Below are 211298 nucleotides of genomic sequence, written 5' to 3'. Positions count from 1 at the left end.
CGAGTAGTACTAATAACCCATAGGCTTATTGTACGCCTGTTTTTTTAAAGTTCAAAATTTATTACTATTATTATGTATAGCGACTTATAGAGTCCTTTTTTCAATATGTTACAATATTAGTTCTTGATTAGTCAAGACGACGATTTAAGGTGGTTATAGCAACGGGGCTCACCTCTTACCATTCCGAACAGAGAAGTTAAGCCCGTTAGCGCCGATGGTACTACGATTGTGGGAGAGTAGGTCATCGCCTTGTTTTAGAATCCTCATCATTTATTTGATGAGGATTTTTTTTTGCCCTAAACTGAAAACCCGAACAGGCAGACATTAGAATTTAAATTGCTTACAGAATTAAGAAATAAATGTCTTGATATAGTAAATAGTTTAAAAAAGGTTTACTATTTTAGAAGTGTAAGCTATTTAAATTAAGACCATTATAGTACCGATTAATTATAATATATATGGAATTCTTAATTATTGCAATTTATTTAATACTCTTATTGTATACGGTATTCAGAATTATTTTGGATACTCATTCTACATCTAAAACTTTAGCTTATTTATTATTAGTGTTATTATTTCCTTTATTAGGTGTTTTAATTTATTATGCTTTCGGAATTAATTACAGGCATGTAAAGCATAATAAGAAAACGGCCAATTTCCAACAGGACTTTGATGTGCTATACAAAAAAGAAGAATATGATGAAACTGATAAACTTATTGAGAAACACAAAGGAGAATTAAAACAATTCGATAGTCTTATTAAATTTCAGCATAATATTTTAGGAGAAATTTTACATAAGGCATCCTTTAAACTTTTAATAAATGGGGAAGAAAAATTTCCTGAATTATTAAGTACACTCGAAAAGGCTCATTCTTTTATTCATATGGAATATTATGCTTGGGAAAATGATATTCGCGGCAATCAAATAAAAGATGTACTAATAAGAAAGGTTAAAGAAGGGGTAACTGTTCGAGTTCTTTATGACGATTACGCAAGTCGCAAAATAAAACATACTATTGTGAAGGAATTAAAGGCGGCTGGAGTAGAGATATATCCTAAGATAAAAATAAAGTTTATTTTTTTTGCAAACCGAATTAATCATCGAGACCATAGAAAGATTGTTGTAGTGGATGGTGTTTTTGGTTTTCTTGGAGGGATTAATATCTCGGATAGGTATGATAATACTATAGATACGGGATTATACTGGCGCGATACTCATGTTAAATTCTCAGGGCCATTGGTTGCTAATTTGCAACGTCACTTTATTGTAAGTTGGAATGCAGCACAAAGTAATTCACTTAAGTATAATAAAGAACTCTTTCCTTCAATCCAAATTCCAAAAAGTAATATTTTAAGTATTGGCCAAGTAATGGCGGGTGGGCCTGTTTATTCAATGTCAACAATCATGTTGTCCTATTTTAAAGCGTTTTCATTAGCTAGAAAAAAACTTTACATTACAAATCCATACTTTATACCTAATAACAGTATTCTTAATGTGTTAAAACAGGCTGCAATTACAGGCGTAGACGTTAGATTATTAATGCCTGACAAATCAGATTCAGCTGTCGTTGGGGCAGCATCTAGATTTTATTTCGAGGAGTTATTAAGATCTGGTGTTAAAATATATTTATACGAAAAGGGATTTATTCATGCAAAAACAGCGGTTATTGACAGTTTTGTAAGCATTGTGGGTACAGCCAATATGGATATTAGAAGCTTTGATTTAAATTTTGAAATTATGCCGATTATTTATGATAGTGAATTTTCCGTACAATTAGAAAAAGTCTTCTATAATGACTTAGAACAAAGTAGACAAATTACAATAGAAGCATGGAATAAAAATGGATTGTATAATAGGTTAAAGTTTGCCTTGGCAAGATTGATTTCATATTTGTTATAGTTAAAATGCTCTAGTTTATTTTATCCTGTAATAAGATCGAACGTGAAATTATTTATGGTGTGTTTTTAGTAGCCTGTTTCCTAAAGTAAGCGATTAAGATAATGCTTAATACAATAATTATTAATACATATATAAAGGAAGGTATTGGTAAGGGGTCGCCAGCCGCATAACTATGTAAACCGGATAAATAATAGTTAACTCCAAAAGAGGTCATTATAATAGAACTAAATGCGATGACACTCGCTGAATTAAAAATAAACTTGCTATTTAAACCAGGAATAAGTCTTAAATGTAAAACAATAGCGTATACGATAATACTTATTAGTGCCCAAGTTTCCTTGGGGTCCCAAGCCCAATAACGTCCCCAGGATTCATTGGCCCAAATACCGCCCAAAAATGTGCCAACACTTAATACAAATACGCCAATAGTCATGGAAATTTCATTGATATAAGTGAGTTCTTTAATGCGAATATCGATTGCAATTTTAGACTTTTCAGTTTTAAAAATACTGAGTATTAGTGCCATGAGACCGAGAACTGCAGATAAAGCCAAAGGGGCATAACTACTAACTATAGTAGCGACATGAATTTTTAACCAGTAAGATTTTAGGACAGGCATTAGATTGGTTATTTCTGGACTTAGCCAATCTAAATAACTTACAAATAATAGGGCGCCAGAGAATAGTGTAGCCAAGGGTAATGCAAAATCCGATTTTCGGAATGTGAGTAATCCGCAGAGTAAAAGTACCCAAGAAACAAATATAAGCATTTCATACCCATTACTCCAAGGCGCGTGTTGCGCTACGTACCAACGTAATAAAATATTTCCAGTAAATATTAAAAAGGTTATTAGAGTTATTATGATTACAAAATTCCAAGTGATTTGTATAAATCTTTTATTGTAAAATATTCTTGTAATGGCAAGAACTAGTAATATAAAGCCTAACGTGAAGTATACCTGAAACAACCAAAAGTTAAGATTCAATTCATTATACCATAGCTCGGCTTCAATTCGCTTCTTGTTTGGAATTATGTTTTTCCCAAGTACTGATTGATACGTTTTTATATATTCAAGATTTTCACTAGCAGCAATCCAATTTTTATCCTGAACATTTTTAAAATATATTGGGAGAATATGTTTAGCAAAGGCACCGTCTTCTTTTGGAAAATCATTAAAATGATGGGAGCTACTATGCCATTTGTTATTTGCATCGTTTGCATTCGGAAAAATTTTAAGGTAATTACCAGCGAATACATTATATAGAATATTAAAACGCTCATCCACCTTTATAATTTCTTTGTCAAATTCGTTACGTTCGGCAGGCTTTTTTAAGTTTGATGCTTCAACCTGTTCACCTAATAGGTATTTGCCGTTATCATCCAATAAATCGTTAAACGAAACTAAACCATCTTCATTAAGTTGAATATTTTCATATAAAACACCTCCCTTTTCTTTATCTATTTTTATTAGCGGAATGTATTGCCAGATGTTAGACGACGCCTGCATGGCTAAAAAAGTTTGGTTAGCATTAAAGCTAATTTTATGCCCATTCTCGGTATATGTAAAATAAGGTTTACGCGATATTTTTCTTAGGAATTCCGACGCGAGCGTATTAATAGGTTTAATGCGGCCATCTAGATCCTGAACCATGATACGTCCAAACATGTCTGCGTGCTGCTCGTCGATATGTTGAGATTCAATGACGGTTGAGTTAACTTCTGGAAGATTTGCTTGAGCTTGGATGAAATTACTTCCTAAGCATAGCAGACCAACAGTAAGTACTTGTTTTAATTTTAATTTTTTCAATTTCTTATTGACGATTGAAAAACGTGATGATTTTCCGAAGAGTGTAAAAAACATGCCAAGCATCATTAAAAAATAGCCCAAATATGTTATGTTCGTTCCCCAGGCATCATGATTTACAGCAAGCACGGTGCCTAATTCATCGGTATCGTAGCTAGCCTGAAAAAATCTATATCCTTTATAGTCTAATACATTATTCATGAAAATACGATGTGGTATATGAGTGTTGTTATCAATCACTTCAATTTCACTTGCATAGGCAGACGGACTTGTAGAACCAGGATAGCGTTCTAACTGAAAATCGTTTAATTTAATGGAAAAGGGAGTTGTAATAATTTCCGATCCATATGAAAGAGTAAATATTAGGTCCTTAAATTCTAAATCGTGCAATATCGGTTGAAAACCTTTTCGATAGATTAATGAGGCTTCTTTGGTGTCGTTATCAACTTTAATATTTAAAATAAGGGCATCATCCTTTTGCTCGTCATTATCCTTTGGTTTTTCCGAGTCGCTAACAAGAGATATTTTAGCATTTGGGTGATAGGATAACAGAACGAAAGAAGCATCTCCATCTCGATAGAGTGTTTTGAGATTAATATTATATAAGCTGTCTTTTTTTATGGTTGAAGCCTTTTGACTCGCCATAACAAAGGAGCTTAAATCTCTTGGTGATTTTAGTTGAAACTGCCCATTTTTTTCAGTTATGTTAATAACGTCATCCTGATTAACATCAAAGCCAATTTTATGCTTATGAGCACCAATCGATTCAATTTCACCTTTTTCTAATAATAAAGCTTCTCTGCCATTACCAGCAGAAACTACTACTTCTAGCAAGGCTTTGCCATTCGGGATGTCATCTTGTATTTCGGGTCGCGCATCGGCAATAAAATCGTTGAATGCTATTTTAATTGGCCGCTCATTAAAATCAGTATTAATGGAAAATTGATTATCGCTTAAAGGAGAAAAATCAATTTTTTTCTTAATTACCTTGGTGTTACGTCCGTCGGTAATATGAATGTGTAAAAAGTTGTTGTCTGAAATAATGATGTTTGAAGTATCACCTTCTCGAATTCGCATAATACCACTGTAAGATGTATAGCGGGTAATACCGGCACCTATTAAAATAACTATAAAAGCCAAATGAAACATGAGCAAGGCCCATTTGGTCTTATTCCATAGGTTGTATTTGAAAATGTTAAGAATAAAAGAAATAACCAGTCCCAGCATAACCAGTTCAAACCACCAGGCATTATAAATTAGTTTCCATGCTGTGGCTGTCCCGAAGTCGTTTTCTACAAAGGTGGCTATAGCCATAGAAAGGGCAAAGACGAATAATAGAATAACAGCTAGTTTTGGTGATGAAAATAATTTATAGATACGATTCATAGAATTCTTAGTTGTATAAATGAAAAAGACACCTTAAAAGTTAAGGTATCTTTTGAAATCAGTGTTAGGTGATTATTTTAATCTTGTACGGATGAAACCGTATTAATAGGCATTTTATCTTCACGTGCCTTAGCTTCTTCTAGCCACTTAGGTAGCAGGTTTTGTTTGAACGCTTCTTTAGCAGCTTCTTCCTTTTCAATATCAAGACCTATAAATTTTTGAGCTTTTTCTTTAGTTGTAATATCCGGCATTTCGATAGGTTTGTTGTGGCCAAGATCGGCTAACAATCGCGCGAGTTTTACACGTGCCTCTTGAGCAATAACAAGACCGCTTCCAATAATTCTACCAATTTCAACGGGTGAATGAAAAGAAGCACCATGAGCGGCTGCCGCAAAATCCCAACGCCATTGGCCGTGACGAATATCGGTAAGTATAGGTTCCATTTGAGCTTCCGTTGCACCTAAATCCCAACATTTTTTAGCTTCCAAATGTGCTTTTACTAATAAGTCTTCCAACTTCACTCTGTTTTCGGTGGCTTTACGCTGTCTTTCGTAAACGTTTGCAATTAATTTTTCTGAATCTTCTCTGTGACAAACTTGACAAGCATTTGATACATTATTTAGAGGAGACTGAATATGGTGGTCTGTGAATTTTTGTCCGCCTTCACTTTTGTAGGGCATATGGCAATCTGCACAAGATACACCACGATCGGCGTGAACGCCTGTAAGAAAGGTTTCATACCCTGGGTGCTGGGCTTTTATCATCGGAGTTTTACTAAGTTTATGAGTCCAGTCTGAAAAATTAATGTTGTCGTAATAAGCTTCCATGTCTTCAACGGTTGTTCCATCTTTCCATGGAAAAACAAGGTAAGGAGTCCCCTCTTTACCAGGCAAATTGGAATTAAAATAGTATTCAACATGACATTGAGCACAGACCAGTGTTCTCATTTCATTATGGGTAGCCTGATTAATGTCTTTGCCCATAGAATCGAATGCTTCAACTAATGCTGGTCTTGAAATTTGTAATTTCATGGTCTCCGGATTATGGCAATCGGCACAACCTATTGGGTTTACAATTTCAGCACCTTTATCAGCCCATTTTCCACTATAAAATTCAGCTATACCAATTTCATTCATTAATCGAGGAACGTCTGGACTTTTACATGTCCAGCAGGTAGCGGGCATAGGACCATCTCCTTTACCTGTTGGACCTCCGGTTCTTAGGGTATTATGAATATCTTCTACGGCATAGGCATGGCCACGACCTTGATTGTAATCTTTTGAAAAACCATATCCTGCAAATAAAATAACTAGTCTAGGGTCTTCTTCAAGAACATCCCTCATACGTGAACCACCTTGATACGAAGAAAAAGAAGTGTCTAATGTTTGCATGTACGATTGATATTCTTGCGGGAAGTTATCTCCCCAAACCTCATTTCGTGGTTCAAATTCTGCAATATTTACTTTTGGCGTGTACCTATATTTGGCTTCAGATTTCCTGTTAATAATGCTTGAAGCTAACAATCCAAGTAGAAATACTACAATAATAGTAACAATGAATAGTATTTTATTTTTCATCTGGTATAGTTTTTAGTCTTTTATCTGTTTCTCCATCCATGTTGGAATTACCAATGTTTCTTTATCTGTAGGTTTAGGAGCTAAATTATATTTTATTGATGTGATACCATGAACTTTTCCATGAGGAACTTGCTTGTGGCAACTCCAACATTGACGTCCGGTTCTATTCTCTTTATGGTCATCAATCCAACCATTGTATTTTGTTTGGGTTACCTGTTGTACGTGACAGCGAATACAGTTGTTTTGAACAACTTCTTGAGAGGGTTCATGCATTTTAATAACATCAGGTTCTGCTCTGGCTGTGAAAACAGAGGCGTGGTAGAGCCCATCTTTAGCTTTAAAATAGTATTTGTTAAAAATATTATTGTGAGGGACATGACAGTCGTTACAATTTGCCCATTCTCGATGCGAACTATGCATCCAGCTATTGTATACAGGTGTCATAACATGACAATTAACACAGGCTTGTGGGCTATCAGACATATAAGAAACAATTTCAGATTCTTTTGCCATAAATAAGCCTAGACCAATTAACACCGCTATTAGAAATACAGAAGTTGTTCGCCATCCGGTATTCTTTTCTGGAAGTATTTTTTTTCTTAAACTCAATAGCCGATTTTTTTTAATTGGACATTAAAAGTTAGCAGAGTAAATTTAGAAAAAAAAAAGATAAAATCGAAGATTTTATAATAATTATTAAAGGTGCTTTTTTTCTTAATAATTTTAAATAAAAGTTGTTGATTAATAGTGTTAAAAGTTATGAGGTATAGGGAGTTATGAATAAAAAGGAAGAAATCAGATTTTAACTAAAAGAAACTAGAGTATGAGATAAAAAAAATCCCGTAAACATTAAAGTTTCGGGATTTTTTTGTGGTACCTCCAGTACTAACATTGCAATATGTCTATTTCCGTGATTTTCCGTTCTATTCCTTGTTAAGTGTTAAATATACTGTATTTGGCGTTGTTTTAGTAGTTTTTAAGCGGAAATATAAAGAATGTTTGGGAAATATATTTGGCACTTTATTTGGCACTTATGTTTTAAAGGCATAATTTTGATTAAACTTTTTATTATGGCTAAAAGCAATCATAGAACTAAAGGAACACTTCGATTTGCATTAAAGGAACCAAATTCAAATACTCAATCACCTATACAGCTTATTTTTAGTCTAGGAGATGTTAGAATACGAAAAAGTATAGGTTATAAAATTGAACCAAAGTATTGGGATATTGGCAAACAAAGAGTAAAGAATGTAAATCTAGCTAGCAATAAAGATGAAATAAACAGAGAGATTAATGACCTTGAAAATTATATTAATGCGCAGATATCTGAATTAAGGAAAACAAAGGCCATAATTCATAAAAAGGATGTAGGCAATATTATAGATGCTTTTAAAAAGAACGAGGAGGAGGAAGTCTTTGTATCGAATGATTTTTTTGATGTGTTCAATTCATTTATAGAAATTAAAACTAAAATGCTTCCTGTGAATAGAGGTGGAAGGAATCAAACGGTAGAGGCTTATAAACAAGCTTTAAAGTTCCTTGTCAAGTTTCAAAAAGACACAAAGTATAAAGTGACATTTGAGAGTGTTGATTTAGATTTTTATTTTGAGTTTATAGATTATATGCAATCACTTGAAAAACCTGATGGAAAATATTATTCATTAAATACTATTGGAAAGCATATTAAAACACTTAAAACTTTTTTGAATTACGCCACTAATGTTGGAGTCAATACTAATTTTAAGTATAAGCTCTCTGAATTTAAAATTCCAAAGGAGCAAACAACAGCTGTTTATTTAACCAAAGAAGAAAAAACAAAGCTTTTTGAGTTTGATTTTTCAGAATACCGTGAATTAGAGCAAGCAAGAGATATATTCATTATTGGTTGTGAAATCGGTCAAAGGATTTCAGATTTTAATAACTTAAATAATGCTGAAATAATAGAAATGCAAGGGAAGAAATATTTTAAACTAAAGCAGAAAAAAACAGGTGAAACAGTTTACTGCCTAATAACTCCCGCAATAAGCAGTATTATGAAATTAAGATATGATAATAATCCACCGCCAACAATACATGAACAATATCTAAACGACAGAATTAAAGAAGCTGCTCAAATGGTAGGTATTAATGAAATGGTTAAATACGAAAGAACAGAAGGAGGAAAGAAAGTTATTAAGAATATTCCAAAATATAGTCTTATCTCGTCCCACTCCGCAAGAAGAACCTTTTGCAGTTTACACTTTAACGAAGGTGTGCCAATACAGGAAATTATGACGCAGAGTGGACATAAAACAGAAAAGGAATTTAAGAACTACATTAGAATTTCAAAAGAGGAAACGGTCAGAAACATAACTAATTCAGAAAGGTTTAATAAGTCATTTATTGCTGTTGGCTAATAGTTTCTTGTATTAGCATATTTCTCAATATCAGAACGTAAATATCTAGGGCTATTCCCAATATGATTATTTCTTTTGAAGTGTTTCATGTTTTCTAAATTGGTAACCTGTCTCACGGATATTTTCAAATATTCGGCCACTTCTGTTTTTGTCATTAATGGAGTTTTAGTTGGATTTGACGAATAGGTGTCTTCGTTGTGTTTAATATTAACAAAATATTTCTGATGACTAAAATCAAAGTCTTTAAAATGTCGTTTTAGAAATTGTAAAAATTCGTTGTGGAAATGCTTTAGCTTATTGCAATATTCAAAAAACAACTCATAGCATGATAATTTAAGGCTTTTAGGTTTATGCTTTTTTAAATCATGATTTTCTCCTTTAATTTTCTCAAGCCAAGTATCAATCTGTTTTTTTAAACCATCCAAAGCGTTAGATAGTCTATCGGGGGAAATGTTTTTATCTGAAAAAACATAATCTTTACTTTCCGATAGTAAATCTTCAATTTTTGATTGTTGTCTTAATAAAAAATAAGTCTTGAAATGCCCAATAGCTTCCTTATTTGAAGCTTCTAAATTGTCGGTATCTAAATCAATGTTCTTATGTCCTCTCTCTGTTTTAAATAGCTCAAACTCTTTTAAAATAAGTTTTTTAAAGCTTTTGTCGTATTGGGGGAGGTGCTTTATTTGGTTTAACGTCAATTTATGGCGGGTTTAGATGAAAAGAAAATAAATTTACATAAATTATACCAATATATTAATAGTTTAAGAGATGGAAGAGCTAGGAGGATTTAATTTATTTACTTCTCATTTTGTTATTGGGTGCTTAACTAATGCAAATAATGATTTAGAGAGCAAGAAGGAACTGAACAACTGGCTCAAATTCAAAGATTCTGATTCTGAAATGGATAAATACAGAGTTAATCAAACTCAATATGTAGATTTTCTTCATGAAATTGATTTAAGTATTTTTAAAGATTACTTATTGGATCTGGTTAAAAATTATAAAAAAGCTTTTCCTTATGCTGACAGGGAGGATTTTATAAATCATGTTTTTGGATATTCTCTTTTTCACTTGGGAAACTTTATTGAAAGAGAATATCGTTTTTTAGGCTCGTATTCTACAAGTAGTAATTATAACTTCTATTGTTACTTTGAAGTTTCAAGTAGTCAGTATTTAGATTTCACAATACCTTCTGATAAAACAATTGAATATTTTAAGCAATATTATAGTAAAGTAATACAACTTATTGATGACGTTTAGTTTGAAGATAATGATATCTCAAAATTAATATCACAAACTGAATTTGCTGAAATAGAAACTGCCGAAACCCTTAGTTTGTCAATTAATCAAATAGCCTTAAAATTTGTTTATGAGGGCAAATTAATTAATAGGGAAAACAGTGAGGAAATAGTAAAACAGTTTGGTCATAATTCCGGAGATGCTCTTTATAATAAATACATACGTTACTCAAGTGATGCTAATAGAAAGGGCGCGCCTCATCCGCTAACTCCAAGAAAGCTACAAAACAAAATAGATCTTTTAGAAAGTGTTATTAAATTAGTTTCGACAGATTCACAAACAAAAATAAAAGAAGAAGTGTTAGGTTTAAAGCGTATTCAGGAGAACGAATTTAACTAAAATTTGTAACTAGTAATAACCGGTTACCTACTTGGCTTTTTTCTAATATTTACTGCAATTAATAATTGAAATTGTAGTACTTATGAATGATTCGACACTTAAAATTCAAAATGATTTTACCAAAAAAAGAAGTAAACAAGTCATTATCCAAAAAAAACTATTAAAGGATTTAGAAGTAGCCATTCTTGAATACAATAAAGTAAACAAGCCTAAACTTAAACTAGACATATCTGTTTTTATTTTGAGCTTATTAAACAGTATTCCCAGCTTTTACAGAGAGGAAGAGCGATCTGATGAAGTTGCATTGAATTCACAAATATTAAAGAAGTATCATGATAAATATTATCTCTACTTAGGCTTCTTTATAAAGCATGGATTCATTGTAAAAACTAGAAATTATAGCACTGATAACCATAAATGCAATACATTCTGTTTTAGTGAAATGTATTTGAATAATGAATTAATGTCTTATCCAATAACTGATAAAACTTTCTTGAAAAAATTTGATAATAAAGGAAGGGGTGGTTCTCAAAGAAACAAGAACCAGTATTGTCAAAATGAAAGACCTCATTTAGTTAAGTTTTTTAATGATAATCTTACAATTAATTCATTTGACGCACTTTTAGAAATTGAAAGTCTAAAAAATGATGAAAAGACAAAAAGCAGTTATAAATCTAATTTTCAATTAATAAATGAATTCCGTAATCAATATTGGAAATATTCTATAAAACCAGCTACAGATAATAGATTGCACAGTAACTTAACTAGGTCTTCTAGGGTACTGCGAAAGCATATTCTATACAATAGCGAACACCTTGTAGGAGTTGATTTAAAGACCTCTCAGCCATTTATGTTAAGTGTCGTTATAAAAGCTATTTTAAAGCAAGACAAGGGCTTGTTAAAACAAACAAAAGCAACAGATTTACTAACGGACGAAATGGTAGATGCTCTTTTTAACTTAGAGTTAGACAAGCAAGAATTAGTGAGTTTCGTTCTATCGGTATTAAACAGAGATTTTTATTCTGAATTTGAGAAATTGCTGTCTATTGACTTTGATGAAAATGGTTTACCATATAGAATGGTTTCAAATTTTGGCAAGAAGAAAAAATGGAAATTAAAGGAAGTAAATGAGCCTAGAAGTAAAGTAATTTATGATACAACAAGAGAGTTAGTCAAAAAGGTTGTAATGGAGATATTTTATAGTAAACCTAAAACCACGATTAAAGAGGCTAAGGTTTTTAGAAAAGAATACCCTAGTCTATTCAGAATTTTCATTTGTCTTCAAGAATTTGGGGTAGGCTTATCTAAGTTGCTTCAAAATATGGAAGCTTATGTGTTGTTAGACTACACGGCATGGAAAATTCACCACAAATACCCAGGTATGCCAATTTCCAGTATTCATGATGCTTTAGTTACAACAGAATCATGGAAGGATGTTTTGAAAGATGAAATGCAACAACATATTAAGGAACTAACGACTTTATCGCCAAAATTAGAAATAGAAGATTGGAATGACTATTCAATAATAAAAGAAGTTATATAAGTATATATATTTAATACTCTAGCTATATAATTTATTAGTTAAACCCTAATGTAGCGTCTTTTTATGAAGCATAAATAAATATGCTATATACTAACAAACAAATGCTTAAAATTGAAAAAGAGGAAAATCAGTTGTTATTCAAGCAGTAAGTTTAATGAATGATAAAGATTAGTTTTCTTTAATTACAAAATATCAATAATAGGTATGTGTGTCATGCACTCACGTTTTTAAAGTAAAATTATATTTAAATATATAGATAAAAAGAGTATCTAAAAGAATACGAAAGTATCTTATCTTTATCTTACAGAACACAAATAAGTCATGATAGGCGCAATAATCGGAGACATAGTAGGCTCAATATATGAGTTCGATAATCATAAGAGTAAAGAATTTGATTTATTCAGTAAAGAAAGCACGTTTACAGATGACACTGTAATGACGGTAGCAATTACCGAATTCTTATTACTGGATAGGCAAATATCACAATCAAGACTTTGTTCGCATTTATATGATTGGTACAAAAAGTACCCACAACTCCATTTGACGTATGGAAGAAACTTTGTCAAGTGGCTGAATCAATTTGAGACCACTAATTATGTTCTGTTCAAGAAAGGGAACAGTTATGGTAATGGTGCAGCCATGCGTGTATCGTCAGTACCCTCACTTACGTTTGGAGACATAAGAGAATCAGCAAAATTTGTAACGGAAGTTTCACATAGTCACCCCGAAGGAATCAAAGGTGCCCAGGCAGTAGTAGTAGCCTGTAAAATGGCTATTACACATAAATCCAAGGAACAGATCAAAAAAGCCATTGAAGAAGAATTCGGCTATGACCTCAACCGTACAGTAGAACAGTTAAGAGAAACTTACGAATACAATGAAACTTGCCAAAGGACAGTTCCCGAGGCTATAGTCTGTTTCCTTGAAAGTACAGACTTCGAGGATGCTATTAGAAATGCTATATCCATAGGTGGAGATAGCGATACCTTGGCTTGTATCACAGGTAGTATTGCTGAAAAATTCTATAAGGATATACCGGAAAAGATAATTGTAAAAACCTTGTCCTATCTACCTAAAGAAATGCTTGATGTGGTCTATAATTTCTATTCTGAGGCGTATTATGACCATAAAAATTTAAGTGAAATAATTATGGAACAGTTGGCTGAACATTCAAAATAAATTGCTATAGTTATAGATACTAAAGTTGTAAGAGATATTAGTTTTATTGGATTAGATTAATAATGAAAGAAAGGGTTGGCAGAAATGTTGGCCTTCTTTTATATTATTCTTTCAAATAGAAAATGAACAGATTGTTTGGGGTAAATGCATATTCTTAAATAGCTACAGAACTAAAGATGTTAACATTAAATGTTTTGCTAAAGAAAAGTTAGTTTTGAGGTTGTATCTAATTCAAAAAATAACACCACAACAGAAGTCAGAGGTTATAGAAGGTCAGATAATTTAATTTATTTAATAAACATTAATGTAGCGTCTATTTTTAAAGGAAGTAAAAAAGAGATTAAATTAAAATTTGATCTAGAAATAAGAGTTTCATAAAATGCATATATTAATATATTCTTAACTAGTAAGAAAACAATAATATCTGACTTATTAATCAAAGACACCTTTTTAATTTTACTTTTTTGTGAGTTAATCATTAATAAGAGAATAAAAAAAAATTGTAGATTTATTTAAATTAGGATTAGATGCTTGAAAAGTTTAAATATTGGGTTGAGAAAAATGAAGATAAAGCACCTGGGACAATCTATAGCTATAGTAAAGCTCTAGAAAAGATTTCAGAACATTATTCTAAGTATAAAGAAATTAGAATGAATATTTTGAATATTACTGACCCAGATGAACTAGAAGAAATAATTTCTATTTATGATTTTGATGGAAAATATAGTGATTATGGAAACAAGGGAAATAGGACCTATATAAATGGGTTAAAAACCTATAAACGGTTTTTGTTAAATAAACCTAAGCGACGAGGAGATAGGTCGAATAAGGTGTCTGACAGACAAAAAACTGTTAAACAAATTAATAATAACTTAGGTAATTATTTTGACGAAAGTTTGAAATTAGAAGCATCCAGTATGCGATATAGTTATGAGTTATTTTATTGTTTGGAGCGCTCAATTCGTCAGCTAGTTAAAACTACTTTGGAGGAAGAATATGGTGAAAACTGGTGGCGTAAAATTGATTTACGGGTTAAAGAAAATGTAAAAAACAACATAGAATATGAACTAGACACTTCCCATACTAAAAGATCTGACCAGAAGATTGACTATACAACATTTGGAGATTTAAGAAAAATTATAAATACTCATTGGAATGTCTTCGGAAATAAATTTAATAGAAATTTAAATTCCGTAAATGAAGTAATGATTGACCTTAATCGCTTAAGAGTTTCTATTGCTCATTGTACACCTCTAGCTGAAAAAGAGATTACTAGATTAGAGATCCGGGTAGATGATTGGTTTAATTTGTTAAAAAGCATCTAAAAAATCAATATCTCCATACCAGTCGCAGTGATAAATATCCGTTATTTTTTCATCAGTCATTTCAAAAAATAAGGCAAAGTGCATTCCAGAGTGGTTTCCAACAAATTTACAGATAGGCTTATTGCAATTACAGCCCTTGCAGCAGTCTAAATCCAATAACAATTCAGAATCTCCATGAGTTTTATGGTTATTGAATCGGTCGTTCAATTTTTCTATAAATTTAAGTTTCCCAATATCTTCATAGTCGATATCATCAGCAAGTATAAGTTTTAATAGTCCCACCTCCATTTTCATGATAGCATACCAAATGGAGTTGATATAATCCAACTCATCCAATGATGTCAAATCTTCAAGTTTTAAAACAGAATTTCGCTTCATTGTAATAATTTTAAGCAAAATTGAACTCATAATGCGCAGTATATTTGCATATTAATAAAAGTAGAAAATTACTGACTAATGTTAGGTCCGTTTATACGTAATTTTGCTACTTTTAAGTCTCCTTATAGCTAATAGCGAAAATCAAATAATTAAATTACATGGCAACCAATAGGCATGCTCAAATACGATACACGATACTAGACCGTTGCTTTAGCAACTTTAATAGACTATATAATTATGATGACCTTTTAGAAGAGATTAACAATGTGCTTTATGAGTTAGGAACTGAAGGGGTTAAACTTCGACAACTTCAGTATGATATTGAACATATGAAATCTGATGCAGGTTGGGCTATTGAACTCATTGAGGGCTTAAAAAAAGAACGTAAAAAAGCCTTTCGCTACAAGGATAAAAACTTCTCTATTGCAAATCACCCTTTAAATGTTAATGATTCAGAACAACTTGAAACGACTTTAGCTATTTTATCTAGATATAAACATCGAGAAGAATTTAACTGGTTAGAAGAATTAATTCCTCGAATGGAACAGGCGTTTGATCTAGTGGCCATTGGAGATAATGGAGCCATTGGTTATCAAGAAAATATAGACCTTAAAGGGAGAGGACATGTTGGTACGCTTTTTAATCTTATTCTAAAAAGGAAAAAAGTCAAGTTAATTTATGAACCTTACGGAAAACCTCAACAACAAGTGATTATTTGTCCGTATTATTTGAAGCAATATAATAACCGCTGGTTTTTGTTTTGTTTTAATGAGGTTTATCAATCTATTTCAAATTATCCTTTGGATAGAATAGTTTCTATAATTGAATTAGCAGATGACTTTGATCCTTTAGATATTAACTGGATGGATTATTTTGAAGATGTTATAGGCGTAACTAAACCAGAAGAATCTAAAGTAGAACTCATCAAATTGAAATTTTCAGAGAATCGTATAAATTATGTAGTAACAAAGCCGATACATGGAACTCAGAAAATAGATAACTCTGACGAAACAGGAAATACCATAACAATCGAAGTTATACCTAATCCAGAATTATATCAGCTATTATTATCCTTTGGTGCAGACATAGAAGTTATTTCACCTTCAATTGTAAGGGATGAATTAATAGAAAAAATAAGAAAAATGAACAAAATTTATTAATATGCACATATATTGCATGTTTGAATTTCATATTTGTATCGAACCTTAAAAATAAACTATGAGTGCGAATAGCGAAGTAAAATGTCCAAATTGTAAAGAAGTCTTTAAAGTTGATGACGCCGTTTATACTAACATTATAAAGCAAGTTAGAGATCAACAGTTTGATGAGGAACTTCAGAGTCGATTAGATGCTGCAAATAGGGAAAAAGAAGCGGCCCTAAAATTAGTCGAGGCAAATATTACAAGTTTGTTTAAGGAGCAATTGGCTCAAAAAGATATAGAAATCAATAATTTAAAACTTAAAAGCAAAGACGAATTAGTAGATGAGGTGTCCAAAAAACAAGAAGAAATTAGACAATTACAGTCTAAATTGGATCAAACCGAAATACAGAAAAAATTGGAGCTTTCGAATGCGGTAAGAGCTCTTGAAAAAGAAAAAGACCAATTAGAGAATGATGTCAAATTGAAAGAAGCTGAAAAAGAGAACCTTGAAAAGTCTTTAAAAGAGGATTTTAGGCGAGAATTGGATCATATAGCAAAAGATTTGCAGTTAAAGGATGATGAAATAGAGCGTTTAAAAAACTACAAACAAAAGCTTTCTACCAAAATGATTGGTGAAACCTTGGAGCAGCATTGTGAAACGGAGTTTAACAAACTAAGAGCAACTGCCTTTCAAAATGCTTATTTTGAGAAAGATAACGATGCTTCAGGAGGAACAAAAGGTGACTACATATTTAAAGAAACAGACCATGCTGATAATGAGGTGGTTTCTATAATGTTTGAAATGAAGAATGAAAATGATACGACTTCCACAAAAAAGAAAAATGAAGATTTCTTTGCCAAATTAGATAAAGACCGTAGAGATAAAGGTTGTGAGTATGCCGTATTGGTTTCTTTATTAGAGTCAGATAATGAACTCTACAATACCGGTATTGTTGATGTGTCATATAAGTACGAAAAAATGTATGTGATTCGTCCCCAGTTTTTTATACCAATGATTACTCTTCTCCGTAATGCAGGTATGAAGTCTTTAGAGTACAAGGCTGAGTTAAGTGTCATGAGAAATCAGAATATTGACATTACTAATTTTGAGGATAAGATTAACGATTTTAAAACCGGTTTTGCGCGTAATTATGAGTTAGCAAGTCGTAAATTTATGACTGCTATTAGTGAAATAGATAAAACCATCTCTCATTTAGAAAAGACTAAGGCGGCTTTATTATCTTCAGAAAATAATTTACGTTTGGCGAATAATAAGGCAGATGATTTAACCATTAAAAAATTAACCCATGGCAACCCAACCATGAAACAAAAATTTGACAATTTGTAGAAATCATATTTAAATGACTAAAGAAAATATAAATAATCTTTTATTAACTAGAGTTGCAGTAGCAGTTCTAGGTGAAAAAAACGGATGGTGGAAGACTAAATTTTTTAACGAAAGCTCTAAAATATTTTTAAATTTCACTTTTCCAAGATCAAAAAACGTCCAATACGCTGCTGCTTTTGATGCTATAAAAAGTATTATAGATAAAAAGGTTGGACCAAATCACTTTCATCTTTTTAGGTTGAGCATTAATTATGAAGAACAAATCCATAATCAATTACTTAAAGGTGATTTCGATGAGTATTTATCTTTCGATAAAGCAAGAGAATTATTGAATGAATTTGCGAAAAGTTTACCAGTAGACATTGCACAAGGACCTAAGAATATTGGAAGTATCAATGAAATTGATGATAATTTAATTCAGGCATTTGCAGCAGAGTATTTGAAAGCATTTGAATCAAATGTTACTGTTTATCCTTATTTGAACTAAAATTGAGAAGTAAATATTTATATAATACAAATTTAGCAAAGGGAACTGGCTTCGTAAATGAAACGCTAGAACTGCTCTCTTTTGTAGAAGAGGAAGATGATAAAAAATCATTTTTGGATAGGTGTGTGACTTTAAATCTATTAGGAAAGTCAACCGAAAAAAGAACTAAGGATATAATATCACTTGTTTTTTTTAATCGATATTGGAAAGAAGGACTACCTCAGCAGTTACAAGCCATAAGAGAAAGTGGGTTAGGACTTGAAGGTATGAAACAACTATTTTTAGTTTACACAGCAAGGGCTAATCCCATATTTAAAGATTTTATTATTCAGCAAGTGGCAAATAAAAGAAACTATAAGATCTCAAATCAAGATAGTTTAACTTTTATAAACGATGCCATTTCTATTGGCAATGCACCCTCTTGGTCAGATTCGATGAAGAAAAGAGTCTCTTCATATTTGGTCTCTTCGTGTAGAGATTTTAGTTTGATTGATAGTAAAGGAAAGATTTCTCTTTTTTATCCAGAGGGTTTTGTGGTCAATTATTTTTTGCATGAACTACATTTCTCTGAAATAGATGATAATCAAATTTTAAATGATGATACATGGTCAATTTTACAGCTAAGTAAAAATGAAACTCTCAGGGAAATTGAAAAAATATCTTTTACCGGCTCATTTATTTACCAATATTCGGGTGAATTATTAAGGATTTCATGGAAATATAAAAATATGAACGAATTTATAAAAAATGAATGTAGATAATAATTATAGAACACTCTTGGACTCCTTGTTAGAACCTAAGACGTACGATCATGGTGGAGATAAAACCATCTGTTATCTAACTTTCGACACAGAAGATATAATCAATGTCAAAAGAAAGTTGAATCAAGTTTGGGTTGAGCTAGCAAAAAATAAAGGGTTGGAAGTAATAATACTGTCACTACATGAAGTACTAAAAAACTTTTTCAAAGAAGATGAATACCGAATCGAAGCTGGTGTGGATGCTGTCGAATATGAAGACGAAACTATTGAAGTATATCATAGTTTGGGTGAAAATTTAAAAAACCAAGAAGTCATAGAGAACGCTATTTTGGATGCTCAAAAAAAAGTAGATCCGAAAAACGGTGTTTTGTTTATAACTGATTTGGAGGCCATTCATCCCTTTACCCGATTCGGTCCAATTGAACAAAAAATATATAATAAAATTAATGTACCTATAGTGGTATTTTATCCAGGTGAAATTACTGGTACAGCTTTAAAGTTTTTAGGATTTTACCCTGAAGATGGAAATTATAGGTCAAAACATTTTTAAATAGGATTAAATGAGTAAGATAAAATCATTATTTGGTAAGGATAAAGATATCTATAGAGGTATTGAAAAGGTAGTAACCTTTGGAAATGCTTCAAATGAAAATTTAAAGCATGAGGTCTCCGAGTATGTCGTAACCGAAAGAATTAGAGATAATTTCGAAAAGATACTCGATGCGCTCTATAGCGGTATGACCGATAGCTCTAATGAAATAGGTATTTGGGTTTCTGGGTTTTATGGTTCAGGTAAAAGTTCTTTTGCTAAGTACTTGGGGTTTGCATTGAAAAAGGATTTAGTGATTGATGGGCAAACATTTCATGAAAGACTTTCTAATCGTATAAATTCTGCACCAATAGCACAAACATTTAAATCTATCATTGCAAAACATGATCCCACAATTATTTTATTGGATTGTGCAACAGAGCAAATTAAAGGAGGCACATTACCCCCTATTTTGGAGCTCTTAATTGCCAAGGTGCATCAATTGGCTGGCTATTCAACGGATAGTCAATTAGCGAATTTTGAGAGAATGCTCGAAAACGACGGTAATCTAGAGAAGTTTAAGACACGTATTTCTGCCGATTTTGAGAAAGATTGGGATGATATTAAGGTAAACGATCAACTTCGGGCAAAAGGTATTGCGAGCAATTTAGCCGCAGAAATGTATCCTGAGATATGGCCAGATGCCAGATCATTTAAGACCACCAAGGTGGATGATATGAGCTCAGACAAGCAGAAAGTGGAAGAATTATTGGCAACGATTAGAAAAATTACAGGAAAAGAAAACATCATTTTTATTATTGATGAGGTCGGTCAGTATATCGCTGCAAAAAACAGTTTGATTCTATCATTGCAAGGGACATTGGAGAATTTAAAAGACATAGGGCAAGGAAAAGCCTGGTTACTAGCCACTGCGCAACAAACATTAACAGAGGATAATCCAAGTGCTCGATTAAATTCAGACAAACTTTATAAGTTGAATGCAAGATTCCCTGTGAAAGCAGAAATTGAAGCATCCGATATTAAAGAAATTTGTACACAAAGACTTTTAGGGAAGTCGAATGACGCCAACACTGAACTTAAAAAATTATATAAAAAGCACGGTGAGAAATTACGTCACTATACAAAACTAGAAAATTGTGATCGAACCATGTATGTGAAGGCGGTTTTAGATGAAAAACATTTCGTAGATCTCTATCCGTTTTTGCCACAACATTTTGAAGTAATTATTGCTCTATTGGGAAGGCTTGCTAAAATAACTGGAGGAGTTGGTTTACGTTCCGCAATTAAAGTCATTCAAGACATACTTACAGATAATTTAAATTCAGAAAACCAAGCATTTGCCGAGATGGAAATTGGTAAGTTGGCAAGTATGTATCACATCTATGATGTGTTAAAATCGGATATCAGAAAGGCTTACAGCCATGTGGTTTCTGCAGTAGACAAAGTAGTTGACTTTTATGGTGAAACCAGTGAACATTCTAAAGTAGCGAAGTCTATCGGTCTACTTCAACTATTGGAGGATTTGTACCTCTCACCAAAAAATGTGGCAGCACTCATATTGCCATCTGTAGATTCAGATTCAAACGAGAAAGAAGTTTCAAAAATAATAGAGGACATTAAATCGATGAAAAATAATACTCTTCAAGAAATTGATGGAGAATTACGATTTATGACTGATGCTATTATTAACATTGAAAATGAAAAAAGCAAGTATAATCCAGGGCCAACAGATAAAAGAAAGATCTACGAGGATATCATTAAGGATATATTTTCACCAGTTCCTTCGGCAAGATTACATAATACCAAGACCGTAAAAAGTGGTATTAATCTTAATTTGGATATGAGAGTTTACAAACTTTTAGAAACTAATGAAGAGATACAATTAGAAACTACGTTTGTAGTAGAAAATGACTATCCTTCAACTTTAAATGAATTAACAAGAATTAGCACAGAATCTAATAATCAATCTAGATATTATCTACTAGGCAAGCTGTCTAAAGATTTGGAAGATGATGTTATAGAAATTGCAAAGTGTGAAGAAATTTCGAACAGAAGAATCACGGATGATAAAGAGATTAATGATTATTTAAACGGACAAAAACAGTTAGCCCAAAATTTAAGAAATGGTATAAGAAGATCTACTGTTCAAGCATTTGAAAAAGGAGAGATTATTTTTAGAGGTGCTTCTACAACTGTAAAATCTCAAGGGAGTAAATTAAGAGATGCTGTTAATTCTAAATTAAAGAATATTGCAGAAAAGGTATTTGACAAGTATGCTCAAGCACCACTAACGATTCCTTCTTCCGATGCTGAAAAGTTATTAAAATTTCAGGACCTAAGGTTGCTACCAAATGCTTTGAACCATTTCGATATTGTAAAAAGTGACGGTAGTATCAATCTTAAATACGATGCTATTGTTTCTATCCAAGAATATATAGACAAAGAAGAACATGTGGAAGGACGTAAGCTTTTAGAAGTCTTTGATGCTGCAAGATATGGCTGGAGCAAAGACACGACTCGTTTTTTAATAGCCTTAATGTTTATAGCTTCCGATATCAAGTTAAGAATAGCCGGTGAAGACATTAAAGTAAAAGGGCCTAAAGCCATAGAAGCCTTGAGGAATGCGAATGGTTTCAATAAAATCGGAATATCTAGATATGATAAGCAAGATAGACCTTCCATGGAAATGCTTTCGCTTTCGGTTAAACGATTGGCAGAATTAACAGGCGAAAGCATAGCACCACTGCAAGATAAAATTGCTGAAGTAGTAAGACGTCATTTCCCTGCATTCCAAACAAAATATTCTGCAGTTAAAACCGAGTTAGAGAATCTAAATTTACCAGGAGTACAAAAAGCCATTGACGTTCAAGATGGTATTGAAGAAGTATTAAAAGGCGAAGGCTCTGATGCTGCATTTAGATTGGGTAAACCGGATTCTGATTTGTATGATAATTTGGTATGGATAAAAAGTGTGCAGCAAGCCTTTGAGAAAGGGGTTAAAAAGGTTTTTAAGAAGGCTATCGACCTAAAAGTATCAGTTGATAATCTCCCAGATTCTGGTATTCCTAAAGAACTGAAAGACGCTACACAAAGTCATTTTGAAAGTGTTAATGAAGTGATGGAAAGTGATGATTTTGTGAATAAGATTCCAGATTTAAAAGATGCTATTTCGAGCATCGAAAATTTAATATCCGATTACTGTGATAAATTGCTTAATTCAGAAAATAAAAATATTACATCTGAGATAAATTCGGTAAAAGCCAACTCAAAATGGAATGCCTTAAATGCTGAGCAGCAACAAGAATTGAACAATAGGTTGGGTAATCTCATTATTAAAGATAAGCAAGGTATCGATGGTATAAAAGATATTTTAAATGCTGCATATACGGTAAGCACCACTATGCGAGCTGTTAATGAGCAGATTGAAGATTATGCAAAAACTACCCCTAAACCAAATCCGGGTACAAAAACAAGAAAAGTAAATCTTTCTGCACTTCCAAAGCAAATTAAAAGTCAAGAAGATATAGATACAATCATCGATAAGTTAACCGATTTAAAAGGCGAATTAAAAGATGACGAAACAATAGAATTAAACTGGTAATATGGCATTAACACAAGGCGCTAGGAATAAAATAAAATCATTTGTTCAATCGGCAAAACGCTTGTTGATGAATGAATTCGCGGCACAAGTACAACAACATTATGGCATTCGTCCAGATGGTAGTTGTTTGATGGTTGAAGAATTAACAACAAACGATGGTTCTATCATTCAAACCGCTAGATTACTTAGAGAGCGCTTGGATTATCTTGAAGATACCATTGCCGGTTCCAACAAAAAGGAAGAAGCTGTAAAACAGTTGTTAAGAGAACAAGCATTCACCATCTTAAATCGTTTTGCTGCTATCAGAATGGCAGAAGAACGCAATATCATTCCTGAGACCATTAAAAAAGGGTATAATTCTGAAGGTTTTCAGGTCTTTGACCAGTTAAGTGGAGGTGCCCAAACCGCAGAACAATTTGAGCGTTACAACTGGTTTTTAAAAGCCATGTTCGATGAATTGGCTATTGACTTACCAGCAGTGTTTGACAGATTTTCACCTTATTCCTTATTATTTCCTTCTGAAAAAGTGATGTTGGAGTTATTAGATATTATCGATGATGAGGACTTGAGTATTTATCGAGAAGAAGGCCAACAACCCATAAACCTATGGGAAGAAGATGAAACCATTGGTTGGGTATACCAATACTATAATAGCCGTGAAGAAATTAGTGTCATGCGTGAAGCGTCTGGTGCACCAAGAAACAGCAGAGAGCTCGCTGTAAGAAACCAGTTCTTTACACCACGTTATGTGGTTCAGTTTTTAGTAGATAATAGTCTGGGCAGACAATGGTTTGAAATGACCAAAGGAGAAACTACTTTAGTTGACGATTGCCAGTACATGGTAAAACGAGAACAAGAAATTTTCTTAAACAAAGGCGAAGCAATCCCAGAAACCAAAATTGAAGGTGCTAATTATATAGAACACAGAACATTAAAAGACCCAAGAGAGATTTTAATGCTAGATCCTGCATGTGGTTCTATGCACTTTGGCTTGTATTGTTTCGATTTGTTTGAACAGATTTATCTAGAAGCCTGGGATAACCATTCAGAGCTCATGCCAGACTTGCGTGATAAATACTTACGTGAAGACTATATTAAACGCATCCCTGGCTATATTTTACAGTACAATATACATGGAGTAGATATTGACCCAAGAGCCATACAGATTGCAGGTTTAAGTTTATGGTTGCGAGCACAGAGGAGTTATAAAAAACTAGGCTTACAACCTGCGGATAGACCCATGATTAAAAAGAGTAATCTGGTGGTGGCGGAACCTATGCCTGGAGATGCCGAGTTACTCAGTGAATTTACACGAAGCTTACCAGGGCCTATTGGTAAATTGGTTAGAGTGATTTGGGATAAAATGCAATTGGCTGGTGAAACTGGATTATTGCTTAAAATTGAAGAAGAGCTTAAGAAGGAAATTGAAATAGCCAAGCAAGAATATAAACAATATAAAGGAGGTGCGACCCAAACCTCAATATTTGGTGGTGTAGAAGATGCAAAAGCAGCAGAGATGGCTGCCATCTATGGAAAGGACCAAAAGATAACGCAAGACTTTTTTGATACGGCTGAAGATGAGGTTTTAAAAGCACTTCAATCATTCTCTGAAAATGCAGAAGGTGAACATGCCTTTCAAAAACTACTCTTTGCTGAAGATACCGCTAGAGGTTTTGCCTTTATTGAGTTATGCAGAAAGCGGTATGATGTGATTGTGATGAATCCGCCTTTTGGGGATTCATCGATAGGATCAAAAATATATATAGATGATGAATATAAAAGATCGTATAAAGATTTGGCTGCAGTGTTCATTGAAAGAACTATTCAATTACTAAAAAGGAATGGACAAATAGGTTGTATATCAACACGAAGTATTTTTTATTTAGGATCATATAGTAAATGGAGAGAAGAATTGGTAATTCAAGGGCGGAAGTTAGAGACATTTTTAGATTTGGGAATGGGAGTATTGGATGCCATGGTTGAAACTGCAGCATATATTTTATCAAATAAAGGGACTCATAATGAATCAACATTCTTAAGACTAACCAACAGTAATTATAAAAACGAAGATTTAACTAAAACTTTAAGCGGCTCCACAAACAATATTTATAATGTCAATATATTGTTGTTCTTGGCATTTAATAATTCACCATTTTGCTATTGGGTAGATTCTTCTACTACTAAATTGTTTGCAAATGAGGAAAAGTTTGATAATGGAAAAAGAGGAGCAAGGCAGGGAATGAAAACAGGTGACAATGATAGATACGTAAGAAATCATTGGGAACTAAGATATCCTGTTAAAGATATTTTATCAGGCAGATGGAATCTTTACCTTCTTTCAGACTATAGTTTGAGATTTTGTCTATCCCAGGAAACAGTTGTGTATTATGCCAACGACGGATATGAGCTTAAGCATCATTTCAACGAGAAAGGTCAATTAAGATCAAGACCTATGGATACTTATGATATATTTAATAAATCAGGATTAAGTTGGAGTTTTAGAACAAATAAATTCAAGCCACATTTAGTTCGTGAAGGTCATATTGCTCAACCAGGAAGATGCATTGCAGTTTTTGAAGACCAACGTGAAATTTTAACTTATTTGGCCTTTTGGAATTCTGATTATGTTGATTATTGGATGAAACTTGGTGTTGAAAGAGCTGGTCATCCAAAATTCATTAATGGTCTTGTAAATAACCTGCCCCATCCTTCGTTTGATAATGACTTAAGTAATCAACTAGTAGAGTTATCTAAGCTGCAATTTATAAGGACTTTAGAATTGTTCAAGCTTGATGATAGAAGCGTAGACTTACAGGATAATAAATTTACAAGCTTTAAAACAATAAATAATTTCATAAAATTTAAAAAATCATATTTTGAATCTATTGCGGAATTATACGTAAATGATCTAGACAAATTAAACAAATTGGTTTATAACTATTATTTAGTAGAAAACATTGATGATATTGAATCTATAATTAATCAATCTGGTGGTAAAAAAGAGAATAGTCAATTTGAAATTTCAAGTTTAGAAATAACGTTTAGAATTTTCTCAATAATTGTTGGGGGTATATTTGGTCGAATAGACTTGAGATTTCTAAAATGTTGGAAGCAAGAATGGAGTGATGAAGATATGTTTAAAGAAAGAAAACACAGTCCATTTTTATATGGCCCTAGAGCATCTACTTTAGATTTAGTATTACCAGAATATCATGATAAGATCAAAGAAATCTGGGAGATGCCGTATCCAATTAAAACACTAGAAGAATGTGCTACGGTTTCAGAAATCAATTCAATAACAGATAAATTAAAAGAGGTTATTAAATACTTCTGGCCAGATTCTAATGATACAATCGTAGAAGAATTACTAGAACATTTTAAGGTGAATGACCTCGATGAAATATTTGATAAACATTCCAAATTCTTTGATGCACATTTAAAAGACTATTCCCGTAACAAGCGCATTTCTCCAATTTATTGGCATTTGGGAGTGCCTTCAGGTAAATTTAATATTTGGGTCTACTATCCAAAACTAAATGAAAACAGTTTGTTCAAAATTGTAAATGAATTAGTAGAACCAAAACTAGAAGATGTTAAAAAGCAGGTAGCTGCTTTAGAAATGTCTAGTGCCTCTAAAGAGTTGCATGAGCAAATGGCTCTGCGAGATGAGCTCATAGATTTTAAAGAAGAATTATTAAGAGTAGCACAATTACCATACAAACCCAACCAGGATGACGGCGTTCTCATTACAGCAGCTCCATTACATAATTTATTCCGCCATACCAAATGGCGTAAAAGCACTGAGGATTGCTGGAAAAAACTAAAAAAAGGAGACTATGATTGGGCACATTTGGCCTATAGCATTTGGCCAGATAGAGTCACTAAAAAATGCAAAAAAGATTTAAGTATGGCCATAGCCCATGGTTTGGAAAGCATCTGTGAAATAAAGCCAAAGGAGACAAAAGAAAGAACAAAACCTGAAATTAAGGTAGAAATACAAAATAAGCTATTATGAAAATAACACCAACAACGTTGACCATTAATCAGCTGTTCACTACAATGAATGAGCAGTTTTTTATACCCGCGTATCAAAGACGATATGCTTGGAAATGGAAACAGGCAAAAGAGTTATATGATGATATCAATAACCTTAAAAATGGTGATTCTCATTTATTAGGAAATATTGTGTGTTTAACCTCTGATCATACAGCAGGTATTAATCAATTAGAAGTTGTTGACGGACAGCAGCGAATTACTACCTTATCATTACTACTTCATACATTTCATAATATATTCAAGAAGAATGGCAATGGAGGGGAATGTAACAGGATTATGGGAATGTTGAAATCGAAAGGTCCTGATCAAATTCCTGAAAATAAAGTGCTCCTTGGAGAGTTAGATAACGATGATTATCAAAGAGTATTATTACAGCGTGATTTGGAAAATATAAATAACGAAAACTTAGTTAATTGTTATGAAAATTTCAAAAATTGGTTAAGTGAACTGGAGGAGAGTGAGTTTAACAGTTTATATTATAAATTGCTTCAAAGTGTATCCGTTATTCGCTTGGATGTGTACCAAGCCAAGGATGCATACAAACTTTTTGAGACTATAAATAATAGGGGATTAAGTTTGAATCACACCGATATTATTAAAAACTTTCTTCTCGGTCATGCTTCTAGTTTTGATAAAGATACACTTGATCAAGTAAAAGAGAATTGGAAAGGTTTAATTATTGCTTTAGATAAGCTTTCCATTGATGATTTTTTTAGACAATATATATGTTCCGTCCTACGAAGAAAAGTGACTTTCACTTTTTTAATTGATGAGTTTAAAAAACTATACATTAATTCTGTAATTAATGTTGAGGATTTAGCAGAATATAAAATCTACAAAAAAATAAAACTTAAAAAAGAGGAAGATGTTGAGGAGGAATTAGAAGATGAAGAATATGAAGAAGAAGAAAACGAGGTAAGTAAAGATGATAACGATCAAAACGAGAATGAGGCTTTATTATCGGTAATTGAGTTTTCTAAAATGCTTAAGGATCAAGCGTTAACATATAGTAGAATTAGAAATAGAAGCACTCATAACACAAAGTTGAATGATGCTATATTTGATTTGCAACGGATAAAAACATTCCCTGGATATATATTTCTTCTTCCATTATTTCATGATGACAACATTTCGGATGCGCAACGATTAAAAATATTAAAAATGGTTTCCGTATTCATGCTGCGTAGGCATATATGTGAATATAGAACTGGAGAATTAGATGAGATATTCTCTAAGTTGATAAATAAATTAGAAGGTGATAATATTATAGAACAGGTAAGATTAGCGCTTATAGATGATACGCCTTTGGACAATGAGTTTAAGCTGAAATTTGAAAAAGCAACTTATAAGGGCAATGTTAATAGAGCTAAATATGTACTTGAGCAATTTGAATATGATAAAATGGGAAGCACAGGAGAATTAAAGATTAATTCCGGTAGCGATGTTCATTTAGAACATATCATACCCCAAACAATAACAACAAAAAAATCTAAAAGAGAATTTGGTGATTGGGAAGAATATCTAGGTTCAGAGGCTAAGTTATTACATAAAGAATATGTCGATACTATTGGAAATTATACGCTTCTTGGACAAAAATTAAATATTGTGGCATCAAATAATCCGTTTTCTGATAAGTTAAAAGAGTATGCTAAATCTTCAATAAAAATTACACAAGAAATTGTAGAAAATTATAATGATTTTAAGTTTAATGATTTAAAACAGCGATCAAAAGAACTAGCTGACTATGCGCCTAAAATTTGGAAGTTATAATGATTAAAGAACATATTAAAACATATCTACTAGAAAAATTAGAACGAAAGCATAGCTTATTGATTTACGATGCTAACATGTTTTATCATAATCTGGTTTTAGAATTAGAATCTGATAATATTAAGGTATTTGATGCTTCTAAAAATGTAGTTACAGAGCGTGAAGCGGCATTAGACTATTGGGTGAACGAAATGCCAAAGGGTTTAGATAATAAGTTAGTTTTCTATGTGCCATTTGACAAGAAAATTGATGATGACCAAAAAGCAACAGATCCTTTTGTGATTTTTGCTGGTGGAGGGGCTATATTTCCGGATGAAGCATCAGATGGTTATAAACAATTATGCTTAGCGGCGCTACCAGATAAGGCGATTAAAATAGAAGAAATATTTTCACACGAAGATTACCCATCATTTAATAAAATTGATGCACTAGATGGTGGTAATGCATATCCTGCATTAAAAAGCGGTTTAGGAGCACAATCTGAAGTAGAAATAGTATTGGCGTTTTTAAATCCTAATGATAAACAGAAAGATTTCTTAAAAACAGATAAATCTTGGCCTTCAGAATTCAAACAATTTACCAATGAGAGTTTAGGTTTTAAACTAACCTCTAAAAAGTTTGAAACCCTTCAAAAAGATATTTGGCGTATTGTACTGTTTAGTGAGTTTATTTTTGATTTACCAGTAGCACTCCCTAAGTCTTTAAAAGAAGTCGTTTCTGCTAAGCCTGAATCTCAAGAAATCATTTTTAAAGTATGTAATCAGCTAAGAAGTCTCAAAGACACTGAAGAGATCTATATAAATAATGCCAACGCTGTTAGCAGTGAATTGGGATTGTCTAAACTTTTTAAGAATGAAATTAATCTGGGTGAGATAAACACCTTTGCATTTGAAGATTCTACATTTTTTAACCAATTTAAAAATGAACTTTTAGTAGGCGAATTAGAAAATGCCAAAACACTTGCCGAAGTTTCTTCAAAATCTATTTGGAGCTTGTACGATGACGAAAGAAGAGCTGCTTGGCAGATTGGTAATAAAGTATGTGATTTGTTTATTAAAATACAATCTGAATCCCTTAAATTGAAGAAGGATAAAGGTCTTAATAGCATAATTCAATGGTATGCTTCTACAGGTTATGAAATTGATGTATTACAAAGAGAAATAGAGAAAGGCGTACAAAGTCTAATTGTGTTATCTAAAACATTGAATGAAGTTGTGGATTTTGGCAGAAAGGAATACCACAATTTCACGGACAAAGTGCAATTGCATTTCCAAACAGGCATTGAAAAAGATGGAATGTCTAGTATTGGTATTCAAAGAAATTTAAGTCTATTTAGTGATAAGGTAAGTCCATTGATCGCTGCTGGTAAAAAAACTGTTTATATTTTAGCAGATGCATTGCGTTATGAGTTGGCTGTATTTTTAAAACAAGGCTTAGAACGTTCAGATTTTAATTGTCATTTAGAACCATCTCTTGCTTTCGTTCCTACAGTAACCAAATTTGGTATGGCTTCATTAATGCCTGAAGCAGAAAAGAATTTAGAATTAAAAGTCGTAAATAAAAAACTAGAACCTTTTCTTAAAAGCACAAAGTCCAGTAATCGAAAAGATCGTATTACTTATACCGATTCTTATTTTGGGGATAAGCACGCTTGGTATTGGGAGAAAGATATTCTAAATAAGCAATTCGAAAAGAAAGATATTCTTTTTGTAACCACCACAGAAATTGATAAAGCAGGCGAGAATTCCCCTGAAAATGCTCAAATGGTTATAGAAAATGCCATTCACAAAATCCTAAAGCTTTCTAATATTTTAAAAGGAGAAGGCTATGAAGAGTTTGTTTTAGTTGCCGATCATGGGTTTGTGTTGATCGATAGTTTTAAGGCGGGCAATAGTAGCACCAAACCAACAGGAGAGTGGTCGCTAGAGAAATCTCGCTGTTTAGCTGGATTGGGTGATTCTAATTCCGAACATATAAAACTTTCAAATGAAGACTTGGCAATCACAAGTGAAACGAAACAGTTTTTATTTTTGAAAAATTATGCGACATATGAAAGAGGAAAAAAGTTTTTCCATGAAGGGCTGTCGTTACAAGAATGCATTACACCTTTTTTAAGTTTTAAACCCAAAAGAGCTGAATCTAAACAGGAATACCAAATAAATTTAACATACAAAGGTAAAACTTTTGGCTATGTAACCACAAGGAGACCGTCTATTGAAATATCGTGCTTTGGAGATTCATTCTTCGATGAGCCAATAGATGTTATGATTGAAGCAGTTAATGAAGATGTTCAAATTGGAACACCTGCATCATCCGAATATGTTGATACCACATCTGGATTTATTGGTATTAAACCAGGTGAATCCATTAAAATTACACTAGCATTAAAAGACGAATTTGAAGGAAAGTTTACTGTTTATGCGAAATCACCTTCGTCAGGTGTTATACTATCAGAGATTAATCTTGAAACCGATTACTTATAGGCTATGGATGTATTAGATAAAAAATTAAATGAGATTTTTTCTGGGAAAGTAGTCAGAAAAGATCTTGTGCATCAAATAAAAAAAGCAGCGAATGTCCCCTCATTTGTTCTTGAGTTTTTGTTATCAAAATATTGTGCAACAGATGATCCAGATGAAATTAAAGCAGGTTCTAAAGCTGTTTTAGAAGTTGTTGAAAAAAACTATGTTAGAGCTGATGAGGCAAATAAAGCACAATCTATGGTGCAGCAGAAGGGAAGGCATAAGTTTATAGATAAAATTCATGTAAAATATGTGGAAAAAGAACGTAGACATTGGGCAGCCATGGAGAATTTCAATTCCAGTCGTATTGCCATAAACGAGAAATTTTACAAAGAAAACGACAAACTGCTCGAAGGTGGTATTTGGGCAGAAATAACAATTGGTCATAATGACGTAGAAGATGATGATTACGCATTCTATATAGAGGATTTAAAACCCATTCAGTTATCTCGTTTTAATCAAAATCAATATTTTGAGGGTAGGGACCAATTCACCAGAGACGAATGGATTGATGTAGTGTTAAGAAGTGTAGGATTGAATCCTGAAATTTTGGATAATCCACCAAAGGAGATAGCTGATAAATTTCCTTCAGGATTAAGATTGAAATTACATTTTCTGGCGCGTTTAGTTCCTTTAGTTCAAAATAATTTTAACTATATAGAATTAGGACCAAGAGGTACGGGTAAATCTTATTTCTATTCAGAGTTTTCACCATATTCAACATTACTTTCAGGAGGTCAAGCCAGTACAGCCACACTGCTCTACAACAACGCACGTAAAAAAGTGGGAGCTGTTGGATTTTGGGATAATATCGCATTTGATGAGGTTGGTAATATGAAAATCAGGGATACTGATACTATTCAAATCATGAAAGATTATATGGCCAATGGACGATTTTCTCGTGGTCAAGAAGTTACAGCTAATGCCAGTTTTTCATTCGTTGGAAACATAGATCACTCGATAGACCAATTGGTTAATTCTTATGATCATGATCTATTTATTACGTTGCCAAAGGCCTTTGATTTAGCCATTCAAGACCGGTTTTTCTTATTCTTGCCAGGTTGGGAGATTCCTAAAATGGATAATAAATTTTTTGCCTCCAATTATGGTTTAATTACAGATTATATGGCTGAAGCATTTCATTACATGTTCAAACATAATAAGGATTATTTTGATATTGTGAACAGGCGATTGAAATTAGGATCTTCAGTTCAGGGAAGAGATGAAATAGCGATTAAAAAAACAGTAACAGGTTTACTAAAAATTATTCACCCTTCTGGTGAGCCAACAGAAGAAGAGTTTAATGATATTGTTTCTTATGCAATTGAAGGTAGAAGAAGAGTTAAAGAACAAATGAATAAGCGTAAGCCAGACGACGAGTTTGCAGCCATTAATTTATCTTTTTTTAAGGAAAATGGAACGGAACAAATTGTTTATTGCCCTGAGAGTAAATCATCAAATGCCTCTCAAAACCCTAGAAAGGAAGATTTAACAGAAACTCCTATAATAGAATCTAGATCAGTGATTGAAGAAGTTTCAGACGATCATACGAATGTTGAGGTAGAGCTAAAGGAAAAGCATGTAAAAATTCATTATGGCGATGTTGGCTATAGTTATGAAACCGTGTTTGGGCCATATTTAAAAGGTGTGGATAAGATAATTATTGAAGACCCTTATATCAGGCAAAATCATCAAATATCGAACTTTGTTAAGTTTTGTGAATTGGCTGTAAAAATTGGAGATGTCCAATATATTAAATTAATAACATCATCAGATGATGCTTATCAAGAGGATCAAAATCAACATTCTTTCAGGCAGTTAGCAAATAGTCTTTATGAAAATGGTGTAGAATTAGAAGTTGAGTTTTCCAATACAATGCATGACAGACAAATTCTTTTGTCTACAGGATGGAGAATTATATTAGGTAGAGGGATTGATTATTTTCAGTCGTTGGCTGGTAATTATTTCCAGATTGGCACTAATGACCAAGATTTAAGACCATGTTTAGAAACGAGTATTGATTTTATAAAAGTGAATTAAAATGGACAATCGCCCTTTAAAATAATTTCTCAAAAGGTATATTTTCAAAACCGATTACATTTTTAAGTTTACTTATGGATAACATCTCCGGATTTTGTTGAAATAAAGCTTTAATTGCTCCAAGTAAATAACTGACATTTACACCCATTTTTATTCCTTCGAATTGCTTATGCCCCCCACTCATAGGATCACCCCATCCCTCAAAAACACAATATGTTATTCCATTAATGTTTTGTCTATTAATAAGCTCCCATGTAACTAAAAATTTATTAATATCATTTTCACTTATACCAACTTGATATTCCGTAATTTGAACTTTCAATAACAAATGAAATCGTCCAGTTTTTTTAGTTATGCTCCATGCTGGTGAAAAAGGAAGAGCGTCACCATGGTCTTCCTCTTCAGTAATTGAAATACCGCCAGATCTAAATAATCGCTCAAATTGTTCGTCAGGAATTAATACAACACTCATAATTTTTTAATTATACAGGTTAAATAAAATGTTCTTTATACTAAATATAAAAGTAAATCTAAGAACTATTAAAAATCAACATCTCCATTTACCATTACTTTATTTTCAAGATACGTCAGTAAGCTTTGATGATTGAAAAGACCTGTGGCCAACACATTTTCTTTTGTTCGATCTGGTAAGAAAAATTCATCTTTTATCATTTCTTCAAGTTCGTTTTTTCGTTTTTGAAAAAAATCTACTTCGGCGCAAAGCATTGGGTTGCTTTCCAAGTCGAACATTTCCATTTTGTAAATGGCATCTCTTGCCTTTAGTTCGGCAAATCTGTTTGACATAGAAAGGAGGTTACCGGAAATTAAATTTAGAGCATCCATTACTGTATAGATAATTGGTTTATGTCCAAAATTTAAAAGAAGAAGTCTGTCTTTGTAATTATTAATATTCTCTTTGTTATCCTCAATAGCCAGTGAAGTACACAAATAACCAATACTCACAATAAACTGAAGCGAATCAATATCTTTAGTTAGTTCTGAGTCAAGCATCAACAAGAAGGATCTTCCTAAATTTTCATAATTATTAATGGACCTAAGTTGTTGAGGGTTGTTTTTGACCGAATGATAAATTTTCAACAGAACTGGTTTTGATTCTTCTACATTTCCTTTTCCATATAAACTGTTGGCCTTTCTGGCATTTAAGCATAATTCTGATAAAGGTTTTAATAGTCCTTTATGTTTATTTGAAAAAAAATTGATTTGCATTCTGGTTTTATGAGTAACAAATGAAATTTTTGTGAGTACTTCATTTACATAAAACAGCGCCATATAATCAGGATTATCAATAACTGATTTAATTTGTTGAATAGAGGTTTTTAATCTCCATCTTATATTATCAATATCTGATGATATTGTATCGAAATACAAAGACTGATTTAGATATTCATTAGCTTCATTTCCTATTATTTTTACGTTTAGATTTTCATTTTCAAGAACTCCTCTTATTCTAGATGGAATAGTAACTTTCAAAACCAAAGTATCATCCTCATATACTTCAAATTCATCATATTTAAAAGTAAATGGTTTTCTGGTGATTTTTCCGTTTAGCTCGTCTATGTTAATCTCGAATCTATCATACTCTACACTCATTCCAAACCTATTTTAAGTTTATTACTTTTTATTTTTAAAACTTATGTAAAAATCAAGTAATCTGTTTAGTGCGTATGTAAAAACAATGACATCTGTTTTTTCCATCTGAGAAGGAATATCTGACGATTCACCTTCGTGCGCCATAAAATTTCCAAAAACTCTCAGGGTATGCAAATAAGTAATCATCCAGTCAGCCACATTTTTTGATTTTAAATCATTAATGTATTCAAAAAGTGATATATAACTATCACTTTTTAAATCTGAAATATCAGACAGCAAGAGCTCTTCAAGTTTTCTGCACAAAATCCCCAGTTCAAAAAATCGTAAATTTCTATTACTGATTTTACCAATTAAATTTTTTATTGTCTTATTATGGTAAAAAGAATTATTTTTTATTTGTACCAGTTTTGCAAGAATCAATTCAAGACTGCTTACTAGTAAAGGATCATCAAAAACCAATTCCAGTTTGTCGTTTCCACGATTTAGATAACTATTTATTGTTGAATCAATCAGTTGTGCTTTTTCTTTACTTACTTCCACAAAGTAAATTGTATTAAGGGACGTAATTGTATTTAAAGAATCTATTGCCTTCTCAATAAGTTTAGGAAGTATGGCATCGATTGAATTTTTCTGAAAACCAGCACCTAAAACAGGAAGTGCAATGCTACCCGCCTTCAAATTTTTATATTGGAGAAGAGCAATTGTTCCGAATAAATCCGACAAGGCATTTTCTCCTGAACCACTTTTTTCTATACTTGTTTTAATGCTTTCTATACATACGATGTGTTTAAAAGGATGGCCCTCAATTTTATTGCTTACCCAGCAGTGTAATGAAGATCTTAAATCGATTTGTGGTTTCTGGGAAAGTTCTAGTAATGATATCCCTGTATTCTTATAAAGAGCTTCTATTACTGTTCCTGGGGCTGGAATATATTTGTTATGATAGGCTGAAAGTACCAACACATCAAAATCAAATGTCATTTTTGTTATGTCAGCATTGTGTACTTCTATTGTTTTGGTACCACTTAAAGTTGGAACGGAAATTAGATTTATAAGGCTCATATTTTTTAATTCTGATGATATGTTTTAAAATAGTCTGCATTTATTTCGATTGGGATTCCCTTGTGATTAGGGAATAATGGAAAAATATTTTTTAATGCAGATTCCGATTTAATAATAATTTTCTGTATGTAAAAAACTTCAATCTTTTCTGGTACTAGCACTTCAGAACACATGATTCGCTGGCTTTCAGTCCCATCAATCCATTTACCTTCTTGCAATAGCTTCCAATCTATACTCTCCAGTTTATCTTGATCATTATAAAAATTTGTTTCCTCAATCGCGGCATTTCCATCAGAAAATAATGTCGCCTTTTTCTGCACTAGTACATGAGGAATTATTTCCAACAATACTACCTGACTTAAAACTTCTATTACTTTTGTAGAACCCATCATAGGATTGGATGGATTGATATAAAGAGGAACGTAATCCTGAATGTTGCGACCGTATACTTTTTCCGTCCGATTTCTGCGCTTCTGAATTTCAATATTTGATATATCATGTTTGATCATTTTAATTCTATGAACTGTTTTATGAGAGAGTAAGCCGGCGTTTAGAATGTTTTCTAGATTTTCAACATGAGTCATATGATAGAAGCCACTATGTGGTAAATTCCTGATTACAGATGATTTTAGTTTCTCTCTTTTATCTATTAACTGCTTGTTCTCAGTCGAAAAAAGGAATTCCTCCATTTTTAAATTCACCCCTTGTATCAGGTCTTCATATTTTTTTAATGTCTCCTCTTTTATGGCATTATCGGGACTGTTTAAAACTGCGAACACCTTTTTGAAAATACGTAATAATCCAGATAGTTGTTTGCCATATAGTTCATTTAATTTTTTTAAACTTTTCTTCTGAATATTTAAACTGATAAACCATGATGAATTCCCATGATCAAGTTCTCCTGGAGAAAGCAAATAATGTGGGTTTAGAACTCTTTCAATTTTTAAACTAAGTTGTCCTCTTGTATTGACATAGCTAAAAGTTTCCTTAAAAATTTCTTCTATCTCATTAATACGCGGATAATCTTTTGATTTTCGTATAGATTCAATGAACAGTTGGACCTCCTTTAAACGATTTGTCAAATAGCTGCAAAGGAGTAAATAAGAATTATCGTTGTAGGTTTTTAATAACACCATCATTCGAAATATTCAATTCTAACATTTCTATGAGTAAGGATTAAAGTAACATGCTCAACATTGTCTAAAAAATCGAATGTTATCACAAATTTATAATCAGGATCAGAACCAATATATGTATAGCGATTATTTTCAGTGGTTTTTAAATAAGCCTTCTTTTCAGATAAAGTAGGAGATATGCTTAATAAACACTCCTTTTTATCTTCAGAAAATATTATTTTTATTATCCGCTCAACAGCACTTTCAGATGTGAAAGCATTGTTTTCATATCTTTTATGAAATGAAGAGTTGTATGTTTCAGATATTACGTCAACGTTATCAATCGATTGTCCTAGTTTATTCTGAAAATACTCTCTTAAAAAATCCCATAAACCATCCCAGGCAAGTGTTGCCTGAAATCCAGGCCAAGTTGCAGTTAAATTACTCATATCAGGAAATATTTCTTCTGCCGCATCTGCATACTCTTTTAAGATATTAAAATCGTTAACTAAAATTCCTTTTTTTCGCTGATTCAGGACTTCTAGATAGGCTAAGTTTAGAACTAAAGGAGCAATTTCTTCCTCAGTCATACCATTTTTACCTGACCTTGAAATGTATGTCTGATAATTTTCAATTATTTCATTTTCTCTACTCATTTTGTTTAAATTTTCTTATAGATTGAAAAAATAAAGATAAAATTTAAAATATTCATTACCTGAGCTTTTTTATTTATAGTGCACATCTACTGCATGGTTTGGTTTTAATCTTGTACAAGAAATATAAATAACTCATAAAGTTTAATTCACTATGTCTAATAACCTTGCTCACAACAAAAAAGAAAATGAAATCGGATTAACCTTAATAGGAGATGTTTTTAAGGCCGAAAATGGTTTTAATTATGCTTCTGGTTTTAGAAATTTTGGGAATCTAAAAATAGTAGAAGATATAGCTGCCGGAACCGCCGTTGCATATTTAAGTGGAATTAAAGTTTTTGATGAAAAAGGAACATTAATTATTGATTGTAAAATGGCAAAGGGATTTCATTTTGAAAGAGAAGCCGTTAGGAAGGTTGTATTGAATGAGCTACTGAAAATGCTTTTAGAAGTTCACAGAGATGATAAAAATTTCAATAAAGAAGCAGCTAGGGTAAAAATTGATCATCATTTAAAACAGGCCTATTACGAATCCTCCTATATGGCTATTTCTAGTTGGGCAAAAGACTTAGGAATTTTTAATAACTAATTATGGATAAAACAATTATTGCACTAACACCCAGAGTTTATTCGGGTATTGATATCCAATTAACCATCATTCAGCGAGGTGAAAAAAGCTATATCAACTCCGTAAATATCATTTATAAAGAAAAGATTATCAATAAAATTAAACTGAATGGTGTTCTAAAAGAAAACACTCCTGAAAACGTTGATTCAATTACTTCTTCATATTTCAACAAAGTATTAGAGATCTCGAGAGTATCTATAAAGGAAGTTAATAAAGAAGCAAAGAAAAGAGTAGCATCAGATCTTATGAATAAATTTAAATTATAAAACTAATAATTATGAACAAACCAAAGGTGATTTTTGAAAATTCTGAGCTTATAAATGCAAATGTTTCTTATTCAGAAGTGGCGAATGCATTTTTAACAAGTGGCTATACTTCAGCAGCAGGTAATACTTATTTCAACTCCTTTCGTATGGCAGCAGGGATTCTTATTAAAGAAGATATTGGAGAGGGTTATGCACGTACTTTTTTAAACGGAATAAAAATATATTCTATAAAGGATAAAACCTTAATTGCTGATATAACTTTTCATTCCGTTTTTTATAGTAAATTTAAAGTGAAGAGCGAGGCTAAAAAAATGCTGATGAAGTTTCTTGAAGACGCTGCAATTCACGAAAATACTTTTTTTGACCGGTTCTCTGCAGATAGAATAATTGAAAAAGTTATCAATGAGGCAATGAATAATAATCAGCAGTCTATGGTTGTCGAACAGATGGGGAAATATTTGTCCCCATGATATTAGTCATGCTATACATAAGGGTTATAACATAAATTTGTGTCTTAATTAGTTACTTATGAAAACAAAGAGGAATAGAACATTTCATTAATCTCAAAAAGCATTTTATGGATTTTAATTTTTACACACAACAGGGGCATAAACTACTCGAAAAAAAAGATGCTTCGTCTATTAAAAAAGCACTTGAATATTTTAAAAAGGCCAATCAAATTACTGAAAGTAAAGATTTGTATAAACCAAGAGCACTTTACAATTTAGCACTTGGAAATTATCTTGCAGGAAACACAGTAATGGCATATAAATTGGCAAGCAGAGCAAGTCGAAGTCTAGAGCCTGCTATTAGAAATTCTACCATTCGAATGGATAATATGAGCAAAATGCTTGGTGAGGATGATATAAACTATCTTATAAATTATATTGAAACTAATTTTTCGGAACTCATATTATTCACCGATGCAAACGATGATAATTTTGATGAAAATGAACTTGATTTATCAAATGTGAATTCCATTTATCCAACTTCTGTCAAAAGTAATGATTACTCACCAAAATTTACTCTTGAAAAAATAACAGATGAAATGCTATATGCAACATTCGCAGGTTTATCTAGAAATTCCGATGAAATGGTCTATTTTGACAGAGTAAAAGGAGATGTAGTAACATATGTTCAAGGCTATTTTTCCTCTTTGCTTGGAGATCAGACAATCTCAAATAAAAAACTTGCTTCAAGAATATCAAACAGCGATCCAACTGATTTTGTTGACGAGGATCGTTATTTGCTTATTGATCAACTTTTTTTGAAAGATTTCTTGGTTGAATATAAAGAACAGACTGAAGACGAAGAACCGTTTTTGTCATTCCCAGTTCTATACAGTGAAGAGATTTTGAAAGAGTTCAGTTACAACGAGGATATTACTATTCATGACCTCTATTTTAATAATCATATGCAGCAGAAATTTCACGAAATATTTAGTAAACATTACGCTTCAAGAGCAAATGAATTAAAGGAAACCTATTCGATACTGTTTGAAAATACCTGTAATGAGATTGCTCTGCAATGGATACAGAAAAATGTGTTTTGATATTTATTAAACTCAATATCGCAAAAATTCATGTCCTTAAAAAGGAAATATATCATTACGAAAACACTAATTAAAACTTATAAAATTAAAACCGATAACTATGAATAATTTCGAGAATAATTATTTGTTAGGAGTGAAATCGTATCGAGAAGGCAATTATGAAAATGCCATTTATTATTTTGAAAAAGCGATGTCCGTTTTAAAATCTGCAGGTCTGCCTAAAGAGTTTGAAAGAGACTCAATGGAAACGGGTTATTGTAATCTTGGAAATGCTAAAAAAGAAGTTTCTGATTTTGGTGGAGCAATAGAGTGTTATAAAATAGTTTTAAACAGTAATCCCGGAAGAGCTGAATATGAAAGATTATATTTAAATCTAGCAGAATGTTGTTTTGAGATTGATAGTCCGGCATCTATGGAAACAGCAATAAAATATTTAAATATTTGTACAAGTTATTATCCAAATAATGTAGCTGCTTTTATGAATAAAGGGATAGCATATATCAAATTAAATGATCTTTATAATGGGAGAAAAGCACTCGAATCTGCAAAGGCACTTGGAAATAAAGATGCTGAACGTTTTATTAATGATTTCTGTTAAAAAACTACTTTAGCAATAGTAATTTATTCAATTACGCATATACACTGCATAGCTAGTACCAATCTTTGTCTAAAGACTAATATTGATGAGCATATTTGATTACTTTAATAATCTAGAACTCACCAACGATCAACATAAAGCGTTGGAAAAGCTGTATGCTTTCATACAGAGCGATGAACGGGTATTTATACTTCAAGGCTATGCAGGGAGTGGTAAAACCACTCTATTGAAAGGTGTAGTTAACTATCTCGAGAATATTGAAAAGAAATATCAGCTTATGGCTCCTACAGGAAGAGCAGCTAAAGTCATTAATCAAAAAACAGGATTTGAATCAACAACCATTCATAAGGGAATATATAGTTTTGATGAGTTACAAGAAATAGAACGAGGAAATGAAGAAAACGATGTTTCATTTTTATATCAGTATAAGTTAAGAAATAATACTGACATCTATGACTCTGTGTTAATTGTTGATGAAGCATCTATGGTCTCAGATACATTGAGTCAGGGAGAATTTTTTCGTTTTGGAAGTGGTTATCTTTTAAGTGATTTGATTGCTTTTTCTCGAGTTCAGGATTCAAGTACAAAAAGTAAAATAATCTTCATTGGTGATCCAGCACAGCTACCACCTATCGGCATGAACTTTTCACCAGCACTTGACTCACAATATCTTCAGGAAACATTTCAATTAATGACTTCAACGGCAGAAATGAAAGAAGTAAAGCGTCAAGATGAAAATAATGGCATTTTATTATCTGCAACCAAATTGAGACAATGCCTTACCTCTGGATACTTCAATGATTTTAATTTAAGTGAAAATCAAAAGGATATATTTAATCCACTTTATGAAAATTATCTAGAAATATACAAGGGACAATTCAAGAGTAAAATTATTATTTGTTATAAAAATAAAACCGCACTTGATTTAAACAGAGCGATTCGACAAGATAAATTTGGAGATGATTTACCAATTCAACAATCAGATACCATAATTATTGGTGTTAATAATTATAGATTAGGAATTATGAACGGCGAGTTTGCTGTGGTCTCTGAAGCAAGCTCTTCAGTTGAGAGTCGAGAAATTAGATTTAAAGTAAAAGATGGTGAAACAGAAACCGTTAGATTAACCTGGAGAAAAGTAGTTCTAGTATTACCAGATGAAAATAGTAAGCCTAAAAATGTTTCCGGTTTTATTTTAGAGAATTACTTGTATGGTGATAACTATTTAAAACCTGAAGAGCAAAGAGCATTATATGTTGATTTCAAAACCAGATATCCTAAACTTAAAAAGGGAACCGAAGAGTTTAAGGAGGCCATTTCTAATGACCCATATTTCAATTGTATTCAATTAAAATATGGTTATGCTGTTACATGTCATAAAGCTCAGGGAGGCGAATGGGATAATGCTTTTGTGTTTTGGGATAGGGGAGTTAGTTCTAACTTTAATTTTTTTGAATCAGAACATGATAGATCTGGTAAGACAAATTCAGATTTTTATCGCTGGGCATATACGGCGATAACTAGAGCGTCAAAAAAGTTATTTTGTATCAATCCTCCTTATTTCTCATCCTTTACAAATATGTCCTTTATTGATATAAATGTCCAAGCAGCATTTAACAAATTATTAGGTCAAGATTTTGAAACCGTGGAGGTTGACTTAAATGAAGAAGTGTTAAAAAAAATTGAAAACTTTGGTTTGTTGGAAGCGCCATTACAAATCCAAGACCATTTTATTGCTCGTTGGTATTTACTGAAAAAGAAAAACATCAAAATTGTTGAATGGGAAAAAGTTGGATATGAAATCCGGTATGTTTTCAAGAAAGAAAGCGAGATGGCCGCTTTTAAATATTGGGTTAACGGAAAAAATGTGTTTAATTCAAATTTTCAAAAATTACCCGCTAAGACAAATTCAGATGAGCTTTTTGATTCTATTTCTAACATCTTAGAGGACTCGGAAAGTATTACAATAAACAGAAATACTGCCGAAGGAATTTTAACTAAAGTTGCATTTGATGTTGAATTAGAGGAAAGCAAGCCGTTTTTGAAAAAAATATTTGATAGCGTTGAAAGTGAACTTCAAGCAAACGAAGTTATTTCTGGAATTTCACATTTACCATATAGAGAACGATATGCATTTGAAAGTGGTAGTGATAAATGTGTGATTGATTTTGAATACAATAAAGAAGGTTTTTTCGGTAGAGTACTTCCTATTGAAAGTAAATGCAACAGTAAGCCGCTATTAGAAAGAATTAAAGAAATCATTGGCAAACTAAAAGAAGCTAATTATGCCAGCTAAAGAAATTAAAGAACTAAGACAGTCTGGACGATTAGAAGAAGCTCTAGAGATGGCTCAAAATGAGTTGAATAAACATCCAGATAATATTTGGGGAAAGCGAAATATTAGTTGGGTCTACTATGAGTATATAAAAAAGTATGCCCATGAATTTGACTATGACGGTTTCTTAGAAAATCTAACAAAGTTAAAAGAACTTGATCTTCCTGAAAATGAGGTGATGGTTTTTGATACTGCAGCGTGGCAAATAGCGAGTGTAGTTTTTACATTACAAAAATCAGAGCCAATTGATTATTCTAAAATTAATCAAGTATTCGATTTAATTAAAGAGTTTCATTATACAAAACCATCAGAAAGCTATAGTTTATTATACAAAGCATTTCACAAAGGCTATCAAAATTGGTCCCGTTACCTAGAATTCGCCGATTGGTGGAATTTTGAAAACTTTAGACCTGAAGATTACCAGAAAGAAGAATATAATGGTAGGCTGATAATGGCCTTAGTAGAACAAGCCTATATCGCATATTCTAAAATATTAATGGAGGGAGAGGCTTTAGATGCCTTTGGTTCACAAAGAAGAATCAATAGGTTTAAAATCGAAGAGTTTTTGCCCAAATTAGATGTTATTATAGAAGCTCATCCAGATTACCAATACCCACCTTACTTTAAAGCGAAACTTTTGCTTACTAAAGGAGACGACAGTGATGTGCTTCAAGCCTTTTTACCATTTGCCATAAAGAAAAGAAATGATTTCTGGGTATGGGAATTAATGTCAGATGTCTTTCCAGTTGATGATGAGAGAAAAATAGCCTGTTTATGTAAAGCACTTTCATTAAATTCTCAGGAAGATTTTTTGATCAATACACGACAGAAATTAGCAGAAATATTAATAACAAAGGGGCTTTTTGATGAAGCAAAAACGGAGATTAATAAAATTATAAATACAAGAGAAGGTAATAGCTGGAGAGTTCCTTCAAACATTATACAATGGACAGATCAACCTTGGTATGATACTGCAAATATTAAATCAACGAACTTTGAATATTATAATCGTTTTATCTCAAAAGCTGAAGAACTATTGTATCAAGATGTTGATGAAGATGAAGTCGTTGTTGAGTTTGTTAATAAAGATAAAAAGATTTTAAATTTTATTCAGGATAAAAACTTTTATGGTTTTTTTGGTTATAAAACATTAAAGATAAAACCAAAGATTGGAGATGTATTAAAAATAAGATTTCAAAATAAAGTGAATAGGGGAATGTGTAAGGTGTATTCAGCGAAAGAATTGAATATAGGTGATCAAAGTGAAAGTCTAGTATTAAAAACAGTTTCTGGCAAAATTAATATACCAGAGGGAAAAACTTTCGGCTTTTTGGAAAATGTATTTATAGCTCCAGATTTTATTAAAAACCAAAACATTTCCGATGGAGAAGATATTACTTGTAAAGCTATTTTGTCATTTAACAAAAGGAAAAATGAGTGGGGTTGGAGAGGTTATGAAATTATATAATAAATATTAGAATAACTTTTAAACACAATAAGTGCTAATTATAGCTATCTAGGTTTCTGTAAATTTCCTGTCCAAAAGCTCTTGATTTTTAGGGTAATAAAGCAAGACTAAGATATTCTAATTTATAGCTAAGCCTAACCATTTCTTTTTCACATATGGTTATCCGTAAAGCTTTCTATTTATAGTTTTGTATATTAATAACTTTAATATAACAGGACATTTGTCTTAAATCACTTTCAATAATTAATAATATGAAAAAATTATCAATAATACTTTTAACGTTTTTGATCGTCGCTTGTTCATCTGATAATAATGAAACAGTGTCTATTGTGGGTATTTGGAAACCAATTGCAGAAGTTCAGGTATGTTCAACTGGAAGCAGAGAAACATATCCATATGATGCTTGTGAACAAAAGTCTCGAGTTACATTCGCTTCAAACGGGATGTTAAATATTACAGATTTTGACGACTATACCGGAGATTGTTTAGAGGATTATAATGAAAATGGAACTTGGACTTTAAATGGAGGTGATTTATCTGTAAATATAGATGGGGAAACACTTAACCCTACCTTTTTTGAATTATCAGATAATACTTTACGAATTGGATATTATGATAACGATGAAAACGACCCTTGCGACGGAGGAAAATTACCCTCACATTGTTATACGGAATATACAAGAGTAGATTAATTAATTGGCTAAAATTGTAAAGAACCTGTCATCAAAAATAATGCATAAAACTTTCTATTTTACAAAAAAATAAAAGCGGAAATTAATTTTTTTATTGAAGACCTACTCAAATAATAGGGCTTATACGATAAAAGAAAAACAATATTATTTTCCCCCACGCCCTCTGAAAATTCAAAATTCCAAAAATATATTTTGACTTTTTGTGTTTAAATACTGGGTGTTTAAAGGCTTTTTGAGATGTCTTCATAGATTTGCTTAGTGGAATCCAGAACTAAGGATTTAAAAAACAATTATAATTTATTCAGCACCCGAATAAGTTAATTACTTATATGAAACTGATTAGTCTATTTATTTTGGTCTCTTTTAAGTTTTAATTAAAGACCTAATTCTGGGTGTATTTAATGTATTTATTTGATATGCTAAAGAGGGAATTAATCTTAAACCACTTACAACTGGAATAGGTTGAACGGTTAGTTCTAGTATAATTAATAATAAATTAGCCACCAAATCTGGCACTTATATAAAACAAAAAACCCGTAAAACCTTTGTTGTTAGGAATTTACGGGATTTTTTTGTGGTACCTCCAGGAATCGAACCAGGGACACAAGGATTTTCAGTCCTTTGCTCTACCAACTGAGCTAAGGTACCTCGCTAAAGCGGTTGCAAATATATGTCCCTTTTTGTTATTCACCAAAAGAAATTCAAAAAAAATGACTCAAATTTTATCTTTTTTATCCTAGAAAAACATATCTCTTTTTAAATCAATATAATAAGTTAAAAGTAAAAATTAATAAAATGACATTTTGTAATTTTATCTCTTTTTAGGCCCATGAATTTAATAATCGATGTTGGTAATTCTTTAGTTAAGTTAGCTGTTTTTAATGGTAACTTGCTTGTTGAAACCCAAACTACAGACATAAATAGCATTTTAGATAAGATAAGTAATCTTAAACTTAAATACGACCGGTTAAAGGACGGTATTATTTCCTCAGTCGCTAATATTTCAAAATCAGACTTAAAAGCTATCCATGAAATTATTCATGTATTGGTTTTAAATAATACGCTGCGTTTACCGTTTAATAATTTATATGCGACCCCACAAACCTTAGGTGTTGATCGCTTGGCTTTAGTAGGTGCTGCTGTTAATAGATTCCCGAATACTAACTGTTTAGTAATTGATGCAGGAACTTGTATTACCTACGATTTTATAACTTCGAAAGCCAATTATCTGGGCGGAGCTATTTCTCCAGGAATACGTATGCGTTATAAGGCTTTGAATACTTTTACAGCTAAATTACCGTTGTTAACAACAGAAAGTCCTAATAATATTATTGGAGATTCTACAAATCAATCCATACATTCCGGAGTCGTATTTGGTGTTATAAAAGAAATAGAAGGGGTTATTGGTGAATATCAAAAAAAATATCCCGATTTAACAGTTATTTTAACAGGTGGTGATGGTAATTTCTTGTCTAAACAATTAAAAAGTAGCATATTTGCGAACTCCAATTTCCTTTTAGAGGGGTTGAACTTAATTTTACAACTTAATTCGAACGAATGATTAAAAAACTTGTATTAGTTTTTATTGCAGTATTTGCAATTAGTGTATATGGACAAGAAGGAACAGCATCTCCTTATTCTTTTTACGGTATTGGAAGCCTAAAGTTTAAAGGAACTGTTGAAAACCGAAGCATGGGAGGATTAAGTATTTATATGGATAGTGTGCATGTAAACTTAAGAAATCCTGCGTCTTATGCAGGGAAGAACCTTGAACTTTTAAATGGAGAAAGCAGACCTGTTAAATTTACAGTAGGTGGAGGACATTCCAATATAGGCTTGAAAAGTGAAACTAGTAAGGACCGCGCGTCTTCAACTACTTTCGATTATTTGGCAATGTCGGTACCTATGGGGAAATTTGGATTAGGTTTTGGATTGTTACCATTTACCTCAGTAGGGTATAAATTAGAATCTTTAGACTCTGAAGGCGATTTATCTAACCGTTTTCGAGGTGAGGGAGGTTTAAATAAAGCTTTTTTAGGATTGGGTTACCAAATTGTTGAAGGCTTAACCATTGGTGTTGATGCTCATTATAATTTTGGAAATATTAAAAACAGCACCGTTGCATTTGTTTACGATAATGATGGTAATTTGGCTCAGTACCAATCCAGAGAAAATAACCGTTCAGATTTAAGCGGTTTAAACTTTAACTTAGGACTGTCTTATAAAACCATGATAAGTAAATCTTTAGAATTGGTTGCTAGTGGAACCTATACACCTGAAAGTAAGCTCGCATCTCAAAATGTGCGCTCGTATTCAACCATTACATTTAATAGTAGTACAGGTCAAGAGTTTGTGGTCGATACGATTGATGAAGATTTAGATGTTATAGGTTTAAGAGAGACAGATTTAACATTACCTTCAAAATATACAGCAGGATTAGGATTTGGTAAGCCTAGAAGCTGGTTTGTTGGCGCTGAATATGAAGCACAGCAAACAAGTCAGTTTTCAAATGATTTGTATTCTAGTGTTTCTACCCAATACGAAGATTCTGAAACCTATCGCTTAGGAGGATTTTATATTCCTGATTACAATGCGTTTAGAGGGTATTACAAACGTGTGGTATACCGAGCAGGTATGCATTACGAAAAAACAGGTTTAGTTTTAAATAATGAGTCTATAAATGAGTTTGGCATGTCTTTTGGTGTAGGATTACCAGTGGGTTCCTTTTTCTCTAATGCCAATATAGGTTTAGAATTTGGAAAACGTGGAACGACCAACAGCAATTTAGTAGAAGAGAATTTTATTAATTTTCAATTAAGTTTATCTTTGAACGATAGATGGTTCCAAAAAAGAAAATACGATTAAAGCTATAAATTAAAAAACAGAAAATGAAGACGAAGATTACTTTATTATTAGCAGTACTATTTGTAGGGCTTAATGTTAGTTTTGCACAGCAAGATCAAGAGTGCTTAACAAAACTCTCAATATTTCACGAATATGTGAAATCTAAAAATTTTGAAGCAGCCTACGAACCATGGATGCTTGTAAGAAATAAATGTCCTAAATTCCATAGTGCCATATATGTAGATGGAGAAAAGATTTTAGAATCTAAAATCGATAAAGTTTCTGGTGAGGAGCAGGTTGCTGTAATTAACGACTTATTGTTGTTATGGGAGCAAAGAGCAGAGAATTTTCCTAATAAAACAGCAAAAGGAGAATTTTTAGCAAAGGCTTGTCAGTTAAAGTACGATTTTAGAGATGCTTTAAATTTGTCTAAGGAAGAATTGTATGCTTGTTTCGATGAGGCTTATAATACAGATAAGAAAACGTTCTCAAACCCAAAAAGTTTATATACATATTTTTCGTTAATGGTAGATCTTTATGATGCGGGTAAAAAACCAGCAGAAGATTTGTTTAATAAATATGACGATGTTGTTGAAAAAGTTGAAAGTGAGATTGAGAACTATTCTTTGGAATTAAATGATCTTGTAGTTAAGGAAGATGCTGGAGGTACTTTAACTAAGAAAGAAGCGTCATACAAACGTTCTTACGAGAGTTATTTAAGAGCTTACGATCAAATTGCGAGCAGTATCGATTCTAAATTAGGTGATCGTGCTAATTGCGAGAATTTAGTCCCTTTATACAAAAGAGGATTTGAAGAGAATAAAACCAATGCGGTTTGGTTAAAACGAGCGGCAGCTAAAATGGCACAAAAGGAATGTACAGACGATCCTATGTTCTTCGATTTAGTAAATGCATTTCATGAGTTAGATCCATCGGCTGATTCGGCATATTACTTAGGTATCTTAAAAGATAAAGAAGGGAAATCTAATGATGCTATTTCTTTTTACGAGCAGGCCCTTAGTTTAGAGTCTGATGGGTTTAAAAAAGCAAAACTTTACAAGAAAATCGGATTAAAACTGAAGTCTAAAGGAAGCTATGTAAAAGCTAGAAATTATTTCAGACAAGCTTTAAGCTTAAATCCTTCAGATGGAAGTCCTCACTTATACATTGCAGCCATGTATGCGGCAAGTGCTAACGATTGTGGAGATACAGCCTTTAATAAAAGAGCAGTATACTGGTTGGCAGCTGATGAAGCTGCTAAGGCAGGCCGTGTAGATCCAACACAAAAGAAACATGCTGCGCAATCTATAGCTAGTTATAAAGCTAAAGCGCCTTCGAAGTCAGATGTATTTAGTTCAGGTACTTCTGGACAACAAATTAAAATTGGATGTTGGATTAATGCTGTGATTACTGTTCCAAGTATCTAAATGAAAGTAAAATTTAATAATCATATTTTTAACATAGTCATCGTAATTACGATGACTATGTTTTTTTCATGTAACGACAGTTATAATGAAGTTCAGAAAATTGGTGTTTCAGAAAATGAACCAGTAGGAGAAGCTTACGATATTAATTTAAAATACACCGTAGAAGGACGGGTAACCGCCAATCTATTAAGTCCGAAAATGATAGACTATACGAATCGAGATTTTCCATATAACGAATTTCCGGAGGGTATTACCCTTTATCTTTACGACGATAAAGATGAAAAAAGTACGGTGGTTTCAGATTATGCCATTATTTATAACGACACCAATTTAATTGATTTACAAGGCAACGTTGTAATTACAACGGCCGACAATAGTGTTTTAAAAACACAGCAACTGTATTACGACCAAAAGAAAGAATGGTTGTTTACTAATAAGTCAGTAACATTTACTACCGGACAGGATGTTATTAATGGTAATGGTTTCGATTCGAATTCAAAATTCACGAATGCCGAGGTATTAGAGGTGACAGGATTTATTACCGTTGAAGATTAATTTTACCTATCTTTACATTATCAAAATCTACAAAATTTATTCAAGTGAAATATTCTAAGATTTTTCAATATGCGTATTTAGTTTTTGCTGCGTTATTTCTTTACGATGGCATTTCAAAGCTAAGTGATGGGACACATGGTGCTTATGTGTCTTTTGGTTTAGCGGCATTAGCGGTGTTTATGTATTTCTTCAGAAGGAAATTTAGAAAAAAATACGACAATAAGGATAATTCATAGTACATGAGCATTTATGTCCTTATCATAATTGTATCCTTAATACTATCGGCTTTTTTTTCAGGAATGGAGATTGCTTATGTGTCTTCAAACAAAATACATATTGAAATTGAAAAAAAGCAAGATGGCCTACTTTCAAAAGTACTAACCAAGTTAACGGCAAAACCTTCAAAATTTATCGCAACCATGCTTATTGGTAATAATATAGCATTGGTGATTTATGGGTTTTTTATGGGTGACTTATTGGTTGAATGGTTTCAAAGTTTAATGCCAACTTCATACGGGTTTATAAATTTGATGCTCACCGATTTTAGCTTAATAAGTCAAACCATTATTTCAACGTTACTCATTTTAATTACAGCAGAGTTTTTACCAAAAGTTTTTTTTCAAATTTATGCCAATTCTCTGCTTAAAATATTAGCAGTTCCGGCCTATGTGTTTTATGCTTTGTTTTCATTGGTGTCCGATTTTGTCATCTGGATTTCCGATTTTGTTTTAAAACACCTATTTAAAACTGAAGGCGACCAAATTCAACTGGCTTTTACCAAGGTTGAATTGGGACATTACATAAGCGAACAGATGGAGTCGGTTGAAGAACATGATCAGATAGATTCTGAGATTCAGATTTTTCAAAATGCTTTAGAGTTTTCAGAGGTGAAAGCTCGTGAAGTTATGGTGCCTCGAACCGAAATTACGGCTGTAGAAATTAACGATTCTGTAAAATCCTTAAGTGCTTTATTTACCGAAACAGGCCATACTAAAATATTGGTTTATAAAGAATCTATTGATGATATTTTAGGTTATGTACATTCGTTCGAATTATTTAAAAAACCAAAGAGCATAAAAGCGATGTTGCTTCCGGTAGAATATGTTCCCGAAACCGTTTTAATTAAAGATGTGCTAAACGTTTTAATTAAAAAACGTAAAAGTATTGCGGTGGTTTTAGATGAGTACGGCGGGACATCAGGTATAATGACCGTAGAAGATATTGTAGAGGAATTGTTTGGTGAAATAGAGGATGAGCACGATACCGTAGACCTTATTGAAGAAAAATTAGATGAAGACACTTATAAGTTTTCAGCACGCTTGGAAGTTGATTATATTAATGAAACCTTTAAATTAAACCTACCGGAAAGTGAGAATTACGAAACCTTGGGAGGTTTGATTGTTAACCATACCGAAGAGATTCCTGCCCAGAATGAAGTCGTTAAAATGGATAACTTCCAGTTCACTATTTTAGAAGTTTCCAACACCAAAATAGACTTGGTTGAACTGCTAATTTTAGGAGAAGATTAAGGCTTAATAATAAAACAACTAACTACTTTTATTATTAAGTATAAAATAGTATTTTCGCACGCATCATTTAGCCAAAATGTCGTTGGCTAGTAACTTAACAAGTAAAACCAATTAAAGGTTATAAAAAAAAATAATTAACAAATGGCAGTATTAAATAAGATTAGACAGCGTTCCCTATTTTTAATTATAGTGATAGCGTTGGCGTTATTTTCTTTTGTTTTAGCAGATTTATTTACGAAAGGAAATGCCTTTTCACAACAATCACAAAACATTGTAGGTACCATTAATGGTAAGGATATTAACAGAGAGGAGTTTTTGCAAAAAGTGGAGGAAGCCCAACGTAATGCTGGTGCCAGTGCAACTAATACGCAAATTATAAATCGTGTTTGGGAACAAGAAGTAAGACAAGCAGTATTGGAATCTCAATTCGAAAAGTTAGGTATTACTATCGAGAAAGATCAAATGCGCGATTTATTAAAAACAGCTTTAGCATCAAGTCCTGAATTTTTAAATGAAGCAGGCTTATTCGATGAAGCTAAATTGAATGAATATATTGCAAATCTAAAAGAAACATCTCCTATTGGTTTTCAAAGCTGGGTTAATTACGAGAAGTCTTTAGCGACAAATGGTTTACAACAAAACTATTATAATATGGTTAAAGCTGGTTTAACAGGGACTTTAGCCGAAGGAAAAGTTGAATATAATTTAGAAGGAGATAAGGTAGACCTTAAATATGTTCAGGTTGCCTACAGCTCTATTGCTGATAGTTTGGTTGAAGTAAGTAAATCGGATATATCAAGTTATATTAGCAACAATAAAAAACAATATGAAGTTGAAGCTTCAAGAGACATACGTTATGTAAAGTTCAATGAAGTAGCTTCTGTTGAGGATGAGGATGCTATTAAAGAAGAACTAGTAGGATTGTTAAATGACAGAGAAGAGTATAATAATTTAACAAAAGAGAGTGAAACTGTAAAAGGTTTTTTAAGCACTACTGAAGATGCTGAATTTGTTAACTCGCATTCTGATATTAAATTTGATGAGCGTTTTGTATTTAAATCCAGTTTATCATCAACATTTGCTGATAGCATTTTTAAATTAAATAAAGGAGAAACTTACGGGCCATATAAAGACAATGGATATTACAAAATATCTAAAGTTGTGGCAGTAAAACAAATTCCGGATTCTGCTAAGGTTAGACACATTTTAATTCCATTCTTAGGTTCAAGAAGTGCAGCTCAAGATGTAACGCAAACTGAAGATGAAGCTAAAGCAACTGCAGACAGTTTATTAGCTGTTATTAAAAATGATCGTTCAAAATTCCCAGAATTAGTAAAGGAGTTTTCTTCAGATCAAGGAAGTGTTGAAAAAGAAGGGCGTTACGATTGGCACCCTTACAACACGATGGTACCTGAGTTCAACGATTTCGAATTCGAAGGTAACGTTGGAGATTTGGGTGTAGTAAAAACTGTTTTTGGTTTTCATATTATTGAAATTGAAGGGCAAAAAGAAAAGAGTAAAGCTATTCAGGTAGCTACATTAGCAAGAAAAATTGAGCCATCTGAGGCGACTATTGATAAAGTGTTTAGAGATGCTTCTAGTTTTGAAATTGCTGTAGCTGATGGAGATTTTGAAGAAGTAGCTAAGGAGAGTAGTTTAACCGTGCGTCCAGTTAACGGCGTGAAAGTGTTAGATGAAAACATTCCAGGTGTTGGTAATCAAAGAAACATTGTGCGTTGGGCATTTAATGAGGAAACTAAAGTAGGTGCAGTAAAACGTTTTAATGTTTCAAATGGTTATGTGGTTGCTCAATTAGTTGAAAAACACAAGGAAGGATTAATGTCTGTAGAAGATGCTTCTGCCAGTGTGTTACCAATCATTAGAAAGGAAAAGAAAGCAGAAATGATTAAGGACAGAATATCTGTTAGTACTTTAGAAGATCTCGCTGCAGCCGAAAATACAAGTGTTAGAACTGCAGCAGCAGTTAACATGAAAAACCCAACCTTATCAGGAGCTGGAAGAGAACCAATAGTTGTTGGTGCGGCATTTGGATTAAACGAAGGAGAAACTTCCGATTTAATTGTAGGAGAAAAGGGAATTTACATGATTCAAGTAACTAAAATTACTCCGGCAGTAGAGTTAGATAATTATCAAGCAGCGGCTAATAGAGTGGAGCAACAAAAAATGAGTGTTGTAACGTCTAAATTGTATAATGCATTAAAAGAAGCAGCTGAGATAGAAGATAACAGAGTAGAAACTCAAATTCAGTAATTATAAATTACTGAATACATATAAAGAAAGGGGCAAGTTTACTTGCCCCTTTTTTATTTATATATTTTAATAGTGAAGTGCCTTTTAAAGTGTCATCTGGCTGTATTGAAGTACTGTATGATAGCCTTTATTCTTAAAATACGGGGTAGGATTATTTTCTGAAGTCACTAGAACAAAATCACCTCCCCAGGCTCCAAGGCTTTTAATGCTTCCTTGAAAATCTGAAAACAAACGTTTTTTAACAGGTGTTTGTTTTATTATATTCGAAATAATAGCCTCATGTCGCTCTATTAAATCTTGAAATTCACTGAAAGAATTGCAAGCTATCATGGCTTTAGTAATCGCATTGACTTCATCTATTTCATTGTCGATAGTGTTTTTATTCGATTTATAGGTTGCTATGCCTTCCCGACTATTTTGTTTTTTATTTAGGTAAACAAAATATAAATGGTCTTTAAAGTCAGGATTAAATGCAACCTTATCAATATAATTTGTATTCGATTTTATTTGGTAAGTGATTGGTCCATTGGTTTGGGCACAGGCGATATCGTAACCACTCCCACCAAAGGTTAATTTTAGTAAGTCGTAAGGGTTAACATGGGCCCATTGGGCTAGATTGTTAATTAAAGTTGAAGAAGTACCTAATCCCCAATCTTTTGGAAAGCTTAATTCCGTTATTATTTTAAATCCCTGATTAGTATTTAAAAAATTCGGATTTAAAGTTTTAATGGCATTAATTATTTGGATAATTCGTTTCGAAGTGTCATCTGTATTGCTAGTTGTAATAATACCGTTATTTAGAATATTAAAAACACCTTTATACCAGATACTGCGGTCACTATTCAAACTTTGCCAAATAAGTTGCCTCTCAGTAATAGGAGTGACGTTTAAAGATTGTCCATATTTAGTTGGTATAGCTAAAGACATGGCACCATCTAGAACGAGATACTCTCCAGTTAGTAAAAGCTTTCCGTTTGAATAAAATCGCATAAGATTATTGTCTTAAATTTTCAATGGCTTTAACTACGGCACTATGTGAAATGGTATGGTTTGCGAAATGTTTTACCAGAACTTCTTTTTCTTCTAGAGTCGCTTCAAACTGATTTAAAATGTTCATTAAATGCATTTTCATATGTCCTTGCTGAATACCAGTTGTAGTGAGCGATCTTAAAGCAGCAAAATTTTGGGCTAAGCCAGCCACAGCAACAATTTCCATGAGTTCCTTAGCTGAAGGATGATGTAATAATTCTAACGATAGTTTTACTAGAGGATGAAGTCCAGTAAGTCCTCCAACAGTTCCTAAAGCTAATGGCATTTCAATCCAAAATGTGAATTGGCCGTTTTCAATTTTAGCATGACTTAAACTTCCGTAAGATCCATTTCTTGAAGCGTAGGCATGTGCACAGGCTTCAATAGCTCTAAAGTCATTTCCAGTGGCTAAAACAACGGCATCAATACCATTCATAATACCTTTATTATGAGTCACGGCACGATATGGTTCAACTTCAGCAATCTTTACAGCCTGAACAAATTTTTCTGCAAATTCTTCAGGATCTATAGCGTCAGAATCACTTAAATCTTCAACCTTACAGCTAACTTCGGCGCGTACCAAACATTCAGGCACATAATTAGAAAGAATACTCATGGTAACTTGAATCATTTTTTCTTCCGTAGTAAAGGCATCAAAATTTAAAGCCTCACTTTTAAAAGTTTTAGCAAATTGCTCCAGACAAGAATTTATAAAATTAGCTCCCATGGCGTCAAGCGTTTCAAAAGAAGCATGTAATTGAAAGTAACCTGGGATTTCTGACGTTTTATCGCGTAGCTCTATATTTAATATACCTCCGCCGCGCTTTTCCATGTTTTTGGTAATGGGCTGGGCATCTTCAATTAGTTTAGGTTTTACATGGTTAAAGTAGGCTTTTAAGCTTTCAACATTGCCATGATACATAAAATGCACCTGACCAATTTTAGTGGTCGAAATAACTTGAGTTTTAAATCCACCACGATCCATCCAGAATTTAGCTGCTTTACTGGCAGCTGCAACTACTGAACTTTCTTCGATAGCCATGGGAATGGTATACAGCTTATTATTGATTAAAAAGTTCGGAGCGACTCCCAGAGGTAGGTAGTAGTTCGTTATGGTGTTTTCAATAAATTCGTCGTGCAGTTGTTGTAGTTTTTCGTTGGTATTCCAATATTGTTTTATAATTTTTTGTGCGTTTTCAGCATTTAAAAAATAGGTATCTACTATCCAATCAATTTTTTTAGATTTAGATAGTTTCGAAAAACCAGCAATAGATTTACTCATAAAATTTTAATTAACAAGGCAAAGATACTACAGTTAACAGGAATAATTAAAGTGTAATTTATTTAATAGACGTTATATAAGTGTTAATGTGAATGGTTTATTGCGTAATTTTTAGTAAACTTGGCGACCTTTTAAGAAATAAATATTTTTTTTAATGAAATACCTAAAATTATCCTTACAAGTCTGTCTGTTATTTACCAGTGTTTTGTTCGCACAAACAAAAAACATCAGCCTTGAAGAGATATGGGATGGGAGCTTTAGCGCTGAGCATATGGATGTTTTGCACTCTATGGCTAACGGTAAGCAATACTCCGTTTTTAATTTCGATAGAAACACCTATGCAACAACAATCGATATTTACAACTACGAAACTTTAGAGAAGGTAAAAACTTTGGTCGATTCCAGAAGCATTCCTGACCTTAGGTACTTTTCAGATTATAAGTTTAGTGAAGATGAAACTAAAGTGCTTTTGGCAACCAATGAAGAGTCGGTTTACAGGCGTTCGGTGTTAGGACATTATTTCGTTTATACTATTAGTGATGGTTCGTTGATTAAAGTTTCCGAAGAGAAAATTCAAGAGCCTACTTTTTCACCCGATGGTACTAAAATAGCATACGGCTATGAAAACAACTTATTTGTAAAAGATTTAGTTTCTGGTGAGACCCAACAAATAACTTTTGATGGTGAAAAGAATAAAATAATTAACGGTATTACCGATTGGGTTTATGAAGAAGAATTTGCATTTGTACGGGCCTTCGATTGGAATGCTGATAGTGATAAAATAGCCTATATAAAGTTTGATGAAACTGATGTGCCTGAATTTTCAATGGATATTTACGGGAAAGCACTGTATCAAACGCAACAGGTTTTTAAATATCCAAAACCAGGAGAAGCTAATTCGAAAGTATCGTTACATATTTATGATTTTACCGCCGATAAAACGTTAGAAGTTAATTTAGATAAAAACTATGAAGATTTCTATATCCCATGTATAAAATGGACCAACGACTCCGATATTTTAAGTGCTCAATATTTAAATCGCGGTCAGAATAATCTGGATTTGTGGATGATTCATACAGACGATAATACGTCTCATATAGTGTTAGAAGAAAGAGATAACGCCTATGTTGCTATCTCAGACGATTTAACGTTTTTAGAAGACAATAGTTTTATTTGGACCAGTGAGCAGGACGGTTATAATCACATTTACCATTACACAGAGTCTGGTAAATTAATAAATCAAGTAACTACAGGGAGTTGGGAGGTCACTAATTATTATGGTTATGATAAAAAAACGAACAGAATTTTTTATCAATCGGTAGAAAATGGTTCTATTAACCGTGATGTGTATTCGGTTAAATTAAATGGTCGAGGTAAAACCCGATTAACAAAAACAGAAGGGACTAATGACGCAGCCTTTAGTGCAGATTTTTCTTTTTTCATTAATACGTTTTCAAGTGCTACAACACCACCTCGGTACACTTTAAATAATGCCAAGTCTGGAGATGTCATAAAGAATATTGTAATTAATGAGGAATTGGAGGCCAAACTTTCAAATTACATTATTTCTACAAAGGAATTTTCTACGATTCAGATAAATGGTAACAATCTTAATATGTGGATGATTAAACCTGCAGATTTTGATGAAAATAAGGCGTATCCGCTATTTATGTATCAGTATTCAGGTCCTGGTTCTCAAGAAGTAGTGAATAAATGGCATAGTGCAAATGATTATTGGTTTGAATATCTAGCACAGAAAGGGTATATCGTAGCCTGTGTTGATGGACGCGGTACAGGTTTTAAAGGCTCTGAATTTAAAAAAATCACCCAGAATGAATTAGGTAAGTATGAAGTTGAAGATCAAATTGGCGCGGCTAAGTTATTAGGTGATTTGCCCTATGTTGATGCTTCCAGAATTGGAATATTCGGTTGGAGTTTTGGTGGCTTTATGAGTAGTAACTGTCTATTTAAAGGTAACGATATTTTTAAAATGGCTATTGCAGTAGCCCCGGTTACCAGCTGGCGATTTTACGATTCTGTTTATACCGAGCGTTATATGGGAGTGCCACAAACCAATGCAAGTGGTTACGATAATAATTCGCCCTTAAATCATGTGGAAAAATTAAAAGGTGACTTTTTACTTATTCATGGTTCTGGAGATGACAATGTGCACGTGCAAAACACCATGCGTTTAGTTGAAGCTTTAGTTCAGGCCGATAAGCAATTTGATTGGGCTATATATCCCGATAAAGATCATGGCATTTATGGTGGTAATACCAGATTACACCTTTATAAAAAAATGACTAACTTCATCGACGCTAAATTGGGAGATAAGATTGAGACTGCCAATAAATAATAACTTAAACAATCTAAAATTAAAAAATAACCAATATAAAATTTATGACAAATTTAGTAAAACAACCACATCAAAAAGAACTTTTCGGACACCCAGTAGGTTTATACGTTTTATTCTTTACGGAAATGTGGGAGCGTTTTTCTTATTACGGAATGCGTGCAATTCTCGTTTTATATTTAGTGCAAGCTACTAGTGATGCCAATGCTGGTTTAGGTTGGTCTAATGGTGAAGCTTTAGCGCTTTACGGTTGGTATACGATGTTAGTGTACGTGGCATCTATTCCGGGAGGCTGGTTAGCCGATAAATTTTTTGGTCAGAAAAGATCTGTGCTTTATGGAGGGATCTTATTAGTGGCAGGGCATAGTGTTTTGGCTATTGAGCAGATGTGGGCTTTCTATTCTGGTTTAGGCTTAATCATATTAGGAGTAGGTTTATTAAAACCGAATATTTCAACTATGGTTGGTGGATTATATAAGCAAGGTGATATAAGAAGAGATAAAGGATTTACCATTTTTTATATTGGTATAAATGTAGGAGCATTTTTATCAAGTTTAATTGTTGGTTACGTAGGAGAAGTTCATGGCTGGCATTACGGTTTCGGATTAGCGGGTATTGGAATGGGATTAGGTTTGTTGCAATATGTTCTGGGACAAAAGTATTTAAAACAAGTTGGAAACTTTTTAGGAACCTCGGAAAATGAAACAGATAAAGAAGCGATGAATAAACCTTTAACTCCTATTGAAAGAGATCGTGTAATTGTATTATTTGTTTCTTTCTTATTGGTAATTGTTTTTTGGGGTGCATTTGAGCAGGCTGGAGGATTAATGAATATTTACGCCAAAGAAAATACCAACAGAATGCTAATGGGGTGGGAAGTACCAGCATCATGGTTCCAGTCGTTAAATGCCATGTTCATTATTTTTCTAGGAACCTCTGTAGCGGCATTTTGGGCTAAAAGGAAGTTGAAAGGCTTATTGTCAACATCTTTATTTAAGATGATACTCGGACTTATTATAATGGGAACAGGATTCTTTTTCATGTCGGCGGCGGCCGTGGAATATAATAATACGGGAGCATCTGCCATGTATTGGTTAGTATTAGCTTATTTATTTCACACGATTGGAGAACTTTGTATATCGCCAGTAGCTTTATCTTATATTACAAAATTAGCGCCAGTAAAATACGCCTCTCTAATGATGGGCGTTTATTTTGCAATGACCGGGTTTGGAAATAAACTTGCTGGACTGTTAGGAGAATCCGCTGAAGGCGTTGGTGAATTAACCATTTTTACTGGTATTGCTATATTTAGTGTGCTTTTTGGTTTAGGAGTGATGATATTCCGTAAGAAACTGGAGAAATTAACGCATGGCGTTGAAGATAACGAGCGTGAAATAATGGATGCCGAAGAACTGGAACTAGCAAAAAATTAAAATAAATGCCCTCTCATTAAGAGGGTTTTCTTAATTATAACTATTAAATATTTTTTATGACAACAGACGTTGATAATCTTTTTAAGGATAAGGTGTTAGGCCACCCGGCAGGATTGTTTGTATTATTTTTTACTGAAATGTGGGAACGTTTTTCGTTTTATGGAATGCGTGTGCTTTTAGTAAATTTTTTAACTTATGCGGTAGTAGGAGCTAATCCAGGGTGGGGTTGGTCCGCTGAAAATGCAGGAGCCTTGTTTGGTACCTATGCCATGTTACTTTATATTACACCTATATTGGGTGGGATAATTGCCGATAAATTAACCGGATACCGTTGGGCTGTTATTATTGGTTCTATTATCATGGCTTTAGGACATGCTAGTATGGCCATCGAAACTGAATTTTTTCTTTACTTAGGATTAGGTTTGTTAGTTGTGGGTACTGGATTTTTTAAACCTAATATTACTTCGATAATTTCGGAAATGTATAAAACCCATCCAGAGAAAAAGGATGGTGCCTATACTATTTTCTATATGGGAGTAAACGCTGGAGCATTTTTCGGAATGATGCTATGTGGTTATTTAGCTGAGAAAATTGGCTGGTCATATGGTTTTGGTTTGGCTGGAATTTTTATGTTATTAGGAACATTACAGTTTTCGTTTTCAGGTAATTTGTTTGGAAAAATTGGTAAAAAACCAACAAAGGAATATGAGGTTGAAGATGTAATGGATGCCGATGATCATATTGCAGAGCTTAACGAAGAAGCTGAAACTAAAAAGGAAAACCCTTTTACATTATTAGATAAAATATTAATTGTTGTTTGTGCTGTTATTGGTTTGGGCTATGCTATTAATGATCCAATGTCTAAAATTGCTAATTTAGATATGTTTTCTGCCTTTAAAATGGGCGATGTAGAAGGACAATATGTGGCGGTGTTAATAGGTCTGGTCTTATTCTTGTTTTTAGTAATAGGGCGTATTTTAAGATATACGGCAGTGGTACGTGATCGTATGTTGGCCTTTATCATATTCGCATTCTTTACGGTGTTCTTCTGGATGTCTTTTGAGCAAGGGGCTTCGTCATTAGTTCTATTTGCCCGAGATAATGTTGATCGCGTATTAGAAGGTAATTCTGCTTTAACATTTAATGTGATTAATGGGTTGTTAACTGTAATTCCATTATTGATTATTACTTACGTTTTATACGATTTATGGAAGAAGACTTTTAAGAAGATACCTTACTCTAATATTGTATTGGTCGTTTGTTTCTTAGCTATGTGGAGTATCGTAATTTGGATGCTAGTAAGAGAGTTTACGGCCGATGTAAGTGAAATTACCGTATCGTGGTTTAGTATTTTGAATTCCTTCTTTATTATAGTATTTGCTTCTTTGTTCTCTAAATGGTTCGAAAGTAAATATAATCCTTCGGCAGCTGGAAAATATGCCTTAGGATTAATCATCATGGGTGGTGGATTTGGCTTATTAGCATTTGGATCTTACGGTGTGGCTGAAGGAGTTAAAGTGAGTATGATTTGGTTAATATTAGCATATTTATTACATACGTTAGGTGAATTATGTTTGTCACCAGTTGGACTGTCGTACGTGAGTAAATTGGTGCCAGGACGTATGATAGCCCTAATGTTTGGTATGTGGTATTTGGCGATTGCTATTGGAAATAAATTAGCCGCTGTGTTTGGTGGTCAGATTGAGAAAATTACTCAGGAGTATAGTTTATCTACCTTTTTCCTGATTTTTACTATTGTACCTATAGTGTCTGGTCTGTTAATTTTTGGATTAAATCCCGTGTTAAAAAAACTTATGCATGGTGTTCGTTAATCGAAAAAAACATGAAATTATATTTAAAATGCTCCAATTATGGAGCATTTTTTGTAAGTTCGGTATAGGTTTTGCAACTTAGTTTATTATGAAAAAGATAGTTTTCTTATTATTTATTATAGTTTTTACCCACTTAGGTAGTTTTGGGCAGGAAATTAATTGGGTGTCTTTTGAAGAGGCTATAGAGCTTCAAAAGAAAACACCAAAAAAAATTATGATGGACATGTATACCAATTGGTGTGGTCCTTGTAAAATGTTAGATAAGAACACATTTCATAATGAAGATGTTGTCGATTATGTAAATCAAAACTACTATGCCGTAAAGTTTAATGCAGAAGGTGATGGGGAAATAAACTATAAGGGGAAGATCTTTTCAAATCCTTCCTATAAACCCGAATTAGCCAATCGTAGAAATTCTTTACATGAGCTGGCAAGGTATTTTCAGATTCAGGCCTATCCAACCATTGTTTTTTTAGATGAAAAAGGTGAAATGTTGGCACCAATTAAAGGGTATCAAAAACCACAACAATTAGAGTTGTATTTAAAAATGTTTAAGGAAGACGACCATAAATCTATTAAGACACAGGAGGAGTTTAATTCCTATTATTTGGCATTCAAACCGGAATTTCAATAATTTACTTTTAATAGTTTATTATAAAAGCTCCTTTTTCATAAGTGCTATGAAAAGGGAGTTTTTTATTTTTACAAACTATTTTCCATTGCTCTACATACGATTTGTAATTACTTCCATCAGCAATGATGTATTTCGGTTGTATAGAGTCAATTAAACGTTTCAAATTTATTTTGGGTGATTGTCTTAATAAGATGTAATCAGGTTTGAAGGATTTAATATTGTAAGCTCCTAAACTATCAATTACTAAAAGCTTCTTATTGTTTAATAAATAAAAGTCCTTTAAAGAGTTCTTGATGGTGTTATTAATATAGTTGCCAACTTGATAATTTTTAACGGTTTGCGTCATGGTATTTGTAATACAGTCCATTTCAGATGATATGGCGGTTAAATTGTTATTGGTGTTACCTATTAAGCTATGTTTGTTGCTATGAAAAATTACCAATTGATGTTTAGGCTTAATCGCTTGAGTGTAAAGTATCGTAATCTGACAAACAATGATTGATATCAAAAAAGTCTTTAGTCTGGAGTTGTTGTATTTCGTAATTAGTCTGAAGCTAGCTATAATCAAATAGTAGCTCATAATAAGATAATATATATTAAAAGAAATATGCTTGAAAATAAAATGCTCATGTTCGGCGACCCAAGTAATAAATAGGTTCATTCTGTTAATAACGAAACTATAGGTCTCTCCTATAAATGGGGGAAGTAAGTTTAGAATGGTAAGTAAAATGACTAGAATACCAAATCCTAGAATAATACCTAATAATGGTATTATAATGAGGTTTGAAATAAAAAATAAACTTGGAAATTGGTGAAAATAATAAAGGCTTAAAGGAAGGATGCCAAGTTGAGCAGACATGGTAACTGTTAGAGTGTGCCATAACTTTTTAGTGATTAAGTGTTTTGGTGACCAGATTTTATTTAAATGTGGGTCGATAGCGACTATAGCATATACAGCTGCATAACTAAGTTGAAAGCCTACATCAAATAGAAACATAGGCTTAAACAATAAAATTACAAATATACTAATGGCTAAGGTATTGTAAATATTAGTAGGTCGTTTTAGGTTTAAAGCTATGGTTACAATACTGAACATGGTTACGGCTCGTGTAACAGATGCAGATAAACCTGCAACAATAGCAAATAGCCATAGAGTAATAATTAAGAGAATAGTTTTCAATTGTCTACCATATTTAAACCGTTCTATGGGCTGTAATATGAAATTGAGAATGATTAAAATAATTCCAACATGAAGGCCAGAGACTGCTAGTATGTGAATCGCTCCGGCATTTTTGTAATTTTCATATAGCGATTCACTTATGTCAGTCCGTTCACCAAGAAATAGTGCTTTGATTACACCGAGTTCATCATTTGAAAAATTCTGTTTACTAAGCTTGGAACTTATGTGATTTCTAATAGAATTAGCAAATCCTAAAATGGATGAAGAAGAATGCTCTATTTTATATAATTCCTTTCTTTCTAAAATTAATTGATGATAAATATATCGTTTCTTTAAATAGGATTTATAATCAAACTGGTTAGGGTTTAAAGGAGTTTGTATTGGTTTAATTGGTGTTTTGCTAAAAAGGATGTCGTCTACCTGAAGTAACGGTTTTAGACTATCTATTTTAATATGAAGTAAAAGTTTTCCCGATACTGGCTGGCCTTTTAGTTCAAGCAGGTCTACAACATATTTCTGATAGTATTTGTTTGGCTTAAGTGCTTCACGGATTTTAAAAGAGATGGGATAGAGAGAATCAGGTTCTACTATAGGTATGACTGTTGTATAATGATTTTTAAAATTTTTCTGATTGTGTAAATTACTGGTCAGAATTCCAATAGAAATCATAGTAGTGAGGCTTAGAATTCCAAACCATATGCTTTTAGTAAATTTCTTTTTTGCCAGAAAGTATGAAATAGTAAGTTTAATAATCAAGAACAGTGTGCCAATAATACTATAGGTGTAATCAATTGGAATAAAAAAAGCAATGATAATTCCAATAATGAAGCAAAAGCACAATTTAATTATTGCAAAATTGAGTAATTTCATATACCCAATAAATATACAAAACTATAATATTCTTCTTACCTCTATGTATGCTTTTTCCCAGTAATTTTCTGAAAGCTTAGAAATAATTACACCGCTGCTTGATGTAGCATGTATAAATTTTATATCGCTATTAGTATCTATAACTAATCCAACATGGTTAATGGTATTACGCCGATTTCTGGTTTTAAAGAATAATAAATCGCCTTCCTGAACCTTTTTTAAGGTAATTTTTTCACCAATTTTAGCCATATCCCGGGATATGCGAGGTAAAATGATATCATGGGCTTTAAAAGATTCAAAAACTAATCCTGAACAATCCATTCCTGATTTCGTGGTGCCGCCCCATTTGTATTTTACCCCTTCAAATTGTAAAGCATAGTCTGCAATACTTCTGGCTTTGGACTCAGAAATGGGTTCGGTTTTTATGGCCTCATTAGAAACAAAGGAATTGACTGTTGAATCTATCTTCGACATGTCTTTTTGCAAAGATTCGCTTTCAGTAACTTCCTTAGAATTAGAAGCTTTTTCAATATGTTGTTTCGAAGATTTACAGGCTGTAAAACTAAAAAGTAGAACAATAAATATACCTATAAACTTCATTTTTATGAATCCTGTAATGCGTTAAATATTAGTTTAGCAGCTTTCTCACTGGCTCCTTTACCTCCAAGTTTCTTTTCTAATTCGTTATAATTTAAGAAAATCTTTTTTCGCTCTTCTTCATTGAGAATAAGGTCCAGTTCTTCTTTAAGGCGTTTTTTGTTAAAATCGTTTTGGATAAGTTCGGTGACGACCTCTTTATCCATAATTAAATTTACCAAAGAAATAAATCTTAAAGTAATAATACGCTTAGCAATATGGTAGGAAATAGCACTTCCTTTATAACAAACAACCTGAGGTACTTTAAAGAGAGCTGTTTCTAAAGTGGCTGTGCCTGAAGTTACCAGGGCGGCAGTCGAGATGCTTAGTAAATCATATGTTTTGTTTTCTATAAAGGTTACGTTCTCAGATTTTATAAAGGATGCATAAAAATTATAATCTTGACTCGGGGCACCTGCAATTACGAATTGATAGTCGGGATAATCTTCTACTAAACTTAACATTACCGAGAGCATGTTTTTTATTTCCTGTTTGCGACTTCCGGGTAGTAATGCAATAATTGGTTTATCGTTTAAAAGGTGTTTTTTTCTAAACTCAAATTCATCTAATAAAGGTCGGTCGGAAATGGCATCTATAAGTGGATGTCCGACAAAGTTAACCTTATAGTCGTATTTTTTGTAGAAATCTTCAACAAAAGGAAGGATAACATACATGGCATCGATATCGCGTTTAATAGCTTTTACACGACTGGCACGAGAAGCCCAAACTTGAGGGGAAATATAATAATTGGTTCTAAAGCCTTCTTGTTTGGCCCATTTCGCTATGCGTAAATTGAAACCCGAATTATCAATAAAAATAATAACATCTGGTTGAAATTGGGCAATGTCTTGTTTGCAAAATGCAATGTCTTTATAAATGGCTTTAATATTCATGAGTACTTCTATAAAGCCCATGAAAGCTCGCTCTTTATAGTGTTTTACTAAGGTGCCACCAACGGCGACCATGAGGTCGCCTCCCCAAAATCTAAATTCGGCATTGACATCTTCCTTTTGCAAAGCTTTCATGAGGTTGGAACCGTGTAAATCACCCGAAGCTTCACCCGAAATTATATAATATCTCATTTAAAAGAGTTTAAAAACGAAAGTAAATACAGCAATAAAAACTGTAATTAATAATACCCCTCTAGCGCGATAATCTTGTCGCTTTTTTATAAATACAAAAAATGCTCCTAGATTTAAAATAGCGCCAAGGCTAATTAGTTTGCCTAAAAAGCCTTCTTTTGAAGCTGCCATAATTACAGTGGTGAAATCGTCGCCCCGCCCCAATAAAGTTGCCGCAAAATACAGTCCGATACAGTTTGCAATCAGACCAACCAAAACGCCAATTAAAATGTCTTTTTTCATTAATGATTTATTTCTTACTTATTTTAAATTCCAGGTGTTTAAATTTTGTATAAAATGATGTGCTGTCAGGTCGAATTGTACAGGAACTACCGAAACATATCCATTTTCTAAAGCCCATTCATCGGTATCTTCACCTCCATCTAAATTAACAAATTTACCAGTTAGCCAGTAATATTCTCTGCCTTGTGGACTTTTACGTTTATCAAATTCTTCAACCCAATTCGCCTTGGCTTGACGGCAAATTTTTATTCCTTTAATTTTATTTTTATCAAGATCTGGTATGTTCACGTTTAACACTACTCCATTGGGTAATCCATGTTTTAAAACATTTTCTGTAATGGTTTTAACAAACGATTTTGTAGCTTCAAAATTGGCACTCCACTTGTAATTTAATAAGGAAAAACCAATGGCGGGGATACCTTCAATTCCGGCTTCGATTGCCGCGCTCATGGTTCCGGAATAAATAACATTTATAGATGAATTTGAGCCATGATTAATTCCTGAAACACACAAGTCGGGTTTGCGTTTTAATTTTTCTCGAATAGCAAGCTTAACACAATCCGCAGGTGTACCCGAACAACTGTATTCTTCTTGTAAACTGCCGTTTGCAGAAACCTGCTCAACATATAAGGTAGAGTCGAGAGTGATTGCATGTCCCATAGCACTTTGAGGACTATCGGGAGCCACCACCACCACATCACCAAGGGTCTTCATGATATCTATAAGTGTTCGAATTCCTGGTGCATTAATGCCATCGTCATTGGTAACTAAAATAAGTGGTTTCTCTTTCATTTAATTTCTTGAAATTCTCTCGCTAAAATACATAATTTCATTAGGAAATATGGTAATTCTTCAGTTTAACAAAAAATTAGTAGCGAATGTTAATTGTTGGCATGGATTTTTCTTTATTTTAGTAGATTCATGATGAGCTTTTAAGAGCTGTGGATCTAAAATGATGAAAAAAATGATGAAAAAGAATTATAAGTTTTTACTACTTACCATATTATTGGCATTTGCTTCATGTAGTTTTACTACAAAAAAATTCAGTAATCCAGACAAGGATAAGCTATTAATACAGGTGGTGACTTTTGTGTTAGAACAAGGGCATTATGACCCCGTTAATTTTGATAACGAGTTTTCCGAAGCATTTTTTAATAATTATATCGAAATTATCGATCCGGTAAAGCGATACTTTTATCAATCAGATTTAAAAGAATTTGAAAAGTTTAAGTTTAGTTTGGATGAACAAATAAAAACTTCAGATATTACATTTTTTAATCTGGTTCATGAACGTATTTTAAAGCGCATAGCAGAAGGTAAGGCGATTTATAAAGAAATTTTATCGAAACCTTTCGATTATTCTAGGGAAGAATCTTTCGACACAGACTATGATAAGATTGATTATGTGTCTAGCAAGTCTGAAATGAAGGAGCGTTGGAGACAACAATTAAAGTTTTCTACACTTACAAATTATGATGATCTTTTTGAGCAAGAAAAAAACGCTAAGGAAAAAGATGCGTCTTATGTAATGAAAACGGAAGCTGAGATTGAAAAAGAAGCACGTGAGTCTACCATGAAATCATTAGATATTTATTTTAACGATAATATTGATGACCTACGCCGTGAAGATTGGTTTGCTATTTATGTGAACACGATGGTTGAAGAATTCGATCCGCATACCTATTATCTGGCTCCTAAAAATAAAGAGGATTTCGATGAGCGTATGTCTGGTAAATTAGAAGGTATTGGAGCTCGTCTTCAGAAACGTATGGACTACATAAAGGTTATTGAATTAATCTCTGGTGGTCCGGCCTGGAGGGGTAACGAGCTGGAAGTGGAAGATTTGATTCTTAAAGTAAAGCAAGAGGATGAGGATTACCCGGTTAATATTGTAGGTATGCGTATTAATGATGCTATAAAATATATAAAAGGTCCAAAGGGAAGTAAGGTAACCTTAACGGTTAAAAAAGTAGATGGAACTATTAAAGATATTACTATTGTTCGTGATGTAATAGAAATTTCTGAAACTTATGCTAAGTCATCGCTTATAAAAAAGGATGGCAGAACGTTCGGGGTAATTAACTTGCCATCATTTTATGTCGATTTTCAAGATTATAAGAACATAAATGCAGCAAAGGATGTAAAAGCAGAAATTGAACATCTTAAAGCCGATGGTATGAAAGGTCTTATTTTAGATTTACGTAATAATGGAGGAGGATCCTTGCCAACGGTTGTTGAAATGGCAGGACTTTTTATAAAGGACGGCCCTGTAGTTCAAGTGCGTTCCACAGGTAAAACAAAAGAAGTTTTAAGAGATCGAAACGCTTCCATTTCATGGGATGGCCCTTTGGTTGTGTTAGTTAACGAAATATCGGCATCGGCATCGGAAATTATGGCCGCTGCTATGCAAGATTATAAACGTGCCATTATAATTGGAGGAAAGCAGACTTATGGTAAAGGAACCGTGCAAAATGTGATTAATCTAAATAATATGCTTCGTAACAATACAACGGGCGATTTAGGTGCTTTAGCCTTAACAACACAGAAGTATTACCGAATTAATGGAGGTTCTGTTCAGTTGGAAGGTGTAAAAAGTGATATTATGTTACCGGGTCGCTTTAGTTTTATTGATGTTGGTGAGAAAGATAAACCCAATCCATTGCCTTATGATGAAATAGATCCTGCTGATTACACGCCTTGGGATGGGTACTTCGATTATGATAAAATTGTAAAGAAAAGTGAAGATCGCATAAGTAATAATGAACAGATTAAGCTTATGGAAGATAATGGGAAATGGTTAAAGCAACAGATAGATAATACGGCTGTGCCATTAGGGTATCAAGATTATAAATCTTTTTTAGAGTTGAATGATATGGAGGCGAAACAATTTGAGGTGCTTTCAAATTATAAAAACGACTTAACCTTCGATTCTACACAATATGAAAAATCGCTATTCGAACAGGATACAACCGATTTAAAAGAAAAACGTGTTCGTTGGCATGAAAACTTGGCTAAAGATGTTTATGTGGAAGAAGCTGTAAATGTATTAGAAGATATTCAAATGGCTTATCCTATTAAAAAGGTGGCTGCCTCTGTGAAAAACTAAATATATTTATGAGTCGAAAATTAAACTCATTAAAACAATTGGCGCTCCAAAAGTTTAAAAAGAACTTTTGGGGCGTTTTTAGTTTCTGGTTTATTATTTTAATAGGGTTGGTGTCTGTGTTTGCCTATGTTTTTGCTCCGGATAATTCTCAATATGCAAATCAAATGCATTTGGCTATACATTCTAAGAAGCCAGGTTTTACTGTTACTATGCTTACTGTGCCTTCTGAGAAATTAGTAGAACAAGGGGCTTTTAGTAAAATGTTTTTTGGTGATAAAAATACTTTCTCTGAAATTGCTATTTCGAATTATTCTGTCGAAAATGGTGAGTTAAAATATCAGGAGTATGCTTCAGATGGTTTAGAAGGTGTTCAGAAAACAATAAGTTTAGATGCTTTTCCAAATGGAAAGGTTGAAACGTATATTTCAGTAAGAACTTTTTATTTTGGAACTGATAAATACGGTAGAGACTTACTAAGTCGTGTTTTAGTGGGAGCTAGGATTTCGTTTTTTATTGGCTTCATTGCTGTGTTTATATCCTTAGTTATAGGAGTTTTTATGGGAAGTGTAGCCGGTTATTTTGGAGGTAAGGTTGATGCTATTATCATGTGGGTAATTAATGTGACTTGGTCTATACCAACTTTATTGTTAGTAATTGCTATTACGTTGGCTTTAGGAAAGGGATTTTGGCAAGTGTTTATAGCTGTTGGATTAACTATGTGGGTTGAGGTAGCCAGAGTAGTAAGAGGGCAGATAATTAGTGCTAAAGAAATGCAGTATGTTACTGCTGCCCGGGCATTAGGTTTTTCGGACTTTAGGATTGTTACTAAGCATATTTTACCCAATATTATGGCACCAGTTATTGTAATATCAGCAGCGAATTTTGCGGCGGCTATTTTAATTGAAAGCGGACTTAGTTTTTTGGGTATTGGAGCGCAACCTCCAATGGCTAGTTGGGGTGCCATGATAAAAGATCATTATAATTATATTATTCTCGGGAAACCTTATTTAGCGGTTATCCCTGGACTTTGTATAATGAGTTTGGTAATGGCTTTTATGCTAATCGGCAACGCACTTCGCGATGCTTTAGACGTAAAAGGGGAGTAGCTTTTAAGGGGTGTATTGTTATTAAAAAGTCTCTTGTTGCATATTGTCATTTAGCTGCTCGATATAGTCTAATACGTCATCTTTACCAATGTCTTTTGAAGATGAGGTGACAAAATAATTTGGCATGGCTTCCCAGAATTCTAAAAGTACTGCTTCGTATTCTGCAATATGTCTTTCGATGGCCTTCGGTTTTAGTTTGTCGGCTTTTGTAAATATAATAGAAAAAGGAATGTCATGTTCTCCTAGCCACTGCATGAATTCTAAATCAATAGGTTGTGGTTTATGGCGAATATCTACAAGTACAAATGCGGTTACTAATTGTTCTCGTAGGCTAAAATATTGTGTAATAAATTTTTGGAAAGTTTTTTTGGCACTTTTCGAAACACGGGCGTAACCATATCCAGGCAAATCAACTAAATGCCAGTTTTTGTTAATTAAAAAGTGATTGATAAGTTGTGTTTTCCCGGGGCGTCCTGAAGTTTTAGCTAAGCTTTTTCTACTTGTTAGCATATTAATTAACGACGATTTTCCGACATTACTTCTGCCAATAAATGCATATTCGGGTAGCATGCTTTTCGGACATTTTGCTACGTCGGAATTACTCATTACGAATTCAGCAGATTTAATTTTCATAGGTCATTAACCTCAGGAGTTGGAGGTGTGTTAATTTAATTTTTTGAATGTTTATGTTTCGTCGTTGAGCTTTTTTATAACTCACGTTTTGTTAGCCAATCTGCTAATATTTTGTTGAATAGTTCAGGGTGTTCCATCATGGCAGCGTGTCCACATTTATCAATCCAAAATAATTCTGAATCGGGTAGGAGTGCATTAAATTCTTCGGCTACTTCTGGAGGTGTTACTGTGTCGTTTTTTCCCCAGATGATGCAAGTGGGTGTTTCCATTTTTGGTAAATCTTTAGACATGTTATGCCTAATGGCACTTTTTGCAATGGCTAAGGTCTTAATTAGTTTATTGCGATCGTTCACGGTTTCGTAAACTTCGTCAACGATTTCCTTTGTTGCTACCGCAGGATCGTAAAATACATCTTCCGCTTTTTTCTTGATAACATTGTAATCGCTACGTTTGGTGTAGCCGCTTCCCATGGCGCTTTCGTAAAGCCCTGAACTTCCTGTTATTACGAGTGCTTTAATTTTTTCAGGATAGTGCTTGGTGTGATATAAACCAATATGACCACCTAAAGAATTGCCTAATAAAATCGCTTCTTCATATCCTTTAAATTCTATAAATTCATGCAAATATTTAGCGAAGCTTTTTACATTGGTTTTAAGTAAAGACATGTCGTAAATTGGTAGTTCTGGTATGACTACCTTATATCCATTTTGGCTAAAGTGTTTTGTTACAGAATCAAAATTGCTTAATCCACCCATTAAGCCATGTAGAACAATAATTGGGGTGCCTTCTCCAGCTTCAATGTAGCTGTAATCCTTCTCTTTTTTTAAACGATGCGTCATTAATCAAATAAGTCGTTACTAAAAAACAAATATAGTTATTTCGTGCATATTATAACTATTTTAATTAATTCACAAGCATAAAACTTGTAATTATAGATGTTAATAATTTTGGTGTTGTTAAATAGTTGTCTGTAATGTGTTGATACTAAGCAGAGCGCGTGTTTTGGTGATTTAAAGTATTGAACTTTTGTTGTTTTATCGAAAATTTATCAACAAAGTGGTATAAAGTGGTAAAATGTGGTAAAATTTTCAATATATTTGAAAAACAAACAATTAACCACTAAAAATCTGCATTGGACTTATTAACAGGTACATATGATTGTAAAGTTGATGCTAAAGGTCGGCTAATGATGCCTGCTATGCTGAAAAAACAGCTTTCTCCAGTCCTGCAGGACGGGTTTGTGTTGCGTCGTTCGGTTTTTCAAAAGTGTTTAGAATTGTATCCTATGGCTGAGTGGCAAGTGCTTATGGGAAAAATGAATAAACTAAATCGATTTAAGAAAAAGAACAACGATTTTATCCGTCGGTTTACAGCAGGAGTGAAGCTTGTGGAGGTTGATGCGAATGGCAGATTGCTAATTCCAAAAGATTTAACGGTGTTTGCTAATATATCCAAAGATATTGTGGTGGCTTCGGCTATTAATATCATTGAGATTTGGGATAAAGATTTGTATGAAAAGGCTATTGATGATGCAGCCGATGATTTTGCTGAATTAGCTGAAGAAGTAATGGGACAAGACGACGAAGAGTATGGAATATCATAATCCGGTATTATTAAAAGAAACAGTTGATGGATTAAATATTAATCCTGATGGTGTTTATGTGGATGTCACTTTTGGCGGAGGTGGACATAGTCGTGAGATTTTAAGTCGTTTAAATGAGAAAGGTAAATTGTATTCATTCGATCAAGATCAGGATGCTTTAAAAAATGCTATAGATGATGAGCGTTTTACTTTGATTCATGAGAATTTTAGATATATAAAGCGATTTTTAAGATTTCATGGCGTAAAAGTGGTTGATGGTATTCTTGGTGATTTTGGTGTGTCGTCACATCAGTTCGATGTGGCCGAGCGTGGATTTTCAACCCGTTTTGAAGCTGATTTAGATATGCGAATGAATCAACAAAATCAATTATCGGCTTACCATGTGGTTAATGAATATGATGAAGAGCAGTTGCGGCAAGTGTTTGCGCAGTATGGAGAATTACGTGCGGCTCCAGCAATGGCTAGGCTCATTATTGAGAGTCGTGAAGATAAACCAATTGTGACTAGCGAGGAACTAAAAACAGTGTTAAAAAAGTTCTTGTCGCCAAGACATGAAAATAAAATACTAGCACAAATTTATCAGGCCATTCGAATAGAGGTTAATCAGGAGATAGAAGTGTTAAAGGAGTTTTTAATGCAGACGCCTGAGTTGTTGAGTAAAGGGGGGCGATTAAGTTTGATTTCTTATCATTCTCTCGAAGATCGTTTAGTGAAGCGTTTTATTAGAAATGGTTTATTTGAAGGGGAACCGGAGCGCGATATGTATGGAAATTTTGAAGTGCCATTTAAAAAGGTAAACGGATTAATTGTGCCAACAAAAGAAGAAATAAAAATTAATAGCCGGGCGCGTAGTGCTAAATTAAGAGTGGCGGAAAAATTATAAATGAAAACAAAAATTTATAAAATATTAAAAGGTACTTTTTTAGTAAGTGATGACTCCTTTAAAAACTGGAGATTTATCATTTATGTTTCTTTGCTGGCTGTAGTGATGATTGCGAGTTCTCATAGTGCAGATAAAAAGGTATACGAGATTGCGCGTTTGAAAAATGAAGTAAGTGAAATGCGATCTGCTTTTATAGATGGTCGATCCAAGCTCATGAAAATGAAAATGGAATCGGTAATCGTTAATAATATGAAGGAAAAAGGAATTGCACCTTCCGTAATTCCTCCAAAAAAAATAAAAATTAAATCCCAAAACTAGTTTCTGAACTTTGGCAGTTAAAGAGAAAGACATATTAAACCGATTGTATTTTATAGCAGGATGTATGTTCGTCTTCGGGATGGCTGTGTTGTTTAAGCTGTTTAGTATTCAGTTCTTACAAGGAGATAAATACCGTGCCTTGGCTAACGAGCGCGTAATTAAAGATGTGGTAATTCCGGCTAATAGAGGTAATGTGTATTCAGTAAACGGAAATTTGCTGGCAACTTCTGTTCCTAAATACGATATTCGTTTTGATGCCATCACACCAACGTCGGCGCGGTTCGAGAAATATTTAATTCCGTTAAGTGATTCTTTAGCAAGTTATACAGGAAAGTCTTCAAAATATTATCAAAAAGAATTACGTCGGGCGCGAGCTAATAAAAACCGATATTACCTGTTGGCTCGTAATATTGGTTATTCTGGGTATATGCGATTAAGGAATTTTCCTTTGTTAAATCTAGGGGCTTTTAAAGGCGGTTTAATTGTAGAGCAAAAAACAAAGCGCGAACATCCAATGGGAGGTATCGCGCAACGTTCTATTGGATATGAACGTTTTGATGAAGATGGTAATGTAACACGAGCGGGTATCGACGGAGCCTTTGGTGTTAAATATTTACGTGGTTCGGATGGGCATCGTAGAAAGCAAAAAATAGGAAAAGGTCAATGGAAACCTTTAAGTGATGCAAATGAAATAGAACCTAAAGATGGGTACGATGTTTATACAACTATAGATGTGAATATTCAGGATATTGCACATCATGCTTTATTGAAACAACTTGAAGAGTATGAAGCAGATCACGGTTGTGTGGTGGTGATGGAAGCTAAAACCGGAGAGGTTAGGGCAATTTCGAACTTGGGTAGAAACGATAATGGACATTATTATGAACGTTTGAATTATGCTGTAGGTGAAGCCATCGAGCCTGGTTCAACATTTAAAGTCATGGCTTTAATGGCTGCTTTAGAAGATAAAGTGGTTGATACATCTACTGTAATTGATACTAAATTAGGATATAAACAATTTTATGGTAGAGGGATTTATGATACTCACGGACATGGTAAAATTTCTGCAGCCAGAACTTTAGAAGTGTCTTCTAATATAGGATTGGCTACTATTGTTGATCAGGGATATGCTAAAAATCCTAGAAAGTTTATAGCTCATCTTCAGGACTGGGGTCTAGATAAACCTTTAGGACTGCCAATATTAGGAGAGGGAGAGCCTGTAATTCCGCAGCCGGGAGATAAGATATGGAGTAAAAATGCCCTGCCGTCTTTGGCTTATGGATACAATTTAAAATTAACACCATTACAAACGTTAACGTTTTATAATGCGATTGCGAATAATGGGGTAATAGTAAAACCAAGATTTATAAAAGAAGTAAAGGAGTTGGGGAAAGTGGTGGAATCTTTTGATAAGGTTGCCAGTGATGAAAAAATATGTTCAGAAAAGACCTTGAAGGAAATACAAGATATTTTGAAGCATGTGGTTGAGCGTGGAACAGGACGTTCATTATATTCACCTTATTTTTCAATGGCGGGTAAAACAGGTACAGCTCAAACGGAATACTGGATGAAAGATTGGAAAGATAATAAACGCTATATCTCATCTTTTGCAGGGTATTTTCCAGCCGATAACCCTAAATATTCTTGTATTGTGGTTATTCATAAGCCAAGTGTGAAAAAAGGGTATTATGGGGCTGATGTTACAGGGCCGGTATTTAAAAGAATTGCTCAGAAAATACATACTGATACTCCAATTGTAGATGAGGTGGAGGCTTTAGATGTTAAAGTTGCTTCAGTGGAATCTGAATTTGAGAATTATTATAAAACAGCGCAGACTTATAAAACTATCATGCCTAATGTAGTTGGATTACCTGTTATGGATGCTTTAGCATTACTGGAAAATATGCAGGTAGATATTCGCGTCAAGTTAGAAGGAAGTGGTGTGGTGAAGAATCAGTCAGTAAATCATAATCAGAAATTAAAAAATAACCAGATAGTTGTATTAAAAGCTTCATGATTGTATTAAAAGACATATTGTATAAAGTTTCCATTGATGCCGTTGTTGGTAGTACGACTGTGGGTATTAATGCAATACATTTCGACTCTAGAAAAGTTGCAGAGCAAGATGTTTTTGTCGCTATAAAAGGAAGTGCGGCTAATGGGCATGAATACATAGGAAAGGCAATAGAAAAAGGAGCTATAGCAATTATTTGTGAAGATTTACCAGTCGATTTAAAAGAAGGTGTTACCTATGTTCAGGTTGCTGATACTAATAAGGCCTTAGCATTAATGGCTTCAAATTATTATGATACGCCTTCTGAAAATTTAAAGTTGGTTGGAGTAACAGGTACTAATGGAAAAACTACGGTTTCTAGCTTGCTGTATCAGCTCTTTAAAAATGCTGGTTACAAAGTAGGACTGTTGTCAACCGTTAAAATTTTAGTCGATGAGGTTGAATATAAAGCAACTCATACCACACCAGATTCACTGACCATAAATAAGTATTTGGCAGAAATGAATGTGGCTGGTGTTGAGTATTGTTTTATGGAGGTAAGCTCTCATGGTATTCATCAAAAACGTACAGAAGGTTTAACTTTTGCGGGAGGTGTATTTACTAATCTTTCTCACGATCATCTGGATTACCATAATACCTTTCCGGAGTATAGAGATGTTAAGAAAAGCTTTTTCGATAGGTTGCCGAAATCGGCCTTTGCTTTGGTAAATGTGGATGATAAAAATGGTTTGGTAATGTTGCAAAATACTGGGGCCAAAAAAGTGACCTACGCATTAAAGGGCTATGCAGATTACAAAGCTCAGATTTTAGAAAATCAATTTGGAGGCTTGTTGTTAAAGGTTGATGAATCCGAGGTTTGGACTAAGCTAATAGGGAGTTTTAATGCCTATAATGTATTAGCAATTTATGCAACGGCCGAATTGCTGGGGTTAGAAAAAGTTGAGGTGCTACGTTTAATTAGCGACTTAGAAAGTGTAAGTGGACGTTTTCAATATATGGTGTCTGGAAGTAATATTACGGCTATTGTTGATTATGCGCATACACCGGATGCCTTAAAAAATGTTTTAGAAACCATTAATAATATTCGAACTAAAAACGAAGAGTTAATTACTGTTGTTGGTTGTGGAGGTGATCGTGATAAGACAAAGCGACCTAAAATGGGACATATAGCTTCACAGTTAAGTACTAAAGTTATTTTTACAAATGATAATCCTAGAAGTGAAGCACCTGAAACTATTTTAGAAGAGATTGAAAAAGGGGTAGAGCCTCAAAATTATAAAAAGACCTTAACGATTCAAGATCGCGCTCAAGCTATTAAAACGGCTTGTCAATTGGCACAGCCAAACGACATTATTTTAATTGCGGGTAAAGGTCATGAAACTTATCAAGAGATTAATGGCAAGCGTTTTGATTTTGATGATTTTAAATTAGTAAACCAAATTTTAACAGAGTTACAGAAGTAACTTAAATAGTAGAGATAAAACATGCTGTATTACCTATTTGAATATTTAGAAACACAATTCCAGTTGCCTGGGGCGTCCCTTTTTGGGTTTTTAACCTTTAGGGCGGCATTGGCTATGATATTCTCATTGTTAATATCTACTATTTACGGAAAGCGCATTATTCGTTTTTTACAAAAACAACAAGTAGGTGAAACAGTTCGTGATTTAGGGCTTCAAGGACAAAGCGAAAAGGCAGGAACACCAACTATGGGTGGAATTATTATCATTCTTGCAACTTTAATACCAGTTTTTTTATTAGCGAAACTAGATAATATCTATATCATCCTATTAGTAATTACCACAATTTGGATGGGGATTATAGGTTTTATAGATGATTATATTAAGAAATTTAAACAGGACAAGGAAGGTTTAAAAGGACGTTTTAAAATTTTGGGTCAGATTGGGTTAGGGCTTATTGTAGGTGCTACGCTTTATTTTCATCAGGAAGTTACTATAAAAGAAAAATTACCAATTGAAGAACAACAAGTATTACTTGCTGAGAATCCGAATGTATCTCCAACTAAATTTTTTAGTGAAGAGGCGAAGTCTACTAAAACGACTATCCCATTCATGAAAGGGAATGAGTTTGATTATGCCGATTTGATTACGTGGATTAGCCCGAAATTGGAAAAATATGCATGGATAATATTTATAGTTGTAACCATATTTATAATTACAGCGGTTTCAAATGGAGCTAACCTTACAGATGGAATAGATGGATTAGCGGCAGGAACCTCTGCTATCATTGTGCTTACTTTGGGTATTTTCGCCTGGGTGTCTGGTAATATTATATTTTCGGAATACTTAAACATAATGTATATCCCTAGAGTTGAAGAAATTACTATTTACATAGCAGCTTTTGTTGGCGCATTGATAGGGTTTTTATGGTATAATACGTTTCCGGCTCAAGTGTTTATGGGTGATACAGGAAGTTTGACCATTGGTGGAATTATTGCGGTAATAGCCATTGCTGTTAGAAAGGAATGGTTGATTCCAGTATTGTGTGGCATCTTTTTAGCAGAAAATTTATCGGTAGTTATGCAGGTAAGTTGGTTTAAGTATACCAAAAAGAAATATGGTGAAGGTCGTCGCATTTTTAAGATGTCGCCTTTACATCATCATTATCAAAAAATAGGATATCATGAAAGTAAAATTGTAACTCGATTTTGGATTGTGGGCATATTGTTAGCGATTGTTTCTATAGTAACCTTAAAGATTAGATAAGTGAAACGATTGGTAGTGCTTGGTGGAGGAGAAAGTGGTGTGGGTACAGCATTGTTAGCAAAAGCAAAAGGCTTCGAGGTTTTTGTGTCAGATAAGGGGAGAATTAACGAAAAATATAAACAAGTTCTTGTAAATAATGAGATTGAATGGGAAGATGAAAGGCATACCGAATCAAAGATTTTAAATGCTGATATCGTCATGAAAAGCCCGGGTATACCAGGAAATGTTAGTTTGGTAAGTAAATTAATTGCAGCTAATATTCCAGTGGTTTCCGAAATTGAATTCGCGTCAAAATATACAGATGCAGTAATTGTAGGAATCACAGGAAGTAATGGTAAGACAACTACGGCAACCTTAACGCATCATATATTAAAGGAGGTGTTAAATGTTGGGTTGGCAGGCAATATTGGCGATAGTTTTGCAAAACAGGTGTTAGAGCATGGTTATGAAAATTATGTGCTGGAGATAAGTAGTTTTCAGTTGGATGATATTGTAGATTTTAAACCGCATATAGCTGTCATCACAAATATTAGCCCAGATCATTTGGATAGGTATGACTATAAGTTTGAAAATTATATCGCTTCTAAATTTCGGATAGCGATGAATCAAACTAAAGATGATTATTTAATATATGATGCAGACGATGAGGTGTTAACAGGTTGGTTGAAGGAACATCCGGTTCAGTCTACTTTGTTACCATTTTCACTTGATAAAACATTTGAAAATGGAGCTTATTTAAAAAATGAAAATATGATAGTATCAATAACCAATAATGAGATAATTATGCCAACAAAAAATCTTGCATTAGAAGGTAAACATAATATTAAAAATGCTATGGCGGCTTCTACAGTGTCACATTTGTTAAAAATTAGAAAGCAGACTATTCGTGAGAGTTTGGAAAATTTTCAAGCCGTAGAACATCGTTTAGAGCAGGTTCTTAAAATTAATAAAGTACAGTATATCAATGATTCAAAAGCAACCAATGTCAATGCGACTTATTACGCTTTAGAAAGTATGGATGCGCCTACAATTTGGATTGTTGGAGGAGTCGATAAAGGAAATAATTATGAGGAGCTTTATGCTTTTGTAAATGAAAAAGTAAAAGCTATCATTTGTTTGGGTGTTGATAATGAAAAGCTGTTAGATGCTTTTGGAGGCATGGTAGATGTGATTAGTGAAACTCAGTCTATGAGTGAGGCTGTAAAGATGGCTTACAAATTAGCGGAGAGTGGAGATAATGTTTTATTGTCACCAGCTTGTGCGAGTTTCGATTTGTTTGAAAACTATGAAGATCGCGGCCGTCAATTTAAAGAGGCAGTAAGAAATTTATAAATTGAATGCAAGCATTATTTAAAAACATAAAAGGAGATCGTTTAATATGGGCAATTGCGGCTTTGTTGGCAATTTTGTCGTTTCTGCCTGTGTATAGCGCTTCTAGTAATCTAGCTTATAAAGGGGGGAGTGCTAATACTTTTGGTTTCTTTATCAAGCACTTTATGCATTTGTTTTTAGGTTTTGCAATTATGTATGGCGTACATAAAATACCGTACCGTTATTTTAAAGGTCTGTCATTATTTATGATGCCGGTGGTGTTGGTGTTGCTAGTAATAACTATGTTGCAGGGGACAACAATTGATGGAGCGAATGCCAGTCGTTGGATTCAAATTCCAATAGTGGGGATGTCTTTTCAGACATCTACGTTCGCATATGTGGTTCTTATGGTCTATGTGTCTCGCTATATGTCAAAAATAAAGGATGAAGTCATCACCTTTAAAGATTCAATACTGCCCTTGTGGCTACCAGTGTTTTTAGTATTAGTTTTAATATTACCGGCAAACTTTTCAACAACAGCCATTATGTTCTTAATGGTATTGATGTTAGTGTTTTTAGGAGGGTATCCTATACGATACTTGGTTTTGATAGTGGGTTCCGGAGTGTTGATGTTGGGTATGTTTGTTTTAGTGGCTAAAGCATTTCCAGATGCTATGCCAAATCGTGTAGATACTTGGATAAGTAGAGTTGAAAATTTCGCGAACCCAGAAGATACTGCGGCAGATTATCAAATTGAAAAAGCTAAAATTGCTATTGCAACGGGTGGTATTCAAGGCGTGGGGCCAGGGAAAAGTATTCAGAAAAATTTCTTGCCACAATCATCCTCCGATTTTATTTTTGCCATCATTATTGAAGAATATGGGTTGATAGGTGGCTTGTTTATTATGATTTTGTATATGTGGTTGTTATTCAGAATAGTAATAGTGTCACAAAAATCAGATACAGTATTTGGTAAACTGTTAGTGCTTGGTGTTGGCTTGCCAATTGTATTTCAGGCATTGATAAATATGGCGGTTGCAGTTGAATTATTTCCGGTTACAGGGCAAACTTTGCCATTAATAAGTAGTGGGGGGACATCTATTTGGATGACTTGCATGGCAGTTGGAATTATTTTAAGTGTAAGCGCAAAACGAGAAGAACTTAAAGAACAGGAAGAAACAGAAGAAGAGAGTCCTTTAGAAATTCTATCGGAAACTATTTAAAGATATTATATAAGAGAACTGGTGAGTAAGAAAAACGGAGCATATAAAATTATCTTATCTGGCGGAGGAACAGGTGGTCATATCTACCCAGCTATTGCTATAGCTAATGAAATGCAATCTCGTTTTCCAGATGCCGAAATTTTGTTTGTTGGGGCTAAAGATAGAATGGAGATGGAAAAAGTACCGCAGGCCGGTTATGAAATTAAAGGACTGTGGATTTCCGGGGTGCAACGCCAATTAACTCTGAAAAATCTCATGTTTCCATTTAAACTCTTAAGTAGTTTATGGAATGCTCGCAAAATTATTAAGTCGTTTAAACCAGATGTGGTTATTGGTACAGGTGGTTTTGCTAGTGGCCCATTGTTATATATGGCCGAAATTAATGGCATACCTAGTTTAATTCAGGAGCAGAATTCGTACCCAGGAATTACCAATAAATTATTGGCTAAAAAAACACAAAAGATTTGTGTGGCTTATGATGATTTGGACCGATTTTTTCCTAAAGATAAAATTATAAAAACTGGAAATCCGGTTCGCAAAGGATTATTGGATATTGAAGATAAAACTGTTGCAGCTAAGAATTTTTTCAATCTAAAACATGGAAAATATACTCTTCTGGTTTTAGGTGGGAGTTTAGGGGCAAGGCGTATAAACGAACTTATAGAGAAAGAATTAGATTTCTTAGACACACAGAATGTTCAAGTTATTTGGCAGTGTGGAAAGTTGTATTATCAACAATATAAAATTTATAATAATATCAAGAATGTTCAGGTTTGTGAGTTTTTAAACAATATGGATTTGGCTTATGCAGCGGCAGATATTGTCATTTCTCGTGCTGGAGCCAGCTCGGTTTCGGAATTATGTATTGTAGGAAAACCAGTAATTTTTATTCCATCGCCAAATGTGGCTGAAGATCATCAGACAAAAAATGCGATGGCGGTTGTAAATAAGGATGCAGCTTTAATTATTAGAGAAGATGAATTGGATGTAGATTTTGAGAATAAATTTTCTAGTCTTATAGCTTCACCTGAAAGGCAAAAGGAATTAGGAACAAACATAAAAAAAATGGCATTGGTTAATGCTACAAAGGATATAGCAGATGAGGTTGAAAAACTTCTAAAAGCATAAAAATGAAATTAGATAAAATACATAACATCTATTTTATTGGCATCGGCGGAATAGGCATGAGTGCTTTGGCAAGATATTTTGTAGCCAAAGGGAAATGTGTTGGTGGCTATGATAAAACACCTTCCGATATTACGAAGGCTTTAAATGCTTTAGGTGTTAAGATTCATTTTGAGGATGCTATAAACAATATTGATGATTCCTTTTTTAATAAGGAAACAACTTTGATTGTTTACACGCCCGCCGTTCCTAAGGGGCATGCCGAATTAGACTATTTTAAATCGGAAGGGTATCAAGTGTTAAAACGTTCGCAACTTTTAGGTTTAATCACAGAAAACACCTTTTGTTTAGCTGTAGCTGGTACCCACGGTAAGACAACTACAACAAGTATTCTGGGACATTTATTGAAGGTTTGTAATGTTCCGGTAACGGCATTTTTAGGTGGTATTAGTGAAAATTACGATTCTAATTTAATTATAAATGGTACGGAAGTTTCGGTAGTGGAAGCTGATGAGTTCGATAGATCGTTTTTAACGTTATCACCAAATTTAGCAGGTGTTACCTCGATGGATGCCGATCATTTAGATATTTATGGTGAAGCTTCGGAGTTAATAAAATCATTTGAAGACTTTACAAAAAAAATCAAACCTAAAGGTAAGCTGTTTGTAAAGAATGGGTTGCCTCTTTCAGGTATAACTTATGGTATAGAAGATGATTCAGATTATACCATTCAAAATATAAAAATAGAAAACGGAACGTATGTTTTCGATGTGCAAACGCCGAAAGCTGTTCTTAAAAATATTCACTTTAACCTACCTGGTAGACATAATTTGTCGAACGCATTATTAGCCTTGGCGATGGCTGTAGAGTATGGTTGCCCTCACCAGCAGCTCGCCAATGCTTTAGCGTCTTATAAAGGGGTTAAGCGTCGTTTTACCTATCATATAAAAACCAATGAGTTGGTATTTATAGATGACTATGCACATCACCCAGAAGAAATTAATGCCGTACATCAGGCCGTTAGGGAAATGTATCCGGATAAGAAGGTATTGGCTGTTTTTCAGCCGCATCTTTATAGTAGAACTCGAGATTTTGCAGATGAGTTTGCTAATAGTTTGGCTCAATTCGATGAGTTACTTCTCTTAGATATTTATCCGGCCAGAGAATTGCCTATTGAAGGGGTGACATCTCAGTGGCTACTTGAAAAAATTAATAATGAACATAAACGCCTAGTTAATAAGTCTAACCTGTTAATAGAATTGCGTAAAAGTAGTGCAGAAGTGATTCTTACTATTGGAGCGGGAGACATAGGTGAAGAAGTAAAACATATAAAAAAGGAATTTAGTCTTGCGAATTAACTGGCATTACATAAAGATGATTGTTCTAACACTTGTGGTAGTGTTTTTGTATGCCTTTGCATCAAAAAGAAATTCGGCTAGGTTGTTGCCAGAACCTAAAATTGAATTTGTAGGTGAAAACAATTTATTTATTACTAATGAGGCTGTTAGTAAATTGTTAATACAAAATTTTAAAGCCTCTAAAAATGTAGCTAAAGAAACTTTAGATTTGAATAAGTTAGAGACTGCCCTGAATTCTAATCCATTAATAAAATCTGCTGAGGTGTATCTTACTGTGGATGGGACACTAAATGCAGAAATTGAACAGAAAACACCAATTGCAAGAGTAAGTACCAATGCGTCTTATTACATTGATGCCGACGGTTATTATATGCCGTTATCTTCAAATTATTCGGCCAGAGTACCCTTGGTTACCGGTTATGTAGAAAAAAATAAGTTAAAGAACATCTATACTGTTGCTAAAAAAGTTAGAGATGACGACTTCTTAAAAAAGCACGTTATCGAAATACACCAAAGTCGTGATGACGTGTTGTATTTAAAACTTAGGCAGTGCCAATTTTTAGTGCAGTTAGGAGATGTTTCTTTATTAAATAAAAAGGTGAATAATTTAAAAGCTTTTTATCAGAAGAATTTAAAAGATAAAACGCTTGATAAATATAGTAAAGTCAATTTACAGTTTGACAACCAAGTAGTATGTACCAAAATATAAGCGATGGAGCATAATATAGCAGTAGGATTAGATATAGGAACCACAAAAATCGTGGCCATGATTGGCCGAAAGAACGAGTACGGTAAAGTTGAAATTTTAGGAATTGGCAAATCTAAAAGTTTGGGCGTTCACCGTGGTGTTGTTAATAATATAACACAAACTATTCAATCTATTCAACAGGCCGTACAAGAAGCAGAGGCCGCTGCCGATATGAAAATCGACGGCGTTACCGTTGGAATAGCAGGTCAGCATATTCGTAGTTTGCAACACAGCGATTATATTACAAGATCAAATTCAGAAACGGTTATAGACGAAGATGATATCGATCGCTTAATTAATCAGGTACATAAACTGGTGATGCTTCCAGGAGAAGAAATTATTCATGTGTTGCCTCAGGAATATAAGGTAGATGGGCAAGCAGAAATTAAAGAACCTATTGGGATGTATGGAGGGCGTTTAGAAGCTAATTTCCATGTAGTTGTTGGTCAGGTGTCATCCATTCGAAATATTGGTCGTTGTGTAAAAAGTGCAGGTCTTGAATTAGAGGGCATCACATTAGAGCCTTTAGCATCGGCAAATGCTGTGTTAAGTCAGGAAGAAAAGGAAGCAGGTGTTGCATTAATCGATATAGGTGGTGGAACAACTGACTTAGCCATATTTAGAGACGGTATCATTCGTCATACAGCGGTAATTCCTTTTGGAGGCAATGTTATTAGTGAAGATATAAAGGAAGGTTGTTCAATTATTGAAAAGCAAGCCGAATTATTAAAAATCAAGTTCGGATCAGCTTGGCCGGGAGAGAATAAAGACAACGAAATTGTTTCTATTCCTGGATTAAGAGGACGTGAGCCAAAAGAGATAACGCTTAAGAATTTATCGAAGATAATTCATGCACGTGTTGTTGAAATTATCGAACAGGTGTACGTTGAAATTAAAAACTACGGACACGAAGAACAAAAGAAAAAATTAATCGCAGGCATTGTTTTAACAGGAGGCGGAAGTCAGCTAAAACATTTAAAGCAATTAGTAGAGTATATCACTGGAATGGATACCAGAATTGGTTACCCTAATGAGCATTTGGCAGGTGATAGTGATGAAGATATTACCAGTCCTTTATATGCAACCGCTGTAGGTTTGGTACTTGACGGTTTAAAGCGTCAGGAACGTAAAAAAGTAGAATTGCAGGAAGAAGCCGAACCTGAAATAACAAACGATCAGGACACACCTGTAGAAGAACCAGAACCAGAAAGACCTAAAGAACGACGTTCATTTTTAGATAAGTTAACGGAACGCGTAAAAGATTTTTTAGATAACGCAGAATAGTGATTATCATTTAACGAAATATAAAAGTAAAATAAAAGTAGAATACCAGTAAAACAGAATTTATGAGCAGCAAAAAAGAATTCGAAAGCATCGCATTTGATTTACCAAAAAACAAATCGAATGTAATTAAAGTTATTGGTGTTGGCGGTGGCGGTAGCAATGCTATCAATCACATGTTCCAACAAGGAATTAATGGTGTCGATTTTTATATCTGTAATACCGATGCCCAAGCACTTCAAAACAGCGGTGTGCCTAATAAAATTCAGTTAGGAATTAACCTAACAGAAGGATTAGGGGCAGGAGCTAACCCAGCCGTAGGTGAGCAATCTGCTGTAGAAAGTTTTGAAGATATCTCAACGATGTTAGATACCAATACTAAAATGGTGTTCATTACAGCAGGAATGGGAGGAGGAACCGGTACAGGTGCTGCGCCTATTATTGCAAGAATGGCTCGAGATTTAGATATTTTAACGGTTGGTATTGTTACGATGCCTTTTCAGTTCGAGGGTAAAATGCGTCTTGAACAAGCTCAAAAAGGGATTGAAAAACTAAGAGATGTAGTCGATTCATTAATCGTGATTAATAATAACAAACTACGTGAGGTTTATGGTAATCTGGGCTTTAAAGCCGGGTTCTCTAAGGCCGACGAAGTGTTATCCACAGCTGCTCGTGGTATAGCCGAAGTTATTACACACCATTACACTCAAAACATCGATTTACGTGATGCTAAAACGGTATTGAGTAATAGTGGAACAGCTATTATGGGGTCGGCATTAGCATCAGGTCAAAACAGAGCACAGGAAGCCATTACCAAGGCTTTAGATTCGCCGTTGTTAAATGATAATAAAATTACTGGAGCTAAAAATGTATTGCTGCTTATAGTTTCAGGGGTTCAAGAAATTACTATTGATGAAATTGGTGAAATCAACGATCATATTCAAAACGAAGCCGGTCATGGTGCTAATATTATCATGGGTGTCGGTGAAGATGAATCCTTAGAAGAATCTATTGCTGTAACCATTATTGCTACGGGTTTCAATATTGAGCAACAAGACGAAATTTCAAATACCGAAACAAAAAAAGTGGTGCATTCGCTTAGTGAAGAGGTAGAAATGATTAAAAAGGAAACAGAGCCTGTAATTATTAAGCCGGTAATTGAATTAAAGAAAGAAAAAAAGGAACCAAAAATAGTTCGTCATACTTTAGATTTAGATATCGATGATCATGAAGATGTGGTTTTCGAACGTAAAGAAGTGAAACCTGTAGAGAATAAGCAAGAGATAAAACCAAAGGCTGATACAGGGTTTGTTCCAACTTCAAATACTATTAAAAATATTGAAGTAGAATACGAAGAGGTGAAAGCTCATTTTCAGGAAGAAGAAGATTTTGTAATTAAACCTGTTACAAGAATGTCGGACATTGAAGAAACTGAAGTTGAGGATGAACAGCAATTCACTTTAACATTCGACATGCCGCTTTCTCCTAAGGAAGAAAAGAATGAAACTCCAGAAAATCGTAAGGAGCGAGTTACTTTTAGTTTAGATGAAAATGTAAAGGATATTGCTGTTAACGATTACGTAGAGCTTATTCCTGTAACAGAATCTAACGAAAAAGGAGATGTTCGATATGCTTTAGAAGATTATTACGAATCGGAATCAAAAAAGACCAATAACTCTAAGCAGGAAAGGGTTGAGGAAGAAGATGTGGTTTTCGAAAAGAAAGTAATAAAGGAAGCAGTAACGGAAACAACCGAGGAGGAAGTTGATCCTATGAACAGTCCTATTTCAGCAATGCTAAAGGAACGTGCAGAAGAACGACGTCGTAAGATGAAAGACTTTAATTATAAGTTCAATAATGCAAAAATTGACGATATAGAAAAAGTACCAGCTTATAAACGTCAGGGCGTGAATTTAGATGCAGCAAAGCACTCTTCAGAAACCGATATGTCTAGAACCAGTATTGGTCTTGACGATAATGATGATATTCAATTAAGAAGTAATAACTCGTTTTTACACGATAATGTAGATTAAAATAATATTACTGGCCTTACTTAGTTATGAGCCCGAAAAGTTTCCCTCAGCTTTTCGGGTTTTTTATTAGCTAACAGCCTATAATTCTACTAAAGTTTTTTTTATCTTCGCAGTCAAATAAAATATTCCAATGAGTTTACAAGAAGATATCATGACGGCTTTGAAAGAAGCAATGAAAGCTAAAGATCAAACAGCTTTAACAGCTTTGCGTGCAGTAAAATCAGCTATTTTATTAGCGCAAACAGAAACAGGCTCTAAAGAGGAATTAACAGAAGAACAAGAAATAAAAATACTTCAAAAACAAGTAAAACAACGTCGCGATAGTGCTAGTATTTATTTGGAACAAGGAAGAGAGGACCTGGCTGCTCCCGAAACGGCAGAAGCAGATATAATTGCACAGTTTTTACCTGAGGCACTTTCGGAAGAAGAGATTGAGAAGGTGGTTCTTGCAGCTATTGAGACATTAGGAGCTGAAGGTATGAAAGATATGGGTAAAGTAATGGGGATTCTATCGAAGGAACTTGCCGGAAAGGCTGATGGAAAAACTATTTCTACTATCGTAAAGCAAAAATTAGGATAATATATATTATACATTGTTAACGGCCACGTAGCTCAGCTGAATAGAGCACTGGATTTCGGCTCCAGCGGTCGGGGGTTTGAATCCCTCCGTGGTCACTTTAATAAAAAAGCAAGCATTAGCTTGCTTTTTTTATTATTATGGGCGTTATTTAAATCTGAATAAATAAACGCCCTCCAATTAAAGAAAAAAAGCAGATAGAGATTAATTCTGAGTCTTATAAAGACTTGTTTTACATGATGTATCCAAGACTCATGTCTTTCTGTATGAAATATGTTCAAGATAAATTCATTGCCGATGAAATTGTAGGCGAAGCTTTGCTCTATTTATGGGAACGGAAACGCGATCTTAATCATATAGATAACATCAAGTCTTATTTGTATACTATTGTAAGAAATAAGGCTTTTAAACACCTTAAAGCAGCGGAGAAAGTTATTTATTTAGAGTCTGATCGTCATGATTATTTTAGTGATTCCGACAATGAAAATATTATAGAAGAAGAAGTACAAACCATTTTGCTTTCTGCATTAGAGACTCTACCAATAAAATGTAGACGCGTTTTTGAGTTATCGTGTTTAAAGGGGCTGAAATATAAAGAGATTGCCGAAGACATGAATATTTCGGTAAATACTGTTAAATCTCAGCGCGCTCGCGCTATTGAATTATTAAAAATACAGTTAAAAGATCAACCAATTTTATTGGCTTATCTGACTTTTTTAATAAAGAATCAAATTTTTTGATTTTTTTTCCACCCATTTTTCAATTAATATACTCTTAACATTATATAACAAAAAATTAACAACCTTTTAAAGGTTTGATGATATATGATTGAAAAGAAGTATTCCAATTATCTCATAGCCAAATTAATCACTAAATCGGTTTTAGAGGACTTAAATACCGAGGAAAATACTCAGTTAAATGACTGGCTAAAACAAAAGGGAAACAAAGAATTATATAATCGTATAGTTAATGTGGAAAACCTGCAAACTAAGCAAGAGTTTCTTTCTGCATTGAATAGTCAAGACGCTTATAATAATGTGCAATTAAAAATAGCATTAAAAAAGCGTAAGCGCATGCGTAGATTGCTACAACGAACTATTGGCGCCGCAGCGGTATTATGTTTATTTGTGACAGCTGGTATTAAATGGCATAACTATATACAAACTCAACAACAAATTATTTCTCAGCAAACATTAAAGGAGATAAAACCTGGTTATGAAAAGGCAACTTTAATTCTGGCAAATGGCGTTGAAATAAATCTAGAAGCTTCAATAAATAAACAAATACAATTGTCAGGAGCGGCCGAAATTAATAATCTAAATAATCTTTTAAAATACAGACCAACAGCAGATACAAATGCTGGTGAGATAGCATATAATACACTTTATGTGCCAACTGGCGGTATTTATACGGTAGAGTTATCTGATGGAACCAAAGTTTGGTTGAATTCTAATTCCTCGATTAAATATCCTGAGGTATTTACAGGAAGTCAGCGTGTTGTCGAACTTACTGGTGAGGCCTATTTTGATGTAACCAAAAGTGATAAGCAATTTGTAGTAAAGACGGAACATCAGGATGTCACGGTATTGGGTACAGAATTTAATGTGAGTGCGTATACAGATGATGTTTATTTTTCTACCACATTGGTAGAAGGTAAAGTGAAACTGTCATCTAATCAAAATACGGATGTGATTTTAACTCCTGGAGAAAGAGGGTATTTACAAGTTATAGGAAATAATACCTTGAAAGTTAATACTGTAAATACCAGAAATTATACACTATGGAAAGACGGTCGTTTTTATTTCGAACAAGAACCACTTGAAAATATTTTAAAAAAGATGGCTAGATGGTACGGTACCGATGTGAAATTTGAAGATGAATCTATAAAAAAGACAAGATTTACCGGGGTTGTTAGTAAAGATAAACCTATAACATATTTATTGGATATCATTAGTAAAACATCAAGAATCTCTTATATGGCATCAAAGAATAATTCTGGAAGATATGAAATAACAATATCAAAAATAAAGCAGTAAAAAAACCGGTTCGTGTTGGCCCACTAACCGGTTGTATACTGTTAATTAACTACCACTTAATCAATAATTAACTAAACATGTAAATGTATGAAAAAAAATCATCATGAGAAATTCTCTGGATTTCTCGAGAGGAACAAACAACAAATTATCTTGTATATGAAGCGATCGCTTTATTTATTTTGCATCTTGTTTTTAAATGTTACCGTTTTTGCATCTTCGCAAAACAGTAAGAATAGTTTAAAAGAAATTACTTTAAGCCTGGGTAATGTAAAGTTGGAAAGGGCACTTAAGGAAATTAGAGATATTTCCGATGTAGAATTTTTTTATAGTGATGAAGAATTGGATGTTAACCGCATAGTCAATGTTCAGTTTTATAAAACCAATTTAGTCGAAGCCATATCTACGCTTGTTGGTGGAAATTACACGGTTGAAGACAAGGGTGATGGTCTGTTTTTAATTGTACCATTTGTCATCAGCGGATTTCAAACTACCACGGTTAGCGGGTTAGTTTATGATGAGGCAGGTATGCCTTTACCCGGTGTGACTGTTTTAATCAAAGGAGAGCGTACAGGTACAACTACCAATTTCGATGGCCAATATAAAATACAAACTAACAGCGATAGCGTATTGGTATTTAGTTATATCGGTTTTCAAACACAAGAAATTACAGTTGGCGATCAGACCAATATTAATGTTAAAATGAAATCTGATGTGTCTCAGTTAGATGAGGTCGTTGTAACAGGAATTGTGCAACGTAATAAAGAAACTTTTACGGGAGCGGTGAATACAATTTCTGGAGACGAAATAAAGGAAATTGGAAACCTAAATGTTATTCAAAGCATTAAAACTTTAGATCCATCGTTCATTGTATTAGAAAATAATTTGCAAGGTTCTAATCCGAATGTACTTCCAAATATTGAAGTTCGTGGAAAAACGAGCGTGTCTACAGAAGCATTACGAGATGAGTTTGGTGCCGATCCTAATAGCCCGTTATTTATTTTAGACGGCTTCGAAACCGATTTAAGAACCATTGTAGATCTTGATATGAATCGTGTGGCATCTATAACCATTTTAAAAGACGCTGCTTCAACAGCATTATACGGATCTAAAGCAGCTAATGGTGTTGTTGTAGTTGAAACTAAAAAACCTGTAGAGGGTAAATTTAGAGTGACTTATACAGGGGACTTTAATGTTGATATGCCAGATCTTACCGATTATAACCTAATGAATGCTTCTGAGAAGTTAGAGTTTGAACGTCTATCAGGACGTTGGTCAGCAGGCTCAACGGATCCTAGAGGTCAAGCAGTTTTAGATAGTTTATACAATTTAAAATTAGCAGATGTTCGTCGAGGTGTAAATACATACTGGTTAAGCGAACCAACACGTACGGCCTTTTCACAACGTCATTCCGTTTATGTAGATGGCGGTAGTGAAGCACTTCGTATAGCTGCAGGTGTTAATTACAAAGATGGTAAAGGAGTTATGAAAGGTTCAGGTAGAAAAACCTGGGGAGGAAATATCGATTTAACCTATAGAAAGGGTAAAATTAATATCACAAACAGATTGTATGTAAATGGTTATGATGCCGACGAGTCACCTTATGGTTCTTTTGAAAAATTTGCACAGGCTAATCCTTACTATACTAAAAGAAATGCCTTTGGAGAAATTACGAGATATTTAGACTATGTTGTCAATACGCCTCCTGGTAATGTTCAGGTTTCAAATCCGTTATATAGTTCAACATTAAATAATATAGACAATACGGTAGGGTTTAATATTCAAAATAATTTAGGGGCCATCTGGAAGTTTAATAAAAACTTAAGATTAGAAGGAGGTTTACAGCTTAGAAAAACAAGTTCAAAACAGAAGATTTTCCTTTCACCTGAAGAAACGGAATTTGATGATAGTGCGTTTTTCGAGCGTGGAGAATATACCAATACACAAATAGATAATTTTAGTTACCGTGGTAATCTTATGTTGGTTTACAATAATGTGTTTGCTGGGAAACATATGGTGAATGGAAACTTAAGAGCAGAAATTGAAGAACAAAATAACGAAGCATATACAACTAAGGCTGTAGGCTTTCCTTATGGAGCCAATGGGAATCCAGCCTTCGCATTTAGCTATGACCGTTTTGAAAGTCCAGGTTATGACATTAGAAAATTCAGAAGAAATAATGTTATGGCTTCTGCGAACTACGCTTATGATAACCGATATCTTTTAGACTTAAATTACAGGTTAGACGGTTCTACAGCCTTTGGATCAAATGAAAAATATTCACCATTCTGGTCGGCTGGTTTAGGATGGAACATTCACAACGAATTTAATTTCAATAAAGAAGTTGTGAATTTATTAAGAATTAGACAAACTTTGGGATATACCGGTAATCAGAATTTAGGAAGTATTGCTTCAATCTCCGTGTATGATTATAGAGATTTGATTAACTATTTTGGTTCAGGTGTTGGATTATCAAGTTTTGCTAATCCTGATTTAGAATGGCAACGAACTTTTGATATGAACTTAGGTTTAGATATGGCATTTTTTAATAATAGATTAGATGCGCAGTTCAATATTTATAGAAAGAAAACAGACCCTTTAGTGGTGCCAGTTAATTTAGTGTCGTCAACCGGACTGGTTGCTTACCCATTAAATGTGGGATATCTTCAGGTGGATGGGTTTGAAGCTATTGTTAATTATAATGTTATAAATAACCGCAAAGATCGCATTATTTGGCGTGTTGGAGCTACAACTTCAGTTGTGAACCAAGAGTACGGTGGGTTTGGAAACAAATTACAAAACTTAGATGAAGATGCCATTGATAGTAACTCTTTAAGACGTTTTAGAGATGGCGCTAGTCCAGACGATATTTGGGCAGTACCATCCTTAGGAATCGATCCGGCTACGGGTCAGGAAGTGTTTTTAAAACACAATGGGCAAACAACATTCGATTACGATTACGATGATGAGGTTGTTGTGGGTAATTTACGTCCAACCATGGAAGGAGTTTTAAGCACATCTTTCAATTATAAAGCCTTTAATATAGGTTTAAATGTGAGATATCGATTTGGAGGACAAATATTTAATTCGGCACTTTACGATAAGGTAGAAAATATATCCAGAGCTGATATTAATTTTAATCAAGACAAAAGAGCCTTGTACGACAGATGGCAGCTACCAGGCGATCAATCAAGATTTAAAGCCATTTCGTTATTAGATACCACGCCAATATCATCAAGATTTGTGGAAGATGAAAATGTATTAATAGGGGAGTCTATTAATGTAGGTTACAGAGTAACCTCGCAATCATGGGTAGCCGCCTTAGGTTTACAAAGTTTACGATTTACAGCCTATATGAATGATATTTTTAGAATTTCAACAGTGGATGCAGAACGCGGTATTGAATATCCGTTTGCTCGCACCGTGTCATTCAGTATAAATGCATCATTTTAAAAAAAAAATTATTATGAAGAAAAACATTTTAAAAATAACATGTCTGGCTATTGCAACAATGTTCTCATCGTGTAGCGATTATTTAGATGTTGTACCAGAAGATAAGATATTAGAAACTAAAATATATTCAACGGAATCAGGCATTAATAATGTGCTAAATGGTATATACCTCGACCTATTCGATGAGGATGCCTATGGAGGAAATTTAACGATGACAACTGTAGAGTCTCTAGCTCAGCGTTATTCATTTCCCGATAATAGAAGTGATGATTATGTATTAGTTAATTATAGTTATGGTGAAGAATATGCCAGAGAAACATTTGATGCCATGTGGTCTTCTATGTATAGCATTATTTTAAATTTAAACGATTTAATTGCTAATGTCGACAAATATCAGGCTTTACCAGAATATAAAATCAATATTATTAAAGGAGAAGCTTATGGACTTAGGGCTATGTTGCATTTTGATTTATTAAGATTATTTGGTCCAATATATAGCACTAATCCCGATGATGCTTCTATTCCATATTATACCGAAGCTAAGGCGGAAAATGGGAAAATATTACCAGCTACAGAAGTTATGAATGCTATTATAGCAGATTTAAAACAGGCAGAAGCGCTACTTGTAAATGATGCGATACGTCCTGAGGCAGAAATTAGCAATCCAGAATTTTTTTATATCGAAGAACGTGGGCTAAGATTTAATTTTTATGCGGTTAAAGCTTTGCAGGCTAGAGCTTACTTATATGCGGGTAATACATTGGAAGCCAATGCAGCTGCCAAAGTGGTTATCGATGAAGCATCGACTGTTTTTTCATGGACAAACCCAACCGATGTTATTTCGGCAGGAGGTAATCCAGATAGAACATTTTCTTCAGAGGTTGTTTTTGCTTTACATAACATTCAATTGTATGAAAGGCATAACGATTATTTTTCAAGTTCCTTGTCGAATTTGGAAATTTATGCGCCGAACAGTACGCGATTAGTTAATGTCTTTGAAAGTAATGAAAACGATTATCGTTATAATTCTACCTGGATATTACCTACTACAGGGGGTAAATCATATAAAACGTTTTTTAAGTATGCCGATGTGGATGATGCAAGAAAGTCTTTTAGATTCAGACAACCACTGATTAGAATTTCAGAGATGTATTATATCGTTGCCGAAACAGAAAGCGATGCCGCTGAGGGATTACAGTATTTAAATACAGTTAGATATAATAGAGGTCTGGTAGACTTACCAGCAGGAACCAATATGGATGCCGAGCTTAGAAAGGAATACCAAAAGGAATTTTTTGGAGAAGGCCAGCTATTCTATTACTATAAAAGAAAAAATATAAATAGAATACCGAACGGTTCGTCTTCGAGTCGCTGGTCTAATAAAACTATGGGACCAGAACAGTACGTGCTACCGTTACCAGAGTCTGAAACTAAATACCAATAAAAAATAAAAGAATTTTATATATGAAAAATATAATCAATTATATGTTTGTTATTTGTTTAGGCTTTGTTTTGGCCGCATGTAGCAATGATACAATAGATACTTACCAGGGTAATGATAATGTTTATTATACCTGGTCCGTTGAAGGACTTTATGTGAATAGGTTGTATGTATATCCAGATAGTCTTGGTTTTACTTTTGCTTATAAAGAAGCTGCAGTAACAGATTCTATTTTTAAATTACCTGTTACGGTACAGGGGCAAGTTTTAGATAGAGATAGAACTTTAAAAGTATCGGTAAACCCGGAATCTACAGCCAAAGAAGGTGTTCATTTTGATTTGCCTGAATCGATAAAATTTGGTGCCAATTTAACAACTGATAGTATTCCAATAACATTCCACAGAACACCGGAAATGAAATCAGAAACATTTACGCTGGTATTAGATTTAGAAGAAAATGAAGATTTCCGTATAGAAATGAATGATAAACTTGAAGACGAATTTACTGGGGAGATGCGAAGTTATACATCATTTAAATTGTCTGTTAACGATATATTGAAACAACCTACTTTTTGGCATGAAGGTTTTTTAGGTGTTTTTACTAAGAAGAAATTATTTTTAATTAGTGAGTTGTTAGGTATCTCAACAGATCACTATAATACTATTGTGCCTTATAGTGACTTACAATTTCATGCTCAATTTATGAAACGTTATTTAAACGATAAAAAGGCAGCCGGTGAAACGGTTTATGAGGATGATGGTACGGAAATGACTATGGGTATTTATGCATAACAATAAAAAAAGTATAAGAATGTTTAGAAATATAACATATAAAGTATTGATGACATTAGCGGTTTTTGTCGCCATGTTTTCATGTTCAGAAGATTTAGGAAATTATGATTATTCTGAAATAAATGAAGTTACCTTTGAAGGTGTCGAGTCAGAGTATTTTGGGCTTTTGGGCGAACCTTTCGAAATCATTCCCAATTTAAAATTCTCTCAGGATATGAGTGGAGATGAAAGTAATTATAGCTACGAATGGATTGCTTTTCAAAGAGGAAATGTATTACCTGGCGATATAAAAAAGGATTTGGCTTTTACAAAGAACTTACAGTTAGAGGCTTTGCAAATTCCTCCTGCGGAATACGATGTGCGGTATAGAGTAACCGATAATAGTACAGGAGTGCAATTTAGTACTTCTTTTAGGTTACATGTACAAAGTACTATTTACGAAGGCTGGATGCTCCTTAATGATATTAATGGTGTAGCAAGATTAGATATGGTGTCAAAAATAAATGACACGTATGTGCCTATTTATGATGTGTTAGCCTATACAGGATCGTCCTTAAGTCTTGAAGGTGCACCAAAAGATGTGACGTGTTTTGATTATGATCAACAGTTTTATGGTATATACGTAACTACTGAAGGTAACGGAACTACAAAGTTACACCCAGAATCATTTGACTGGCAATTGGATTATAACCTGTCTTATGAAATGTTAGGGGACGTGCCAACTGATTTTGGTGCCGATTTAATTGAAAGAATAGGAAGTCAGGAAAGTTTAATGTATCATGATGGCGATCTTTATTATTATTTAAGAATTTTTCAATATCGTTATGGCGTTCCTATAAATATAGTTTCTGGAGAGTCTACTACTTTTAGAGCTTCACCATTTATTGGTACGGGAGGGTTTTATGGAAAGAATTTGCTTTATGATGTTGATAATAAGCGCTTTATTCAGCATGCTTGGGGAGGTAAAGAGTGTAATGTGATGTCTCCTGGAACACTTTTTGATTATAATACAGGTAAAGACCTGTTATATATGAGAAGAAGTATTTATAACGGCGGGGAAGTATTTGCTATATTAAAAGATCCAGCTGATAGTAAATTGTATTTGGCTAGAATGTCTTCTTCTAGGGGGACTATAACACAAACGTATTATGAAGAAATACCTGAAACAATTGCTGTAGATATGGCACAGGCAGATTATTTTGCGGTGAGTCCAGATTTCGGTTATATATTTTATAATGTCGGAGGAAAAGTTTATGAGTACGATTTTAGTTTAAAACAAACGAAATTGATGATAGATAAAGGTTCGGCAGAAATAACGGTATTAAAATTTCAAGATGATTCTAAATCTTTTGGAGGAGACACACGTTCAGAACTGGTATTAGCGAGTTATGATGCGGCTTCAAATGAAGGAACTATGGAGCTTTATGAAGTACCACCAGTTAATGGAGATCTTAATTTGCAGGCCTCTTATGTTGGATTTGGAAGAATAGTGAGTATTTCTTATCGAGATCGTTAATATGTTAAAAAAGGGGAGGTTTAAAGCTTCCCTTTTTTATGCAATCTATTTTAATATATTAAACATGAATAAAATAAAATCTATAGTCCTTGGTTTAATATGTCTATATACAATTAGCACCGCATACGGGCAAACACAATTCTATACAGGTAGTTGGGAGCAATTAATAAAGAAAGCGCAAACGGAAAATAAACCCATTTTTATCGATATGTATTTTACAGGCTGTATGCCTTGTCGTGAAATGGATAATCGAGTGTTTCCCGATACTAAAGTGGCAAATATTTTAAATAACGAATTTATACCTTATAAGGTTGATGTTTTTAATGAAAAGGAGAAGGCTTTAGGTCTTAAACTATCAAAAAAATATGCCATTACCGGTTTTCCGACGTTTTTAATATTAACAGCAGATAATCACGTTATAGATATAGATGGCGGTTTTAAAGGTGTCGATAACTTTATAAGATTTTTAAATAGTGTCACAGCTAAGTTTGCTAACAAAAAATATTATAAAGGTTACAGTACATCATATAAACTAGACTATCCGGAGTTTTACAGAAATTCTTTCGAGAAACGTAAGCTCGATAAATCGTCAGAAGAAATAAATGATTATTTAGATACCTTAGCCGATATAGATGGTGAGATACCGTTTTTAATTATGTTCAAATTTTTGAAGGAAGGTAAATACGTTGAGTATTATTCGGATCATCTTTTGGAATTTGGTAATAAATTTGGAACCAATATAGTTGCTAGGAGTATGATTTCAAAAATGGACTATCTAGCAAAGAAGTATGGGGAAACTAATAATTTAGAAAAGTATGAAGCGGCTTTGTCTCATATTAAAGAGTTAATGGCACTTAACGATTGGAACCGTTTACGAATAAAGTGTTTTTATAAGCCATATTATGATGTTACAAAAGATACTAATTGGTATATAGAAAAAATTAATAATGGAAATTTCGATTGGCAGGATAGGAGTAATGCTTACGCCAATATTATATTGGACTCTCAAAATAATGGACCTATATTAGAGCAATTACGCGGGTATTATGAGAATAATTCCGAGAGGAAGTTTCAATCAGATGTTTATAAGGAAGTCTTGATAAATTTATTTCTTAAAGATTATAAAAGGGCCGCAGATGTTATGAAATATTTTGAAAATGCTACGAAATCACCAGGTATAAGTGAGGAGGTTATTAGTTCTTTAGAATTAGCTGTAAGCAAAGAAGAATTATCCGGCCTTGAAATATTAGCGGCTCAAATGCTTAAACCCATACAAATGGAGTAGATGCATGTCTAGCTGATTAGAATTAAAAACACCTGAATGTAAATTCAGGTGTTTTTGTTTTTAATATATTGCAATAAAAAAATAGATGCTTTTTAAAATACCAATACTGATTCTTACTAAGGGTGACGATAGCCGATTTGCTGCTAATATTTTATTATTGGTGTTTATTGTTGCCTTAATTGGTTTAATTTTCTATTATTTTTTTAGAATGATAGAAATGGCATTTGTTTTAAAATACCGTAGACCTTTATACAATCACTTTTATTTTTATTTGAAAAAATTATCTTCAGAACAAAAGGTAATTCTAAAAAGTCAATTTTCATTTTATAATAAATTAGGCGCCAGACATCAGAAATATTTTGAGCATAGAGTGGCTAATTTTATTAAAGATAAAGATTTTATAGGAAGAGAAGGTGTTGTTATTTCAGAAGAAATTAAGGTGCTCATTTCTGCTACAGCCGTTATGTTAACTTTCGGGTTTCGCGATTACTATATTGGGTTAATTTCTAAAATTGTAGTATATCCTACCAAATTTTATTCGAATACCAACGAGGCTTATCATAAAGGAGAATTTAATCCCCGGCTTGAAACCCTAGTGGTATCCTGGCTTGATTTTAAAGAAGGATTTAGAGATGCTAAGGATAATTTAAATTTGGGTATTCACGAACTAACCCATGCCATTCACTTTAATAGTATAAAAGAAAAGGATGTAAGCTCTACCATTTTCAACGATTCGTTTAAAGAATTGTCCGATTTATTGGTTTCTAACGAGTCACTGAGGAATCAGCTACTGGTTTCTGAATATTTCAGAAAATATGCTTTTACCAATCAATTTGAATTTTTAGCCGTTTTAATTGAAAATTTTATAGAAACACCTAAGCAATTTAAAAGCGAATTTCCGGTATTATATGCTAAAATTAGGCAGATGCTAAATTTTAGAGTAGCGAATTATTAATAGGCTTACATGGTAAAAAATAAAGCGCCGCTAGATAAGCGGCGCTTTATTTGTACTAAATTGACACTTATAGTTGACCTCTTAATTCTCCACCAGGATAGGCTGAGGTATGTACATTAACATAAATCTTCCCATTTCTAATAGCTTCAATTAAGTCAGCAATACTCTTGCCGGCCAAACCTCCAATTAAATCACTTTCCTCTATTTGGCCTTCAGCTATCACGCCATTCGACATACCGGAAGGCTGACCATCTAGATTCTTATATAGCCAAGCAACAGGTCCGCCATCTGAGCCAGCGGGTGCCATGTGAAAATGAGACATAGTAACGTTTTCAATATTAGCAACTATTAATTTGTAATGAATCATAGTTTCTTCTTTGTTAATATGAACGATAGCTTCTCCTGCTGCTTTAGAATCATTTGGAGTAGTTTCATTACTACCTTTCAATGATGCTGTGAAGTGAAGTTTATTATCCATGGATTTCTTTTCAGAAGCCATTTTGCTATTTAATTCTGATGTGTCTGCTTCATCAGAGGAAATCATTAAGGGGTCATTCGAGCATGTAAATAACATACAGCCCAGCGCAAATACAAGACATAAGCGCATTACAAGGTTTGTAATTTTTTTCATAATGAGTTTTTTTTAGTTATTCAGTTTTATGCCCTAGCGCATAAAATTTGGGGAGGAGGATAGTTGTAAAACTAAATAGTGTTGTTAATTAACTTAAAGTACATAAAAATTATGAGATAATAAAAAAAATACGATTAAGCACGTATTTTCCGTATTTATGGATTTTGTATTATTTAAAATGATTTTTATCATAATTTTTCGGGTTTAAGTTTAATAATTTTATTAAGCACAAAACTTAAAGCTGAAGGAGATGATACGAAAAGCACCAATTTCAATGATAATGACAACGCCTGTTATTACATTAAAGAAAGACGATAGTCTTGAAAAAGCAGAGCGCTTATTTAAGAAACATCATATTAGACATATACCGGTAGTTTCAGGAAATACAGTCGTTGGTATGTTGAGTTATACAGATTTATTAAGGCTAAGTTTTGCTGATATATTAGATGAAGAACAACGAGATACCGATGTGATGATATATAATATGTTTACAATAAAACAGGTTATGAAACGGGATATTGTTACCGTGTCAACATCAAATTCTATTAAAGAAGTGGCAGAAATATTTGCTACCAGAGAGTTTCATGCATTACCAGTTGTCGAGAATAATAAGTTGGAGGGTATCGTTACGACCACCGACCTGATAAAGTATTTATTGCAACAATTTTAGAATGGAATTATAATTGCTGCGAATTACGTAAAAGTAAATACAACTGATATTTATCATAAAATGACATTATTGGAATAATTAATTTTAGTTTAGAATTTTAAAAGGAATCTTCATGAGACATCAAGCAGAGGTAGGAGATATTATGGCTACTAAACCTATAGCCCTTAAACGTAGTGATACTTTAGAAATAGCGGAAGCCTTGTTTAACCAATATCAAATAAAACATATTCCAGTTGTTAGTCATGATGTGGTAATTGGTATGGTAAGTTTTACCGATTTACAAAAAATAAGTCAGGCTGAAGTAAGTGCCGATGAACATGATATTAACACCGTGGTTTATAACACATTTTCTATAGAACAAGTTATGACTAAAAATGTGGTAACGGTTCCTAGTAATACACCTGTTAATGAGGCGGCTCAAATTCTAGCAGAGCGCGAATTTCACGCCCTGCCAGTAGTTGATGATGGTATTTTGGTAGGTATGGTTACAACTACCGATTTATTAAAATATTATATAAAGGTATTTTAAGAATTAGCAGTTGCTTTAAGGTCTTTAATGGTATCGAGTGGTGTGCTGCTTTTAAATACGAAGCTGCCCGCAACTAAAACGTCCGCACCTGCATCAACTAAAGCTTTAGCGTTGGCATTTGTAACGCCGCCATCAATTTCAATAATGGTTGATGCTCCTTTGCGTGTAATAATTTCTTTAAGTTGTTTTACTTTTTCATAAGTGTTTTCAATAAAACTTTGACCGCCAAAGCCTGGATTAACACTCATAATAAGTACTAAATCTAAGTCATTAATAATGTCTTCAAGTAAATTAACATTGGTATGAGGGTTTAAGGCGACCCCGGCTTTCATACCTTCATTTTTTATAGCCTGAATGGTACGGTGTAAATGTGTACAAGCCTCGTAATGTACTGTTAAAATATCACTTCCCAGATCAGCAAAGGTTTTAATGTAACGATCAGGATCGACAATCATTAAGTGAACATCAAGAGTTTTCTTGGTGTGTTTTGCCATGGCTTGTAAAACTGGCATGCCAAACGAAATGTTTGGAACAAAAACCCCATCCATAATGTCAATATGAAACCAATCAGCCTCACTTTGATTAACCATTTCTATATCGCGTTGTAAATTAGCAAAGTCTGATGCTAATAATGAAGGAGCTATTAATTTAGAACTCATGATGTTGTTGTGTTATTTAAAATTTTTGCAAATATAGAAAAGTCTTTTCGATAGGACCTAGCTTATTAAGGATAAAGATTTTGTTAAAAAAAACAAACCCCCGGTAATCAGCCGAGGGTTCTTTCATCAATCAAAAAACGAACAGTTATGTTTAACTGTTTGTTACTGTAATTTAGTCGTAATTTTTAACAATTACTAACCTAAATATGTTTTTAATATTTTGCTTCGCGATGTATGCTTTAATCTACGAATAGCTTTTTCCTTAATTTGTCTTACACGCTCACGAGTTAAATCGAAGGTTTCACCAATTTCTTCTAAAGTCATAGGATGTTGGTTTCCTAAACCAAAGTAAAGACGAATCACATCAGCTTCACGAGGAGTTAATGTTTCAAGTGCACGCTCAATTTCAGTGCGTAACGATTCGTGTAATAATTCTTTATCCGGATTTGGAGATTCGCCACTGTTTAGTACATCGTATAAGTTAGAATCTTCACCTTCTACTAACGGAGCATCCATACTTACGTGACGACCAGAATTTTTCATAGACTCCTTAACATCGTTAATAGTCATGTCTAATTCTTTAGCAATCTCTTCGGCACTTGGTGGGCGCTCATGACTTTGCTCTAAGAAAGCAAAGGTTTTATTAATTTTATTAATCGATCCAATTTTATTAAGCGGTAAACGTACAATACGCGACTGCTCTGCTAAAGCTTGAAGAATTGATTGGCGAATCCACCAAACGGCATATGATATAAATTTAAAACCACGAGTTTCATCAAAACGTTGTGCAGCTTTAATTAAACCTAAATTACCTTCATTAATTAAATCGGGTAAAGTTAAACCTTGATTTTGGTATTGCTTAGCTACCGATACAACGAAACGTAGGTTAGCTTTGGTTAACTTTTCTAAAGCAACCTGATCGCCAGCTTTAATACGCTGAGCTAATTCTACTTCTTCGTCTGCTGTAATTAAGTCAACTTTACCTATTTCTTGAAGATATTTGTCTAACGAAGCTGTTTCTCTATTGGTAACCTGCTTCGTGATTTTAAGTTGTCTCATTTAATGTTCTCCTAATTAAATTAAATTGAATATTGTTATTCGATAGTTATACGTATCAAAATCACATTATGTTACAAAAAGATGTAATAATTTTTTGAATTTTTATTTTTCAGACAAAATTACACCGTCAATTAAATTGAGATATAGGTTGAAAAACAAAAGTGTTATTCAGGCTTATATTTTAATTAAGGCCTTGTTTGGAAGGTTAATGGCGTCAAGCATATCCTGTGTAAACTTGTAGTGACCTCGTACGGTTATCAGTTTAAATCTTGAAGATTTAAGAGCGCTCAAAGTATTTAGAAAGAGCCATTTTGATTTTAGTAATTTGGGTTTTTCAGATTTCAGACTGATGTCGAAATAATGTTTTCTGCCTTCTTTCTGGGCAACAATATCTGGTGTTATAGAAATATTACTACCTGCTTTGGTGTATGATTTAGGGGTTTCGTAACCTTCTAAATCGGCTTTAATATTTTCAAAACCGTGGTTTTCTAGGTAGGTAATTGAATGCTCTAAAATGTCTGTGTATTTTGCTTTGTCTTCGTATATCATAACTTATAATATAATGAAAATGAGTAGAAAAGCAAATTTATGAAGGGGTTTAACGTTTATTTTACTGGGAAAGATATTTTAAATTGACATGAATGCGCTTTTTAATAGATGCACTTTTATAAAATTATTTAGACTATCATTTGTTTTATTCTTGGGTTTGTTGGTAATGTTTTGGTAATTAGAAATTTGTGGCCGTTTATTTTTCTTTATGTAAATAATTTCCATGCATTTTTTACTATCTTAGAGATAAAGTAAATGGATAGTATAACCAACTTTTTGGATACATGAGCTTGGTGGAAATAATAAATATTTTACTTATTGCTGGAGTACTTCAGGGTTTCGGTTTTAACCTGGTGACTCTGTTTGTAAAGAAGAAACCCGATAAGACTATTCTTTTCTTAAACCTTACGGTTTTATTTATTTCATTAAACAACCTACAGCGCTGGCTAATTGATAATGGTTATATATCTGATTTGTTTTTAATAAAGAATTTAATGGTACCATGGTATCTTTTTATTTTACCGTCCTTTTACGCTTTTACTATTTATTTTACCAAGGTCCAAGATAAAGTTCGACGTTATTTAAAATTGACAATAGTTATTTTTATTATAGAAATGGTTATTCGCTTAGCTTTAATATCTTATGTGTATCATGAAGTCCCCAATAAAGATGAATCGACGTTAATCAAAGATTTTACAATTTGGGAGAACATTATCAATTTATTATATAGTATATTTTTATTTATACAAGCTTGTTTAATTATCTTTAAAGGACAGAAAATAACTTCTTATATTTTATCTTTTGACGATCTGGCTTGGATTAAATGGTTAATTAAGTTAGGTGTTATTGTTGTTGGTTTTTGGGCGGTTGCTTTAAGTATAGAAGTAGCAACTGGGGATAAAGAAGCCTACAAGTTTTTAAATTTAAGTTCGTCTTTCCTCCTATATTGGTTAGGCTACCAAGGATTTTATAAATATAGCGTTGTTAGGGATCGGATTTCACTAAGAAGTTCGTTAGCTGCTGAAGAATTTGGTATCGAGAATTTAAATCAATCAGGATTAGATGATTCTAAAGATGATTTTTTTAACGAAAAACATCAAGCCGATTTCGATAAAATAAAATCCTATGTTATAAAAAATAAGCTTTATCTCGATCCCCTATTAAGTATGGAATCTGTGGCTTCTGAATTAGGGATGAGTAAAAGTTATTTTTCTAAGCTTATTAATTCATATAGTGACTATAATTTTTCAGATTTTATTAATTCTCTTCGGGTAAAACAAGCTAAAAAGTTTTTATCTAACAACGAATTTAGCGATTATACCATTGTAGCCATAGGATTAGAGTGTGGCTTCAACTCGAAGTCTACATTTTATTCAGCTTTCAAGAAGTTTACCTCAGAAACACCTTCTACATTTAGAGCTCAATTTTAATTTTATTCATTATCCGAAAAAATCGTTGGACATCCCAATAATTACTTCTTAGACCTATTAGGATATTGTACTTAATCTTTGGTAATAATTTTACAGTAAGTAAACAACTAAACACTTACTGTTATGATACCAATATTAATTTTATACTTAGTAAGGAGAATAAAAAGGGTGTCGTTCTTTTCAAGAAAACTTGAGGATTTTAAACGATTAATCTGGAAACTAAAATTGTTATTACCGCTGTTTGTTTTTAATATTTCCTTCGCCAATAATACCGATCCTAATACCCATCTAATTTATAACGTTGTTCGAAATAATCATGTTATTGGAACCATTAGCGTAAGTCGAATGTTTAATGAAGATTCTACAGCTTATCATTTAGAAAGTCATATTAATGTAAAGGCTCTTTTTAAGTTTAATATCACGGGTAAGGAAACAACAGTGTATAAGGATGGTATTTTAACGTATTCTTCTATTTACAGAAAAGTTAATAATAAAATTAAGGCTAACCACAAGGTCGTTTTTAAAGGTGAAAAATATCACAGCCAAGATCATAATAATCAGGAGCAAATATACTTTAAGGAAATTCATAGAAATCTGGTAACATTATATTTTAGTGAGCCTGTAGGGGTGAATCAGATTTATTGTGATAAGGAAAAACGCATGGTACGTATAGAGCCAATGGGCGAGAGCGCATATAAAGTATCTTTTTCCGATGGAAAATATAATGTTTACCATTATCGTGATGGTAAATGTGTAAAAATTGAAGCTATTAGCGCTTTGTTTGAGGTTGATTTAATTCCTGCCGAATCATGAGAAATATAGAAAATATTTGGGTGTTTATTGGAGTAGTATTTATCACCTACTTTCTTTTAAGTTGGATTTATAAGAAATTAGAGGTTGGGAAATTTGAACAGGCCCTACAAGCCAGAAATGGTTTAAGGTTATTAAATATGAGACACGGTCTGGGTATTGTACTTTTTGGGATAGTATTTTATATACTATGTCCAGATTTACGTTTTTTAATTGTTCAGATTGAAATTCCTAGGTTGTATGTCTTTTTGCCTTATCTGGCTATTTTGTTTATAAGTGGCTATATGTCACATTTAGCAGCACAAAAAGTAAATAATTCAAATGAAAATATCGATCAGTACGCATATGAACATCCCTGGTCTTATATGGTCTTTAGATGCGTCTTTTTATTTTGTTATGAATTTTTCTTTAGGGGCGTATTGTTCTTTACTTTTCTTGATTATTTCAGTTTAATTGAAGCCATTTCTTTAACAACATTATTGTATTTGGTAATTCATTTATTTGACTCTAAAGACAAAATAGTTGGAACCATTCCTTTTGGTATAATACTGTGTTTAATAACCTATGAGACGCAAAGTATCTGGTATGCTTTTGTGTTGCATTTAATATTATCTGCAGTTTATGAGATTTCGATTTTTTATAATAAAACTCTAAAAACTTTAAAGTCATGAAAGTATTAATTACAGGAGCTACCGGTTACATAGGGCATCGGTTAGCTTTGGCTTTAGCAGCAAAAAAAATTCAGGTGAATGCCCTTGTTCGGGATGTAAATTCAATTAAAATACCTAAGCATCCAAATATTAAGGTGTTTCAGGGCGATATTTGCGACCTCAATTCAATAAAAAGAGCCATAACAGGCTGTCAATATGTATTTCATACGGCGGCTTATACTAATCTAAAAAATAGGAATATTGATGATTTTTATAACATTAATGTTTTAGGAACAGAACATATTTTGAATGCAGCCTTAGCTGAAGGTATTAAAAAGGTAATTTATACAAGTACCTTATCTGTTTTCGGACCTTCTTTTAAACAGAAACCAATCACGGAAACACAACCCAGATTAGTTTCTTATGCCAACGATTATGAATTAACCAAAGCTATGGCCGAAGAAAAGGTAAGGGCCTATACTCGAAATGGTTTGCCCTGTGTTATTTTAAATTTAACACGGGTTTATGGACCTGGATTGAAATCTTTTTCTAACGGGGTTAATAAACTAGTTGATATGATTACTTATAAAAGTTGGTTAGTTGTTCCTTCCAAGCTGGAAACTATGGCCAATTATGTTTATATAGATGATGTATTAAACGCCCATATTTCGGCTATGACACTAGGAAAGAATGGCGAAAGGTACATTATTGGAGGAGAGAATTTAAATTATAAGCAGCTTTTTAATAAGATAAAGAAATATACAAAGAGTGATATTAAAATTGTACAGCTTAACTATAATATATTGAAGATTATTCTTATTCTAATTTCTAAAATAAACGCCATTCTTAAAATAGGAACGAGTTTAAGTCCAAGAGTGATAGATTCCATTTTTACCAATCGAAGATCTTCCTCAAATAAAGCAATTTCTGAATTACAATACCATATTACGCCATTTAAAAAGGGTATTTCCAAAACAATAGCTTACTTGAAAAATTAGGAAATCATGAAAACACATACATTAATAACAGGAGCAAGTCAAGGATTAGGTAAGTCCATAGCATTAGAGTTTGCCAATAGAAAAATGAATTTAGTTTTGGTCGCTTTACCTAATTCAGGACTACCAGAATTATCTGAATTTATTAAAGATAATTATAACGTGAAAACGCATTATCTGGAGTTAGATTTAAGTACCTCCCAAAGCTGTCATGCTATTTCGGAATTTATACAGGAAAAGCAATTACAAATTAAATGCCTTGTTAATAATGCAGGGGTATTAAGTCGCGGATTATTCGAAAACATTGATGAGCAATTTATTTTAAGTCAGATTGCTGTGAATGTTACCACCCCTACCTTATTAATAAAATTATTGCTGGATAATATGAAATCTGTAGCTCCAGCTTCTATATTAAATATTAGCAGTATGGCTAGTTTTTTTGCATTACCCAAAAAACAGGTCTATGGAGCGACAAAAGCTTATTTAACCTCTTTTTCTAGAAGTTTGGGGAAGGAATTAAAACCTCATAATATATCTGTAACTACAATTTGTCCAGGTGGATTAAATACCACCACACGCTTGTGTTATCAAAACCGAATTATGGGGTGGATTTCGAGAGAGGCCGTTTTAAACCCAGAAGATGCTTCTAAAATGGCTGTTGATGCCATGCTCGATGGTCAAACGTTATTGATACCTGGTTTTATAAATAAGTGTCTTATGGTTTTAGATAAAATTTTACCTGAGTTTATAAAAGACAGGCTTGCCGAACGCGAGCTTAATAAATTGCCAAGATTACAAGTATAAAGTAGTTTAATGACAAATTGAAGTGATAAGAAAAGTTTAAAGAAATATATAAAACCACTGACGCATTTATTGTCTGTTTTCGTATTGTTTTACAATTGCACGTGTATAAAGGTAAAACTGTTAGTTTGGAACAGGCAGCTAAAAAGCCTGTAAAAACCAAAGTGTAAACCTACAATGGCATCAGATGTAAATTTAAATATATAAAAGTGCAAAATGGAAAATATTAGGGCATATGAAATGTAAAAGAAAACTTAGAAAAGCTAAAGTAATCTGAACAATATATTAAAAGCATAAATATAAAAAACAAAACGCTTTCTGTAATTCTACCAATAGGAGCCGTCTTGGCCGGTACACCCGGGGTCTTAGCAATACTGGGTGTTGGGAAGCCCATGGTTAGTGGTTCGGAACCTTTATTTAGTTGTTAACTATTTCTCAATGGATTTTAATAGTATAAAATAAAATGTTGTCAATTTTAAATTTATTAGTATGGAACCTCAAGTTACATTTAACCCAAGTCCCACGGCCAATTTACATTATCGAAAATTAAGATCACGCCTAAAACAAGTGTTGAAAAACTTACCGGAGAGACGTAAGCGGCAAAAAATTTATATTGTTTTAACTCTACCCATTATTTATTTAACTGCATATGTTACAGCTTTAAACTATAGCTATATTAATTATATGTTTTATACTATGTATGGGTTTTTAGGAATATTGTCAGTTTTAATTTTTTTAAACATTATTCACGATGCTGCCCATAATAATATTTTTAAAAAGCAATGGATGAATAAAGCCCTGCTCATTATTTTCGATCTTATTGGAGCAAATAGTTTTATCTGGAGAAAACGACATGTTTTGTTGCATCATAACTACCAGAATATTGCTGGATGGGATTCAGATATTCAGCAATCAGGTTTAATAAGAATATTTAAAAATGATAAGCCAACTGTTGTAAGCAGAAATCAGTCCTGGCTTGTTTTTTTCTTGTACCCCATGTACTTGCTAAATTGGATTCTTCTCAGAGATTTTAAAGATTTCTTTGTAAAGAATCGAACCATACAAAAAGTTTGTAATATCCCGCAAAAAGAATATTTTAAGTTGTTCATTTTTAAAGCCATTTTCCTGTTTTATACGATTGGTGTCCCGGTTCTATTAGGAGTAAAATTATATGTTGCTTTAATCGGTTTGTTCATCTTGTTAACCGCAGGAAGTATTTTTGCGTTATTAGCTTTGCTGCCTCCCCATGCTAATGATAAAAGTAAATTTCCGGTTCCGGATACTGAAGGTCAATTAAGTGTTAGTTGGTTAGAACATCAATTTTTGACTACAAACGATGTTACGATGGATAATTGGATATCTAGACATGTATTAGGGAACTTTAACTATCACATAGCTCATCATTTATTTCCTAATATTAGTTCGGTTTATGCTCCAGAAATCACTATTGAAATACGAAATTATGCTAGAGAAAATGGGTTGAGTTATCGCTCATATAAGTTACATCAGGCATTATATTATCATTATAAGTTAATAAAAGCCAATGCTGTAGATGACGATTTTTTAGAAGAAGACATGTAGTATTTGAGGTATATAAACTATATGGTATGAATACAGTTTTCATCACAGGGGCGAATGGATTGCTAGGTTCAAATACTGTGCTTGTGTTTTTGGAACAAGGGTATCAGGTTGTTGCGCAGGTAAGAAGCGTGTCCAGTTTTGTGTTGGGAAAGCATGAACGGCTAAAGTTAATTGAAGTTGATATTTTAAACAACAAAGAAATTAAAAAGGCTATGGAGGGCTGTGAAGTTGTAGTTCATGTGGCTTCATTGATAGATCCTAAAATAAAAAAGTATCAATCTTATTATAAAGTAAATGTCATTGGAACAAAGAATATTGTAGAGTCTGCTATCGCAAATAGGGTTAAGAAAATTATTTATGTTGGAACTGCCAATGTTTATGGGTATGGAACTTTGGGAAGTTTGGGATGCGAGTTACATTCTATAAAAGATCCGTTTTCAAAATCACCGTACTCAAGGAGTAAAAAAGTAGCCCAAGAATATGTATTGTCTAAAAAGGATGATATAGAAGTGGTGGTGGTAAATCCCACTTTTATGCTAGGTGCTTACGATACCAAACCGAGTTCAGGTAAATTGGTGTTGTATGGGTTAAATAAGTCTGTAGTGTTCTATCCACCTGGAGGAAAAAGTTTTGTTTGCGTTCAAGATGTTTCCAGGGGAATTGTAAAGGCTGTTGAAAAAGGTAAGAATGGTGAATCGTATATTTTGTCCAATGAAAATTTAAGCTATAAAGCATTTTTTAAACTATTAAAGAAGGTTCAGAAGTCGCATCAAATATTAGTAAGGGTGCCAAAGATTTGTTTTTATTTTTTGGGGTTTGTGGGTGACTTGTTAAGAAAATTAATGATAAAAACGCCGCTATCTTCAAATAATTTAAAAGTGTTGTGCATTAATAGCTATTACTCGAATAAAAAGGCTCGGGAACAATTGGGCGTTGTGTTTTCTCCCATTGAAAAAGGGATCGCCGAAGCGGCGGAGTGGTTCAATTCTCAAAAGTATGTTTGTAAGAGCTAGGTGTCATTTTGAATCCTAATTTAGTTGTCCTAAATCATCTACAAACTATTTAATCGGATATATATTTTAATTAAAAACTGGACATTTGAAATAAGTTCAATGCATTACGGTAGTTATGAAAATTAAAAGTATATCAGACTGGAAATTATTAAAAAAGAAGGGGTGTATTCTCTGTTTAATAATTACTTGCATTTATAATTGTGAGCTTAATAAAGATGGTGAATTAAGTTGTATTGGAAACAGGAGTGCTAGTCTTCCAAATCATGAATTCATGACTGGATATCTAGAAGAATATTACTACGATAGGTTAACAGCTTCCGTTTCGAATGATCCAAATGATGATGATTACGATTATAACTTTACTATTGAAGGTCGAGTGCCCGAAGGACTGAAAGTAGTTATAGAGAATAGAAGTGTTATTCTGGAAGGCCATCCTTCAAAAGCTGGGAAATTTGGATTTGTGATTTACCTAGATATCGAGCCACATTTTCCTGATACTAATATATGTATTAATTATAACGCGAATAAAGAATATAATTTACTTATTGAAACGAACTAAAGCAAAAGAAGTCTAAGGGTTTTTAGATAAATAAGGTAGGAGGATCTTATTCTGTATTGTTAGTTTCTTTTGAATAGTAAAGTCGGTGAAGTCGCCTCATGAATTTAAATTTTATAGTCATGAAAACATTAAAGCAACTTATATTAATAATTATACTTTCTATGCAATGCTACGGGCAAGATCAACCTTTAGTTTCAAATAAACTTATGGCGTTAAAAGTTTCCGATAGTAAGTTGAGTTTTAATCAGGAAATTTCTGTTTATAATGGCTTAAAATTATATACAGAACCACAGTTTGGAGATTTGTTTGAAAATTCATTTAAACAAATACAAGGGGTTACTAATTTTAATCAGTTTTTTAATTGCTTGGATTTGGGGTTAAATTTTGGACTGGTTCATAAACTTCAGAGAAATTTAAAACTAAGTGGACTTTGTAATTTTGGAATGCTGAGGTTCAGGAGTTATGATGTTTCAAAACCGAATAATTATACTATCAAGGTTTCTTTAAGTTATGTTTTTTAATGAATTTAAAACATTATAATTATGAAAAATTCGATCAAAATTGTACTTGTGCTTATTCTTGTTATAATTGCTGGATGTAGTTCTAATGATGATGAACCAAAACCGGAATCTAACTTATTAATAGGTGTGTGGAAACCTATCAAATTTGTTTATGTATGTACTGATTTAAATGATGAAGAGTTTTCTACGGCCTGTGAACAAACGGGCAGGTTAACTATGCGATCTAATGGCACATGGACGGAAACTTATTTTTATGAATATAATAATGTATGTGAAGATGATGGTGAGTCTAGTGGGACTTGGAAAATAGTAAATGGCAAATTAATAGTCTCAGAAAATGGATCTGATGATATAGAAATTACATTATTTGAAATCAGTGAAACTACCTTAAAGATTGGTCAGTATGATGAAGAGTTTTGCGAAGGAAATGATGCAGGGGCTCATTATTATGGAGAATATATAAGAGTGAATTAATATGGAAATATCATGAATCGATTTAAGACATCAGTGCTGAAACTCATTTTGTTATTTGGTTGTTTAATATTGCAATCTCAGGAGAAATTATTGAATAAAGAGGAATTCATTAGGGTGTATGATTTAAATGGAAAGAAAATATCAAAAGGAAATATCATAGAATTGAATGATTCTATTTTAAAACTTAAATTAGGCAGTAAGAAGGAATCTATAAGTTATCAGCACATTGGATTAATAAAAACTAAACGATCCGGAGGACACAATGTTTTTATGGGAACATTAATAGGAATAGGTATCGGTACCATTGTTGGGGCAACTTTAGGCGAGCCTGATGATCCAGATAGTTTATTCGGGTTTTCACGAGGAGAATATGCCGCTATAGGGGCACTTGCTGGGGCTGAGGCAGGATTATTAATAGGCGGTATATCAGCTTTGGTTAAAAATCCCAATACGTATGTAATTGAGGGAGAACAAAACAAATGGAGGATTTTTAAGGAATATTATTATAGTAAATTGCCTTAGCTAATTTTAACTAGCGGGCAATATTTGTAATAAATAAAAAACCCATCAATATTTTGATGGGTTTTTAAAATTATAGAATAGATAAAAAAATTATTCTTCTTTCTTATCGTTTCTTGGTGCTCTATCGTCACGGCGGTTGTCGCGGTTTCTGTTATCTCTACCACGGTTATCACGGCTACCACCACGATTGTTATTATCTCTTGGCGGTCTTGCTACATAACCTTCAGGTTTTGGCAAAATGGCTTTGCGAGATATTTTTTCTTTACGTGTTTTAGGATCTACACCAAAGTATTTCACTTCAAAAACGTCACCCATATTAACAACATCGCTAACATTTTCAGTGCGTTCCCAGGCTAATTCACTTACGTGTAATAATACTTCATTTCCTGGGGCTTCAGTATATTCTACTACTGCACCAAAATCAAGCATTTTAATTACTTTAACTTCATAAACATTACCAACAACAGGTTTAAACATCATGGCCTCAATTTTAGCTAAAACAGCATTAATACCATCCTGTCCAGTACCAAGTATTTCAACAATACCTTCTTCTGTTACAGGGTCTTCGTTTATCACGATTGTCGTGTTTGTTGCTTTTTGTAGTTCCTGAATAACTTTACCTCCAGGACCAATTAAAGCTCCAATGTATTCACCAGGAATAGTTCTGGTAACCATTTTAGGTGCATGTGGTTTAACATCTGCATTTGGAGATGCAATGGTATCAGTTAACTTACCTAAGATATGTAAACGACCTTCTTTTGCTTGATTTAAAGCGTTTACAAGAATCTCATAGCTTAAGCCTTTAATCTTAATATCCATCTGACAAGCCGTAATACCATCAGCTGTACCAGTTACTTTAAAGTCCATATCTCCTAAGTGATCTTCATCACCTAAGATGTCTGATAATACAGCGTAACGCTCACCATCAGAAATTAATCCCATGGCAATTCCTGAAACAGGTTTTATTAACTGTACACCAGCATCCATTAATGCCATTGTACCAGCACATACGGTTGCCATAGAAGATGATCCATTAGATTCTAATACCTCAGAAACTACACGAACAGTATAAGGACAATCAGCAGGGACCATGCGCTTTAATGCACGCTGTGCCAAGTTTCCGTGACCAATCTCACGACGAGAAGTACCTCTTAAAGGTCTTGCTTCACCAGTAGAGAAAGGAGGGAAGTTATAGTGTAAATAGAAACGCTCTTCAGTTTCTAGAGAAGGGTTGTCTACCATGTTAGCTTCACGAGAGGTTCCTAAGGTAACAGTCGCTAAAGCTTGAGTTTCACCACGTGAAAAGATCGAAGAACCATGTGTTGATGGTAAATAATCAACCTCACACCAAATAGGGCGTACCTCAGTTGTTTTTCTACCGTCTAAACGAATACCTTCTTCAAGTACGACATTACGTACAGCTTCTTTTTGAACTTTATTGTAATATTTAGAAACCAGTCCGCTTACTTCTTCTAATTCTTCTTCGGTAAATTCAGCTAATAAGGCTTCTTTTACTTCTGCAAAGGCAAGGCTTCTATCTTGTTTAGAAGAAGCTTGTTTTGCGATGTCGTAGCATTTATCGTAAGCGAAAGCTTTTACTTTTTCTAAAACAGTTTCGTCTTCAGCTTCTAATTCGTATTCACGAGTTTCTTTTTTACCAACTTGTTCTACCAAGCGTTTTTGAGCTTGAATTTGAACTTTAATGGCTTCGTGAGCTACTTTAATAGCTTCTACCATTTCTTCTTCAGAAATCTCACTCATCTCACCTTCAACCATCATGACAGAATCTTCAGAGGCTCCGATAATCATATCGATATCTGATTGCTCAAGTTGCGTGAAGCTTGGGTTGATAATGAATTCTCCGTCTAAACGAGCCACTCGAACTTCAGAAATTGGTGTTTCAAAAGGAATGTCCGATAACTGAATAGCTGCCGAAGCCGCTAAACCAGCTAATGCATCGGGCATAACGTCTTTGTCTAAAGACATTAACTGAATCATAACTTGAGTTTCAGCATGGTAATCTTTAGGGAATAGCGGACGTAACACACGGTCTACAATACGCATTACCAAAATTTCTTCGGTACTAGGTCTTGCTTCGCGTTTAAAAAAACCACCAGGGTATCTACCAGCAGCAGCAAATTTTTCGCGATAATCTAACGTTAACGGTAAAAAGTCTACATCTGCAGCATTATAATTAGACACCACAGTACATAATAACATAGTGTCTCCAGATCGCACAACAACACTACCATGAGCTTGTTTTGCTAATTTTCCGGTTTCGATAGAGATTTCTCTACCGTCGCCTAGGTCTATGACCTCTTTAAAAACTTGTGGAACCATAAATTTTTTTAATTCTAATTAAACAAAGGTCGTTGTGTTGTGTAGTTGTTGTGTGACCAATGAAAAACTATAATTAGCTTCTTCAATACGCCGTTTAAACTCATGCGCTGGAGTATTTTTATTACTTGGGCGTTACCTTTATCAAGGTCGGGCTTTTCGCTATATCTTTTTTATAAAAAAGGATGTCGCTGCAATCCCTAACGCTAAAACAAAAAAGAGGCTATAAAAGCCTCTTTTTTTTATTTTCTTAATCCTAATTCTTTTACTATCGCACGATATCTTAAGATATCTTTCTTAGTTAAGTAATCAAGTAAAGCACGACGCTTACCTACTAGTTTTACTAACGAGCGCTCAGTGTTAAAATCTTTACGATTCTTTTTTAAGTGCTCAGTTAAGTGATTAATTCTGTGCGTGAATAACGCAATTTGTCCTTCAGCTGAACCGGTATCATTTTTGCCGTTACCGTGTTTTGCGAAGATTTCTTCTTTTACTTCTTTTGATAAATACATGCTAATATTATTGTAAATAATTGTTATGTAAACGAAAGGCTATCTTTCGAGCGGCAAATATAGTAATTTATACTGATATAAAAGCCTAATAATAAAAAAGAAAAAGCGACTAATTTTAGTCGCTTTTATTGTTATGCTCTTAATGGCTGATTCAATATTAAATCGAGATATTGATTTACTTTATTTTTTAATTCTTTACGAACGGTAATAAAATCTAAGAAACCGTGTTCTAATAAGAATTCTGAGGTTTGGAATCCTTCTGGTAATTCTTTACCTGTGGTGTCGCGAACAATACGTGGTCCGGCGAAACCGATTAAGGCTCCAGGTTCACTAATGTTAATGTCTCCTAACATTGCAAATGAAGCTGTTGTTCCTCCTGTGGTAGGGTCGGTACATAATGAAATGTAAGGAATTTTAGCATCAGCTAATTGTGCTAATTTTACCGAAGTTTTGGCTAACTGCATTAAGGATAATGCAGCCTCCATCATACGTGCTCCTCCCGATTTAGAAATTACCATTAATGGAATTTTATTTTTTAAAGAGTAATCTGCTGCACGGGCTATTTTTTCTCCTACAACGCTACCCATAGATCCACCTATAAAAGCGAAATCCATACATGCCACCACTAAATCTTTACCTTTAGACTTACCAACACCAACACGAACAGCATCTTTTAAGTTAGTTTTGTTTTGAGCGGCTTTTAAGCGGTCTGGATATTTTTTAGTGTCAATAAATTTAAGAGGGTCCTTAGATTCTAAGTCGCTATCTAATTCTTTAAATTTATTATCATCAAAAAGGATTGAAAAATACTCTTTACTTCCAATGCGTACGTGGTATCCATCTTCTGGGCTCACAAAGAAGTTTCTTTCAAGTTCTTCAGTATCGATTATTTTACCCGTTGGAGATTTATACCACAGACCTTTAGGTGTGTCTTTTTTCTCTTGAGTAGTTGTTGTAATTCCCTTTGTTTTTCTTTTAAACCAAGACATACTAATCTATTATTTTAGTTTAGGCTATTAAAATTTTTAATGTAATCTATAAGATTACTTGTTATTAGGGTTTTGGTCAATTTAAATACTTATTAAAATATACTACGTCCAAAAGCCAGTGCACAAAATTAAACCTTTTTTTAATTTTGAGATACTATCACGTTAATTTCTTTATGATTTGTTAAAAGAAGTCCTGATATTATAGCATAAAAAAAAAAGACCCTACTAAATGTAGAGTCTTAATTATTTATGTGCATGTTATAGTATTATAACGTGTTTACATTGTTTAAATCTTCGAAGGCTTGTTTTAAGCGCTCAACAAATGTTTTTTCACCTTCACGTAACCATACACGAGGATCGTAATATTTTTTATTTGGAGAATCGTCTCCTTCGGGGTTTCCTATCTGAGCTTTTAAATACTCGGCTTTATCTCCCATGTAATCACGGATACCTGTCATGAATGCATATTGTAAATCGGTATCGATGTTCATTTTAATTACTCCGTAGCTAATTCCTTCTCTAATTTCTTCTACTGAAGAACCAGAACCACCGTGGAATACGAAATCGATATGATTTTGACCTACACCGTATTTTTCAGAGATATACTCTTGAGAATTCTTTAAAATTTTCGGAGTTAATTTAACATTACCTGGTTTGTATACTCCGTGTACATTACCAAAAGCAGCCGCAATAGTGAACTGTGGACTTACTTTACTTAATTCTTCATAAGCATAAGCAACTTCTTCTGGTTGTGTGTATAATTTAGAATCATCAACATCTGTATTATCTACACCATCTTCTTCACCACCTGTAATGCCAAGTTCTATTTCTAATGTCATACCCATTTTGCTCATACGCTCAAGGTATTTTTTACAAGTTTCAATGTTTTCTTCTATAGGTTCTTCTGAAAGATCAATCATATGCGAAGAGAATAAAGATTTTCCTGTTTCAGCAAAATGTTTTTCACTGGCATCTAAAAGACCGTCAATCCAAGGTAATAATTTCTTAGCACAATGGTCTGTATGTAAAATTACAGGTACCCCATAAGCTTCCGCTAAAGTGTGCACATGTTTTGCTCCTGCAACAGCACCAGCAATAGCAGCTTTTTGTCCTTCGTTGCTTAATCCTTTACCCGCATTAAATTGAGCACCACCGTTAGAAAATTGAATAATTACGGGAGCATTTAAAGCTGCAGCGGTTTCTAGTACACCGTTAATTGTATCTGATCCTATTACGTTTACTGCCGGTAAAGCAAATCCTTTTTCTTTTGCAAGCTGAAAAATTGCTTGTACTTCATTTCCTGTCGCAACTCCAGGTTTAATATTATGTCCCATATTATATAAAAATTAGATTTTAGTTAAATGAGCATCAAAAGTAATCAATTTTTGAAGAATTATGGCTCATTTTATCTAATGAAAACGTTAAAAACAAGCTAAAACGTTATAGTGATAGAAAGATGTAATTAACTTAGAATGGATAGTTTATACCTATATTATATACCGCGTTGCTGAAATTGTAATTATTAAACCAACGATTTTTATCTTGATAAGAGGGCTCGTAGGTTTTAAATCCAATATCGAAACGAAAAACAAAAAAACTAAAGTCATAACGCAGTCCAATGCCCGAACCAACGGCAATGTCTTTTAAGGAGTTAAATCCTGTAAATGTCGCATTCGGATCTTCAACATCATCTAGTAAGTTCCATATATTGCCAGCATCAATAAAAACAGCACCATTAAGGTTGTCGAATAAGTTAAATCGGTGTTCTAGACTTAACGCTAATTTAGAATTGGCTTCATTGAACTCGTTAGTCGATTCTGTACTACCTGGTCCCAAACGGTAAGCAGTCCATGCGCGGTTATCATTAGCACCTCCAGCAAAGAAACTTTTAGAGAATGGTATGTTGGTAGAATTGCCATAAGGAATGGCTAAACCTAAAAATGCCCGTACAGCCAAAACGTTTTTGTTTCCTAAATCCCAGTGTTTTATATAGTCAAATTCTGTCTTTACAAATTGAGAATAAGCAACATTAAAAATTTCATATCTGCCATTACTGTTTTTGTTAAGATTCATCAAGTTTGAAATTCCTGAAAGTACATTTCCAGCAAATTCTATTTTTGATCGAAAAATTGAAAAATTTTCATCAAATAAGTTAATGCGTTCATCATTGGTTAAGCTAAAGCTCGATGAGATTATAAGATTGTTTTCTGTAAGACGTTTTTTTCGCTCATTAATACTATTAATGGTTCTTAAGTCATCGTTGTTAATTTCTCCTGGTGTTGGATCCATTAATGCATAATCAAGAAAATTATCAGTCTCTTCAGGTATTATTAAATTTTCGGGCGTATAATTTATGTCTTTAGCAATTTGATTCAGCACATTATATGAGTTGCCATATACTCTAAAATAGTTTTCGATATTTAAGTTTCTAACGTACTGAACGTTAAAAATCTCAAGACGGTCGGTAACCTTTGAGGAGGGCTGCCAGTTGTAACTTAAATTACCGCTCAATGTTTGTTTGTCGAGACCAATATTAGTTTGACTGCTCATAGACATGTTAATACGTGTCTTGGGAGACATATACTTAGGTATAATTCGCTCAGTATTTACAGGGAAAAAGAAACGGGGAATGGTTATATTTAAATCTAAGCCATACTCGTTAATGTCGAAAAAAGGATCGTTAATATTATTCTTGTCTTTAGAAGCTCCAATAGAACCAAAAGCCGAAATTTCTAAAGTTTCAGCACCTCGAAATATATTTCTTATTAACAAACTTGGGTGTAATGAAATGCCAAAGGTTTGAATATTACTTTGAGATATATCTGCACTAAATCCTAAGTTAAACCGTTTTAATGGCGAAAGACGTATAGTATCTGCTAAGGAGTTATTAGGAGTTTCGGTATATTCTATATTGGGATATTTAAAGGTTCTAAGTTCATTTAAATGTCTATAGGTTAAGGTTCGGTCACTATCTTTAAAAATATTTCCTCGATTTAAGAAGATCGCATCAGTTAGGGCTTTCGGGCGATATCGGATTTTATCATAGGCGTATATTTTATAGCCTGCATATTTTATGGAATCTTGAAATGGTTTATTTCGATTTTCAAAAGAATAATCTGTAATGATGTTAATATCGGCTATAGTGTAAATTTTAAAAGGTTCCCGTCTTATAGAATCTTGGGTTCGAATTGCGCGATCTAATATTTGAATATCTACATTTACTTTTTTATTGGTACCAATAGTATCCATTTTAAAAGTAACATATTCGGGACTAAAATGATAAATACCAGAGTTTCTTAATTCACTTGAGATTCGTTCGCGTTCTTTTTCGAAATTTACTGTTTTATATTGTTGATTACTTTTAATTAGGCTGTTCTTCTTAATGTTTTCATATAATGAATCGATAACGACAGAGGATATATCTGCGGTAATAGAGTCTAAAATAAATGGTGAACCTTTTTCAACTTCGTATGTAATTTCGGCGCGTTTATTACCTTGGTTGGTAATTTTATAATTTGTTTCTACATTAAACCAACCATTGTTTATATGATAAGCGTTTAGTTTTTTTATCGAGCGATTTGTTTTTTCGTCATTTATTATAACCGGAGCTTCCCCCGTTTTTTTTAACCATTTATTAAAGCTTTTGCGGCCTTTAATTTCTTGGTCTAATTGTTTTCTGGAAAGCAACTTGGTTTTCCATGCTAGTTTTTTCGGGTTTTCATATATTTTTTCGTTTAAAATCGAATCGATATTCGGGCGTGCCAAATTATAAACATTTAAACGCAGGGGTATGCCAAAAACAGGAATTTTAGAGTTAGGGTTTTGTGAAATTAGGTTTTTAATAGCTTCGGTATTATTTTTTTTGCCATCAATAATTACCGTATTTTTGGTAAGCAATTGCTCGTCATCACCAACTCGTTTTACAGCATTACAGGATAAAAACAAGACAATAATGGTAGTTAATATTAGTATTTTGGAGCGTAGCTGTATCAAATGCTAAAAAGTTAAGTCTGTTTAAGAGTTGCTAAAATTAAAGTTGAATTCTGGTCTTTTAAATTAAATTCAAAAATACATTATTTCCGCAGAAAAAAATATTTAATTAATTTAAGACAAGTCAATTGATTTTTCATTTCTTTATCCCCTAAAAATTAAATTATTTAAGAACCGTCTAATGCTTTCTAAAGGTCAAATAAAGTTAATAACTAGCTTAAAGCAAAAAAAATACCGTCTGCAACATGGTTGTTTTGTTGCTGAAGGGATTAAAACCATAAACGAATTATTAGAGTCGTCGCTAACACTTCGAACGCTTTATACTACCGAAAGCTTCAATATTGATGCCAAAAAGGAAATTTTAATTACTGAAATTGAACTTAAAAAAATAAGTTTTCTAACAAACCCCAATAAGGCTTTAGCTGTTTTTGATATTCCAGCAGCCAAACCTATATCTAATCAAGGATTGATTGTAGCGCTGGATGATGTGCGTGATCCAGGTAATTTAGGTACTATTATCCGGTTGTGTGATTGGTTTGGAATTGAAGAGCTAGTGTGTAGCAGTGCGACTGTAGACTGTTATAATCCGAAAGTAGTACAGGCAACCATGGGGTCTATAACGCGGGTTAATATAAGTTATGTGGATTTAGTTGATTATTTAAACACTGTCGATTTATCTGTATTTGGCGCTTTTATGGATGGAGAGAATGTTTATAATTCTGTATTGCCAGAATCGGGTGTTTTAGTTATGGGTAATGAGGCTAACGGTATTTCTCAACAAGTGGAGGCTATTGTTAGTAATCGGATATCTATTCCAAGATTTGGTAGTTTGAAAGCCACTGAGAGTTTAAATGTCGCTACAGCAACAGCTGTTTTATTAAGTGAATTTAAACGACGCGTTTATTGAAACGTAAAATTGACGAATACACCACGCGTTTTCATGTTTTCAATATTACTCGTCCACGGACTGTTGGGGTTTTCATCTCGAACCAACTCATCATTAAATCCAAATATGCCACGAATTGAAGGTGAGAACTTGAAATTGTATAAGTAAAAATCGATTCCGAAGCCTAATTCATAAAACTGTGCGCTGCTTTTTGTTCTAAACTGCCCATTACTGTTGTCGTTCGGGTTGTCTTCGTTACTTGATAGATTTAACGCAGTTGAAACACCACCAACGACAAAGGGTTTGAAATTGTTAATACGCTTAGTTGATAATTTTACTAATAATGGAATATGAATATAGGTTGACTTAACTTCTCTAACTAAATCGGTAGATGATGGTACGACTGCTTCGAAATATTCTTCGGCATAAAATAATTCTCGGGTAGTAATAAAAAGCCCAGGTTCTAAACGAATATCTACAAACTGATTAACTCGTAAATTCCCAATAAGTCCAACGCTAAAACCAGGACTTCGTTTTACATAAATATCTCGTAAGTCTTCTTTATAGTCGAAATTGAAGTCGTAAGAATTAATTCCTAAGAAATACCCCCAGCGTAATAAATCGTTATCTGTGGTGCCTCGACCTTGATTCGCATCATAAGTTACTTTTTCTCTGCTAAATAATTGTGCGTTAGATGTTTGTGAAGCAAGTAGAAATAAAAGAATTACAAAGGTATATCGCATACTGTTATTTTGACGATTTATAGATTGTTGCCACCCCAAATGTTTGTGGGAAGTCCTTAACATCTATAAACCCAATTTTACGCAAAATATTGTTTAGTGCCTCGCCATATGGGAAAGCCGAGGCCGATTCTGATAAATATTTGTAAGCACTACGGTCTTTTGAAAATACCTTTCCAATAAGCGGTAAAATGTTTTTAGAGTAAAAATTATATCCTTGCTTATATGGTGATTTTGTTGGGATAGATGTTTCGAGAATAACAAAAGTACCTCCCGGGTTTAAAACTCTATGAATTTCTTTTAATCCGTTTTCCAGATTTTCAAAATTTCTAACACCAAAAGCAACAGTTATAGCATCGAAAGTATTGTCTTGAAAAGGCATGTTTTCACTATCGCCTAAAACCATTTCGATTTTATTCTCAAGGCCTTTTTTTAAAATTTTTGATTTGCCTATTTCAAGCATGCCACTACTAATGTCTAAACCAATAATTTTGGAGGCCTCCGTTTCAGCGAGATTTATGGCTAAATCCCCTGTTCCTGTAGCGATATCTAATATAGTGTCAGGTTTGTTTTCCTTTATTATATTGACTACTTTTTTACGCCATTTAATATCAATTCCGAAGGAAATAACACGATTTAATCCGTCATAATCCTTTGAGATGGTATCAAACATTTTAGTGACTTGTTCTTTCTTGCCTAAATCACTGTTCTTGTATGGTTTAATTTTTGACAAAGCTTTGTTTTTTTGGCAAACCTACATAATTTATTTCGACTTTAAAATATCAAATATCATCTAAAAAGATTAAAAATCTAGATTGACAGAATAAGAATTGTAAGTTGATGCGATTATTAATCATGGTGTTATTCGGCTAATTTAGTACATCAATAGTAAATTAATGTATATTTGTACCACTTTTATGATTTTAAAATAATGAAAATAATCATTGCAGGTGCTGGTGAAGTTGGATTTCATTTGGCAAAATTACTGTCCTATGAATCTCAGGAAATTACTCTAATAGATCCAAATAAAGAAAGCTTATCGCATGCTGAAACGCATTTAGATATTAGAGTAATACATGGTGATGCCACTTCTATAGCTATCCTTAAAGAGGCCAGAATAAATAATTGCGAATTGTTTATTGCTGTTACTTCTAGTGAGACAACTAATATTACAGTTTGTGTGTTAGCAAAGCAATTAGGGGCAAAACAAACCATCGCTCGTATTTCGAACACCGAATTTATTCATAATAAAGATGAGATAGGGTTTACCCAATTTGGTATTGATGAGTTAATTTCACCAGAAGCATTAGCAGCAGCAGAAATTGAATTGGCATTAAGGCAAACAACCTTTAATGATACCTATGAGTTTGAGAATGGCGCTTTAGTCATGGCGGGATTAACCCTTTCTAAAACCGCTTCTTTTGTGGGGAAATCGGTTAAGGAAGCTGCAGACATTTTTCCGGAAATTCATTTTGTGCCTATTGCTATACAGCGTGCAGGTACGCAATATGCTATAATACCTCGTGGAGATACTAAGTTTAAACGCGGAGATAATGTTGTTTTTATAACCTCGGAAGGTGGCGATGAAGAATTATGTAGACTTACTGGTCGAACGAATCGTGAGGTGAAAAACGTGATGATTTTAGGTGGTACTCAGATTGGATATAAAACAGCGCGCGATTTAAGTAATAAAGGGTTCAATGTAAAGCTTTTTGAAAAGGATAAAGAGCGTGCGTTTGAAATTGCCGATGCCTTACCGAATGTTTTAGTTATACACAGTGACGGTAGAAATGTCGATATTTTAGATGAAGAGAGTATTAGTGATATGGATGCTTTTATTGGGGTACGTACCAATTTCGAAACCAATATTATGGCCTGCTTAATTGCTAAGTCTAAAGGGGTTAAAAAAACCATTGCGCTCGTTGAAAATATGGATTATTTTGAATTGTCACAATCCATAGGTATAGATACTCTAGTAAACAAAAAATTATTGGCTGCAAATAGTATTTTCCGATATATTCGTAGGGGAGATGTAGTGGCTATGACTAAATTAAGCAATCTAAATGCCGAACTTTTAGAATTTGAGGTAAAGAAGTCTTCCATTGTTTGTAATAAATATATCAAGGATATTGATTTTCCTCGTAGCGCTATTGTTGGAGGGGTTATTAGAAATGGTGTTGGAATGATAGCTTTGGGTAGCTTTAAAATTGAAGAAGGCGACCGTGTTGTGGTGTGTTGTTTACTACAGTCAATAAAAGGCGTTGAAAAGCTGTTTTTATAAAATTAACTGAGATACCGTTGAGATTAAATTATAAAATTATTTTCCATTTCTTAGGGTTGCTATTATTGTTTAATGGTGGCTTTATGCTCCTTTCTGCACTTGTAAGTTTCTTGTATCATGACGGTGTTACATTGCTAATTACTGCAGCCGGATTGATAACGCTATCAATAGGAGGTTTAGTGATGTTGTTAACTCGTAGTCATAGAAAGGAAATGAACAAACGAGAGGGGTATATTGTAGTAACTTTCGGATGGATTATCATGTCTTTGTCCGGGACTTTACCTTATGTTCTTACAGGTAGCATTCCCAATTTTATAAATGCCTTTTTTGAGACGATGTCGGGTTATACGACAACAGGAGCTTCAATTTTAAATGATATTGAAATTATACCAAAAGGTGTATTGTTTTGGCGTAGTACTACTCACTGGATAGGTGGTATGGGGATTATTGTTTTAGCTATTGCTATCTTACCGTTGTTAGGAATTGGAGGGATGCAGTTATTTGCAGCTGAAGCACCAGGCCCGAGTGCCGATAAGTTACACCCTCGAATAACAGATACGGCTAAACGCTTGTGGTTAATTTATTTTGGCTATACGATTGCTGAAACGCTGTTGTTAAAGCTTGCAGGGATGTCGCTTTTTGATGCGATGAACCATTCTATGGCTACTTTGTCGACAGGTGGCTTTTCAACAAAAAATGCCAGCGTAGCTTATTGGAATGGACAACCTATAATTCAATATATAATTATCCTTTTTATGTTTTTGGCAGGATCTAATTTTGTATTAAGTTATTTTGCGTTTAAGGGAAGAATACAGAAAATAATTAAGGACGAGGAATTTAAATTATACTTTAAATTTGTTGCTATATTCACCATTATAGCGGCGCTGATAATATACTTTAAAGCGGATGCCTCGGTTTCTTCCATTGCTCATCCTATGGTGTGGGGTGAAGGGGAAAGTGCTTTTAGGCATGCTTTGTTTCAGGTGCTTACGGTTATTACAACAACAGGGTTTGTTACGGCTGATTATACTTTATGGACGCCCTTCTTAATGGTTTTCTTTTTCGGACTTATGTTTTTAGGTGGTTCTGCAGGAAGTACCTCTGGAGGAGTTAAGGTTGTTCGTCATTTAATTCTAATTAAAAATGGTTTTCTAGAATTTAAAAGAACCTTGCATCCTAATGCTATTCTTCCGGTACGTTATAATACGAAGGCGATTTCGGGACAGATTGTATTTAATGTCTTAGGCTTTTTTATTTTATATATGTTGTCCTTTATTATTGGAGCATTGGTGTTTTCAATGTTCGGTATTGATTTTGATTCTGCGATTGGTTTATCGGCTTCCAGTTTAGGTAATGTAGGGCCGGCGCTTGGCGATTTTGGTCCTGTTAATAATTATGCGGCTTTACCTCCTTTAGCGCAATTATGGTCGTCTTTTTTAATGCTTATTGGCAGATTAGAGTTATTTACTGTACTTATTTTATTATCGCCTTTTTTCTGGCGAAACAGATAAACTTGTAACATTTAGGTGAAATAATTTACATATAAGAGAGTGTATTATATGTTTCACTTAAAAAATGTTATTATGGGCGGAGAAGGTTCAATGATGGCTGCGATCAAGTCATTACAAAATAATCGTAATTTATTAAAACGATAGGCTAAGCAACCCTCTTATGGGAGTTATGCTCATGTGAAACTGAAAAATTTTCCTAAAGCATCAAAACTTGATTTATTGCGCATTCAAAAACGTATGAAGACTGAAAATGCTCGAATTAAACGTAAGCAAATAATGATTTTATCATTTTTATTATGCGTATTATTAGCGTTTATGATTTATATATTGAAATAAAAAAGCCGCTAATTAGAGGCTTTTTTATTCAAATGAAACAGGATTTTTAACTCACTGCTTCTTTTATTCTTTTTATTGCTTCAATAATTTGTTCTTGTGAAGCGGCATACGATATACGGATGCAATCAGGGTTACCAAAGGCTTCACCGGTAACGGTTGCTACCAAGGCTTCTTCTAATAAATATAATGAGAAATCTGTTGCATTATTAATCTTTTTTCCTCTTAATGTTTTACCAAAGAAATGAGTTACATTAGGGAATACATAAAAAGCACCTTCAGGTGTATTGCAATGGAATCCTTCAATATCACTTAAAAGGCCTAATATTAAATCACGACGTTGTTTAAATTCATCTATCATGTATTGTACACGGGATGGAGATTCGTTTAAAGCAGTAATTACGGCGCGTTGTGCAATACAGTTGGCACCACTCGTAATTTGCCCCTGTAATTTGTTACAAGCTCTGGCAATTTTTTCTGGACCTCCAATATATCCAATACGCCATCCGGTCATGGCGAAAGCTTTAGAAACACCATTTACGGTTATGGTTCTGTCGTACATGCCATCAATTTCAGCTATACTGGTGTGACCTTCTCCGTAGTTAATGTGTTCGTAGATTTCATCAGAAACCACATAGATATCAGGGTGTTTTGCTAGAACTTCTGCAAGACCTTCTAATTCATCTTTACTATATACAGAGCCACTTGGGTTACAAGGTGAACTAAACCACATCATTTTAGTATTTGGTGTAATAGCAGCTTCCAGTTGTGCAGGCGTCATTTTAAAATCAGTGTCTATGGTTGTTTTTACTTCCACAGGGGTGCCTTCATTTAGCTTTACAATATCAGAATAACTTACCCAATAAGGACAAGGCAAGATTACTTCATCACCTTTATTTAGCATCACACCTGCTATGTTTGCTAATGATTGTTTTGCTCCTGTTGAAACAACAATTTGAGCCGGTGAATAAGTTAAGTTATTATCGCGTTTGAATTTAGTAATGATAGCTTCTTTTAAATCGGCATATCCATCAACCGGCGAATAAGAATTGTAATTGTCATTAATAGCTTGAATTGCAGCATCCTTAATGAAATCTGGAGTGTTAAAATCAGGCTCTCCGAGACTTAATCCTATAATATCTTTGCCTTCGCCTCTAAGTTCTCTTGCTTTGGCAGCCATTGCTAATGTCGCAGAGGTAGCCATGTTTAAAATTCGATCAGATAGTAGTTGCATTTAATAAATAATAATGGTTAGACATGTAAAGCAGGTTTCATTCCCATTTCCCTTAAATGTTTGAAATGAGCAATAATAGCCTTACGGGTAGTTTTATATTCGTTATATGGTAAGTTAAATTCTTTAGCTGTTTCCTTCACTATTTTAGAAATATTAGAATAATGAATATGACTAATATGTGGAAATATATGATGTTCAACCTGATGGTTTAAACCTCCCGTAAACCAATTAACAATTTTGTTTTTTGTACTGAAGTTAACGGTTGTTTTAAGTTGGTGTACAGCCCATGTGTTTTTCATCGTACCATCTTTTTCTGGTAGAGGCATTTCTGCTTCTTCCATGACGTGAGCTAATTGGAATACAACACTTAATATGAGTCCAGCAGTATAGTGCATTACAAAAAAGCCGATTAAAATTTTCCACCAAGCAATGTCTAAAATAAGCATAGGGATTACAATCCATATTGCAATATAAAGTATTTTTGAAATCACTAACTTACTCCAGTTCCAAACAGGATTTGGGAATTTACCGTAAGATAATTTACGTTGCATGTAGCGACGCATTTGTATAAAATCGGTTGTTATGGCCCAGTTAATAGTTAATAGCCCATAAAGTAGTACAGAATAATAATGCTGAAATCTATGGTGCCAATGCCACTCGGCATGTTCACTAAAGCGTAAAATACGTCCTGCTTCTAAATCTTCATCATGGCCATGAATATTTGTATATGTATGGTGTAGTACGTTATGCTGAACTTTCCAGTTATAAACATTTCCTGCAAGTATATAAATACTGCTTCCCATTAATCGGTTAATCCAAGCTTTATTAGAAAAGGAGCCATGGTTCCCATCGTGCATTACATTCATACCAACACCTGCCATTCCTATTCCCATTACAATGGTTAGTAGTAATTGTGCCCAACCAGGAATATTTAAGGTTAACAATAAAAAGTAAGGTGTTAAAAAGAGTGAAAACATTACGATTGTTTTAACCCATAGTTTCCAATTTCCAGTGCGTTTCACGTTATTTTCTTTAAAATAATTGTTAACACGCTTATTTAGTGTGCGAAAGAATTTTGCAGAATCCGTTCTTGAAAAGGAGAGAGATTGTTTTGTCATGCTATTAATTTTAAAATATGGTATGTGACAGGTTGGTAATACCACATGCGGCGCAAAGATAGGCATAAACCAACGTAAGTTATAACGTTTTTTTGTAAAATTATGCACTTAAAAAGTATATTTTTGTTGAAAATTTAACAAGCATGGATCTCATACTGAAATACTTTACAAACCTTACCGAAGATCAAATTAATAAATTTAAAAAGCTTGAAACCCTATATAAAGATTGGAACATAAAGATTAATGTGGTGTCAAGAAAGGATATAGATGAATTGTATTTACGTCACGTATTACATTCGTTGGCAATAGCTAAAGTTATGGGGTTTAAAGATGGAGCTCGAATTATGGATGTTGGTACTGGAGGTGGTTTTCCGGGCATTCCTTTGGCAATATTGTATCCAGAATGTTCCTTCCACTTAGTGGATAGTATTGCTAAAAAATTAAAAGTAGTAAATGAGGTTGTTGAAGGATTGGGGTTAACCAATGTTAGAACAACACATGGACGGGTTGAAGAAGTTCAGGAACAATATGATTTTATTGTGAGTCGTGCTGTTGCTGCTATGCCTACTTTTGTGCACTGGGTAAAAGGTAAAATTTCTAAAAATCAAAATCATGAATTGAAAAACGGAATTTTATATCTTAAAGGAGGCGATTTAAAAGAAGAATTACAAGACTATAAAACGGCAAGTATCTACAATATAAGTGACTTTTATGAGGAAGATTTTTTTGAAACAAAAAAAGTCGTACATCTGCCATTGAAATACAAGCCTCTGTAAAAAATATCTAAATGTTATTTAATTTTTCTAACATTTGCTGTAAATACTGTAGCCGGTTTTGATACCAATAAGTATTTTGATAGTCTTCTAGGTTTTTATTATTACTATTAACATTAATAATATTAGAAGCCTTGTCGAGGTACATTTTAGCTTGTTCTGTATGATCTAAATAAGATAGGCAGATTGCAAGTCCGAGCATGGCGTCGAAATCTAAGGAGTCAAATTCCAAGGCGCTTTGAAAGTCGGAAACAGCATTATTGAATTTTCCTAAAAGAAATTGAGAAACACCTCTGTAAAAATAGGTGTAACTATTTTTCTTATTTAGTTTTAGGGAAATATTGAAATCGTCATTAGCTTGGCTGTAGTAATTGATACTTAAATAAAAAACACCTCGATTGTAATAAGAATCGGCAGTAGGGCTTACCATAATGGCTAGAGTGTAATCTTTTGCTGCTTCGTTATAATACTCCAGAGCTTCATAAGAGGCTGCTCTAATAAAATAGGTTTTGGGATTGTAAGGGGTGGCTTTTATTACTTTAGTGAAGTCTTTAATGGCTTCTTCATATTGTCCTAAATCATATTTTACACAGCCTAAACTATACAGCGCGGCCACGAAATTAGGATCCGTTTCATAGGCTTTTTTGTAATCTTCCAAAGCACCTTCAAAATCTTTTATACTATATCTAGAATTGGCACGGTTGTAATAGGTGTCGGCATCGGGATCTATTAAAATGATTTTTGAATAATCTACAATAGCACCTAGATAATCACCACTGTTATTTTTAGCTAAACCACGGTAAAAGTAGGCATCTAGGTTTTTAGGTTCCAGAGTAATTATTTGAGTGTATAAATCGATTTTTTCTTGAAGATTTTCTGTTTTAGAGGCTAGACGAAATAGTTTTTTGGACTGCGAATAGCCATAATTGCAAACAATTGAGAAGGCAATAAGTAAAACAAGTTTTTTCATATTTAAGAAAATGTTATACCAGTACAATCTTTAGTGATTGAAAGATTAAAGTTAAGATTAATTTTAAAATTCCCTATCTGAAAATCCTGTTTTCTTTATGCATTAAGGAATTGCGGAATATTCTGGAAGTATGCAAGTTGTAAGTGTTGAAATGACTTATAATTTACAATACAATGTAATTTATCGACAAAAATAAACACGTTATCGATTGTTTTTAAAAAAATATATTATATTTGTCGTGTAAATTGCTCTCTTAACTCTATGAAATATTGCTCTCTCTCAAGCAATAGTACCTACGTGTTGGGTATATTGTTTTTTTTGGTCTGTGCTATTGGATATGCGCAAGATGTTAAAGTTCAGGTTGTTGGTGGTTCGGTTGTTTCCGAAAACCAAGAAATTTCTATTACTTCTGGAAATAGTATAGCTTTCACTATTACTAATACTTTACTTGATTGTCCTGATAAACTTAAAATAGAATCGGTAGCTATTTCTAATACTACAGATTTTGAATTAACGCTGGATAACGATCACAATTTACCCCGAAATATTGTTCCTTCTGGGTGTAATGGAGGATTAGAGTCAATTGATTTCACTATTACAAATGTTAGTGGCAACTGTGCGGCTACAACAGAAATTTATATCGAAATTAAAAAAACTCCAATCTTTATATTTACTTTTTCATTAAGCAGTAGTCCAGAGATTAATGTGCTCGGAGGAAGTCCATCTGCCGATATTTTTAACGGTTCGACAAACACTTCTGCAACGAATGGTACCTTTTTTGGTGTAATCGACGAGGGTAATTCTGAAACCAGATATTTTGTTATTGCAAATACAGGAAGCTGTCCTTTAGAAATAACCAATATAGTAAGTTCCTCAGCGGATTTTTCTGTTCCGGCATATGTTTTAACTTCAGTAAGTACACTATTACCTTTTACAGCATCCGTTGCTGCCGGTGATTATGTAATATTGCCAATAACATTTGTTGCTCCCAAAGGAGGAACTGGAACCTTGTCATCTACCATAACCATTTATAATAATGATAATACGAGTTTTACATATGATGTAAATGCCGAAATGTTTAATTATAATATTCCCGGACCTGGTGGTATTACGGCTGATTTTAGGCTTTGGTTAAAGTCGACTCGTGGTGTTATATATGAAAATGGTTCAAGCTCTGTGGTTAAAACATGGAAAGATATTGGAACTAATGGGAAAGATGCTACTAGTGATACCTTAAATCGCCCCACATATGTCGATAGCCCTTCGGAGAATATAAACTTTAATCCAGTATTAAAATTTGAAAATGATGGTAGTACGGTAAGTCAGTATTTATATAATACAGATAATGGTTTTTATAATCAGGATATGTTTGTTGTTATGCAGTCTGATGAAGATGTTTCTACGGTTTCAGGGATGACTATTTTTTCCGGATCTATCGCAGATATAATGGCTTCAGAAGGTTATGTTGACGATACTAATGATGTTACTGGAATTGGTCTAGGTGACTATACGAGTAATTTGTCTGGCGAATATTTGTGGTATAACCAAGGCTCTTCTACCATAAATCCTTATTATGCTTTACCTGCATCTTCAAGTAGGTCTTATGCGACAGCAGGTATTATTAATGTAGGGAATAAAACATCCACGGTGTCTGATGGTATGCGTATTATTTATAATAGTGTTGAGGATGTAGAATCACCGACTCAAAACATTACAACTTTTGAAAATGTAGGGTATGTAGATGCAATTCCAGAACCAGATGTTGTTTACGGAACGCCATATTTTATTGGTAAAACTAAGAATGCAAGTTTAGGGAACCTGAATGGTCGGGTTGCTGAAATATTCACGTTTGCCGAACGCGTTTCTGATGTCGACCGACAAAAAATAGAATCCTATTTAGCCATTAAATATGGTATTACATTAGGTGATGCTAATCAGGCCCAAAAAGATTATATCAATTCCTTTGGTACCGTTGTTTGGGATGTAAGTGTTAATTCGGGATATAATTTTCATGTTGCAGGTATTGCCAGAGATTCCATTTCAGATTTAAACCAGAAGCAATCAAAATCTCAAAATGTGTTCAATGAAATTACAATAGGTCTCGATGGGATATTTACGACTAACAATCTAAATGTAAATGAGTTTAATAAAGATGGTGATTTTTTAGTTTGGGGATGTAATAATGCAGATTTTTTCGGAACCAACACAAATACTGTAAATATTAGTAATGTTGTTAGTACAGAAGTGACTCGCATAGATAGAATATGGAAAATTGTTGAAACAACGGAGTCTTCTAGTGATGTTGGTAATGTGTATGTGTCTATTCCAGAAAGTACCTTTAGTAGTTTTTCATTAGGTGCAGATGAAGAGTATGTGCTCATAGTGACAGATAATGAGAATTTTGTAGATAACCATATAATTGATGTTGTTCCGTTATTAAATGATGGAGTAGGTAATTTAAAAACTTGGTATGATTTCGATGGTACAAAATATTTTACATTCGGGAAGGCTCCCAAATTGTCCGAAAATCACGCTGTAAGTTTTACAGCTGGAGATTATATGGTGGGAGAAACCAATGTAAATTTAAATGTAAACGATTTTACAATTTCGGCATGGGTAAAGGCTGATGCCTCGCAAACGAGTACGCGAACTATTATGGCTAAAGGAAGTAAATTACAATTGCGTTTAAATAGTTTGCATCAGGTTGAGGTATTAGTAGATGATAATATCACTCCGAGATTTATATCAACCATGGCTTTGACAGACAATAAGTGGCACCATATTGCATTTGTATATAATAGCGGCACAATCTATTTATATGTAGACGGTGTTTTAGATAAAACGGAACTAAATGTTTCTGCTCCTTCTCCCAATTTTAATAATTTTTCTATAGGAGCGTTATATGTTAGTAAAAATGATATTTCGAATCCATTTTTAGGCGATATCGATGAAGTTTGTATTTGGGATCAGGGACTTACTGAGTCCCAAGTACGGTATTTGATGAATCAGGAAATAGAAGAGGATTCAAGTAATAAGGTTACAGGAAAAATAATCCCTACCGGAGCTTCTAGTAATGAATTGGCAAATATTCCATGGTCGACTTTACGAGGCTATTATGATTTTAATAATTTTTGTGGTACAACAGCGGTTAGCCAAGCTGATAATAATTTCTTTTTAAGGATAAAGTATTTAGAAAAGGATAAACAAATTGTTGAAAATCAGAATATCCCAGTGCCATATATTTCTAAGGCTGATGGTGCGTGGGACAGTGCAGCAACTTGGGAGAATAGTAATAGCCAAATATTGCCTAATTCGGTTGCACTAGATGGTAGTACTAGAATCGATTGGAATATTGTTGAGATGTCCCACGATATTTATTCTGGAGATAGAAATATATCTCTATTGGGGTTGAAGAGTCATTCCGGTGAATTTACGATAGCTGATCCAAGTGAAGTACAAAATGAAACAAATTCAGGACAATCCTTAACAATTACACATTATTTAGAATTAGATGGTGTGATTGATTTAGTAGGAGAATCTCAATTAATACAAACTGAAGGAAGTGTCTTAGATGCTGATAGTGGAGGATATTTAGAACGAGATCAGCAGGGCTTTGCAAACAGTTACAATTATAATTACTGGTCTTCTTCTGTAGGGCCAATCGTAGGAAGTCTCTTTACAGAGGGGGAAGGTATAGCATATTCTAATCCAAACTATAAAATTAAATATACTTTAAAAGATGGAACTAATTCAGAGAGCTATGTAGGTATTAATTTTAAGACTTCTACTTATGCTGCTGATTTAAGTACTCCTTCTTCTCCACGGATTATTAGTACTCGTTGGTTGTATAAGTTTTATGGCGCCAGTAGCGATTATAGATCTTGGGGTAAAATAAACCAATATTCGTCATTAATTTCTGGTGAAGGTTTTACTATGAAAGGTACATCAGGTGGGGCTAATTTATCTGAACAACAAAACTATGTTTTTAAAGGGATGCCTCATAATGCTGATATTTATTTGGAATTAAATAAATCATCAGGGGATGTAGATCGATTGATTGGTAATCCATACCCTTCGGCTATAGATGCCACAGAATTTATATTGGATAATATGAGTTTAGAAGCGGGGGGGTATAATGAGAATGGAACAGTTTTTAATGGAGCGCTTTATTTTTGGGATCACTTTGGTGAAGAAAACACTCATAACCAAAGTGGGTACATTGGGGGGTATGCTACCCGTAATTTAGTAGGAGGGGCTGCAGCTCTTATTGTAGATAAAAACAACAATACTTTAAGCGGGAATAAAATTCCTGGACAATTTATTTCAGTTAATCAAGGTTTTTTTGTTAAGACATCATTGGGTGGTCAGCTTAACGATAATGATGAGTTACTCGCTGAGGTGGATGGTGGTACGATTGTATTTAAGAACAGTCAACGAGTTTTTGCTAGAGAAGATGATACAGAATCTATGTTTTTTAAACAGCCAAACGCTAAGGGGAAAACAATTTCAAACAAATCTATAGATAGTAAAATTGATGAAACGCCCATTATTCGATTAGGGTTTGATTCTCCTATGGGATATCACAGACAAATTGTTTTGGGTGTAAAGGATAAAGCTTCCAAAGGATTTGATTTGGGTTATGATGCCTTAATGGCCGACATTGGAGAGGAGGATATGTATTGGTTAATTGGAAAGCATAAATTTGTTATTCAAGGAATAAATCATATCAACGAGCTTGATACTGTGTCCATAGGTTTGAAAGTGAAACAATCTGGATTGGTAACAATTAGCATTGATTCTAAAGAAAATATAGCTGATGATTTACCAATTCTCATAATGGATAATATTACAGGCGAAGTTATTAATATTCAGAAAGAGGTTTTTCAAGTTAGCCTCGATTCAGGAACTTATAACGAACGATTTTCTCTAGTGTTTAAGGAAGATAATAGTTTGAAAGTTGGTGAAAAACTTATTTTAACTTCCGATATAATTACCTATTATGACAGTAAAAATGCTGCAGTTGTAATTAATGGAAAGGGCAAAGAAAATTTCAAAGAAGTTGAATTGTATAATATTTTAGGACAGCTAGTTAAGGTTGAGAAAGGCAACGGGGATAAAAAAATAGTGATGCCCGTACAAGTTGCTTCTGGAGCCTATATTTTAAAGATTAAAACATTTAAGGGAGTCTTTAGAAGGAGAATTATTATTGAGTAAACAAAACTCCCTCTTTTAAAAGAAGGGGTTTTGTTTAAAGGAGATTATTTTTTGATATTCCTAATGCTAAGCTTCAAAGTTCAGCCAAACCTTTTAGTCTGCCTATAGCTGCATATCCTGCATAGCTATTGTTGTATTTTAAATAGTCAAACCTTCCAGGTAGTCATTTTAAAATACTCTCTTCCAGACGTTGTTTGTCCTGAGCCGACATTTCGTTGAATCATTTTTCAGGAGCTAGTAAAATATTGTTCTCATAATCGTTTTCTTTACCCTTACGATTCATGATATATTTTTTCGAATACAGTCATTTCAACCCTGTCGAATCGTAAGGCGGGACTTTTATCATCAAGTTTCCAAAATAAGTGAGTGCTTGTCCAGTCAAGTACAATTATAACATTATAGTGCATATATTTTATATCACAGGCAGCTAGATTTTTAAGACTTTGTTTGTGATTTTCAATGCGTTTTTGATACTTAACTTGCTTTAGTTTAATGTCTTCATGAATGGGAATGCTTTCTATAAAGGTCCATTAAAGTTCTGCTTTTTCAATGTTGTTTTTTTGTTTTTGAATTTCGACGATTACATTTTTTGGATTTTCTACTAATAATGTATTTATGAATTGCTTATATAGATGGGTTAATTATATGCTTTTTACTTATAAAACGAAAAGCCTGTCATTATGTATGACAGGCTTTTTTATGAAATAAAAGTATTTTCTATTCTCCTAAGAATGGATAACGGTAATCTGTAGGAGTAACAAAGGTTTCTTTAATTAATCGAGTAGACACCCAACGCATTAAGTTTTGTGCACTTCCTGCTTTATCGTTAGTGCCTGAAGCACGAGCACCACCAAAAGGTTGTTGACCTACAACAGCTCCCGTTGGTTTGTCGTTAATGTAGAAGTTACCAGCGCAATTTTGTAAAGCGGTTGTTGCTTGTGTGATGGCATATCTATCTTGAGAAAGAATAGCGCCAGTTAAAGCATATTCGCTAGTTTCATCTACAAGTTTGAGCGTGTCAGCATAAGCTTCATCTTCATACACATATATAGTAATAACCGGACCAAATAGTTCTGTGGTCATTGTTGCGTACTTCGGATTGGTTGTTAAAATAACAGTTGGTTCAATAAAATATCCTTTGCTTTTATCATAACCACCTCCAACTATAATTTCAGCATCAGCATCTGCTTTAGCCTGATCAATGTATTTAGCTAATTTATCGAAAGAGCCTTCATGGATAACGGCGGTAATGAAGTTATCCATGTTTTCTGGTGATCCTATTTTGAAAGATTTTATATCTTCAATAAGGAAAGCTTTAACTTCTTCCCAGATACCGGCAGGTACATATGCTCTAGAAGCTGCGCTACATTTTTGACCTTGGAATTCGAATGCACCTCGAGCGATAGCTGTAGCGACTTGCTTAGGGTTAGCCGATTTGTGAGCGACGATAAAGTCTTTACCTCCAGTTTCTCCAACAATTCGAGGGTACGTTTTATATGTGTGAATATTGTTTCCAATTTGTTTCCAAAGTTCTTTGAACACAAATGTAGAACCAGTAAAATGTAACCCGGAGAAATCAGGACTAGATAATACCGTATTAGAAATCATCACAGGATCACCAAATACTACATTAATTACACCTGCAGGAACGCCAGCTTCCTCAAAAATATCCATAATAACTTTTGCAGAATACACTTGACTATCACTTGGTTTCCAAACAACAACGTTACCCATTAAGGCCATACAAGCAGGTAAGTTTCCAGCGATAGCAGTGAAATTAAATGGTGTAACAGCGTAAGTAAATCCTTCTAAAGGTCTGTACTCTACACGGTTCCAGGCATCGTTTGTGCTTTCTGGTTGCTCCGCGTAGATGTCTGTCATATATTGTACGTTAAAACGTAAGAAATCTACAAGCTCACAAGCTGAGTCAATTTCAGCTTGATGAATATTTTTAGACTGCGCTATCATTGTAGCAGCATTTATCTTAGCTCTGTAAGGTCCGGCAACCAATTCAGCGGCTTTTAAGAAAATAGCAGCACGTTGCTCCCATGGCATTAAAGCCCATGTTTTTCTAGCCTCTAAAGCAGTTGCTATGGCTTCTTCAACGTGAGATTGTTCAGCAACATGATACGTACCCACAACATGTTGATGATCATGTGGAGGTGACATTGTTCTTGTGTTTCCAGTGCTAACGTATTCTCCGTTAATATAAAGAGGTACGTCAACCTGACTATTGAACATATTTTTATAGGTTTCAAGAACTTCTTCTCGTTCAGGTGAACCAGGAGCATAGCTCTTTACGGGTTCGTTAATTGCTATTGGTACATTGAAAAAACCTTTTCCCATATTACAATTGTTTTAGTTTTATTTGTTTATGTTTATTGCAAATTTACGGTTTTAAATAGAGTTTAGTGGGGAGTAAATTGTCAAAAACCTGTTAAAATTTAGTAGATTTTTGTAAGTTGTAATTTTGTTTTAGACTATAAATCACATGTGTACCGTTACAATAGTCCCGCGAGGCGTAGATAATTTTATTTTAACTTCTAATCGTGATGAAGCGCCTGAGCGACTTTCTTCTGAGCCGGCTTTTTATAATGTTGATGATGCGAAACTTTTATACCCAAAAGATGAATTGTCAGGAGGTACATGGGTAGGGGTAAGTGAATTAAATCGGGTGGTGTGTGTGTTAAATGGTGGCTTTGAAAAACATGTGCGTAAATATGCGTATTCAAAAAGCAGAGGAGTTGTTGCTAAAGAATTTATGGTTACCAATAATGTCTGTTTATTGGTTGAAAATTATAACTTTCATGGTATCGAACCTTTCACGATGGTTATAGTAGATTGGGAGGCTGGTTTGCAAATATTTGAATTGGTATGGGATGAGAAAGAGGTGCATTTTAAACAGCTTCCAAACGAACCAAAATTATGGTCTTCGACAACCTTATATAGTCAGGAAATGAAAGAAAGCCGTCAGGAATGGTTTCATAATTTTAAAAGTCAGAATGAATTATCTTCTTCTTCTGTTTTAGAATTTCATAAAACCGCAGGTCAAGGAAATTTAGATTATGGAGTAGTCATGGATCGAGGTTTTGTTAAAACCACTTCTATAACTCAAATTATAAAGGAAGGTAATGAAGTCGAAATGCAATTCCAAAATCTAGAATCTCACATAATTAGTTCACAAACATTTAATCTGCCAAATAAAGTGAATGGATAATTCTGGTTTGATTTTAACTTTGGCGTACCCGGAAACTATTGTTATGGTTTCTAAGGAGTGGTATTCTCCTTTTTTACGGTTTGTAGGTATTGGTAAAAAGAATTATTTACGTGCGGGTCATGCAGCTTTGGTTTTAATTAATAAAGAAACAGGAGTTCTGGAATATCATGATTTTGGTCGTTATATTACACCGGAACCTTTTGGGAGAGTTCGTGGTAAGCATACCGATAATGAATTACATTTTCCTATTAAAGCTATTATTAAAAATAATGAGATTTTAAATTTAGATGAGATTTTAAAATTTCTTGCCGTGCATCCTAAGTTTACGCATGGTGAAGGTAAGTTGGTGGCATCGGTATGTCGTGCTATAGATTATGAAAAGGGTAGAGCTTATATAACAGAGATGCAGAATATGCATTTTATAAGATATGCGGCTTTTAAGAAAAATGCGACTAATTGCGCTAGGTTTGTGACGGATGCTTTAATTGCGGGGGTGACCGATAAAACCATTCGTAAAAATTTAATGAAATCTAAATGGTTTACGCCTAGTACAATTGGTAATGTGTTATTAGCAAATACCGAAGGTAAGGTGTTTGAAGTTTCAGAATCTGGCGAAATTTTTCAATTTAAGAATTCTAAAATGCGTGAAAATATGCGATGTTTTTTAGATAAACTGGAGCATCATGAACCTAATTTTTTAGGATCATTACATCCGAAGAAAGTTGAAAATTTACATGAAAAGGCTCAATGGTTACCGGGTATTGCTGCTGGTGCTTGGTTTGAATTGCATTATTTGGGGGATGATTTAAAATATCATTTCAGACGTATTTCACCTCATGGAAATATAGATGTTTCGGAGGTTTATATGGTAAATGACACCTCTTTTGAATATCACTTTGAATACCAGTTTGTACACTATTCAAATTGTCAATTTTTTCATATTAAGCAAGGCGATAGAATTTATCGCTTTGATAGAGTTAGTCCTTTAGTTAATTAATGGCAAATGGTGCGCTTAATTTGAAAGTAGGAATGGTAACTTGAAATTGGCGTGTAGTGGTAAAGTTTACCATTTCGTAATGACCTTGCATAGCTCCAAAAGGAGATGTTAAGATACAGCCTGAAGTGTAAGTGTGAGATTCACCTGGTTTTAATACGGGTTTCTTGCCAATTACACCTTCACCATTAACAGTTTCAATATTATTTAGAGCATCCAATATTTCCCAGTGACGGGCATTTAACTGTACAGAATCTTTACTTTGGTTTTCAATTGTAATCGTGTATGCGAAAGCATACTGAATTCTGTAATTCTTATAAAAGGAACCTTCGTAGTGAGTTTCTACCGAAATTTTTATACCACAAGTAACTTGTTGAACCATGTTTTTGTTACAAAATCAAAATATTTTTCAAATGCTAAAATAATAAATATAAGATGGTTGAAGTGAATTTTAACGTCTTTGGTTAAAAAATCAGTTAAAAATAGGGGTTAATTTGATATATTAACTGATGTGCCTTCGCCTATACCTACAATTTTATCGTAGCGTGCGCCTAAGTCTCGGTAATAAACAATCACTTTGTAATTGTTTTCGGTTTGGTAAAAATTACCTCCAATAGCTCCTTCATCAATATTACCGCTATTATCGACCGTTACATATTTGTAATTGTAGAATCCTTGTTTAAGAAGCATTTTGCATCTATAAATCCCTTCAGATTCATCAAAGTACATTTTGTTCAACTCATCCAAACTATAGTTATTAAAATTACCATAGACATATATGTTTTTGGCGTTTAGTTCAGATTCGGAATTTTGACGTGCTAGTGAAAAATGTATCCAGGCATAGTCAGCTTCAATACTTGGGTCTTCGGCATCAACACAGGTTATAAGGTAGTTTCCATTTATATCTGGATTGTAGGTGTAGGGTTTGTTAAATCGTTCAATGTTGGTGAATAAGAAATTATGGTAAAGGTCTTGTAAGTCTATAAATTGAATGTTGTTGTTGGCAGCCCGGATGTCTTTGTTCTCAAAGTATAAATATTCATTTCCAGCCCAAAAACTAGTCTCATGGTCGTATTTGTAGATAAGTTGTTTGCCTAAAGTGTAAAGTGGTTTTAAATTAGTAATCGCTGTATTTAAATTGTTGTTTTGAATGATGTGTGCTTTTACAGTTTCCATAGGGTTGTTAAAAGCAATGCCATTTGGGGTAATGGAGATGTCTACTCGTTGTTTTTGTTCTATAAAGTCAATATTTCTGGACCGTTTTACATTAATACCAACGGCTGCTTTATTTTCATAAATCATGAATTTTCTAGAAAAAACTAATTCGTCGTAACTATTGTATATAAATATCATGTAATTACCAGATACTTTCAGTCTTCTGGTTTGTTGATTTGGAATCGTGAGTTTGTAATGCGAATAAATTTGATAGGTGTTATATGAATTTTCGTAATTACGAATGCGTTGATTGTCGAAACCTTCTAAGAATTCAGATTTGACCAAAACCGATGGTGTCCAGTCGTAATTATAGTGTTCAATTTTGTAATAATAATCATCTTCATTTCCGTTAAGTGCATCAAATTCTAAAACTAAATATTCTCCAAGTTTTAAAATAGGAAGTTGAGTTTCTGGAGTGTTACCTTTAAAATTTATGGTTTTTATATGTGACGGTGGGTTAATTTCATGAATTTGACTAAAGCCATAAAATGATAAAGAAAAGATAACAAGTGATAATTTGATGTTAACATTCATGTTTGAACGAGTAAAATTTATGTAAATATATGCAAAATTCATACCTTTGTAAACTTAGTAATTTAGAATTAATATAAATAAATAGCTGCATAAAACATTCTATTTAATTAGATTAGAAATTTGTATTTTTGCAGCGATTTTTAGACAAATAATTTCAATCATATATAATATGTCAAACGACATTCGCATTAAAAAAGGTCTAGACATTAAACTTAAAGGTGCAGCCGAACCTACCTTGGAAAAGGCAGTAGTAAGCAACTTTTATACTTTAAGGCCTGAAGACTTCCATAGCGTTATTCCAAAATTGATTTCTAAAGTTGGAACGGTTGTAAAAGCAGGAGAGCCTGTTTTTTATGATAAATCTAACGAAAATGTAAAGTTTGTTTCTCCAGTAGCTGGTGAAATTATAGAAATTGCACGTGGAGAAAAACGTAAGATTTTATCAATTAAAATTCAAGCAAGTAAGGAGCAAACTTATCAGGATAATGGTAAGTTTAATTTAGAAACAGCTACTACCGATGAAGTAAAGTCTCATTTACTAGCTTCAGGGTGTTGGCCGTTTGTAAAACAACGTCCTTATGATGTAATTGCAAACCCAGAAAAGACACCTAAAGCTATTTTTATTTCAGGATATGCGAGTGCACCATTAGCTGCAAACTTAGATTTTACCCTTAAAGGTAAAGAAGCTGAGTTACAAGCGGCAGTAGATGCACTGGCTAAATTAACTGAAGGTAAAATTCATGTAGGTGTAGGTTCTTCAAATTCACCTTTAGCTGGATTATCAGGGGTGAATTTACATAAAATATCAGGGCCGCATCCTGCTGGTAATGTAGGTACACTTATTAATAGAATAGATCCTGTAAATAAAGGTGAAGTTGTTTGGACTGTTGCTGCGCAAGATCTTGTTATTTTAGGTGAATTATTATTAACAGGAAAGTTTAATGCGGAACGAATAGTTGCTTTAGCAGGTTCTTCCATTGAAAAACCTAGATATTTTACTACTAAAATAGGAAGTGAAGTTGCAACAATGATTTATGATAAAGGGGTCGCACAGGGTGCTCATGTTCGTATTATTTCAGGTAACGTATTAAGCGGTAAACAGGTGAAGCCTGATGGTTATTTAGATTATTATAGTAATGTAATAACGGTGATTCCAGAAGGTGATGATTACGAGTTATTTGGATGGACTAAGCCTGTGTTTAATAAGATTTCTACTTCAAGAGCTTTAACCTTTTCTTGGTTAAATCCTAAAAAATCATACGATTTGGATACCAATACAAATGGTGAACACCGTGCTTTTGTTGTTACAGGAAATTACGAAGAAGTTTTTCCTTTAGATATTTATCCAATGCAAATTTTAAAAGCTTGTATGTATAAGGATCTTGATGAAATGGAGGCTTTAGGTATGTACGAAGTAGCACCTGAAGATTTCGCATTAACAGAATTTGTATGTGTATCTAAACAACCACATCAAAAAATAATTAGAGAAGGTTTAGACTTAATGCTTAAAGAAATAGGATAATGGGTTTAAAGAAGAAATTGCATATTTTAAAAAGAAAGTATAGAGGGTCTAAAATGGCTCCGGCATTTAATGCACTTCATACTTTTTTATTTTTACCAGATGAGACAACTCATGGGGGTACACATATTAAAGCTGCCGACGATTTAAAACGTACTATGAACACGGTTATCATGGCTATGATACCATGTTTAATTTTTGGTATGTTTAATGCAGGTTATCAACATAATTTAGCAATAGGTGAAATTCAAGCCGTAACAAGTGGTTTCTTTAGTTCAGAATTTTGGACTTTAAATAACTTCTTTATTGGGTTTTGGAAAATATTACCACTAGTAATCGTGTCTTACGGTGTTGGTTTAGGAATTGAATTCTTATTTGCCATTATTAAAAAGCACGAAGTAGAAGAAGGATACTTGGTAACTGGAATGTTAGTGCCATTAATTGTTCCCGTAGATATCCCTTTATGGATGTTAGCAGTAGCAGTAGCCTTTGGTGTAGTTATCGGAAAAGAAGTTTTTGGTGGAACGGGAATGAATATCTTAAACCCGGCATTAACCATAAGAGCGTTTTTATTCTTCGCTTATCCAACTTGGATGTCTGGAGATAAAGTATGGGTTGAAGGTGCGGTAGCAAGAGATAATGCTATTGCTGCTGGACAAAACTTAGATGCTATCTCAGGAGAAACAATTCTTGGTAGTCTAGCTCAAGGTAAAGAGTTTGCTTATTCAACTGCCGATATGTTCTTAGGTTTTATTCCTGGTTCTGTAGGTGAGACGTCAACGTTATTAATTCTTTTGGGTGGATTATTCTTAATCTTTTCTAAGATTGGTAGCTGGAGAATTATGTTGTCATCAGTAGTTGGAGCCTTAGTAATGGGATTAATATTTAATCAAGTGGTAGATGCTGGTGTTATTACAGAATCTAGTAAATTTTACGGATTAATGAGTACGCCTTTCTGGCATCATTTATTAATTGGTGGGTTTGCTTTTGGTACGGTGTTTATGGCAACCGATCCGGTAACAGCCTCTCAAACCAATAAAGGTAAATGGGTTTATGGATTCTTGGTAGGATTTATTTCTATCCTTATTCGTGTATTTAATCCAGCGTATCCAGAAGGTGTCATGCTTGCTATTTTATTAATGAATGTATTTGCTCCAACAATCGATCATTATGTAGTACAAGGCAATGTGAAGAAAAGAATGAAACGTTTAAAAGCTAAAGTTGCGTAACAATGGAAAATAGAACAGATAAAAATTCATACACTATAATCTTTGCAATAGCGATGGTAGTTATTGTAGGAGCTCTATTAGCCTTTACAGCGTCATCATTGAAACCAAAAATTTCGGAAAACCAACGTATAGAAAAACAGCAGAATATTTTATACGCAATGGGTGTAAATAATAACGATGAGAGTAGTGCTAATTTTGTAAGTACCGCTAAGGCTCCGGAGTTATTTGGTCAATATATTACTAAGCAATTAGTAATTACTGGTAATGATGTTAGAGAAGACGATCAGGCTTATTTAATAGACTTAAAGAAAGATAAAGCAGCAGCTGCTGGTGATGCATCTAAAAGAAATTTACCATTATTTATTGGTGAAAAGGATGGAAAGACTTTTTATGTAGCGCCAATTTACGGTAAAGGGCTTTGGGATGCTATTTGGGGTTACGTTTCTATGGATGAAAACATGGTAATTCAAGGCGCTTATTTCGATCATAAAGGGGAAACTCCAGGTCTTGGAGCAAATATTAAAGAACGTTTCTTCATGGACGACTTTATAGGTGAACATTTACTAGATGCCAAAGGTAACTTTAAAGGAGTTGAGGTAGCTAAAGGAAATGGAGATCCAACAAATGAAAATAAAACCGATAATAAGGTAGATGCGATTGCAGGGGCCACCATTACAGGTAATGGTGTTACTGCGATGATTAAAAGTGATTTGAAGCTTTACAAACCTTATTTTGATAACTTAAAAAACTAATTTGATATATGGGACTTTTATCAAAAAAAGACGCAAAGTTAATTACAGACCCATTAGCAGATAATAATCCAATTACGATTCAAGTATTGGGTATATGTTCTGCATTGGCAATTACAGCAGAGTTAAAAGCTTCTATTGTAATGGCTATTTCGGTAACGTTTGTATTAGGATTAGGTAACGTAGTAATTTCATTATTACGTAACATTATCCCTTCAAAAATTAGAATTATAGTGCAATTAACAGTTGTTGCTGCGCTTGTAATCATTGTGGACCAAGTATTAAAAGCATTTGCTTACGAGTTGAGTAAAACACTTTCTGTATTCGTAGGGTTAATTATTACAAACTGTATCATTATGGGGCGTTTTGAGGCATTTGCCTTAGGAAATGGACCATGGAAATCTTTCTTAGATGGTATTGGTAACTCTTTAGGATACGGTATTATACTTATTATTGTTGGTTTCTTTAGAGAGTTATTAGGTTCTGGAACTTTATTAGGTTTTAAAGTACTTGGTGACCCTATCGAGAAAACAGGAATATATGCTATAGGCTATGAGAATAATGGTTTTATGTTATTATCGCCAATGGCGTTAATTGTTGTAGGTATCATTATTTGGGTACAACGTACAAAAAATAAAGCATTAGTAGAAGATCATTAATAAATGACTTGTTATCCTGAACGCGATTCAGGATTTCATTAAAATATAGACTATGGAACATTTAGAATTATTTTTAAAATCAATATTTATAGATAACATGGTATTTGCCACGTTCTTAGGAATGTGTTCTTACCTTGCTGTATCTAAAAAGGTTAGTACCGCTGTTGGTCTTGGAGCTGCAGTAATATTTGTATTAGCTATTACGGTACCATTAAACTGGTTGTTAGATCAATATTTATTACAACCGGGAGCTTTAAAATGGTTAGGAGCAGAATATGCAGATTACGATTTAAGTTTCTTATCGTTCATCATGTTCATTGCAACTATTGCAACCATGGTACAGTTAGTAGAAATTGTGGTTGAAAAGTTTTCACCATCATTATACAACTCACTTGGTATTTTCTTACCACTTATTGCGGTAAACTGTGCAATTCTTGGGGGATCATTATTCATGCAATCTCGTGAAATTCCTTCAATCGGATTGGCAGCTACGTATGGTGTAGGATCTGGTATTGGATGGTTCTTGGCTATTCTTGCCATTGCTGCTATTCGTGAGAAAATAAGATATTCAAACGTACCACCTGCCTTAAGAGGATTGGGTATTACATTTATTATTACAGGTTTAATGGCTATCGGTTTTATGAGTTTTGGTGGGATGTTAACCGGAGGTGATGATGAAGGTGCAAAAGAAGAAAAAACAGCGCAAGTAAAATCTGTAGAGGATGAAAAAGACGCTGAGTTAGCTAACAACATAAAAGTAAATGAGTAATATGATTTTAGCCGCAGGAACCTTAGGGACCATAGTAACAACAGTAATCGCTTTCTTAATTATTACGCTTTTACTGGTAACTTTACTATTAGTTGTAAAACAAAAATTATCACCATCTGGACCGGTAAAAATTACCATCAATGGTGAAAAGGAAATTGAAGTAGCTTCTGGAGGTAGTTTGTTATCTACTTTGGGTAATTCAAAAATATTTTTACCATCTGCATGTGGTGGAGGAGGAACATGTATTCAATGTGAATGTCATGTAAATTCTGGAGGAGGAGAAGCTTTACCAACTGAGACACCTCACTTTACGCGTAAAGAGTTACAACATGGTGCACGTTTGGCATGTCAGGTAAAAGTGAAGCAGGATATGGATATCACTATTCCTGAAGAAGTATTTGGTATTAAGAAGTGGGAAGCAGAAGTAGTTCGTAACTACAACGTGGCTTCATTCATTAAAGAGTTTGTAGTACGTATCCCGGAAGATATGAACTATAAAGCTGGGGGATATATTCAGATTGAAATCCCTGAGTGTGAAGTGAAGTATTCTGATATAGATATTACGGCACACCCTGAAGAACATGAAACACCGGACAAGTTCCAAGCTGAATGGGATAAGTTCGGATTATGGGACTTAGTCATGAAAAACGACGAAACTGTTGAAAGAGCTTATTCTATGGCTTCATATCCAGCGGAAGGGCGTGATATTATGTTAAATGTTCGTATAGCTACGCCACCATGGGACAGAGCTAAAAATGGTTGGATGGATGTAAACCCTGGTATTGCTTCATCATATATATTTTCAAGAAAACAAGGTGATAAAGTAACTATTTCAGGACCTTATGGTGAGTTCTTTATCAACGAGTCCGAAGCAGAAATGTTATACGTAGGTGGTGGTGCAGGTATGGCACCAATGCGTTCTCACTTATATCACTTATTCAAGACATTAAAAACAGGTCGTACAGTGACTTATTGGTATGGTGGACGTTCTAAGCGTGAGTTGTTCTATTTAGATCACTTTAAGCAATTGGAAGATAGTTTCCCTAACTTTAAGTTCTTCTTAGCACTTTCAGAACCGTTACCAGAAGATAACTGGAAAGTGAAAAAAGATATTAATGATACTGAAGGTGATGGTTTTGTTGGGTTTATTCATAACGTAGTTATCGATAATTACCTAAGCCATCATGAATCTCCAGAGGACATAGAACTATATTTCTGTGGACCACCGTTAATGAATAAAGCGGTGCAAAAAATGGGAGAAGACTTTGGTTTAGCTGATGAAAACATCCGATTTGATGATTTCGGAGGATAATCAAAATCCATATAAATTAAAAGCCGATGCAAATGCATCGGCTTTTTTATTTCTCGAATCAGTAGTTTAATTAGAAGCTAATAGTAAGTGGTGTTGCTTTATTTCATAATTAAATAGCTTTGTGCAATCCATGATATTTTCTATTGAATCCAATTGACATAATAAACTAACTACAGATTCCAGTCCTTTAAACAAGGTGTCTTTAGAGGTTGCATTAATTGGTTTCTTATTTTTATAATGCAACGGTAATTTGTATCCACAGGCTTTTAAAAACGTAGCTTCAATTAGTAGGAGTTCCGAAGGTAAATAGCCATTAAAACGTTTTCCAAAGTTTTCATTTACCAGACCAATATAATTCAGGTGTAAGCTGCCATGTTCATCTGAAAGGTGTTTCCAATAATCTCGCTGATCTAATATATTTCCCACGGCACATTGCTTGCAGCATTCCGGTATTAACGTATTGTTATGAAAGGCATTATAGAGTTTATTAATAGCCCTGTCGAATCGTTTTGAAGTTTTCATAGGGTGCAATTTTCTTTCTAAGTTATTGAAAAAAAATGACTTATCATAAAACTAACGCGTATCAAAATACAATTGGTAAGAAAAATTTAAACATGAGTATTAACAGAACAATGGAGATGATATTAAGGATAATCCCCACTTTTGCCATTTGATGGACTTTAATATAACCGCTAGCAAAAACAATGGCGTTTGGTGGTGTTGCCATTGGAAGCATAAACGCGCAGCTACTAGCAATGGTAACAGGGATTAATAAATATAAAATGGGAATGTTAAGCCCCAAAGCAATACCGGCAACTACAGGAGCTAGGACCGCTGTTAAAGCTACGTTGCTCATAAGCTCAGTCATAAAAAGCATTAAAGTTATGAGTAACGAAGCCGTTAGTAGTATACTTATGTTACTATTTGAAATGGTATGGGCTACGACGTCTACAATACCACTAACCGACATGCCTTTTGCCAATGCCAAACCACCTCCAAAAAGAATTAATATCCCCCAGGCTAATTTTTGAGTATCATTCCATTGTAATATAAAATCACCTTTTTTAAGACTGAATGGGATAGTAAAATAGGCTAGGGCTCCAAAAATACTAATCATTGTATCTGATAGTGCCAAAGTGGGTATTAAGGAATTAATGATTGTTCTAAAAATCCAGAGGAATACCACAACACAGAATATCCATAAGACATGTTTTTCTTTCGCTGTGGTTTTTCCAAGATTTTTTAATTCTGTATCTATGAAGTCTTCAGATGCAGAAAAGATAAGTCCATGACTGGGGTATAAAAATTTTGTAAGTACGAAATAGATAATAAAAATGAGTACACCTGATATGGGAACACCTATTAACATCCATTTTACAAATGAAATCTGAATATCATATTCGTTTTCTAGTAATCCTATTAAGATGGAGTTGGGAGGGGTTCCAATTACAGTAGCGATACCACCTGCATTTGCAGAGAAAGCAATACCAAGCATCACACTAACCGCGAAATTTTTATCTTTTTTTGTGAAGCCGTCGGCATCATTGGTAAGGAGTTTAATTACAGATAATGCAATGGGAAGCATCATCACAGTAGTAGCAGTATTACTTATCCACATGCTCATAAAGCCAGTAGCCAGCATAAACCCTAGAATAACTTTATTGGGAGTCGTCCCCGTGTATTTAATTATATTTAGGGCAATACGTTTATGCAGGTTTACTTTTTCGAGAGCCAAAGCCAAGACAAAACCTCCAAAAAATAAAAATACAATTGGACTACCGTAGTTGGCTCCGACGTCGGCCATAGACATAATTTTAAAGAGTGGTAATAGCAATAAAGGGAGCAATGCGGTTACGGAAATGGATACGGCTTCTGTAACCCACCAGATTATCATCCATGCCGCTATGGCTATAACCGTAGTAGCTTCTGAAGAAATAATTTCAGGAGTTAAAAATTTAATTATTATAAAGAATAATGGTCCAAAAAGAAGTCCTATTTTTTTAGAAAAGGGATGCTGTACCATAAAGTTTATCTAGAAAGTTGAAGAGTTGTTATTAACTGTTTGACTAAAATTAAACATTTTTAAATTTAGCCTAAGCGAAATATAAGTTTTATTTTTGTAATATGAGTCAACCCCTTACAGAACAAGAGTTACATAATCTGGCAATGAATCATGTTGGTAAAGATTTAGAACGCCGAGGCTTTGAATTTATAGCCGTTAATAGTCAGTTAAAGAAACATCCGCAATTTGTATGTATAGATAAAAATAGTCAGTACTATTTTGTAATTGTAAGGGCTGTTATTCTTCCTGATAATCCAAATAATTATGATGTTATCTGGATGGAATCTTTTAAAAAGCATGCCCGAGAAAAGGATGCCAAAGTACTTTATGCAGGAGTTGGTATTGGCAATGTGAATGGGCAGAATTTACCTATTTATTTAAATGAAGAATATTTATTTGAATATAATGGGATTCAAGTTGTAGAAACTAATCTTAATTAGATGAAACAACTTATTACATTTGCTTTCTTAGGGTGTTTACTGTCCTGTAAACCAGAAGTGAAAAACACCAAGCTTTACGGACCTGTTTTTGGTACTAGTTATTCGGTTATATATGATTCTGAAGTTGATTATCAGAAGCAATTGGATAGCCTGTTTTATGTAATAAATAAATCGATGTCAACTTATCAAACGAATTCTGATATTTCTAAAATTAATAGGAATGAAGTGAGTACGATTGATAATCATTTTATAAAAGTATTCGAGATTTCTAAAGAAATTTATGAGAATACACAAGGCGTTTTCGATCCAACTATTGGAGCTTTAGTTAATGCCTGGGACTTTGGTCCGGAAGGGAATATTAGAAATTTAGATAGTCTTAAAATAGATAGTTTGATGTTGTCTGTTGGATTTGATAAAGTAAAGCGGGTAGGGTATCACATAGAAAAACCACAAGGAACTTTTATAGATTTTAACGCTATTGCGAAAGGTTATGGTGTCGATGTGGTAGCTGATTTTTTAGAAAGTCAGCGTGTTACTAATTATTTAGTAGAAATTGGAGGTGAAATAAGATTAAGTGGTGTGAATACTGAAAAACAACAACCTTGGAAGGTGGGTGTTGAGATGCCACATTTCGATGGTACTCAGTCTATTTTAAAGGCCATAACACTTAGTGATGAAGCTATGGCAACCTCAGGAACCTACCGTAAATTTAAAGTGGACGATCAAGGTAATCGCTATGCTCATATCATTGATACAAAAACGGGATATCCCAGTAAGACAAATGTATTGAGTGTGTCTGTAATAACTTCTAATTGTGCTTCGGCCGATGCTTATGCTACGGCTTTTCAGGCTATGGGTATTGAAAAGGTTAAAGTGTTTTTGGAAAAACATCCTGAAATTAAAGCATTTTTTATATTTGAAAATGATAAAGGGGTATTTGAAACTTTGGCATTGAACGGGTTTCCTGAAGTTTAATTTTTGTATACCACAGGTATAATTTCACCTTTGGCTAAGCAATAGGTTTCAATATCTTGATTTGAAAAGCGGGACGTGTAATCTACAGGTTCAACTTTAAAACCGATATCTCGAAGTTTATCAAAATAATCACGACCATAAACACGCACGTGATCGTATTGACCAAAGATTTTAGCTCGTTCTTTTTTGTCAGTAATACTGTTATCTTCAAATGTTACACCCCTGTTTAAATCCTGTGGAATTTGAAAGATACCCCAGCCTCCAGGTTTCATAACACGTAATAATTCTTGCATAGCCTTAGTGTCGTCGGGAATGTGTTCTAAAACATGATTACATAATATCACATCGAAGGCATTATCTTCAAAGGGAAGGTTGCAAATATCTGCTTTCACATCAGCAATAGGCGATAGCAGGTCCGTAGTTGTGTAATTTAGGTTTTTAAGTTGCTTAAATCGCTTTAAAAAGGCCTGCTCAGGAGCGAAATGAAGGACTTTAAGGTTTTTGGTAAAAAAATCTGTTTCATTTTTTAAATACAGCCAAAGCAATCTGTGGCGCTCTAAACTTAATGTAGAGGGAGAAAGTGCATTGCTACGTTGTGTACCATACCCATAAGGTAAAAACATTTTAAAGCTTTTGCCATCAATGGGGTCTGTGTAAGTTTTGCCTTTTAAAATTAATGCTAATACTGGACGTACCCAATAACTCAGTCTGATAAGTAGCGGACGCGGAACAATATTTAGTATGAATTTAAAAAGCTTTTTCACAGGATTTAAGCTTCAATAAGCTTTCTTTCGGAAATTAATGTCGCAATATTATCCCAAAGTGCAATGCGGCGGGTTAGTGAAAGCTTGGCAATTTCGAGTGCTTCGTTCCATTTTGTTTCATCTTCACCGCATAATTCCTCTATCATTTTAAGAGATAATGGTCCGTGTTCGTCACCGTCAAGTTCTATATGTCGTTGTAAATAATAGGTTAATTTGCTATACGACTGATTCTTAGTTTCCGACTGATTTATAATCTGAAAAAACATATCAGGAATGACATCTTCACGACCAAAAGTAAAGGATGAAGCAATTAAATGTGGCTTATTGGTGTTAATTACATTAAAGGTAAATTGAATAAAAGCACGTGTTTCGTTTTGTAAACTACTTTTTGTAGCTGCTATGTTTATAGAATCACCTGTTTTAATAGCATCTATAAAATTTTCAATCTGTGCTGTGCTGGCTTCAATTTGCAGCATAGCATCCAAATACATTTCATAATGACTTTTAGGATCTCCTAGTTCGTTAATATCACTTTCCTCACCAAGAACAATTTCATTAATAAAACGTCCTATTGCCGGATTGGCCATAGGTACCCAGGGGAGTGTTGTAGTAGTTAACTGATTTTGCAGTGCTTTTAATAAGGACATAAAATCCCAAACAGCAAAAACGTGCTGTTCCATAAAGATTTTTACATCTTCAATAGATTGTAAGGCACTGTATAATTTATGATTATTTAGTTGAGTTCTTAAGGGCTCAAGCTCCTTTTCAATGGTTTTTATATATTCCATAAAATATTATAGAACTAAAGCTTTTTGTCTAAATTCGTCTTCTTCATTACTTTCAATACCTAGGGCTTCGTAGATGTATGCGAAGGTTGATAATAATTCGGGTTTACCATCCACAATCGCAACATCGTGTTCAAAATGTGCACTAGGTTTGTTGTCTAAGGTGGTAATCGTCCACCCGTCACTATGCTGTTTAATGCGATGAGTTCCCATATTAATCATCGGTTCGATGGCCACGACCATGCCTTCAACAAATTTTTTGCCTCTTCCACGTTTACCGTAATTAGGCATTTCTGGATCTTCATGCATTTTAGCTCCTAAACCATGTCCTACTAATTCACGAACTACACCATAGCCATGGTCTTCACAATATTTTTGAATAGCATACCCTACATCTCCAACGCGATTATTTATTTTAAATTCACGAATACCGATATATAAACTTTCTTTTGTTACCTGCAGTAACTTTTCGGTTTCAGGATCGATTTCTCCAACCGGAAAAGTATAAGCATGATCCCCGTAAAAACCATTTTTTAAGGCACCACAATCAATCGATATGATATCACCTTCTTTAAGAGGGGAATTGTTGGGAATACCATGAACCACCTGTGTATTTGGGCTCATGCATAAAGTGTTAGGGAAATCGTATAGTCCTAAGAACCCTGGAATAGCTCCATGATCTCTAATACATTCTTCAGCAATTTTATCAAGATCTAAGGTGCTAACACCTGGTTTTATAGCTTTAGCAACCTCGCCTAATGTTTTCGATACGATTAATGCACTTTCACGCATTAATTCGATTTCTTCTCTCGTTTTGGTAATTATCATATCTCAAAAAATATGTGCAAAGATACTTATTTTCGTGGGATTGCTTTCCAGTTAAGTTTATAAAAGACTTATTTGAAAAATTTAAAAATTCCTTTTTTAGGTGATTTCATTTCGGGAGTCGAATTGGTAACCATTTGGTAGATTTCTCCCCAGCCAGGAAAGCCGCCAACATTGCGATCATCAATAAATAGATCGGCATGAATTTTTCGGCTTACAGTATTTGAAAATGCTTCTTCGGGAAAACTTTTATTGACCGCATAGAAAGTAATGCCGTTAGTTTCACAAAATTTAACAGCATCTTCTAGCTTAGAACCAGTACGGTAGGTCCATAAAATAAGCCGATGACCTTTGTTTTGAAGTAACTTTAAAGTTTCAAAAGCAAAAATTATCGGCTTTCCTATTTTCGGGTAAGCATCTTCAACAATAGTGCCGTCAAAATCGACAGCAATTATAAGTTGTTCACTAAAATTCATTCAAATTATCGACTTGAGTTTGATACAAAAGTACAATAATTAAAATGGATTTTAAATGAGTGCGTGTTGTGTCATGGCTTCAGGTTGTTCTACATTTAATAGTTTTAATATAGTAGGAGCCATATCACCTAAAATACCATCCTTAATCGATTTTAATTCATGGTCTATTAAAATTACCGGTACAGGATTAGTAGTATGTGCCGTGTTTGGTGTTCCATCAGGGTTAATCATGGTTTCACAATTTCCGTGATCGGCAATTAATAGCGTCGTATAACCATGGTCTAAAGCTGTTGTTATTACATCTTTTACGCATTCGTCGACAGCCTCACAAGCTTTAATGGCAGCTTCCATAACGCCTGTATGTCCTACCATGTCGCCGTTTGCAAAGTTTAAACATACAAAATCTACGTCTTCTTTTTCTAATTCAGGCACAAGAGCATCACGCAATTCGTAAGCACTCATTTCGGGCTTTAAATCATAGGTAGCTACTTTAGGTGAGTTCCTTAAAATACGGGTTTCACCTTCAAATGGCTCTTCGCGACCACCTGAGAAGAAAAATGTCACGTGAGGGTATTTTTCTGTTTCGGCAATGCGAATTTGTTTTTTGCCGTTCTTTTCTAAAACTTCACCTAAAGTATCTGTTAGGTTGTCTTTATTGAAAATAACGTTTATGTTTTCAAAAGTATCATCGTAATTAGTTAAAGTTACGTAGTGTAAATTTAACTTGTGCATATTTTGTTCGTGGAAATCTTTTTGAGATAAAGCTTCTGTTAATTCACGACCGCGATCGGTTCTAAAGTTAAAGAAGATAACCACATCTCCATCTTTAATTTTCGCTATAGGTTCACCAGATTTATCTGTCATTATAATAGGCTTGATAAATTCATCGGTAACGTCATTGTTGTAACTTTTTTGAACAGTATCAGTTACATTAGTTGAAGTTTCTCCAATACCATTTACCATAGCATCATAAGCCAGTTTTATGCGTTCCCATCGTTTATCGCGATCCATCGCGTAATAACGACCAGTAACAGTAGCAAGTTTTGCATTGGTTTTTTCTAAATGAGATTCTAATTCAGTTAAAAAGCCATAACCAGATTTAGGGTCTACATCACGACCATCTGTAAAAGCGTGTACGTAGGTATTTGTTAACCCAAAATCTTTAGCAGCATCTAACAATCCAAATAAATGGTTTATATGTGAATGTACGCCACCATCACTTAATAAACCTAAAAAGTGAACATCTTTGTTATTGGTTTTTGCATAATTAAAAGCATCAACCAATACTTGTTCTTCGTTAAGTGTTTTATTCTTAACCGCGAGATTAACTTTTACTAAATCCTGATAAACTATTCGTCCAGCACCAAGGTTCATGTGTCCTACTTCACTGTTCCCCATTTGTCCTTCAGGTAATCCTACATGAAGACCGTCGGTTCTTAGGGTTGCATAAGGGTATTTTTTATAAAGAGAATCAATAAATGGCGTGTTAGCATGGTCGATAGCAGATACTTTTGGGTCAGGTGAATTTCCCCATCCATCAAGTATCATTAAGATAACTTTTTTGTTCATTATTATTTAATTTTTAACTAGGTAAAGATACTGAAGTTTGTTAAAAAAAGGCCTATTCATTTGCAGGAAAGTCTACGAATTATGAGGTTTTTAACGAATTTGTAATTTGATGTGAAATTGTTGATTCTCAATCAATAAAGTGTTAAAAAACTGTTATTTATAATTTTTTTGTGTAACAATTTCAAAAAATAGTCGTCACTTTAATACATCAAAAAACGAAACATTAATCAAATTAAAATCTTTCATCATGAAAAAATCAATCATTATTACAGCAATCGCATTATCCTTTTCTTTAGTAACAGTTAATGCCACTTCAAAAACTTCAAATTTTAGTAATTATAAGGCAGAAGTGGCTCTTAAAGTTAACTCTTTTTGCGTGTCTATCGCGAAAGGTGATTTAGAAACAGTTAAAAAGTTATTAGCAAGAGGCGAGGATGTCAATCAAAAATCAAATGGCATGACACCTGCTATGTATGCAGCCAAATTTAATCGTACTGAAATTCTAAAGTTATTGATAGAACAAGGTGCGAAATTAAAAACCAGATCAGAGAAAGGACATACAGCTTTAGAATACGCTAAAATGCACGGAGCTACTGATGCAGCCAAAATCTTGGAAGTTGCAATGGAGAAAAAATAATTGATAAATAATTATATTATAATTATTTCGTTAGTCACTCAAAAGCCTTTGTAAAAAGGCTTTTGTCGTTTTATATGTTTTTAAACATGACATAATGCGTACCGATACCTTTTATGTTAAATGGGTTTCCAATTATTTTAAAGCCATTTTTTATATAAAATTTAAGAGCTATTTCTCTGGCGTTGCACCAAATAGTGTTTACATTTTGTTTTTTCAATAATTGTTCACCATGTGCAATTAACATATTTCCTAAACCTTGGCGTTGGTAAGATTCTAATACGGCCATTCCCCTAAGTTGATATTGTTTTTCAGAACTTAGTAAATCTTGGGGTTTATTTAAAAAAGTAACCACACCTACCAAAATATCGGAATGATAAATCCCTAAATGAATCGTGTCTTTTAAATCATCACCATCAAAAATGCAGGTTTTTAGGGGTTTTCTTGGTCGCAGAATAGGGCCTCGTATAAGATGTGTGGTATTGGAATCTATTTGTTTTATTAAAAATGAATTCAATAACTGCATAATGTATTTTTAATTGAATTTAAAAATAGCGTAAAATTTAGGTTGATTCAATATGTAAGACACAAAATCTAAAAGTTGCACTACAAAAATTTTGGAATAAATTAAATCATTAAAAAGAATAGAAATTTAAATCAATCAATGAAAATGTCTATCTGAGTAATTATCAGATGTATAAGTTTTATTTTGATTAAGGCTTTAAAATTTTGAATTTCATTTTATAAAAAAGTTGTGATTTTCCTTGTTTGATAACTATCTGTTTTTATATATTTGCCCTCGCAAAGAAAGGCGGGAGTAGCTCAGTTGGTAGAGCGTCAGCCTTCCAAGCTGAATGTCGCCGGTTCGAACCCGGTCTCCCGCTCAAAAGCTTCATCAATTTGATGAAGCTTTTTTTATTTTAAGTGATTTAGTTCTGTGCCAGGTTCAATTTCATAAGGCGATTTGTTGTATTCAAATATCCTAGCATTCAAAGTTCCCTTTAAAATAATGGAATTGTCATTCACATGGAGCCAGCTACCTTCGCGTAAGCCTACTACAGGCTGGGTATTATAATGATGAAATTCCTTAATTCGGGTTTCGCGAGTTTCACCCATGTGTGTACTTCCAGAAACGGGGTCGAGATAATGCGGATTAATGTTAAACGGGACCAATCCCAGAGCATTAAAACTTGGAGGATAAACGATAGGCATATCGTTAGTTGTTTTTATGGTTAAGCCGCAAATATTACTTCCGGCACTGGTGCCTAAATAGGGCGTGCCATTTTTTATAGTGGTTTGCAGGGCTTCAATTAAATTGTTTTTATATAATTGGTTGGTTAATACAAAGGTATTTCCTCCGCCCGTAAAAATGGCTTGCGCTTTTGTAACGGCTTCACTAGGGTTACTGTATTCATGAATGCCTACGACCGATTTGTTTATCTTACTGAAGGCTTTTTTAACGACTTCTGTATAGTTATTATGTGAAATACCGCCCGGTCTGGCGTAAGGGATGAATAAAATGGTAGATGCTTTTTCAAAAAACACAGCAAGATCTTCTAATAAATATTCGAGATAATCACTACCGTAGATAGTAGATGTACTTGCAATCATTATATTTTTCATAGGTATTCTTTTTTTGGTAAAACTAATTATTTATAATTTAATGTAAAAAGTAATGAAATAATAGTAAATTAGAAGTTGATAGCTAATTTTAGAAAAAAATAAATATGAAAAACATACTACTGATAGTATTCTGTATTACCAATTTTATATCCTATTCACAAAATTACAGACGCATCGATGTTGAAGGACAGATTGTTGTTGAAAGCAATGATGTTTCTGGTATTACTATTTTTAATGTGTCTTCCAATATGGGTACCATATCAGATAATGATGGAAAGTTTAAAATAGCTGTTAGGTTGAACGATATTATTGAGGTAAGTGCCCTTCAGTTTCAAAATATTCGATTTGAAGTTAATGAATCCATTGTAGCTTCAAGACAAATGAAAATATTCTTAATTGAAGAAATTAATAAACTAGATGAAATTGTATTAAGGTCTAAAAATCTTACAGGTAATTTAGAGGTTGATTTAGCGGCTAATCAGCAATTTAAACCCAAGTTGGATGCTTTATATTTTGGACTAAAAAATAAAGATCAATATGAGTTTACAGACGATAATCAATCGGATGCTCAGAATATTTTAATGAATCGTCAGGAAATGAAATATGGTTTAAATATAGCCAATGTTGTAGGGCAGGTATTATTGCCATTATTTAGAACAAAAGCCCCCAAAAATGATGATGTAGGAATTCCAGAAGTACCCGTGGAAGCCGTAAAATATTATTTCGGTTCGGAATTTTTACAGGATAATTTTAATATCCCCGAACATAGGGTCGAAGATTTTATTGAGTTTGTTGAGGGAGATAATTTCGACTATTCGCTCTTAAATCATGGTAGAGAGATGGAATTCCTAGAGTATTTACATCAAAAGAGTCTTGAGTTTTTAGGTAAATAGGGTTGGTGCTTCAATAAAAGTCATTTTGTTTTTTTTCTTGTCAATAGGTTTGGGAATACTATTTGACTACTTCTAAATGTCTATTTTTGCAGAAATTTTATTTAATGAAACTTTTTAAAATTACATTTTTAGTTTTAGCCTTATCGTGTTTTGCTTTTTCAGCGGTTCATAAATATTATGTGAGCGTCACTCAAGTTGAGTATGTCGAAGAGAAAGAATCGATTCAGATTATTTCCAGGATTTTTATTGACGATTTTGAGAGTGTACTGCGTGAGCGTTATGATGAATCTATAACCTTAGCTACTGGTAAGGAGGAAAAAATGGAAGATTATTACATAGAACGCTATTTAAAAGATAAGATAAACATCCAGATAAACGGACAGTCCGTTCCCATAAACTTCATAGGTAAAGAATACGATGTCGATATTGTTAAATGTTATCTTGAAATTGAAGGAGTGAAGCATGTGAAAACTTTCGACATTACAAATCGTGTATTATTCGATATGTTTGAGGATCAGCAGAATATCGTTAAAACTAAAATTAATTCGAAACAAAAAAGTACTATTCTTATTACACAAAGAGACAATTTAGTGTTAAAATTTGACTAAAGAAAAGTTAATTGTTTTTATAAGTCTCTTATTCTCTCGTTTTTTGTGTTGATAGATTAAATATGATAATTTATTAACCAATAATTAAACAATGATAAAACTTAAGTATTATTTTCTTTCTGTTTGTTTTGTCTCGGCAGCAGCTTTTGCGCAAGAACAAAAAACAGATCGTAAACAAGGTCACACCAACACAAATAAATTCAGGCAGTTGTATGATGAATTTTCAACCCCTAATATGTATAGAGCAGCTTCAGGGGCTCCGGGTTCTGCATACTATCAACAACAGGCGGACTATAAAATGGACATTGTTTTAGACGATGAAAATGCTAAAATATCAGGTTTTGAAACCATTACCTATACCAATAACTCACCAGATAATTTAAAATATCTTTGGGTGCAGTTAGATCAAAATATGCGTGCTAAAGATTCTAAAACACCTTTAATTGAAGGGGGAGGGGTTGCACCAGTGCAAAGAGCAGAAGATTTTTATTCTGCTTATTTGAAAGAACCTTTTGATGGAGGATTTAATATACAGGAAGTAAAAGACTCTAAAGGGAACGATTTATCATACATGATAAATAGAACTATGATGCGAGTGGAATTACCTGAAAACTTAGGGACTGGTGATAAATTTTCATTCTCCGTAAAATGGTGGTACAATATTAACGATCATGTTGATGGTCGTGGACGCTCTGGTTACGAATATTTTGCGGAAGATGATAATCGTGCTTATGTTATCGCACAATTCTTTCCAAGAATGGCTGTTTATAGCGATGTTGAAGGCTGGCAAAACTCTCAGTTCTGGGGGCGTGATGAATTTGCTTTGCCTTTTGGTAATTACGAAGTAAATATTACAGTACCTGCCGATCATATTTTAGATGGTACAGGAAAGCTTATGAATAGAAAAGAAGTCTTTTCTAAAACGATGTTAGAACGTTATGAACAGGCTAAAAAGTCTTATGATGAGCCTGTTTTAATTGTTACTCAAGAAGAGGCTGAAGCTGCAGAAAAAACAAAATCGTCAGAAACTAAAACGTGGAAACTCTACGCAGAAAACGTGCGTGACTTTGGTTTTGCTACATCAAGAAAGTTTATCTGGGATATGATGGCTGTAAAAATTGGTGATAAAGATGTGATGGCTGTTTCAATGTATCCTAAAGAAGGAAATCCGCTTTGGGAAGAATGGTCTACTAAAACAGTAGCCAGTACTTTAGAGTCTTACTCGAGAATGACTTTCGATTATCCTTACCATAAGGCTATTTCGGTCCATGCGAAAAATCAAGGAATGGAGTATCCTATGATTTGCTGGAATCATGGACGTCCGGAGGCAGATGGGACCTATAGTGACCGTGTTAAGTATGGTATGATGGGAGTAATTATTCATGAGGTAGGACATAACTTTTTCCCTATGATTGTGAATAGCGATGAGCGCCAGTGGACATGGATGGATGAAGGGTTAAATACATTTTTACAATATGTGGCAGAGCAGGATTTTGGTAAAAAATATCCAGGAGCCTTGTCTCCACAGGATAAAGTATTCCCATCAAGACGTGGACCAGCAAAATACATTGTACCTTATATGGGAGGCGATCAAAATTTTATCTCTCCAGTTATGAGTAAGGGACTTAATGTATATCAGTTCGGTAGCAATGCATATAGTAAGCCAGCAACTGCTTTAAATATTCTTAGAGAAACCGTTATGGGACCTGAATTGTTCGATTATGCTTTTAAAGAATATTCTAATCGTTGGAAATTTAAGCACCCAACTCCTGAGGATTTCTTCAGAACAATGGAAGATGCATCAGCTTTCGATTTGGATTGGTTCTGGAGAGGTTGGTTCTATACAACTGATTGGGTTGATATAGGAGTTAAAGATGTTAAGAAATTCTACGTGTCTTCTGAACCTAACGAGTATACCAAGAACTTAGTTAAACAGCGTGGTATGCGTTTGTCCGATCTTCCTCCATTAGTATATATGGTTGAAGAAGGTAGCGCCGATTATAACGACGAGATGAAGCAAACCGAGCTATTAGAAGCATCTGCTACTTTAAAGGAATATTTAATGGATAATTTTTCAACTGAAGAGCGTCAGTCTATTAAAGCACCAAAGTTTTTCTACAACATCACTTTTGAAAAACCAGGAGGTTTAGTAATGCCAATTATTGTTGAGTATACCTATGCAGATGGTACTAAAAAGAAAGAAACATATCCTGCACAAATTTGGAGATATAATGATTATGAAGTGAGTAAAGATATTGCTTCAGATAAAGAGATTGTTAAAATTGTAGTAGATCCTAATGAAGAAACAGCCGATATAGATACATCAAACAATGTATGGCCTAAGAAAGAAGTGAAAAGTGATTTCGAGCAGTTTAAAGATAAACTGAAAAGTTAATCGCTATTATAACTATACTATAGAAAACCGACTTTTAGAAGTCGGTTTTTTTTTTTTTGAAACTTAGCGGTAAATAAGTATAATTATTTTAAGGAGTTAAAACAACTCACTATATTTGTATTGTGAAAATACTTAATACTATATTATCTATCAGTGGGGCAGAAATAGTCTTTGTACTATTTATTGTCATCATGGTTTTTGGTGCTGATAAACTTCCGGAAATAGCTCGTGGATTAGGTAAAGGCATGCGTACACTTAAGGATGCTACCAACGATATTAAACACGAAATTACCAAGACAGCCGATAAAAACAATATCGATACCAGTATTGTTTCCGATGTAAAAAAGGAAATAGACAGTGTAAAAGACGATATTGAAGATTTTACCGGTTCGGTAAAACGTAAATTATAAGTTTATACTTAAGGATGTAGGTTGTCCTTGAGTCCTTACATAGATTAGCGTTTTCTACTTATTGTTAACCCATCTCTAATAGGCAAAAGAACCGTTTCTATTCTTGGGTCTTTCTTTAAAAGCGTATTGTATTCTAATACAATCTTAGTCGATACATCTTTTGGGTCTAATGGTTCTACCACTTTGCCGTGCCATAATACATTGTCTGAAATGATGATGCCTCCCGGATTTAATTTGTCAATAATCAAGTGAAAGTAATTCACATAATTTGGTTTGTCGGCATCAATAAACACCAAATCGAAAGTTTTATTAAGTGTAGGAATAATATCGGTCGCAGCCCCTAAATGCTGAAATATTTGATGTCCGTACTCCGATTTATCAAAATATTTGCGTTGAAAATCGAGTAATTCTTCATTTACATCAATTGTGTGTACTTCACCATCTTTTTGAACACCTTCAGCTAAACACAGTGTCGCATAACCCGTAAAGGTTCCTAATTCCAAAATGTTTTTTGGGCGAGTAAGCTTAGAAATCATACTTAGTACCCGACCTTGATACGGACCACTAAGCATAATGGGTTGTAATATTTTTTGGTAGGTTTCACGGGTAAGCTGTCGTAGCAATTCTGGTTCATCTTCGGAATGGGCTACAACATAATTATCTAATTCTTCTGGTAGAAAGTACATTAGGATAAAATTCGATTTATTAAGGTTTGTTTTCCTGCTTCATCATCACCGTAAAGCCATTGTATTACATTATCCTGCCAAATAGCATCGTATTCCTGCTGATTAATGATTTTACGTTCCATCGCCAAATCTAATATTTTTCCCGGATAAGACGATTGTTTTGTGCTCTCCATTTCACCAAGAGGATAGGGGTCGTCTAGTCCCATAAGTACTTGGTTAGACCCTTGATTTTTAATGAGTAACTCTAAGCTACCAGTGTCATGAACCAGCGTGTCGAAGAAAATATTTTTATGGCCAACAGCCTTTCTGGGGTGATGTTTACCTTCAAATAAGTCGGGGCGTCCATCAAATCCTTGAATTCGGCGACCTAAGTTAATCTGTGCCAATTGTCCTCCGTGGGCAAAGCAGGTGCGCATTTTAGGATATTTTTCCTGATAGCCATTTAAGGTTAGAAAATGATAAGCATCAGCACATTGGGCGAGCATCCAGATAAGATGGAATCGCCAAGATGTGTTTTCTAATTTAATAAACTTTTCACCGTCGTATGGATGAATTTCGATGGCTAAATTATATTTATTGGCCAGTTCGAAAATAGGTTCATTTTCTTCATCAAAAATGCAACGCCAAGTACCAATCGTGTCCATGTAATGGGTTGGGAGGCATAGTAGTTGTAGACCAAGTCCTTCTACACAGCGTTCAATTTCCCAACAGGCACTTCTTAAAAAACCGGGATGAACCACAAATCCACAAGTAAATTTACTTGGGTTTTCATGCTGAATTCGGGCATTAAAGTCGTTTTGGAATCTTAGAGCTTGTTTCATTTCTTCAACCCGAAGTCCATTTCCGTATAGTTGAGATAAATTCAATACCACGGCATGGTCTATTTTATTACGCTCCATCCATTCTAATTTTTCATGTAGAAAAAAACTAGAATCCGTAACTGGTCGACGCCAGTCTTTTTGAAGCATATATTTTCGATCTTTGTCTACCCAAAAAATACCTTTTTCGTGCATGAAATCAGGGATTTCTTCTGGATAAGGTAACAGGTGCGAGTGTCCGTTAATGCGCAGTTTTTTTGACATAAATTGAATTATCCTTTTTTAGGAGGTTCCATAATGGTTCCACATTTATCGCATGTACGTTGGGCTTCACTGCTGTAGAACTTATCGAATATTTTAGGCATATCGGTTTCAATATCTTTAAGTTTGAAACTTTCGGTGTAAAGCTGATGGTTACAATTTTCACAATACCATTGCAGGGCATCTTCCATATCCTTGGAGCGTGGATATTCTATTACTAAGCCTACAGTATTTGCAATGCGCTGGGGGGAGTGTGGTACTTTTGGGGGTAATAAGTAAATATCTCCTTCATTAATATGAACATCTTTTGGTGTATCTCCATCCATGATTTTTAAAATCATATTTCCTTCAACCTGATAGAAAAATTCAGGGGTTTCGTTATAGTGATAGTCTTTACGGTTATTAGGTCCGCCTACAACCATAACAATAAAGTCACCATCTTTCCAAACCACTTTGTTGCCAACAGGTGGTTTTAATAAATGACGATGTTCTTCAATCCAGGCTTTAAAGTTTAAGGGAGAAACGAGCTTGCTCATGAGTATATCTGTTTTAGTATTACCATAATTATTGGCAGAGATTCGTGTTTAATTAGTTTTATAAAGTTACAAAGATTTTGTTCGTCCACCATCAATGGGCATATTAATTCCATTAATATAACTTGCAGCTTCACTAGCTAAGAATATAACGGCATTAGCTGTTTCTTCAGGTTTAGCAAATCGTTTAGCCGGTGAGTAAGCTTTCATGATTTCGGTCATTTCTTCTATGGTCCGCTCTTCGTTAGTTGCTTTAATTTTTATAATTTCATTGAGGCGTTCCGTTTCAGTAAATCCAGGTAATATATTGTTAACAGTAATTCCAAAAGCTCCTAATTCTACAGATAATGTTTTGCTCCAGTTCCCGACAGCACCTCTAATGGTATTGCTAACGCCTAAACCGGGTATAGGCTCTTTAACTGAAGTTGAAATAATGTTGATTATCCGTCCAAATCCGCTATCTTTCATAAAAGGTACTGTTGCTTGAGCCAGTACATGGTTGCATTTAACATGTTGTGTGAAGGCGCTATCAAATTCGTCTAAACTGGCATGTAGAATTTGTCCGCTCCGGGGTCCTCCAGTGTTATTAACGAGAATATGAAATCCATGGTGGTTCTCTACATATTTAATGACTTGTTCTTGGAGTTCTCTGGGATTTGAAAAATCGGCAACAATAAAATCATGATGCTCACTATCTGGTAATTCCTGAATTACAGCTTTCAGTTTTTCTCTGTTTCTAGCAACTAAAGTTACTTTTACACCTTCTTCGGCTAATGCAATAGCCGTAGCCTTACCAATACCTGCGGTGCTTCCGCACACCAAGGCATATTTATTTTCAAGATTTAATTTCATTTCTTTTAATATTTAATACAAACATTTTTGGCTTCTGTAAAAAAGCGAAGGGCTTCAAATCCGCCTTCACGTCCTATACCTGAAGCTTTAACACCACCAAACGGAGTACGTAAATCGCGTAACATCCACGTATTTACCCATACAATGCCTGCCTGAATTTGATTACTTAGTCGAATGCCACGTTGTAAGTTATTGGTCCAGATGGTTGCCGATAAACCATATTTTACCCCATTAGCCATTTGTAATACTTCATCTTCCGTTTTAAAGGGCATTAAGGTGACTACGGGGCCAAAGACTTCTTCTTGATTTATTTGACAGTTATTTGTTTCAACTTCTATGATTGTAGGTTCCATATAATATCCATTTTCGAAACCTTCAACACAAATCTGTTGGCCTCCAAATAATATTTTCCCACCTTCATTTTCGGCATTATTTATATATTTTAATACTTTTTCTAAGTGAGACTTAGACACGATAGCACCAATATCTGTAAGGTCTTTTGAAGGATGGTCTACTCTTAATAGTTTTACTTTTTGTATAAAATCTGATTTAAATTTTTCATAGATGGAATCTTCAACAAAAATACGACTACCGCATAAGCATATCTGACCTTGATTAGTAAATGATGAGCGTATAGTAGTATTTAGCATGTCACTGTAATCACAATCGGCAAAAATGATATTTGGGTTTTTTCCTCCTAGCTCTAATGATAGTTTTTTAAACATGGGGGCCGCTGTTTTTGCAATATGTGCGCCGGTTTTAGTTCCTCCGGTAAATGAAATGGCTTTTATTTCGGGGTGCTCAATAATGGCCTGTCCGGTAGTGTTTCCTAATCCGTGAACGATATTTAATACCCCTTTAGGTAAACCGGCTTCAATACAAATTTTACTTAATAAAAAGGCAGTTACAGGTGTTACTTCACTAGGTTTCGCTACCACGCAATTTCCAGCAGCCAGTGCGGGAGCTATTTTCCAGGTAAACAGATATAATGGAAGATTCCATGGTGAAATACAGCCCACAACACCTATAGGACGACGTAGCGTGTAATTTATGGCTTCCTGACCAACGGTTTCATGGCTTTCACTGGAAAACTGTGTAATAGCATGAGCAAAAAAGCGAAAGTTACTGGCTGCTCGAGGAATATCAACTGATTTGGCTAAGGTGATCGGTTTGCCATTATCGATACTTTCTGCTTCAGCTAAGGTATCGATATTGTTTTCAATCAGGTCTGCAATTTTTAAGAGTGTGCGACAACGTTCTTCTAGCGGGGTTTGAGACCAGCTTGGAAATGCCGATTGGGCTGCTATATAAGCATTGTCAACGTCTTCTTGTGATGAATTGGGGGTTTGGCCATAAACTTCACCATTAGCAGGGCAGAAGTTGTCTAGCCAGACCTTCGATCGTGGTTTTAAAAGTTCTCCATTTATGTAGTTTTTAATTTTAAGCATTATGATTTTTTATATGCTGTTACTTTTATTTCTACCAATAAATCGGGATGTGGTAATTGATGAACGGCAATGGTAGTTCTTGTAGGCCCAGTTTCTTTATTGAAAAACTCGCCATATGCTTTGTTGTAACCTGCAAAATCGTTCATGCTTACCAAAAAGGTTGTTACATCTACAATATCGTTAAGCGTAGCGTTCTCTTTAGCTAGATTTTTTTCAATATTTTTTAGTACCTCGCGCGTCTGAACTTCAATATTTAATTTTTTAGTGCCCATGTTGTCAATAATTTCCACTCCGGCAATGCTATTGTCAGGTCGTCTTGAACTTGTGCCGGAAACGAAAATAAAATCGCCTACGCGTTTGGTGTGGGGATAAGCACCTCTAGGGGTTACAATTTCGTTCATATTACTTGATTTAATGCTGCAATTCTATCATCTTCAAGAATGGCATTGGTTTCTTTTTTTATTTTTTCTAAAATAACATTTAAATCATCACTCGAAGTAATTTCTTTATCTGAAATTAATTTTAAAATCGCTTTATCTTGTGCACGGCCCCTTAGCATGGCTTCTCGATAACCGATTTCTTCTTTGAAGGTAACTAATCTATATTTAGAAGCATAGTCCCTTGGGAATTCTTTTTCCAAAGCTAATTCTATTTGGCGTTTTTCTCTAAATATGGCATGATTTACATGGTCTTTCATTTCGTGAAAATTGTCAATTGCTAAATCGGCAATAGCATCGGTATCTTGTTTTCGAGTGGATTCATAGGTTTTGAAAATAGTTTCCCAATCGCTTTTAGAATTAGGATTAGGGTGGGTTTCTAGAACCTTATCAAATTCTACAACATCTTCAAACGAAGCATTCATGCCTTGGCCATAAAACGGAACAATGGCATGAGCGGCATCTCCCATTAATAAGGTGTTGCCTCTGTAATGCCAAGGAGAACATTTAACCGTGCCCAATGGTGAGGTCGGGTTTTTAAAGAAATCTTTTGTTACATTAGGCATAAGCTCTAAAGCGTCTTTAAAATAAATACTGAAGAATTCAGTAACCCGGTCTTCGCTTGTTAAATTGTTAAAATTGTATGTGCCTTCATTGAAACTTAAAAATAAAGTAACGGTAAAACTTCCGTCTAAATTTGGTAAGGCAATGAGCATGAAAGATTCACGTCCCCAAATATGAAGTGCGTTTTTAAAGGTTTTAAAATTACCCTTATCATCAGGTAAAATACTAAGTTCTTTATAGCCATGCGTTAAATATTGTTGGGAGAAGCTAAACAAGAATTTTTTCCGAAGAAAATAGTTTTTCCGTAATACTGATCCAGCTCCATCGGTAGCGAAAATAACATCGGCATCTTCTACAAAAAGGTGTTTTGAATTATAATCTTCGAACTGGGCTGTGGTATTCTCAAAATTGACAGATTTACATGTTTTATTGAAATATAGTGTTACATTCGAATGTTTTTCGGCTTCGTCTAATAATAATGCGTTAAGCTGGCTACGAGAAATAGAGTTGATGTATTCATTGTCTTTGCCACTGTAAGGAGCTAACATGGTGTTGCCTTGTATGTCATGAAGCATTCTGCCATGCATAGGAATGCAAAGGGCTTCGACTTTTTTATCGATACCAACCAATTTCATGGCCTTTATGCCTCGATTAGAAAAAGCTAAATTTATTGATCTACCGGCATCTAAATTAACTTTTCGAAGGTCTGGGCGTTTTTCATAAACTGTTACCAAATAGCCTCTTTGTCCTAAACGAAGCGCCAATAAACTTCCGCAGAGTCCAGCACCTATAATAATTATGTTTTGTTGTTTATTCACTGAGACTTTTTTTTAATTTTTCAACGAGACGATAGACATCTTCAAATGAATTATAAAGAGGTACGGGAGCACAACGAATCACATCAGGTTCTCGCCAATCTGAAATCACTCCTAAGTTAGTTAATTTATCGTGTAATGTTTTATCGGCATTTTTTACTTGAATTGATAGTTGGCAACCTCGTTTTTCTGGATTTTTAGGTGTAATTATTTTTATATTATCATTTTTGATTTGATTTATAAGGTATTCAAAATATCCAGTGAGGGCTTTCGATTTATTTAATAGTTTGTCGAAGCCAACTTCGCTGAAGAGGTCTAAAGAAGCCCTAATAGCCGCCATAGATAAAATTGGCGGATTGCTTAATTGCCAACCTTCTGCCCCTGGTAATAAATCAAATGCATCACGCATATTAAATCGTGATTCCTTATTATGGCTCCACCAGCCAGTAAATCGGTTTAAAGTTTTATTGTGTGCATGGCGTTCATGAACAAAGCACCCAGCTAAACTTCCGGGCCCTGAATTTAAATATTTATAAGAGCACCAAACGGCAAAATCAGCACCAGAGTCATGCAGGTTTAATGCCACGTTTCCCGCGCCATGGGCGCAATCAAAGCCTACTTTGCAATGATATTGGTGGCCGAGTTTTGTTATGCGTTTTAAATTTAAATACTGCCCGGTATAATAATTAACACCTCCAAGTAGTATTAAGGCAATTTCATGTCCTTGATTTTTAAGAATGGTTTTTAAATCATCGAAGTGTAATAGCTCTTCATTTGGTCTTGAATGCCATAATATAAGTCCTTCTTTGTCATTGAATCCATGATGTCTTAATTGAGATTCTACGGCAAATTTATCGGAAGGAAAAGCATCAGCTTCAATAAGTATTTTATAGCGTTGTTTGGTTGGTTTGTAAAATGAAACCATCATTAAGTGAAGGTTTACAGTGAGGGTGTTCATAATAATAACTTCCTCTGGTTTAGCCCCGACAATTTTTGCCATGTTATTGGTTAAAAATTCGTGATAATGTAACCATGGGTTTTTAGCTTGTGTGTGCCCTTCAACACCTAACTTTGCCCAGTCATCAAGTTCTTGGTTAACGTATGCTTTCGTGTTCTTTGGTTGCAGGCCTAAGGAATTTCCAGTCATGTAAATAAGATCATGACCATCTTGATTTTTTGGAATATGAAACTGATTTCTATAAGTCGCTAGTTCATCCCTTTTGTCCTGTTCTAATGCGAATTGTAGACCTTGATTATAGTTGAGCAAGTTGATTAAATTTAAGGTTGTTAACAAAAATAAGAATTCTTAATTAAGAAACGTTGCTAAAATGAAGCCTTATAATTTTGTATATTTAGTAAAATTTGGTGGTTATGGGTAAGACAAAAGAATATTCTAATGGTGAAATTACCATAGTTTGGGAGGCTAAGAAATGCATCCATTCAGGTATATGCGTGAAGGGATTACCCAATGTTTTTAGACCTTCTTTAAGGCCTTGGATTAAAATGGATGGGGCAGAAACGGAGACTTTAGTTAATCAGGTTAAACAGTGTCCTTCCGGGGCTTTAAGTTCTTATATTAATGGTGCAAAGGATAAAACAACTGATTTAATAGAAACAAAGATTGATGTTTTAAAAAACGGCCCATTATTGGTGCATGGTTTGTTAAAAGTTAACTTAAAGGACGGTTCTCACGAAATTAAAAATAGAACAACGGCTTTTTGCAGGTGTGGAAAATCGGGAGACAAACCTTATTGTGATGGTACACATTCGAAGATTGATTTTGTTGGATAAAAAGAAAAGGATCTAAACGTTTTAGTTAGATCCTTTTGAGATATATAGAGACACATAATGTGGGATACTCTTTAGTTTTATATACGATTACCAGTATGTTTTTGGATTAAATAATTTTAATCTTTTTCTTGATTTGTTTTTAAAATATCAGGAAACTTTTCTTTGAATCTGTTTAATCTTGGTTTTGATACATTTTGAATGTATCGATTGTTTGGATTTAATTTTTCATAGTCCTGATGATAGTCCTCTGCTTTCCAAAATTTTTGAAACGGGTAAACTTCGGCGGCAATTTTTACATTTAGAGCTTTTGCTATGGAATCTTTTTTTCTTAAAATAATTTGTTTTTGCGCTTCATTCTGATAGAAAATTATAGAACGATATTGAGAACCAATATCATTGCCTTGTCCATTTTCTTGTGATATATTTTGAGAACCGAAATATACATCTACTAAGGTTGAGAAGTTAATAAGTCGTGGGTCGTAAATAACTTCAACCGTTTCGGCATGCCCAGTTTTGCCTGTGTTACTGGAGGCGTAAGTTGGATTTTTGGTGTGGCCTCCCGAGTAACCACTAGTAACCTCATTTACTCCTAGGACACTTTCAAAAATGGCTTCTACGCACCAAAAACAACCGCTAGCAAAATAAGTTCGTGCTTGACCTTGTTCTACAGGGAGCTCGACAGGTTGCGCAGTTGTGATTTTCTCTTGTTGTTTTTTTGATTGTGCTGAATTTTGACAACTAAACGTGAATAGTAGAACTAAAAGGTAAATGGAATGCTTCATGTTATAAGGTCTTTCTTATAATAGACGTATTAATATTTAAAACTTAACGTGAGAGCATAAAAAAAGCCTTTACAATTTGTAAAGGCTTTTTTTATTAGGGTAATACTATTAGCTTAATTTAGCAAATAATTTTTCCATTTTTTCTTTTTGTTCTTCAGCTAACTGTGCATCAACTAAGATTCTACCACTATGCTCATCGGTAATTACTTTTTTACGAGCAGCTATCTCTACTTGGATTTGTGGAGGAATAGTGAAGAAAGATCCACCAGAAGCACCTCTTTCAATTGGTACAACGGCTAATCCATTTTTCACATTTTTACGAATTCTTAAATAAGCAGCAACTAAACGCTCTTCTATTTGATTTTTATAATCTTCAGATTTATTAATTAAGGCTTGTTCTTCTTTTTCGGTTTCAGCTAAAATATCATCTAATTCAGATTTTTTGTGCTTTAGATGGTTTTCACGCTCTTTTAAACGCTCTTTAGTTTCAGCTATAACTTCTTTTTTCTGCTCTATTTGGGCTTTAAATTCTTTAATGTGCTTTTCAGCTAACTGAATTTCTAACTCTTGGAATTCAATTTCTTTAGTTAAAGAATTGTATTCTCTGTTATTTCTAACATTTTTTTGTTGCTCACTGTACTTTTTAATTAAAGCTTTGGCTTCTTCAATTAGATTTTTCTTAGCAACAATATCGTTATCGATTACTTGTAAATTAGCAACTAATTTTTCTAGTCTAATGTTCAATCCAGCAACTTCATCTTCTAAATCGCGAACTTCTAAAGGAAGTTCTCCACGAACATTTCTAATTTCATCTATACGAGAGTCGATGAGTTGTAAATCGTATAAAGCTCTTAAACGCTCTTCAACAGTTACTTCTTTATTCTTGGCCATACTTTAAAAATACTTAACAGGATTTGTATTTGTGTTTGATAAAATGATTGCAAAATTAGTAAATTTTTTCGTAAGATACGATACTAAAAGGTTTTTTGTGAATTGCTCACTTTCATAATGTCCTATATCGGTTAAGAGAATGTTATTTTCGGCCATAAAAAAGTCGTGATATTTTAAATCGGCTGTTATAAAGGCATCAGCACCAGCAGCTTTCGCAGCATTAATAGCAAAGCTTCCTGAGCCTCCCAAGACGGCAACTTCCGTGATTGATTTATTTAATAAGGCAGAATGCCTGATGCATTTTGTTTTCATACTGTTTTTAACATGAGAAAGGAACTCTTTTTCACTTATAGGTTTATCGAACACACCTATCATGCCCATGCCTATATGCTGGTTTTTATTTTCTATAGTAATTATTTCATACGCCACCTCTTCATAAGAATGGGTTTTCATTAGGGTTGATACAATTTGTGTTTCTAAGTGTTTAGGGAATGTGACCGTAATTTTGGTTTCTTCTTCAGTATGTAAAATACCTTTTTTTCCTAGTGTAGGATTAGAATTTTCATTGCCCTTATAAGTGCCTAAGCCGTCTATGTTAAAGCTACAGTCGTTATAGTTACCTATGCTGCCGGCACCAGAATTAAACAGTGCATTTCGTAAGGTTTCGGCCTCCGCTTTAGGAACATAAGTGGTTAGTTTTTTTATGGTATTGGCCTGAGGAATTAGAATGCGAGTGTTTTTTAATTTCAATTGTTCACAAATCATTTGGTTAACCCCTAGGTAAGCATTGTCTAAAGCTGTGTGCATGCTGTAGATAGCAATGTCGTTTTTTATAGCTTTTAAGACTACACGTTCTACGTAGGTTTTTCCTGTTAGTTTTTTTAAACCTTTAAATATAATGGGATGAAAACTAACAATTAGGTTGCACTTTTTTTCAATAGCTTCATCTACAACAGATTCTAAGGTGTCTAAAGTAACTAACACACCGCTTATTTTGGTAGATTTGTTCCCAACCAATAGACCAACATTATCAAAATCTTCAGCATAGGCTAGCGGTGCAAGTTTTTCTATATAGTGAATAACATCTTGAACAATCATGAACTTGTATATTTGTACCAAAGATAAAATATTATACTTTCGCTCTAATGAAGTTAATTAGAAAAATAAGTTTTCCGTTTGTCCCATTATATTATTTAGCAACTTATTTACGAAATAAGATGTTTGATTGGGGTATTAAAAAATCGATGCGCTATGAATTTCCGGTAATATGTGTTGGTAATTTAAGTGTTGGCGGGACTGGAAAAACACCTATGATAGAGTATCTAATTCAACTTTTAAAAGATGATTATAAAATAGCGACCCTTAGTCGGGGTTACAAGAGAAAAAGCAAGGGGTACCAATTAGCGAGCCAACAATCGGATGCTGATCAACTGGGAGATGAGCCTTTTCAGTTCTATAATAAATTTAAAGAACAGGTGCTTGTGGCTGTCGATGCAGATAGGGCTCACGGAATCGAACTATTAAGAAACAATGACATTGCACCTGAAGTAATTCTTTTAGATGATGCGTTTCAGCATCGAAGGGTAAGTGCGGGTTTAAATATTTTATTAAGTACTTACTATAATTTATATACAGAAGATATTTTATTGCCAACTGGAAATTTAAGAGAGCCTAAAAGTGGCGCTAAACGTGCAGATGTTATCGTGGTGACAAAATGTCCATCAAATTTATCTGAGAAAGAAAAAATACAAATAATTAAATCTATAAATCCGAAAACGCATCAGCAGGTGTTTTTTAGTAGCATAAATTATGGTGCGGAGGTTATTTCAGATCAAGACAGGCTTACTCTGGAGGTATTAAAAGATCTTACTTTAGTTACAGGTATAGCAAACGCTAGTACTTTGGTTGATTACTTAAAAGGTAAAGGTTTAAAATTTAATCATTTAAATTTTAGTGATCATCATGAATTTACCAGTGATGAAATTTCGGAGTTAAGTAAACTAGAATTGATTTTGACTACCGAAAAAGATTATATGCGACTAAAACAATACGAATCTTTACGGGGTAAATTGTATTACTTGCCGATAACTGTTCAATTAGATCGACCAGAATTATTTGCTAAACGAATTTTAGAATTTATTGAAAATTAAGCCGATGTGGGTTTTTGTTTTTTTGAGGACAAGGCATTGTAAAGTTTCTTTTCGAATTCTTCCTGTTTAAAAGGTTTTGGAATAATATCGGTAAATCCAGCCTCTTCAAATTCATGCATTTTATCTTCAATTGTAACGGCTGTAAGAGCAAAAATCGTAAGTTCTTTATCGAAGGAACGTACTATTTTGGTCGCTTCAATACCGCTAATACCTGGCATGTGAATATCCATTAATACAATGTCGTATTTGTTTGCTTTAATTTTTTCAACCGCAGCTTCACCATTGTCAACAATATCACACTTCAGCTTCATTTTCGTTAGTATTTTCTTGGTAATCATTTGGTTGATTTTGTTGTCTTCAACCACTAAAATCTGAACATTTGTTAAGTCAACATCATCGATATTACCTTGGAAATAGTTTCCTGAGTTGATGGTGTTTTCTTTAGATGAGGTATGTTCCAGAGGAATTTCAAAATAAAACGTAGTACCTTTGTCGAGTTCGCTTTTTACGTAAATTTTACCTTTAAGAATATCTATAAGTCCTTTTACAATTGAAAGTCCTAAACCAGTGCCACCATATTTTCGGTTAATTTGAATCGAACCTTGTGAGAAACTCTCGAACATTTTATCCTGTTTTTCCTGACTGATACCAATGCCGTTATCTTCTACTTCAAATCGTAGGGTGTAAATATTATCTTTTTCTTCTATTTTATAGACACGAATCCAAATATCACCATCTTGAGTAAATTTGATGGAGTTACCTATCAGGTTGATAAGGATTTGAGAAATTTTTAATTGATCGGCAATAAAGTTTTCACCAAGATGATTGTCGTACTCAAAATGAATTTTTACTTTATTATCCTGAGCCGAATTGTTTAGAGCCAAAATAATATTATTTATTTTTTTCTTTAAATTAAATGGCTCAGGTTCAATATCAACTTTATTGGCCTCGATTTTATTAATTTGTAGGATGTCATTAATAAAAGTTAAGAGGTAATCTCCCGAGAATTTTAATGATTTTAAGTGCTGAACTTGCTCAGGTTTTGGATTTTCCTCCAGCAACATATTACTTAATCCTGTTACTGCATATAAAGGCGTGCGTAGTTCGTGTGTTACGGTCGACAAGAAATTAGCTTTTGTTTTCGAAGCTAATTCTGCTTTTTCTTTAGCAATAATAAGTTCTGCATTTTTTTTATGCAGCATGTTGTTAGTTTTAAGCCTGATATTGTTATTCTTGTAAAGCGATAATGTTAACAAAGATAAAATAGTAATGAGTGCAACACTTAAAATGGAAATTAATGTGTTTAAACTGTTGTCGTCTTCGGCTTGTTTAAGTTCTTTAATAATTTCACTGTTTTTTTCAAGCGCGTCATTAAGAAGGTATTGAGTTTCTTGTGCTTTAGATGAATTGGCGCGCTTAATTGCAACTAATGAATCTGAAATTACAATATGCTTTTTAAGATAATCTCTGGACGTTTTATAATCTCCTAAGTCATTATATATATCACTTAAAGCAAGATAACCATCAAATAAAATGCTCGAGTAATTATATTCTTCAGCAATTTTTAATCCTTGGCTAGTTAATTCTATTGCTTTTTGATTGTTGTTTAATTTGTTTTGAACAATACCTAGGTATATGAGGTTTTCACATTCAGTTTTTGGTAGTTCTTCACGCCTGGCAATATCTAAAGATTGATTGATAATATCTCTTGATTTGCGATAATTTTTTAAGTAGTAATAGGCTTTGCCTTCGCAAAGGAGTGCTTCGGCTAAGTCTTTGTTTAAGTTTTCTTCCTGAAATTTTGATTTTGCAGCGGTGTAAGAATCTAAAGCTTGATAATATTGTTTTTTAGCTAAATAAACATCGCCATATATTTTATAAGACTTCCCTAAGTTTTTATTATCGTTAATAAGGCGCTGTACTTCTATTGCTTTAGTTAGCGACGTGATGGCTTGTTCGTATTCCTCAATGTAATATTGTAGCTTTCCTTTAATAGCAAATATAATTCCGGTACTTTCTTTATGATCTAATTTCTCAGCTAATTTAAGTGCGGTATCAAGGTTTTTCTGGGCCTTGTAATAGTTGAAATTTTCTAGTTCTAATTGTGCCTGATCGATGCGGTAATTGATATTATTCTGAATCAATTCAGGATCTTCATCGATTGAATTTTGTGAAAATACAGCGAAGTTCATCAATAACAATAGGCCAAGTATGTAGCGATTAATATGGGACATAATAATTTATATTACAGACAAATATAATTATTTTATCGATAAAACACCCTTTTTTATCGATAAATTGCATATTAAATCAATAATTCTTTGAGAATACCCCGATTCATTATCGTACCAACCTATAATTTTCACCATATTTCCTATTACCGATGTCATGCCAGCATCGAATATACAGGAATGGGTGTTACCTATAATATCTATGGAAACTATGGGGTCTTCCGTATATTCCAGTATTCCTTTATAATGATTTAAAGATGCTTCTTTAAATATATTATTTATTTCTTCAATATTAGTATTTTTTTTAACATTGAATGTAATGTCGGTTAATGAACCATTGATTACAGGTACGCGAATACCACAACCCCCTATAACATCTTTTATTTCAGGGAATATTTTTGTTAGTGCTTTTGCAGCTCCTGTTGTTGTTGGAACAATGGATTGCCCAGCCGCTCGTGAACGCCGTAGATCTCGATGAGGTTGGTCGTGTAAGCTTTGATCGGTGGTGTAAGAATGAATCGTTGTTATATAAGCTTGATTAATTCCACATAAATTTTTAATGATATCAATCATTGGGGCTGCATTATTTGTAGTGCAGGAAGCATTGGATATGATAGTTTCAGTACCATCAATACTATCCTCATTAACCCCTAATACAATAGTTTTAATATCATCTTCTAAAGGGGGTACACTTAATACAACACATCGGGCTCCATTAGTTATGTGGTTGTTTAAATCTTTACGACTTTTAAATTTCCCTGTTGATTCAATAACAAAATCCACATCGAAGGGATTCCAATCAATATCTTTAGGGTGTTTATGATTTAAAAGGGCAACCCTGTTGTTGTTAACAATAATGTGATTATCGTCATGTGTAATCTGGCTATTAAAAATCCCATGAACACTATCGTATTTTAATAAGTGACTTAGCGTCTTTGTGTCGGCTAAATCATTTATGGCTACAACTTGAATGTTATTATAGGCCTGAAGTAATCTGAAAACACGTCTACCTATTCTACCAAATCCATTGATAGCAACTTTAACCATATTTATTCTATGTGTTTTTGCGCTTTATAAGAAGAACGTACCAATGCACTACTTTCTACATGACGGAATCCAAGTTCCAGCCCAATTTCTTCGTATTCTTTAAATTGCTCAGGGCTTACAAAGTGTTTTACAGGTAAATGTTTTTTACTCGGTTGAAGGTATTGTCCAATAGTAACAACATCAACATCGTTAGCTTTTAAATCATGAAGTGTCTCTATGACTTCTTCTCGCGTTTCTCCTAATCCAAGCATGATGCCAGATTTGGTGCGGCGCTGACCAGCTTGTTTTAAATATTTTAAAACGTCCATACTACGGTCGTATTGTGCTTGAATTCGAACCTCGCGTGTTAAACGTCTAACAGTTTCAATATTATGAGAAACTACTTCAGGAGCCACATCTACAATTCTGTCAATGTGTTTTTCAATGCCTTGAAAGTCTGGGATTAATGTTTCAAGGGTTGTATTGGGATTCATGCGTCGCACAGCTTTCACTGTTTCAGCCCACATAATGCTTCCCATATCTTTTAAATCGTCTCTATCAACACTGGTTAAAACGGCATGTTTAATATTCATCAGTTTAATGGAGCGAGCTACTTTCTCAGGTTCATCCCAATCAACCGTTTCTGGTCTCCCTGTTTTAACACCACAGAACCCACAAGAACGAGTGCAAATATTACCAAGAATCATGAAAGTAGCTGTGCCTTCTCCCCAGCATTCACCCATATTAGGACAACTTCCTGAGGTACAAATGGTGTTCAATTTGTACTTGTCAACTAGGCCTCTTAATTCGGTGTATTTTTTTCCGGTTGGAAGTTTAACACGTAACCATTTTGGTTTCGCTTTTCTTTCTGGTAATATATTTGATGTTGTATCTGTCTTCATTCTGAAAAAATAAAGCACAAAGATACAAAGTATTATTTTAAATAAATCCTAAAGCGTACTGAGATACCAACCGCTAAACCCCAAAAGAAAAGCAATGCCAAACCAACTTAAAATATGAAGTTTTTTAGAAGGATGCCAAGCTTTAGGTGTATGTTTACTTGAAATAAGAATGTAATTCATAATCGCGAAAAAAGGTGCTGTAATGAAGGATAAGATGGTCGCTAATTTTATAAGGGTTCCCATTTCGGATGCTAAAAAGAAAAAGATAAAAATACTTCCAAAGAAAAGTAGGGCCATCCAGAATTTGTAATTGAATTTGGTCTTTTCATCGAATAATAATTTCGTAGCGTGGGACATGGCTCTTGGAGAAGCATCCATAGTTGTTAGGGTGGTGCTAAACATGGTTGTAAATGCTGCAATTCCAATTATTAAATAAGCCCAGTTACCTAAGTTTTTAGTGTATAAATCTATGAGTTGTTTTGAGAATAGGCTAGCTGAATTACTAAAAGTTTCTCCAGAATCATACATGACCAATGCGCCTAATAGGAGAAAACCAATCCCGAGAAAAATGGTGCTTATATAACCCACATTAAAATCGAACAAAGCATATTTGGATTCATAGTTTTTTGTGGTGTCGTTCTTTTCTATGGTCCATAACGATTGCCAAACAGAAACATCTAGTGGAGCGGGCATCCATCCCATAAAGGCAATGAGAAAAGCAATTTCTGTATGGTTAACGGGTAATACTTGAGTTATGGATAATGGTTGTGAATGATTTGATAGAGCGATGCTGACCGCAATAATGGTGCTAATAGTAAGGGTAATAATGATAATTTTCATTAACCTATCTAATAGTTTGTACTTGCCAATTATTAGTAATAGTACGCAGATGATTAATATGATAACTGTCCATATTTCGGTGCTAGATAAGGTTTTGTGACCAATTACAATAGAGGGTAAATCACCAAATAAATTGGAAGCTAGCCCTGCAGTAACAATGGTAACAGCTGTTTGAATGGTAAACATAGTGGCTAAATTAAGTAAGTAGTAGGTAATGAGTACCCCTTTGCCAAGTTTAAAGTAACCATCTAGTAAGCTTTCATTAGTTGCGGTAGCATATCGAGAACCGAATTGAAAAACTGGGTATTTGAATATATTCACAACTAATAGTGCCCAAATAAGACCCAATCCAAAATCGGCACCAGCGCGTGTAGACTGCACTAGATGTGATACCCCTATGGCTGCACCAGCAAATAACAATCCAGGACCGAAATGTTTAAGTTTCGAAAGCATATTATGATTTCTGAATAATTTCAGCAAGTAATTTTTTAGCACGTAAAAGTTTTACTTTTACATTGTTTATAGGCTCATTCAACTGGGATGAGATTTCCTTGTAGCTTAATTCCTGAAAGAAACGCATATTAATGATTTCCTGATAATGAGGTTTTAATTTTTTTACATCACGAAGCAGTTTGGCTAGGTTTTGTTCGGTGATAATTTTATCTTCAGGAGTCGGAGCCTCATCTAAAATTTGATAAATAGATTTGTCATCATTTGATAATACTTGGGCGATTGATGATTTTTCTTTCCTAAGTAAATCGATATGAATATTTTTTGAAATTGTTATGAGCCAGGTTTTGAATTTATAAGATTCATCGAATGTTTCTATCCTGTCGAAAGCACGCGAAAAAGTTTGAATAGTAATGTCTTCAGCGTCGTTTTCATTTTCAACACGTTTAAGCTGATAGCCATAAACATCGTCCCAAAAAGTATCTAATAAATAATTAAAAGCCTTTTGGTCGTTTCGTTTGGCTCGTTTAATAGCGTTATTTATTTCCAATAATTTGGTTTTGATGAAAGATTCTTTATAAATATAGTTAATTGTACAATAACTAAAAAGATTTCGAGAAAAGGGATGAAAATAATTAAATCACTTTCGTTCAGTTTTTTTGAAGAAACTCCAAGTACCACATACATTAAAATGAGTCTTATCGAAATAATGCCCAATACGAAAAGCCACTTAAATTGGGTTGTTATTAGAAAGATAGTAAGTACCCAAAAGACTAATTGTAAACAGTAAATCAGGCCTAATAGTAGTTTGTGCTTTAATTTATAATATTTAGCCGTTGAAATGTGTCGACGTTTTTGTTTAATCCAGGCACCAAAACTCGATTTAGGAATGGATTCCGTAAAACTGTCCTGAGAGATACAAATAGTTGTATTGTTTTTGTTAGCTACCTGATTTACAAACAAATCATCATCGCCCGATCGTACTTTTATATGATTTATAAAACCATTTGCCTTAAAGAATTCTTTTTTAGTGTAAGCAAGATTTCTACCTACACCCATGTAAGGCAATCCTATCTTAGCAAATGAAAAATAATTAACGGCGGTTAATAAAGTCTCAAAGCGTATTAATTTATTAAGTAGGGAGTTTTTCTTTTTTGCATAAGCGCCATACCCTAAAATAACCGACGAATTTTTATTAAAATGAGAAGTCATGCTCCGAATCCAATCTTTAGATATTGGTTTGCAATCGGCATCGGTAAATAGCAGATGTTCGTGAGTTGATGCTTTTATACCAAGGGTTAAGGCGTATTTTTTATTGCCCCAAAAGGCTTCAACATTTTTTACATTGACAATTTTAATGTGATTATGGCATTGCTGAAACTGTTCCATAACTTCGAGAGTCTCATCACTTGAAGCATCGTTGATTAATACAATTTCGAATGATTCGTAATTTTGATTAATAATTAAGGGCAGGAAGGTTTTTAAATTATTGGCTTCATTTTTAGCACAAATAATTACAGATACAGGTAGCTGTTTGGAGCTGCCTCTTTTTGGAATAAAAAAAGCAAATCTTGAAAAAATGAACAGATAAAAAATAACTTGAATAAATACTACCGCACAGAATGCGTAGAACACAAAATCAAGTATATCCATGTAACATTACGAGTGTTGAGGTTCGTTGCAAGAACTAAATTGGTCTGGAGTTTTCCCGCAAAAACCACAAGCTTCTCCATCTTTATTAAGCATAGGGTTTTGGCTGGCACAAGTGCCTGCAAATTTTCCGTCTTTTTTTGCCCATATTTTAATGGCAATTCCGGCAACACCTAAAGCTAATAAAGCTATTGTTATAATAAGAAGTTTCATTTAAAATTATTTTATGCAAAGGTACGGATTTTACACAAAAATTTATAATTCATTTTAAGATAGAAATGGTGTGAATGTAATTTTTTTAAACACTTATTTGTTATAATTCGTACATTGTAATTATCTAACTATTAAACTATTATTAAGATGAAAAAATTATTTGCAGAGTTTTTTGGAACATTTTGGCTTGTTTTTGGAGGCTGTGGTAGTGCTATTTTTGCAGCAGGGTTTCCAGATTTGGGTATTGGTTTTGCTGGTGTAGCGTTAGCATTTGGTCTTACCGTGTTAACCATGGCGTTTGCTGTAGGGCATATTTCTGGAGGTCACTTTAATCCTGCGGTTTCTTTTGGTTTATGGGCTGGAGGGAAATTTAAAGCCAAAGACTTGGTAGGTTATATATTAGCGCAGTTAAGCGGTGCTATATTAGCTGCCGGTGCTCTGTATTTGATTGTTTCTGGAAAGTCTGATTTTGTTGATATTAGCGGTTTTGCCGCGAATGGTTATGATACCTTGTCACCCGGTGGCTATTCAATGGGGTCGGCATTAGTGGCTGAATTTTTGTTAACGGCCTTTTTCCTACTAATAATTTTAGGAAGTACAAATGAACGCGCTCCAAAAGGATTTGCTCCTATTGCTATAGGTTTAGGTTTAACACTAATTCATTTAATCAGTATTCCTATTACTAATACATCTGTAAATCCTGCGAGGTCTACTAGTCAAGCATTATTTGCCGGAGGAGAGTTTATTACTCAATTGTGGCTGTTCTGGTTAGCACCTATCGCTGGAGCTATTGTTGCTGGATTTATTCACAAAGCTTTGTTTGATAAAGAATAATACCTAAGCAGCATAAATAAAAAAAACCTCAATTTTTAAATTGAGGTTTTTTTTATGCAATCCTATAAAATACTATTGAAAGTCTATTTCAGCAACTGTTTTATCCATGGAGGCAATGGTATTTCCTCCTTTTGGCTCAATGGTTATATTTAAACCAAGAGCATCTTCGGTATATGGAATAGCTCTTAGTTGTCTGTCGGTTTCATTTAGAATACCTAAACTAACCATTTTGCCCTGTAATTCAGCCCAAATTTGATAACATTGTTCTTCTGGTAATTGTGGCAAAGAAACGACATCAATCATCGATGTTTTATCTTTGGGATTAATATATGCTACGGTTTTTAGGTTTTTAGCACGACTGTTCCCTTGCATAATATATTTATATGTTTCCGGGTCATTAAGTTGCTTAAATTGTAGCATGATATCATCTAACTTTTTGTTATTCATTTCGATATCACCACGTAAATCGAAAATTTCATCAACTACAACTTGATTTTCTTTACTTAATTTTTGATTCTGATTGTAGAAAATATAAGAGGTGCCTGCAAATAGCATAGCAACAATGCTAGCTGCAACACTAAATTTGTACCATTTTTTATAATTTCTTGAGCTATTTATGTTCACAACTGGAGCATCGTCAAGTTCGTCTAGTATATTATCAAGTATACTAGTAGGTGCCTCAACAGCATTGCTTTTAGCAACAATTTCTAGATTGTACTGCAAGGTGTTATAGTGGTTCTGAACTTCTGGGTATTTTGAAATAAAGGATTCGACTTCTTGGGTTTCGGATACAGAAGTGTTTCCTAAAAGATATTTTTCTAATAGGCCAGAAATTAAAAAAGTAGATATTTTTGCATTCATGACTTTTGTTTTAAGGATTATAAATTTTTTTCAATTCTCGTAATCCAATTTTTAATCTTGATTTTATAGTTCCTAACGGAATGTCCAACTCATCGCTTGCCTCTTGCTGCGTCATGCCCTCAAAAAAGAGCGCATTTAGTACAATTTGATATTTTTCGTCTAAACTGCCAAGGTGTTTTTGTATATCTAACACGTCTTGATTAAGTTCATGCGAATTTATTTTATATACGGATGAGGTTTCAATTTGGACTTCGTTACCACTTTTGTTTTTTTGCGATCTGATTTTGTCTATAGCTGAATTATAAGCTATTCGATAGAGCCAGGTAAATAATTTAGCTTTTGTAGGATCGTATTTTTTAGAGTAGCGCCAGATTTTTACAAAACTTTCCTGCAGCACGTCTTGGGCAGTTTCATCATCTGAAATGATTTTTTTTATCACACCAAATAAGGCATCGGCATAGTTTTCATAAAGCAATTTAATAGCTTTTTTATCACTACGCTCAAGCAGGTCGATTATTTCTTTTTCTATTGGCGATATCAAGACGAACGAGTTTAGGTTAAAATTTCAAGATGTAAATATATAAAGTTAGTAACTTCTTTTTATAAAATGTTTACTTCGGCTTCAATTGGGATTTCAAATATACGTAATACGGTGTCTTGTATGAGTCTAGATAAATTTAAAATGTCAATGCCTTTGGCGTTACCGTAGTTTACCAATACAAGAGCCTGGTTTTTATGAACGCCGTAATCTCCAAATCGCTTACCTTTAAACCCTATTTTTTCAATAAGCCAACCGGCAGGTACTTTAACTTCAGTTTCAGAAACGGGATAGCTGGGAATATCTTTAAAATTTTCCTGTAACTTATTAAAATGTGATTTCGATATCACTGGATTTTTAAAGAAACTACCACTGTTTCCAAGTATTTTAGGATTGGGTAGCTTGCTTTCTCTTATGGCAATCACGGCATTTGAGATATCCTTAATTTTAGGGTTGGATACCTTCATTTTTTCAAGTTCAGCTGTAATCGCGCCGTAATTCATATTTAAATTATGGTGAGTTTTACTGAGTTTAAACGTTACGCTGGTAATTATGAATTGCCCTTTGAATTCCTGTTTAAATACCGAATTTCTGTATCCAAACTGACATTCGGTATTATTGAATGTTTTTAAATTTTGAGTATTTATTTCAACAGCTTCACAGGAGTGAAATACATCTTTTAGTTCTACACCGTATGCGCCTATATTCTGAATAGGGGCTGTACCAACATTACCTGGTATAAGGGATAAGTTTTCAACTCCGCCGTAGTTATTATTAAGGCACCATAAAACGAAGTCATGCCAGTTTTCTCCAGCTTGTGCTTTTACCAAAACATAGTCATCGTAATCTTCAATAACTTCTATTCCCTTCAAATTAATGTGGATAACCAAACCATTGAAGTCTTGGGTAAGCAGCATATTACTGCCACCACCTAAAATAAGCTTGTTTGGGTGATCCGTTAGAGCTATGATGTGTTTTAAATCCTCGATTGTAGCTGCTGAAACAAAATAGTCGGCAGTAACATCAATACCAAAAGTATTAAAAGGCTTTAAGGAAATGTTCTGTTTTATCTGCACTAATCTTTATAAACTTTTAAAGCTTCTTTTAAAATATGTACGGCTTTAATTAAACTTTCTTTATTAAGTACGTAAGCAATGCGAACTTGGTTTAAACCCAATCCCGGAGTGGAATAAAATCCACCAGCTGGAGCAATCATAACCGTTTCGTTATTAATACTAAATTTTTCTAATAACCACTGTGCAAAATTATCCGAATTTTTTATTGGCAATTCTGCAATGCAGTAAAATGCACCTTTTGGCGTACCTACTTTTACTCCATCAATTTGTTTGAGCTCATGAATAAGTGTATCACGTCGGTCTACATACTCGGCAATAACGTCATCAAAATAACTTTGTGGTGTATCTAAAGCAGCTTCGCTTGCAATTTGAGCGTATGTTGGCGGACTTAAACGTGCCTGTGCAAATTTCATAACCGTTTGCATCACGGTTTTATTCTTTGAAATTAAACAACCTATACGGGCACCACACATACTGTAGCGTTTAGAAACTGAATCGATTACAATGGTATAATCGTCCGTGTTCTCTAATTGCATAATGGAGTAGTGGCTATTGCCGTCGTAAACAAATTCGCGATATACTTCATCTGCAATTAAAAATAAATCATGTTTTTTTGCAATAGCAGCTAATTGTTTTATTTCCTCTTCAGAATATAAATACCCTGTTGGATTCCCCGGGTTACAAATTAAAATAGCTTTTGTTTTATCTGTAATAAGATTTTCAAAAGTTTCTACCGGAGGCAATGCGAAATTGTCTTCTATGCTACAAACTGCTGGAACAACATTAACGCCAGTAGCAGTAGAGAAGGCAATATAATTAGCATAGAAAGGTTCTGATATAATGACTTCATCCTCAGGGTCCATGATGCTGCTAAATAGAAAAAGTAGCGCTTCACTGGCACCTGTGGTTACTATAATATCTGTGTGAGATACATGTATATTATGTTTCTCGTAATAGGCGGCTAATTTTTGTCTATAAGCTTTAGATCCCTCAGTTCTTGAATATGAAAGTATTTCAATGTCATTCTCCTTTACGGCATCTAGAGCAACCTGAGGTGTTTTAATATCGGGTTGTCCAATATTTAAATAGTAAATATGCTTGCCATCCTTTCGAGCTTGTTCAGCAAATGGCACTAATTTTCGTATCGGTGATTCAGGCATTAACTGCCCTTTTCTTGATATAGTTGGCATTATTATTTAATTATAAGGCGCAAAGTTGAGAAAATTATCTTAAAGTTTTTTTAAAATACCAACTAAAATATACGCTGTGTTTCAAAGATTTGTAAATTGAATAGATTAAATACGAAGCTATATCTCATGAAAAAATTATTAACATCCTTAATGTTTGTTTTTTTTATGGGTACTGTTATGACTTCTCAGAGCCAGTTTATAGTTCAAAATAAACAACAAACAGATAAAATTAAGTTTAAACTTATTAATAATTTAGTTGTAATTCCATTAGAAATTAATGGGGTAAGTTTAACTTTTTTATTGGATACCGGGGTGAGTAAACCTATTCTTTTTAATTTTTTGAATATATCAGACTCATTAAATATTAAGAATACGGAAACCATTTATTTGCGAGGACTAGGCGAAGGCGAGTCCATTGAAGCATTAAAATCGATAAATAATGTTCTTAAAATAGGGGATGCTATTAATTTGAATCAAGATTTGTATTGTATTTATAACGATAAATTAAACTTTTCTCCAAAACTTGGAATTACAGTTCATGGAATTATTGGCTACGATGTGTTTAAGGATTTAATTGTAGAAATTAATTATTCGAAAAAATTATTACGCTTAACAAATCCGGAGTCATTTGAATATAAAACCTGTAAGCAATGCGAACAACTGAATCTGGAGTTCTACAATAACAAGCCCTATATTAATGCAGAAGTTGTTACAGGAGGTAGGCAGGTGCCTGTTAAATTACTTATTGATTCAGGGGGTAGCGATGCGCTCTGGCTTTTTGAAAATGATACTTTAGGAATAAAATCCAGAGATAAGTTTTTCTACGATTTTTTAGGTCATGGGCTAAGTGGTAGTGTTTATGGTAAACGTACTAAAATAGAAGCATTAAAATTAAAAAGTTTTGAATTAAAACAAGCTAACGTGGCATATCCGGATTCCTCTTCCATCTCGATAGCTACAAAATTTAAAGGGCGAAACGGTAGTTTGGCAGGTAACATATTAAAACGTTTTAATATAATTTATGATTACAGAAACGCCTTGTTAACTCTAAAGAAAAATTCGAATTTTAAAGAAGCGTTTCGGTATAATAAAAGCGGAATTGAATTAGAACATGGAGGGGTTCGTTTGGTTCGCGAGGTAGAGAATAAATTGCCTGATGCCCGTATGGGGGCAGTTGAAAATAGTGAAAACGTAAATAGTACTCGCGTTATTTTAGATACTCAATACAAATTAACTTTAAAACCGGCATATGCCGTTGTTGAGCTTAGACGCGATTCTCCAGCACATAAGGCTGGCTTAAAAATAGGAGATATTATTATTGCCGTTAATGGCAAAGGAGCACATAATTTTACTTTGCAGGAACTCATGTATAAATTTTATGAAGACGAAGGGAAGCGTATTAAACTTAAGGTCGACCGTGACGGTCAGTATAAATTTTTTAGTTTTTATCTTGAAAACCCGATATAAAAAAAGCGCTAAGTATATACTTAGCGCTTTTAGTTAAACTTTGCAAAAATGATTATTGTTGCACAATACTTTTATCTTTCTTTTCCAATACACTATCGTTAGCAGTGTTAATAACTTCTCCTTTAATTTTAAGGGCAACAGTAGGTGTTTCGGCATTAGAAATAACAGTAATGGTTTTTCTAATAGGATTTACTCTGTTGGTATCATATTTTACTTCAATTTCTCCAGTTTTTCCTGGTAAAATTGGATCTTTTGGTTTTTTAGGAATCGTACAACCACAGCTTGATGTTACTTTCGAAATAATTAAAGGAGCGTCACCTGTATTAGTAAATTCAAATACACGGACACCGTTTGATCCTTTTTCGATGGTTCCGTAATCAATGGTAGTCGATTTAAATTCTATTTTAGCTACTTTGTCTTGGGCATTAATAGAAAAACTAATTAAACCGATGAATAAAATTGTAATTAACTGTTTCATAATTCTTAATTTATTTTTTTTGTTTTTTATGATATAGCACCTAGTCTATAGCAAATAACCAATAAAACGGCATTACTTTGGGGCTTATGCTATATCAAACATACTTACTTTTTCTACATTCTACAAAATTATTAGATGTATGGCAGTATCGTTAACATCTGTTAACATCCAATTTTAAAGCAAATGTACTTAATACCATGTCTGTAGAGTATTAAAAAATGTTAAAATAAAATTTCCCATTTTTTATGTTGTTCCATGTGAAATAGATTCATTACAGGTATTTTAATTTAATGTCTCTATCAAAATTTAAAAACAGCTGTATTCATTAAATTTTTAACATAGCTCGTTTCAGAACACAAGAAATATAAGTACTTTTGCAGATTAAATTCAAAAACTATTCCAAAGTATGCAGATGCCTTCAAAATATGATGCAAGTCAGGTAGAAAGTAAATGGTATGATTACTGGATGAAACATAATTATTTTCATTCAGAACCAGATGAAAGAGAACCATATACGATTGTAATTCCACCACCAAACGTAACGGGTGTATTGCATATGGGGCATATGCTAAATAATACTATTCAGGATGTGTTAATTCGACGTGCGCGTTTACAAGGAAAAAATGCATGTTGGGTGCCAGGAACGGATCATGCTTCTATTGCCACCGAAGCAAAGGTAGTTGCGAAACTAAAAGAGCAGGGTATCGATAAGAATAGTTTGAGTCGTGAAGAGTTTTTAAAGCATGCCTGGGAATGGACTCATGAGTATGGCGGTGTGATTTTAGAGCAGCTAAAGAAATTAGGATGTTCTTGTGATTGGGATCGTACCAAATTTACTATGGACGATGATATGAGTGAAGCCGTGATTAAAGTATTTGTTGATTTGTACAACAAAGGACTTATTTACCGCGGTTTTAGAATGGTAAATTGGGATCCGGAAGCAAAGACAACATTATCGGATGAGGAAGTAATTTACGAAGAAAAACAAGGTAACCTTTACTATATAAATTATCAAATTGAAGGAAGCGATGATACTTTAACAATTGCAACTACACGTCCTGAAACTATTTTTGGTGATACAGCCATTTGTATAAATCCTGAAGATGAGCGATTCACCCATTTGAAGGGAAAGAAAGCCATTGTGCCTATTTGTGGACGTGTTATCCCTATAATTGAAGATAGTTATGTCGATTTGGAGTTTGGTACAGGTTGTTTAAAAGTAACCCCGGCTCATGATGAAAATGATAAAAACTTAGGTGATAAACATAATTTAGAAGTAGTTGATATTTTTAACGAAGATGCTACTTTAAATAGTTATGGTTTACATTATGAAGGGCAAGATCGTTTTGCGGCGCGTAAAGCGGTTGCTAAAGAACTGGAAGATAAGGGTGTTTTAGTGAAAACGGAAACCCATATCAATAAAGTAGGAACCTCAGAACGTACCAAAGCGGTTATAGAACCTCGATTAAGTGATCAGTGGTTTTTGAAAATGGAAGGTTTGGTAAAACCGGCAATTGAAGCGGTTTTAGGTGAAGATTCAGAAATTAAATTATTCCCGAAGAAATTCGAAAACACCTATCGTCACTGGATGGAAAATATCCGCGACTGGAATATTTCTCGTCAGTTACTTTGGGGGCAACAGATTCCAGCTTACTATTACGGTGATGGTAAAGAAGATTTTGTAGTAGCCGAAACTATTGAGCAAGCTGTGAAATTGGCCCAAGATAAAACGGGAAATGCGGCGTTAACGGCTGCCGATTTGCGTCAGGACAGCGATGCCTTAGATACCTGGTTCTCTTCTTGGTTGTGGCCAATGAGTGTTTTTGATGGTATTAGAAATCCTGAAAACACCGATATTAAGTATTATTATCCAACAAACGATTTAGTTACAGGACCAGATATTTTATTCTTCTGGGTAGCACGTATGATTATTGCAGGATATGAATACAAAGGAGAAAAACCATTCAATAATGTATATCTAACAGGTCTGGTGCGCGATAAACAACGCCGAAAAATGAGTAAATCCTTAGGGAACTCACCAGATGCTTTAAAATTAATAGAGCAGTATAGTGCCGACGGTGTTCGTGTAGGGTTGTTATTAAGTAGTGCTGCCGGTAATGATTTATTATTCGATGAGTCTCTTTGTCAGCAAGGAAAAGGGTTTGGAAATAAAATCTGGAATGCTTATCGTTTAGTTGATGGTTGGACTGTTGATGAAAGCATTGCGCAACCGGAATCGAGTCGAGTTGCTTTAGAATGGTACGAATCTAAATTTCAAAAGGCTTTATTAGAAATTGAAGATCATTTTAGTAAATACCGTTTAAGTGATGCTTTAATGGCTATTTATAAACTAATTTATGATGATTTCTGTGGTTGGTTGTTAGAAATGGCAAAACCAGGGTATCAACAACCAATAGATGCTGTTACCTATAAGGCTATTATTGCTAGTTTTGAAGAAAATTTAAAGATAGTACATCCGTTTATGCCGTTCTTAACTGAAGATATCTGGCATTACATAGCAGAAAGAACACCTGAAGAAGCTTTAATTGTGTCACAATGGCCAGAAGCAAAACCAGTAAATGAAGCTTTAATTGCTGAATTTGAATTTGCATCAGAAGTTATTTCCGGAATAAGAAATATTAGAAAGCAGAAAAACATTGCGTTTAAAGATGCTATTAATTTAGCGGTTATAAATAACGAGCAGGCAAGTACAACATTTGATGCTATAATTACTAAACTCGGAAATATTGAAACCTTAGAATATGTTTCAGAACCGGTTGAAGGGGCTTTGACTTACCGTGTAAAATCAAATGAGTATTTTGTGCCAATGGCTGGTAGTATTGATGTGGAGGCTGAGGTTAAAAAGTTAACCGAAGAATTAAACTATACTGAAGGGTTCTTAAAATCCGTTCAGAAAAAATTATCAAACGAGCGTTTTGTTAATAATGCACCAGAGCAAGTTGTGGCTTCAGAAAAGAAGAAAGAAGCTGATGCCTTGGCAAAAATTGAAACACTAAAAGCGAGCTTAGCGAGTTTAAACTAGAGAAATATTTAAAATCTAAATAGGGTCTGAATGTTTTGAGGTATTCAGACCTTTTTTTATGAATGCATTTTAAAGAAATACCCTAAAACTAATATTTGGGGTAATGCCTAGGGAAAGGTTTTCAACTTTATTAATGGTGTTGTTATTATCTAATGTGTAATAGGTGTTAATAATATTTTTTTTGTTTAAAATATTCCATACTGAAGCACCAATAGTAGCGCGACTGTTTCTTGATAAATCAAACCCATAGGTTGCCGAGCAATCGGCACGGAAATAATCTTTTAGAGTTGAGCTGTTCGGACTTTTATAAGTAATATCATCTCTGTTTGTGTTGTCGTAGTCCAATGGCTCGGTGGTTGGTTTTCCGGAATGCCAGTTAAAGCCTAAGGCCAGTTTTAGTTTGTTATAGGTATATGTGCCAGCAAAAGTTACAGCATGTCTTATATCAGTGTTATTAGGGAAAGGGGTGCCGTTATTTAGTGTTTTAAAGGTGTAATTGTTGGTGCTGTACGAGTAGGATACCCAGGTACTGATAATACTGTCAAATTGCTTATTAAGTAAAATGTCTAGTCCTTTAATTTCATAGGAGCCAATTGCATTGGTAAATTGGTATTGATTTTGAAATCCCTGACTTCGGGTTGTAATGCCGTTTACTTTTTTAATATAGGTTTCTGCACTGAAAAGCAATTGATTTTTATTAAAATGAATACCAACTGACAGTTGTTTGCTTTTTGTAATGGGTCTGTTATCGTTATTAGCTAACACCCAACGACGCTTTTCTATACCAAGAAAATCGTTTTGTAAGTCGATAATTTGTGAGGTGGTCTGACTTTTAAATTCACCAAGTATTTCAAAACGGAAATAATTTAAAAATCGCTGACTAAAACTTAACCTAGGTTCGGCTAAAAACATATTAAATTTCTGAAAATAATTGAAACGTCCACCTAATTTTAAATTGGTATTGGCATTATACGATAATAAATTAGTTTCAGCGTAAATAGCATGGCTTCGAATAACTTCCTTAATGTAACTGCGGTAAACAGGATTGTTAACATCGGCTAAGTTACTGATGCCAATTTCTGAAAATTGATACCCTGCATTAAATCTCAATTGATTATTGAAATTATAATCTATATCAAGCTTTATGGCGCCATCATAAACTTCATTTTCTTGAATAAGGCGTTGGTCGTTTAATATATCTTGATTGGTCGCATCTAAATCATAGTTAGAAACATATATTTGCGTAGAGGTTGAAACATCTTGGTTCCAATCTCTAGTATAGGATATACTGGCAGCCTGATTTTCTTGTGTTAATCTGCTGTTTAAAGCTTCATTTTCGTTATTTATAGTAGAAACTTCATCATAATGTAGATTGTTTTTTCCATTTAAAAGATTCAGCCTGAATTTATCTTTCTTACTAATGTCATATAGAAATTTTAAAGACACATCGTAAAAGTAAAAAGATTCGTTTTTAGAAATCGAATTGGTATTCTTTTCAGTATTTGAAAGTTCCGAATCCTGAAATACACGTTTGAAATACTGGTTGTATGTAGGTGTTAATATTAAATCGGTAACCGATCGACGTGCCGAGAGTTGTAGTTCGGCTTTTTTAGAAAGTGGGATTTTGGTATATCCATCAGCATTAATAAGGTTAAAGCCCAAGCCAGCCTGAAAATCATTATCAATAACGTTCGAAAGCCGCATGTCTATTACACTGGAAATACCATCGCCATATTTTGCATGGGTACCATTTTTATAAATATTAATGTGCTTGGTCGTGTAAGGGTTAAATGCGGAAATTAAACCAAAAAAATGTCCCGACTGGTACATTTTTATGCCATCCCAAAGGATGAGGTTTTGGTCATGAGTCCCACCACGAACATTAATGTTAGAAACCGTTTCATCGGTACTCATAACACCTGGTAGTGCTTGAATAATTTGTAAAACATCGGGTTCTATTAATCCTGGAAGGATACCAAAAGTTTCGGGTTTTAAACTGATAGATCCATCATTGAATTTTGTTATACCCTGAGTTAGGTAATTGGTTATAACAACTTCTTCCAATCGTTGTGTGTTAAACTGTCCTTTCTTAGGAAGACTAATTTTCTTTATAACAACAAAGCGATCGTCTATTTTTTCAAAACCCAATTGGGTGTCAATCTTTAAAAATTCCAGGGCTTCATCTAAGCTAATATCAGGACTTGGTAAAAAGGCCTGTTTATTCTTAATATTGTCATCAATATAGGAGAAACTTACTTTATAACGAGATTCAAGAATTTTTAAAATTTTAAATAAGGGTTCTTGTTTTTCCTGATTGTTTTGAGCCAAAAGCATAAAAACATTCAAAAAAAACAGGATGGTAAGAATAGAAAATCGATTGTTTCTATTCACGTTTTAAAGTTATAGTTTTATTGTTACGACTAATTTGAGCTCCTAAAGCGATAGATTTTAAAGCAACTTCCAGGCTGTCGTGAGTAAAATTGCCTGTAAATAATTGCCTGCGGTCAATATTTTCAAGCTTAATATTTACACCGTACTGTCTTTCAAATTCAGAAATAACTTCGCCGTAGGGTATGCTTTTAAATGAACTTTCGTTATTTATCCACGAAGGGGTTGTGCGTATTTCTTTTTCTTTAGCAACTTGTTTCCCATCGATGATTAAAAAACTGTCTCCAGGTTTTAATTTGGTTTCTTTGGAATTTAAGGTAACACCAACTAACCCTTCGTAGCAAATAACTTCAAAATATTCATTGCGTTGTTTCACGTTGAACTCTGTACCATATACGGTAACTATACCCACTTTGGTTTTTACTTTAAAAGAAGAGCCTTTAGCAACTTTAAAAAAGGCCTCGCCGTCTAGGTCGACTTCACGATTCGATTTCCAAGACGATTTATTAAAGGCTAAAACAGATTTAGCATTTAAATTAACAAAAGATGCGTCTGGTAATTCTATCATGGTTTTTTCTGCAACTTCAGTTGTTATGGTTGTATCTAAAGTTGTAGTATAGTAATATAAACCAAAACAAACAGCCAAAACAGCAGCAATGCGCATTATAGGCTTTAGCCATGATGATTTATTAGCTTTCTTAGTTTTAATAGTCAATAATACGGCATCTAATTCCTTAGTAGTATCGTAAGTATCGGCTTTAAAATTTTGTAAGCTGTTGTTTAACTTCATTAAATCATCATAGTCTTCAAGCTTTTTAAATGCTTCAAGTTCTAGATCATTTAGATCGTTATTAAGCCATTTTGATATTAAATTTTCTCTGTTCATGATTTATATACAACTATATAACAATTCACTTTTATTTTTTCCTACCCTTAAAAAAAATATTTTTCTAAAAGTTACAGTTCTTTAATGTCTTTTCTTAGTTTTTCTAAGGCTCCATATATACGTTTTTCAACTGCTTTTGTTGAAATATCGAGTAATTCGGCTATTTCTTTAAAACGTTTCCCTTCAACCCGATTCATCATAAAGGCTTCCCGTTGCGCCTCTGTTAAATTACTAAGTGCCTTTTGTAATTTAACATTATACTCGCTTTCCTGCATTAAGAATTCAGGATTTTCATTGGTTACCTTTTTTGGTTTTGTTTGCTGATGTTTTAAAACCACTTTTTGATGAGCAGCTTCATTAAGCATTAAATTATTAGCGGTTGTGAAAACATAACTTTTCGCTTTGTCGGGTGTAACCTTTTTACAGTTTTCCCATAATTTGATAAAGGCGTCCTGAACTTTGTCTTTTGGATTGAGTTGATCTCCAAATTTATAGTAAAGAAAATTGTGTAAATCTTTAGAGTATTTATTAAATATTGATGAAAACATGTGCTCCTCGCAGATGTTTTTTTGTAGCTGTTTCGCCATATAATAAGTAGTTGGAAGGACTAAATTAAAAAAAATCGGAATACAGGGTAGGAATTTTTAAAGTTATCCTGTTTTATAAACAAAACGCTATGTATAACCCAAAAACGAATATCATGAAAACTATGTTAAGAACATTTTTACTAGTTCCTTTTTTTGCCCTTTTATTTTTTACTTCCTGTCAGGAGGAAGTGGTTGATATCACTTCAGCACAAGAGTCTGAAGCATTAACATCAGATACAGAACTTACCGTATTAATTAGTGCTACGAGTACCTTAGATGGTTCTCAAGACAACGTTATTGATAAAGCAAGTTGTTTGTCTGTTGAATTGCCAGTGACCGTTGTGGTTAACGGACTAGAAATAATAGTCGACTCTGAAGCAGATTATAAAGTTATTGAAGCCATTGTTAAAGAGTTTGATGGTAATGATGATATATTAAGCATAGTGTTCCCTATAACCGTTATGACTTCCAATTATACCGAAATTACTATTAATAGTAAAGAAGAGTTACACGCACTTGTTGAAGCCTGTTATGGCGAGAATGAAGAAGATGATGATATTGAATGTATCGACTTTCAGTATCCACTTTCTTTTGCTGTTTACGATACCGATTTTCAGGTAATTGATGTAGTGAATGTTGAGGGAGATAGACAATTACATCGTTTTATCGAGCGTGTTAAAATAGGTGATGTGTTTGCGAGTTTAGAATTTCCTGTTACCATGGAGTTAGCTGATGGATCTGAAATCGTTGTTAATAATAATATGGAATTACAAGCAGCTATCGAAGAGGCTAAAAATGCTTGTGATGAAGATGATGATAACGACTATGGTGATCACGATTTCACAAAAGAACGTTTAGATAATATACTAAAAACTTGTCCTTGGATTGTTTACGAATTTAAGCGAAATGAAGAAAGTTTAGATGATAAGTACCGTGAGTATGGTATGGTTTTTAAAGAAGATAATATCGTAAATGTATTTGCAAGAGGTGGCGCAATGCTTACTGGTACTTGGAGTACAAACGTTACCGATCATGGCGCAGTTATTAACTTACAATTTGAAACCCTAGTAGACTTTACTCTGGAATGGTTTGTTTATGAAATTGAGCCAGGAAAAATTAAATTGTTCCGAGAAGGAGGTAACCGCGCAATTTTAAAGAAAAATTGTGAAATCGATTTAGGGATTACTTTGGAACGCATTCATAATTATCTGCAACAGTGTTACTGGAGAGTCGATGAATTAAAAGTTGATGATAGTAATAGTGAAGATGAATATATTGGTACGCCATTAAAATTCTTCGAGAATAATATCGTTAAAATACGAGTAAATGGCGAGTTAGTGGCAGGTGTGTATAATGTGGTTAAAACCAATGCAGGGTTTGTACTTCAAATAACATTGGTTAATCGTCCGAGATTACAGTTAGAATGGTTAATTACTTTCTTAGAACCGGGATTAATAAAATTAGAAGGTGTTGGTAACAAGGATAATAAAATGATTTTAGAAAGACATTGTCCTGAAGGTGATGGTGATGTGCTTGAGATTTCAAATGTACTCGCGGCGGGCGACTGGGTTGTAGCGGCTTATGAAAATGCAGAATCTGGTTCGAACATTAATACAGATACCTTTATGAATCATACCATTAGTTTTCTTATTAGCGGATATTTAAAAGTAACCAATGCCGAAAATGTGGTGGTAAATAAAGGATCTTGGTTAATTTATAGAAATGATGGTTTAAGATTAGGCTTACGTTTTGGTTCGGAAGCACCATTTAGCTACTTAAATCACAGATATAAAATAACATCAGTTTCAAGTACGCGAATAGAATTAAAAGATTTTAGTTCTACCGGAACAGTAGAAAGTGTATTAGTACTTGATAGAAAAAATTAATTATGTTTTGGTGTAAGGAAACTGAGCTGATTTGGTTGGTTAGGTTAATTTAATAAGCAGGTTTCCTTTATTTAGGGCTGTCAAAAATATCCATTTGACAGCCCTTTTTTTGTTCGTACATTTTACCAGTTCTTACTTCTATAATACACAGCAAATCACTAAATTTGCACTTCTTAAAATTTGAATAGAAATTATGTTTAATAATTTAAGCGATAAATTAGATAAAGCCTTACACGTACTTAAGGGGCATGGAAGTATTACCGAAGTTAATGTAGCGGAAACCTTAAAAGAAGTAAGACGTGCTTTACTCGATGCCGATGTTAACTTTAAAATAGCTAAACAATTCACCAATACGGTAAAAGAAAAAGCATTAGGTCAGAATGTACTAACGACATTGCAGCCTGGGCAGTTAATGGTGAAAATTGTAAAAGATGAGTTAACCGAACTTATGGGAGGTGATGCCGAAGGTATTAATCTTTCTGGTGCACCTAGCATTATTTTAATGTCGGGTTTACAGGGGTCTGGTAAAACTACATTTTCAGGTAAGCTTGCTAATTTTCTGAAAAATAAGAAAACAAAGAAACCTTTATTAGTGGCTTGTGATGTGTATCGTCCGGCGGCCATCGATCAGTTACATGTTGTTGGTGATCAAATAGGTGTAGAGGTTTATAGCGATAAAGGAAATTCAGATCCGGTAGCCATTGCACAGGCAGGTATTGCTCATGCGAAAGCTAATGGATTTAATGTCGTAATTATAGATACCGCAGGTCGTTTAGCTGTAGATGAGGCAATGATGACCGAAATTTCGAATATTCATAAAGCCGTTCAACCACAGGAGACTTTATTCGTAGTGGATTCTATGACGGGGCAGGATGCGGTTAATACGGCTAAGGCCTTTAACGATGTGTTGAATTTCGATGGTGTGATTCTTACGAAATTAGATGGTGATACACGCGGTGGTGCGGCTATTTCAATTAAATCGGTAGTTAATAAGCCAATCAAGTTTATTGGTACAGGTGAGAAGATGGACGCGATTGATGTGTTCTATCCATCACGTATGGCCGATCGTATTCTTGGAATGGGTGATGTCGTGTCTTTAGTAGAACGTGCTCAGGAACAGTTCGATGAAGAAGAAGCTCGTAAACTTCAAAAGAAAATTGCTAAAAATCAATTTGGTTTCGACGATTTCTTAAATCAGATTCAGCAGATTAAGAAAATGGGGAACATGAAAGACCTGATGGGGATGATTCCTGGAGCCAGCAAAATGTTGAAAGATGTAGATATTGATGATGATGCCTTTAAAGGTATTGAAGCCATTATTCATTCTATGACACCTCTGGAAAGAAGTAATCCTTCCATTATAAATGCCAGCAGAAAGAAACGTATTGGTAAAGGATCAGGGACTTCGGTACAACAGGTAAACCAGTTGTTAAAGCAGTTCAACCAGATGAGCAAAATGATGAAGATGATGCAGGGTGGAGGTGCTAAAAAAATGATGAGCATGATGAAAGGCATGCGTTAATTTTAGAAGAATTAAAATAATATAAACAGGTACTTAAATCCTAAAAGATGACAATTTTAGACGGAAAAAAAGTTAGTAACGATATTAAAGAAGAGATTGCTGTTGAGGTTAGTAAGATGGTTGCTAACGGTGAAAAAACACCACATTTAGCAGCAATTCTAGTTGGAACCGATGGCGCCAGTATGACTTACGTAAATGCTAAAGTAAAGGCTTGCGAGAAAATTGGTTTTAACTCGACTCTAATCGATTTACCTGAAGAAACCACAGAAGCGGTTTTACTTGAAAAAATTCAGGAGTTAAATACGAATGACGATATCGATGGATTTATAGTACAGTTACCATTACCAAAACACATTGATGAGCAAAAGGTATTAATGGCCATCGATCCTGATAAAGATGTCGACGGATTTCATCCTACAAACGTAGGGAGAATGGCCTTGGATTTACCAACTTTTCTTCCGGCAACACCTTTCGGGATTTTAGAATTATTAGAGCGCTACGACGTGGAAACCTCAGGTAAGAATGTGGTAGTTATGGGAAGAAGCCATATTGTTGGTCGCCCCATGAGTATCTTAATGAGCCAGAAACGTAAGGCTGGTGATGCCACGGTAACGGTGGTTCACAGCCGTACTAAAAACTTAGCAGACATTACACGTAGTGCCGATATTATCGTAGCTGCGATAGGTATTTCAGAATACTTAACGGGTGATATGGTTAAAGATGGTGTTGTCATTATCGATGTGGGAATTACACGCGTACCAGACGAGACCAAAAAAGCGGGGTATCGTTTAGCAGGTGATGTCGATTTTGCAAGCGTGAGCCCAAAAGCAAGCTATATTACGCCGGTGCCTGGGGGTGTAGGACCGATGACCATTGCCATGCTTCTTAAAAACACCTTATTAGCAAGAGAAAGACACGGATAGACATATCTAACTTTATATAATAAAAAAGCAGCATGTTTTCATGCTGCTTTTTTTATCGCTTCCTGCGTTTAGGAGGTTTTCTGTCCTTTTGTTGTGGTCTTTCAGAATTACTGGGGCGTCTTTCTGTTTTAGGTTTGAAGACTTTGGTTGAGGTACTAATTAACCTATTTAACTCGCTAAACTCTTCTTTGGTAAGTTCTCGGTATTTCCCAACAGGGGTGTCTAATTTAATGTTCATAATACGAACACGTTTTAGGGTCTGTACTTCGTAGTTTAAATACGCACACATACGACGAATCTGGCGGTTCAATCCTTGTGTTAGTATAATTTTAAACTCGTAAGTACTTAGCTTTTCGACCTTACATTTGTTGGTGGTTTTCTTTAAATCTTCCAAATAAATACCACCGGCCATCCGCTCAATAAAGGTTTGAGAAATAGGTTTGTCTACGGTTACGATGTATTCTTTTTCGTGATTGTTACTGGCGCGCAGAATTTTATTTACAATATCGCCGTCGTCGGTTAAAAGTATGAGTCCCTCACTAGGTTTGTCTAACCGACCAATAGGGAAAATACGTTTCGGGTAGTTAATATAGTCGATAATGTTGTCTTTCTCCACACTCGTATCGGTAGTACAAACAATGCCTACAGGTTTATTAAAGGCCAGATATACGAAATGTTCTTTGGTGTTTTTGACTTCTTTTCCATCAACATGAACCACATCGCCGGGTGCTATCTTTGTACCCATTTCCGGAACGTCCCCATTTATAGTAACCCGACCTGCATCGATAAGTTTGTCGGCTTCACGGCGTGAGCAATAGCCAACTTCACTTAAATATTTATTAATACGTTTTAATTCTTGCGACATAATATAGCGACCTTCAAATTTGTTGACAAAAATACAACAAATCTAGGCGTTAAGGAATTCTAATATATGATTATAAATGACCTCATTTTTTAGTCCATGACCGAAGCCTTGGGTCTTTACCAGTTTAGAATTTTTGTAATGTTTATGAATGTGTAAAGCATCGCGATAAGAAATAATCCGGTCTTTCTTATCATGTATAATGAGGCCTTCGGCAGTTAATTTGTCTGAAAAGTTTTTTATAGAATAAAAGCTTGGGAGTTTGCCAAAATGTTTCATGTAATAGGCGTCCATAGCCTTGGTAACCTTTTTGTTGTAGCCCATAATTTTTACATAATTATCAATCACTTCATCAAAGTTTGAAGGTGCCCCCAAGAGTATGAGCTTATCAATATTTAAATTATGATTGTTAGTGGCTAGGGCGGAAGCCGTACCACCTATAGAATGTCCAATTATAATATGTATATCGAATTGTTGCGCAATCATATTAATGCATTCGGAATATAAAACGGCATTAAAAGTTTTATGTCCAGATTTACCATGCCCTGGCGCATCTAAAGCTACAATATTGTAATCCTGAGCTATTAATAATTCTATTAAATCCCGCCATCTGTAGGTATTGCTTTCCCACCCATGTACCAGCAGAATAGTTTCTTTTCTTCCAGCCCAGAGGTAGGTTCTAATCGCAATATCATCATACATAAAATCCTGTTGTTTGGCCGATTTTAAATAGTTTGATTCATCGGGCTGCAGTTTGCCTTTTTGTGGTGTAGAAAAGATGTTTACGGCTAGTTTCGCGGCGTATTGAGGCGCTAGGTAACTTACGGTGTTAATAAGTGTTCCAATAGTTTTTACTAGGGTATTATTCATTTAAAGGTCTTCGCGGTTTACTGAATCGATTGAAAAAGCTGGCATGCAAATGGCAATATATTCACAAACTTCAGTAAATGGATTTGAGTATTGAACTCGGGTATTTTTTTCAATTCTTATAGATTGTCCGGCTTCTAATACAATGGTTTCATCTCCAATAATAAATTGCTTTTTGCCGCTGATGATAAAGGTATATTCATCAAATTCGGGTGTTTGAAAAGGTTCACTCCAGCCTGCAGGAGCCTTCATATGGGCTATACTTATATTAGCATTGCCGTCGCTGGCAAGTCCAAAATGTTCTTTTATAACCTTTCCATCGGTAGTTGGAACTACAAATGGATCGTTTTGTATGGTATATTTTTTCATTTATTTTAATGGTTTTCTTTTTATCATACCACCTTTTAAATCTTTCACGATGCCCATTATTATAAATGCCTTTCGATCAATTTTGTCAATTTCGGTTTGTAGTTTAGCTAATTCTAAACGGGTCACAACCGTGTAAATGATGTCTTTTTCGGTGCTTTTACCGTGGTGCCCATAGCCGCCTTTTCCCGAATAAATGGTACAGGCACGTCGTAATTTTTCGATTAACATGATTCGTAATTCCTCATGTTTTTCAGAAATGATGGTCACCCCAACGTATTCTTCCACCCCGTCTACTACAAAATCTACAGTTTTTGCCGCTGCGAGATAGGTTAGGATGGCATATAAAGCTGTTTCAATAGACAGTAAATAGGCCCCCACAGAAAATATAGTAATATTTATTAAGAGAAGTATATCGCCAATAGTTAGCGATAATTTTCTGCTTAAATAAATAGCTAATACTTCGGTGCCATCTATAACGCTACCACCACGCATAGACAAGCCAATACCTAAACCTAAAAAGAAACCACCAAACACAGAAATTAATAATTTATCTTCTGTGATGGTTGGGTAATCTACAAAATGCACTACAAAAGCTAAAAAGGCAATAGCTGCAATACTTTTAACAGCAAATTTAAGGCTAATGGTCCGGGATGCGAGGATTAAAAAGGGTAAATTAACCAGTATTAAAAAGTAGCTGAGTTCTAATTGAGTTACGTATTCTAATAGAAGCGAGATACCCGTAGCACCACCATCGATAAAATTGTTTGGTAATAAAAAGGATTTTAATCCGAATCCAGCCGAAAACACGCCAATAATTATGAATACGTATTCTTTTATGGCGTGTGCTAGTTCTACTTGTAAATTTCTTACTAAAGGTACTATTTGTCTTTTCGTGACGGGTTTGGCTTGCTTAGAGGCAAGTCGTTTCCGAGCTAGGTCAACTAGTATTTTAGATAAGAATGGATTCATTAGTTATTCCAATTTACAAAGAAATATTTCAATTTAGCATCATCTGGAATATGAGTGGCTTCGATGTTCATATTCATATCGAATCTAAGGTTTGCCGGAAGCTCTTTTTTATCGATAGTAAAGCTGGCATTAATTTCATTCACCGTAACCACAACCGAATTGATTAGATTATCAATTCTCGATATTTTATAATTCTCGCTAATGTCTTTAAAGGTGCTTAATGACGATATGTTCTTGTCTGTTTTATAGCGAGCATCTGCAATCTGAACATTTCTAATAACAGAGGTAGAGTCTAAAGCACGAGCTGGTGTTAAAACCAGAAGTTTGTTGCCTTCCTTATCCAAGATATCGATATTGGTTTTGCTAGTAGAAAAACTATTTCCTACTATAAATTTTGAAACCGAATCGTTTTTAAAGATGGCACTTAAATCTTTAACCTGAGTTGAGTCTGTTAATAATCCAACATGATGTTTAGAGATTTTAAACGGATCTTGTTTTTTACAACTGCTAAAAATTAAAGTTAGGGTAGTAAGGGTAATAAATACTTTTTTCATATGAATTAGGGGTAAAATATAATTATGTTTAATTGTTGATAACCAACTTATTTTTTTAGCACTTTCGTCAAAATACCAAAAACACTTCTAATAAAGGTAGCGCTTGTTAATACTTTAACTACAGGGTTCATGGCGGTACTGCGGCGTCGAGACGAGCTACTTGCTCGTTTTTTTGATGCTGCTTTTTTTAGGGCTTCCTGTTCTTCTTTGGCTTTGGCTTTAGCCTCTTCTTCCTCAGCTTTGGCGATTTTTTCATTTAGCAGTTCGTAGGCGCTTTCTCGATCAATGGTTTCGTTGTATTTTTTTACCAACTTAGAATTGTCAAGAAGTTCTTTTAACTCAGCATCAGTTAATACATCCATTCTACTCATGGGAGCACGCATCATGGTAGCTGCCAGTGGGGTAGGGCGACCTTTTTCATCTAATGCTGAAACTAAAGCTTCACCAATACCTAAGGATGTTAATATTTCCGTAGTGTTATAGTATTCCGAATCAGGATAATTTTCGGCCGTGAGCTTAATGGCTTTTCTATCTTTTGCTGTAAAAGCACGAAGGGCATGTTGAACTTTTAATCCTAATTGGCCTAGAACTTCTTCAGGAACATCAGTCGGGTTTTGGGTTACAAAATATAAGCCAACACCTTTACTTCGAATAAGTTTTACAATACTTTCAATTTGATCAAGTAAAGCTTTTGAAGCTTCGTTGAAAATTAAATGCGCTTCATCTATAAATAAAACAAGTTCTGGACGGTCGCTATCGCCTTGTTCGGGAAAAGTCGAGTATATTTCTGCTAACAGACTTAACATAAAGGTTGAAAATAACTTAGGGCGATCCTGAATATCGGTCAGTCGAATAATATTAATATAGCCACGACCTTCATCATCGATACGAAGTAAATCCTTTACATCGAATGAGGTTTCTCCAAAGAATAAATCGGCACCTTGTTGTTCTAAGGTGACTATTTTTCTCAAAATAGCACCTGTGGATGCTGTTGAAATACGTCCGTAAGCTTCGTTAAATTCTTCTTTGCCTTCTTGGGTGGCGTATTGTAGTATTTTTTTAAAATCTTTTAAATCTAAAATAGGTAATTTGTTATCGTCGCAATATTGAAAAATAACAGCTACAATGCCTGATTGTGTATCAGTTAAGTCTAGAATGCGCGATAATAGTACCGGACCAAATTCACTAATGGTAGCACGTAAACGAACACCGTTTTGTTCGGATAAGGTTAGAATTTCAACCGGAAATTTTTTGGCTTCAAAGGGAAGCCCTATTTTTTCGTGACGTTCATTTATTTTTGGATGTCCCGGACTAGGTTGTGCTATACCGCTCAAATCACCTTTAATATCCATGAGTAAAACCGGAATACCTTTGTCGCTTAAATTTTCAGCTAAAACTTGCAGCGACTTAGTTTTTCCTGTACCTGTAGCACCAGCAATTAAACCATGACGATTTAATGTTTTAAGTGGGATGTTTACATGAGCACCCGTTATAGTTTCACCATCAAGCATAGCGGCACCAATGGGAATGAAGTCTCCTTTGGTTTTGTTACCTTCTACGATATAATTAAAAAAGGTTTCCTTGTTGTGCATGGAAATTAAATTTGAGTAAAAATACAGGAAAATTAAAGAAGAAAAAAAATATGTTTTTGTACGTAAAAGCATATTTTATTTTATGATTTTTTTAGTAGTTGATTAGAAATCAAAACCCTTTTAAAAAGTAAAGGAATGTGTATCTTTGCAAGCTATGAATAATCAGATACAGGAATTAGTAAATAAAGGAGAGATGCTGCCACTGATGGAGGAGTTTTATACCATTCAGGGGGAGGGCTTTCATAAGGGAACCGCCGCTTATTTTGTTAGAATTGGTGGTTGTGATGTAGGATGTCATTGGTGCGATGTTAAGGAAAGCTGGAATGCTGATATTCATCCCCCTACCGAAACTGCTAAAATTGTTGCTAATGCGAAAAAATATAGCGACACGATTGTAATTACCGGTGGTGAACCATTAACATGGGATATGACCTTGTTAACTACAAAATTAAAAGCAGAGGGATTACAGGTTCATATAGAAACATCTGGAGCTTATAAGCTTTCCGGAGTTTGGGACTGGATTTGTTTGTCGCCCAAAAAAATGAAGCTTCCAACAAAAGAAGTTTATGAAAAGGCAGATGAGCTTAAAATGATTATTTATAACAAAGATGATTTTCGATTTGCCGAAGAACAAGCGGCTAAAGTTAGTGAGAACTGTATTTTATACATGCAGCCGGAATGGAGTAAGCGTGATAAAATGATTCCTGAAATAGTCGATTATGTGATGAAACACCCTAAGTGGAAAGTGTCTTTACAAACGCATAAGTATTTAAATATACCGTAATAAAAAAGCGCCTAATAACTTAGGCGCTTTTTTATTTATTTGATACCTCTTACTTACTAACCGGAAGAGATACTAGGATTGTTCCCCAAGCGAGATACATGTGGTCAACGTCAAAAGCAATAGAGAAGGCTTCTGTGTTTTCTCCTGTAGATACTGATGCCTGAACTCTAAGAACATCGTTCTGCTCATTATAATTATAAGCGCCCCAAACATCGGTGTCCCTATTTAAAATAATAGTCCATTCTTTGTCTCCAGGAATAGTATATAACGAGTATGTCCCAGCTTTTACAGTTTTCCCACCAAATTTTAAATCTTGGTAACATTTAATTTCTGTAGCTTCATTGGCGCCGGTTCTCCAAACTTTGCCATTTGGTGCAAGTGCATTAATATCGCGTCCTTTTAATTGCGGGCGGCTGTAAATTACTTTAGCCATGGGAGGCGATTTTCTATTAGTTCTATAGTAAGAGATGTCCAACGGACTTTTATCTAATTTTGAGAATTTTTGAGCTTCTACTTGCGCTGAAATAAGCATAAAAAAAGCAAATGCTGTAGTGATGATTAATGTGTGTTTTTTCATTTTGGAATTTTTAAAGTTTGTCATGCTTTAAAGTTAGATGTTAAATTTCTTAAAATAATGGTAAATTGAAAATGCTTATGTTAAATTTTTTGAGGAGTTGGTGTTAAATAAAAAAGCTCCAGTTAAAACTGAAGCTTTAAAAATTAAAAAAATAACGTGATTATTTTTTTATTACCTTAACATTCATTTCTTCTACTTTTTTGTCTGAAAGCAGAGAAGGTGCGCCAAACAGTAAATCTTCACTGGTCCCTGTTTTCGGGAAAGCCATCACTTCACGAATGGATGTTTTCTTTTCTAAAATCATCATGAGGCGATCTACACCCCAGGCTATACCACCGTGAGGTGGGGCACCATAGTGGAACGATTTATACATGGTGCCAACGCTCTTCATCATTTCTTCTTTGTTGTAGCCCATGTTTCGGTAAGTGGCTTCTAAGATTTCAGGTTTGTGCGCACGTACAGAACCACCACCAATTTCATAACCATTTAGAATTAAATCGTATTGCTGAGCGATAATCGATCCAATTTCTTCCTCCTTACCGTTCATGTGTTTTTCAATATCATATACGGCAGGCATCGAGAAGGGGTTGTGGGTAAATGTCCAGCGACCTTCATCGGTTTTTTCAAACATCGGGAAATCGACTACCCATGCCGGTCTTAATTCCTTAGGGTTGATTAATTTTAACATGCTGCCTAGTTCCTGACGTACAGCATCTAATGCTTTATTGGCAGTCGCGTAATCGGCAGCCGAGAAGAATACAATATCTCCAACCTGCGCACCTGTGGTAGCAATAATACCTGCTGCAATATCTTCTCCTAAGAATTTAATTATAGGCGATTGTAAATCGTTTTCGTTTACAATGATATACGCTAAGCCACCCAAACCGTGTTGCTGGGCGATACCCGTTAGTTTTTCAATTTGGCCTTTCGATAAACGTTTTTTGCCTTGTTCTTCGCCAGTCACTCTGATACATTTTACAATACCTCCTTCTTCAATAGGCTTACTGAATACCTGGAATGTGGTGTCCTTAACAATCTCGGTAATGTCCTGGAGTTTTAAACCAAAGCGTAAGTCAGGACGGTCACAACCGTAGTTATCCATAGCTTCTTGGTAGGTAAGCACTTCAAATGGATGTAAGATCCATTTTTTACCATAGATTTTATTCACCACTTCATTAAACATTCTGGTGTTTAAATCGATGATTTGCTGCATGCTGGCATAAGCCATCTCGATATCTAACTGTGTAAACTCGGGTTGTCTGTCGCCACGAGAATCTTCGTCTCTAAAACAACGTGCAATCTGGAAGTATTTCTCATAACCACTAACCATTAGCATTTGTTTAAACTGCTGAGGTGCCTGTGGTAAAGTGTAAAAGGCACCGGCCTGCTTTCTCGATGGTACAATAAATTCACGAGCACCCTCATCGGTACCGGCACTTAAAATAGGGGTTTCAATTTCAAGGAAATCTTGTTCATCTAAAATGTCGCGGAGTAGCTTAATTACTTTATGGCGATTTACAATGGTACGGCGAACATCATTATTGCGGTGATCTAAATATTTATACTGAAAACGAGTGTTTTCATTTGTTTTGGTCGCACGTTTTATTTCAAACGGAAGCGTTCTTGATAAGTTCAGAATATCTAGTTGGCTAGCTTCTAACTCAATTTTACCGGTACGTAATGCCGGGTTGTAATCGTCTTCTTTACGTTGTACGATGATTCCTGTAACCGTAATTACAGATTCTGGTTTTAATCGTACCAGTTCGTCTAGATTAGGGAAGGATTCACGGCTTAAGCGCACCTGGAATTTCTCGGCACTCGAATCGCGTAAATCAATAAAAATTAACTCACCATGGTCTCGAACACTAGCTACCCATCCGGCAAAGGTTACTTCCTTAGAAATACTGTTGTCGTTAATATCGGTAATAAGATGAGTTCTATATTCCTCTTTTATAACTAAAGGGATCTCAGGTAATACCTCTTCTTGTTCTTTCTTTGTTGCAGCCTGAACTTCAGCTTTTGTTTTTACCGTGGTTTCAGTCGCATTACTAATAGTTGCATCTGCTTGTAAGGTGTTAAGAATACCTTCACGAATCACTTTTCCTGAAGCACCTTTACCAATGATCGCGATGACTTTCCCAACTAAAATACCAGCTTTTCCTTGGTTTCCGGCTTTTATATCGTTAGCCACGGCTTCATTTTCAGAAATGACTTTCGCAATAGCATCCTGAATTTTTTCTTCAGAAATACTGTTGTCTTCGAAATATTGATTGTAATCAAAATGTCTGTCTTTTAAATACGCTGTAATGGCATTTTGAACCAGTACGGATGTGATTTTTTCAGATTTAAATAGTTGGAAAATTTCGATTAAATGTTCAATACGGTGAATGTCGTTGTATTCATCCGGTTTAATATTGTTTGTTAAGGTTTTTGCAACGAACGATGGGTCTTGTATGACATTGTTAATAGCTACAAAAGTTTCCGAACGAAGTGAATCGGCTGTGAAGAATTTCGCATCCTGTGGTAATACACCGCCTTTAATTAGAATAGATTCAACAGCAAAAGGTAATGAACTTACATCTACATCAATCGATTCTACCACATCTTTAATGCAAACGAATGGTAGGTCGGGTTCGGAAATAAAACGGTAATCGGCCTCGTATTCTTTTTTACGCATGGTTTTGGTTTGCTTCAAGTCAGCATCCCAAAGTACGGTGGTTTGATCTGGTCTGAATTCTTTATGTTCAAGGTAGTAGTTTAGTTGTTTTTCAACTTCCTCTTTTAATGCATCGACCATGAACTTAAACGAGTTTAAGTTTTTTATTTCGGTACGCGGATTTAAAGCGTAGGTGTGTTTTTTGCGAAGTGATACCGAAACATCCGATTTAAATTCTCCTTTTTCAAGGTTGGCTTCAGATATTTTTAAATTCTGTACAATACGCTGGATATATTGTGCATAGGTTGAAGCATCTTCAATATGGCGAATACAAGGTTCGGTAACAATTTCAATAAGAGGCACCCCTGCTTTATTAAAATCGACTAAGGACACATGTTTTTCATGCATGAGCTTGGCAGCATCTTCTTCAATATGAACCTGAGTTAAATTTACAGTAAACTGAGACCCATCGTTTCTAAAGCATGACACTTGTCCGTCAGGAATAATAGGGTTGTGAAATTGCGTAATCTGTATGTTTTTAGGGTTGTCTGGGTATTCGTAATGTTTTCTGTCCCAGGAAATCACATCATTGTCAAAGGTTGATTTCACTGCCTTTCCAAAGTAAATAGCCTTGGTAATGGCTTCTTTGTTAACAGCCGGCAAGACACCCATTTGTCCCGTACAAACCGAGCATATGTTTTGGTTAGGTGTGTCAATTTCCTGATTAGGACAAGAACAGAATAATTTGGTTTTGGTGTTTAATCGAACGTGTGTTTCCAGTCCGATTACTAACTCTAATTCGTGGGCTTTTAAAGCCGCGTCTAATTGTTCCAGTTCCATTATAATGTGTCTTTTAAGAAGTTAGCAAACTTCAAAACAAGTTCGTCATTTGTTTTTGCGGCTGTTATTTGTAAGCCAGTTTCTGTGCCTTTTGGTACGGTGAGTGTGGGTAGTTGTCCAAGACTGAATCCAACCGTATAAGCATCGCTTAAATACATGGCTAAGGGGTCTTTTAAACTGTTGCCAATTTTAGGTGGCGTATTTGGTGTTACTGGTGAGATGATTATATCCACTTCTTCGAAATCTTTTTCAAAATTTTCAGCAATAGCATCTCTTAGGGCCAATCCTTTTAAGTAAATTTCATCTGAAAATCCTTGTGATAATACCTGGTTTCCACCAACAATTCTGCGTTTGGTTTCTTCTGAGAAATTCTCAGAGCGTGTTATAGCGTAAGATTCTTTTAGGTTTTTATCATCGATACGGTTACCGTAATTGGAGCCATCTAAACGAGATAAGTTTGAAGCCGTTTCCGCCATGGCCAAAGTATAATAAGTTGAAACCAGAATGTCAGATTTGAAAAAGTCCAGTTCTTTCACTTCTATACCTTTGGCTTTTATTTTTTCAATCGTCGCTAAAAAGTCTTCTTTAATTTTAGGGTCGATGGCTTCACTTTCGACAAAGTTTTTAAAATATCCAACCGTTTTTATGTCTGAATGTAAAATGCTTTCTTTAGGAATACTTTCTGAAACATAAGTTGTTTGGTCTTTAATGTCTTTTCCGGACATCACATTTAATACAATACGAATATCTTCTACTGATTTAGCAATGGGACCAACACAATCTGTAGAGGAGGCGTAAGCCATTAAGCCGTATCGAGAAATACGTCCGTAAGTTGGTTTTAAGCCATATACGTGGTTGTAGCCTGCGGGTTGACGAACCGATCCTCCGGTATCCCCACCAATTGAAAATACGGTGTAATCTTTTGCGACATTTACTGCCGATCCGCCACTGGACCCTCCACCAACTAAGTCGGGGTTAATAGCATTCTTTACTGCTCCAAAAATGGTGTTTTCGCTCGATGATCCGTGACCAAAACTGTCACAGTTCTCTTTTACGATTGGTATGGCACC

At 33.9% G+C, this 211298-nt stretch carries 183 protein-coding genes, 3 tRNA genes, 1 rRNA gene and 1 pseudogene (1 of these 188 cut by a window edge); 106 read left to right on the top strand and 82 right to left on the bottom strand.

The window, feature by feature from the left end; translation table 11 throughout:
- The first annotated feature begins 145 nt into the window (after window positions 1-145).
- A 5S ribosomal RNA gene (gene rrf, locus H611_RS0104570) occupies window positions 146-253 on the top strand.
- A 205-nt stretch (window positions 254-458) separates the two neighbouring features.
- On the top strand, window positions 459-1901 hold the full coding sequence (gene cls / locus H611_RS0104565; protein WP_027137239.1) for a cardiolipin synthase: 1443 nt from the start codon (window positions 459-461) through the stop codon (window positions 1899-1901).
- 52 nt (window positions 1902-1953) lie between these two features.
- Here cls and ccsA read toward each other — a convergent pair whose 3' ends face one another.
- The 3 genes from ccsA to nrfH all read right to left on the bottom strand — a co-directional run bounded on the left by ccsA (window position 1954) and on the right by nrfH (window position 7277).
- Window positions 1954-5091: a cytochrome c biogenesis protein CcsA gene (gene ccsA / locus H611_RS0104560; protein WP_027137238.1), complete on the bottom strand. Its 3138-nt coding sequence runs from the start codon at window positions 5089-5091 to the stop codon at window positions 1954-1956.
- Window positions 5092-5168: 77 nt separating this feature from the next.
- Complete coding sequence (gene nrfA / locus H611_RS0104555; protein WP_027137237.1) at window positions 5169-6668, bottom strand: ammonia-forming cytochrome c nitrite reductase; 1500 nt, start codon at window positions 6666-6668, stop codon at window positions 5169-5171.
- Window positions 6669-6680: 12 nt separating this feature from the next.
- Complete coding sequence (gene nrfH, locus H611_RS0104550) at window positions 6681-7277, bottom strand: cytochrome c nitrite reductase small subunit (protein ID WP_027137236.1); 597 nt, start codon at window positions 7275-7277, stop codon at window positions 6681-6683.
- Between the two features lie 461 nt (window positions 7278-7738).
- On the opposite strand from nrfH, the gene H611_RS0104545 reads away from it, so the two are divergent.
- Complete coding sequence (locus H611_RS0104545; protein ID WP_169515981.1) at window positions 7739-9064, top strand: site-specific integrase; 1326 nt, start codon at window positions 7739-7741, stop codon at window positions 9062-9064.
- Here H611_RS0104545 and H611_RS0104540 read toward each other — a convergent pair.
- A complete protein-coding gene (locus H611_RS0104540; protein ID WP_027137234.1) occupies window positions 9061-9762 on the bottom strand; it encodes a helix-turn-helix transcriptional regulator in 702 nt (233 codons plus the stop codon). The two genes, H611_RS0104545 and H611_RS0104540, sit on opposite strands and share 4 nt — an antisense overlap.
- Window positions 9763-9832: 70 nt before the next feature.
- On the opposite strand from H611_RS0104540, the gene H611_RS0104535 reads away from it, so the two are divergent.
- From H611_RS0104535 to H611_RS13960, 5 genes are all read left to right on the top strand, one after another.
- Window positions 9833-10324 carry a hypothetical protein gene (locus H611_RS0104535; RefSeq protein ID WP_027137233.1) on the top strand — a complete coding sequence of 164 codons (492 nt, stop codon included), beginning with the start codon at window positions 9833-9835 and terminating at the stop codon, window positions 10322-10324.
- Between the two features lie 75 nt (window positions 10325-10399).
- Window positions 10400-10702, top strand: a complete 303-nt coding sequence (locus tag H611_RS0104530; protein WP_027137232.1) for a hypothetical protein — start codon at window positions 10400-10402, stop codon at window positions 10700-10702.
- An 82-nt stretch (window positions 10703-10784) separates the two neighbouring features.
- A complete protein-coding gene (locus H611_RS0104525) occupies window positions 10785-12245 on the top strand; it encodes a hypothetical protein (RefSeq protein ID WP_027137231.1) in 1461 nt (486 codons plus the stop codon).
- 321 nt (window positions 12246-12566) lie between these two features.
- On the top strand, window positions 12567-13424 hold the full coding sequence (locus H611_RS13965) for an ADP-ribosylglycohydrolase family protein (RefSeq protein ID WP_051238721.1): 858 nt from the start codon (window positions 12567-12569) through the stop codon (window positions 13422-13424).
- Between the two features lie 527 nt (window positions 13425-13951).
- Complete coding sequence (locus tag H611_RS13960) at window positions 13952-14749, top strand: Swt1 family HEPN domain-containing protein (protein ID WP_051238720.1); 798 nt, start codon at window positions 13952-13954, stop codon at window positions 14747-14749.
- Here H611_RS13960 and H611_RS0104505 read toward each other — a convergent pair.
- The gene (locus tag H611_RS0104505) at window positions 14735-15127 is read right to left on the bottom strand and encodes a hypothetical protein (RefSeq protein WP_027137229.1); all 393 of its coding nucleotides are present in this window, start codon (window positions 15125-15127) and stop codon (window positions 14735-14737) included. The two genes, H611_RS13960 and H611_RS0104505, sit on opposite strands and share 15 nt — an antisense overlap.
- A gap of 158 nt (window positions 15128-15285) precedes the next feature.
- On the opposite strand from H611_RS0104505, the gene H611_RS0104500 reads away from it, so the two are divergent.
- From H611_RS0104500 to brxL, 11 genes and pseudogenes are all read left to right on the top strand, one after another.
- The gene (locus tag H611_RS0104500; RefSeq protein ID WP_027137228.1) at window positions 15286-16287 is read left to right on the top strand and encodes a helix-turn-helix transcriptional regulator; all 1002 of its coding nucleotides are present in this window, start codon (window positions 15286-15288) and stop codon (window positions 16285-16287) included.
- A gap of 58 nt (window positions 16288-16345) precedes the next feature.
- The gene (locus H611_RS0104495; protein WP_027137227.1) at window positions 16346-17617 is read left to right on the top strand and encodes a DUF2130 domain-containing protein; all 1272 of its coding nucleotides are present in this window, start codon (window positions 16346-16348) and stop codon (window positions 17615-17617) included.
- 13 nt (window positions 17618-17630) lie between these two features.
- The gene (locus H611_RS0104490; RefSeq protein WP_027137226.1) at window positions 17631-18104 is read left to right on the top strand and encodes a BrxE family protein; all 474 of its coding nucleotides are present in this window, start codon (window positions 17631-17633) and stop codon (window positions 18102-18104) included.
- Between the two features lie 2 nt (window positions 18105-18106).
- Window positions 18107-18865: a BrxA family protein gene (locus H611_RS0104485; RefSeq protein WP_027137225.1), complete on the top strand. Its 759-nt coding sequence runs from the start codon at window positions 18107-18109 to the stop codon at window positions 18863-18865.
- Window positions 18866-18890: 25 nt separating this feature from the next.
- A complete protein-coding gene (locus tag H611_RS14470; RefSeq protein WP_211223787.1) occupies window positions 18891-19415 on the top strand; it encodes a BREX protein BrxB domain-containing protein in 525 nt (174 codons plus the stop codon).
- A 10-nt stretch (window positions 19416-19425) separates the two neighbouring features.
- Window positions 19426-23016 carry a BREX system P-loop protein BrxC gene (gene brxC / locus H611_RS0104475; protein ID WP_027137224.1) on the top strand — a complete coding sequence of 1197 codons (3591 nt, stop codon included), beginning with the start codon at window positions 19426-19428 and terminating at the stop codon, window positions 23014-23016.
- A gap of 1 nt (window position 23017) precedes the next feature.
- Window positions 23018-27031: a BREX-1 system adenine-specific DNA-methyltransferase PglX gene (gene pglX, locus H611_RS14465; protein WP_051238717.1), complete on the top strand. Its 4014-nt coding sequence runs from the start codon at window positions 23018-23020 to the stop codon at window positions 27029-27031.
- Window positions 27028-27672: pseudogene (locus H611_RS15010) on the top strand (DUF262 domain-containing protein); the annotation flags it as partial. The gene pglX and the pseudogene H611_RS15010, both read left to right, overlap by 4 nt.
- 381 nt (window positions 27673-28053) lie before the next feature.
- On the top strand, window positions 28054-28842 hold the full coding sequence (locus tag H611_RS15005; protein ID WP_394330416.1) for an HNH endonuclease family protein: 789 nt from the start codon (window positions 28054-28056) through the stop codon (window positions 28840-28842).
- On the top strand, window positions 28842-31325 hold the full coding sequence (locus tag H611_RS0104460; protein ID WP_027137222.1) for a PglZ domain-containing protein: 2484 nt from the start codon (window positions 28842-28844) through the stop codon (window positions 31323-31325). The genes H611_RS15005 and H611_RS0104460 overlap by 1 nt, the downstream gene beginning before the upstream one ends.
- Before the next feature lie 3 nt (window positions 31326-31328).
- On the top strand, window positions 31329-33404 hold the full coding sequence (brxL, locus tag H611_RS0104455; protein ID WP_027137221.1) for a BREX system Lon protease-like protein BrxL: 2076 nt from the start codon (window positions 31329-31331) through the stop codon (window positions 33402-33404).
- Between the two features lie 16 nt (window positions 33405-33420).
- Here the strand turns inward: brxL and H611_RS0104450 are convergent, their stop codons facing one another.
- The 5 genes from H611_RS0104450 to H611_RS0104430 all read right to left on the bottom strand — a co-directional run bounded on the left by H611_RS0104450 (window position 33421) and on the right by H611_RS0104430 (window position 37848).
- On the bottom strand, window positions 33421-33876 hold the full coding sequence (locus H611_RS0104450; RefSeq protein WP_027137220.1) for a hypothetical protein: 456 nt from the start codon (window positions 33874-33876) through the stop codon (window positions 33421-33423).
- A gap of 68 nt (window positions 33877-33944) precedes the next feature.
- Window positions 33945-35015, bottom strand: coding sequence for a hypothetical protein (locus H611_RS0104445; RefSeq protein ID WP_027137219.1), 1071 nt, complete (start codon window positions 35013-35015; stop codon window positions 33945-33947).
- Between the two features lie 21 nt (window positions 35016-35036).
- Window positions 35037-36077 (bottom strand): DUF4145 domain-containing protein, encoded by a 1041-nt coding sequence (locus H611_RS0104440; protein WP_027137218.1) that lies wholly within the window; start codon window positions 36075-36077, stop codon window positions 35037-35039.
- Between the two features lie 5 nt (window positions 36078-36082).
- Window positions 36083-37216 carry a DUF4433 domain-containing protein gene (locus H611_RS14460; protein WP_084158139.1) on the bottom strand — a complete coding sequence of 378 codons (1134 nt, stop codon included), beginning with the start codon at window positions 37214-37216 and terminating at the stop codon, window positions 36083-36085.
- Complete coding sequence (locus H611_RS0104430; RefSeq protein WP_027137217.1) at window positions 37213-37848, bottom strand: hypothetical protein; 636 nt, start codon at window positions 37846-37848, stop codon at window positions 37213-37215. The genes H611_RS14460 and H611_RS0104430 overlap by 4 nt, the downstream gene beginning before the upstream one ends.
- A 151-nt stretch (window positions 37849-37999) precedes the next feature.
- On the opposite strand from H611_RS0104430, the gene H611_RS0104425 reads away from it, so the two are divergent.
- The 8 genes from H611_RS0104425 (at window position 38000) to H611_RS0104390 (ending at window position 45384) form a co-directional block, all read left to right on the top strand.
- Window positions 38000-38434, top strand: coding sequence for a hypothetical protein (locus tag H611_RS0104425; protein ID WP_027137216.1), 435 nt, complete (start codon window positions 38000-38002; stop codon window positions 38432-38434).
- A 2-nt stretch (window positions 38435-38436) separates the two neighbouring features.
- Window positions 38437-38739, top strand: coding sequence for a hypothetical protein (locus tag H611_RS0104420; RefSeq protein WP_027137215.1), 303 nt, complete (start codon window positions 38437-38439; stop codon window positions 38737-38739).
- 11 nt (window positions 38740-38750) lie between these two features.
- Window positions 38751-39209: a hypothetical protein gene (locus H611_RS14455; RefSeq protein WP_051238715.1), complete on the top strand. Its 459-nt coding sequence runs from the start codon at window positions 38751-38753 to the stop codon at window positions 39207-39209.
- Window positions 39210-39316: 107 nt separating this feature from the next.
- The gene (locus H611_RS0104410; RefSeq protein ID WP_027137214.1) at window positions 39317-40291 is read left to right on the top strand and encodes a hypothetical protein; all 975 of its coding nucleotides are present in this window, start codon (window positions 39317-39319) and stop codon (window positions 40289-40291) included.
- Between the two features lie 100 nt (window positions 40292-40391).
- Window positions 40392-40889: a tetratricopeptide repeat protein gene (locus H611_RS0104405; RefSeq protein ID WP_027137213.1), complete on the top strand. Its 498-nt coding sequence runs from the start codon at window positions 40392-40394 to the stop codon at window positions 40887-40889.
- An 85-nt stretch (window positions 40890-40974) separates the two neighbouring features.
- Window positions 40975-43185 carry an ATP-dependent DNA helicase gene (locus H611_RS0104400; protein WP_027137212.1) on the top strand — a complete coding sequence of 737 codons (2211 nt, stop codon included), beginning with the start codon at window positions 40975-40977 and terminating at the stop codon, window positions 43183-43185.
- On the top strand, window positions 43175-44692 hold the full coding sequence (locus tag H611_RS0104395) for a DUF7017 domain-containing protein (RefSeq protein WP_027137211.1): 1518 nt from the start codon (window positions 43175-43177) through the stop codon (window positions 44690-44692). The genes H611_RS0104400 and H611_RS0104395 overlap by 11 nt, the downstream gene beginning before the upstream one ends.
- Window positions 44693-44943: 251 nt before the next feature.
- Entirely contained in the window at window positions 44944-45384 is a 441-nt protein-coding gene (locus H611_RS0104390) for a lipocalin-like domain-containing protein (RefSeq protein WP_027137210.1), read from the top strand.
- Between the two features lie 575 nt (window positions 45385-45959).
- Here H611_RS0104390 and H611_RS0104380 read toward each other — a convergent pair.
- Window positions 45960-46032 (bottom strand) — tRNA-Phe (locus H611_RS0104380).
- 181 nt (window positions 46033-46213) lie between these two features.
- On the opposite strand from H611_RS0104380, the gene H611_RS0104375 reads away from it, so the two are divergent.
- The 7 genes from H611_RS0104375 (at window position 46214) to H611_RS0104345 (ending at window position 54010) form a co-directional block, all read left to right on the top strand.
- Window positions 46214-46945, top strand: a complete 732-nt coding sequence (locus H611_RS0104375) for a type III pantothenate kinase (RefSeq protein ID WP_027137209.1) — start codon at window positions 46214-46216, stop codon at window positions 46943-46945.
- Window positions 46942-48249, top strand: coding sequence for a hypothetical protein (locus H611_RS0104370; RefSeq protein WP_027137208.1), 1308 nt, complete (start codon window positions 46942-46944; stop codon window positions 48247-48249). The genes H611_RS0104375 and H611_RS0104370 overlap by 4 nt, the downstream gene beginning before the upstream one ends.
- Before the next feature lie 23 nt (window positions 48250-48272).
- Window positions 48273-49655, top strand: a complete 1383-nt coding sequence (locus H611_RS0104365; protein WP_027137207.1) for a tetratricopeptide repeat protein — start codon at window positions 48273-48275, stop codon at window positions 49653-49655.
- Complete coding sequence (gene lptC / locus H611_RS0104360) at window positions 49656-50210, top strand: LPS export ABC transporter periplasmic protein LptC (protein WP_027137206.1); 555 nt, start codon at window positions 49656-49658, stop codon at window positions 50208-50210. It abuts the gene before it with no gap.
- Between the two features lie 44 nt (window positions 50211-50254).
- Window positions 50255-50446, top strand: coding sequence for a hypothetical protein (locus H611_RS0104355; RefSeq protein WP_027137205.1), 192 nt, complete (start codon window positions 50255-50257; stop codon window positions 50444-50446).
- A gap of 3 nt (window positions 50447-50449) precedes the next feature.
- Window positions 50450-51739, top strand: coding sequence for a hemolysin family protein (locus H611_RS0104350; protein WP_027137204.1), 1290 nt, complete (start codon window positions 50450-50452; stop codon window positions 51737-51739).
- A gap of 141 nt (window positions 51740-51880) precedes the next feature.
- Window positions 51881-54010 carry a peptidylprolyl isomerase gene (locus H611_RS0104345; protein ID WP_027137203.1) on the top strand — a complete coding sequence of 710 codons (2130 nt, stop codon included), beginning with the start codon at window positions 51881-51883 and terminating at the stop codon, window positions 54008-54010.
- Between the two features lie 84 nt (window positions 54011-54094).
- On the opposite strand, the gene H611_RS0104340 is transcribed toward H611_RS0104345, so the two are convergent.
- On the bottom strand, window positions 54095-55000 hold the full coding sequence (locus H611_RS0104340; RefSeq protein ID WP_027137202.1) for a GYDIA family GHMP kinase: 906 nt from the start codon (window positions 54998-55000) through the stop codon (window positions 54095-54097).
- A gap of 4 nt (window positions 55001-55004) precedes the next feature.
- Complete coding sequence (locus tag H611_RS0104335) at window positions 55005-56321, bottom strand: hydroxymethylglutaryl-CoA reductase, degradative (RefSeq protein ID WP_027137201.1); 1317 nt, start codon at window positions 56319-56321, stop codon at window positions 55005-55007.
- Between the two features lie 154 nt (window positions 56322-56475).
- On the opposite strand from H611_RS0104335, the gene H611_RS0104330 reads away from it, so the two are divergent.
- From H611_RS0104330 to H611_RS0104315, 4 genes are all read left to right on the top strand, one after another.
- On the top strand, window positions 56476-58677 hold the full coding sequence (locus H611_RS0104330) for a S9 family peptidase (RefSeq protein WP_027137200.1): 2202 nt from the start codon (window positions 56476-56478) through the stop codon (window positions 58675-58677).
- Window positions 58678-58721: 44 nt separating this feature from the next.
- Window positions 58722-60107, top strand: a complete 1386-nt coding sequence (locus tag H611_RS0104325; protein WP_027137199.1) for a peptide MFS transporter — start codon at window positions 58722-58724, stop codon at window positions 60105-60107.
- Window positions 60108-60163: 56 nt separating this feature from the next.
- Window positions 60164-61939: a peptide MFS transporter gene (locus H611_RS0104320; RefSeq protein WP_027137198.1), complete on the top strand. Its 1776-nt coding sequence runs from the start codon at window positions 60164-60166 to the stop codon at window positions 61937-61939.
- Window positions 61940-62027: 88 nt separating this feature from the next.
- Window positions 62028-62573: a thioredoxin family protein gene (locus tag H611_RS0104315; protein WP_027137197.1), complete on the top strand. Its 546-nt coding sequence runs from the start codon at window positions 62028-62030 to the stop codon at window positions 62571-62573.
- A 7-nt stretch (window positions 62574-62580) separates the two neighbouring features.
- Here H611_RS0104315 and H611_RS0104310 read toward each other — a convergent pair whose 3' ends face one another.
- From H611_RS0104310 to surE, 5 genes are read right to left on the bottom strand one after another with little or no spacing between them, the layout of a single operon-like run.
- The gene (locus tag H611_RS0104310; RefSeq protein ID WP_027137196.1) at window positions 62581-64623 is read right to left on the bottom strand and encodes a ComEC/Rec2 family competence protein; all 2043 of its coding nucleotides are present in this window, start codon (window positions 64621-64623) and stop codon (window positions 62581-62583) included.
- Window positions 64624-64644: 21 nt separating this feature from the next.
- Entirely contained in the window at window positions 64645-65223 is a 579-nt protein-coding gene (locus H611_RS0104305) for a C40 family peptidase (protein ID WP_027137195.1), read from the bottom strand.
- A 2-nt stretch (window positions 65224-65225) separates the two neighbouring features.
- Window positions 65226-66341, bottom strand: a complete 1116-nt coding sequence (lpxB, locus tag H611_RS0104300) for a lipid-A-disaccharide synthase (RefSeq protein ID WP_027137194.1) — start codon at window positions 66339-66341, stop codon at window positions 65226-65228.
- Entirely contained in the window at window positions 66342-66623 is a 282-nt protein-coding gene (locus H611_RS0104295; protein WP_027137193.1) for a hypothetical protein, read from the bottom strand. It lies immediately after the preceding gene.
- 18 nt (window positions 66624-66641) lie between these two features.
- Window positions 66642-67415 (bottom strand): 5'/3'-nucleotidase SurE, encoded by a 774-nt coding sequence (surE, locus tag H611_RS0104290; protein ID WP_027137192.1) that lies wholly within the window; start codon window positions 67413-67415, stop codon window positions 66642-66644.
- 172 nt (window positions 67416-67587) lie between these two features.
- On the opposite strand from surE, the gene H611_RS0104285 reads away from it, so the two are divergent.
- Together H611_RS0104285 and H611_RS0104280 are read left to right on the top strand one after the other, a co-directional pair.
- Window positions 67588-69729 (top strand): carboxy terminal-processing peptidase, encoded by a 2142-nt coding sequence (locus H611_RS0104285; protein WP_394330414.1) that lies wholly within the window; start codon window positions 67588-67590, stop codon window positions 69727-69729.
- 8 nt (window positions 69730-69737) lie between these two features.
- Window positions 69738-70835, top strand: coding sequence for an ABC transporter permease (locus H611_RS0104280; protein WP_027137190.1), 1098 nt, complete (start codon window positions 69738-69740; stop codon window positions 70833-70835).
- 21 nt (window positions 70836-70856) lie between these two features.
- Here the strand turns inward: H611_RS0104280 and yihA are convergent, their stop codons facing one another.
- Window positions 70857-71468 carry a ribosome biogenesis GTP-binding protein YihA/YsxC gene (yihA, locus tag H611_RS0104275; RefSeq protein WP_027137189.1) on the bottom strand — a complete coding sequence of 204 codons (612 nt, stop codon included), beginning with the start codon at window positions 71466-71468 and terminating at the stop codon, window positions 70857-70859.
- A 74-nt stretch (window positions 71469-71542) separates the two neighbouring features.
- Window positions 71543-72307, bottom strand: a complete 765-nt coding sequence (locus H611_RS0104270; RefSeq protein WP_027137188.1) for an alpha/beta fold hydrolase — start codon at window positions 72305-72307, stop codon at window positions 71543-71545.
- 293 nt (window positions 72308-72600) lie between these two features.
- On the opposite strand from H611_RS0104270, the gene mraZ reads away from it, so the two are divergent.
- The 23 genes from mraZ (at window position 72601) to H611_RS0104155 (ending at window position 100142) form a co-directional block, all read left to right on the top strand.
- Complete coding sequence (gene mraZ / locus H611_RS0104265) at window positions 72601-73071, top strand: division/cell wall cluster transcriptional repressor MraZ (protein WP_027137187.1); 471 nt, start codon at window positions 72601-72603, stop codon at window positions 73069-73071.
- Window positions 73058-73954 carry a 16S rRNA (cytosine(1402)-N(4))-methyltransferase RsmH gene (rsmH, locus tag H611_RS0104260; RefSeq protein ID WP_027137186.1) on the top strand — a complete coding sequence of 299 codons (897 nt, stop codon included), beginning with the start codon at window positions 73058-73060 and terminating at the stop codon, window positions 73952-73954. The genes mraZ and rsmH overlap by 14 nt, the downstream gene beginning before the upstream one ends.
- Window positions 73955-74272 (top strand): FtsL-like putative cell division protein, encoded by a 318-nt coding sequence (locus tag H611_RS0104255; protein WP_027137185.1) that lies wholly within the window; start codon window positions 73955-73957, stop codon window positions 74270-74272.
- 64 nt (window positions 74273-74336) lie between these two features.
- On the top strand, window positions 74337-76289 hold the full coding sequence (locus tag H611_RS0104250) for a penicillin-binding protein (protein WP_051238714.1): 1953 nt from the start codon (window positions 74337-74339) through the stop codon (window positions 76287-76289).
- The gene (locus tag H611_RS0104245; protein ID WP_027137183.1) at window positions 76286-77749 is read left to right on the top strand and encodes a UDP-N-acetylmuramoyl-L-alanyl-D-glutamate--2,6-diaminopimelate ligase; all 1464 of its coding nucleotides are present in this window, start codon (window positions 76286-76288) and stop codon (window positions 77747-77749) included. Before H611_RS0104250 ends, H611_RS0104245 begins: the two co-directional genes overlap by 4 nt.
- 21 nt (window positions 77750-77770) lie before the next feature.
- The gene (gene mraY / locus H611_RS0104240) at window positions 77771-79012 is read left to right on the top strand and encodes a phospho-N-acetylmuramoyl-pentapeptide-transferase (protein WP_027137182.1); all 1242 of its coding nucleotides are present in this window, start codon (window positions 77771-77773) and stop codon (window positions 79010-79012) included.
- Window positions 79013-80344 (top strand): UDP-N-acetylmuramoyl-L-alanine--D-glutamate ligase, encoded by a 1332-nt coding sequence (murD, locus tag H611_RS0104235; protein WP_027137181.1) that lies wholly within the window; start codon window positions 79013-79015, stop codon window positions 80342-80344.
- Between the two features lie 5 nt (window positions 80345-80349).
- Window positions 80350-81546, top strand: a complete 1197-nt coding sequence (locus tag H611_RS0104230; RefSeq protein WP_027137180.1) for an FtsW/RodA/SpoVE family cell cycle protein — start codon at window positions 80350-80352, stop codon at window positions 81544-81546.
- Window positions 81547-81567: 21 nt separating this feature from the next.
- Window positions 81568-82674, top strand: coding sequence for an undecaprenyldiphospho-muramoylpentapeptide beta-N-acetylglucosaminyltransferase (gene murG / locus H611_RS0104225; protein WP_027137179.1), 1107 nt, complete (start codon window positions 81568-81570; stop codon window positions 82672-82674).
- Window positions 82675-82676: 2 nt separating this feature from the next.
- Window positions 82677-84029, top strand: coding sequence for a UDP-N-acetylmuramate--L-alanine ligase (murC, locus tag H611_RS0104220; RefSeq protein WP_027137178.1), 1353 nt, complete (start codon window positions 82677-82679; stop codon window positions 84027-84029).
- A gap of 16 nt (window positions 84030-84045) precedes the next feature.
- Complete coding sequence (locus tag H611_RS0104215; protein WP_316928834.1) at window positions 84046-84738, top strand: cell division protein FtsQ/DivIB; 693 nt, start codon at window positions 84046-84048, stop codon at window positions 84736-84738.
- A 3-nt stretch (window positions 84739-84741) separates the two neighbouring features.
- On the top strand, window positions 84742-86061 hold the full coding sequence (gene ftsA / locus H611_RS0104210; RefSeq protein ID WP_027137176.1) for a cell division protein FtsA: 1320 nt from the start codon (window positions 84742-84744) through the stop codon (window positions 86059-86061).
- A gap of 62 nt (window positions 86062-86123) precedes the next feature.
- Entirely contained in the window at window positions 86124-88091 is a 1968-nt protein-coding gene (ftsZ, locus tag H611_RS0104205; protein WP_027137175.1) for a cell division protein FtsZ, read from the top strand.
- Window positions 88092-88221: 130 nt separating this feature from the next.
- Window positions 88222-88671, top strand: a complete 450-nt coding sequence (locus tag H611_RS0104200; RefSeq protein ID WP_027137174.1) for a GatB/YqeY domain-containing protein — start codon at window positions 88222-88224, stop codon at window positions 88669-88671.
- 21 nt (window positions 88672-88692) lie between these two features.
- Window positions 88693-88766 (top strand) — tRNA-Arg (locus tag H611_RS0104195).
- Between the two features lie 129 nt (window positions 88767-88895).
- A complete protein-coding gene (locus H611_RS0104190) occupies window positions 88896-89408 on the top strand; it encodes an RNA polymerase sigma-70 factor (protein ID WP_262486398.1) in 513 nt (170 codons plus the stop codon).
- Between the two features lie 84 nt (window positions 89409-89492).
- Window positions 89493-90704, top strand: a complete 1212-nt coding sequence (locus tag H611_RS0104185) for a FecR family protein (protein WP_027137172.1) — start codon at window positions 89493-89495, stop codon at window positions 90702-90704.
- 156 nt (window positions 90705-90860) lie between these two features.
- A complete protein-coding gene (locus tag H611_RS0104180; RefSeq protein WP_169515980.1) occupies window positions 90861-94154 on the top strand; it encodes a SusC/RagA family TonB-linked outer membrane protein in 3294 nt (1097 codons plus the stop codon).
- A gap of 13 nt (window positions 94155-94167) precedes the next feature.
- Window positions 94168-95598: a RagB/SusD family nutrient uptake outer membrane protein gene (locus H611_RS0104175; RefSeq protein ID WP_169515979.1), complete on the top strand. Its 1431-nt coding sequence runs from the start codon at window positions 94168-94170 to the stop codon at window positions 95596-95598.
- Between the two features lie 20 nt (window positions 95599-95618).
- Entirely contained in the window at window positions 95619-96386 is a 768-nt protein-coding gene (locus H611_RS0104170) for a DUF4843 domain-containing protein (protein ID WP_084158137.1), read from the top strand.
- A gap of 19 nt (window positions 96387-96405) precedes the next feature.
- The gene (locus H611_RS0104165) at window positions 96406-97902 is read left to right on the top strand and encodes a PKD-like family lipoprotein (protein ID WP_169515978.1); all 1497 of its coding nucleotides are present in this window, start codon (window positions 96406-96408) and stop codon (window positions 97900-97902) included.
- A gap of 64 nt (window positions 97903-97966) precedes the next feature.
- On the top strand, window positions 97967-99187 hold the full coding sequence (locus H611_RS0104160) for a thioredoxin family protein (protein ID WP_035483324.1): 1221 nt from the start codon (window positions 97967-97969) through the stop codon (window positions 99185-99187).
- 85 nt (window positions 99188-99272) lie between these two features.
- A complete protein-coding gene (locus H611_RS0104155) occupies window positions 99273-100142 on the top strand; it encodes a zinc-dependent peptidase (RefSeq protein WP_027137166.1) in 870 nt (289 codons plus the stop codon).
- A 67-nt stretch (window positions 100143-100209) separates the two neighbouring features.
- Here the strand turns inward: H611_RS0104155 and H611_RS0104150 are convergent, their stop codons facing one another.
- A complete protein-coding gene (locus tag H611_RS0104150) occupies window positions 100210-100773 on the bottom strand; it encodes a CHRD domain-containing protein (protein WP_157515043.1) in 564 nt (187 codons plus the stop codon).
- A 250-nt stretch (window positions 100774-101023) separates the two neighbouring features.
- Between H611_RS0104150 and H611_RS0104145 the strand changes: the two genes are divergently transcribed.
- Both H611_RS0104145 and H611_RS0104140 read left to right on the top strand, forming a co-directional pair.
- Window positions 101024-101443: a CBS domain-containing protein gene (locus H611_RS0104145; RefSeq protein WP_027137164.1), complete on the top strand. Its 420-nt coding sequence runs from the start codon at window positions 101024-101026 to the stop codon at window positions 101441-101443.
- A 112-nt stretch (window positions 101444-101555) separates the two neighbouring features.
- Window positions 101556-101972 (top strand): CBS domain-containing protein, encoded by a 417-nt coding sequence (locus H611_RS0104140; RefSeq protein WP_027137163.1) that lies wholly within the window; start codon window positions 101556-101558, stop codon window positions 101970-101972.
- Here H611_RS0104140 and rpe read toward each other — a convergent pair.
- The 3 genes from rpe to H611_RS0104125 form a co-directional block, all read right to left on the bottom strand.
- Entirely contained in the window at window positions 101969-102631 is a 663-nt protein-coding gene (gene rpe, locus H611_RS0104135; protein ID WP_027137162.1) for a ribulose-phosphate 3-epimerase, read from the bottom strand. The genes H611_RS0104140 and rpe overlap by 4 nt on opposite strands.
- Window positions 102632-102826: 195 nt before the next feature.
- Complete coding sequence (locus H611_RS0104130; RefSeq protein ID WP_027137161.1) at window positions 102827-103690, bottom strand: sigma-70 family RNA polymerase sigma factor; 864 nt, start codon at window positions 103688-103690, stop codon at window positions 102827-102829.
- 174 nt (window positions 103691-103864) lie between these two features.
- On the bottom strand, window positions 103865-104239 hold the full coding sequence (locus tag H611_RS0104125) for a hypothetical protein (RefSeq protein ID WP_027137160.1): 375 nt from the start codon (window positions 104237-104239) through the stop codon (window positions 103865-103867).
- 284 nt (window positions 104240-104523) lie between these two features.
- Between H611_RS0104125 and H611_RS0104120 the strand changes: the two genes are divergently transcribed.
- The 11 genes from H611_RS0104120 (at window position 104524) to H611_RS0104070 (ending at window position 113595) form a co-directional block, all read left to right on the top strand.
- Window positions 104524-105669 carry a helix-turn-helix domain-containing protein gene (locus H611_RS0104120; protein WP_027137159.1) on the top strand — a complete coding sequence of 382 codons (1146 nt, stop codon included), beginning with the start codon at window positions 104524-104526 and terminating at the stop codon, window positions 105667-105669.
- A 123-nt stretch (window positions 105670-105792) separates the two neighbouring features.
- Entirely contained in the window at window positions 105793-106482 is a 690-nt protein-coding gene (locus H611_RS0104115) for a DUF6134 family protein (RefSeq protein ID WP_027137158.1), read from the top strand.
- Window positions 106479-107150 carry a CPBP family intramembrane glutamic endopeptidase gene (locus tag H611_RS0104110; protein ID WP_027137157.1) on the top strand — a complete coding sequence of 224 codons (672 nt, stop codon included), beginning with the start codon at window positions 106479-106481 and terminating at the stop codon, window positions 107148-107150. The genes H611_RS0104115 and H611_RS0104110 overlap by 4 nt, the downstream gene beginning before the upstream one ends.
- A complete protein-coding gene (locus H611_RS0104105; RefSeq protein WP_027137156.1) occupies window positions 107147-108127 on the top strand; it encodes an NAD-dependent epimerase/dehydratase family protein in 981 nt (326 codons plus the stop codon). Before H611_RS0104110 ends, H611_RS0104105 begins: the two co-directional genes overlap by 4 nt.
- A 6-nt stretch (window positions 108128-108133) precedes the next feature.
- The gene (locus H611_RS0104100; protein ID WP_027137155.1) at window positions 108134-108928 is read left to right on the top strand and encodes an SDR family NAD(P)-dependent oxidoreductase; all 795 of its coding nucleotides are present in this window, start codon (window positions 108134-108136) and stop codon (window positions 108926-108928) included.
- A gap of 486 nt (window positions 108929-109414) precedes the next feature.
- A complete protein-coding gene (locus H611_RS0104095) occupies window positions 109415-110506 on the top strand; it encodes a fatty acid desaturase family protein (protein ID WP_027137154.1) in 1092 nt (363 codons plus the stop codon).
- A gap of 26 nt (window positions 110507-110532) precedes the next feature.
- A complete protein-coding gene (locus tag H611_RS0104090) occupies window positions 110533-111519 on the top strand; it encodes an NAD-dependent epimerase/dehydratase family protein (RefSeq protein WP_027137153.1) in 987 nt (328 codons plus the stop codon).
- Between the two features lie 115 nt (window positions 111520-111634).
- Entirely contained in the window at window positions 111635-112078 is a 444-nt protein-coding gene (locus H611_RS0104085; RefSeq protein ID WP_027137152.1) for a hypothetical protein, read from the top strand.
- A 119-nt stretch (window positions 112079-112197) separates the two neighbouring features.
- Window positions 112198-112599, top strand: a complete 402-nt coding sequence (locus H611_RS0104080) for a hypothetical protein (protein ID WP_157515042.1) — start codon at window positions 112198-112200, stop codon at window positions 112597-112599.
- Window positions 112600-112620: 21 nt separating this feature from the next.
- Window positions 112621-113073 carry a lipocalin-like domain-containing protein gene (locus H611_RS0104075; RefSeq protein WP_027137150.1) on the top strand — a complete coding sequence of 151 codons (453 nt, stop codon included), beginning with the start codon at window positions 112621-112623 and terminating at the stop codon, window positions 113071-113073.
- A 12-nt stretch (window positions 113074-113085) separates the two neighbouring features.
- Complete coding sequence (locus tag H611_RS0104070) at window positions 113086-113595, top strand: hypothetical protein (protein WP_157515041.1); 510 nt, start codon at window positions 113086-113088, stop codon at window positions 113593-113595.
- A gap of 90 nt (window positions 113596-113685) precedes the next feature.
- On the opposite strand, the gene H611_RS0104065 is transcribed toward H611_RS0104070, so the two are convergent.
- The 5 genes from H611_RS0104065 to tamL form a co-directional block, all read right to left on the bottom strand.
- Window positions 113686-115935, bottom strand: a complete 2250-nt coding sequence (locus H611_RS0104065) for a polyribonucleotide nucleotidyltransferase (RefSeq protein ID WP_027137148.1) — start codon at window positions 115933-115935, stop codon at window positions 113686-113688.
- A 239-nt stretch (window positions 115936-116174) separates the two neighbouring features.
- Entirely contained in the window at window positions 116175-116444 is a 270-nt protein-coding gene (rpsO, locus tag H611_RS0104060; RefSeq protein ID WP_027137147.1) for a 30S ribosomal protein S15, read from the bottom strand.
- A 131-nt stretch (window positions 116445-116575) separates the two neighbouring features.
- On the bottom strand, window positions 116576-117433 hold the full coding sequence (gene accD / locus H611_RS0104055; RefSeq protein WP_027137146.1) for an acetyl-CoA carboxylase, carboxyltransferase subunit beta: 858 nt from the start codon (window positions 117431-117433) through the stop codon (window positions 116576-116578).
- Between the two features lie 266 nt (window positions 117434-117699).
- Window positions 117700-118767, bottom strand: a complete 1068-nt coding sequence (gene fbaA / locus H611_RS0104050; protein WP_027137145.1) for a class II fructose-bisphosphate aldolase — start codon at window positions 118765-118767, stop codon at window positions 117700-117702.
- A 133-nt stretch (window positions 118768-118900) separates the two neighbouring features.
- Window positions 118901-121426, bottom strand: coding sequence for a translocation and assembly module lipoprotein TamL (tamL, locus tag H611_RS0104045; protein WP_027137144.1), 2526 nt, complete (start codon window positions 121424-121426; stop codon window positions 118901-118903).
- Window positions 121427-121604: 178 nt separating this feature from the next.
- On the opposite strand from tamL, the gene H611_RS0104040 reads away from it, so the two are divergent.
- Window positions 121605-122330 (top strand): TrmH family RNA methyltransferase, encoded by a 726-nt coding sequence (locus H611_RS0104040; protein ID WP_027137143.1) that lies wholly within the window; start codon window positions 121605-121607, stop codon window positions 122328-122330.
- Here H611_RS0104040 and porT read toward each other — a convergent pair.
- Window positions 122324-123052: a type IX secretion/gliding motility protein PorT/SprT gene (gene porT, locus H611_RS0104035; protein ID WP_027137142.1), complete on the bottom strand. Its 729-nt coding sequence runs from the start codon at window positions 123050-123052 to the stop codon at window positions 122324-122326. The two genes, H611_RS0104040 and porT, sit on opposite strands and share 7 nt — an antisense overlap.
- A gap of 4 nt (window positions 123053-123056) precedes the next feature.
- Window positions 123057-123782, bottom strand: coding sequence for a bifunctional demethylmenaquinone methyltransferase/2-methoxy-6-polyprenyl-1,4-benzoquinol methylase UbiE (gene ubiE / locus H611_RS0104030; RefSeq protein ID WP_027137141.1), 726 nt, complete (start codon window positions 123780-123782; stop codon window positions 123057-123059).
- A 171-nt stretch (window positions 123783-123953) separates the two neighbouring features.
- On the opposite strand from ubiE, the gene trkA reads away from it, so the two are divergent.
- Complete coding sequence (gene trkA, locus H611_RS0104025) at window positions 123954-125330, top strand: Trk system potassium transporter TrkA (RefSeq protein WP_262486397.1); 1377 nt, start codon at window positions 123954-123956, stop codon at window positions 125328-125330.
- An 83-nt stretch (window positions 125331-125413) separates the two neighbouring features.
- A complete protein-coding gene (locus H611_RS0104020) occupies window positions 125414-126841 on the top strand; it encodes a TrkH family potassium uptake protein (RefSeq protein ID WP_245574763.1) in 1428 nt (475 codons plus the stop codon).
- A 382-nt stretch (window positions 126842-127223) separates the two neighbouring features.
- Here H611_RS0104020 and H611_RS0104010 read toward each other — a convergent pair whose 3' ends face one another.
- Together H611_RS0104010 and H611_RS0104005 are read right to left on the bottom strand one after the other, a co-directional pair.
- Window positions 127224-128408 (bottom strand): pyridoxal phosphate-dependent aminotransferase, encoded by a 1185-nt coding sequence (locus tag H611_RS0104010; protein ID WP_027137138.1) that lies wholly within the window; start codon window positions 128406-128408, stop codon window positions 127224-127226.
- A gap of 17 nt (window positions 128409-128425) precedes the next feature.
- Window positions 128426-129526 carry a fatty acid desaturase family protein gene (locus H611_RS0104005; RefSeq protein ID WP_027137137.1) on the bottom strand — a complete coding sequence of 367 codons (1101 nt, stop codon included), beginning with the start codon at window positions 129524-129526 and terminating at the stop codon, window positions 128426-128428.
- A gap of 143 nt (window positions 129527-129669) precedes the next feature.
- Here H611_RS0104005 and rsmG point away from each other — a divergent pair, with 143 nt between their 5' ends.
- A complete protein-coding gene (gene rsmG, locus H611_RS0104000) occupies window positions 129670-130302 on the top strand; it encodes a 16S rRNA (guanine(527)-N(7))-methyltransferase RsmG (RefSeq protein WP_027137136.1) in 633 nt (210 codons plus the stop codon).
- Between the two features lie 7 nt (window positions 130303-130309).
- On the opposite strand, the gene H611_RS0103995 is transcribed toward rsmG, so the two are convergent.
- The gene (locus H611_RS0103995) at window positions 130310-131269 is read right to left on the bottom strand and encodes a tetratricopeptide repeat protein (protein ID WP_027137135.1); all 960 of its coding nucleotides are present in this window, start codon (window positions 131267-131269) and stop codon (window positions 130310-130312) included.
- Window positions 131270-131530: 261 nt separating this feature from the next.
- On the opposite strand from H611_RS0103995, the gene H611_RS0103990 reads away from it, so the two are divergent.
- The gene (locus H611_RS0103990; protein WP_084158136.1) at window positions 131531-136483 is read left to right on the top strand and encodes a LamG-like jellyroll fold domain-containing protein; all 4953 of its coding nucleotides are present in this window, start codon (window positions 131531-131533) and stop codon (window positions 136481-136483) included.
- A 272-nt stretch (window positions 136484-136755) separates the two neighbouring features.
- Here the strand turns inward: H611_RS0103990 and H611_RS15000 are convergent, their stop codons facing one another.
- Window positions 136756-137004: a mannonate dehydratase gene (locus H611_RS15000; RefSeq protein WP_084158135.1), complete on the bottom strand. Its 249-nt coding sequence runs from the start codon at window positions 137002-137004 to the stop codon at window positions 136756-136758.
- A 196-nt stretch (window positions 137005-137200) separates the two neighbouring features.
- Window positions 137201-138829, bottom strand: a complete 1629-nt coding sequence (pruA, locus tag H611_RS0103985) for an L-glutamate gamma-semialdehyde dehydrogenase (protein ID WP_027137133.1) — start codon at window positions 138827-138829, stop codon at window positions 137201-137203.
- Window positions 138830-138974: 145 nt separating this feature from the next.
- Between pruA and H611_RS0103980 the strand changes: the two genes are divergently transcribed.
- Window positions 138975-139700: an NRDE family protein gene (locus H611_RS0103980; protein ID WP_027137132.1), complete on the top strand. Its 726-nt coding sequence runs from the start codon at window positions 138975-138977 to the stop codon at window positions 139698-139700.
- Window positions 139693-140697, top strand: a complete 1005-nt coding sequence (locus H611_RS0103975) for a DUF6695 family protein (protein ID WP_027137131.1) — start codon at window positions 139693-139695, stop codon at window positions 140695-140697. The genes H611_RS0103980 and H611_RS0103975 overlap by 8 nt, the downstream gene beginning before the upstream one ends.
- On the opposite strand, the gene apaG is transcribed toward H611_RS0103975, so the two are convergent.
- Window positions 140690-141076: a Co2+/Mg2+ efflux protein ApaG gene (gene apaG, locus H611_RS0103970; RefSeq protein ID WP_027137130.1), complete on the bottom strand. Its 387-nt coding sequence runs from the start codon at window positions 141074-141076 to the stop codon at window positions 140690-140692. The two genes, H611_RS0103975 and apaG, sit on opposite strands and share 8 nt — an antisense overlap.
- Window positions 141077-141183: 107 nt before the next feature.
- Window positions 141184-142443 (bottom strand): type IX secretion system plug protein, encoded by a 1260-nt coding sequence (locus tag H611_RS0103965; RefSeq protein WP_027137129.1) that lies wholly within the window; start codon window positions 142441-142443, stop codon window positions 141184-141186.
- 169 nt (window positions 142444-142612) lie between these two features.
- Here H611_RS0103965 and H611_RS0103960 point away from each other — a divergent pair, with 169 nt between their 5' ends.
- From H611_RS0103960 to nqrF, 6 genes are read left to right on the top strand one after another with little or no spacing between them, the layout of a single operon-like run.
- Entirely contained in the window at window positions 142613-143965 is a 1353-nt protein-coding gene (locus H611_RS0103960) for a Na(+)-translocating NADH-quinone reductase subunit A (protein WP_027137128.1), read from the top strand.
- Window positions 143965-145191: an NADH:ubiquinone reductase (Na(+)-transporting) subunit B gene (locus H611_RS0103955; RefSeq protein WP_027137127.1), complete on the top strand. Its 1227-nt coding sequence runs from the start codon at window positions 143965-143967 to the stop codon at window positions 145189-145191. The genes H611_RS0103960 and H611_RS0103955 overlap by 1 nt, the downstream gene beginning before the upstream one ends.
- Before the next feature lie 2 nt (window positions 145192-145193).
- Window positions 145194-145943, top strand: a complete 750-nt coding sequence (locus H611_RS0103950) for a Na(+)-translocating NADH-quinone reductase subunit C (RefSeq protein WP_027137126.1) — start codon at window positions 145194-145196, stop codon at window positions 145941-145943.
- Between the two features lie 8 nt (window positions 145944-145951).
- Entirely contained in the window at window positions 145952-146599 is a 648-nt protein-coding gene (locus H611_RS0103945; protein WP_027137125.1) for an NADH:ubiquinone reductase (Na(+)-transporting) subunit D, read from the top strand.
- Window positions 146600-146651: 52 nt separating this feature from the next.
- Entirely contained in the window at window positions 146652-147368 is a 717-nt protein-coding gene (gene nqrE, locus H611_RS0103940) for an NADH:ubiquinone reductase (Na(+)-transporting) subunit E (protein ID WP_027137124.1), read from the top strand.
- Window position 147369: 1 nt separating this feature from the next.
- Window positions 147370-148680: an NADH:ubiquinone reductase (Na(+)-transporting) subunit F gene (nqrF, locus tag H611_RS0103935; protein WP_027137123.1), complete on the top strand. Its 1311-nt coding sequence runs from the start codon at window positions 147370-147372 to the stop codon at window positions 148678-148680.
- A 66-nt stretch (window positions 148681-148746) separates the two neighbouring features.
- On the opposite strand, the gene H611_RS0103925 is transcribed toward nqrF, so the two are convergent.
- Window positions 148747-149202 carry a hypothetical protein gene (locus tag H611_RS0103925; protein WP_027137122.1) on the bottom strand — a complete coding sequence of 152 codons (456 nt, stop codon included), beginning with the start codon at window positions 149200-149202 and terminating at the stop codon, window positions 148747-148749.
- A gap of 61 nt (window positions 149203-149263) precedes the next feature.
- Window positions 149264-150703, bottom strand: a complete 1440-nt coding sequence (locus tag H611_RS0103920) for an SLC13 family permease (RefSeq protein ID WP_027137121.1) — start codon at window positions 150701-150703, stop codon at window positions 149264-149266.
- A 101-nt stretch (window positions 150704-150804) separates the two neighbouring features.
- Between H611_RS0103920 and H611_RS0103915 the strand changes: the two genes are divergently transcribed.
- Together H611_RS0103915 and H611_RS0103910 are read left to right on the top strand one after the other, a co-directional pair.
- Entirely contained in the window at window positions 150805-151182 is a 378-nt protein-coding gene (locus H611_RS0103915) for a hypothetical protein (protein WP_027137120.1), read from the top strand.
- The gene (locus H611_RS0103910) at window positions 151183-152157 is read left to right on the top strand and encodes an FAD:protein FMN transferase (RefSeq protein ID WP_027137119.1); all 975 of its coding nucleotides are present in this window, start codon (window positions 151183-151185) and stop codon (window positions 152155-152157) included.
- On the opposite strand, the gene H611_RS0103905 is transcribed toward H611_RS0103910, so the two are convergent.
- The 5 genes from H611_RS0103905 to gpmI form a co-directional block, all read right to left on the bottom strand.
- Complete coding sequence (locus tag H611_RS0103905; protein ID WP_027137118.1) at window positions 152154-152921, bottom strand: class I SAM-dependent methyltransferase; 768 nt, start codon at window positions 152919-152921, stop codon at window positions 152154-152156. The two genes, H611_RS0103910 and H611_RS0103905, sit on opposite strands and share 4 nt — an antisense overlap.
- Before the next feature lie 5 nt (window positions 152922-152926).
- A complete protein-coding gene (locus H611_RS0103900) occupies window positions 152927-153709 on the bottom strand; it encodes a DUF3050 domain-containing protein (RefSeq protein ID WP_027137117.1) in 783 nt (260 codons plus the stop codon).
- Between the two features lie 6 nt (window positions 153710-153715).
- On the bottom strand, window positions 153716-154534 hold the full coding sequence (gene map, locus H611_RS0103895) for a type I methionyl aminopeptidase (protein WP_027137116.1): 819 nt from the start codon (window positions 154532-154534) through the stop codon (window positions 153716-153718).
- 68 nt (window positions 154535-154602) lie between these two features.
- Window positions 154603-155007 carry a BT0820 family HAD-type phosphatase gene (locus H611_RS0103890; RefSeq protein ID WP_027137115.1) on the bottom strand — a complete coding sequence of 135 codons (405 nt, stop codon included), beginning with the start codon at window positions 155005-155007 and terminating at the stop codon, window positions 154603-154605.
- Window positions 155008-155058: 51 nt separating this feature from the next.
- The gene (gene gpmI, locus H611_RS0103885) at window positions 155059-156576 is read right to left on the bottom strand and encodes a 2,3-bisphosphoglycerate-independent phosphoglycerate mutase (RefSeq protein WP_027137114.1); all 1518 of its coding nucleotides are present in this window, start codon (window positions 156574-156576) and stop codon (window positions 155059-155061) included.
- Window positions 156577-156823: 247 nt separating this feature from the next.
- On the opposite strand from gpmI, the gene H611_RS0103880 reads away from it, so the two are divergent.
- Window positions 156824-157213, top strand: coding sequence for an ankyrin repeat domain-containing protein (locus tag H611_RS0103880; RefSeq protein WP_027137113.1), 390 nt, complete (start codon window positions 156824-156826; stop codon window positions 157211-157213).
- 70 nt (window positions 157214-157283) lie between these two features.
- Here H611_RS0103880 and H611_RS0103875 read toward each other — a convergent pair whose 3' ends face one another.
- The gene (locus H611_RS0103875; RefSeq protein WP_027137112.1) at window positions 157284-157736 is read right to left on the bottom strand and encodes a GNAT family N-acetyltransferase; all 453 of its coding nucleotides are present in this window, start codon (window positions 157734-157736) and stop codon (window positions 157284-157286) included.
- 285 nt (window positions 157737-158021) lie between these two features.
- Between H611_RS0103875 and H611_RS0103870 the strand changes: the two genes are divergently transcribed.
- Window positions 158022-158094 (top strand) — tRNA-Gly (locus H611_RS0103870).
- Window positions 158095-158125: 31 nt separating this feature from the next.
- On the opposite strand, the gene pepE is transcribed toward H611_RS0103870, so the two are convergent.
- Window positions 158126-158833: a dipeptidase PepE gene (pepE, locus tag H611_RS0103865; RefSeq protein ID WP_051238711.1), complete on the bottom strand. Its 708-nt coding sequence runs from the start codon at window positions 158831-158833 to the stop codon at window positions 158126-158128.
- A 104-nt stretch (window positions 158834-158937) separates the two neighbouring features.
- Here pepE and H611_RS0103860 point away from each other — a divergent pair, with 104 nt between their 5' ends.
- The 4 genes from H611_RS0103860 to H611_RS0103845 all read left to right on the top strand — a co-directional run bounded on the left by H611_RS0103860 (window position 158938) and on the right by H611_RS0103845 (window position 163139).
- Window positions 158938-159726 (top strand): carboxypeptidase-like regulatory domain-containing protein, encoded by a 789-nt coding sequence (locus H611_RS0103860; protein WP_027137110.1) that lies wholly within the window; start codon window positions 158938-158940, stop codon window positions 159724-159726.
- Window positions 159727-159830: 104 nt separating this feature from the next.
- Window positions 159831-160334, top strand: a complete 504-nt coding sequence (locus tag H611_RS0103855) for a DUF6702 family protein (protein ID WP_027137109.1) — start codon at window positions 159831-159833, stop codon at window positions 160332-160334.
- A 91-nt stretch (window positions 160335-160425) separates the two neighbouring features.
- Window positions 160426-162729 (top strand): M1 family metallopeptidase, encoded by a 2304-nt coding sequence (locus H611_RS0103850; RefSeq protein WP_027137108.1) that lies wholly within the window; start codon window positions 160426-160428, stop codon window positions 162727-162729.
- 119 nt (window positions 162730-162848) lie between these two features.
- The gene (locus tag H611_RS0103845) at window positions 162849-163139 is read left to right on the top strand and encodes a Sec-independent protein translocase subunit TatA/TatB (RefSeq protein ID WP_027137107.1); all 291 of its coding nucleotides are present in this window, start codon (window positions 162849-162851) and stop codon (window positions 163137-163139) included.
- Between the two features lie 44 nt (window positions 163140-163183).
- Here the strand turns inward: H611_RS0103845 and H611_RS0103840 are convergent, their stop codons facing one another.
- The 8 genes from H611_RS0103840 to kynU form a co-directional block, all read right to left on the bottom strand.
- Complete coding sequence (locus H611_RS0103840; protein WP_027137106.1) at window positions 163184-163825, bottom strand: O-methyltransferase; 642 nt, start codon at window positions 163823-163825, stop codon at window positions 163184-163186.
- Window positions 163825-164907, bottom strand: a complete 1083-nt coding sequence (locus H611_RS0103835; RefSeq protein ID WP_027137105.1) for an amidohydrolase family protein — start codon at window positions 164905-164907, stop codon at window positions 163825-163827. The genes H611_RS0103840 and H611_RS0103835 overlap by 1 nt, the downstream gene beginning before the upstream one ends.
- An 8-nt stretch (window positions 164908-164915) precedes the next feature.
- On the bottom strand, window positions 164916-165440 hold the full coding sequence (locus tag H611_RS0103830; protein WP_027137104.1) for a 3-hydroxyanthranilate 3,4-dioxygenase: 525 nt from the start codon (window positions 165438-165440) through the stop codon (window positions 164916-164918).
- 66 nt (window positions 165441-165506) lie between these two features.
- Window positions 165507-166289 (bottom strand): SDR family oxidoreductase, encoded by a 783-nt coding sequence (locus H611_RS0103825; protein ID WP_027137103.1) that lies wholly within the window; start codon window positions 166287-166289, stop codon window positions 165507-165509.
- Between the two features lie 5 nt (window positions 166290-166294).
- Window positions 166295-167737, bottom strand: coding sequence for an aldehyde dehydrogenase (locus H611_RS0103820; protein ID WP_027137102.1), 1443 nt, complete (start codon window positions 167735-167737; stop codon window positions 166295-166297).
- On the bottom strand, window positions 167737-168138 hold the full coding sequence (locus tag H611_RS0103815) for a RidA family protein (protein ID WP_027137101.1): 402 nt from the start codon (window positions 168136-168138) through the stop codon (window positions 167737-167739). The genes H611_RS0103820 and H611_RS0103815 overlap by 1 nt, the downstream gene beginning before the upstream one ends.
- Window positions 168135-169556, bottom strand: coding sequence for an FAD-dependent oxidoreductase (locus H611_RS0103810; protein WP_027137100.1), 1422 nt, complete (start codon window positions 169554-169556; stop codon window positions 168135-168137). The genes H611_RS0103815 and H611_RS0103810 overlap by 4 nt, the downstream gene beginning before the upstream one ends.
- Window positions 169549-170820: a kynureninase gene (gene kynU / locus H611_RS0103805; protein ID WP_027137099.1), complete on the bottom strand. Its 1272-nt coding sequence runs from the start codon at window positions 170818-170820 to the stop codon at window positions 169549-169551. The genes H611_RS0103810 and kynU overlap by 8 nt, the downstream gene beginning before the upstream one ends.
- Window positions 170821-170924: 104 nt before the next feature.
- Between kynU and H611_RS0103800 the strand changes: the two genes are divergently transcribed.
- Window positions 170925-171344 (top strand): (4Fe-4S)-binding protein, encoded by a 420-nt coding sequence (locus tag H611_RS0103800; RefSeq protein ID WP_027137098.1) that lies wholly within the window; start codon window positions 170925-170927, stop codon window positions 171342-171344.
- 116 nt (window positions 171345-171460) lie between these two features.
- On the opposite strand, the gene msrA is transcribed toward H611_RS0103800, so the two are convergent.
- From msrA to H611_RS0103785, 3 genes are all read right to left on the bottom strand, one after another.
- Complete coding sequence (gene msrA / locus H611_RS0103795; protein ID WP_027137097.1) at window positions 171461-172126, bottom strand: peptide-methionine (S)-S-oxide reductase MsrA; 666 nt, start codon at window positions 172124-172126, stop codon at window positions 171461-171463.
- Window positions 172127-172234: 108 nt separating this feature from the next.
- Window positions 172235-173017: a zinc ribbon domain-containing protein gene (locus tag H611_RS0103790; RefSeq protein ID WP_027137096.1), complete on the bottom strand. Its 783-nt coding sequence runs from the start codon at window positions 173015-173017 to the stop codon at window positions 172235-172237.
- Between the two features lie 3 nt (window positions 173018-173020).
- Window positions 173021-174115 (bottom strand): Nif3-like dinuclear metal center hexameric protein, encoded by a 1095-nt coding sequence (locus tag H611_RS0103785; protein ID WP_027137095.1) that lies wholly within the window; start codon window positions 174113-174115, stop codon window positions 173021-173023.
- Between the two features lie 47 nt (window positions 174116-174162).
- Between H611_RS0103785 and lpxK the strand changes: the two genes are divergently transcribed.
- Window positions 174163-175167: a tetraacyldisaccharide 4'-kinase gene (gene lpxK / locus H611_RS0103780; protein WP_027137094.1), complete on the top strand. Its 1005-nt coding sequence runs from the start codon at window positions 174163-174165 to the stop codon at window positions 175165-175167.
- Here the strand turns inward: lpxK and H611_RS0103775 are convergent.
- The 7 genes from H611_RS0103775 to H611_RS0103745 are packed head-to-tail and all read right to left on the bottom strand — an operon-like array spanning window position 175164 to window position 182479.
- Complete coding sequence (locus H611_RS0103775; protein WP_027137093.1) at window positions 175164-177401, bottom strand: ATP-binding protein; 2238 nt, start codon at window positions 177399-177401, stop codon at window positions 175164-175166. The genes lpxK and H611_RS0103775 overlap by 4 nt on opposite strands.
- A gap of 27 nt (window positions 177402-177428) precedes the next feature.
- On the bottom strand, window positions 177429-178445 hold the full coding sequence (gene gap, locus H611_RS0103770; protein ID WP_027137092.1) for a type I glyceraldehyde-3-phosphate dehydrogenase: 1017 nt from the start codon (window positions 178443-178445) through the stop codon (window positions 177429-177431).
- Window positions 178446-178447: 2 nt separating this feature from the next.
- A complete protein-coding gene (gene lipA / locus H611_RS0103765) occupies window positions 178448-179326 on the bottom strand; it encodes a lipoyl synthase (protein WP_027137091.1) in 879 nt (292 codons plus the stop codon).
- Window positions 179327-179374: 48 nt separating this feature from the next.
- Window positions 179375-180619 (bottom strand): NRAMP family divalent metal transporter, encoded by a 1245-nt coding sequence (locus H611_RS0103760; RefSeq protein ID WP_027137090.1) that lies wholly within the window; start codon window positions 180617-180619, stop codon window positions 179375-179377.
- A gap of 1 nt (window position 180620) precedes the next feature.
- Window positions 180621-181166, bottom strand: coding sequence for an RNA polymerase sigma factor (locus tag H611_RS0103755; RefSeq protein ID WP_027137089.1), 546 nt, complete (start codon window positions 181164-181166; stop codon window positions 180621-180623).
- A complete protein-coding gene (locus H611_RS0103750) occupies window positions 181157-182269 on the bottom strand; it encodes a glycosyltransferase (RefSeq protein ID WP_027137088.1) in 1113 nt (370 codons plus the stop codon). The genes H611_RS0103755 and H611_RS0103750 overlap by 10 nt, the downstream gene beginning before the upstream one ends.
- A gap of 6 nt (window positions 182270-182275) precedes the next feature.
- The gene (locus H611_RS0103745) at window positions 182276-182479 is read right to left on the bottom strand and encodes a hypothetical protein (protein WP_027137087.1); all 204 of its coding nucleotides are present in this window, start codon (window positions 182477-182479) and stop codon (window positions 182276-182278) included.
- Window positions 182480-182626: 147 nt separating this feature from the next.
- Between H611_RS0103745 and aqpZ the strand changes: the two genes are divergently transcribed.
- Complete coding sequence (gene aqpZ / locus H611_RS0103740; protein ID WP_027137086.1) at window positions 182627-183313, top strand: aquaporin Z; 687 nt, start codon at window positions 182627-182629, stop codon at window positions 183311-183313.
- A gap of 72 nt (window positions 183314-183385) precedes the next feature.
- Here aqpZ and H611_RS0103735 read toward each other — a convergent pair whose 3' ends face one another.
- From H611_RS0103735 to H611_RS0103720, 4 genes are read right to left on the bottom strand one after another with little or no spacing between them, the layout of a single operon-like run.
- Window positions 183386-184174 (bottom strand): anti-sigma factor, encoded by a 789-nt coding sequence (locus tag H611_RS0103735; protein WP_027137085.1) that lies wholly within the window; start codon window positions 184172-184174, stop codon window positions 183386-183388.
- A 10-nt stretch (window positions 184175-184184) separates the two neighbouring features.
- Window positions 184185-184715 (bottom strand): RNA polymerase sigma factor, encoded by a 531-nt coding sequence (locus tag H611_RS0103730; RefSeq protein WP_027137084.1) that lies wholly within the window; start codon window positions 184713-184715, stop codon window positions 184185-184187.
- Window positions 184716-184774: 59 nt separating this feature from the next.
- On the bottom strand, window positions 184775-185788 hold the full coding sequence (gene murB / locus H611_RS0103725) for a UDP-N-acetylmuramate dehydrogenase (RefSeq protein ID WP_027137083.1): 1014 nt from the start codon (window positions 185786-185788) through the stop codon (window positions 184775-184777).
- Window positions 185788-186978: a pyridoxal phosphate-dependent aminotransferase gene (locus tag H611_RS0103720; protein WP_027137082.1), complete on the bottom strand. Its 1191-nt coding sequence runs from the start codon at window positions 186976-186978 to the stop codon at window positions 185788-185790. The genes murB and H611_RS0103720 overlap by 1 nt, the downstream gene beginning before the upstream one ends.
- Before the next feature lie 126 nt (window positions 186979-187104).
- Here H611_RS0103720 and H611_RS0103715 point away from each other — a divergent pair, with 126 nt between their 5' ends.
- Complete coding sequence (locus H611_RS0103715; RefSeq protein WP_027137081.1) at window positions 187105-188445, top strand: aspartyl protease family protein; 1341 nt, start codon at window positions 187105-187107, stop codon at window positions 188443-188445.
- 52 nt (window positions 188446-188497) lie between these two features.
- On the opposite strand, the gene H611_RS0103710 is transcribed toward H611_RS0103715, so the two are convergent.
- Window positions 188498-188923, bottom strand: coding sequence for a DUF1573 domain-containing protein (locus H611_RS0103710; RefSeq protein WP_027137080.1), 426 nt, complete (start codon window positions 188921-188923; stop codon window positions 188498-188500).
- A 406-nt stretch (window positions 188924-189329) separates the two neighbouring features.
- Between H611_RS0103710 and H611_RS0103705 the strand changes: the two genes are divergently transcribed.
- Window positions 189330-191966 (top strand): valine--tRNA ligase, encoded by a 2637-nt coding sequence (locus H611_RS0103705; RefSeq protein WP_027137079.1) that lies wholly within the window; start codon window positions 189330-189332, stop codon window positions 191964-191966.
- Between the two features lie 69 nt (window positions 191967-192035).
- Here H611_RS0103705 and H611_RS0103700 read toward each other — a convergent pair whose 3' ends face one another.
- The 3 genes from H611_RS0103700 to H611_RS0103690 form a co-directional block, all read right to left on the bottom strand.
- Complete coding sequence (locus H611_RS0103700; protein WP_027137078.1) at window positions 192036-194357, bottom strand: TonB-dependent receptor plug domain-containing protein; 2322 nt, start codon at window positions 194355-194357, stop codon at window positions 192036-192038.
- The gene (locus tag H611_RS0103695; protein WP_035483311.1) at window positions 194350-195240 is read right to left on the bottom strand and encodes a FecR family protein; all 891 of its coding nucleotides are present in this window, start codon (window positions 195238-195240) and stop codon (window positions 194350-194352) included. Before H611_RS0103695 ends, H611_RS0103700 begins: the two co-directional genes overlap by 8 nt.
- Before the next feature lie 71 nt (window positions 195241-195311).
- The gene (locus H611_RS0103690) at window positions 195312-195827 is read right to left on the bottom strand and encodes an RNA polymerase sigma factor (protein WP_027137076.1); all 516 of its coding nucleotides are present in this window, start codon (window positions 195825-195827) and stop codon (window positions 195312-195314) included.
- 113 nt (window positions 195828-195940) lie between these two features.
- Here H611_RS0103690 and H611_RS14450 point away from each other — a divergent pair, with 113 nt between their 5' ends.
- The 3 genes from H611_RS14450 to folD all read left to right on the top strand — a co-directional run bounded on the left by H611_RS14450 (window position 195941) and on the right by folD (window position 200158).
- Window positions 195941-197713: a hypothetical protein gene (locus H611_RS14450; RefSeq protein WP_157515040.1), complete on the top strand. Its 1773-nt coding sequence runs from the start codon at window positions 195941-195943 to the stop codon at window positions 197711-197713.
- A 193-nt stretch (window positions 197714-197906) separates the two neighbouring features.
- The gene (gene ffh / locus H611_RS0103680; protein ID WP_027137074.1) at window positions 197907-199235 is read left to right on the top strand and encodes a signal recognition particle protein; all 1329 of its coding nucleotides are present in this window, start codon (window positions 197907-197909) and stop codon (window positions 199233-199235) included.
- 47 nt (window positions 199236-199282) lie between these two features.
- Window positions 199283-200158, top strand: coding sequence for a bifunctional methylenetetrahydrofolate dehydrogenase/methenyltetrahydrofolate cyclohydrolase FolD (folD, locus tag H611_RS0103675; protein WP_027137073.1), 876 nt, complete (start codon window positions 199283-199285; stop codon window positions 200156-200158).
- A gap of 52 nt (window positions 200159-200210) precedes the next feature.
- On the opposite strand, the gene rluF is transcribed toward folD, so the two are convergent.
- From rluF to H611_RS0103645, 6 genes are read right to left on the bottom strand one after another with little or no spacing between them, the layout of a single operon-like run.
- Window positions 200211-201023 carry a 23S rRNA pseudouridine(2604) synthase RluF gene (gene rluF, locus H611_RS13930; protein ID WP_035483308.1) on the bottom strand — a complete coding sequence of 271 codons (813 nt, stop codon included), beginning with the start codon at window positions 201021-201023 and terminating at the stop codon, window positions 200211-200213.
- A 42-nt stretch (window positions 201024-201065) separates the two neighbouring features.
- Window positions 201066-201890 carry an alpha/beta hydrolase gene (locus H611_RS0103665; protein ID WP_027137072.1) on the bottom strand — a complete coding sequence of 275 codons (825 nt, stop codon included), beginning with the start codon at window positions 201888-201890 and terminating at the stop codon, window positions 201066-201068.
- Complete coding sequence (locus tag H611_RS0103660; RefSeq protein WP_027137071.1) at window positions 201891-202256, bottom strand: cupin domain-containing protein; 366 nt, start codon at window positions 202254-202256, stop codon at window positions 201891-201893.
- Window positions 202257-203225: a YitT family protein gene (locus tag H611_RS0103655; RefSeq protein WP_027137070.1), complete on the bottom strand. Its 969-nt coding sequence runs from the start codon at window positions 203223-203225 to the stop codon at window positions 202257-202259.
- Complete coding sequence (locus H611_RS0103650; RefSeq protein ID WP_027137069.1) at window positions 203225-203779, bottom strand: hypothetical protein; 555 nt, start codon at window positions 203777-203779, stop codon at window positions 203225-203227. The genes H611_RS0103655 and H611_RS0103650 overlap by 1 nt, the downstream gene beginning before the upstream one ends.
- Window positions 203780-203826: 47 nt before the next feature.
- On the bottom strand, window positions 203827-205371 hold the full coding sequence (locus H611_RS0103645; protein ID WP_027137068.1) for a helicase HerA-like domain-containing protein: 1545 nt from the start codon (window positions 205369-205371) through the stop codon (window positions 203827-203829).
- 154 nt (window positions 205372-205525) lie between these two features.
- Here H611_RS0103645 and H611_RS0103640 point away from each other — a divergent pair, with 154 nt between their 5' ends.
- Entirely contained in the window at window positions 205526-206155 is a 630-nt protein-coding gene (locus tag H611_RS0103640) for a 7-carboxy-7-deazaguanine synthase QueE (protein WP_027137067.1), read from the top strand.
- Between the two features lie 49 nt (window positions 206156-206204).
- Here the strand turns inward: H611_RS0103640 and H611_RS0103635 are convergent, their stop codons facing one another.
- The 3 genes from H611_RS0103635 to H611_RS0103625 all read right to left on the bottom strand — a co-directional run.
- Complete coding sequence (locus H611_RS0103635) at window positions 206205-206732, bottom strand: DUF2911 domain-containing protein (RefSeq protein ID WP_027137066.1); 528 nt, start codon at window positions 206730-206732, stop codon at window positions 206205-206207.
- Window positions 206733-206892: 160 nt separating this feature from the next.
- Window positions 206893-210228, bottom strand: coding sequence for a bifunctional amidotransferase subunit GatB/aspartate--tRNA ligase AspS (gene gatB/aspS, locus H611_RS0103630; protein WP_027137065.1), 3336 nt, complete (start codon window positions 210226-210228; stop codon window positions 206893-206895).
- On the bottom strand, window positions 210228-211298 hold the 3' portion of the coding sequence (locus tag H611_RS0103625; protein WP_027137064.1) for an amidase family protein. Its footprint extends 327 nt past the window's final position; only the last 1071 of its 1398 coding nucleotides appear in the window; the start codon falls outside the window, past its right edge; it ends in the stop codon at window positions 210228-210230. Before H611_RS0103625 ends, gatB/aspS begins: the two co-directional genes overlap by 1 nt.

The organism is Gaetbulibacter saemankumensis DSM 17032 (assembly GCF_000425645.1).
GTDB classification, from domain to species: Bacteria; Bacteroidota; Bacteroidia; order Flavobacteriales; family Flavobacteriaceae; genus Gaetbulibacter; species Gaetbulibacter saemankumensis.
The sequence above is the reverse complement of the archived record's forward strand: the minus strand, read 5'-3'. Positions and strand labels throughout refer to the sequence as shown.

Excerpts from the sequence above, each read along its gene's own strand:
- H611_RS0104460 (WP_027137222.1), top strand. The coding sequence starts at position 28,842 with ATGATTAAAGAACATATTAAAACATATCTACTAGAAAAATTAGAACGA.
- H611_RS0104450 (WP_027137220.1), bottom strand. The coding sequence starts at position 33,876 with ATGAGTGTTGTATTAATTCCTGACGAACAATTTGAGCGATTATTTAGA.
- H611_RS0103635 (WP_027137066.1), bottom strand. The coding sequence starts at position 206,732 with ATGAAAAAACACACATTAATCATCACTACAGCATTTGCTTTTTTTATG.
- H611_RS0104070 (WP_157515041.1), top strand. The coding sequence starts at position 113,086 with ATGAATCGATTTAAGACATCAGTGCTGAAACTCATTTTGTTATTTGGT.
- H611_RS0103665 (WP_027137072.1), bottom strand. The coding sequence starts at position 201,890 with ATGAATAATACCCTAGTAAAAACTATTGGAACACTTATTAACACCGTA.
- H611_RS0103990 (WP_084158136.1), top strand. The coding sequence starts at position 131,531 with ATGAAATATTGCTCTCTCTCAAGCAATAGTACCTACGTGTTGGGTATA.
- H611_RS0103840 (WP_027137106.1), bottom strand. The coding sequence starts at position 163,825 with ATGTACTTTCTACCAGAAGAATTAGATAATTATGTTGTAGCCCATTCC.
- rsmH (WP_027137186.1), top strand. The coding sequence starts at position 73,058 with ATGGAATATCATAATCCGGTATTATTAAAAGAAACAGTTGATGGATTA.
- H611_RS0104140 (WP_027137163.1), top strand. The coding sequence starts at position 101,556 with ATGAGACATCAAGCAGAGGTAGGAGATATTATGGCTACTAAACCTATA.
- H611_RS0103890 (WP_027137115.1), bottom strand. The coding sequence starts at position 155,007 with ATGAATTTTAGTGAACAACTTATAATTGCTGTCGATTTTGACGGCACT.
- msrA (WP_027137097.1), bottom strand. The coding sequence starts at position 172,126 with ATGAAGCATTCCATTTACCTTTTAGTTCTACTATTCACGTTTAGTTGT.
- H611_RS0103860 (WP_027137110.1), top strand. The coding sequence starts at position 158,938 with ATGAAAAACATACTACTGATAGTATTCTGTATTACCAATTTTATATCC.
- H611_RS0104200 (WP_027137174.1), top strand. The coding sequence starts at position 88,222 with ATGAGTTTACAAGAAGATATCATGACGGCTTTGAAAGAAGCAATGAAA.
- H611_RS0104040 (WP_027137143.1), top strand. The coding sequence starts at position 121,605 with ATGCTTTCTAAAGGTCAAATAAAGTTAATAACTAGCTTAAAGCAAAAA.
- H611_RS15005 (WP_394330416.1), top strand. The coding sequence starts at position 28,054 with ATGCTTAAGGATCAAGCGTTAACATATAGTAGAATTAGAAATAGAAGC.
- gatB/aspS (WP_027137065.1), bottom strand. The coding sequence starts at position 210,228 with ATGGAACTGGAACAATTAGACGCGGCTTTAAAAGCCCACGAATTAGAG.
- H611_RS0104115 (WP_027137158.1), top strand. The coding sequence starts at position 105,793 with ATGATACCAATATTAATTTTATACTTAGTAAGGAGAATAAAAAGGGTG.
- H611_RS0103850 (WP_027137108.1), top strand. The coding sequence starts at position 160,426 with ATGATAAAACTTAAGTATTATTTTCTTTCTGTTTGTTTTGTCTCGGCA.
- H611_RS0103965 (WP_027137129.1), bottom strand. The coding sequence starts at position 142,443 with ATGAATGTTAACATCAAATTATCACTTGTTATCTTTTCTTTATCATTT.
- H611_RS0103830 (WP_027137104.1), bottom strand. The coding sequence starts at position 165,440 with ATGAGCAAGCTCGTTTCTCCCTTAAACTTTAAAGCCTGGATTGAAGAA.
- brxL (WP_027137221.1), top strand. The coding sequence starts at position 31,329 with ATGGATGTATTAGATAAAAAATTAAATGAGATTTTTTCTGGGAAAGTA.
- H611_RS0104165 (WP_169515978.1), top strand. The coding sequence starts at position 96,406 with ATGTTTAGAAATATAACATATAAAGTATTGATGACATTAGCGGTTTTT.
- H611_RS0104410 (WP_027137214.1), top strand. The coding sequence starts at position 39,317 with ATGGATTTTAATTTTTACACACAACAGGGGCATAAACTACTCGAAAAA.
- H611_RS0103645 (WP_027137068.1), bottom strand. The coding sequence starts at position 205,371 with ATGCACAACAAGGAAACCTTTTTTAATTATATCGTAGAAGGTAACAAA.
- H611_RS0103695 (WP_035483311.1), bottom strand. The coding sequence starts at position 195,240 with ATGAACAGAGAAAATTTAATATCAAAATGGCTTAATAACGATCTAAAT.
- gap (WP_027137092.1), bottom strand. The coding sequence starts at position 178,445 with ATGGTTAAAGTTGCTATCAATGGATTTGGTAGAATAGGTAGACGTGTT.
- H611_RS0104010 (WP_027137138.1), bottom strand. The coding sequence starts at position 128,408 with ATGCAACTACTATCTGATCGAATTTTAAACATGGCTACCTCTGCGACA.
- murC (WP_027137178.1), top strand. The coding sequence starts at position 82,677 with ATGAAATTAGATAAAATACATAACATCTATTTTATTGGCATCGGCGGA.
- H611_RS0104305 (WP_027137195.1), bottom strand. The coding sequence starts at position 65,223 with ATGAAGTTTATAGGTATATTTATTGTTCTACTTTTTAGTTTTACAGCC.
- H611_RS0103690 (WP_027137076.1), bottom strand. The coding sequence starts at position 195,827 with ATGGCGAAACAGCTACAAAAAAACATCTGCGAGGAGCACATGTTTTCA.
- H611_RS0103790 (WP_027137096.1), bottom strand. The coding sequence starts at position 173,017 with ATGGCCAAGAATAAAGAAGTAACTGTTGAAGAGCGTTTAAGAGCTTTA.
- H611_RS0104175 (WP_169515979.1), top strand. The coding sequence starts at position 94,168 with ATGAAGAAAAACATTTTAAAAATAACATGTCTGGCTATTGCAACAATG.
- nqrE (WP_027137124.1), top strand. The coding sequence starts at position 146,652 with ATGGAACATTTAGAATTATTTTTAAAATCAATATTTATAGATAACATG.
- H611_RS0104180 (WP_169515980.1), top strand. The coding sequence starts at position 90,861 with ATGAAGCGATCGCTTTATTTATTTTGCATCTTGTTTTTAAATGTTACC.
- H611_RS0103820 (WP_027137102.1), bottom strand. The coding sequence starts at position 167,737 with ATGCTTAAAATTAAAAACTACATAAATGGAGAACTTTTAAAACCACGA.
- H611_RS0103705 (WP_027137079.1), top strand. The coding sequence starts at position 189,330 with ATGCAGATGCCTTCAAAATATGATGCAAGTCAGGTAGAAAGTAAATGG.
- H611_RS0104445 (WP_027137219.1), bottom strand. The coding sequence starts at position 35,015 with ATGAGTGTAGAGTATGATAGATTCGAGATTAACATAGACGAGCTAAAC.
- H611_RS0104130 (WP_027137161.1), bottom strand. The coding sequence starts at position 103,690 with ATGAGACAACTTAAAATCACGAAGCAGGTTACCAATAGAGAAACAGCT.
- H611_RS0103660 (WP_027137071.1), bottom strand. The coding sequence starts at position 202,256 with ATGAAAAAATATACCATACAAAACGATCCATTTGTAGTTCCAACTACC.
- H611_RS0104230 (WP_027137180.1), top strand. The coding sequence starts at position 80,350 with ATGCAAGCATTATTTAAAAACATAAAAGGAGATCGTTTAATATGGGCA.
- rpsO (WP_027137147.1), bottom strand. The coding sequence starts at position 116,444 with ATGTATTTATCAAAAGAAGTAAAAGAAGAAATCTTCGCAAAACACGGT.
- apaG (WP_027137130.1), bottom strand. The coding sequence starts at position 141,076 with ATGGTTCAACAAGTTACTTGTGGTATAAAAATTTCGGTAGAAACTCAC.
- H611_RS0103775 (WP_027137093.1), bottom strand. The coding sequence starts at position 177,401 with ATGTCCCATATTAATCGCTACATACTTGGCCTATTGTTATTGATGAAC.
- ccsA (WP_027137238.1), bottom strand. The coding sequence starts at position 5,091 with ATGAATCGTATCTATAAATTATTTTCATCACCAAAACTAGCTGTTATT.
- lptC (WP_027137206.1), top strand. The coding sequence starts at position 49,656 with ATGAAAGTAAAATTTAATAATCATATTTTTAACATAGTCATCGTAATT.
- H611_RS0103655 (WP_027137070.1), bottom strand. The coding sequence starts at position 203,225 with ATGAATCCATTCTTATCTAAAATACTAGTTGACCTAGCTCGGAAACGA.
- H611_RS0103900 (WP_027137117.1), bottom strand. The coding sequence starts at position 153,709 with ATGGAATATATAAAAACCATTGAAAAGGAGCTTGAGCCCTTAAGAACT.
- H611_RS0104020 (WP_245574763.1), top strand. The coding sequence starts at position 125,414 with ATGCTCCTTTCTGCACTTGTAAGTTTCTTGTATCATGACGGTGTTACA.
- H611_RS0103920 (WP_027137121.1), bottom strand. The coding sequence starts at position 150,703 with ATGGTACAGCATCCCTTTTCTAAAAAAATAGGACTTCTTTTTGGACCA.
- H611_RS0104105 (WP_027137156.1), top strand. The coding sequence starts at position 107,147 with ATGAAAGTATTAATTACAGGAGCTACCGGTTACATAGGGCATCGGTTA.
- H611_RS0104285 (WP_394330414.1), top strand. The coding sequence starts at position 67,588 with ATGATGAAAAAGAATTATAAGTTTTTACTACTTACCATATTATTGGCA.
- H611_RS0104335 (WP_027137201.1), bottom strand. The coding sequence starts at position 56,321 with ATGAGTAAATCTATTGCTGGTTTTTCGAAACTATCTAAATCTAAAAAA.
- H611_RS0103800 (WP_027137098.1), top strand. The coding sequence starts at position 170,925 with ATGGGTAAGACAAAAGAATATTCTAATGGTGAAATTACCATAGTTTGG.
- H611_RS0104505 (WP_027137229.1), bottom strand. The coding sequence starts at position 15,127 with ATGAAGCGAAATTCTGTTTTAAAACTTGAAGATTTGACATCATTGGAT.
- ffh (WP_027137074.1), top strand. The coding sequence starts at position 197,907 with ATGTTTAATAATTTAAGCGATAAATTAGATAAAGCCTTACACGTACTT.
- mraY (WP_027137182.1), top strand. The coding sequence starts at position 77,771 with ATGCTGTATTACCTATTTGAATATTTAGAAACACAATTCCAGTTGCCT.
- H611_RS0104545 (WP_169515981.1), top strand. The coding sequence starts at position 7,739 with ATGGCTAAAAGCAATCATAGAACTAAAGGAACACTTCGATTTGCATTA.
- H611_RS0104215 (WP_316928834.1), top strand. The coding sequence starts at position 84,046 with ATGATTGTTCTAACACTTGTGGTAGTGTTTTTGTATGCCTTTGCATCA.
- brxC (WP_027137224.1), top strand. The coding sequence starts at position 19,426 with ATGAGTAAGATAAAATCATTATTTGGTAAGGATAAAGATATCTATAGA.
- H611_RS0103955 (WP_027137127.1), top strand. The coding sequence starts at position 143,965 with ATGGGTTTAAAGAAGAAATTGCATATTTTAAAAAGAAAGTATAGAGGG.
- lipA (WP_027137091.1), bottom strand. The coding sequence starts at position 179,326 with ATGAAGACAGATACAACATCAAATATATTACCAGAAAGAAAAGCGAAA.
- lpxB (WP_027137194.1), bottom strand. The coding sequence starts at position 66,341 with ATGAGATATTATATAATTTCGGGTGAAGCTTCGGGTGATTTACACGGT.
- H611_RS0104085 (WP_027137152.1), top strand. The coding sequence starts at position 111,635 with ATGAAAATTAAAAGTATATCAGACTGGAAATTATTAAAAAAGAAGGGG.
- H611_RS0103785 (WP_027137095.1), bottom strand. The coding sequence starts at position 174,115 with ATGATTGTTCAAGATGTTATTCACTATATAGAAAAACTTGCACCGCTA.
- H611_RS0103650 (WP_027137069.1), bottom strand. The coding sequence starts at position 203,779 with ATGAAAAAAGTATTTATTACCCTTACTACCCTAACTTTAATTTTTAGC.
- H611_RS0104340 (WP_027137202.1), bottom strand. The coding sequence starts at position 55,000 with ATGCGATTTTATTCAAACGGAAAGCTTTTACTAACTGGAGAGTATCTC.
- H611_RS0104100 (WP_027137155.1), top strand. The coding sequence starts at position 108,134 with ATGAAAACACATACATTAATAACAGGAGCAAGTCAAGGATTAGGTAAG.
- H611_RS0103980 (WP_027137132.1), top strand. The coding sequence starts at position 138,975 with ATGTGTACCGTTACAATAGTCCCGCGAGGCGTAGATAATTTTATTTTA.
- H611_RS0104315 (WP_027137197.1), top strand. The coding sequence starts at position 62,028 with ATGAAAAAGATAGTTTTCTTATTATTTATTATAGTTTTTACCCACTTA.
- gpmI (WP_027137114.1), bottom strand. The coding sequence starts at position 156,576 with ATGAACAAAAAAGTTATCTTAATGATACTTGATGGATGGGGAAATTCA.
- H611_RS14460 (WP_084158139.1), bottom strand. The coding sequence starts at position 37,216 with ATGATGGTGTTATTAAAAACCTACAACGATAATTCTTATTTACTCCTT.
- H611_RS0104345 (WP_027137203.1), top strand. The coding sequence starts at position 51,881 with ATGGCAGTATTAAATAAGATTAGACAGCGTTCCCTATTTTTAATTATA.
- H611_RS0104370 (WP_027137208.1), top strand. The coding sequence starts at position 46,942 with ATGATTAAAAAACTTGTATTAGTTTTTATTGCAGTATTTGCAATTAGT.
- H611_RS14455 (WP_051238715.1), top strand. The coding sequence starts at position 38,751 with ATGAACAAACCAAAGGTGATTTTTGAAAATTCTGAGCTTATAAATGCA.
- H611_RS0104405 (WP_027137213.1), top strand. The coding sequence starts at position 40,392 with ATGAATAATTTCGAGAATAATTATTTGTTAGGAGTGAAATCGTATCGA.
- H611_RS0104420 (WP_027137215.1), top strand. The coding sequence starts at position 38,437 with ATGGATAAAACAATTATTGCACTAACACCCAGAGTTTATTCGGGTATT.
- H611_RS0103910 (WP_027137119.1), top strand. The coding sequence starts at position 151,183 with ATGAAACAACTTATTACATTTGCTTTCTTAGGGTGTTTACTGTCCTGT.
- pruA (WP_027137133.1), bottom strand. The coding sequence starts at position 138,829 with ATGGGAAAAGGTTTTTTCAATGTACCAATAGCAATTAACGAACCCGTA.
- porT (WP_027137142.1), bottom strand. The coding sequence starts at position 123,052 with ATGCGATATACCTTTGTAATTCTTTTATTTCTACTTGCTTCACAAACA.
- H611_RS0104295 (WP_027137193.1), bottom strand. The coding sequence starts at position 66,623 with ATGAAAAAAGACATTTTAATTGGCGTTTTGGTTGGTCTGATTGCAAAC.
- H611_RS13965 (WP_051238721.1), top strand. The coding sequence starts at position 12,567 with ATGATAGGCGCAATAATCGGAGACATAGTAGGCTCAATATATGAGTTC.
- H611_RS0103995 (WP_027137135.1), bottom strand. The coding sequence starts at position 131,269 with ATGAAAAAACTTGTTTTACTTATTGCCTTCTCAATTGTTTGCAATTAT.
- H611_RS0104145 (WP_027137164.1), top strand. The coding sequence starts at position 101,024 with ATGATACGAAAAGCACCAATTTCAATGATAATGACAACGCCTGTTATT.
- ftsZ (WP_027137175.1), top strand. The coding sequence starts at position 86,124 with ATGAGCAGCAAAAAAGAATTCGAAAGCATCGCATTTGATTTACCAAAA.
- H611_RS0104005 (WP_027137137.1), bottom strand. The coding sequence starts at position 129,526 with ATGACAAAACAATCTCTCTCCTTTTCAAGAACGGATTCTGCAAAATTC.
- H611_RS0103855 (WP_027137109.1), top strand. The coding sequence starts at position 159,831 with ATGAAACTTTTTAAAATTACATTTTTAGTTTTAGCCTTATCGTGTTTT.
- H611_RS0104245 (WP_027137183.1), top strand. The coding sequence starts at position 76,286 with ATGATTGTATTAAAAGACATATTGTATAAAGTTTCCATTGATGCCGTT.
- rsmG (WP_027137136.1), top strand. The coding sequence starts at position 129,670 with ATGGATCTCATACTGAAATACTTTACAAACCTTACCGAAGATCAAATT.
- H611_RS0104090 (WP_027137153.1), top strand. The coding sequence starts at position 110,533 with ATGAATACAGTTTTCATCACAGGGGCGAATGGATTGCTAGGTTCAAAT.
- H611_RS0104525 (WP_027137231.1), top strand. The coding sequence starts at position 10,785 with ATGAATGATTCGACACTTAAAATTCAAAATGATTTTACCAAAAAAAGA.
- H611_RS0104500 (WP_027137228.1), top strand. The coding sequence starts at position 15,286 with ATGGCAACCAATAGGCATGCTCAAATACGATACACGATACTAGACCGT.
- H611_RS0103975 (WP_027137131.1), top strand. The coding sequence starts at position 139,693 with ATGGATAATTCTGGTTTGATTTTAACTTTGGCGTACCCGGAAACTATT.
- ftsA (WP_027137176.1), top strand. The coding sequence starts at position 84,742 with ATGGAGCATAATATAGCAGTAGGATTAGATATAGGAACCACAAAAATC.
- H611_RS0104280 (WP_027137190.1), top strand. The coding sequence starts at position 69,738 with ATGAGTCGAAAATTAAACTCATTAAAACAATTGGCGCTCCAAAAGTTT.
- H611_RS0103835 (WP_027137105.1), bottom strand. The coding sequence starts at position 164,907 with ATGTCAAAAAAACTGCGCATTAACGGACACTCGCACCTGTTACCTTAT.
- H611_RS0104400 (WP_027137212.1), top strand. The coding sequence starts at position 40,975 with ATGAGCATATTTGATTACTTTAATAATCTAGAACTCACCAACGATCAA.
- H611_RS0104310 (WP_027137196.1), bottom strand. The coding sequence starts at position 64,623 with ATGAAATTACTCAATTTTGCAATAATTAAATTGTGCTTTTGCTTCATT.
- H611_RS0103950 (WP_027137126.1), top strand. The coding sequence starts at position 145,194 with ATGGAAAATAGAACAGATAAAAATTCATACACTATAATCTTTGCAATA.
- H611_RS0104160 (WP_035483324.1), top strand. The coding sequence starts at position 97,967 with ATGAATAAAATAAAATCTATAGTCCTTGGTTTAATATGTCTATATACA.
- H611_RS0104075 (WP_027137150.1), top strand. The coding sequence starts at position 112,621 with ATGAAAAATTCGATCAAAATTGTACTTGTGCTTATTCTTGTTATAATT.
- H611_RS0103710 (WP_027137080.1), bottom strand. The coding sequence starts at position 188,923 with ATGAAACAGTTAATTACAATTTTATTCATCGGTTTAATTAGTTTTTCT.
- H611_RS0104170 (WP_084158137.1), top strand. The coding sequence starts at position 95,619 with ATGAAAAATATAATCAATTATATGTTTGTTATTTGTTTAGGCTTTGTT.
- H611_RS0103925 (WP_027137122.1), bottom strand. The coding sequence starts at position 149,202 with ATGAAAACTTCAAAACGATTCGACAGGGCTATTAATAAACTCTATAAT.
- rpe (WP_027137162.1), bottom strand. The coding sequence starts at position 102,631 with ATGAGTTCTAAATTAATAGCTCCTTCATTATTAGCATCAGACTTTGCT.
- pglX (WP_051238717.1), top strand. The coding sequence starts at position 23,018 with ATGGCATTAACACAAGGCGCTAGGAATAAAATAAAATCATTTGTTCAA.
- H611_RS0103880 (WP_027137113.1), top strand. The coding sequence starts at position 156,824 with ATGAAAAAATCAATCATTATTACAGCAATCGCATTATCCTTTTCTTTA.
- H611_RS0104390 (WP_027137210.1), top strand. The coding sequence starts at position 44,944 with ATGAAAAAATTATCAATAATACTTTTAACGTTTTTGATCGTCGCTTGT.
- H611_RS0103815 (WP_027137101.1), bottom strand. The coding sequence starts at position 168,138 with ATGAACGAAATTGTAACCCCTAGAGGTGCTTATCCCCACACCAAACGC.
- H611_RS0103945 (WP_027137125.1), top strand. The coding sequence starts at position 145,952 with ATGGGACTTTTATCAAAAAAAGACGCAAAGTTAATTACAGACCCATTA.
- H611_RS0103720 (WP_027137082.1), bottom strand. The coding sequence starts at position 186,978 with ATGCCAACTATATCAAGAAAAGGGCAGTTAATGCCTGAATCACCGATA.
- H611_RS0103640 (WP_027137067.1), top strand. The coding sequence starts at position 205,526 with ATGAATAATCAGATACAGGAATTAGTAAATAAAGGAGAGATGCTGCCA.
- H611_RS0104495 (WP_027137227.1), top strand. The coding sequence starts at position 16,346 with ATGAGTGCGAATAGCGAAGTAAAATGTCCAAATTGTAAAGAAGTCTTT.
- H611_RS0103745 (WP_027137087.1), bottom strand. The coding sequence starts at position 182,479 with ATGAAACTTCTTATTATAACAATAGCTTTATTAGCTTTAGGTGTTGCC.
- H611_RS0104270 (WP_027137188.1), bottom strand. The coding sequence starts at position 72,307 with ATGACGCATCGTTTAAAAAAAGAGAAGGATTACAGCTACATTGAAGCT.
- H611_RS0104255 (WP_027137185.1), top strand. The coding sequence starts at position 73,955 with ATGAAAACAAAAATTTATAAAATATTAAAAGGTACTTTTTTAGTAAGT.
- H611_RS0104350 (WP_027137204.1), top strand. The coding sequence starts at position 50,450 with ATGAGCATTTATGTCCTTATCATAATTGTATCCTTAATACTATCGGCT.
- H611_RS0104250 (WP_051238714.1), top strand. The coding sequence starts at position 74,337 with ATGTTCGTCTTCGGGATGGCTGTGTTGTTTAAGCTGTTTAGTATTCAG.
- map (WP_027137116.1), bottom strand. The coding sequence starts at position 154,534 with ATGATAATTACCAAAACGAGAGAAGAAATCGAATTAATGCGTGAAAGT.
- H611_RS0104155 (WP_027137166.1), top strand. The coding sequence starts at position 99,273 with ATGCTTTTTAAAATACCAATACTGATTCTTACTAAGGGTGACGATAGC.
- H611_RS0104320 (WP_027137198.1), top strand. The coding sequence starts at position 60,164 with ATGACAACAGACGTTGATAATCTTTTTAAGGATAAGGTGTTAGGCCAC.
- H611_RS0104490 (WP_027137226.1), top strand. The coding sequence starts at position 17,631 with ATGACTAAAGAAAATATAAATAATCTTTTATTAACTAGAGTTGCAGTA.
- H611_RS0103960 (WP_027137128.1), top strand. The coding sequence starts at position 142,613 with ATGTCAAACGACATTCGCATTAAAAAAGGTCTAGACATTAAACTTAAA.
- accD (WP_027137146.1), bottom strand. The coding sequence starts at position 117,433 with ATGTCTTGGTTTAAAAGAAAAACAAAGGGAATTACAACAACTACTCAA.
- H611_RS0104375 (WP_027137209.1), top strand. The coding sequence starts at position 46,214 with ATGAATTTAATAATCGATGTTGGTAATTCTTTAGTTAAGTTAGCTGTT.
- H611_RS0103825 (WP_027137103.1), bottom strand. The coding sequence starts at position 166,289 with ATGAAATTAAATCTTGAAAATAAATATGCCTTGGTGTGCGGAAGCACC.
- surE (WP_027137192.1), bottom strand. The coding sequence starts at position 67,415 with ATGAAAGAGAAACCACTTATTTTAGTTACCAATGACGATGGCATTAAT.
- H611_RS0104185 (WP_027137172.1), top strand. The coding sequence starts at position 89,493 with ATGATTGAAAAGAAGTATTCCAATTATCTCATAGCCAAATTAATCACT.
- H611_RS0104535 (WP_027137233.1), top strand. The coding sequence starts at position 9,833 with ATGGAAGAGCTAGGAGGATTTAATTTATTTACTTCTCATTTTGTTATT.
- H611_RS0104425 (WP_027137216.1), top strand. The coding sequence starts at position 38,000 with ATGTCTAATAACCTTGCTCACAACAAAAAAGAAAATGAAATCGGATTA.
- H611_RS0103750 (WP_027137088.1), bottom strand. The coding sequence starts at position 182,269 with ATGGATATACTTGATTTTGTGTTCTACGCATTCTGTGCGGTAGTATTT.
- folD (WP_027137073.1), top strand. The coding sequence starts at position 199,283 with ATGACAATTTTAGACGGAAAAAAAGTTAGTAACGATATTAAAGAAGAG.
- nqrF (WP_027137123.1), top strand. The coding sequence starts at position 147,370 with ATGATTTTAGCCGCAGGAACCTTAGGGACCATAGTAACAACAGTAATC.
- H611_RS0104120 (WP_027137159.1), top strand. The coding sequence starts at position 104,524 with ATGAGCTTGGTGGAAATAATAAATATTTTACTTATTGCTGGAGTACTT.
- yihA (WP_027137189.1), bottom strand. The coding sequence starts at position 71,468 with ATGAAAATTAAATCTGCTGAATTCGTAATGAGTAATTCCGACGTAGCA.
- aqpZ (WP_027137086.1), top strand. The coding sequence starts at position 182,627 with ATGAAAAAATTATTTGCAGAGTTTTTTGGAACATTTTGGCTTGTTTTT.
- H611_RS13960 (WP_051238720.1), top strand. The coding sequence starts at position 13,952 with ATGCTTGAAAAGTTTAAATATTGGGTTGAGAAAAATGAAGATAAAGCA.
- H611_RS0104430 (WP_027137217.1), bottom strand. The coding sequence starts at position 37,848 with ATGAGTAGAGAAAATGAAATAATTGAAAATTATCAGACATACATTTCA.
- H611_RS0104330 (WP_027137200.1), top strand. The coding sequence starts at position 56,476 with ATGAAATACCTAAAATTATCCTTACAAGTCTGTCTGTTATTTACCAGT.
- H611_RS0104110 (WP_027137157.1), top strand. The coding sequence starts at position 106,479 with ATGAGAAATATAGAAAATATTTGGGTGTTTATTGGAGTAGTATTTATC.
- H611_RS0104365 (WP_027137207.1), top strand. The coding sequence starts at position 48,273 with ATGAAGACGAAGATTACTTTATTATTAGCAGTACTATTTGTAGGGCTT.
- rluF (WP_035483308.1), bottom strand. The coding sequence starts at position 201,023 with ATGTCGCAAGAATTAAAACGTATTAATAAATATTTAAGTGAAGTTGGC.
- H611_RS0103735 (WP_027137085.1), bottom strand. The coding sequence starts at position 184,174 with ATGAATGCAAAAATATCTACTTTTTTAATTTCTGGCCTATTAGAAAAA.
- H611_RS0103915 (WP_027137120.1), top strand. The coding sequence starts at position 150,805 with ATGAGTCAACCCCTTACAGAACAAGAGTTACATAATCTGGCAATGAAT.
- cls (WP_027137239.1), top strand. The coding sequence starts at position 459 with ATGGAATTCTTAATTATTGCAATTTATTTAATACTCTTATTGTATACG.
- nrfA (WP_027137237.1), bottom strand. The coding sequence starts at position 6,668 with ATGAAAAATAAAATACTATTCATTGTTACTATTATTGTAGTATTTCTA.
- pepE (WP_051238711.1), bottom strand. The coding sequence starts at position 158,833 with ATGAAAAATATAATGATTGCAAGTACATCTACTATCTACGGTAGTGAT.
- lpxK (WP_027137094.1), top strand. The coding sequence starts at position 174,163 with ATGAAGTTAATTAGAAAAATAAGTTTTCCGTTTGTCCCATTATATTAT.
- fbaA (WP_027137145.1), bottom strand. The coding sequence starts at position 118,767 with ATGGGACATAATATTAAACCTGGAGTTGCGACAGGAAATGAAGTACAA.
- H611_RS0103875 (WP_027137112.1), bottom strand. The coding sequence starts at position 157,736 with ATGCAGTTATTGAATTCATTTTTAATAAAACAAATAGATTCCAATACC.
- H611_RS0104065 (WP_027137148.1), bottom strand. The coding sequence starts at position 115,935 with ATGGTTCCACAAGTTTTTAAAGAGGTCATAGACCTAGGCGACGGTAGA.
- H611_RS0104080 (WP_157515042.1), top strand. The coding sequence starts at position 112,198 with ATGAAAACATTAAAGCAACTTATATTAATAATTATACTTTCTATGCAA.
- H611_RS0104325 (WP_027137199.1), top strand. The coding sequence starts at position 58,722 with ATGACAAATTTAGTAAAACAACCACATCAAAAAGAACTTTTCGGACAC.
- H611_RS0103715 (WP_027137081.1), top strand. The coding sequence starts at position 187,105 with ATGAAAAAATTATTAACATCCTTAATGTTTGTTTTTTTTATGGGTACT.
- H611_RS0104150 (WP_157515043.1), bottom strand. The coding sequence starts at position 100,773 with ATGAAAAAAATTACAAACCTTGTAATGCGCTTATGTCTTGTATTTGCG.
- H611_RS0104125 (WP_027137160.1), bottom strand. The coding sequence starts at position 104,239 with ATGATATACGAAGACAAAGCAAAATACACAGACATTTTAGAGCATTCA.
- H611_RS0104095 (WP_027137154.1), top strand. The coding sequence starts at position 109,415 with ATGGAACCTCAAGTTACATTTAACCCAAGTCCCACGGCCAATTTACAT.
- H611_RS0103760 (WP_027137090.1), bottom strand. The coding sequence starts at position 180,619 with ATGCTTTCGAAACTTAAACATTTCGGTCCTGGATTGTTATTTGCTGGT.
- H611_RS14450 (WP_157515040.1), top strand. The coding sequence starts at position 195,941 with ATGAAAACTATGTTAAGAACATTTTTACTAGTTCCTTTTTTTGCCCTT.
- H611_RS0104440 (WP_027137218.1), bottom strand. The coding sequence starts at position 36,077 with ATGAGCCTTATAAATCTAATTTCCGTTCCAACTTTAAGTGGTACCAAA.
- H611_RS0104395 (WP_027137211.1), top strand. The coding sequence starts at position 43,175 with ATGCCAGCTAAAGAAATTAAAGAACTAAGACAGTCTGGACGATTAGAA.